This is a genomic window from Alkaliphilus crotonatoxidans (genome assembly GCF_054658015.1).
Genome location: NZ_BAAHXS010000006.1, coordinates 519,044 through 749,729, shown reverse-complemented (window position 1 = coordinate 749,729; position 230,686 = coordinate 519,044). Strand labels below are relative to the sequence as shown.

The following is a 230,686-nucleotide window of genomic DNA, read 5'->3' as shown; positions in this document are numbered from 1 at the left end:
GGGGTATCTATATGAAAGGCAACCAAATCAGTGCGCTGTACCATTACATCGCTTATATGCAAATCACCAAATTCAAAAACATTATAAATCATCTGCTTTTCGTCTACCTCAAGGACCCCTTCCTCATGGCTTACAGTGACAATTGTCTTTAATTCCTCCTCGGTAATAAAGGGGGCTGTTCGATCCCCCTTTACCCCTAATAAAGCCATAATTCCGTTGCTGACATAGTTAAATATCGTTACAATAGGCTTAAGCAGGGAAATAATAACTGCCATGGGTTTAATAATTCTAAAGGACATTCGTTCAGCCCTTTTTGCTGCCAGGGATTTAGGCGTAATTTCGGCAAAAACTAAAATCAGCACCGTCATGATTCCGGTGGCAATGGCGACTCCGCCACTGCCAAAAAAGTTTAAGGCAAGGGATGTGGCCAGGGCTGAGGCACCAATATTGACTGCATTATTAGCTACTAGAATGGTACTGAGAAGCCTTCCCGGCTTTTCAGTCAATTGATATACCAGAGAAGCCCCCTCCACTTCTTCCTCCATCAGATGCCTGATTCTAATTTTACTGATAGACATTAGGGCGGTTTCTGAAGCAGAAAAAAAAGCAGAAATAATTAATAAAAGCAATAAAACAATGGTTTGAATGATAGCGCTGTAGTTCAAAATTTATTTCACCCTTCCAATATGCCATTTTAAATCCCTTTTAAAATTAGCATTTACATTATAGTATAGCTCTATAACTGAAAAATAATAATGGAAAAAATAAAAACCCATAAAAGGGATTTGTACATCATATAAAAACACTTGTCTTTTTAACGAGGATTGTATACAATATAGACTATATATTAATTTAGAAGGAGGAAGTCCGATGAAAACTATTGGTATTGGGTTAATGGGCCTGGGGAATGTCGCCTCGGGTGTCTGGAAGATCATTGAAATGAATCAAAAGAAATTCGTGGAGGAAACAGGTCATCAGGTGAAGGTACAACGGATTCTGGTACGGGATATGGCTAAGATAAGGTCTGTTGAAGTACCGAAGGAGCTGATTACCAGCGACCTGAAGGATATAACTGAGGAGCCTTCTATTGATATCGTAATTGAACTGATTGGAGGTATTCACCCTGCTAAAGAGTACATTGAAGAAGTACTGAAAAATCAAAAGCATGTGGTTACTGCCAATAAAGCCGTTATTGCCCACTATGGTGACGAATTGCTTAAGCTGGCCGATGTAAATGGTGTTTATCTTCATTTTGAAGGCAGTGTTGCGGGGGGAATTCCAATTATTGAAACGATTAAGGAAAGCCTGACCGCCAATGAAATTGATGAAATTAAAGGAATTGTCAATGGTACCACCAATTATATTTTAACTAAAATGACCCTTGAAGGAGATGATTTTCAAATTGCCCTTCAGGAGGCCCAGTCAAAGGGCTACGCTGAGGCAGATCCAACGGCGGATGTAGACGGCTTTGATGCAGCCTATAAGCTCTCTATTTTATCTTCCCTGGCCTTTCAAACCCCATTGCCTATTAATGGAATTCATCGTGAGGGAATACGGAAAATTACTCCCCTTGATATTGAGTATGCCCGGGAGCTGGGCTATACAATTAAATTACTGGCCATTGGAAAACGCAAGGAGCAGGGTCTGGAGCTAAGGGTTCACCCTACACTAATTCCGTCAAATCATCCCCTTTCATCGGTTAACAATTCTTTTAACGCTATTTACTTAAAGGGCAATGCCGTTGGAGAACTGATGCTTTATGGTCGGGGGGCCGGCGACCTGCCCACGGGCAGCGCTGTGTTGGGGGATCTAATTTCCATCATCAAAAAATTATCATGTCAGTATTTTCAAAGGCCAAGATTAACTTCTTGCCCTTCTGAGGGTTTGCTTAAATCAATGGATGAAACCATCAGTGATTACTATATTCGGATTGTCGTAAAGGATATACCGGGTGTATTAGGTCAAATCGCCTCTCTTTTCGGTCAAAACCAGGTCAGCCTTTCCACAGTCATCCAAAAGGGATTGGGAGAACCAGAGGTTTCTCTGGTATTTATTACCCATTCCAGCAGGGAATCTAATGTACAAAAGACATTACAGGAGGTTGTTACCATACCGCAGGTAAAGGAAATTGCTAATTTAATCAGAGTAGAAGGATAATAGATTCTTATGACAAAAAAAACCGGTAAACCCTGATAATGATTTTGTCTATTCAAGGTTTACCGGTTTTTTTATCAAAGTTTTTCTGGTCAATATATCCCTTTTAGGTTACTTCATCTATTAAAACATGATATTTTTGATCCTTAAGTGTTATCCTCATTTCCCTTGTTTGAATAATCCGATGCTTTCCCCTGCTGAAGGCTTCCATTAATTGCAGCATTCCCTTTTCCCTTTCTCTAAATAGTTTTTGAGCTTCTTCCACAGTCAGTGCTTTAAAGGAAATTTTGTCACCGGGTTTTAATTGGGCCAAATAGGGAAGATCGACCGAAATAACATTGGCAATTTTAGTGTAACCGCCGGTGGTTTGACGGTCAGCCAGCATAATGATGGGGTTCCCTTCACCAGGTATCTGAATCGCTCCCATGTTTATGCCTCCTGAAATGATATCGGCACCATTGCTGTGCTCAATTTTCGGCCCCATCAATCGATAACCCATTCTGTCAGATTGTGATGTTACCTCATATTGCCCCCGAAGAAATGTCTCGATTCCTGCCGCGGTAAAACCCTCCTCCTCAGGGCCCAGAATGACACGAAGGGTTACATTATTGCCATAATCAGGTATGAGACTGGGGGGAATCATTCTTTTCCAATCTTCACCCTGACTTTGAGCCGAATTCAACGGAATTTCATCCCCTGACCTCAAGGCCCTTCCCCTGTAGCCTCCAAAGCCGCCCCTAAGATAGGTGGACTTACTTCCCATAACACTTTCAATGGCAAATCCACCTTGAATGGCTAAATACCCACGGCAGCCCCTAAGGGCATGGGTAAATTCTAACACATCTCCTTCCTGGGCCATATAGGACTGATAATTTCTTAGGGGTCTTCCATTCAGCCTGGCGTCTAAATCAGCCCCTGTTATCGCAAAAATACGCCTGTCATGAAAGGAAATTGCAGGTCCCACCAGGGTAAGCTCCAGGCCGGCTTCATAACGGGGGTTTCCCACCAGTAAATTTGCCAGCTCCAAGGAATATAAATCCATGGCGCCGGATTGGGGTACCCCATATTGTTGGTGGCCTATTCTGCCCTGGTCCTGGATAGTTGTCAAAAGCCCGGGCTTTAATATGGTTATTTTAGACACGGATCCTCCCCTCCCCTAAGATAGTGGTTTTAACTTCATATTGATTATTTTCCACCAGTAATTTGATTTCATTGTATCGTCCTTCATCAATGGCTTCAAAACGAATATAATCCCCGGCCCTTAATAGGGAAGCGGGCTGCCGATTCAAGTCAAATAACTTAAGGGGGGTGCTGCCAATTAACTGCCAGCCCCCTGGGCTTTCTATAGGATAAATTCCTGTTTGGTTCCCTGCAATTCCAACGGAACCGGTAGGAATCCGCTGTCTAGGCACCTTAAGCCGAGGCGTGGCAATTTTCTCAGACATCCCTCCTAAATAGGGAAAGCCAGGGGTAAAACCAATCATATAAATCAGATAATTATTTCCGCTATGAATTTCAATAACTTCTTCTGTGGTTAATTTATTGTGTTCTGCTACATTGGAGAGATCAGGGCCATATTCCCTGCCATAAATAACAGGAATATGAAGCACCCTGGCTTCGGGTATTTCCCCCTCCCTGAGCTTGAGCATTAACGACTTGAGCTTATCCTCCAGGGAATTGTAGGAACAAATTAAAGGATTATATAAAATTAGTAGCGTGGTATAGGCCGGAATTTGTTCGATAATTTCCGGTAAGGATTCTCCTTCAGCCATCAAAAGCGATTGAAAATTTCGGATTCGACCATTAATTTCAGGCGAAATTTCCTTCCCGAACTCTATTATAATTCCATTATCACCGGCCGGACGATAAGTCACCATTCGATCCATATGCCACCTCCATCCCGTACTTCAAAGGAACCAGTTTGATTCCCGCCTTTATCAAAGCCTCCTTCAGGGCCCTGGCAAAATCAAGGGCCTCAGGATGATCGCCATGTAAACAGACGGTATCGGCCTGAATCAATATTTCTTTACCATCCACTGCCGCCACTGTTTTTTCCTTTACCATTTTTACAACCCGCTGAATACAATGGTTCTTATGGTGTATAACAGCATTAGGCTGATCTCTTGGTACAAGCAATCCATTTGATAAGTAATTACGGTCTGCAAATATTTCTTCAGCAGTAACCAGGCCGATTGCCTTTGCTGCCTTAATCATCTGGGACCCTGCCAGCCCAACAAAAATAATTTCTTCGTCTACAGCCCGTACTGCCTCAGCCAGGGCTTTTGCTAAATCTTCATCTGATGCTGCCATATTATACAGGGCACCGTGGGGCTTAACATGCTGCAGTTTGCCACCATGGGCCTTGATAAAGCCCTGCAGTGCTCCAATTTGGTAGATTAAATAAGCCCTGGCCTCCTCTAAAGAAACCTTCATATATCGCCTGCCAAATCCCAAAAGGTCAGGCAAACCAGGATGAGCTCCCAGGGCTACCCCCTTCTCAAGGGCGGCTTTGACAGTACGATCCATCACAAGCGGGTCCCCCCCATGGAAGCCGCAGGCAATGTTAACAGATGTGACATAATCTAATATTACCATATCATTTCCCATTTGATAGGCACCAAAGGCTTCACCCAAATCACAATTTAAATCTACTGAAACCATCAACTGATCCTCTCCTTTGATTTTTCCGGTATTTCATCCTTTATTAAATTTAAAAGGTCCTCTAAAACCTGAAGATTCTCTTCCAAACTGAGGCCATCCACTGTACAGGTCCTTAGCCTGCTGCAGCCATCAACGCCGCCACGGGCAACTATTTCCTCAAGCATTTTAATCTCCTCTTGTATTCCGTGAAGCAAGGTCCTTCCAGTTTGAATAGACAGAGCCGCCACTAAGCCATGGGCACCCCAGTTGGAAACTCCCGCAGTAATCAGATAATCTGCCTTTGTAGCAGCACATATTTTTTCACCTAAATAAACCCGCTGGGCAATTTGTTTTGATAGCTTTCCCATTCCCATTTCATTTCCTCCGTCTCCGATGGCTACTGTGGTAATACCCAATTTTTTTGCCTCGGTAAAAAGGGAATCTGTGTCGGGAATCAAATCACTCAAGTCTTCCCCCTTCATGGAGTAGCATCTGCCATCCTTGGCTCTGCCAGGCCTTTCAACGGCTAAAACCAAGTCAGGAGCCACCTGACGGATTAAGTCTTTACAAAATTCTTCAGCCCCTATAAAGGGTACGCATACAATTCTTTCCTCCAGCCCTAATACTTCACAACAGCCACTAAGGAGATCAGCGGAATACTGGTCGGTAATTAAGATGACTTCTTTTTTTAACTGCCTTAGGCCATGGGCCAAAGAGGCGGCTCCAATGGGCCCATCGGTTTCTCCCGTCATGGTAGCTCTAATACAAAAACCAGTTACAATAATAACTCTTTGAGCTGTTTGCAGGGCCTCGATGGAATTTGCCAGCTCCATAGGAATTTGACATCCCATCAGGCCTCGATTTCCTGCATCCCTTCCAACAATTCTGTGAATTCTGTCAAAATACGCTGTCATCACTGACTTTTCAGCTCCTCATCCTTAATATCGGTTATGAACATATGACCAGGGGAATGGGTAATAACCAACTCAGGCTTGCTTCGCATTACTGCAGCCTGAGGAGTGACACCACAGGCCCAAAAAACAGGTACTTCCCCGGGCATAATGGTAACCTTGTCACCAAAATCAGGCTGATCGATATCTCTGATTCCAATCAGCTCCGGGCTGCCTACATGGATAGGAGCCCCATGAACCTTAGGAAACTCACCTGTTACAGCAATGGCCTGCTGAACTTGATCTGTGGCAATCGGTCTCATGCTCACCACCATTGGGCCGCTAAAAATTCCTGCCGGCCTACATTCAATATTAGTGATGTACATGGGAACATTACGTTTTTCTTTGATATGTCTTACCTCAATACCTGCATTGATCAGGGCATTTTCAAAAGTAAAGCTGCAGCCTATCAGAAAGGAAACCAGTTGATCATTCCAATAGCTGCTGATATCCTCTACCTCTTCTGCCAAAATTCCTTCCCGATAGACCCGATATTTGGGCAAATCAGTGCGTATATCACCCGTTGGTGCCGTTAAGACCGGGGCTGTTTTTCCTGGCTCCAGAACATCTAATATGGGACAGGGCTTTGGATTTCTTTGACAAAACAAGAAAAAGTCAAATGCATATTTTTGAGGCAGTATAACCAGGTTTCCCTGGGTATAGCCTGGGGCCAGGCCCGCCGTGGGGCCCCTGTGAAGCCCCTTGCGTATTTCTTCCCTTGCAATCCTTCCAGCATTCATATGTGTACCTTCCCCCTTCTTCTGTTATTTAACTATGTTTTAAAATATTCCACAAAGGTTCTTAAAACTCCTCTAAATCAGAAAATACAGATCTGTATATTTATAAAATATAATTGTATATTTATCACATTCCGCAAATATAATAGTATAAAATTTTCTGTCAATTGTAATTTTTTCTGTAGTTTTATGTAGTTTTTTAATAGACAATCATTATAATTTTTTTATAGACAAGAAAAAATTAGCTCTGTATTTATTGAATTTTATGTGGTACAATAGTTTTATTATATTTTCTTAATAGTTTGCTCTTTTGCTCGTTGTGATGTGTAGCACTATACTATATTTCATTTTAATATAATTATGAAGCCTGTCTTTATGGAAAGTCAATGTATAATTAATTGGATTTGTTTTCAAGTTATTTATTTAAATAAATAACTTTTGATAAATCATATAAGGGGGAACAAAAATGAAAAAGAAAATTTTTGCAATTCTATTGGTCACAGCCTTAATTTCAGTGGCTATTGTGGGATGTTCGAGCCCATCTTCGGGTACAAAAACCTTTATCTCAATTGCCACCGGCGGTACTTCCGGTACTTATTATCCCTTGGGGGGAGCAGTAGCTAAAATTTATAACGAAAAGCTCTCTGATGTTTCGGCCAATGCCCAGGCAACTGGTGCTTCTGTGGAAAACATCGGACTGGTTGCTGGCGGTGAAGCAGAGCTGGCCTTTGTACAAAATGATACTGCCTATTACGCCTTTAATGGAACTGAAATTTACGAAGGAAAAGAAACGGTAAGCAACATTAAGGGAATGGCCATGCTATACCCAGAAGTAATCCAAATAGTTGCCTCCAAGGATTCCGGCATTAATTCCGTAGAAGACTTAAAAGGGAAAAAAGTCGCCGTTGGCGCTCCTGGTTCAGGTACCGAGGCCAACGCCAGACAAATTTTAGATGTACATGGTTTACAATATAGCGACCTTGGAAAGGCAGACTTTTTATCCTTTGCTGAAGCTGCCGACCAAATTAAAAATAAGCAGCTGGATGCCGCCTTCGTAACAGCCGGTCTTCCTACATCTGCCATCACCGAGGTTGCCCAGACCTCTGATTTGGTCATTGTACCTATTGATAGTAGCATGATTAACCAATTATCTAGCCTGTATCCTTTTTATGCGGAAGTGACCATTCCTGCTGAAACCTATCGTAATCAAGAGCAGGATGTAACAACTGCTGCAGTAATGGCTATGCTGATCGTTAATGAAGAGTTGGATGAAGACTTGGTCTATGAACTAACCAAGGCTATCTTTGAAAACAGGCAAACAATTATAGACACCCACAGTCGAGGTAATGATATTACCCTTGACACTGCTTTACAGGGAATGCCCATAGAGCTCCATGACGGCGCAAAAAAGTATTATGATGAAAAGGGTGTAAATTAGAACATTTTAAGGAGGTTAAGGTATTGGAGAAGGACTCCAATACCTTATTCACTAAATGAAATTTAGTAGAAGAAAAAAATTAATCCTTACCATTATACTTGTTCTGATGATTATCTTGTTGATACCCATCAGATATCTTCGTGCTTATAATTTCAGCAATAATCAATACCTGGCGGGATGGCCCTTAATAAAGGAATCAACCTTTACGGTTCGATTTATCCACTCTGTCATGCGTACACCTGTATATGAAAAATATATAATTAATAAGGAAAATGAGATTTTTTTAAGTGAAACCATTTTTTCATCCTATGGTGCAGGTAATCCCGAAACGACGCCCTATGATTTTGAAATAACAAAGGAGGGTTTTAGAATATACAACATCAATCAAAGGATAAGTCCTTTAGTCTATCGAACAGGTGCAATCATTGCAAATCATACAATGATCATTAACGAAAAGGAAATACCCTTTTTATCCTTCTCCTCCCCGGGTACTGCGGTGGGGATTGAAGTAAAAAGGAGGATCATGTTCGCATTTCTATTTGAGGAGGTATTATCATGGATATCAAAATTGACAGCAGCTTAGAAAATGAAATGCTTGATGTAAATGAGCTGATGGAGGAATACGACAAGGAATCTGCCAGTGCCAGAAAGCTCAAGGGCTTTATGGGTAGAGTTGTAGCTATACTCGCCATTGCTATGTCAGGTTTTCATCTATATACGGCGGCAATGGGCACACTGTTATCCCTTCGTCAGCGTTCTCTGCATTTGATATTTGCCTTTACCCTGGGCTTTCTGCTGTATCCGGCCTTTAAAAAGGGGAATAAGGAAAAGGTTGCAATCTTCGACTATGTATTGGCAGTGCTTTCGGTTATCGTCTTTGGTTATCTTTTTATCAATGTAAATGCCATTGCTTTAAAGGGCGGCAGCGTAGATACCATCGATATTATTCTAGGCAGCCTGGCCATATTAATTACCCTTGAAATCACACGTCGGGTCGTTGGGCCTGAACTGCCTATTGTGGCTATTATCTTTTTGTTATATGCCAAATTTGGGCCCTATATGCCGGGCATGCTGGCCCATAGGGGCTTTTCTGTAGAACGAATTATCAGTCACATGTTTTTAACAACCGAGGGAATTTTAGGGATTCCTATTGGTGTTTCGGCTACTTTTGTATTTATGTTTATATTATTTGGTGCCTTTTTAGATAAAACCGGGGTAGGAAAATTCTTTATCGACCTGGCCTTTGGTTTAACAGGGCATCTAAAAAGTGGACCTGCCATGACTGCCGTACTGGCCAGCGGTTTTATGGGCTCTATTTCAGGAAGCTCTGTTGCTAATACCGTTACCACCGGTGCCTTTACCATCCCCTTGATGAAAAAGGTAGGCTATAAATCTCACTTTGCCGGAGCGGTTGAGGCTGCCTCGTCAACTGGTGGTCAGATTATGCCGCCGGTAATGGGTGCTGCCGCCTTTATCATGGCAGAATTCACAGGAATTCCCTACCTTAAGATTATTGCTGCTGCTGCCATCCCTGCCTTTCTCTATTATTTTGCCGTTGCTGCAATAGTACATTTAGAAGCCTCAAAGCTGGGCCTAAAGGGTATTCCCAAGGAAAAGCTACCAAAGGCAGGTAAATTGTTGTTGACCCAGGGATATTTATTCTTGCCATTAATTTTCATCGTGTTTTTCTTGGTAAGGGGCTTTACACCGTTATTTGCATCCTTTTATTCCATTGTTATTTCTTTAGGAATTGCCATATTGGAAAGTCTCTACCGAGGATTTAAAAAGGGACAGTTTACCTTTACCTTTAAAGACTTCCTGGATGCTCTTCAGCAGGGTGCCAAAGGGGCTGTTGGTGTTGCTTGCGCCTGTGCCTGTGCTGGAATGATTGTTGGTGTTGTTACGCTAACAGGCTTGGGTTTAAGGATTGCGGAAATGATTGTGGCCTTAGCCCAGGGGCAGTTATTTTTAACATTATTCTTTACAATGATTGCCTCAATTATTTTAGGAATGGGACTACCCACCACAGCAAAATATATCGTGCTGGCAACTATGGCTGTACCTGCTCTAATTCAGTTGGATGTCAATTTGATGTCTGCCCATTTATTTATTTTATACTTTGGTGTTATTGCCGATATTACCCCTCCTGTGGCCCTGGCGGCCTATGCAGGGGCCGGAATTGCAGGAGCAAATGCCATGAAGACAGGATTCCAGGCTGTAAAACTGGCCCTAGCCGCCTTCCTGGTGCCCTATATCTTTGCCTATAACGCAGAATTAATACTCGTGAAGGAGGTTGTTGACACTACTGTCGTTTTTCTACCCTTCTTTACCGCAATTCCTGTTATTCTCTCCTCTATTTTAGGAATTGTATGTCTGTCCTGTGGGATTGTTAACTACATGGTTACAAAAAACAAGATATATGAGACAATTATTTTATTTGTGGCGGCCATTACCCTTTTAAACCCTGGATTTTACACTGATGCCTTCGGTCTGATTGCCTTCGGCTCAATTTTCTTACTACAAAAATCAAGAGTAAAAAAACAAAGCCTTCAGACAGCATAATATAAAAAAGCCTTCTGGCTGATTTGATCTCAGCTGGAAGGCTTTCTTTTTTATCTGTTTCTATCTACAGCTAGGCCTGCTTTTCAGAACCATTTTCCTCGCTATGGCCGGCTGAATGATCCTTAAACTCCCTTATGGCTCTACCAAAGGATTTTCCAATATCGGGCAGCTTAGACGGACCAAAGATTACAAGGGCAATGGCCAGTATTAAAATCAGCTCTGTAGCTCCTATTCTTCCAAACATCTATTTCACCTCACTGTCTGCAATAGTCTATTTGTCTTTATCGATGACATTAATATCAATTATATTGATACTGTCTTTAATTTCCTTCTTGGTGTTTTTAATTTCCTTTACACCTTTCCCTACAGATTTTGCAATTTCAGGTATCTTATTAGGCCCAAAAATGATTATTGCAAGGCTGGCAATCAACACCAGCTCAGCAGCCCCTAGCCTTCCAAACATGGGTTCACCTCCTCGGAGGACCCATGGCAAGCCTCAGATATAATTCTTTCTTGATGACAATATACCACAGGCTCTTTTGAAACCACCCGCCCGATAATGGAAATACCTAGCCTTTCTCCAATTTCCAGGGCCAGGCTGGTGGGTATGCTTCTGGAAACCACAATGGGAATTCGGCTTGCCACTGCCTTTAAAAGCATATCTGAAGAAATTCTACCTGTGGTAATTAGAATAGACTGGGAAAAGTCGTTTTTTTCCAGCAGCCCCTGGCCGATAACTTTATCGACGGCATTGTGTCTACCAATGTCCTCCTTCAGGATTAATATCCTGGATTGATCTGCCAAAGCTGCACAATGATGACCACCGGTTTCCATATGTTTTACGGCACCCTTAAACATTTGTACTGTTAATTCCTTTAGCTGTTCTATAGATATTTTTAATTCAGTTTCGATGGCTTTTTCCTTTAAGAAGGCATCAGAAATAACCGTTCCGCTTCCGCAGCCACTGGTTAAAACTCCACTTAAACCATAACGTTCAACAGAAAGAAGGTTTCTTGTGGTGGCAATTACCTTTCTAATTTCCTCCGATACACCCAGGTCTTTAATCTCATCAAGGGATGTAATTAAGCCACGGGTGAATAAATGTCCCACTGCCAGATAATTTAGATCCTCAGGGGTACACATAAAGGTAAGGACCTTTCTTCCGTTAACAATTAAATCTACCGGAGCCTCTTCACAGACCTTCTTATTAACTTCTTGTTGATAAAGAGTCATTAAGCCATCCCCCCATTATGGTGTTTCATACTGTTCTATTTCAATCCACTGGGCCAGGCTCTTTGCATAGGGTTGAGACAGGTGCTCAGTGGAGTAAAGATAGAGGGCTCCATTTGAAGCTCGAACCTCCTGAATATCCTGATAGGCTTCATAGTCTTTTATCTGATTTAAAACCTTTTCAAGGCTTTCCTTATGGAAGTTGAAAGGAGGCTTTAAAAACAGTCTTGCATCCGTTGGCCTGGGGTATAACTTTGATTCGTGCCTTACGGTGCTGGCAACCAGTTCAAAAAGATTGCCATCCTCTATTTTTACCAATATATTGGCATAATTTTTTGCCATAAATTGCTGATCATAAAAATATTGATCCTTTTTTCCCTCTACCTTTATTATCCCGGAATAGGTTTCATTCGTCAATAAAAGCTTTACCTGCTCCTCTAGAGGGGTATCTTCTGTTAACTCCACATCTTTTAAATTATCTAGGGAGGTTAACCGCCCTTCCATAGAATTCCTTCGTATCAACTCCGCCAGTTTCTCCCAGGGGTGAGTTGCTTCCTGCTGTTGTACTGCGTCAGTCCCTTGGTCATCAATCTTATTTGATATGTTTTGATCTTGATTCACCTTGCCGCCTCCTACTTCTATATTTGAAGGATAGGAGCAAAATACCCCTATCCTGTCAATTTAAATATGGTGAACTAGGGCAATAGATTCATAGCTTCCAATTCAGCAGCTACATCATCCAGTCCTAATCTAATCAAGGTTTCTTTTGTCGGTGCCCCTGTTTTTTCATCCCATCCCATTTCCCGATAGAACATAGTAAAGGCTAACTGCATATCTTCTCGATCCATCTTAATGGTTCCTTCACTGAAAGGCTTAAGCTCAGGGTCCATATCATAAACCCAGTTGGCAATTACATCATGCTTGTTCCTCATGTCAATGGTTCCCATCTGTTTAACGGTCATGGCTCTATGAAGGGTAAAGATTCTTTCTCCCGCTAAATCCAGTTCGGCTTCACTGGTTTCCATACCGGTGGCCATGCTGAAGAATTGGGCTTCCAGCTTGGTATCACCTCGATAACCCCTTTCCTTTAACGGAGAAAGTGTCATTGGCCACATCCAGTTACATAAAGTTAATGAGTCGTGCAGTACATTTCTAATGATACTCCATTTTGCAAATTTGGCCTTGTATTCATTCATTGGCGTATAATTTTTAGGTACATCCAATGCATCTGGTGAGCCAAATACCTCAGCGGCAATTTCTTTTTGTAATTCAACGGGCAGCCCGCTTCCTAAAAAGTTTTCATGGGAGTGACATTGGGCATCCCGGTTAAACATACTGGAAATCAAAGCCCCAACCTGACCGGAAGATTCATTACTATGGTGCACGGGGAATACCATAATAGGCGACCACAGCTTGGCTTCGGCACCATGATAATAATCATCCTTAAATTCCCATCTCTTGGCTAACCAATAGCTGCCTTCACCAAAGGCGGTTCCAAATTCCCCTTCTTTAAGGGCTATTCTTCTATAAAACTCAATTAAAAACTCCGGATTACCTTCCTCCAATAAATTCCATGGAATACTGTCGTACTCTTCCTTTGAAAGAGCATTTTTGATAATGCCGTTATTATATGCATACTTAAAGTCCCTGCCGATTTGTCCGTAGTTACACCATACACCGTAGTCGTCAGCCAATGAGGCTCCAAGGGTTTTTCCCAGTAATGCCATTTCTCCCCGGGATTCACCGTCAGAATAGCCCTTAATCATTACGCCATTGGGGCTAAAATATCCCATACAGGTGTTGGCAATATACTCTGAAAAACCATAATCCTTAAGCTTAGGTACTTTTAACTGGGAATGGCAGCGGATGGGACAAGCATGACAGCCTCCCATTCTGACTGTGTTTTTTTCTGCCACAGGACCATGGTCAAATACTGCCTTTTGGGTTCTAAGGCCGACACTATTCATGTCATGTGGGTCACAGGTACCTGTATTAACGGGGGGATTGGCTGCTCCCCAGGTTAACCCGTCGGTGGCTGTCCAGCGGCTGCCTGAGTTGTGATATTCTGCCCAAGGCTGAGGACTATTGGGTACCACGTGGTTGTTGTTGGCACCAATTAGTGTCATCATGTATTTGTCCAGCTCCAGCCAGTCCTTTCTGTCTGCAGCAATGTGTACTGCCTGAGTTCCCTTAATCCCTATGGCCTTTAGGTTTTTAGAACCCATTACACCTCCATGTCCTCCTGCCGAGTGGCTTTTACCAGTCATGATAGTAGACATGTTTACCATGTTTTCCCCTGCCTGACCGATGGCAGCTACATGGGCACCTTCCCCCATTATTTCACAAATCTTTGCAGAGGTGTTGAAGGTTCCTGTACCCCAAAAGACAGATGCATCCTCAAGTGATACGTTTTCATCCTCAATTCTAAGCCAAACCGGGCTAGATGCCTTTCCTTCGATTACAATGGCGTCATAACCGGCATATTTCATAGCAGGTGAAAAATGTCCACCCATATGACTATCAGATATTAAGTGATAAGGGTTAGTGGGCAGCAGAGAGGTGATATTGGTCCTGCCACTACAGGGCATACCGGTTCCTGTTAATGGGCCTGCTCCAAATATAATTTTATTTTCCGGATCATAGGGGTGGGTTCCAACAGGTACCTCATCCCACATAATTTTGTAACCAATACCCATTCCACCAATAAAATCTTTATATTTCAAAGTATCCTCTGTTGAGAAGGACCCGTTGGTCAAATTGACTCTTAAAATTTTTCCAGTCCAGCCATATCCGTTTGCCATCTATTCTTCCTCCATTTCACAAATAAAATAATCTAATTTAATCTAAGCAAAAAGATGCTTGTTTTTTTGAATGGCAGCATATACTTCATCCCATGGTACCAGCTTCAAAGCACCGGTTGGACAAATCTTTGCGCAGGATGGATCGCCATTACACAGGAAGCATTTTTTAGATTTCTTGGTTTCTTGATCGACTGTAATCATCTTAAATGGACATTGACTTTGACACATACCGCAGCCAACACACTTTTCTTCGTCCACCACCCTGGTTCCGGTTCCCTCTTGAGCCGTTATGGCCTCAACAGGACAGGCATTAACACAGGCGGCATCTGCACATTGCTGACAGGTGTCGGGAATAATCTCAAGATTACCATAATGACCTGCTGCATTTAAGTAGTCATTCTTTGGTCCACCGGGTCCAAAATTATAATTCCGATCGACCTTCACCCTGGCAATGGTGGGATCAGCCTTACCGTCATTATTCATTGTACAAGTGACCTCACATCGTCTACAGCCTGTACAGCGATTGGAATCAGAAATTAATACACCTGTAGCTAAAGCAATACCTGACACATCGGCTGAGTCTTTGCTGCATCCGGTCAATAAATTGAGTACTGTCATGGATACAGCCACACCGGCCATACTTTTCCCGCTCAATTTTAGAAATTCACGGCGACTGGTGGTTTTTTCCCAAAAACCTATTTTTTCTTCATGAGACATTACATCCTACCTCCCCAAAACTTTTCATATTTACTTCTAAAATTTGTGAAATTATTCACTAAAATAGTCAATTATAATTTATCACATTTATCTATACTTTGTCAAATGATATTATTTTTGCCTCAATAAATCCTTTTGTTCCATAAATATTATCAATTGCCTTTATCAGTAATCACCTTAATCCTAACGGTATTTTGGTTAAATATATTAATTATCATTTGAAAATGTTAATCGAAAAGAATAGCCCAGAGTCAATCATATCATTAAGAAATCAATCAAAATAGCAAATGGGTATCAGCCTTGAAATTTCGTTGATTTGACCGTATTTGGGCCATACAATACCCTTTTATATTTAAAGTAAAGCAGTACCTATAGAATGATTTGTCGCTATTTTAATAACATTTTTTAAAAAGTATTACTTAATAGAGTAAAGTCTTTTTTTAGAATCTTAAAATCATTTTTGGTTCCTATCACTTATCAAAAAAATTTCTTCCCACTCTAAATCATTGGTGTTAATTATATAATATCGTTATATATTTAACTAATTTAAATTGCTTTTTATTTTGCAGCCATATGGTCCTTAAAAGTTATTAGCAAATTCTTCGAAGCTTAAACGGGCTGTTATGAACCTGTTTTTAATAAGGTACTCATTATTTATGCTATTGATTTTACAGTGTCAAATTTTTTATAGGGAATTTTTTTTTACACAAATTAGTTGCGATTTTAAAAAAATAAGCCCTATTGGATGTTAACAAAATAACAATATTAATGGTAAATGATGGTGATTATTAGCAAAAAAAATCCTACACTCTGGAAGGTGAAGCTTCTCGGCATACACCTCCATAGCCATAGGATTACGAACTTATTTCAATATTCGATTACTTATTTCCGTTTACCATTGATTAAAACCGCTGTCCCAATTACGATCAATAGAATTGGCATAAGGTACCGTATAGAAAGCCAGCTCCAGTTAAATAAATTTTTGGTTAGAAAGTATCCTCCCAGCACCACTAAGATTCCACCAATTAGAATATTGTCTCGATGATTTGACCTTTCGCTTTGGGAAGACTCATAATAGCTGCCACTTACGTTTTGATCTTTATCAAGATTAATTCCACCTTGATGATTTTGGTGGATTGGTGGCTCATTCATAATGACAGCCGCAATAATATATACCAACAGGCCTGCTCCACCGGGAATGGTAAATAATACCCATAGTAACCTTACCAGAGTCGAATCAATATCAAAATATTCCGCGATTCCCCCGCAAACACCAGCCAGCTTTTTATCATTTCTAGACAAATATAATTTTTTGTTCATACTACCTCTCCTCCTATAATGATTAATTAGTGCAGTTTCTATAAATAAAAATTAATCCTACTATTAATTATTACGGGCAAAATAAAGATTAGTTTATCAATTTAAAATTAAATTTGAAAGTCCTCAATTTTTTGGTACTCCTCTATCATACAATAGATTTTTAAAAAATCCAATATAGGCCCGTCTTTTCTCTGAAATTTTTAGGTACAAGGCTATAGCAAGACAAAAAGGATCAGCATAAACGCTGACCCTGAATTTTATTCTTCTATTTCATTTATTTGCTGAACTGCTTCATGGCCTTTTAAGGGATTTCCCTTTAAAAGCTTGGTTAAATCGGCTCCAGTAAGAGCATTGACTGTTTCGGGCAAGGTAGCAATAATATCTGTGACATATTTTGATACCTTGGCGGCCCCATCACCTTTTCCACTGCCGGAATCAACAATAACAATTTTCTCGGTTTTGGAAAGGGGCTCTGCAACGGCTCTGGCAATTTCAGGAAGCTTTTCGATAATCATCTGGGTAATGGCAGCCTCATTGTATTGCTTAAAGGCTTCTGCTTTTTTCAGCATTGCCTCTGCTTCGGCTTTACCCTTTTCACGAATAATTTCTACTTCAGTCATCCCTTCTTCCCGTTTGGCGGCAGCGCTGGCAATCCCCCGTAACCTGATGGCCTCTGATTCAGCCTCGGCCTCTTGAATTTCCTTATATCGCTCTGCTTCGGCCTTCTTTTCCTCTCTAAATTTTTCAGCCTCAGCGAGCTTTCTAACGGTTGCCTCCAGCTCTCTTTCCTTTCTGATGGCTTCCTGCTCAGCAAGCTCTATTTCTTTTTGCTTCCTGATAATTTGAATTTGCATTTTTTCCTTTTCTACATCCTGTTGAACTCTGCTGGCCTCAATTTCATAGGCAAGGTCGGCCTTGGCAGTTTCTATCTGCTGATCTCTACGATAGGACTGAATCTTCAGCTCCTTATCCTTGGCAGACGCTGCAATTTGAGTTTCGGAAATCAAACGGGCTTCTTCACCTAACCGATTGGCCTCTGCAGTTTTGATCTTGGTTTCTTTACTGCTTTCTGCCTCAGCAATTTCTGCATCCCGCTTGACCTCAGCAATTCTCTTCTTACCCAGGGCAGTTAAGTATCCATTATCATCCTTTATATCACGAATGGTAAAAGCCTTAATTTCTAATCCCATTAATGAAAGATCAAGGGCGGCTACCTCTTGTACCTGGGAGGCAAATTTTTCTCGATCCTTATAGATTTCCTCAACAGACATTTTTGAGATAATTTCCCTAAGCTTTCCTTCCAGTACGTCTTTAGCCGTATCCTTAATAAAATCAATGGTAGACTTTTCAGAGCCGGTATTAAATTGCTCAATGGCTGATAAAATTGATTCCTTGTCTGATTTCACCTTAATAACCGCTACACCATCGGCCTTAATATCTACCCCTTGCTCTGTCAAGGCCCCGTCAGTTCTAACCTCAATTTTCATGTTTTCTAAAGAAATTGAATCAGTTCTCTCTAAAAGGGGTACAATGAATCCCCCGCCCCCTGAAATGACTCGTTTATTTAGACCTGTAATAACCAGCGCCTTATCCTGGGGCACCTTTCTCCACATAAACAGAACACTTAAAATTAGTAACAAGATAACGCCAACAATAATGATTGGTATCAGCATGCTGCTCCTCCTTACAAATATTTTTTATAAACTTCGATTGATTACAACTCACCCCCTTTTCAATAGGTTTATAGTTAAAATTTTAATTTTCAGACTGCTTCACATAGAATATGTTATTATCAATTTTGGCGATAATGACACCTGTTCCCTTTTCTATCGACATACCATCAAGGGATTTTGCCGGTGCGGTATAGCTGTTTCCGGCAATGGTATAGGCAATTCTGCCGAAATGATCACCTTCAATGCCGATATCAACCTTAGCAAGGTGACCGATTAAGTCTTTTTGAGATTTTGCACTGGTATTTTGGGCCCGTTGAAGGGGAACAATAATCAGCTTTAAAAACAATGCTGCTACAACAAATCCAAGAATTAAAGCCAAAGTAAAGGTAAATACCTGACTCATTCCTCGCTTCAAAGCCATCTCGCCTACCCCTCCAAATACAGTGAAAAAGGCTGTTATAATCACAGGCTTTAATGGTGAAACCCCCTGCCCTTGAAAGTCCAGGTCAAGATCTGCATCAGTGTCAAACTCTACATCAAAGTCCATAAAATCAAATAATTGCCCCAGCAGAAAGGTTACAACCGTAAAGAGTACACCAGCACGAAAGCATACTTGATAAAATGTCAACATACCACCATCACCCCTGTTCTTCAGCTTTCATCAATAGATATATGCCAGGCTCCCCTTGCAATATGTCTATTGAGGATTAAATCGTTAAAATGTCACTATATGTTATATATTCTACAAAGCGCAACATTTTCCTTCCATAAATATACTTTTTAATTAGCGGCTGCCTTAATAGCTTGAATATTTTAGTATATTATATTTACATATATACCTCCTGGTACCTCTGTTTAATCTTAAATTAGTGAAATAATATACTATTTAGAAAATCACTATCCTTCAAAGAAAAAAGGTGTCATGAATCGACACCCGGTATGATATGGGAAATATTCGTATAAAATTCATATTGATTATGGCCTTTTTCCTTGGCCTTATACATGGCTATATCGGCATTCTGTATAAGCTCCTGGGGCTTGATGCCATCCAACGGATAAATGGCAATGCCGATACTGGCTGCTATATAGAAGGTCTTATCATCAATTTGCCAGGGTGCTTCAAATACCTTTAATAGTTTCTCAGAGATCATCCTGATCTGCTCTGCTTCTTTAATATCGGGCAATATAACAATAAATTCATCACCGCCAATTCTGGCAACTGTATCGGTTTCTCTGGTGGCTGACAATAATCTATCTGCAATTTGCTTTAAAAGCAGATCCCCCACGCCATGGCCATGGGTATCGTTGACACTTTTAAACTCGTCTAAATCGATAAACAGTACTGCCACAAGATACCCCTGTCGTTTTGCCTTGGCAAGCTCCAAATTCAGGCGATCACCAAACATGGCACGATTATACAGACCTGTTAAGCTGTCTCGAAAGGCTAAATAATTGATTTTTTCCTCCTTTGCCTTATTGGCTGTAATATCGCTTAAGATGGAGGCAAAATGGGTGATCTGATTGTTTTGATCCTTTATGGCAAAGATACTTAAATTTTCGGCAAATACTTCACCGTTTTTTCGTTTATTCCAAATTTCACCCTGCCATTTTCCCAGGGTCAAAATCGATTCCCACAGCCTTTGGTAAAAATCCTTTGAATGTTTACCAGATTTTAAGATACTAGGCCTTTGATTAACTACTTCTGTCTTAGAATATCCTGTAATATCTGTAAAGGCCTTATTGACCCACTGGATTTTTGCGTTTCGGTCTGTGATAATGACTCCTTCGGTATTATTCTCCAAAACCTTGGCAAATAAATTTAAGTTTCTTTCGGATTCCTTACGGGCCGTAATATCCTGATATATTCCATAGATCCCTATTTGCCTTTGATTATTAATAATATGGTAGCCCACAACTGAAACATCAATTAGGGTACCATCCTTTCTTTTTCTAACGGTTTCAGTTCTGACAGCTTCCCCTGCCAAAACGTCACTGCTCAGCTGCGAAGCCTCCTCGATTAAATGGTCTGGTACAATGAGCTTATTAATTGGCTTTCCCTTTATTTCATCAAGGCGATATTGAAAGGTCTCTTCAAATGCACGATTAATACTGACAATCAGATCGTTATTATCCAGCATCACAACAGCCTCTGGAGAATTTTCATAGAGTTGCTGGAATTTAGATTTTTGAATTAAAAGCTCCTCTTGAAACAATATTCTTTCCCTGATATCACGTATTTGCAGATAAAAGCAATTTTGCGCAAGCTCTGCCAGGGATATAAGCAGTATTTCAGCATAAATGCTTTCCTTCAAATGATTACAAAACATCCAATCACTTCTTTTGTTTCCCTGGGCTTTGGCTGCCTCTAAAAGGTATTTAAATTGTATTTTATGGGTATCCAAAGTAGAATTCTGATAGAAGAGCTGATTGATTTCACGTCCCAGCAGTTGTGACTTGTCAGAGTAGCCAAACATTTTTAAAGTCGTATAATTGCAATCTATAATGATTTCATTTTTTAGGATTAAAATTGGGTCGGGGAACTGATTCATCATTAGCTGTCCTAATAATGTCATATCAATCCTTAGCGTATCTTCTTTTTTATCGTTATCATCACGCTTCTCCATTGGACTCCCCTCCTTATACCACATTGATTCTAACGTCATAAAGATATTATTAACAATTTTTTTTGTTTTCTGCTGCTTTCTGGTAGGCTTCTACTAATTGCTGTCCGGCTTTGTAAATCTCTAAGCGTACCAGTTCATTTTCATATACAGGCCTTTCATCTACATTATTGACAAAAAAGTTGCCATGATAAGTCGTGTTAATGGATTTGAAAAACAGATCTAAAATTGGAATTACTCCATCCAGACCAAAGGGATGGGACGGAGCCCCTGCAGTACAAACCATATAGCCTAACCGCAGCTTTTCCTTTTCAATTAAAGACTGATTATGGACATATTTACTGGACCAAATTACTTGATTACGATCAATTATGGATTTCAATTGGGCAGAAATACTATTGAAATACATTGGTGATGTCATAATAATTAGATCGGCCTCATTAAAGGCAGGTAGCAGCTCATCCATTTTATCTCTTTGAATACAGCCCAATTGATGGCTGCAGGCATCACAGGCTGTACAGGGATTAATATTTAAGGCGGCGGCATTTAACCTGGTAATTTCAGCTTCATTGTCTATCGATTGTATACCCTTCAAGAGATGATCCAATAGGGTATCATTATTTTTTCCCCTTCTGGGGCTTCCCATTATTGCAAGTATCTTCAAACCAACTTCCTCCTGTAGTTTTCTTCTCTATATTATACAATATTTTTATTAAAACTACATTGTAATTGCTCTCTTTTTTTATGTTATGTCTATTTTCTTTGAGAAAGAACTGAAAAAGGGCCCTCTCGAGCCCCTTTTATTTCCCTTCAAGCCATAGTTCAACCCGATGTTTTCTACCATCATCCTTCAGTTCTATATAATCCCCTTCCATAGGCCTTTCATCAAGCTTAAAACCAGCTGGCCCTTCCTTTGAAGCAGTATTATGGAAAATAATATGATAAACGGCAGTACCGAATTGGTATGTCACTTCATAGCCTGGCCAGCCCACCGGTATAGAAGGCCTGATATAAAGTCGATTTCCATGTCTTTTCAAGCCTAATATATCTTCGATGCCAACCCTGTACATCCATCCGGCCACACCGGTATACCATGTCCAACCGCCCCTGCCCACATGGGGCTCCACTGCATAAACATCGGCGGCCATCACGTAGGGCTCTACCCGGTATACTGCACATTCCAGGGGTGTTCTAGTGTGGTTGATGGGGTTGATCATGCGGAACAGCTCCCAGGCCCGGTCACCATCTCCCATCATGGCAAAGGCCTTAATGACCCAGGCAGCAGCATGGGTATATTGACCTCCATTTTCCCTGACTCCCGGTACATAGCCTTTAATATATCCTGGTTCTAAGTCACTTTCATCAAAGGGTGGAGTAAATAAAAGGATTAACCCTGCATCATCCTTAATCAGATAATCCTCCACTGCCTCCATGGCCAGCTTTGCCCGCTGTTGATTTCCTCCCTCTGAAATAATAGACCATGATTGAGCAAGGGAGTCAATCATACATTCTTCATTTTGAGATGAGCCTAAAGGCCGGCCATCATCGAAAAAGGCTCTCATATACCAGTTTCCATCCCAGGCATGGGCTTCTATGTTCTTAACAATGTTCTCTGCTGCTTTTAAATAGGTTTCTTTCCTTTCTTGATCACCCATTAACCCACAAATGGGTGCAAAGGTTTTTAAAATTTTATATAGAAACCAGCCCAGCCAAATACTCTCTCCCTTTCCTTTATTTCCAACGGTGCTCATTCCATCATTCCAATCTCCTGAGCCCATTAGTGGAATGCCATGGCTGCCAAAGCGCAAGCTCCTGTCGATAGCTCGAAGACAATGGCCATAAACAGTGTCCTGTTCCTCAGAGATACGGGGAATTCCATAGCGTTCATCCTCACCCTCTGCCAGGGGCTCATCCTCAAGGAAATGAACCTTCTCTTTAAGGATCGTCTCATCCTGGGTATGGTGATAAAAGGCTGCCACCGTAAAGGGAAGCCACAGCAGATCATCTGAAAATCTGGTTCTAATTCCCTTTTCCCCAGCTCCGGGATGCCACCAGTGCTGTACATCTCCTTCAACAAACTGATGCTGACAATGAAGTAAAATTTGCTTCCTCAATAGTTCCGGGGCAGGATGCAGCAGATTATATGCATCCTGTAGCTGATCCCGGTAGCCGTAGGCTCCTCCTGATTGATAAAAGGCAGATCTTCCCCATAATCGGCAGACAAGGCTTTGGTAAAGAAGCCATCCGTTCAGCATTAAATCCATTGAAGGATCGGGGGTTTTTACCTGAATTTTCCCCACCAGCCTGTTCCAGCTTTCCTGTACTTGCTTCAGAGCCAATCTGCACTGCCAGGGCGTTTTATATTGATTGATCAGGGGAAGCAGTTCAGAGGCTTCCTTTACCTGCCCTAATAGAAAGACCAGATCCTTCTCCTCTCCGGGAGGCAATACCACTTCACATTGCAGGGCCCCACAGGGGTTTAAGCCTCCCCCCAGCTCGTTATTCAAGCCAACTCGACCCAGGGCATCGGGGGAAACACGGTCTCCCCTGGCACCAAAAAAGGCATTTTTATTTCCTGTATACGAGCATACCCTTTCAGATGACTCAATAAAGGCAATCCGATCAGGAAAATCCGATTGAAAGGGGTTCGTTATTTTAATACCGCCAGTTTCCTCATTTAATTCAGTCAATATATACTGCCTTGTCACTTCATCGCTGACCCCCAGTACTGGTGTCATGTAAAAGGTTAGCATTAATTTTTTGGCATCGACAGCTGTATTTTTGAGCTTCACCAAATAAATTTTCACCGGGTCCCTTTCAGGTACAAATAGAGTCAGCTCCTGCTCGATATCATGACTATGATGGATAAAGCTGGTGTAGCCCATTCCATGTTTCACGACATAGTCCCCCGGCTCCCTGATGGGAAGGGGAGTAATAGTCCAGGCCGCACCCGAATCCTTCTCCTGAAGATACAGCAGCTCACCAGGGGGGTCTGTAACGGGGTCATTGGACCAGGGAGTCAGCTTGTTTTCTCTGCTGTTTTCAGCCCAGGTATAGCCTGAACCGTTTTCTGTAACCAGAAAACCAAAATTTTCATTGGCAATTACGTTACTCCAGGGGGCCGGTGTTTGCAGATCATCCTTTAGCTTGATAATATATTCTCGGCCGGAACTGCTAAAGCCGCCGTAACCATTATCATGGGTTAGTTCTACAGGGATATCCCGGTAATTGATTGCTTCGTATACACCCTTAAATTCTCTGGCAGGCGGAAGCTGTGTTATTGCCTTTAGCTTAGAAAGCTGTCTCGATAAAGCGCCTCCTTCACCCTTGATCAGTGCCCTGGCAGCAGTATAAATCAAATTCCGATCCTCCGGCGGAATCACATTGGCATCTCGTATAAAAATTCCACCGGGCTGATTTAATAGATGTCTTTCATTACTGGTGAATACCACCTCATTGATTAAATGCTGCAGAGGTTGCAGATAGCTGCTTTCATCCTCGTTTAATATGATTAAATCGACCTTCAGGCCCTTTGTACGCCAATACTCATGGGCCCTGATACATTCCTTCACCACTTCAATTTCATCAATTTTTTTAATGGTCACCAGAAAGATTGGCAAATCTCCTGAAACACCATAGGCCCACAGACCAGACTGACCCTTTTTATTCTTTTTAAGTATTTCCTCATACTTTCTTCTACCGGGGTTCAGGTAGATTAAATAGGGAATCAGCTCTTGGAAGATGGAGATTTCCTCTATCTTGAAATTTAAATAGGTCAGTTCCACCTGGCTTCTGGTTAAGGCAAGCTCCCTTGCCCGTTCAATACCATTGGTGCCATGATATTTTTTCATTAGCTCAATGACCATTTCCCGATCTTCTTGTATGCCGGTAGTAAAGGTAAACACCCCACTCTCACCCGGCTTTAGCCTAATGGTTTTTCTCAGACTCATAATCGGATCAATGGCAATTCCTGTGTAATTTTTCAAGGGTTGATTTAATGCAACTGCCCGCTTTAGGTCTCTGCCTCTGCCCAGAAAATTTCCCCGATTTGTTTCGTATTGCAGCCCTCCACTGACTTCACCCTCCACATGGAGGCTATGGAATAACCAACGGGTAGGTAAATGTGGCTCCCTTGGCCTTCTGGATGCCAACAGGCAGTCGTGCCCCGACAGCAGTTCAGTTCTGACGAAAAGGTTACTAAAGGCAGGATGAGCCACATCGGCCCGTTGATCCCCCAATACCGTTTCAAAGTAGCTTGTCACCTGAAGGGTCACTGGTTCAGCACCATAATTTGTCAGGGTTACCCGGCGGATTTCCACCGGGTCTTCAGGGGAAACCAATATTTCTGTATGGGTCTGAATCGTATCGTCATTTCTTATATATTCAACCCGATCCTGGGAAAAGCTCACCTGATAGCCGTCTGGTTCCTCTTTAAAGGGGTCATAACCCGTGGCCCAATTTTTATTGTCGCTTAATTGGTGTATAAAAATAAAGGTGCCATAGCTGTTTGCCAATTCATCCTGACGCCAGCGGGTAATTTGAATCTCTCCCATTCGGCTGTAGCCGCTGCCTCCCTCCGTCAATAGCAGGGAATAATCACCATTGGAAAGAAGATGGCACTTGGGCGGAAGCTCGTTGGAAATACCATAGGTTCGTGTCAGTCCCTGGAGCAGATCCCTTGGTTGATCCTTAGCTTCAAGGGGCTCTTTGAATTCCTTTGTAATAATACCTCTGACAGGTATTTTCTCCTGCAATAGCAGCTCTCCGGAACGCATCAATGGGTTTTGATGGAATCGCTTTTGCACAATCATGTCATGAAAATAATTAGTTAAGGAAACAAAGCCCATGCCCAGGTGATGGGCCATAAAGCTTTTTACAATTTCATGGGTATTTTTTGACCGTAAACGACCATGGGTAAAATCGATGGCCTCATAAAGTCCATAGGTGCCCTCCATTCCCATATTGATTAGGGCCTTTACATTTTCTACCGATTCTCTAGGCCGATAGGGTAGTGCCAACAGGGTCGAATAAGGTGATACCACTACTTCTTCCATCAAACCACGCTTTAGACCCAGGTGAGGTACACCAAAGGCCTTATATTGATAATTAAGCTGGAGGTCAAAACCGTAATAGCCTGACTCAGATATTCCCCATGGAACCTCCCTTTGCCTGCCATAGTGGCGCTGGGCTTCCATAACGGCATGATAGGTTTCATCGAGCAAGGTATTCTGGTAATTTTTCATGATTAAATAGGGCATGAAATATTCGAACATGGTACCCGTCCAGGACACCAGACTCCGCTTGCCATTGACAACAGAAAATGCTCGCCCCAATTTATACCAGTGTTTTTTGGGTACGGCCCTTCTGGCAATGGCAATATAGCTGGTGGTTCGTACCTCTGAAGCCAACAGATCATAATAGGAATTGGTAAGCTTTTCCTCCTCTACGTTATATCCGATGGAAAACAGCCGTCGTTTAGGGTCATACAGCCTGGTAAAATCCACCTCATCAACCAACTGGTCGATGGTTTTTATCAGATCCTTGACCCCTTGAATCATTCCCTTGATCTTCTGATTGGCTCGCTTTATATTTTCTAACTCCTGCTGGTAATCTTCTCTTGACCCTGTTGAGTCAAGTATTTCTTCGTAATAGCCCATAAGCTTGTTAAGGCAGGGAATTTGCTTTACATGATTTGTAAGGGGTTTCAGATAAATTTCAAATTCTGTATTGATGGCTTCAAGCTGTCTTTTATATTCCTTTGGGCATCCGTCGGTTCCATTGACGGTAAGATCCTTCAGCAGCTCACCGAAGGCCTTCAGGGTGATCTCCTCTCGATCCATCAGCTCATAAATGAGAAGCCTTTGGAGCTTATCCTCTCCTTCCTTAGATAAAAGAGCATCTCGCAAGCCTTCAATTTGATTTTTATCCATCAAAGGACGATTTAAATATTCCTCAAGACTTTCCCTTAAGGTGATTAGATAAGCTACGAAATTTCCGCTATCCACCGTAGAAACATAATGGGGCCGTAAGACCTCCAGGCTTCTGGTGTCATACCAGTTATACAGGTGCCCTTTCCAGGTCTCCATTTTCAAAAGGGTATTCATGGTTTCCCGAACCCTTTTGACCATTTCTGTTGTCGTTAAATACCCCAGGTCCCTGGCACAAATGACAGACAATAGATAAAAGCCAATATTGGTGGGGGAGGTTCGGTGGGCCGCACCCTTTGGCGGGTATTCCTGATAATTATCTGGCGGTAAATAATGATCTGATTCACCCACCAGGTCTTCATAGTATGACCAGGTTTTCCTTGCAATTCTCCTTAAAAGCATTTGATCCTCGTCATCCAATGCTTCCTGATGAATTGACTGTGGCTGGCTGATGCCATAGGCAACCCATGGTGATATCAGCCAAAGGATCAAAATGGGAAATCCAATGATGGGTCTTCCCTTGACTAGCCAGAATAAAGCTGCAACAATTGTTACGGGAAAAATCGTCCTCATTCTTTGAATATAGCTTTTCAGATCATTACTCAGCTTTTTCTCTGAGTCTGCCACAGTGACCCATTCCAGCAGGCGTTTGCGGGAAAAATAGAGCCGGTACAGAGTTCTGACAATGGCATCAACCATCATATAGGCCTGGTGAGGTAAGGTAATAAGCTGCAGACACCCCAGGCAAAGGCTTCTTTTCGGCTCCAGGCCAAAGTTTCCCCACAGGCCTTCAACAGGGGCCCTTAGCTTGAGTCTGAAATAATCGATTAGCGACACAAGGAATGGAAGAAATAGCGTCAAGCCTCCCAAAGCCACCCATGGCAGCCAGCTTCCAGGCAGCAGGCTGATGCCAAGGCCCAACAGCAGCATTAAGGAAATTGAAACCAAACTTCTTCTCAGGTTGTCAATAATTTTCCACTTCGATAGGGAAGACAGGGGATTAGGGACCCGTTCTCCCTTTCTGTCTGTGATTGTATTAAACAGCCAGGGCAACAGCTGCCAATCTCCCCTCACCCACCGGTGTAGTCTTGATATGTAGCTGCTATACTTGGCCGGGTAATCGTCTATTAATTCCATATCACTGGCGAGACCGGTTCTGACATAGCTTCCTTCCAACAGATCATGGCTGAGTATGGTTTGGTCAGGTATGGCATCCTTTAAAAGGGTATTAAATACCTCCAGGGAATAAATACCCTTCCCCGTGAAGATTGCCTCATGAAACAGGTCTTGATAAATGTCGGAGGCCGCCGTAGTATAGGGATCGATTCCTCCCTGACCCGCATAAATTCTGGTGAAAATGGAGGTATTGGCACTTTCTACACTGAGATCAATTCGTGGCTGAATCAACCCGTAGCCCTGGGTAACGATTCCCCTTCGGGAATCAATTGTCGCCTTGTTGAGGGGGTGAGAGATCATTCCAATCAGTCGCTTTGCTCCATCAATTGGCAGTCTTGTATCGGCATCCAACGTAATGACGTATTTTATCTCACCCTCCTGGCTGGGATTCCCCGATACAACCCGATATGAGCTTGAATTTCCTGCTAAAAGCTGATTTAGCTCCAGCAAAGCCCCTCTTTTCCGCTCCCAGCCCATCCATTTTTTTTCGGAGGCCAGATATTGTCTTTCTCGATGGAAATAGTAAAATATCTCCTTGCCATATTTCTCATTGAGGGCTTTAACCTTTGCCAGGGTTTTTTTAACTTGCTCTACTTCTCCCGGCAATTGCTTTTGGCCGGTATCGGGGAAGTCTCCCGCCAGGCCAAAGACAATGTTATCCTCACGATTCGATAAATAATAGACCTCCAATTGCCCCAGGAGCTCCCCTGCCCGGGCTTCGTCATTAATTAAAGCGGGAATCACCACCAGTGTCCTGGCCTCCGGGGGAATTCCTTGACTATACTCAAGGCGAGGGATAAAATCTGGCGGAACCAGCTTTGTTAAAATGCGATTAGTGATAAATACCCCCACCTCGCTGGCAGGAATGACCGTTATTAAGCCAGCTACAAGGGCCCATACCCATGGATAATTTTCACTATTTTTATAAGCGTAACTCATCAATAGCCCTGTTATCAGCAGGGTAATTGCCATGATTGGGCCTAAATACTGAACCAGGGATGCCTGCTTCAGCTCCCTTGCCCCCGTTGTGATTTCCAGGGCATTAAAGAGCTCTCCCTTTCCTTCACCTACCAAATAGTAGCCTACATGACCATACTTTTCACCCTTGGACCTTCCTGCCTCTGACAAATCAACAGCTGCCCTTGCCACCTTGGCCTCGGGAATATGATATTTTTCTGCAATCTTTTCAATAACAGTTCGGTAATAATCCCTGGATTCAAAATCCATGGCACGATAAATTCCTGTCCTTTCCTTTCTTAAAATCCCCTCAGTAATATTAAGGGATTCAAAAAATGACTCCCAATCCAGTACAGAAATTAAGTTTAGACTGATAATAGCATTCCCGATAGACACCTTTCTAGAGGCCTGTTGCCTATGATCCTCTTCTATGACACTTTCAATGGTGGTGTTATGCTCCTTCAGCCTTTCTTCAATATAGCCGACAACCATGCCCCTTTCGTTGGATTTTCTTCTCAATAGCCGTAACAGATGCTCGATTAAAGGGCCATTGGGTTTATCCGATACATCGAATAACTGTTTCAGGCTGACCAATATTGTCTCTTTGCTCTGCTCTAATAATTCCTCTGCCTGATTCCAACCGGTTTCTGTAACGAGAATTTTTTCACAAACCAATCTGAGCTTTTCGATCAATGCCAAACGAAGCATCAGGGATAAAGCCCAGATTTCAGATATGGTAAGCACCTGTTGGCTTTGATAAGCCTCAAAGAAATATTGAATTATCTCTTCGTCTAATCGCCCATCGGTATGGGAGACCAATTCAAGGGCTGCAGCATAAATTCTAGGGTACCCCTTCAAACTACCCTGCTTCAAGGCCTTAAGCCTGAAAAAACGTTCCTTAATCATATTTTGGCGGATGTCTTTATACTGCTCCTCGATTTTATAGAAATTATCCAGGAGCCACTGGGAGGCGGGTGAAATTTCCTTTTGCTCCTTCACCCGACTGTTCACGCCTTGATACACTTTAACGATCACACGGTAATGATTGTCTAATCGATGCAAAAGAGATTTTGTAGATTTTCCCCTGGCGGACACATGATGGGTGTTGGCAACCTCTTTACTGTGCTTTCCCAAATCCTCCATACTTAAAAGCACATCCTCTATGTCATCCTTGCGATAACGGTCTTTTTTCCAGTAATCATTAAAATCCAAAGGCATCTGTATGTCATCACCTTTCTGAATAATCTTTTATCCCAAACCACTGTATTTCCCGGTTAATGCCGACTTACCAGATTTCTGATTTTTTCACTGTAAAAGGTAGACAGTTCTTCGGCATATTCCTGGGAATGGCCCTCGGTAAATACGTTTACCAGGGGCTTTTCAGGGTCAGGAAGTATCAAGGCCCATCCCTTTTCATCATCGATTCTGACCCCCTCAAAAAGCTCGATTCCCTCTTTTTGATGGTTTAAAATCATTTCCTTCATTACCCTTCCTTTATCCTTCCAGTCACACTGTATTTCCTGTTTCACCACAAAGGGATCAGGAATTTGATCAGCCAGCTCCCTTAGCTTGATTCCTTCCTGCATAAGAAAATCCAGGATTTTGCCAATAGCCCAAATGCCGTTATACCACAGCGTAAACTGTAGGGGCAAATTTTCCCCTTGGGATTCCTTCAGCACATCCTTCATATGACTGGCGGGGTTGGATTTGCATTTAACAATTTTAGCCCCAAACTGCTCTGCCAATTCCTCAAGATGCCTTGATGATACATAGGGCACCACCAACTGTCTGTCTCCTCTTTGAAGCAACAGCCTGGCAGCCAATAAGTGGTACTTTTCCCCCTCCATCAGACGGCCATTTTCGTCAACTAGCATTAGCTCCTCACCAGATTCACCAATTAAAAATCCAATTGAATCTGGATCACCCTTGACCCTTTCCGCCAGGGCTGCTGCCAAAGCAGTTGTACTCTGGCTATTAAAGCCTTGTTCAGGATAGATTAAAGTCACCGAAACACCTAGCCCTTTTAGATAGCCCCTGGTGGATTCAAGGACAGAAAGTGATGGCGATGTAAGCCATACCCTTTGGTTAGCTTGTCTGATCTGTTGTAAATGCTTTACCTCATTAATTCCTGCCTGGTTGAAAATAGCATGAAATGAGTCTACTTCTATCTCCTTTTTTAAACGATCGGCATTACAGCGCTTAAAATCCTCACGATTAAACAGGTTTTCTATTTCACGTTCCATTGATCTGGGAATATTTCCGCCGTCAGCATCAATAAACTCTAGTCTGATGTTATCAGGCTTTTCTGACGAAGCCTTTACATGAATTCCGCCTGCTGCTTTGAAATATCTTACTGCAAACCGCGTCATGGGTAAAAAGGCCCCTTTAAGATTAATCCCTTGAACCCCGGTGGAGGAAACACCGGCCAAAAGCGCCTGCTGAATTAATTGGGCTCCATTACTGGGATCACTGCTAATCACGATTGAGGGCTCTCCCTTCAGACTGGACGCAAAGGCCGAACCAAGCCTTGCACAAAATTCAGGGGTCAGTTCAATATTGATTTGCCCAGAGATATCCCTCAAACCAAAAAGGGTTTTAGATGCCTTGGAACCCCATACAAGATTCTGACTCACGACGGTATTTTCTTCAATTCGTTTATGGGGCCAGATTTTGATATCGGGCTTCACAACTGCCCCCTTCAATAAAATCGTTCCTTCACCTACCACTGAATTTTCCAGTACCTTTGCCTGTTCCCTGATATCTGCACCACCACAGATTACCGTTCCCCTAAGGCTGGCCTTTTCCTCCAGATTCACCTGATTCCATAAGATACTTTTTTTAATGGTGGCCCCTTGACTGATCCTACAGTTTTCACCTATCACCGTCGGCCCTGTTATTTCAGCGCCATCCTCTATGCTGCCATTTTTTCCGATATATACAGGAGGCTGAAGCTTTACATTCCTACCAATGGTTGTCCCTTCGCCGACATATACCCCCTCTTCCAGCTCCTTTTGAATCAACGGGAGCTTTACCTTCCCTGCCAAAATATCAAATTGAGTCTCCTTGTAGGAGCTTAAATCCCCAATATCGCACCAATATTCATTCATAACATAGCCATACATGGGTACTTGATCATTAAGCAGCCTGGGGAATAAATCCTTACTAAAATCAAAGGTGTCTCCCTTAGAAAAATAGTCTAAAACCTCGGGCTCTAGTATGTAAATTCCGGTATTAATGGTATTGCTGAATACCTCACCCCAACTGGGCTTTTCCAGAAATCGAATGATTTTCCCCGCTTCATCGGTAATGACAACCCCATATTCGATTGGTACTGCCTCATTTCTTAAAACAAGGGTCGCCTTCGATCCCTTTTCTCGATGAAAAGCTAAGGCTTTTTGAATATCTAAATCCGTTAAGGCATCGCCGCTGACAATTAAAAGGGTATCATCAATAAACTCCTCGGCATTTTTTACACTTCCCCCTGTTCCCAAGGGGGTTTCTTCAATAAAATAATGTAAATTAACGCCCCAGTCTTTTCCACTTCCAAAATAGTCGGTAATCATTGTTGGCATATAGGCCAAAGTAACCCCTATTTCAGTAATACCATGTTCCTTTAACAGGTCTACGGTATATTCCATTACCGGCCTGTTAATAATGGGTACCATGGGCTTGGGTAAGCTACAGGTAAGGGGCTTTAACCTTGTTCCTTTACCTCCTGCCATAATAATTGCCTTCATAGTAATCTTTACACCCTCTTCCAATTTTAACTAGTATACGAAATTTGGCATATGTAGTTTATTGTGTGATTTTTAGTGGGTTCTATACATTTTTCATGAAGAAAAAGTAAAAAGGTCTATGCAAAAAAACAGAAATAAATAACCACAGGGCTGGCCTACGAGCTTTCCTGTGGTTTTAGCTTTACTAATATGAAATTTATCATAACCTTATTATGTTAATATCTAATATTAATGTTCCCTGAAATTGTCTTTAGCTCAAGTTCATGCTCCCCTTTGCCGACAATTCCTTCAAGGGTATTTGATTTTGACTTGCCATTAACTGTCATAGGAAAATCACTAGTTATTTTTCCTGAGGTGCTATTAGCCATAAGTTTAAAACTGGAATCCGATGGCAGGGCTACCTTTATATCACCAGAAATACTGTTGATGTCTACCTTGTCTTCTAAACCCGCCAATTCCACTGCTAAGTGTCCAGATACAGTTTCTCCCCTAAGCTCCCCTAAATAATGATTAATTTCGATATTTCCCGATGTGGATTTAAAAAAGCCTCTTTCTAAGATGGCTCCATCCAGTGATATTTTACCTGAAATGGTCTCTGCTTCGATTTTACTTAACTGGAGCTTATCCATCAGCACATCTCCAGAAATTGAATGAAGGGAAAGCTCCTTTTGATATTGCTTTGGCAAGTAAATATCCATAGACAGATTTTCAAAATTAAAACCCACATTCATTTTTTCCCTTCTATTTTCCCTAACAACAATTTTATTACCAGACTGCTTCAGTTCCAGCTCTGGCGGCGCACCATTGGTTTGTACGCTTCCATAATAGTGGGCCTTCAGTTCGTCGGTACCTTCCACTACATATAGTCTAATTGGTACGCTATCAGTAGAGATTGTAATATTGCTGATGTCGGTAATATTTATGACTTCTTCCTGATTGACTTTATGCTCATAGGCTGTTCCCAAATTATTTTTAAATGACCATAGATTGGAATTATAATCCTCTCCCTCTACTCCTCTAGGGATAAAAATAGCCAGGAGGGAACCTCCGATGGCAAATGAGCCGATCATAATAACGAATAGAGCCAATACTATGTTTTTCAACTGTCTGCTATCCTTCATTTTTAGCCCTTCTTTCATTAATTATTTTTAAGTTGAATCTTAAATATTTTAACATAAGTCCATAGAAGGATTTTGATAAATAATAGCTTCCAATGAAAAGTAATAATCCCAGGGCCATTAAACCTATTCCCAGAAAGATAAACGCAATTCCATTGATTGAGAAAAACTTAGGAATTTGAAGAAAGACAAGTAATATTCCTGCAATGGTTACAGAAGCTGATACAGCGAAGAAGGCAACTAAAACCCCCACTGCGGCGATAAAGGGCCCTAAAATAAATATTAGATTAAAAAAGCCCAAGCTGACTGTGGCAAGGACTGCTCGAAGAAGATTTGCTGTACTTGCGGTATTCTCTGCCTGAATAACCCTATAATTTACACTAAAATCCTTGGCAATGCTCCCTGGTTCCCCCAGAGCTTTAGAAATTTCTTCTTCCGTTTTTCCCATTTCCAATCCAATACGAAAATGCTCTTCATAGTCATAAAGAATATCCTGCTTTTCACCCGCTGGTATTTTATTTAAGCCATAGTTCAGTTTTTCTAAAAACTCCGCTTTATTCATGGCTTTTCGCTCCTTTCAATATGACATTGACACCCTTTACAAATTGATTCCATTCGTCTGTCAGCTGACGTTTCATCTCCCTGCCAGAATCCGTCAGGCGATAATACTTTCGGGGTGGCCCCTCCTGGGATTCCTGCAAATAGGTGGTGAACATCCCTTCATCCTTTAACCGCCTCAACAACGGATATATGGTTCCCTCTGAAATAGCAATATTTTTAGATATTTCATTGACTAATTCATAGCCATAGCAGTCCCTCTCATCAAGCATGGCTAGGACACAAAGCTCCAGAACACCCTTTTTAAATTGTATGTTCAGCCAAATCACATCCCTTCAATCAAGGATCTTTTTCTATAGAGATTTTATTTAAATATAGTATAACAAAAGCTACCTTTTTATACAAGGTACTAACTCATAAACCAGAGCGTATTTTAGGAAAATTTACTCTATAATATAATTATGCTATTAAAGGAGTGAAGCTATTTGAGTGAATTACTTTGGGAGACCTTCGGTATCCTATTTATATTTTCCGTAGGCACATTACTTCATTTCACCTATGATGCCCTTGGAAAGTGGAAGCCTGTGGGGTTGATTGCTCCAGTCAATGAAAGTGTATGGGAACATTTAAAAATGGGTTTTTGGCCCACCCTAATCTATGGAATAATAGAGTTTTTTTATTTGCCCTATTCCATCCACCATATGGCCTTGGCAAAGGCTTCTGCTATTCTGATGATTTTAGGCTGTTTAATTCTATTTCATTACGGCTACAAATTCTTTTTAAAGAGACATGTGGTATTGTTGGACATCCTGTTTTTTTTACTGGCTATTACCCTCGGGCAAGGGGGCAGCTGGTATGTATTAAGCCATGCTCACTTTTCACAAACCCTTTACCTAATGGCCTGGTGGATACTATTAATAACAACAGCATCCTTCCTTTATTTTACTTTTCATCCACCTAAATTCAAGCTTTTTAAGGATTCAAAGGGTAACCACGGTATATAGGGACGGCCTATGGGGCCGCCCCTATTGCAATGGCTTCCAATTTATTTTTTTCTGGCTTTTTTTCCAGTGAAAATATAATAAAGCACTATAGGATGTACATAGAACAAAATAGTTAATTAACATGATTAAAGGATGGGACCAATTGACTCCATTAAAATGTATATCACTTAAGGGATAAAGAAATTTAGTGGGAAAGTAATCGGCTGAATGGGTAGGAATATCATAGGCTATGTGCAGGGGCCAAGCTAAAAATCCAAAGGCCAGCTCCTTACCCCAAATCAATCTGATTATAATTAGTAAAGTGCCTGCCACCACAAAGCTATGACTCATATTATACAGAAAGTAGACCCACTGGGGTATCACTGTCAAGGTTCCACCTCGTAAATTAACCCATCCACTGATTAATCCGATTACTGTGTAGGGCAAAAGGGGAATTAAATCTGGCAGTAGACCAAAAACAAAGGCAAATCGATAGTATTTTTTTCTTCTGCCGAAGAACAACCCTCCCCAAAGTCCATGGGAAAAGACATCCATAACTGATTCCTCCATTTTAATTTGCTTATTACAAATTAGCAAATAAGCATTTAATTTTCTTCTGACAAAGCTAGTTTCACCATTGTCAAAAAAACAATCCGTAATGAATGTCTTTATTGAGGTGTTAAATTTTCCCTAATCATTCTATATTAAGCGCTATCTCTCCTCCAGCAATACTTTCCAAGCATCTGGTTTAAAGCCTGTTAAAACAACCCCTTCGCCAATGATCAGGGGACGTTTCACCAGCATGCCATTGGTTGCTAAAAGCTCAATTTGTTCATCTTCTGACATTGAGCCCAGTCTTTCCTTTAAATTTAGCTCTTTATACATCAATCCACTGGTGTTAAAAAAACGCTTAAGTGGTAAGCCGCTGTCCTTTATCCATATTTTAAGCTCATCTGCCGTTGGATTTGCTTCAACTATGTGTCTTTCAGTATAGCTGACATTATTTTCATCAAGCCACTTCTTTGCCCTTTGGCAGGTACTGCATTTGGGATAAGCTAAAAAAAGATATTTCACTACCATCACACTCCTTTTCCTTTGTTAAAAATGTCATCGCATACATTATTATTATGGCAATGCCCTTCCCATATGTCAATGCAGGGTTATTGATGAATTATTTAAGGTCATAGGCTGGTTTCTTTTTACGATAGGGTTTAGCATCAGTACAATAACAGCCATACAAAGCACCGTGGTGATCATGACTCCGGGATACTGCTGGGGACCTTCCTGTATTCTTTTAATTAAAATACCCAGATAGGCCCATAATATTACCAAAGCATAGGCAGTATCCCTTCTCCTACGTAATACGGCAATGGTGACAAGGGCTACCAAAATGATCACAATGATGGCCCACAGGACCGGTGGTAGCCCCCAACCTTTCCAGTTTATTGATACCAGCCAGGCGGCTCCATTGACTATAATAGTAATTGTTGCCAGACCTAAATATACCTGGAATGGTAAATGAACAAACCTTTTTTCATTTTTTCCTACAGGCTTTTTATTGATTTGCAGTCTTAAGTAGATTCCAGTTAATGTAAGCAATAATAAGACCATAATCATGAGAGATAGTCCAATTCTTTGGTAATGCCAGGCCACCAGATAGGCACTATTCATTAACGAAGATATTACAAATAACCATCCAACCTGATAAAGGAAGGTATAATCACTTTTCCTCCTTTGAAACAGGCCCTTGCTTTGATAAATAACGAAGGCTCCCAATAGCAAATAGATAATCCCCCATGTTTTGAAGGTAATACTGGCCGGTATGAGTATGCTGGGATACATAGCAGCAATTTCGTCGGTGGTATAACCCCCAAGGGGAATTCCCTCTGCTAAATAATATACAGTAATCATGAATAAGTAGACTAGTATATTGGTCAATTGAAGCAGCTTTCTGACAGACATTTTCCCTCACTCCTTATCCTCTAAATTTTCCCATCGGTACCTTCTTTTTCACAACATGTCCTTTATAAAATATATATTAATACAAGCCCCAGAACATGTTAAAAAATAGAGGGATTAACTTACCCCAACTCGTATTTTCTAAAGGCCGTGAGGCAATAAATTAACGGCATCAGAAGGATTATTAAAAACTTTGACGAATAGTGTTGTATAGAAAGCAGAAGTGCTTATTTTTTTCCTAGGAAGTTCGGGGACTACCCCTTTTTTTGGAGGTGTTTTTTTGAAAATATTATACTTTGATTGTTTTTCTGGAATCAGCGGTGATATGTTTTTAGGCGCCATGCTGGATATTGGTGTACCCGAGGAGACCCTGAGACAGGGCTTAGATAAGCTACAGCTCCCCGGCTATTCCCTTGAAGTCTTTACAGACCAGCGAAGGGGAATTACAGGTACTCGAGTTAATGTACAGCTTCTTCATGACCATTCCCATGGACATCATCATAAGGATGATCACCATGATCATGTACATCACCATCAGCATAGGAACCTGTATGATATCAAGAAAATAATTAATCAGAGCCAACTGAGTCAGGCTGTTAAAGAGATGAGTATAACCATCTTTACTCATATTGCTGAGGCTGAAGCCAAAATCCATGGCAAATCACTGGAAGAGGTTCATTTCCACGAGGTAGGGGCCATTGATTCCATCGTAGACATCGTGGGTGCTGCCATTTGTATTCATGCCTTACCGGTTGACAAAATCCTTTTTTCAACCGTAGCAGTGGGCAGTGGCTTCGTCAACTGCGCCCATGGCAGATTTCCAGTTCCTGCCCCCGCCACGGCGGAGCTTTTAAGGGGGATTAAAATTACCTCCGGGGAAGTGGAAAAGGAGCTGACCACGCCAACCGGTGCCGCCATCGTTAAGGCCCTGGCCGATGAAATTATTGATCACAAGGATTTTACTATTGAAAGAATTGGCTATGGTATTGGCGAAAGAGATAACCCCGTACCCAATGTGCTTCGGGTTTATCTGGGAGAAATAGATTATTCTAACGATGAACCGGTTAAGGAGGTTCCTTTAAATAAAGTAATCGAATGCAACATAGACGACAGCAATCCTGAAATTTATCCCTATGTTATGGAAAGACTACTGGAAGCCGGAGCCATGGATGCTTGGCTTACGCCCATTGTTATGAAAAAGGGCCGATCAGCTACCACCTTAACGGTTTTATGTGATAGGAATCACCTGGATACCATGGTGGACATCATATTTGAAGAAACCACCACCATTGGTGTCAGAACCTATGACGTAAGCAAGGTAATGATGGACAGAAGAATTGTTACCCTGGAAACTCCCTACGGCCCCGTCAGCTATAAATCCGTTTTTCATAACGGCAGGGAGATTAAGTTCAAGCCTGAATTTGAAGATTGTAAAAGAATTGCCCTTGATTACAAGCTCCCCATTAATCAGGTGTATGAAACCTTAAGGGACATTTATCGTAAAAGAACCTAATGCTGTATTCCGAAAATATAAGAGATAATTAACGAGGTGATTTGATTGAACAATGAAGAATTACAGTCTCTTTTAGAGGGAGTACAATCAAAGACAGTTTCCATAGAAGCTGCGCTACAAGCTTTGAAGCAGTTACCCTATCAGGATTTAGGATTTGCCAAGGTTGACCACCACCGTGAATTAAGGCAGGGTTATCCAGAGGTGATTTATTGCGCAGGTAAAACCCCGCAGCAGGTTAAGGAAATTATGGAATTAATGCTGAAACGAGGCAATAATATATTAGGAACAAGGGCCACCGAGGAAATGTACAAGGAAGTGCTGGATCTAACAGATCAATTTGTCTTTCATCCGTTAGCCCGTACAATTACATTAAAACAAAAACCTACCTCCCTAACCGACTCATACATTGCTGTGGTAACTGGCGGTACATCGGATATACCAGTAGCTGAAGAAGCTGCTATTACCGCTGAAATCTTTGGGAATCAAGTAAAGAGAATTTATGATGTCGGTGTAGCGGGGATTCATCGTCTCTTTGCCCACCTGGAGGATATTCGTGGTGCAAGGGTTATTGTAGCCGTAGCCGGCATGGAGGGAGCCCTGGCCAGCGTTGTTGGGGGACTGGTGGATAAGCCGGTCATTGCAGTACCCACCAGTGTTGGCTATGGTGCCAACTTCGGCGGGTTAGCTGCCCTTCTTTCCATGCTGAATAGCTGTGCCAGCGGGACTGCTGTGGTAAATATCGACAATGGCTTTGGCGCCGGCTATATGGCCAGTATGATTAATCGTTTATAGTATCGAATTCTAATTAATGAATACATTCCTTCGGGAATGTATTTTTTTATGAAAAGGTTTGCATACATTATATGATTCAGAATATTTTATTTTTTTAGAAAATTGTATTGACACCCCTTCTCCCTCCTGATAAAATAGTGATTAATTTAAAAAACCATTAATGATGGCAATGGCAAATTTTCAGGGTTTTCTTGTTCATAAAACTAATTTCAAGGGCATTTAAATTCCTGTTGTGTCCATCAAGGTTTTTTCATTGTAAGGGGTCTAACAATCACATTTTAAGGAGGGTTTATCAATGAAGCAGGGCGATTTGGGAAAACAGCAGGATAAGCAAGAGAAAGGAAAGGCTCCGGAACAGGCCCTTTCTTTCTTAAATAACAATGAGGAATTTGGAATTTATTTAGTACATCATACCAGAATTAATTTTTGGGGTGCTGGAGCTGAAAATGAAGACTATTTTTAGTAAAGATTAAACGTGCTGACTCTTGTATAAGCCAGCACGTTTTAAATTAATCGAATTGCTCCTCTAAATTTACGCCAATGTCGATTAAGGGAATCCACTGAAAATCCCCTCATGGAAGACATATGGGCAAATTCCCTTTCATTAATCATAATTCCGGTATGGGTAATAATATTTTTCCTTACTGAGAAATAGACCAGATCCAGGGCTTGAAGGGATTCCATGGGAATCTCATGCCCCCCTAATGCCTTTATGCCCCTAATGTACCTTTCAGGGTCTTCATAGTACCACTCTTCTTCAATAGGTGAACCATCTCCATCGGGAATATAGATACCGAATTCCTGATAAAAAAGCACCATGAAGCCCAGGCAATCCAAGCCTGTATGAATACTTCTTCCATTGTGAACAAATGGTACATCCTTAAATTGCTCTAGCATCTTTTTGATTTTATTTTCCAGTTGTGATTGCACCTCTAGGCCTCCTTTGTAAGCACTCTTTATATCATATGGATCAAAGCCTATGGGTGTGCAAAAACATTAGTAGCAGGCAATTTAAATTATTTCATATAAAAGACGCAGCCCCAATGGGCTGCGCCGATTCAATCATATTTTAAGCTGTTTTCCTCTACAATCAATTATTCTTCAAAAAATTCCAGAAGTTATTACTGAATATGGCTTCAACATCCCGCTTTATTTCCTCAGGGCTTACAGTCCAGCCAGCATCAAGTATGTCACTGTATTTATCTACTAATACTTTACTAATAATCTTCCTTGAGTGAACCCATTTGTAAATTAATTGATCCAGCACCCTGGCATCGGAATGCTGTGGAATGAAGGATAATCCCAGGGTTTCCATTCTGATTCGGGTCATTTCTTCAATAATAACAGGATTATTTAAGAACCACCAGCATCCAAATACCATCAGGTTTCTAAATTTCCTTGCAGTGATTGCAAGCTCATGCTGATTTTCTTTGGATAGCATCGTTACTAGAAATTTATTTTCCGGATAGGTATTGCAAAGATATTCCAGGGTTCTAATATTTCCTTTACCCAGAGAGTCTCCCGCCAGACCCAAATCATAATTCACCAGCTTATTAACGCCAATCATCATGGCAAAGGGAATATTCAGTTCCTTCGTCACAGGAATAATACATTGTTCAACAATCTTTGAACGATTGGAGTCCTCCGGTACCGTAAAACTTGGGGGTAGAGAGGCGGCCATATACAACGCCTTTGTTTTACCTGCCCAATCCCTTAAAAATCTCTTTATTTCTTCAATTGTACCGGCACTTAATGACTTGCCTACGTGATAGCCCCAGTCAATCAGTTGTTGATAAACCTGTTCATATTGGTTTAAAAGAGCATCGATTCTCAGTGCTGCCTTGAATCTTGGATCATTATTGCCTACGGTGTCCCAAACTGGCTTTTCAAGGGGATCAAAGGGATCGTTGGTCATAACCACCTCTTTTACACCTGCCAATTGAAATACCTTATCGATATATTCCTCTGTGGTTAAACTGTCAAAATATTTTCGATAGCTTTCCAAATCCCTTGAAGCGACATCCAGGCCTAATTCCGATAAAATTGTCAGTACCCCTCTTTGGGCTTCACTAACGGGGCTGTGTTGAATAAAGAGGGTTTCCCAGATTAAATCTGCCTGTTGTCGCTTAGAAAGCTTAAAGAATTCCTCATAGGCCATGGTGCTGTACCTAAAAAATTCGGCTACGAGGTAATGGTAGGTTAATAGCTCGTCGATTCCCCATAGCAAAAGCTCGTTAAAATCCTTTGAATAAATATGGGTATGGATATCTGTTACCTGTACCCTTTGTACCTGTTCTTCAATGGTTTCCTTTAATTGATCGTAGCTAGTAATCATTGTTCTCCTCCTTAAAATGTTATTTTATAGGGTCACTCCGGTTTTGAAGATTGCAATTTCCCTAAAATTATTTTTTTCATTATTGACAAGCTCACCGCTGGCCACTTGAATAATATAGTCGATAAACCTTTCCAGTACATCCTCCATCAGCTGATCCTCTACCAGTACCCCTGCATTAAAGTCAATCCAGTGGGGCTTTAATTGATACAGCGGAGTATTGGTTGAAATCTTCATGGTTGGAACAAAGCTGCCAAAGGGAGTTCCTCTGCCTGTGGTGAAAAGCACCATATGACACCCCGATGCCCCCAGGGCCGTGGCAGCAACCAAATCGTTTCCTGGAGCATTCAACAAATTAAGGCCTTTTTTCCGAATAGGCTCACCATATTTCAAAACATCTACTACAGTGGCCTCACCACCTTTTTGAGTACATCCCAGGGATTTTTCCTCCAGGGTTGAAATCCCCCCTGCCTTGTTTCCAGGTGAAGGATTTTCATAGATGGGTTGGTTATGGGCCATGAAATAATCCTTAAAATCATTAATTAAATGAACGATATTTTGATAAACTGCCTCGCTTTCAGCACGGCCCATTAAAATAGTCTCTGCCCCGAACATTTCTGGCACCTCTGTTAAGATAGTCGTTCCACCCGAAGCAATTAAATAATCTGAAAATACACCCAATAACGGATTGGCTGTTATACCCGACAGGCCATCGGAGCCTCCGCATTTCAGCCCAATTTTCAGCTCTGAAAGGGGCAACTCTACCCTTTGATCCCGGGCCATGGCCTCATAAAGCTCCTTTAAGAGCCTTACTCCCTCTTCAATTTCATCTGAAACCTGCTGCGTAACTAAAAACTTGGTTCTTTCCTCATCATAATCCCCCAGAGACCGGCGAAACTCGTCCATATGGTTGTTTTCGCACCCCAGCCCCAGTACCAGGACCCCGCCACTGTTGGGATGCTTAACCACATCGGCCAATATGGTTCGGGTATTGACATGGTCATCCCCCAGCTGGGAGCACCCATAATTGTGCTTAAATACCTCGATTGCATCAATCCCCTGGGGTTTTACCTCCTGTATAAAGCGTTTAATAATTCCCTCAGCAATGCCATTTACACAGCCCACAGTGGGAACAATCCATAATTCGTTGCGAATCCCCACCTCTCCATTTTTTCTGCGGTAGCCTTTAAAGGTTCGCTGGTTATTCACAGCCTTAATGGGCTTAAGCTGTTGATTAAATTCATATTCTATTGTTCCAGATAGATTGGTTTTAATATTATGGCTATGAGCCCATGCCCCCTTTTTGATCATTTCTGTAGCATGACCAATGGGGAAACCATATTTCAAAATATTTTCCCCCGGTGAAATATCCTTAAGGGCAATTTTATGACCCCTTTTGATATCCTCCAGAAGGGTAATTTGAAATTCATTTTCCTCCAGCACCTCACCCTTCGTCAAGTCCACCAGGGCCACAATGACGTTGTCCTGTTGATTAATTTTAATATAACGCTTCATTTAGACCATCTCCTGTAGGGCTTTTTTTATTCCCGATTCATTAATTTTTACCAATACCTTGGTTACAGCACCGGTTAAGCCTTCTACCTCATTTAAATCCATCTTCCATATTCTTTCTTTAGATAGTACAGCCCTGACAATACTGCTTAATGCCTCTGTAGAACCATCATATTGCCCCCATAGCTCCGCAAAGAAATCTAATAGATCCTGATCGTCAGCTAGCTTGATTGCCTCACCATTTCTTTCGCCTTTATAAAAATAAATCAGGGCGGCTAAGGAAAAGACCAGGGCTTCAGGCAATTGATTTTTTCTTTTTTTGTACTCCAGCAGCGAAGGCAGTACCCTGGTTTCAAATTTACTCATTGAATTCAGGGCAATACTCATCAAGTAGTGTTTAATGAAGGGATTTCTGAATCGGTCCAATACATCATTGGCAAAGTCCACCAATTCCTTTTCAGGCAGATCAAGGGTTGGAATAATTTCTTCAAAAATCGCCCGATAAATATATTTACCGACTATTTCGTCCTCTACCGCCTCCTTTACAGTTTCTAAGCCATATAAATAGGCAACTGGTACCATTGTGGTATGGGCACCATTGAGTATTCTTACCTTTCTTGTTCGATAGGGAGTCATATCGTCAACAAATAAAACATTCAGCCCCACCTGATGGGCAGGAAATTCATCTTTAATCCATTGAGGCCCTTCAATTACCCAAAGATGGAATTGCTCCGACTCTACCACCAGGTTATCCTGATAACCTAACTGCTGGTGAATTTCCTCAATTCTCTCCTTTGGATACCCCGGTACAATTCTGTCTACCAAAGTATTGCAGAAGGTATTGGCCTCCTTGATCCACTTGATAAAGTTCTCTTCCAAATTCCATAGGCCCGCCAACCTTAAAACGATTTCCCTCAGCTTTTCACCATTGCGGTCAATCAGCTCGCATGGAAATAGAATTAGCCCTTTGCCGGGGTCCCCCTTAAAGCTAAGATACCGATGATATAAAAATGCTGTCAGTTTTCCAGGAAAGCTGCTTTGGGGTTTATCCTCCAGGCGATCATTTTCATTAAAGGTAATTCCAGCTTCGGTTGTATTGGAAATGACAAATCGAAGGGCCGGGTTTTCTGCCGCCTCCAAATAAGCGTCATAGTCTGTATAAAGGTTCAAGCCACGGGTAATAGATTGATTTACATAACTTTCACTGACTGCTTTACCCCCTTTAATACCATTCATATAATGGGTATACAAGCCATCCTGCTCATTCAGCATGGCAACAAGCCCTTGATTTAAAGGCTGAACCACCAACACGCCACCGTTAAAGTCTGTTTCCTTATTCATTTTGTCTACAATCCAGTTGGTAAAGGCCCGTAGAAAATTTCCTTCTCCAAATTGAATAATGCGTTCGGGATGCTTTTGATAATTTTCGATAGCTTGCTTGTTTAGTTTCATTGATATCCTCCTTTTTTAATTGTTAACGTGTGCAAAACCGGTAAAAAAATATATTTTTATTTTCATACCCCTTCGGCAGCAATCCTTATTTTGCTGCCGGGTTAACGGGGGATGTTAGTGATGGAATCTCTTTTTATAAGCTCTGTTTTAAGGTAGAGGGTTTCGGTTTTTGTCGTAGATCCTTTAATCAGCTCCAGCAGCTTTTGGGCTCCCTTTTGGCTGATCTTCTCAATGGGCCTTTTGATTGTGGTCAACGCAGGGGTCAGATAGGCGGAAAAGATATTGTCATCAAAGCCAATTAGGGAAATATCCTCTGGAATCAACATTCCTCTTTCCCGAATAGCCTTCATGGCCCCTACAGCCATATCATCGTTAGAACAAAACACCCCAGTGGGTAATTGTGGTTCCTTTAACAGCCTCAGCATAGCTTGGTAGCCGCTTTCCAAATCGTAGCTTCCTTTAACGATAAAATTTCCTTCAATCGGTATTTTAGAATCCCTTAAGGCATCTATGTAGCCTTCTCTTCTCTCCTGAGATGATTTAAAACCTTCCTTCCCTTCAATCAGGGCAATCCTTTCGTGCCCCCCATTAATGAGCTCCATTACAGCCCGGTAGGCCCCTCTTTTATCATCTGAAAGAATATTCACCAGGTTTTCCTTTTCAACCTGACGGTTTAATACCACCAGGGGTATTTTTTTAGTAAGGACATCATTGATAAAATCGTCATCCTTGGCACTTTGACTCATAACGATCAGACCATCAAAATTCTTCCTGGTTATACTGTTAAAATCATGATAGTCATCAATTCCCTTTACAACCATGTTAAATTGGTCCTTAATGACATTATTTACTCCCTTTACTACCTCATGAAAGAAATGCGATGAAGTTCCCTGGCTAATAGTGGAAAAAAACAATCCAATATGATAGGAACGATCCAGTACCAGGCTCTTGGCATTAAAGTTTGGGGTATAATTCAGTTCCTTGGCGATGGCCTTAATTCTCTCCCGGGTGTCTTCTTTAATCAAAGGACTATTGTTTAAGGCACGGGAAACTGTTGTATGGGAAACCCTAGCGATTTTGGCGATGTCTTTTATGGTGACCGTCATATTTACCACCTCTTTAAATTTATCATATCACATTTTGCACACGTTAACAATCCCCCTTAAGATTTTTTACCTGTGCTATCATTTAGATAGTCAATATAATCTTTTCCCCACACTTCCAGGGCATTGAGTACAACTTTAAATTTATCACCGATCTCGCTTAGTGAATATTCTACCTTGGGCGGTAGTTGAGCATATTCGTGTCTTACAATCAGACCTTCTTTTTCAAGCATTTTTAATTGACGGGAAAGGGTTGCGTGGGTGATATTTTCGGGTAATTTTCGCTGTAGTTCGTTAAATCTTATCGGGCCATCACTTAACAGGTAGAGAATATACATAGACCATTTACCTGTTAAAACCTTCTGTGATGTTACATAGGGGCAGATTCCAAACAGCGTTTTTTTCATTATTGCCACTCCTTTTATGGTATCATTTTTAATACTGGTATCATTTAAAATCGTACTTGAATTAATTATTATAGTATATATAATTAAACCGTAAATTGATTATAGCATTGAAAATAGAAAGGAGCAATAATGATGAAGGAAGTATTAGAGTTTTTGAAAAACAGTGAAACCTTTTATCTTGCCACCTGTGAGGAGGATCAGCCCCGGGTCAGGCCCTTTGGTGCAGTTGCAGAGTTTGAGGGTAAGCTCTATTTTATTACTAACAATCAGAAAAAGGTCTTCGCCCAGATGCTAAAGAACCCCAAGATTGAAATCAGCAGCATGTATAAGGACATTTGGATTCGTGTTGAAGGTATGGCTATTCACGATGAAACCCGAGCAGCACGAGAAAAAATGATTGCCGATAATCCATCCCTGGCACAGATGTACTCTGCTGATGACGGACTGATGGAAGTCTTCTACATTAAAGAAGGAACTGCAACAATCTATTCTTTTACCGATCAGCCTCGGGTAATTAAATTTTAATGATATAACAACTGCGGGTTTTGTAAACTGAAGTTTAATTTCTAAAGTCCTATGCTTTAAATAAAAGTGCAAAGGCCTGTTATTGCAGGATAACAGGCCTTTGCGAGGATTAAAGTAAATAAACTATATTCAAATATAAGAATTTTGCTGTGTGTTGTTAAACCAGGGATTTTTCCCTTTGAATAAAGTGGATGATATTACCCTCCACATCCTTGAAAAATACCGTTTTAACTCCCTTACCATTATCTTTAAGGGCATCGATAATTTCAACACCATTTCTTAATAAGTTCTCATGTTGAGATTCTATGTCATCGGTTCCGAAGGCCAAATGCCTGATCCCCTGATGCTTGTTACTCTTTAGTACTGTTTCTTCCTCCATAGGATAAATCTCCAGCATATTGCCATCCTCCATCAGAAGAAAGAACGTAGGTTGAGGCTTTTGATTATTATAGACAACCTTTAGACCAAAAACCTTTACATACCAATCCTTGAGGAAAGCTGTATCCCTTGCACAAATCCCTACATGCTCCAACGTAAGCATTATAACCCCTCCTTATCTATCAATATATTCGTCAATCCCCATAAATTCTTGCACCTGAACCAATGTAGGGAAGCCTTCCATGTCGCCCCTCACCAGGGTCGCCATAGCTCCGATGGCATTGGCCAGCTTTCCGCAATCCACCAGAGACTTGTTACGAAGAAGTCCTGATAAAAAACCGGCAGCAAAGCCATCTCCTGCCCCTACTGTATCTTCAGGCTTTTCAATAATATAGCCTTCTATAAAGTGGGCTTCCTCCCGGTTAGCGGCATAACAGCCCTTTTTACCGAGCTTAACTGCCACCGTTTCACATCCCATTTCCAAAAAGGCCTCTGTAATTTTTCTGGGGTCATCGGTGCCAATTAAGTGTTTTCCTTCATCAACTCCAGGAAAAATGATATCTGCCTGCTGTGCCAGCTCTAATAAAACTGAGCGGGCCTCCTGGGGCGACCAAAGCTTCAGTCGGATATTAGGGTCAAAGGAAATTTTCACTCCCTTGGCCTTTGCTCCCTCAATAGCATAATTAACTGCTTCCCGGGCCTTTATCGACAGGGCTGGTGTAATTCCTGTAAGGTGCAGAATTTTACATGAGGTTATATAATCCAAATCAAGGTCACTGATTTCTATATTGCTGGCAGCCGAATGTCTGCGATAATAGTAGATATTGGGGTTGGCATGGGCAAAGCGTTCCTTAAAAATTAGCCCGGTATTGGCTATTGGGTCGATCACTGTTTTAGAAACGTCTACCCCTTCGCCACGGATCACCGCCTGTATATACCTTCCAAACTCATCATTCCCCAATTTAGAGAACCAGCCTACCTGATGCCCAAGCCTGGCCAAGGCAATGGCCACATTAGACTCGGCACCGGCAATTGATTTACTAAAGTGATGTACATATCTGAGGGGTCCTGTGGCATCAGGATTGAACAGGACCATGGTTTCTCCGAAGGTGATAACATCCATTTTATCTTTGTACCCTACCGGAGCCGTCACCCTTCATTAAGGTTTCAACCTCATCCTTGGATACCAGGTTGGCATCACCGGGAATTGTGTGCTTAAGAGCAGAGGCGGCAACTGCAAATTCAAGGGCATCCTGTAATGGCATTTCTGTTACCAAACCGTAGATTAGTCCTGATGCGAAGGAATCTCCGCCTCCTACCCGGTCAACAATTCTGACATCGTATTTCTTAGACAGATACGATTGTTTGCCATCATATAATAATGCCGACCATCCGTTATCTGAGGCTGAATAGCTTTCACGAAGGGTTGAAGCTACATATTTAAATCCAAATCTTTCTATTAGCTGCTTTGCAACGCCTTCATAGGCTTTATGATTAATTTCACCCTTGGTAATATCAGTATCTTCAGCCTTGATGCCAAAGACCATTTCTGCATCCTCTTCATTTCCAATACAAACATCTACATATTCCATCAGCTTTGACATAACTTCTCCGGCCTTTTGGGGAGTCCACAGCTTTTTACGGTAATTTAGATCTACAGAAACGGTAACACCCATTTCTTTTGCTGCCTTACAAGCTGCTAGGGTTATTTCTGCAGCCTGGTCACTTAAGGCGGGAGTAATTCCAGTAAAGTGGAACCAATCAACACCTTTAAAAATTTCCTGCCAGTTGAAGTCTGATAAGTTGGCAGTGGCGATGGCTGAATTAGCTCGATCGTATATTACCTTTGACGGTCTTTGGGAGGCTCCGGTTTCAAGGAAATAAATACCTAAGCGTTCTCCTCCTCTAGCAATATAGCTGGTGTCTACACCATATTTTCTCAAGGCGTTAATTGCACATTGTCCAATCTCATGCTTTGGTACCTTTGTAATGAATCTTGCATCTAATCCATAGTTAGCCAGGGAGATACATACATTTGCTTCTCCACCGCCATAGCATACATCAAAATTATCTGATTGAACAAATCTTTGATAGCCTGGTGAAGATAACCTCAGCATAATTTCTCCCAACGTAACAACCTTTTTCATTGATAAATCCTCCCCTTGTTTCATATCTTAAAATATAGTTTCATTATATGAAATTATGTTTCGCAATTCAAAACTTCTATTACGCTAAATTATATGATTTTGGTTAAATTTCTTGTTTTTTCCCCAAAATTCTACTATATTCATTATTTTTCATTGTATTCTAGCTAAACACCTCTAGTAGCCAATACAATGATTCCAGCTGATCTCTGGTTAAGATTGTTTTCTCCCTTAAGCTTTTCTAATTAATTTCCTCATGCCTTATGGTAAGCAAGATGCTAGAAAAAAGGATTAAAGGAATAAACAACACAGTTGATATATTTCACTTTAATCCAATGATAAAATATGGGGGAATGTTGTGTCCTGTTTATCTATCTATCCAAATAATGGTTTGATTGTTATCTTACCATCCAGCCACCATCAACGCATAGAATGTGACCATTCATATAGTCTGATGCACTGGATGCCAAAAATACGGCGGCTGCGGCCAAATCCTCTGGCTTACCCCATCGACCTGCAGGGATTCTGCCTAGAATCTCGGCATTCCGTTTTTCGTCAGCACGAATAGGGGCCGTATTGGCAGTCTCAATATAGCCTGGTGCAATGGCATTAATTTGTACATTACTGTCGGCCAATTCATTGGCAAAGGCCTTGGTTAAGCCTGCAACCCCATGCTTGGATGCAGTATAGCTGGGAACAAACTTGCCCCCTTGAAATGACAGCATAGAAGCTATATTAATGATCTTACCGCTTTTTTGAGCTGTCATATATTTTCCTGCTACCTTGGAAATATAGTAAATGGCACTTAAATTAAGGTCAATGACCCTTTTCCATGCCTCGTTTTCGCCTTCAAGTATTGGCGCACGGTGAATGGTACCTGCATTATTAACAACAATATCGACTCTTCCATAGGCTTCAATACATTTTTCTACAGCCTCCATGGCATCCTGCTCCTTCATAAGATTTCCCTGAAAAAAAGCAATTTTACTACCCATGGCTTCAATTTCCCTGCGCATTTCTTCATCGCCTTCACTGGAATAGGTATAAATAAATAGATCTGCTCCAGCCTTGGCGAGGCCTGTAGCGATGGCCTTTCCAATACCAGAATTACCTCCTGTTACCATGGCCACCTTTCCCTTCAGGCCAAAGGTATTTAAAATAAAATCATTGTTCATCAGTACTACCTCCATTTCATCTGTCTATTGCTTATAGTAGATCGCGGTTATCAATGTGATCCATGTCGGTAAAGGTTTGGTTTTCACCAACCATACCCCAAATAAAGGTATATTTTTTGGTTCCAACGCCCGAATGAATTGACCAGGATGGTGAAATTACTGCCTCTTGGTTTCTCATAATAATATGCCTTGTTTCCTTGGGCTCTCCCATCATATGGAAAACCATGGCATCATCATCCATATCAAAATACAGGTAAACCTCCATTCTTCGATCGTGGGTATGGGAAGGCATAGTATTCCAAACGGAACCCTCTTCCAGCAGGGTCATACCCATAACCAGCTGACAAGACTTGCATACATTCGGATGAACATACTGATAAATTGTTCTTTGATTTAGCTCCTGCGGAGAACCCAGTTTCACCGGATTGGCATCCTTTATATTGATTTTTACCGTTGGATAGGACTGGTGGGCCGGAGCAGAATTAAGGTAGAACTTAGCAGGATTAGCTTCATCTACAGATTTAAAGGAAACATCCTTAATTCCCATTCCCACATAAAGACCATCACGTTGATCCAGCTCGTATTCCTTTCCATCTAAAATGACGATTCCCTTTCCGCCAATATTAATAATACCTAATTCACGTCTTTCAAGGAAATATTCAGCTCCAATTTCCTTTCCTGCCTCCAGCTTTAATTCCTTTTTTACTGGAGTGACAGAGCCGGCAATCATTCGGTCGTAATGGGTATAGACTAATCGTATGTCATCAGCTTGAAACAGTCCACCTACATGAAATTCCTCTCTCAATCTTTGGGTATCATAATTTTTGGCATCCTTATTGCTTGATGCGTATCTAATCTCTAACATAATATTTCCTCCTTTATTGTTTTAAATCTTCTACCTCCTGGAATGTAAAGGGCTCCCCCTTCGGATCCAGAATATGAACATTTTTAATGGTTACCCCCCTGGCATTGCCGATAAAAAAACCTGCTTTAGATTGTTTTTCTATATGACTCATCATAGCAGGATAATCTTCCCTTGCATTTCTGGCAAAGGTAACCTCGACATCCTCCAGATGAATATTTTCAATTTTACGTTCGGGCAATCCATAGAAGAAGCCTGCCGCTACTTCACTATCATAGCACTTGATATTTTTGTAATAAATATTTCTGATGGTTGGTGTGCCCTCATCAACAGGGAGCTTTTCTTTGCTCCATACATATTCTGTTTTCCCATCGGGATCGCAAAAGTAAAAGGCATTAATAACAAAGGGTGTTAAAACACGCTTCATCACGATGTTTTCGGCATGAATACCGCTGATTATTCCATCAACACCCCGACCCCTTCTGGTTTTTATTCTAATACCCCGATCCGTTTCTTCAAAAATACAATTTGATGCAGAAATATTTTTAATCCCACCTGCCATTTCACTTCCAATTACAATGGCTCCATGGCCAAATCTCATATGACAATTTCTGATTTCGATATTGATTGAGGGAGTTTTTAATTTTCTACCCAGGTACAGCTTTCCTGATTTAAGAGCAATACAATCATCACCCACAGAAAAGATTACACCTAAAATCAGAACCTCGCTACATGATTCCGGGTTAATTCCGTCTGTATTGGGTGAATCCTTGGGATTGATCACCTTTAGGTTCAATAGCTTCAGATGGTCTGAAAACAAAGGATGAATTGTCCATGAAGGTGAATTTTGAACTGTGATTCCTTCAATTGTAATATGACTGCAATCCCGTAAAAAGATTAACCGGGGTCGCCATGCAATGCGTTTTACCTTGGCATCCTGCCACCAATTTTCAAAGGAAGCATTCCCATCAATAACACCTTCTCCTGTAATGACAACATTGTGAACATTAATACCTGTAATCAAGCTGGCAAAGCAATCCAACGGATCCCCCTCCCAGCTGCCCAGGTAAACCTCCTCATCCTTAGATTTGAAATTGATACCTGGCAATATAGGATAATGCTCCCGCACCGTACTGCCCAGCAACACCGCATTCTTCTGTATTTCCAAGGTCATATCACTTTTTAAAAAGAGGGGGGTTGTTAAATATACACCTTCCGGAATAACTACCCTGCCACCCTTTGGGCAGGCCATAATGGCAGCCTGAATTGCCGCCGTATCATATACCTTTCCTGCTCCGGTGGCACCAAAATCTCGAACATTAATTGACAGTACTTCACTCCGGGTTTTAAATACCTTGATATCACTGGTTTCCTTTGTCACAGAGTCTTTTAAATAAATTTCATACTCTTGATCAGGTTCCAACCCAGAAAGGGTAATAACATTTTGATTACTAACTGCAACCATTTCTTCATTAAGATAGATTTCCATTTTATGGTCTGAATAAACACATGATTGGTTTACCATTTCAATGGTAAGGGTTCTTGCAGTGATACTAGCAAATTGAAATTTCATGTTTCACCTCTAAAAGTCTATTTTTGGCATACTTTATAAGCCCTTTGTCCTATACTATCCCTTTAAACCTGTTGTAGAAATACCATCGACAAAGTGTTTTTGTGCTACGAAGAATATAATTAAGGATGGCAGAAGAACAATTACCGACATGGCAATTACCTGGTTCCATTGTACCAATGCACTGGCATCCATAGACATTTTTAATGCAATCGACACAGGGTATTTCTCTACGCTGGAAAGATAAATCAATGGGCCAAGGAAGTCATTCATTGTCCACATAAACTGGAATAATGCAACTGAAATCATGGCTGGCTTCAGCATGGGAATTAAAATATAAACTAATACCTGTAGAGAATTACAGCCATCAATTACAGCAGCTTCCTCTAAATCCTTGGGTATTCCCCGCATAAACTGAATCATCATGAAGACAAAGAAGGCATCTACCGCAAAGGCAGCAGGAACCACCAGGGGTTTAAAGCTGTTTAGCCAGTTAAACTCACGAAACATCAAGTATTGAGGAATTCTCAGTACAACATTGGGCAAAAGCAATGTAGCAATTAAAATTGAGAACAGCAGCTTTTTTCCTTTAAATTTAAACCGTGCAAAGCCATAGGCTGTTAGCGTAGTAGAAATAACTGTTAAAATTACCTTGGGTACGACAATTTTAAAACTGTTCATAAAATAGGTTGAGAAGGTATATTCAGTGGAGGTCTTCCAGCCTCTTACATATCCAGAAAAATCCAATTCCTTTGGGATAAAGCCAATTGAAGTAAATATCTCTGCATTGGTTTTGAAAGAGGCACCAATCAACCATACTAAAGGATAGAGCATGAACATTCCCACAATAATTAAAACGGTATACCTTATAGCTTTATTGATTCTGTTCCTGCGGATCCTTCTCTTTCTCAAACGCAGATCATTTTCTAACAGGGAATTGTCAATTTCCTTTTCTTCTTGTTTTTTGAGATTTTTAGCTTCCATTATTCTTCCCCCCCATCATAGTGAACCCAGTACTTTTCAGATTTAAAGGTAATTAATGTGAAGATCATGATAATGATAAACAAGAACCAGGACAAGGCACTACCATAGCCCATTCTGAAATACTTAAAGGCATTATCATAGATGTAAAGCGGGAACAGGTAGGTTGAATGTAATGGTCCCCCGCCGGTGATGATATATGGTCCGTTAAATTCCTGAAAGGCCTGAACCAGCTGCATTATAAAATTAAAAAAGACAATCGGCGTAATCATTGGCAGGGTAATTCTAAAGAAAATACTGGTTTTGGAAGCCCCATCGATTCTAGCTGCCTCGTACAGTGATTCCGGTATATTTTTTAATGCTGCTAAAAAAATAACCATGGGAGAGCCAAACTGCCAGACCCGTAAAAGACTAATGGTGAAAATTGCATATTTGGGATTTCCCAACCAGCTAATGGGATCAACACCAAAAATACCAATTATCATATTGACAAGGCCCGTATCGGCAAATAGAAAACGCCATAATACGGCAATGGCTACACTTCCTCCCAATATGGAGGGTAAATAATAGGCGGTTCTAAAGAAATTAACTGCCTTGATTTTAAAGTTCAAAATATAGGCAATAAATAAAGCGAAGGCCAACTTCAAAGGCACAGTTACAAAAACATATTTAACTGTTGTAAAAAACGATTGTCGGAACAGGTCTGTTTCAAACATTTTTCGGTAGTTTTCCAAACCAATAAATTTAGGTGCATTAATTAAATTATAATCTGTAAAGCTTAGTAAAAAGGATGCGACAAAAGGGAATGCTGTGAAGATTAATAGTCCTAGCATCCAGGGTAAAATATAGGCATAGCCTTCATATTTTTTCAGCTTCATGGTTACCTCCTCCTAGGATAATAAGGGGGAGAATTTCTCCCCCATTCTCCTACTTAGCTAATTCTGCTAATAAACTATTGACTGTATTGATAATTTTATCGGCTGCTTGCTCAGTGTTAATTTGCTTGTAACCAAATTCTTCAATTACATTTTTGTAGAAGGCTTGCAGCTCAGCATCTTCAAAGTATGGAGAAATTCCTTTTCCTAAGAATGCAGTCACCATAACATTTCCTTCATAATTTAATCCTGAAAGCGCTCCTTCTCCCTCTAAAGTATTTAGAGCTGCTTGATTGGCAGGAATACCCCTTGATGTTCCAAGGATTTTAGTAGCTTCTGGGTCTGAAACCAGGAACTCAAGGAAGGTAGCTGCTTCCTCTGGATGCTTGGTATTTTTATTGATTGCAAAACACATAGATATCTTTGCAAGGGCTGATGGGTTTGGCCCCAGTCCGGTTAAGAAGTCACCGGCAACAATTGTTTGATCTCCCTCAAGGGCTGCCTGGAATTTAGCGATGGCACTATCCCACTCATAAACAGCACCATATTTACCTTGAATCCAGCTTGGTGTTTGGTCTACAGGAACATTACCTGCTGCACCTCTTGATTCCATAGAAGGTGAAACTCCCGCTTCAACTAAAGACTCATAGAAGTTTAATCCGTCAATTAGCTCTTCTTTAGTATAAGCCACTTGGTTGTCTTCTCCGATGAAGGGCTTACCGGTTTTTTGCTCCAGGTAATATAAAATCATCAGGAAAGCACCATATTGATCTAAATCCATTGGATAATAGTCAGGGCCTAATTGAGCTTTAAAGACATCTGCCGCTGCATAAAGATCATCAAAGGTTTTAGGAATTTCTACACCTGCATTCTTATAGGTAGTTTCATTGAAGTAGAATACCTTACCACCAATACCAACGGGAAGGGCATTTAGCTTTCCATTAATTGTGGTTTGATCCAATAATGCACTATCATAGTTGCTTACGTTTATAATATCTTTTACTTCATTCAAATCGTAAAAGCCGTTGCCATCCTTTGAGAAAAGATATAGCCAGTTCCAGTTAACCTGTAAGATGTCTGGCGCTGTGTTTCCCAGCATTTGAGTGGTCACCTTTTCTTGATGTCCTTGCCATCCGCCATATTCAGCACTAATCTTAATATGGGGATACTTGTCTTCAAATAACTTAATAGCTGCTAATGTAGCTTCATGTCTTTCATCGCCACCCCACCATGAAAATCTTAGGGTTACTTCCTCGGGTTGATCACCATTAGTGCCTTGATTGCCTTGGTTGTTGGTTGTACTGCTTCCACAAGCGGTTAACAGCATAACCAGTGATAAAATTAATGCAATTACTTTAACCATTTTTTTCATAGATTCATATCCTCCCTTTTATAATATTACCTGTCATGATGCCTTAAAAAATAACACCATTAAGGTAAAAATTAAACAATCTCTTTCCCTACAACCCATTCTTCCAAATAATTTTTTGTTCCATCGATTAATTCGGAAAACAGCCTTTTTGCTGCTATCCTTTCCAATCGTTTTGTTGCAGGATCATTATAGAAGGCTTCAAACAGAGCCTGTTTATCTTTTCTAAAATAGGCCTCAATGAAATTTTGTTGATTGCTTCCATGCTCATAAAGCAATGGTTTTATTTGGGAATCAATTTTACCTGCCAATACAGGTTTAACACTGTTGCCGGTAAATACCGCATTTGTTTCTACCACCGATCCCCAGGGCAAATCAGGCAATTGACCGTAATTGGGCAGGTTAACATTTGTCACCAGATCGCCGCAGCCCAGCAGTGCTTTTATTTGATCAACTCCCTCCTCATCGGAGGGCTCCAGCTTCACAGTTTCAATCCCTTGATTCTGTCTTTCTGTAAGCTGAATTTTATTAATTGCATCCTCTTTTCGCCACGATACAGGGGTTAAGTGGTAACCCATTTCCTCTACCCTTTCTTTACTGGTTAAATAAGAGCTTGGCATAAATTCTGCCAAATGGCGATCGCCTGCCGCCGCAATGACACCAAATCTTCTGAATAAATCAAACTTAACCTTCTCTGAAAAGGTAAAGTGTACCCTGTCGGTATGGGCATCCTTACGATACTTTTCTATCATATATCCCTTTTGGTAATTTTCATCAGCAAATTTCCGGTAAAGGGGGAATAGGTCAATATCTTTATATCTGGCCTCATTGACCCAGGTAAAGTGATTGATTCCTTGAACATTCACCTTAATATCTCTACGGTGGATTTCCCCATCATCACTAGTCAACCCTTGATAAATTTCCTTAAGTAACAATTGGGTACTAAATACCTCATGACAACAGCCAAAGGCTTTTATCTCGGGAAATTCACGATAAAGTGCTGCAATACACAAGGTCATAGGATTGGTATAATTAATGACCCATGCCTCCGGACAATGCTTTCGAATAGCGCTGGCAAATTCTATGTAAATGGGAATAGTTCTTAGGGCACGATTATAACCGCCTGGCCCCACAGTATCCCCCACCGACTGTAAAATGCCGTACTTCTCCGGCAAATGAACATCCACCGTCATTTCATCGAAGGTTCCGGGCAAAATGGAAATTACGACAAATTCTGCATCCTTTAAGGTTTCTTCAAGACTTTCCTTTACAGTGCAGTTCCATTGGCCAACGCTGTTTGACGACTTCTCAAGTTTCTGAAAATACTGTTGGTTACGCAATGCCGCCTTTTTTTCTATGTCATATAAACACAGTTCACCATTGATTTCCTTCTGAAGCAGTAAATCCGACATGAAATTTTTAGCCCACGCCTTTGAGCCCCCACCAATATAGGCGATTTTAGTTGTTTTCATCTGTGTCCCCCTCTGCTTCTAATTTATCTTAAGTATTCACTATAAGCCATCATGAAGCTGCCTGTTCCTTTAGGGTCATTTGGAACTGCTTTTTCTGAGATATAATATTCATAGCTGCCATCTCGATAGGGTACATTTCCTAGACCAGCTACGCCACATATTCCGTTTAACTGATTTTTCTCCGTATCCAAATATTTTTCTACAGTACCTTCAAAGGCCTTTATTCCCCTGGCCTTAAGCTCCTGGGGCAGATATCCCAGCCTGACTCCCTTTAAAATACCATAGGCAATCATAAGGGTTCCGGAGGTTTCTAAATAATTACCTTCTCGGCTGCCGGCATCGATCACCTGATACCACATACCGCTGGTTTCATCCTGGTACCTTAACAGCCCTTCAATGGCCTCCCTGAACATAGTCAGCAAATCCTGAGTAAAGGTATCGTTGGCATAAATAATTTCAAGGGTATCAACCATGGCCATAATAAACCATCCCATGGCTCTGCCCCAAAAATTCCTTGACAGGCCTGTTTCCGGATGACTCCACCGTTCTTTCCTGCTTTCATCATAGCCATGATAGTAAAGCTTCTTTTCTTCATCCCAAATTCTGCGCCTTACATTTAAAAATTGGCCATGAATGTCTTCAAAACCCTTGGAATGATTGAAAACCTTTTCAAATTTTGCATAGAAGGGCATTGCCATATAGAGCCCATCTAGCCAAACCTGATTAGGATAGATTTGCTTATGCCAGAAATTCTTCTCATTGGTACGGGGGTGCTTTTCCAATTGCTCCCTTAGCTGAACAGCGGCTTTGTGGTACTTATCTTCTCCTGTCAAATCATGTAGATCAAATAGTACCTTTCCTGCATTAATGTTGTCGATATTAAACTCATCCTGTTGGTAATTGTGAATACTTCCATCATCCTTAATAAAAAACTTTAACTGATCAACCACAAAGCTAAGGTAATTTTCATCTTGGGTAACACGATACAGGTCCAAGGCACCCTTATAGACACAACCATCTTCATAGTTCCATCTTTCCTTGTAACGCTGGTAATTCTTTAAATAGCCAGTTATAAACTTTTCTATACTCATCCCTTTAACTCCTTATGCTTTTTTATAGAGAAATGTTTTCTTCACTTTCAAAGTCAAACAGATGACATTTATTCATGTCAACCCAGAATTTATATTGCTCCCTCAGGGCTGCCCCTTTGATTTTTTCAGGATTTAAGCGAGAAATATACTGATTACCGCCCATTTCAAAATAAAGGTATTCTTCATTTCCCATCTGCTCTCTGACCGATACGGTTCCTATAATATAATTTCCTGCTTCATCGGGATTGGTTTCATGGGACTTAATATGTTCTGGTCTGATACCAAACCACACCTTTTTACCTAAGTAATTCTTAACCCGATTGGCCTTCTCTGCAGGAAGCTCAAGATTTACATCGCCAATCCTGACTACCACCTTTCCATCAACATTAATCAGCTCTGATTCGACAATATTCATGGCAGGTGCACCGATAAATCCGGCAACAAATTTGTTAGCAGGCTTATTATATAGGTTTAATGGTGTATCCACCTGCATAATTCGCCCTAGCTTCAAGACACATATTCGATCTCCCATTGTCATGGCCTCAACCTGATCGTGGGTAACGTAAATCATAGTGGCTGGCTGGCCCTCTGCCTTAAGCTGCTGATGAAGCTGATTAATCCGTACCCTCATGGAAACCCTTAGCTTCGCATCTAAGTTAGATAATGGTTCATCGAAAAGAAAAACCTCTGGCTTTCTTACAATCGCACGACCAACTGCAACCCGTTGTCTTTGCCCACCTGACATTTCCTTGGGCTTTCTATCTAATAAATCTGTAATTTCTAATTTCTCAGCTGCTTCTTTAACCCTTCGGTCAATTTCATCCTTAGGTGTTTTTTGAAATTTTAAACCAAAGGCCATATTGTCGTAAACTGTCATATGGGGATACAGGGCATAATTTTGAAATACCATTGCAATTCCCCGATCCTTTGGAGGAAGTTCATTTACACAGTTGTCACCAATCCAGATTTCGCCTCCTGTGATATCCTCCAGTCCGGCAATCATCCTCAGGGTTGTTGATTTAGAACAGCCTGAAGGGCCGACAAAAACCATGAATTCTCCATCTTTAACCTGTAAATCAATACCATGAACCGCTTTAAAGCCATTTGGATATTCTTTTTCTACTCTCTTTAGTACTACTTCAGCCATATTCTCGCTCCTTTGTCTGTTGGTTCTTATCTAATACCCCATCGCAATTAAATTTTAGGTTATTCTATTTCTTGGACCTACTCTATGAAAATTTTCCTGGTAGAATAAACTAATCTTTAGTTGTGACAGGGTACTAATCTTATGCTCTCGCTTCTTTAACTTTATTGACAAAAGCCTTTGCTGTTTCAGTAATTAATTCGTAGTTTCCTGTTTTTGCCCCAGCAGTTAACTCTCCTCCAACTCCAACGGCAATACAACCATTCTTGATCCATTCAGAAACATTTTCAATATTGACACCACCTGTAGGCATCAGTACCGCCTGGGGAATGGGACCTTTAATTGCCTTGATCACATTAGGGCCATAAACACTGCCTGGAAACACCTTAATTACATCAGCACCTGCCTCCATGGCCTTTACAATTTCAGTAATTGTCATACAGCCCGGCATGTAGGGAATTTGATAACGATTGCATAATTTCGCAGTTTCCAGATCAAAAGATGGACTGACGATATATTCTGCTCCCGCTAAAATTGCAATCCTAGCAGTTTCACTGTCTAGCACTGTTCCTGCTCCAACAATTAACTCTGCTGAAGTAAAAGTTCTCTTTAATGAAGCAATTACTTCCGCTGCACCAGGAACCGTAAATGTTATTTCAATGGCTGGTACGCCGCCATCAATACAAGCTTTAGCAATTTTCTCTGCCATATCTGAATTTTCTGCCCTAACTACTGCTACAACGCCAGTATCTGTTATTCTTTTTAGTGTTTGAATTTTAGGAATCAAACAGAGCCCTCCTTTTTTTCTGTTTCAGAATACAAACTATAGTTTCATTATACGAAATAACGTTCTGTAAAACAAAACTTCAGAAGGCCCTTATAAGGAATTATCGTAGTATTTTTTTACATATACTTTCATTTTCGTTTTTTTTCTCATAATTTCAAAAAATTTTTATATTAATACATATCTCCTTTAAAAATGGGTAAAATAAAAAGCTTGATTACATTTACCCTCTGTAACCAAGCTCTTTAGAAATCATCTGACAATAATATATCAATAACTCTGAAAACTCACTGATTAATTCCTTCTTTACTCTAATGGCAGGTCCTGAAATACTAATCGCCCCTGCTACCTCCCCAGAATGATTCAGTATGACGGCCCCAACACACCGTACACCCAATTCATTTTCCTGTTCATCGACAGCATAACCATTTTGTCGAATCAACGACAGCTCCTTCTTCATATGATCCCATTCTGTAATAGTGTATTTTGTAAATTCTACAATATTGGTATTGTTCCACACTTTCTTAGCTTCCTCTTCCGGGAGCTGTGCCAAAATAGCCTTTCCAACAGCAGTACAATACATCGGGCTTCTTTTTCCAATTCTTGATACCATTCGTATTGTGTTATTTGATTCAACCTTGTCAATGTACACAATTTCATTTCCATCCCGAATAACCAAGTGAATTACTTCATTGGTCTTTGCCATAAGCTCTTTAAGGAAAGGCTTTGCAACGGTAAATAAATCCATACTTTCCAATCGCTTATTTCCCAGCTCAAAGAGCTTTAAAGTAATTTGATACTTATTAGATATCGGGTCCTGAACCACATAACCCATATGAATTAAAGTAGCCAGTAATCTATGGACGGTACTTTTATGCAAATTAATCCTAGAACTAATTTCAGTAATCCCAAGTCCTTCGCTATAGTCTGACAACACTTCCATAATGGATAAAGCCCGATCTACCGATTGAACTATATCACTCATCTATTAATAACGCCCCTTTCATGGGTTCCTTTTCTTATATTTTATCTTAGCACACTAAGAATATTATCTAAACCCTTTTATCTTAAAGCCTTAATATTACAAAACCGAAATCGTTTACAAAACCATAGCTCAACTAAAGGATGATTTGTTAAAATGAGTAAAGCCTTGTGTATTATAAAAATATCATCTATATACTACTGTAGAACAAATTTAACGGAAATTCAATATTAAACTATAGAATATGTAAAAATTCCTTAAAAATATATTCGTGATAGCAGCCCTTCTCAATTAATTTTTTAATGATGGCAAGGGCTTCCTGCTGGGTCATGCCCTTACGATATATCCGATCTTCCACAAGGGCCTGATGAATATCGCACAGGGCGATTATTTGACTTTCCTCCGATAATTGTTCCCCCGAAAGTCCTTCGGGATAGCCCGTTCCTAACAGGTTTTCATGATGATTACTTGCCCATTCCGCAATATCTTCAAAACCCTTTACCTGTTTTAAAATATATTTAGAATAATAGGGGTGCTTTCTAATTAAAACCATTTCCTCCTGGGTCAATCTGCCGGGCTTATCTAATATTTCGTTGGGCACCACTAATTTTCCTAAGTCATGAAGATAACCGGCCACCTTCATTTTCTGTATTTTAAGCCCATTATATTTCATTTGCTGAGCCATACGATAGGCCTTTTCACTGACCTGTAAGGAATGCTGATGGGTAAAGCTGCTCTTTTTGTCAACAATAATGGCAAAGGCCTTTGCGATTTTTTCCAGACCCATCATATCAATTTTAATCATTCTAGAAGGGGTTATATCCTTTAAAATGCTTCCTATATCAAAGGTTCCCAAATCAAACCAGACCCGATCCTTCTCAAGGACCCTTAAGAGTGTATCTACAACCTCATCCTGAAACCCCTTACGTTTTTCATGCTCCAACCAATCGGTTATTTCTTTTCGATAAGCTAGAGAATCACGCTTCGGGTCAAATTTTAATTCAAATTGATCTGCCAATGAAATTACCTGGGACAAAAAGGGTATCTCCTGCTGTTGCATTCCGTAGGGCCCTGTACCGTCGTAGCGCTCGTGATGAAACTTTATAATCTCGGGAATTTCCTTATTAATGGGTAATTCCTTGGCAATTTCCCAGCCTGTGGTGGCATGATGCTCCTGCTCCTTTGAAAAGGATTGCTCGGCTTTAACAAAGGCTCCGTTCCCCTGTCTGAATATGGCCGGAATCACACCTATATCGTGTAAAATAGCAGCCTGAATTACCTTCTCCAAATCTTCTTCAATTCCCATTTTTTTAATGATCAGTGATGAAATATAGGCTACTTTTTTTGCATGCTGAAAGGGTTTATTTTCTGCCACATCCAGCATTAAAGAAAAGGTCATCAACAATTCATTTAAATCCACTTCAAATTTTTCCATGGCTTCATCTCCAATAAAATTTTTATCTATTATCTACTATTTCTACCCAACCTAAGGATTTGATAAATTAAAAATCGGGCAGCATGATAGAAATTATTTCGACATTTTATTGCAGATTCCTTCATTGAAAAATCATGTATCTTGGTGGAATTGCCATGATTAATGACAATACCTTCTATACCATGACATGAGAAGAGAACCCGTTAGGTATTTGCCCTGAGGTTCCCTTCCTGCTGAAGACCTAATTCAGTTGTATTTTCCCCTTCTCTATCGTGATATTAATATGGCTTCCCTTACCATACTGTTTCTTCAAATAAGCCTCGGCAATTTCATCCTCAATCAGCCTTTGGATGGTTCTTCTTAAAGGACGGGCCCCATATTGCTCATCATAACCCTTTTCTAAGATAAACTCCTTTGCCTCTTCTGATACATCAATAGTAATTTCTTTTTCTCGGGCCTCTTCCTTTACTTCATTTAACATTAAGTCAACAATTTTTCTTAAATCAGATTTTGATAGCTTTGTAAATACAATTGTTTCATCCACACGATTTAAAAATTCCGGTCTAAAGATCTCCTTCAAGGCATCTTTAATTTTTTCCTCCAACAGACCATAACCATCTCTTCCAAAGCCCATGGCAATTGACTTCAAATGGCTTCCGGCATTGGAGGTCATAATAATCACTGTATTTTCAAAGTGGGTGGTTTTGCCTTGATTATCAGTCAGGCGGCCATCCTCCAATATTTGCAGCAACATATTAAATACATCGGGATGGGCCTTTTCGATTTCGTCCAATAAAATTACAGAATAGGGCCTTCTTCTAACCTTTTCTGTCAATTGCCCCCCTTGATCGTAGCCTACATATCCCGGGGGTGCCCCAATTAGCTTGGAAACCGTATGCTTTTCCATATATTCTGACATATCAATTCTAATCAAGGCCTCTTCATTACCAAACAGCTCTTCCGCCAAGGCCCTAACCAATTCGGTTTTACCCACTCCTGTAGGTCCTACAAAAATAAAGGAGGCAGGTTTTTTTCTCTTTCGAAAGCCTGAACGATTACGGCGAATTGTCTTGGCAATACTTTTTATTGCTTCCTCCTGCCCGATAACCCGGCTATGAAGGCGTTCCTCAAGATTCAACAGCTTTTCAGCTTCCGCTTCAGTAATTTGTTGTACCGGAATTTTAGTCCACGATTCAATAACATAGGCAATGTCTTCTATCGATATTTTCACCTGACTGCTTTCCATCTCCAACAAATCAATTTTTTCTTTCAGCCTGCATTCCTCCACCTTATACTCTGCTGCCCGTTCAAAATCCTGTCTGTCGGCGGCATGAACGGCCTTAGTCTGAATATCGGTCAATTCCTCCCTCAGGGCTTCCAGCTCAACTAATCCCTGGTTCTTTAAGTTTGCCCTGGCTCCGGCTTCATCAATTACATCTATGGCCTTATCGGGCAAATAACGATCGGTAATATATCGTTCCGATAAATACGCAGCGGCCTCTAATACATCATCATTAATTTCAACTCGATGGTATTCCTCATAATAATTTTTTATACCCTTGAGTATTTCGATTGTCTCCTGAATTGTCGGTTCATCCACCATTACCGGTTGAAACCTTCTTTCCAGAGCTGAATCCTTTTCAATATGTTTACGATACTCCTCCAAGGTGGTGGCCCCAATTACCTGTATTTCTCCCCTGGCCAAGGCAGGCTTTAAAATATTTGCGGCATTCATTACGCCACCATGAACCTCTCCAGCCCCCATAATATTGTGAACTTCATCAATCACCAGAATGACGTTACCACATTCCTGTGCCTCTTGTATAATGGACTTCATTCTTCCTTCAAATTGCCCCCGAAATTGGGTACCGGCAACAATAGCTGTCAAATCCAAAAGATAGATTTCAGCATTAAACAGCTTTGCCGGTACTTGTCTTTCCACAATTCTAACGGCCAAGCCTTCGGCAATGGCTGTTTTACCCACCCCAGGCTCACCTATTAAAATAGGGTTATTTTTATTCCTTCTGTTGAGAATCTGTACAACTCGATCAATTTCCCGGTGTCTGCCAATAATTTTATCTACCTGATTTTTAAGGGCCTTATCGGTTAAATTGGTTCCATAGGTATCAAGGTATTTTTTCTTGGTTTTCTTAACCTTTTTACCTTCATCCTTTCCTTTCTCATTATCTACCGGCTTCGAAGGCTTTTCTTCATTAATAACATTGTCCTTCAATTGATTATCTGAAAAAACTCCATTTAGTAATTTCATAAATTGATTATCTTGCGGATCGTCCTCTTGAATATCAAATTGTTCCAAAGCATCATTCATCTGATCAGAAAACAGCTCTATTTCTTCTGGGGTCATGCCAGTCTGCTCCATAATCTGATCAATCACCGGCAGTCCCATTTTTTTGGCACACTCAATACAAATTCCCTTCATTTCTGTTTTTCCGCCTTCAATTTTAGAAGCGAATACAACTGCAATGTTTTTATTACATATAGAACATTTTTTCATAGTAATCATCCTCTATAGTCAAAATTAATTAAGATTAAATAAAAACAAATATAGCATTTAAATTATGAAAATATTATTTAATATTATATCATAAACTATTTGATTTTAAAAAACAAGAAAAATTGAGTCAACTTTCTTTTTTGAATCCCAGCAATATAATCACGGAAAGTTCTCTTGAATTTAATTACAAAATAAGTAGCACTTTCCTAGGATAATAAAAAATTTTTAAAAAAGACTTTAAAAAATTTTTTTTGCTGTTATAATATAATATGTAATTAAATAAATGCGAGGGTGGCGGAATTGGCAGACGCGTAAGATTCAGGCTCTTATGGGCGCTAAGCCTGTGTGGGTTCGACTCCCATCCCTCGCACCAGACGGAAAGCTTAAGTTACTTACTGTAATTTAGGCTTTTTATTATGATTTGATTTTCCCTTTAGCAGCTAAAAGTTAAACTTATTATTATAATTTCAGTTTCACTCCCCCATTGTGATGAATATACTGTATAAAAAGTAGTCAATTAGTGCTTTTTTTAAAGAACTAATCTGCCGGTGGATAGGAGTGAATGTATGAGGTTCTTAATAGACGCCTTCAGTAAATCCTGTGATGATTCCGGAATCGATCTTGCTAAGCTGGCAGTAATCGCTGCATTTTTTACGTTATTTGGTGATTTCCTGGCATTTATTGCTGCAATACTGGCCCTTCAGCAGGATAACTCCTGTAATGATTCTAAAAAACAAATTAAACACCATATTGAAGAAATGCATAGTGAATTAGAGAGAATTTCAAAATTATTATAGTTCATTTTTATAAAGTAGCGATTAAAGACTAAAAAATTCTATATATAATTATTACCAGTTATGGAAGGCCCAAAACATATGGAATGGTGACAATCAGTATTTCAAGTAAAATAGACCCCTTACAGGTCTATTTTTTATAGGAATCCAGGTAGGAATGATGTACTCCATCCTTTTGCCAGCCTAAAATACAGTCCATATTGACATTTTGCGCTGCCCGGAAGATCAACTTGTCTATATTGGGGAAATTTTGCTTTAACTCCGTTATTAAAGACTTGATTTCATGTCGTTTGCTGCCAATTTTTTTTGCAGCCACCATACAGGCGCAATTTAGGGGCCAAATACCACTTTGTTGAGTAAAGTCTTCAATTGAAGCCTCCTCAATATGGTACAGCGGTCGAATAAGCTCCATATTTTTAAAGTTACTGGACTTCAGCTTGGGTAGCATTGTCTTAAAGGTACCTGTGTAAAACAGATTTAATAAAGTAGTTTCGATTACGTCATTAAAGTGATGCCCAAGGGCCAATTTATTACAGCCCAGCTCCTTTGCCTTTTGATAAAGGGCCCCTCTTCTCATTTTAGCACATAAAAAGCAAGGGTAGTCCCTAGCCATGTCATCGACAATCTGAAAAATTCCTGAGTCAAAAAGCTCAATAGGTATCTCTAAATATTGGCAATTTTCAAGCAGCAGCCTTCTGATGCTTTCATGATAGCCCGGGTCCATGCCGATAAAGGCCAGTTCAAAATTATCCTCCCCATGGCACTTTAACTCTTGAAAAAGCTTCGCCATCAGCATACTATCCTTACCACCTGAAATTGCCACAGCGATTTTATCCCCTGGCTCTATCAGGTTATATTCTTTAATCGCCTTAATAAATTTTGCCCATATATCCCTTCGATAGGTTGTAATTAAACTTTTTTCTATATCCTTCAAGGATTTTCTCTCATTTAATGGTATTAGCTGCTCACAGCCTTTTCCCGAGGTGAAACTCATTTAAAAATCGCCTCCCTTTTAACAATATCATATTATAACATTTAAAACAGTTTTTATCCAAGGGTAGGAAAACAAAAAGATGTCAGCAGGTATTGACATCTTTTTTCATTCTTTTCATTATGAGTTAACACCGTCATGCCTTAAAGCACGATAGACCATTTTAGACAGAACAATTGCTAGAATTCCCCCAATCAATGCTGTATACAGTTGAGGCAATGAAAGGGCTGCAATTAATGCCGGAGGAACCCTGGGAACAAACAAAATCACCAGGTATCTCACCGAGAAAGCCAGCACTGCAAATTTAACAAGGGCAGCCACCACCACCCCAATATATTCAGGATACCATGAAAGCCTCTTTCTTACATAATTAAAGCTAATGACCAAAGAAGCATTTCCTAGCATAATAAAGGGCACAACAGGCATGAGGGGCGTAATACCGGCAAAAAAAGCGATGAGAGGGGTAACAATTCCGATTATAATACCTGAAGTTGTACCAACAGTAATGGCACTAAAAAGCAATACGAAATTCACCAAGGGCCCCACTAAGGGTTGGGCAAAGGCCCGAAAACCAATTTGAAAAATTAAAGCTAACCCCAGTAAAATACCAGTACGAGTGATGAAAGCCGCTGAGCTGATTCTTTTCAATTATATCCTCCTCCTATATCTTGTTTAGATTTGATACTTATCAGTACATTCTTTAGTAAAAGTATACTGATAATTTCCTATATTTACAAGTTGAATTTAATTCTAATGCTTTCATTATCTTTTTATCTAAGCATTGTATTAGGGCGTGCCTGAAAACCCACTCAAGGGCATCTTTCAACCGCTTTTTTGTCCCACGCAGCGTTGCTTTTCCTTGACGTACTCCTGGTATGTCTTCAAAAAAGCGCCTTGCTTGGAACAAAAATTCAGTAAAATCTGCACCCTTCGGATTATTCAGACACACCCTAATCAACTTTTCATGATTTTATTTCAACATATATTCTACATTTATTTCGCCAATAACCAATAAAACTACAAAAAATATATTTTTTTTACTTTACCTTTGAAAAATTAAGGCTTCATTATTGACTTTGGTTCTGTAATATGATATTACTAATATATTGCTTGTTTAATAAAACTAAACATAAAGTTTACTCATTGAAAACTAAAGCTCACTTTTTCATTTTGAATAATCGTTGTTATGATTGTATTTGGAATCTTTTAGTAGGGCTTTTTAAAATGTCTTTTTTGAGGTTCAAAAGATATGAAATTTGAAATAAATGATGATGGGGGGATGCAAAAATGGCTGAATCAATTATTGAATTGATCGACATTTCAAAGCGATACGACGGTAACGAAGCACTCAAAAATATTAATCTTTATATTCGAAAAAATGAATTTCTCACCCTCTTGGGCCCCAGTGGATGTGGTAAAACCACCACATTACGTATTATCGGCGGGTTTGAGTATCCCTCTGAAGGGCGCATTTTATTTGAAGGCAGCAATATTAATGATCTGCCGCCCTATCGCCGCAGGGTAAACACAGTATTTCAGAAGTATGCCCTGTTTCCTCATATGAATGTGGCTGAAAATATCGCCTTTGGCTTAAATATAAAAAAGATGGATAAGCAGACAATTCAAAAAAAGGTTAAAGAAATGTTGTCCCTAGTGAATTTGACAGGGTTTGAAAATAGATCCATAGACTCCCTTAGTGGTGGCCAGCAGCAAAGAATTGCCATTGCCAGGGCCCTTGTCAACGAGCCCGAGGTGCTATTATTGGACGAACCCTTGGGAGCCTTAGACCTTAAGCTGCGGAAGGATATGCAGATTGAACTGAAAAATATACAGCAAAAGCTGGGTATTACATTTATTTACGTAACCCATGATCAAGAAGAAGCCTTAACTATGTCTGATACGGTGGTGGTAATGCGTAACGGAACCATTCAGCAAATTGGCACCCCCGAGGATATTTATAATGAACCTAAAAATGCCTTTGTAGCCGATTTTATCGGTGACAGCAATATCATCAGCGGAAAAATGATTACAGACTATCGGGCAGAATTTGCAGGAAAAGCCTTTGACTGTGTTGACAAGGGCTTTGGCGACAATACCCCTGTCGATATTGTTATTCGTCCTGAGGACATTCAATTGGTCAGCGCTGAGGCCGGTATGCTGGTGGGAGAAGTTCGCTCAGTCACTTTTAAAGGAGTTCATTATGAAATGGTGGTGGCAGCTGACGGAATAGACTGGGTTATCCATAGTACTTTGATGGAGCCAGTCAATACCAAGGTTGGCTTGAAAATACTACCCAATGATATTCATATTATGAGGAAGGTGAAGGCCTCATGAATCGGCGGTGGATTTCCTTTCCTTACATTATATGGATGAGTATCTTTATTGTTTTTCCACTTTTGCTGATACTTTACTTCAGCTTTACCGTTTCAGGCGAAACTGGAATTCAATTTTCTTTAGAGAATTTTAAACGTTTTTTTGAGCCTGTCTACCTGATGGTGCTATGGCGGTCAATTCGTTTAGCTTTGATCAGTACCATTATTTGCCTTTTACTGGGCTACCCAATGGCTATGATTTTAGCCAGCCGTGACTTGAAAAGAAGAAATCTATTAGTTTTATTGTTTGTTATTCCAATGTGGATGAATTTTCTGCTACGTACCTATGCCTGGCTAACTTTACTAGAAAACAGAGGTTTAATTAATACCCTGTTAAATCTATTAAAGCTGCCTACTTTAAATCTGATGTATAATGAACAGGCCGTTATATTGGGAATGGTTTATAACTTTCTCCCCTTCATGGTGCTGCCAATTCATTCGGTTTTAACCAAGATTGACAAAAGCCTGCTGGAGGCTGCCGAGGATTTAGGTGCTAATAGTTTTACAATCTTTAAGAAAATTATTTTTCCCCTAAGCCTGCCGGGGGTCTTATCGGGAATAACCATGGTCTTTATGCCTGCGGTAACAACCTTTGTCATTTCAAGGCTATTGGGAGGCGGACAATTTACTTTAATCGGTAATTTAATTGAGCAGCAGTTTTTGTTTGTAAATGACTGGAATTTTGGTTCTGCCATATCTACAGTGATGATTGTACTTATTTTAATTAGTATGGGAATCATGTCCAAGTATGAAAAGGAAAATGAAGGAGGTGGCCTATGGTGATTCGGTTTTTGAAAAAGTTTTATACATCCCTTATCTTCCTTTTCCTCTACGCCCCTATTGTCGTATTGATTATCTTCTCCTTTAACAATTCTAGGTCGAGGGGCAGCTGGGACGGTTTCACCCTTAAATGGTATGTAGAGCTTTTCCAGGACAGGCAAATTATGTCGGCCTTATATTATACCCTGGCCATTGCCATATTATCTTCAATTATTGCCACTGCCATCGGAACTGCTGCAGCCATTGGTATTCACAATATGAAACGACTACCCAAGGCAATTGTAATGAATTTAACCTATTTACCCGTACTAAATCCTGATATTGTAACTGGAATTGCCCTTATGCTTTTATTTATATTTGCTCAAATACAGTTAGGCTTTTTTTCTCTGCTTTTAGCCCATATCACCTTTAACATTCCTTATGTCATTTTATCGGTGCTTCCAAAGCTAAAGCAGCTAAATAAGCATCTCTATGAAGCCGCCCTGGATTTAGGGGCAAGCCCCGGCTATGCCTTAAGAAAAGTGATTATCCCCGAAATTATGCCGGGCATCATTACCGGTTTTTTGCTGGCCTTTACCCTCTCATTAGATGATTTTGTCATCAGCTTCTTTACCACCGGTTCAGGGGTATCGAATCTGTCCATAACCATCTATTCCATGGCCAGAAGGGGGATTAATCCCAAAATAAATGCCCTTTCCACCCTGATGTTTGTCAGCGTGCTGCTTCTATTGATACTTGTCAACACAAGAATGTCAAAGGATAAAATAAAGGAGGATGTATAAATGAAGAAAAGATTCAAATGCTTTCTACTTATTGTATTGATATTGGCCTCTAGCCTAAGCCTGCTGGCCTGTGGTAAGGACGATCGGGTTACACTAAAGGTGTACAACTGGGGCGACTATATAGACGAATCGGTGATTGATGAATTTGAAAAGCAATATGGTATTCGAGTGATTTATGATACCTTTGCCACCAATGAAGACATGTACGTAAAAATTATGGCCGGTGGCAGTGATTATGACGTTGCCTTTCCTTCAGACTATATGATTAAGAAGATGATCGATGAAGAATTGCTTCATAAGATTGACTTTAATAAAGTTCCCAATTACAAATACATTGATGATCGATTTAAAAACCTGGATTACGATATCAACAATGAATATTCTGTTCCCTATATGTGGGGTACGGTAGGAATTTTATATAATGAAGATATGGTAACAGAGCCCGTTGATAGTTGGAGAGTGCTTTGGGATGAAAAATACAGTAAACAAATACTAATGCTTGACAGCCAAAGAGACTCCATCGGGATTACTTTAAAAATGCTGGGTTATTCCTTAAATACAAAAAATGTAGATGAGCTGGAGGCTGCCAAGAATGCATTAATTGAACAAAAACCCTTGGTACTTGCTTATGTTGGCGATGAAGTAAAGGATAAAATGATCAACGAAGAGGCTGCCCTGGCAGTGGTTTGGTCTGGTGATGCGATCTACATGATGAGAGAAAATGAAAATTTGAAGTATGTTGTTCCTGAAGAAGGCAGTAACCTGTGGTTTGACGCCATGGTCATTCCCAAAACAAGTAATAATAAAAAGGAAGCTGAGCTTTTTATCAACTTTATGTGTGAAACAGAAATAGCCTATAGAAATTCTGATTACATCGGTTATTCTACTCCCCATCAAGAAGCAAGAAAGCTGTTGGACCCTGACCTGGTTAATGATCCTACAGCCTACCCGGAAGAAGAGGATTTAGTTAATTCAGAGGTCTTTAAGGATTTAGCAGGTTCAATCAGAGAATATGACCGTATTTGGACAGAAGTAAAATCGTATTAGTCACATAAAGCTCAATAAAGCCCCATCCGTTGGATGGGGCTTTGTCGAGCTTATTATGAATCAATCGTAACCCTAGATCGAAATTTTGATATGGTAAACAACGTAATTGCCAACAAACCTACAGACGCAACCAAGCTAATTAAGGGATTGTTAGTAAAGCCGGCAATGATAAAACCTATAAAGGATACTGCTGCAACTGTTAAAGCATAGGGTATCTGGGTTGAAACATGATCAATGTGATGGCATGCAGCTCCGGTAGATGACAAAATTGTTGTATCCGAAATGGGCGAACAGTGGTCTCCAAAAACTGCCCCAGCCAACACAGATGCCATCATTACCCCGATCATTTCAGGATTGACACCACCGCTGATGGGAATAGCAATGGGCAGCATGATGGCAAAGGTACCCCAGGAGGTGCCTGTAGAAAAGGCAATCAACCCTGAAACGATAAACATAATAGCTGGTAGTAGCTTAACCGGCACCCTACTGCCAATCAAACTGGCAACAAAGGTTCCTGTTTGCAGGCCATCATCCCTTAAAACAGAGCCAAAGGTCCAGGCTAAAATTAAAATACAAAAGGCTGGAATCATTGATTTTGCCCCTTGAATAAAGGCATTCATGAATTCTCCATAGGTCATTAATTTTCTGGGAACAAATAAAACCATACATAAAATCAATGCTCCTATGCCTCCGTAGACTAAAGAGGTGGCCGAATCGGTGTCAGCAAAGGCTTGCCACAGGCTTATGTCGCCGCCAAAATAGCCTCCTGTATAAAGCATAGCCAAAATGGTAAAGAGAATCAACCCAACAATTGGAATAATCAGATCAAGGGGTGTTCCCTTTTTCGAGACTTTTAAACTGCTAAAGTCATCACCAGGGGCAGTGGCATCTCTGTCGGCCTGTAATTCACCATGATCCATCGCCCTTTGCTCGAATTGGGCCATCGGGCCAAATTCCAGCCTGGTAATGGAAATAACAACCACCATTAATAAAGATAACCAGGCATATATGTTAAAGGGCACTGTGGCCATAAAACCGCTTAATCCATTCAACTGGAAACCCGATTGTCTCAGGGTCGGCTCCATTACAGAAATAATGTAAGCAACCCAGCTTGAAATAGGTACCAATATCGTCACAGGGGCCGCTGTTGAATCTAATATATAAGCCAGCTTGGCCCTGGAAATTTTATAGCGATCTGTTAAGGGTCTCATAACTGTTCCCACAGTTAAGCTATTGAAATAATCATCTATAAAGATAATGCAGCCCAGTAAAAACACGGCCAATTGGGCACCACCTCTAGATTTCACCTTTTTGGCCGCCCACTCGCCATAGGCTCCAGATCCCCCGGCAGCCGTTACAACTGCCACCATGCCCCCCAATAGGGCTAAAAATAATAAAATTGCCATATTCCATGGATCACCGGCATTATTGATAATAGACTGGACCATTTCAACCAAAGGCCCGATAATGGGATTCGAAGAGGCTAGATTCGCCAAAACCTCCGGAGGGGCAAAATTTACATAAATGAAGTACCCTGAAAAAATCCCCACCAATAATGAACCCAATACTTCCTTTGTCAGTAAAGCCAATACGACTGCGATAATTGGCGGCAGCAATGCCAGCCAACCATAAGCATGTTCCATTGCGTTATCCTCCTTATGTTGTCAATTCACCCTTTAATTGTTGCTTCTTTTTCTAAGTTAATTATCTTTCCAAAAAACAAAAAAATCTAACAGTGTTGTCAGATTTTTATTTTAGCAATAAAAATAAAAACCCCTACACCTCCATTTCCCTTAGTTGAGATAGCACAACATCAAAATCCTGGGTGGAAAATTTTGATGACAGTTCTGCACCTCTTCGATGCAGACCCAGCAGCAGGCTTTGGTACCTGTCACTTCGGCGATGGTTCCTTTCAATATACCTCATTGGCTTCCAACCTCTTGTATATCTACTCTTAAACACCGCGCCTCTACCTCACCTCCCCTGGAGATGAGGATTTTTTATGAAATTGTAATACATATAATACAATAACAAAATCAATGTCCTTTGTCAAACAGAAATTATTGCAAAAACAAACCTCCGCCAGGCGGAGGTATAGCTTAAGGCTCCAACAGTCGATATAACTGCTCTCCTTTAACTTCTTCAGGAGTCCAGCCCACAAGGCCAAAGCTGCCATTGGTTCGGTGGGCCACCCAATTAATCCATGGTATTTCATTATTAGCCCTGGCCCTTAATACGGTATTGGTACTTCCTGCTCCATATAAGGAACCATTAATTATCCACCATTTGCTATAGATACCTGCCCGTTTTAAGTCATCCTCCAGTCTCATGGCTTCAAATACCGGAGTGGTTTCTGGCAGCGTAACAATAATCACCTCGGTCTCATCCCGATTACTGATTCTGGGAAGAAGCTTCTTAACAGAAAGCGGTATGTCTCCTTGGGAACGCTGGATTTCCCGATGATAGCTTTGGGTTGAATCCAAAAGCAGTAGTGTATGCCCCGTTGGGGCAGTATCAATGACGACCACCTGATCATCGGCAGCCTCTACAATTTCTGCAAAGGCTCTAAAGACGGCAATTTCCTGTGTACAGGGTGAGCGAAGATCCTCTTCCACATAGGCAAGGGCTTCCTCCGACATGGTTTCCCTGGCCTTAGCCAGAACCTCATCACGATATTTCCTTAATTCTACTGCCTCATCGATATGGCTCAATGTAATGGTTGAAGAAGAATTAATGATGAAGTTCAGATGGCCTGCCGGGTCAGTTGTAGTCAAATGAACCTTTAATCCCTTCTTAGCCAACCCCAGGGCAATGGCAGCAGCAATGGTGGTCTTTCCAACGCCCCCCTTCCCCATGGTAAAGATTACTCTTTTGTGGGATCGATAAAGATCCTCTACTATATTTTGAAGTTTTGGCAGCTTCTGAACAGACAATTCTACATGATCCAAGGGCATTTGATCCTGGGTCAGAAAAGCCCTTACCCTGTCAAGCCCGGTTATATTATAGCCCCTAAGGGGAATTCCATATATCACCATATGCTTCAAGCCAGCAGGTATCTCTTTTAAAGCTAGTTGCTGCTTCTCAAATAATCTCTTTGAGACCTGGTCGTCCCACTCCATTAACAGTCCATTGATAATCAAAATTTGATTGCACACACCAATTTCAATTAGCTCTTGAGAAGCCCTTTGGGCTTCCTTCAATGGCGTTGCTTCCGGCCTGGAAACGAGAATCACGGTGGTTTCCTCAGAATTAGAAAGGGTTTTTACAGCTTTTTGGTAAATTTCCTTTTTATCCTCCAATCCTGAAAGTTGCCCCAGGCACGAGGCACCGTGGGTATTTTCACTAATGAAATTACTCCATGCAGAAGGAAGCTGAAGCATCCGCAGGGTGTGACCCGTAGGAGCAGTATCAAAAATAATATGATCATAGTTATTTCGAATGGTTTCATCAGCAATAAAATTGGAAAATTCATTGAAGGCAGCAATTTCCACCGTACAAGAGCCCGAAAGCTGCTCTGCCATATTGGCAATTACCGAATCGGGAAGTTTTCCACGATAGGGTGCAATTACACTCTCTTTATATTCTTCCGCTGCTTGAATTGGGTCCAGATTAGCTACCACCAAATTAGGCACCTCAGGAATAGAAGTTCCTCTATTTGACAGCTCCATGCCAAAGACATCCTGTAAATTTGAAGCCGGATCAGTGCTAATCAACATCACCCTTTTCCCTTCATCGGCCAGGGTCATGGCCGTGGCACAGGCAGTGGAGGTCTTGCCTACGCCCCCCTTCCCTGTAAAAAAAAGATATTTTGTAAGTTGAATTTTTTTAGGGTCAAACAAGTTATACATTAGCAGCAGCCGCCTTTACAGCCACAACCTTCATTTGTCTTAGGCTTAATCTTAACTCTATTATCAAGCTTTTGCTCCTCTACTAATGCCTCGGGCGATAAATCCAGTAATGTAATGATTTCCTCATTGGTTGGGTATCGTTTTGTAATTTTAACCTCCCCATCCACAACAATGGCAGGTAAAATCTCAACTCCCCCTGCCTCCATCAGGCGGCTTATTTCTTCATTGTTGACGAATTCCTGGGGGGAATTAGATAAATTGTATCGTTCTATTATGATTCCCTTTTTCTTTAGCGTGTTTAGAGCTGTCGAAATTCTAAGAAGCTCCGGATCAACCCCTACTCCACAGAGTCCTGTTGGGCAGCACATGGCTGGCTCATAAATTAACATTTTTTTCATAATAAACATCTCCTTTAATTTTTTAGTTTCAGCTCCCCTGCTGTAATCCTTCTGGCTAAATCCTTCACTTTTGCCTCAATGGTTCTAGCTGTATAAGTAAATGCCTCGGGCCCCTTACCAGAGGGGTCCTCTAATCCCCAATCCTCTTCATGTTTCGATGGCAAAAAGGGACAGGCCACATTACAGCCCATCTTTATAACAATATCCACCTCCGGCAGATCAGTGAGCAGCTTTGAAAATTGGCCTTTGTTCATATCAATACCATATCGTTCTTTAATGGTTTTTACAGCATCTTGATTAATTTGATTTCTCAGCTCTGTTCCAGCAGAATAGGACTCAAAAACCTCCGAAGCAAAGAGCTTGCCCAGTGCTTCAGCCATTTGAGATCTGCAGGAATTATGAACACAAATAAAAGCCACTTTAGGTTTCATAAATGACCTCCTTTAAAACGTCATTAAAATTTTTTTCCATCCCTCAGGTCATCACAATTCAGCTTGCTGTCCAAATAGCGCATCAACCGCTTATGATCCTTCTGACAAATTTCCAGGTTGACTATTGCTGTCTTGATGACTTCTGTAATGAAGGGATATTCCTTTAAGGTTTTTTGATTTAATTGATAATATACATATTTTGTTTGTTTGAAATTATCTAGCAGCTTAGCGTTGGTCAGCTTTATTAAATGTCTTGAGGCATTGGACTGGGTGATTTCTAATATTTCTTCAATTTCACAGACACACAATTCCCTTTCCAGGAGAATTGCCAATATCCGAAGCCTGGTTTCATCTCCCAGAGCCTTTACCCCTTGTAATAAATCCATAATTAGAATTTCCTCCTAAATAAAATATGATCATATTCACTTACAATCATATGATAACTTTTCCAATTCTGCAAGTATTTTCGAAAAAAAAATCTCTTTAAAAAGAACTGCGTTCATTTTCAAAGAGAATTGGTTATTACACCTGCTATTTTTCAAAACTGTTTAAAATACTATTCACCTTGTCCACCAGCATGGAATAGGCCACATGATTCATTCCTCCCTCGGGAATAATGATATCTGCCTTTTTTTTACTTGGCTCAACGAAGGCCTCATGCATGGGCTTTACAGTATTTAAATATTGATTAATCACTGAATCAATATCTCTGCCCCGATCATGAATGTCTCTGATCAATCTTCTGGCAAATCGGATATCTGAATCGGTATCTACAAATACTTTAATATCCATCAATTCCACCAGCTCCGGATTTTCAAATATTAAAATCCCCTCAAGGATAATTACCTTTTTAGGAGCTTCTTCTACGGTTTCCTCTAAACGTAGATGCTCAATAAAGGAATATACCGGCCTTCTAATGGCTTCAAAATTTTTAAGGCTTTTCAGCTGTTCAATCAGCAGTTGAGTATCAAAGGCATTGGGGTGATCAAAATTTAACTTTTTTCGTTCTTCATGGGAAAGATGATTAAAGGAATGGTAATAATAGTCTTGACATAGTAATAGCACATCATCCTCGAAGCCCTCTTTTAATCTCCTTGCCAGGGTGGTTTTACCCGAGCCGGTACCCCCTGCAATTCCAATTATTACTGCCTGAGTCATCCTGTAATCCTCCTATAATTGATTCTGTCGCCATCTATACTTCTCTGTCTTTAGAGGTGATATCTGATGGCTCAGTTTTGACTTATTCCTGACGCCTATTATAACATCAATTTTTATCGAAGGGAATATAATTTTAGGGAAAAAGCAGGTAATATTAAACTCCCAGAAAAAAAGCATAAAAAAACCCAAAATCCAGTGCATTATTTTAATCATGATCTGGATTTTGGGTTTTGTTTTTATTGGTGCGCTATTTTAAAAACAAGCTTAACTTCACCTTTTGTTCCGCACAGGTCAAGATCATCACAGTAGCTCATGAGTATTGGTATTCCTCTGCCATGCTCCTCCTCCCAATCTGGAAAATCGTAGCATAGCTCCCTTTGAATACCGCCACCTTCATCTTTAATAACAATTTCTACTATATTTGACTCTATTTTAACCTTCAGTGTAATTTTTTTATCTTCTATTTCCTGGTTGCCATGAAGATAACTATTGGCCAGGGCCTCCGAAACACAAAGCCTTATTCTAAATATATCTTTCGTACATTTTGAGCAGGCAGCAATAAAATCCATCGCTTCAGCCGCCATTTTTTTAATTTCAGTGGGTTTGGTAGGTATTACCTTAATAAATTCCTGCTTCATTACATTCCCACCCAACAATTATATTTTTCATGTCAGCCTGAAGCTTCATAAAAAAAACCTCCTATTAACCGATACATTTTATACTTGCCTAGGGAGTCAACTGATTCTACTTACCAATAATATACCTCTATTTTCTTATTTCAAACACCCCATTGAAAATTCATTAAAAAAAACCCTGGATTTCTCCAGGGACATTATATCTGGCTTATTTTAACTTCAGCTTTGACAATGCATCAGCCAGAGCTGTATTGATGGATTTGTCAGCCTCTTTTCTTTGCTCCCGTAGATAGCGAGTCACCTCGCCCTTGGAAGCCGTATTTTTTTCTTTCTTTTTCCTTTCATTAAAGGTAGACAGCTTTTCCCGATAACCGCATTGACATACAAAGGTTTGTCCTTCCCCTTCTCCCCTTAGCTCCAGTCGCTTGTGGCATTGTGGGCATCTGGCATTGGTCAGCCGGGCAACGGTTTTTCGATGACCGCATTCACGATCCTGACATATTAACATTTTCCCCTTTTTTCCATTGACCTCCAGCATATATTTGCCGCATTCAGGACATTTATTCCTGGTTAGGTTATCGTGTCTAAATTGCTCCTGGCTGTTTTTAATCTCCTTGACAACACTGCCGGCATAGTGCCGCATTTCTTTAACAAAGGATTCCTTTTTTAAAGCTCCCCTTGAAATTAAGCTCAGCTTTTGCTCCCACTGGGCTGTTAAAGCTGGGGACTTTAAATCTTCTGGTACCAGGTCTAAAAGCTGCTTTCCTTTGGAAGTAAGAAATATCCCCTTACCTCTTTTTTCTATTAAAAAGCTATTAAAAAGCTTATCAATAATATCGGCTCTGGTGGCAACAGTCCCAAGACCGCCCGTTTCCCCGATGGTCTTAATTAAATCTTTATCCTCTGGGGCCATGTATTTTTGAGGATTTTCCATGGCTGAAAGGAGCGTTCCTTCATCAAAGGGAGCAGGGGGCTTGGTTTTTCCCTCTGTTTCCAATAACGTAATAATTTTTATAGAGTCTCCCTTTTGAAGGGAGGGGAGAAGCTGCTCCTTCAATTCCTCCCTTGCCTCCTCCCAGTCTTCACTGTCCTCCAAGGCACCGTAGACTTCCTTCCAGCCCTGCTGTAATACCACCTTACCCTTAGCTACAAAATCCCCATTACCTATCTTAACCTTGATATTGGTCTGCAAATATTCAAAGGGCGGGAATAGAACTGCAAAAAAACGCTTTACCACCAGATCATATATTTTTCTCTCCCTGTCATTTAATTCTGAAAGAAATACCGATTGCTCTGTTGGAATGATGGCATGATGATCTGTCACCCTGTTATTATCAACAAAGTTTAGCTTTCCTGTCAGGGGTCTTTTAATTACCCTGGCTGCAAGATTTCGATAGGGTCCTACCCCGCAGGCCTTGATCCGATCCTTGAGGGTATCAACGATATCAGTTGTCAAGTATCGTGAATCTGTTCGAGGATAGGTTAAAAGCTTGTGTTGTTCATAAAGTCGCTGCATAATTGATAGGGTCTCCTTGGGGGAATAACCAAATAATCTATTGGCATCCCGCTGCAGCTCTGTCAAATCATATAATGGGGGGCTATCGTTCTTTTTCCGCTGTTGGGCCACCTCGGTAATGAAACCCGTTTTTCCCTTTAAAGAGGTCATTACTGTATCTCTTTTTTCTTTATTAAAGGTTTTGATATCCTTAGTTTGACTGTCTTGCCAGGTTAACTTCAGACCATTGGCCTGAGCCACAATTCCATAATAGGACCTTGGCTGAAATTGCTGAATCTCTTCCTCCCTTCTAGCTATGATGGCCAAGGTGGGAGTTTGAACCCTGCCACAGGAAAGCTGTGCATTATACTTACTTGTTAAGGCTCTGGTGGCATTGATCCCCACAAGCCAATCGGCCTCAGCCCTGGCCACAGCCGAAGCATAAAGATTTTCGTAATCCTTACCGGGCTTCAATTGTTGGAAACCATTTCGAATTGCCTTATCGGTTACCGACGAAATCCAAAGTCTTTTGATGGGCTTTTTACTCTGAACCTTTTCAATTATCCAACGGGCCACCAGTTCCCCCTCACGTCCTGCATCAGTGGCAATGACAATCTCTGAAACATCCTTTCGCTTCATCAAATGACTGACCGTATTAAACTGCTTGCCACTCTGCTTAATGACTTCCAGCTTCAGCTCCCCGGGTAAAATGGGCAGATCCTCTAGCTTCCATGATTTATATTTATGATCATATGCCTCTGGATCAGCCAGGGTTACCAAGTGACCCAGGGCCCAGGTAACAATATATTGGCTCCCCTCCAGGTATCCATTTCCTTTTTTGCTGCAATTCAATACGCTGGCAATGTCTCTTGCTACTGAGGGTTTTTCTGCTAATACCAACACTTTACTCATATTTAATCAACATTCCTTTCAAAGCTTAGTTATTTACAGTTACTATAAAAAATACGATGAATCTACTCTATTTTACCACAAAAAAACAAAGTCATCCTGATTGTGCTTCAGAAAAGACTCTGTTTCTTTTATCCGATCCCTTAGGCAACCTCTATTTTCCCCTCATCAAACAGTCTAATGAATATCTTTGTCAATTCCGGATCAAATTGCGTACCACTGTTTCCTTCCAGTTCCCCCAGGGCCTCTTTAATGCTTAAGGCCTTTCGATAGGGACGATCGGTGGTCATGGCATCGAAGGCATCAACTATAGCCAGGCATCTGCCTTCAATGGGAATGCTTTCTCCCTTAATCCCCCTTGGGTATCCTTTGCCGTCAAAACGTTCATGATGACACATGATTGCAGGAATCATTTTAACCAGATTGGGTACATGCTTAATAATGGTAATGGAAATATCCACATGCTTTTTCATGATTTCAAATTCCTCTGGGGTTAAGGGGGTTGTTTTGGTCAGAATTGCCTCAGGTACCCCTATTTTACCGATATCATGCAACAGTCCGGCACTCCTGACGATATCAATTTGTTCCTCAGTAAAGCCCGCTGCCCTTCCCAGGGCTACAGAATACCTAGAGACATTTTCCGAATGGCCATAGGTATAATGGTCTTTGGCATCAATGGTGGCGGCCAGGGCATAAATGGCTGAAAAGTAGGCAGACTTAATACTATCCTGCATTATTTCCAGCTCATCGTTATGCTGTAAAAGCTGACTTTCCTGATGCCGGGCATAGATCATACATTGGTTCCTGCCATTTTGCTTGGCGGCATACATGGCCTTGTCAGCACAATCCAGTATTTCTTCCGGGGTCGATCCGTCCCTGGGGTAACTGGCTACTCCAATACTAACAGTCAGGAACTCATTGATGTATTCAGCCGAGTAAAATTTATTTTCAACGGCCCTGCGTATAGTCTCTATCGCCTTTAAGGATTTATCGGCATCAATGTTGGGCAAAATAATGGCAAACTCCTCTCCACCGTAACGGGCAATAATATCTTCTTCCCCTGTGGCTTCCCTTAGTACCTCTGCTATTTTGGCCAGGGCCCGATCGCCCGCAGAATGGCCGTATAAGTCATTATAAAGTTTAAATAAATCCACATCAATCATTGCCACAGAAAAGGTCTTCCAGGTTTTACCTTTGATATATTGCCCCAGCACCTCGTGAAAGTACCGATGGTTATATAGCTTTGTCAGCCCATCGGTAATGGCCTGACGTTTGGCTTCCTCGTAGAGCTTAGCATTTTCAATTACCACAGCAGCATTATTGACCAGCGTAAATAAAAAATCCATTTCTCCATGGGAATAGGCTTCGCCTCCCATTTTATCAGATAAAATAATCAAACCGATCAGCGTTTCCCTTAGCTTAATGGCTACGATTAATTCTGTTTCCATTCTATATAGCTGCTTCTTTTCTGTTCGCCACAACCCCGTAAAATATGGCAGATTCTCTATTTCTGCCAGGGTTAGAAGGGATTTCCCCTGTAAAAACCATTGTATAATCGGATGATTGCCATTATATTTTATATCCTGCATCCAGTCTTCCCTGGCAGTTGGATTAAAAAGAACGTACTCGTCCTTACCCTGCCTTAGAAGCAAGTGGATTTTTCTCGGCTTCAATCCCCTTTGAAGGGCCTTCAATAAAGAATCCGTCAATTCCTCTAGGTCTAATTGATTATTGATAATTTTACTGAAATCCCTTAAAATAATTTGATGGTTCAGACTTTCCTTGTAGAACAGCCGATCAATCCATTTTTGAATGATGTCTTTAACGGGCTGAAAAACCAGCGCCAGGATCACAGCAATCACCAGGGTGGAAAACATACTTGTATCGCCCAGGAGCATAATAAAAATCTGCTGTACACCAAAAATGGCAATGATATAGGCCCCTGTTAGAGACAGTGTATAAAGGGAATAGGCCATCCCCTTTTTAACAATCAGCTTGATCTCTAAAAAGCGATACCGATAAATTGAATAGGCTATAAAAAATGCATTGAAGGTATTCAGAAGGATATCCAACGGGTAGCGGCCAAGACTTGGAAACAGGTTAAGAAGCCCCCCAAATATCATTAAGCCTGAACCCATTAATATGAGCTTCACCCTGGCAATGGGAATTTCTTTAGATTTCACCTTATTAATTATATTGATGAAGGCCAACAATAAATAGCTAAGGCTCCAAAGGGCCATAAGGGAAGCCCCTGGCCCTAAGGTATAATAAAAATAATTACGTTCTACATAGGCCTCTGCAGTAATAAAGCCGCTAAAATTCCCAATAATCAATAAAGCACCAGAAATATACCCAAAGTAGAGCTTATTTTTCTGATTAATCGTGTCTGTCAGCACCAGGGTAAAGTGATAAAAGATAACGGGCATGCTGATAAGCCCCACACAGAGAATTCGATTCCAAAACAGGGGGCCCGGCGGAAAATTGGCACGCATTACAAAGGCCCCAAAGCTCCAAACAACCATGGAAATAATGTAAAAGGCATAGTGCCGGGCAATTTTGTTCTTCCTTGACCCAATCAAAATGATTAACAAAACACAATAGCAAACAAAGCAAAGGAAGGGAATTAAAATTAAATAGGAATTGGACTCCACAGAATCACCTCACGAATTTTTAACTGCAATTAGACAATGTTTCGACTATTTCCTGACATGGGTTCATTTTGGTGATAGGCCCCTTGTACATATTTTGGTATTTTTCAAAGGTCCCCTTTGGCAGTAATGTGACTCTAAGGGGGTCCTTTCCTAAAAGCATCTGTATGTCCCGATAATCACAATCAGATTCCTGCAGGCTTTTATGGAGCCTCTCCTTTACATCTTCTCCAGCTTCAACGCCTTCCTCCAGCTCTAAATAAATATGTAATACTGGCTCTTTCTCTTCATACTGCTTACATGCCACCCAATCCTTGATTGGTATTTTGCCCAAACCCATGGCCTTATCAATGGTGGCCTTGGTAATCCTCGTAAATCCTGCCAGATCAATTACATTGGCAATTCTGTCTACAAATTTTATTTGAGGCAGGTGAATTCCATAGGCTTCATTTTGCAACGACAAACATTCAATCATGTCACCTACACGGTAACGTACAAAGGCACCACCTCTAAACTTCGTCACTACCAGTTCGTAGCGCTGACCCGGCTTGATCTCGTTAAGCAGTAGGGTTTTAGGTACAAATTCCTTATTATTAAGACTTTTAAGGGAATCCTTTTCTGGTATAAATTCCAGGAAATTCACATCAGGAAAAAAGGTAAGTCCACTGTCACCCCAGGTTTCAGTGGCTACAGTGGCAATTTCTGTGCCTCCGTAAATTTCTATGGGTCGCTTACCCCAATAATATTCAATCTTTTCTTTAAAAGCATGGGTATCGGTTCCTGCACATAGTATTCCTTTAATATCCCACAAATCCTTTGGTAAAATTGTCTCATTTTTTATATTTTTTTTGATGAATGCCCGAATTAATCTATACATCATTTTAAAATCTGCTGATAATAACGAGCCCCTTTTACCTGTTGCAGAGCCCTTGGCAAAATCCTCACCAATTTTAACTAATACACTTGAAAGCCCAAAAAATAAATCAATTCCCTTTGTCAAAGCCAGCTCAAAGCCCATTTTGTTTCTTTCCTCAAAGCTTAAGTGTTCAGCCTCTTCAATGGAAGGAAGGTATTCAAAATTAATTTCATTTTTTACCCCATAGGGTGCCAGACCTGTCAGATAGGGCAGGGGAGCCATTCCATAAAGGAATTTATCATTTTCCCTTAGCAAAAATTCTCCCTTTCGCCTGCTGGTGGCCAGTATGAGGCTGGCAATAAAGGCCTTTGTGTGCTCTTCAATCATACTTTCTGAATAAGGAGCCAGTTTAATTTCATGGGTTCCACCCTTCCATGTGGTTTTAATCCAATATTGCGGCTTTGAAGGCAGGGCAGCTTCATTTTTACTCAACAATATATCTGCATAGTCTTCATAGGTGGTTAAGGGCACCAATTGTCTGAATTCCTCTATATTTTTAGGTTTTACTCCCTCTCCCATGATTTTTTTCCCCAGCTGACAACGGGATAAAAGCTCAATTTGCTCCATTAGCAATCTTTCCTGTATAGCCATAAATTCTTGTAAGTTCAAATCTAAAAAACCACAATATTTTTCCCAAACTTTATCATAGCTTTCCTGTCGAAGCATTTCTTGCAAATTAATCATTCCTTATGCCCCCTATATATAATGTGTCTTTGCATTTCATCATGCTTTTGCGATTAGGAATTAACATAGGTGTATCTTTTATGTATTTACCGTATTCTGGAAACATTTTAGGAAAAAACATTTTCTCCTGCAAATAAACATGAAGAATATCGATGATTGTCCAGATAATTCCTGCGGGGATCAATAGAACAGCCCCAGTAGTAAAAAAGAAGAACAAAAAGACGAAACCAAACCAGAGTACACCAGGATGCCTGCACAGGGCATAGGTGCCAGTGTTTACCAGATTATGGTTATGTTCCTTTTTTCCATAGGTTTGAACAAAGGGCAGCTCTAAAAACAGTGAATACACTAATAAAGCCATGGACAATAGCCATAATATTCCCCCCATCAACCTGACTGTCATTGGTAATGTTATTTTTTCAGATACAACCGTTACCATGATGGCAGAATAGATAAGCACCCCCAGACCCAGTATTCCGAATATTTTTTTTAGCTTTCCCTGATTATTCAGGGTAAAGTAATCAAATAAAACAAAAAAGATAAAAGCAACAGCTCCTGTTAAAATATAGTACATGGAAACCCTCCTTTCAAAAATTGGTTGTAAAAATAGTATAACTTGATTAGTTACAAATTTCTACTATTTATATTGTAATGGGTTTTCATTAAATTTCTTGTCTAATTATGTCATTAAAAAATGAAATTTTTATAAATGTATGATATATTGATAAAATATAACAATTTCAAATATACAGCAATCGCAGCTTCAAAAGCAAAAACAGGATTGCGATAAACGCAATCCTGCTGAACATAAGCTTTTATTATTCTAAATCTGATAGTGCCAGAGCCAGTTGAGCCCCTAGCCTAGCATTGTTGTAGACCAATTGAATATTGGCCTCCAGGCTCTCCCCTGCGGTAATTTCCTTTACCTTTGCCAATAGAAAGGGGGTACTTTCCTTTCCCTTGACATCATTTTTCTCCATTTCCAGAAGGGCTTCTTCAATGGCCCTATTAATTTTGTCGAAATCCATTGCATAGGCTTCAGGAATGGGGTTAGCAACAACGGCTCCACCCGTCAGGCCCAAATCCCATTTTGCCTTAAGGGCACTGGCCAATTCCAATGGTGAATCAACCCGATAATCTACACCAAATCCACTTTTCCTTGTATAAAAGGCCGGCAGCTCCTCGGTTTGATACCCAATTACCGGAACTCCCTTGGTTTCAAGATATTCAAGGGTAAGGCCAATATCAAGTATTGACTTGGCCCCTGCACAAACGACAGCGACGTTGGTTTGAGCCAGCTCCTCCAGATCAGCAGAAATGTCAAAGGTTTCCTGGGCTCCACGATGAACTCCACCGATTCCGCCAGTAGCAAAAACCTTAATGCCGGCCATGGCAGCAATGATCATGGTTGAGGCCACTGTGGTGGCGCCATCCATTTTCTTTGCCACGATAAAGGGAATATCCCTTCTACTGGTTTTAATCACATTTTTTGCTTTTCCCAAATAGTCGATCTCCTCCTGTGAAAGACCAACCTTTAGCTTTCCTTCTAAAATAGCAATAGTGGCCGGAACAGCTCCCTGTTCCTTAATAATCCTTTCTACCTCCAAAGCCGTTTCTACATTTTTAGGGTAGGGCATACCATGGGAAATAATTGTAGATTCCAAAGCCACAACAGGCTTTCCGGCTTGAATAGCCTCTAAAACCGCTGGTTGAATTTCTAAATATTTTTCTAACATAATCCTATCTCCTTCATTTTTTGATTGATTGCTTCTATTGACATAAAGGGATTGATGGTATTTTCATGGGATAGGGCCAGGTTTGAGGCTGCCGCCGCCATATGTGCCCTTTCCTTTAGTTCGATTCCCTTTAAAAAACCATATACCAATGCAGCCGTAAAGGCATCCCCTGCACCGGTGGCATTTACCACCTTCACCTCTGGCAATCTCAGATGGGCTTCTGAACTGCCATCAGCATAATAAATTCCATCCTTACCAAGGGTTATGAAAATTTCTTTGACGCCTGTGTCAAGCAAATACTTGGCGGCCCTTTTTACATCGGCTAAATCTTTAATTTTAATACCGGTTAAAACCTCTGCCTCCAGGCGATTAGGCTTAACTGTATGGAACAGTCCAATAAAATCTTTAATTTTTTCAGCCTTTGCCACCGAAACAGTATCTAAAAAGAAGGCCGGTGACTTGAAATTTGAAACAATATACTCAATTGTATCTCTGGGAATATTGGTGTCAATCACAGTGACCTGGGCATTTTCAATGATGTGCCTGTTTTCCTTGATATAATCCACCGACAGTCGATCCATAATTTCCATGTCGGCAATGGCTGCCTGCATATCACCCTGGTCATCTAAAATTGAAAGATAGGTGGAGGTCCGTTGATCCTTTAAAACCAGGGCAGCCTCCATGTCAAGGCCTATTTGCCTGGCTTCCTCTAAGATTTTACTGCCGTAGAGATCCCCCCCCACCACAGTCAACAGCTTTGTCATTAAGCCCAGCTTAACCATGTTTTCAGCAATATTCCTGCCTACTCCCCCTAACGAAAGCTTGACAGACCCTGGGTTAGAATCTCTGAATCGAAAGGTCCCTCCAGGGAAGCCCTGAATATCCATATTGGCTCCCCCCACCATACATACATAGGGGTCCTCCTGTACCACATAGCCCTTTCCTTTAATATAGCCCTTTTTAATAAGATTTGTTATATGAACCGCCGCTGAAGAACGGGTAATACCTAATTCCTCTGCCAATTCCCTTTGAGAAATCAAAGGGTTCTGACGAATTAACCGTAGTATTTCCTCTTCACGATTTGTCATAGTTCACCTCCTAAGCATTTGTTTAGTTTCTAATCTTATGTTTATATTATACTGCTCCTTCACCCATATTACAACTATTTTTTCTTAAACAGGGTTTATCTGATTAACAATGATTATACAAAATATTTTTGACCAAAAAAAGGATTACCCATTAGCAGGTAATCCTCTTATCTAACTTATAGTTTATTTAATCTCTGTAGCAGCCGATAAATCGTAACGGCTGCCTGGGCCCTGGTGGCTGTTTGTCGGGGGGCAAAGGTTGTTGCATCCATTCCTGTCATCAGGCCCCGGGCTACTGCTTCATTGATTGGCTCCACCGCCCATGAAGAAATATGCTCCGTATCACTGTATTGTTTTCTGATGGCAGCCCCGTCTGTTGTAATGGGAGCAGGGTGGTAGCCTTCACTATATTTCAGGGCTCGTATCAGCATGGTGGCCATGGCCTCACGGCTGATTTGATCATCTGGATTAAAGCTTCCATCATGCCCCATCACCAGACCGGCCCTGGCTGCGGCTTCCACCTCTATTGCAAACCACTGATTGGCCTGTACGTCTTTAAATAGTCCCTGGAAAGGCTCCTGGGGCAGATTCAAGGCCCTGACCAACAAGGCTGCAAACTGGGCTCTAGTGATATTGCCATTGGGGTCAAATATATCATCGCTGATTCCCCGGGTAATATGCCTTGCAGTAGTTACCATAACTTCATCCTTCGCCCAATGGTTCATCATGTCTTGATAGATTTTTTCATAGTATAGCACTCCATAGGTGCCCAAGCTGTCAACCTCAGCAGTCATGGCTCCTTCTCGATTGATGCTGCCTCCCACATAAATCCATTGGTTGATTCTCTCGATATATTTGTATACTCCCATCAGCCTCTTATCTTTCTGGTTTACTTTATCTAAGGGGAATATCAGGGTGATAGGCTGATTAAGGGAACGATCAGGGTCAAACACTAGACTATATACATCGGTAACAGTTTGATAGCCCTGGGAACGACCGCCTTCCTTGGCCCTTAATAGGACCTCCTTATCTAATTCCTGGGCTGACATAAGGGTATTTTCAGACAAAGCTCCTGCCGGAAAATGAATTGACAGCCTTCCTTCCACCATTTCTACCAGGCCCCCATCTCGCCCTATTTCCTTACCAGCTTTAGGCGTTTCCTGCTGTCTTGACCTGCTGGTTCCCGAAGAGCCAGTGCGGGAGCTTCTGGAGTTATCAGAGCTATCAGGCTTCTCAGGCTCATCGGGTTTATTTACTTGATTGTCTAGCTGCCTTGAAGATAAATTTCCTGCAATATCTTCCGCCACCACCACAATGCTGTCCTGTTCACTGATTCCGGGAAGCTGAAGGGTATTGTCCATGGTCTCCTTTACTATGTCACCATTTACAAAGATCGTATAACCAAATAGGTCGCTGTTATCTACTTCCCATTTTAAGGTATCTCCTTCAATTCTCAGGTTACTGATTTTTAGTGGTGTTAAGTCTACCTTTACAGGGATTTTATAGGATTGGGTACTGATGGGTCGAATATGATCATAATGAATTTTTGTAATCACCTTGAAGTAGTATTGCCCCTCGGGAACTATGTTTCCTTGCTGATCCGTTCCGTCCCAGCTAAATAATGCGGGGTACTGGGTTAAGGGCGATGATGCCAATACATTTTTCCTGATTCCTTCTTCAAAGGGCTTTGTCCCGTCGGGATTAGTAAACTGACCATTGTCAAACAGCTCCTTTACCACCTGATCCTTTTCATCCACGATCACTAGCTTAAATTCTCTGGCATTTCTCAACAGGGTATAAACCGCCTGGGCACTATCCTTAAAATCGGTAAAGGGTGAAATGGCTATAGTGTCCTTTGAAAATTCCCCTTTCATATTGAAGCCCAGTCCCACCATATGCCGATAATTATCCAGCAGAAAATCAGTGGGGTAGCCTTCTATATTATATAAATTCAGCATGTCATTGTCATATAACCCTGTATATTCAGTATAGCTGTCACCTTCCCAAAAAGCAGTGTCAATGGTTTTTGGCCGATTCCAGTCGCCATAAAAGCCTGCAAAGGGAACCGATAGGGTGGGGTATTCATTTGTTAAGGACCTCAGTTCTATAAAGCCTTCAACGAAGCTCTCTGGTTCAAGATAGACCTCAGATAAATCCAACTGGAAGGTCAAAGTATTAATTTCACCAGCAGAAGCGTAGACAAGGCCTGTTACGGTATCATCATGGTCCCCGGTTGAACTAAGCAGCTTAAGCTCTGCATTCACCAAGGGCCTTGTCTTCATTGTTAAAAAGCCGTCCTGCTTGTCGTCGGTATATACCGAAGAATAGACAACATAGGGAACCGAAAGCTCCGCCTCATTAATGGTGCTTAAGTTTAATTCAAAGGTTTGAGTAACATCGTCCCTTAAGGTTACAGCCCCACTCTTTCTTGTATAATCGCCAATGCGATGATCATCAGTGATATTAGTATAAACATAGGCTGGGGTCTGTACTGCTCGGTCCAGCTTCATCAGTCCCGCCCCCTGCCTTCTCGGAGAATAGGGAAGATGACTATTATCTGGATCAAGAATAATCTCTGATGTATTCATCAACATTAATTTAATGAATTCCACCTGATCACGATTTTGAGATAGATCGAAGTGCTTTCTTAAATACTGAACCAATAGAGCTGACCCACCGGTCACATGGGGGGCGGCCATGGATGTCCCACTCATATTGGTGTATAGATCATTATTGGATAAAGACCAAACATTAGCCCCCGGTGCAGTAATTTCAGGCTTGAAGGCCAGGTCTGAGGTTAATCCCCAGGAGGTGGAGCCTGCCATTCGGGTGCGGTTTCCATTGATCTCCTCACCAAATTTGCCTGCAAATTTTACTGTTGCATTACCTGAATCAACCAGCTTATGAAGCTCAACCCCTGCTGTTCTACCCACAAAAACTGCCGGAATGGTTCCATCTTCTGGATAGGCCATGCTTAAGAGCTCGTCCCCTCCAGCAGCATTATTATAGACAATGACTCCAATGGCTCCCTGGGCCTCGGCCATGGCAATTTTTTCGACAAAGGAATAAACACCCCTTTCAACCAGGGCCACCTTGCCGGTAAAATCCTTGCCTTCATAATCTGCCTCTTCACCGCCAAAGCCTGCATATTCAATTTCTAAATCTTCTTTGTTAAAGTGAATAATGGCATTGGGTCCCGAATTGGTATATTGAGCCCGGCGATTATTTCCATATTCCATAAAATATGAGGTTACATAATCATTTTCATAGGAGGCCACCTGAATCGTATCGTACCACAGACCAGGTGAACCAACCAAGCCTATATCAGGATTTTCTGCATAGGGCGGATAGCTCCATAAGGTGGAAAAAGCTGAATTTCCTGCTGAAACTGCCACTACAACCCCCTGGTCTACTGCATAGCTGATGGCTTGATGATAGGGCCTGTCGGGGTCTAAAAAGGCCGCTGTTGATCCCAGGCTCATATTGATGACATCGGCTTCAAAGGTTACTGCGTGGAGAATACCCGCCACAATATCGTCCTCATAGGCATATTCATCGTAGTCTGAAAAGACCTTTTCGGCCAATATCTGGGCATTGGGAGCAATCCCCTTGATTCGCCCATTTCCAGCGGCGGTTCCGGCAACGTGGATACCGTGGTTAGAACGATAGCCTGTAACGTCGTTGTCCTTATCAGCCCAATCATAGCCAGTAGGCACCTTACTGTTATAATATACCTCCTCAACGTCAGTTTCTTTGGCCAATTTATTAAATTTATCCTCGGTAATCTTCACATCCACACCATCCAGATCTTCCCAATCAGTGTGGTCTGGGTCTACCCCGGAATCCAGAATGGCGATAACGGTGCCATCTCCATAAAGCCCTTCCACCTCCACAAGCTCATCTGTATTGATAATCTTCCTGCTATTGCTCATATCAAGGGTAAAGCGCTCTGCAATGTACACCTGCTTCACGTTTCTTTGTCTTTCAAGGGTAGCCACATTTTGATATTCAGTTTCGGCACTAAAGCCATAAAAGCCCTGTACAAACTGGTGCCTTGCTTCTAAATCAACAACCTGCTTTACATCTTCAATGATTCTTGACTGCTCTGACATGGTTTGATTAAGCAAATCTTTGCTCTTTAATCCATAGGGCACCGGCTTTCCATGTAATTCAACGATTATCCTTACCTGTTGGTCTGGCTCAAATTTTCTGCTGTTTTCCCCTGGAAACATCTCTTGATTCTTTCTTTCTGACAAATCAATTTCTTCAAGCAAGCCCTTTCTAGCTTCCTGAACCTGCTGTAAATAAAGTTCTGCATCTGTTTCAGCCACAGAGTCCTTCCCATAGGCCCAATTAAAACTCACCATCAACAACATAGCTACTAAAAAAACAGATATGATTCTCTTTCTCTTCACTCTAAATACCCCCTTTTATAAAATATAAAGCTGCTACCCTCCTTTAATTCAATTTCACAACAATAGTTTTAAAATTATAAATTAATATAATATTAATACATTTTTGGTTGGCATGTACATACTTTTATGGGATTATTTTGAAACAAATTCCTTCATCTATCTACTATTTTTAACAGCATTAATGAATAAAGTTCTTCTAAACAGTTGTATTCCATTTAGTCTTTAGTTTTTGACAATATCTTTCGACTAATTTTGATAGTATACCTACTACCCTCGTTATTGGAAAATAATAAGGCAAACTATTCGCCAATAACTCCCTTATCAAATAACTTATAATTGCTTATGAAAAGGTTAGGTTTCAAGCTATATTTATGTGTTATAATAGGATAAAAAGTAAGCTAGGAGGAATAACATTGGTTACCACAGTAAAAATAACGGATTCAATTCATTTTATCGGGGTAAATGATCGAGAAACCCATCTTTTTGAAAACCTATGGCCCTTAGACAAAGGGGTTTCCTATAATGCCTATTTGATAGACGATGAAAAGGTGGCGATTATTGATACCGTCAAAAATACTAAAATGGACGCCTTTTTACAAAAAATTGAAGGGCTGATTGGAGACCGGCCTGTTGATTACTTAATTATTAACCATATGGAGCCAGACCATTCCGGAGCCATTACGGCAGTAAAGGACAAATACCCCAATCTATCCATTGTAGGTAATAAAAAAACCTTTGAGATACTGGAAAACTTCTACGGAAAAATGGACAACTATTATGTCATTAATGATGAGGATGTATTGGACCTAGGGAAGCACCAGCTTCGATTTTATTTAACGCCGATGGTACACTGGCCAGAAACTATGATGACCTATGAAATAAACCATGGTCTTTTATTTTCCGGTGATGCCTTTGGGGGCTTTGGTACTCTAGACGGGGGAGTCTTTGACGATGAGGTGAACCTGGAATTTTATACCGATGAAATTAGACGCTATTATTCCAATATTGTAGGAAAATATGGAGCAATGGTACAAAAGGCCCTTAAAAAGCTAAAGGCTGCCAATATTGATATTCGAGTGGTGGCCTCTACCCATGGCCCCATTTGGCGAACCCAGCCCCAATGTATTATTGACTACTATGATCAATGGTCCAAGTGCGAAACCGAGGAGGGAGTTGTCATTGTATATGGCTCCATGTATGGTAACACCCAAAAGATGGCGGATTTCATTGCCAGAAAGCTCTCAGAAAAGGGAATAAAAAATATACGAATTTATGACGCTTCAAAAACCCACGTCTCTTATATCATCAGTGATATATGGCGATTTAAGGGTGTGATCCTGGGAAGCTGCGCCTATAATACAGGTCTTTTTCCTGCCATGGAAACGGTTATTCATAAGATTGAAAATGCTCAACTGAAGGATCGATACCTGGGGATTTTCGGTACTGCCTCCTGGAGCGGCGGCGGAGTTTCTAACCTGACAAAGTTTGCAGAAAGAATTAAATGGGAAACTGTGGGCCAAGCTGTGGAAGCAAAATCCTCTCCTAAGAAGGAAGAATTTGAGCTATGCCAGCAGATGGCAGCAGAAATGGCCGATAGGCTCCTTGCAGACAGAAAATAAAAAAGGAAGGCTTTCTGGTAACTACCCGGAAAGCCTTCCTTTTTTTCATATATTCTATTCCATAACCTCTCCATTATCAATTACAATTTGCTCTTCCAATACATAAGCATTGTTCATCTCTGCTACCGTTTTGAAAAATTGAAGAGGTACATAGGTCATTCCTTCCACCAGCTCAGGAGCTGATTCCAGCTCCTGAGCAGTATCCTGCTTAGTATAGGTGCTGTCACCTATTTTTAAGGTAATGTCATCACTCAGAACCACTTTTTGCTCTTTTTCATTCCAGCTTACCTCAAAATCTAAAGCTTCGGCTATGGCCCTCAGGGGAACCATCACAGTCCCCTTTTCATTGGCATAGGCCTTAGGTGCCTCTATCTGTTGATCTTCAACAATAATATCCATTGTAGAAACATCCCACAATAAATCCTGTTCATCCTCCAAATCCTCTACAGGTGCCTCGATATCCTCATTCATTACCACAATTTTGCTGGGGCTGGTTTGGGCCGGCAGGCTTTTGGTTGTGGCTCCATAGAATACAATCAATTTTCTATTTTGAAGCTCACCCTCAAAGGCCTCCCCCTCCTGGGTAATTATTTTAGTATCTTCAGCAATATTCAGCTTTAATGATTGATCCCGGCTCAATAGATCTTGATCGAAAAGATCGGCCTTGATATTTACCTTTTCATCCTGAAAGTCAACGGAAACAATTTTCGCATTATACTGAGCAGGATAAATCATTAGCATTGGTGCATCGGTTTCGTAATAGCCCGTTACTTCAGCACCCAGAGTAATTTTATTGTCATTAATATAGTAGGTATCCTCGGATACAATTAAATTTGCCTGCTGCCCGTCTTCATTTTCCAATAGTACAAACCGGGCCCCTTTTACACCTTCAAAGTCCCTTATTTCCTTTACAGTCCCCGTAAAACTGCTGTAATAGCTATATACTGATTCACTTAGCTCAATGCTAATGGGCATAGCATTTATTATTTTTGCTTGATCATCATTGGCTGGCAAGATTTCTAATTGATTTCCCAGGGCTGCAAAGCTTGAAAAGGGTAAAATTGCCACCAGTGAAGCCCCTGCAATGATTCTTTTTAGTTTCATAGATTGTTCCTCCTTGTTGTTTATTCTCAGTTTATTAGACTGAGACAGGAGGAAATAAGTTCCCATTAATCAAGATATTTAATTATTTTTCTTCTGCTTCCGTAATTAAGTCCTTGATTAATGCACCGGGAGGAACAATCGGAAATACCATTTCATCACGATCAATTTCACAGTTAATTACCACTGGCCCCTCGGCCTCCATGGCTTCCCTTAAAACCGATTCAACCTCTTGCGGCTTTGTAATTTGTAGGCCCTTGGCACCAAAGGCTTCTGCCAGCATGGGGATATTAGTTGCCTGCTCAAGGCTTGTTTGGGAATAACGGTTTTCGAAGAACAGGCTTTGCCATTGTCTTACCATACCTAGAACATGGTTGTTCAGCACCACAACAATGATGGGCAGCCGATATTTCACAGCGGTGGACAGTTCATTACAGTTCATATGAAAGGAACCATCGCCTGCAATGTTAAATACCCTTTTATGGGGCTGGGCCAGCTTCACACCGATGGCAGCCCCCAGACCAAAGCCCATGGTTCCCAGCCCCCCTGGGGTAATAAAGCTGCGGGGCTCGGTATAATCAAAGTATTGGGCGGCCCATATTTGATTCTGCCCCACCTCAGTGGTAATGATGGCCTTTCCCTGGGTTAGCTCATGGATTTTCTCAATAATATATTGAGGCCTTAATACCCCATTCTGACCATAGCTTAGGGGATACTGGCTTTTCCATTGCTGAATTTGATCAATCCATTCCCTTGACCTGACGGGAATGACCCCTTCCCTAATACGATTGAGTATTTCCTTAATCGGGCCGATTAGAGAGAGTCGTGTTCTGATATTCTTATTGGTTTCAGCCGGGTCGATGTCAATATGAATAATCTCAGCCCTGGGGGCAAAGCCTGATACATTGCTGATGACCCGATCGCTGAATCTGGTACCCACCGCAATTAAAAGATCACATTCTGTTACTGCCAAATTGGAGGCCTTTGTACCATGCATTCCCACCATCCCCGTATGAAGAGGATGGTTCCCTGGAAAGCCCCCCAAGCCCATTAAGCTGGAGGTCAGGGGTGCTTGAATTAATTCCACCAGCTCCTTTAATTCTTTGCTGGACTGCGATCGAATGACCCCACCGCCAATATAAAACAAGGGTCTTTGGGCTTTATTAATCATCTCCAGGGCCTGATCTATATCAGTTGGGTTATACCGAGCCGCTCCCTCGGCTATTGTATTGGGGCTTTCATACTCATAATTAGTGCTTTGGGCTGTTATATTCTTCGGTATATCAATTAAAACAGGCCCCGGCCTTCCCTCCTGGGCAATGTAAAAGGCCCTTCGCATAGTGGCTGCCAGCTCGTCAATATTTTTAACAATAAAATTATGCTTGGTAATTGGCATGGTAATTCCCGTAATATCCACTTCTTGAAAGCTGTCCTTTCCCAGAAGGGATTGGGCAACATTACCCGTAATGGCCACCAGGGGAATGGAATCTAAAAAGGCCGTAGCAATTCCTGTTACAAGATTAGTAGCCCCAGGGCCAGAGGTGGCTAAACAGACCCCTACCTTCCCGGTGGCCCTGGCATAGCCATCGGCGGCATGGGCCGCCCCTTGCTCATGGGCGGTTAAAATGTGCCTGATTTCCCCTTCACGGTAAAGGGCATCATAGATATGAATAACAGCTCCCCCGGGAAAACCGAATATGGTATCTACTTTTTGCTCCTTAAGGCATTCTATAATAATTTCAGCACCAGTCAGTTCCATTCTTTTACCTCCTCGTTCTATTTCAACACAGCTCCCGTAGTAGCTGAAGTTACCAGCTTTGCATAGCGGGCCAAATACCCTGTTGTTACCTTAGGCTTTGGCGGCTGCCATTGGGCTTTACGTTCCTTTAGCACTTCTTCCTTCACCAGCAGCTCCAGGGTTCCCTTTACCATATCGATTTGAATGAGATCCCCCTCCTCAATCAGGGCAATGGGCCCTCCCTCTGCGGCCTCTGGAGAAACATGGCCGATGGAGGCACCCCTGGTGGCTCCGCTAAAGCGCCCATCGGTAATTAAGGCCACGGTGGAATCCAGTCCCATCCCCGCCAGAGCAGAGGTGGGGCTGAGCATTTCCCGCATCCCCGGGCCTCCCTTGGGACCCTCATATCGAATGACCACCACATCACCAGGCTTAATATGTCCCCATAAGATGGCTTCGATCACCGCTTCTTCAGAATCATATACCCTGGCAGGCCCTCGATGCCGAAGCATCTCCTTTGCTACGGCAGAACGCTTCACCACACATCCTTGGGGAGCCAGGTTCCCCTTCAGTACCGCAATTCCTCCCGTTGGACTATAGGGCCTTTCAATGGGTCTGATCACCTCTTGATTCTGATTCTCGGCCCCCTGTACATTTTCCTTCAGGGTACCGGACACGGTTACTGTATCCAAATACAGCAGCTCCTTTTTCGACAGCTCCTTCATCACCGCCTGTATGCCCCCAGCAAAATAAAGGTCTTCTATATGGTGCTGCCCTGCCGGAGCCAGCTTACACAAATTGGGGGTACGACTGCTAATTTTATTGGCAATTTCCAAATTCAGTAGAACCTCGGCCTCATGGGCAATGGCCGGTAAATGCAGCATACTATTGGTGCTGCAGCCCAGGGCCATATCGACGGTTAAGGCATTTTCAAAGGCCTTCCCGGTCATAATATCCCTGGGGCAAAGATTTTTTTCCAAGAGCCCCATAATGGTCATACCGGCCTTTTTAGCCAATCGAAGCCGCTCGGCAAAAACAGCAGGTATGGTTCCATTTCCCGGCAGGCCCATTCCCAGCACCTCGGTCAGGCAATTCATGCTGTTGGCCGTATACATACCTGAACAGGAGCCACAACCCGGGCATGTTTTTTCCTCATATTCATATAATTCTTCCTCTGACATTTTACCCGACTTTACTGCACCAACGGCTTCAAATATATTGGAAAGGCTGACAGAGCGATTCCCCACCCTGCCTGCCATCATAGGGCCGCCGCTAACCACCACAGTAGGAATATTAATACGGGCCGCCGCCATCAGCATCCCCGGAACCACCTTATCACAGTTGGGAATCATCACCAAACCGTCGAAGCCATGGGCCATGGTCAACGATTCCACGGAATCTGCAATCAGCTCCCGGGAAGCCAGGGAATATTTCATCCCCAGATGCCCCATGGCAATCCCATCGCAAACCCCAATTGTTGAAAATTCAATGGGAGTTCCTCCTGCCAGGCGAATTCCAGCCTTCACCGCCTCGGCAATTTTGTCCAGGTTGGTATGGCCTGGTATAATTTCATTTTTCGAGTTGGCAACCCCAATTAAGGGTCGATTTAATTCTTCGTCGATATAACCCATGGCCTTGAATAAAGAACGATGGGGGGCCCGTTCCACCCCCGCCTTTACCCGGTTACTCCTCATTTTACTCACTCCTTTAAGGCTGCTGTCACCAGTTCACCCATTTCTCTGGTTCCTACCAATGTATTGTCTTCACTGAATATATCTCCGGTACGATATCCCTTTTCCAACACCCTGGTAACGGCCCCTTCAATTGCTGCAGCCTCGGCCTCTAAATTGAAGGAAAGCCTTAGCATCATGGCAGTCGATAAAATAGTCGCCAGGGGATTAGCCTTATTTTGCCCTGCAATATCAGGGGCAGAGCCATGAATCGGCTCGTACATTCCAAAATTCCCTGTTCCCAGGCTGGCGGAAGGCAGCATTCCGATGGAGCCGGTAATCATACTGGCCTCATCCGACAGAATATCGCCAAACATGTTGGTTGTAACAATAACATCAAACTGCTTCGGATTCCTCACCAGCTGCATAGCCCCATTGTCTACGTACATATGGTCCAGGGTAACCTCTGGGTATTCTTTAGCAAGCTCAACTATGGTTTTACGCCATAGCCTGGAGCTTTCCAATACATTGGCCTTGTCAACACTGGTGACTCTTTTGTTTCGCTTCAGTGCCATCTCAAAGGCCCTTCGGCCAATTCTCTCTACCTCCTTTACACTGTAGGCTTCGGTATCATAGGCCACTTCTCCCTTTTCCTGATGATTTTTATAGCCCCTTTCCCCAAAGTAAATACCACCGGTTAGCTCCCGTACTACGCACAGGTCAACGCCCCCCTGTATAATAGAATCCTTTAAGGGACTGGCCGCCGCCAGGGTTTGATGCAGTACAACAGGTCTAATATTGGCATAAAGTCCCAGGCTCTTTCTAAGGCCCAAGAGGGCGGCCTCGGGCCTGAGATGACCGGGAAGGGTATCCCACCTTTCTCCTCCTACCGCCCCCAACAGCACCGCATCGCTGTTTTGACAGGCCGTCAGCGAAGCTTCCGGTAAAGGAGTTCCCTCCTGATCATAGGCACAGCCCCCCACCATCACCTCTTGATATTCAAAATTATGTTGATAAAGCTCCCCAATTTCATTAAGGACCCCCAAAGCGGCCTCAACCACCTCCGGCCCAATGCCGTCTCCAGGTATTACTGCAATTTTATATTTCATCTGACACTCCCCCTATTCAATTATCTTCCATTGGCTTTATGAATTTAAGCTGTCTTGAATGGCATGAATCAATCCGTTCTTCTCAATAATACGCTGAATAAAAACTGGAAAGGCCTGGGCCCGATAAGATTCATCCTTTGTATGGTTGTAAATCTCTCCCTGCTGAAAATCCACCTCGATCACATCTCCGGCTTCAATTTTCGATACCGCATCATCACACTCTAAAATGGGCAAGCCAATATTAATGGCATTCCGATAAAAAATTCTAGCAAAGGTGGAAGCAATGACGCAGGAAACCCCGGCGGTTTTAATGGCAAGGGGAGCATGCTCCCGAGAGGAGCCGCATCCAAAGTTTTTACCCGCCACAATCACATCACCCTTTTCTACCCGGGCAGCAAATTCGGCATCAATATCCTCCATACAATGGCTGGCCAGCTCGGCAGGGTCCGATGTATTCAAATATCTTGCCGGAATAATCACATCCGTATCAACATTGTTTCCGTATTTAAAAACCCTTCCTTTTACCTTCATGGTTTTACCTCCTTTATGCCACGTCTTCCGGGCTTGTTATTTTTCCTGTCAGGGCTGTTGCCGCCGCCACTGCGGGGCTGGCTAAATAAACCTCTGATTCCGGATGCCCCATTCTGCCGACAAAGTTCCGGTTGGTGGTGGCCAAGGCCCTTTCACCTTTAGCTAGAATCCCCATATGGCCCCCCAGACATGGCCCGCAGGTGGGGGTACTGACCACAGCACCGGCCTTAATAAAGGTTTCCACCAGCCCCTCATGAATCGCCTGTAAATATACCTTCTGGGTAACAGGAAAAATAATCAACCGCATTCCCTTCGCCACCTTTTTGCCCTTCAAAATCTCTGCGGCTACCCGTAGATCTTCTATTCTCCCATTGGTGCAGGAGCCAATGACCACTTGGTCAATTTTAACCTCCCCCACCATCTCAATAGGTCGGGTATTATCTGGCAAATGGGGAAAGGCCACAGTGGGGGAAAGGGTACTTAAATCAATTTCATAGGTGGCTTCATAGACAGCATCCTGATCGGCCTCATAAACCACCGGCTTCCGGCTGGAATGCTCCCCGACATAGTTTAAGGTCAATTGATCCACCGGGAAAATCCCATTTTTGGCCCCGGCTTCAATGGCCATATTGGCCATGGAGAACCGGTCATCCATGGAAAGGTGCTTAATCCCTTCACCTGTAAATTCCATGGATTTATACAGGGCTCCATCCACTCCAATCAAGCCAATGATATGAAGAATGACATCCTTACCGCTTACCCATTTTTTAGGCTTACCCCTTAAGACAAACCGCAGAGCCTGGGGAACCTTAAACCAGCATTTCCCTGTGGCCATGCCTGCAGCCATATCGGTACTGCCTATGCCCGTAGAAAAGGCCCCCAGGGCACCATAGGTGCAGGTGTGGGAATCAGCCCCGATGACCACATCCCCCGAAACCACCAGGCCCTTTTCTGGAATTAAGCCATGCTCTATTCCCATTTCACCGATTTCAAAATAATTTTCGATCTGAAGATCATGGGCAAATTCTCGAATCAGCTTGCATTGCTCTGCCGACTTAATATCCTTGTTGGGGGTAAAATGGTCTGGTACAATGGCAACCTTGCCTTTGTCAAATACCTCCTGAACCCCAATCCTTTCAAATTCCTTTACCGCCACCGGGGCAGTAATATCATTTCCTAAAACTAAATCAAGCTCGGCCTCAATTAATTGGCCCGGTGTTACTTGATCCAGGCCGGCATGGGCGGCTAATATTTTTTGTGTCATGGTCATTCCCATTATTTTCGTCCTCCTATCTCTTTGCAAAAATCTGAGCTATATATAGGCCCTGGCCTTTTTTTCTATCTCCTTTAACAGCTTGTATTCAATGGAATCCACCAGGGCAATCCAGCTGGCCTCGATAATATCTGTCGAAACCCCCACTGTACTCCAGACCTCCCGGCCGTCAGTAGACTCGATCAATACACGAACCTTGGCACCGGTGGCAGCCTCGGTATTGACCACCCGAACCTTGTAATCGGTCAAGTAGACCTCCTTCAGCTGGGGGTAAAAGATCTCCAGGGCCTTTCTAAGGGCCTTATCCAGGGCGTTGACGGGGCCATTCCCCTCTGCCACCGACATTTCATCCTTTCCCTCTACATTGATCTTCACCATGGCAGAGGAATTGTTTTCACCCAGGGGAGGCTGCTCTCCAATGATTTTGTAATGCTTCAGCTCAAAGAAGGGCTTATATTTCCCCAGGTGCTTTCTTATTAAAAGATCAAAGGTGCTCTCTGCCCCTTCAAATTGATAGCCCTCATGCTCCAGTTCCTTTAACCGCTCCATTAGCTGCTGGGTTTCAGGGGAATTTTTATGAAGTGTAGGATTCAGACGCTTTAGCTTTGATAGTATGGTGTTTTTGCCTGATACCTCTGACATTAAAAACCTTCTCTGGTTCCCCACCCGTTCAGGATCAATGTGCTCAAAGGAATGGGGTGCCTTCATGACACCGTCAATATGCATTCCTCCCTTGTGGGCAAAGGCACTGTGGCCTATATAGGCCTCCCGCTCATTTGTATTTAGATTTGAAATTTCCGCCACCAGTCTTGCAGTGCTGGTTAAGTTCTGCATTTGATTCTCTGGAATACATCGGTAGCCTTTTTTTAGCTGTAAGTTTCCAATAATCGTACTCAGGTTGGCATTACCGCAGCGTTCCCCTACGCCAATATAGGTTCCCTGGACCTGGGTGGCCCCCGCCTCAACGGCCATAATACTGTTGGCCACTGCCATGCCTCCATCATTATGGCAATGAATTCCGATTTTAGTCTGAAGGGTTTGTAATACTGTACTGGTTATTTCCGCCACCTCCGAGGGAAAGGCCCCCCCATTGGTCTCGCACAATACCAGCCAATCGGCTCCCCCTGCCACTGCCGCCCGAAGGGCCTGTAGGGCATATTGGGTATTGGCCTTGTATCCATCGAAAAAATGCTCTGCATCAAAAATAACCTCTTTGCCCTGTTCCTTAAAAAAAGCCACGGTCTCTTGAATCATCCTGAGGTTTTCCTCCAGGGTGGTTTTAATGATCTTTTCTACATGAAAATCCCACGTCTTTCCAAAGATGGCCACCACCTGGGTTTTGGCCTCTAAAAGGGATAATACATTGCTGTCTTCCTTCACCTTTACCCCGGCCCGGCGGGTACTGCCAAAGGCCACCAGGCGGCTGTTTTTCAGTCTTAATTTTTCAGCCCTTTCAAAGAAGGCTAAATCCTTGGGGTTAGAACCGGGATTCCCTGCCTCTATATAGGAAACCCCCAGGGCATCCAGGGCCAGGGTAATTCTAATTTTATCCTCTACAGAGTAGGAAACTCCCTCGGCCTGGGCCCCATCCCTCAAGGTAGAATCAAATATCTCGATTTTCTTACATAAGTCTGCTTTCATCCAGCATCCCTTTCTCTCCCCAGTGATAAATCACTAAATAATTTATTTATAGCATTAAGATAGGCTTTAATACTGGCCTCCACAATATCTGTACTCACGCCTCTGCCTCTGTAGCTATTCTGACCATCAGAGATTTTCACCACAGCATCCCCCAGGGCATCCTCCCCTTCGGTAACGGATTGCAGGGAATAGTCCTCAAGGGTATAATCGTGGCCCAATATGGAATCAATGGCCTTAAAGGCTGCGTCCACAGGGCCATAGCCCCGGGCCACCTCCTCCAGCTCGACCCCATCCTTCAATAGCTTGATGTTGGCGGTGGAGGTAATCACATTACCACAGTTAATCACAAATTCCTTCAACTGGTAGATCTCTTTAATTTCCATGGCCTTTTCCTCCACCAGGGCCTCTAAATCCCTGTCATCTACCAGCTTTTTACGATCAGCCAAAAGCTTAAATTCCTGAAATATGCTGTCTAGCTTTTCCTTTGTCAGGGTATAGCCCAAACTGACCAGGCGATCCTCAACGGCATGGCGACCCGAATGCTTTCCCAGCACCAGCTTGTTTTTCGATAAACCGATGGAGTCAGGAGTCATAATTTCGTAGGTGCTTTTATTGGCTAAAACCCCATGCTGATGAATACCCGACTCATGGGCAAAGGCATTTTCCCCTACAATAGCCTTATTGGCCTGAACCCTCATACCCGTTACCCTGCTGATTAAGCGGCTGGCAGGGTAAATCTGCTTTGTATCGATTCCTGTGGTAAATTGGTAAAGATCCTTTCTGGTTTGAATTGCCATAACAATCTCTTCCATGGCTGCATTGCCAGCCCTTTCACCGATTCCGTTGATGGTACATTCCACCTGGCCAGCCCCTGCCTCCAAGGCCGCCAGGGTATTGGCCACCGCCAGACCTAAGTCATTATGGCAATGAACCGAAATTTCTGCTTGATCAATGTTAGGTACATTTTCTTTAATGCCTTTAATTAACCGATAAAACTCCTCTGGGGTGGTGTAGCCCACGGTGTCAGGTATATTGATAACCGTCGCCCCGGCCCGAATCACCCCTTCAAAAACCCTATACAGGAAGTCGGGGTCGCTGCGGGTTGCATCCTCAGCCGAAAACTCCACATCGCTTAAGTAGGCTTTAGCGTATTTGACCATTTTAGTTGCCTGCTCAAGCACCGCTTCGGGGCTTAGTTTTAATTTATATTTCATATGAATATCCGAGGTGGCCAGAAAGGTATGAATCCTTGGTCTCTGGCTATGCTTCACAGCCTCATAGGCCCTGTCTATATCCTTGGGCAAGGCCCTGGCAAGACTGGCCACCACAGCATTTTTCACCTGCCCGGCAATGGCCTGAACTGCTTCAAAATCCCCGGGCGATGCAATGGCAAAGCCGGCTTCAATGACATCAACCCCCATTTCATCCAGCTGCCTGGCCACCTCCAGCTTCTCCTTTAGGTTCATGCTACAGCCCGGCGACTGTTCTCCATCCCTCAAGGTTGTATCAAATATTTTAATGGTTTTTGACATGAACATCCCCCTTTATATAGCCTTATTTCTGGTTCCAATTCATCATTTTTCTCAATTCCTTACCCACAACTTCAATTTGGTGGTTTTGCTCCATCCTTCTCCTTGCGTTAAAGGATGGCCGGTTGGCTTTGTTTTCCAGTATCCAGTTCTTTGCAAAGGTACCCTCCTGTACCTCCTTCAATACCTGCTTCATTTCACGGCGGGTTTCTTCTGTAATAAGGCGTTTTCCTACGGAATAATCACCATATTCTGCCGTATCACTGATGGAATACCGCATATAGCTTAGACCACCCTGATTAATCATATCTACAATCAGCTTCATTTCATGCAGGCATTCAAAATATGCACTTTCTGGCTGATACCCGGCTTCTACCAACACCTCGAAACCCATCTTCATCAGCTCTGTAACGCCTCCGCAGAGCACGGCCTGCTCACCAAAGAGATCCGTCTCGGTTTCCTCCTTGAAGGTGGTTTCCAATATACCGGCTCGGCTTCCTCCAATACCGGCGGCATAGGCCAGGGCAACCTCCAGGGTGTCGCCGGTTACATCCTGCTCTACTGCCACCAAACAGGGTACACCCTTTCCTTCCTGGAACTGACTTCTAACGGTATGACCGGGACCCTTGGGTGCCACCATAAAGACATTGACATCCTCGGGAGGCTGAATTTGTCCGTAGTGAATATTAAAGCCATGGGCAAACATTAAATACTTACCTGCCTTCAGATGAGGTGCAATGCTTTCTTCATAAAGCTGGGGCTGCTTTTCGTCATTGATTAGAATAACAATGACATCGGCCTGGGCTGCCGCCTCTGAAGCCACTGCCACAGAAAGGCCAGCCTTCTGGGCCAGGGCCCAGGATTTACTTCCCTCATAAAGGCCCACCACCACATCTACACCTGAATCCTTTAAATTTAAGGCATGGGCATGGCCCTGGCTGCCATAGCCAATGACCGCAACTTTTTTGTCCTTTAATCGTGCTAGATTACAGTCCTTCTCATAAAATAACTTTGCCATTTTAAAAATCCTCCTCTAAACTTTTTGATTTTTATTGAGATGAATCTTATGATTCAGTAGCTCCAAAGCGGCCCAGGGCCGTCAGCCCGGTTGTAACCATTTCTTCAATGCCATAGCCTTTCATGAGGGCTACGAAGGCAGTTGTTTTTTCCGGGTCACCCGTCAGCTCAAGGGTCATGGTTTGAGTTGATACATCGATGATTTTGCCCCGAAAGATTTCCACAATCTCCTTCACGCTGGATCTTTCAGCATCGGTAGCTCGAACCTTTACTAAAATCAATTCTCGGTAGACCGATTGGGCCGGCTTCAGGTCAATGATCTTGACAACCTCCACCAGCTTAGCCAGCTGTTTTCTAAGCTGATCTAAAAATTCGTCATCTCCCCTGGTTACAATGGTCATTCTCGAAAATGCTGGATTTTCTGTCTCCCCCACCGAGAGGCTGTCAATATTATAGCCCCTTCTGCTGAATAAGCCGGCCACTCTTCTCAGTACCCCCGACTGGTTTTCCACCAGAACGGAAAGCACATGCTTTTCCATGGAAATCCCTCCCTGTTATACTTGAATTTTTGTATAAAAAAACCCCGTCGCTGCAAATATTGCCTTTGCAGGGACGAGGATATTATCCACGCGTTACCACCCTTATTGTTTCTACTACAAGAAACCACTCCATTAGGTTCTATCAAACCCTTCGTCTATAACGGGACTTCCCGTTTATCCCTACTATATCTTTCGGAATAACTCCTCAGGAGTGATTCGAGTTTACCACAGTATCGGTTTTCACCAGCCACCGACTCTCTGAAACTGCTTCTGTAAATCTCCGATCTCCCTCAATGGATTTAAAAAATATTCTGTTAATTATATTGTATACCATCTTAACAAGGTTTTTCTTAAATGTCAATATAACTTTTTAAAAAATTTTTAGAATTTTGAAATCCAATTATTGAGAGGGTTCATCGGCTAAGAATTCCAGCGCCATGGAGTTAATACAAAATCGTTGACCTGTCGATACCGTTTCATCGTGAAATAGATGGCCGAGATGGCCGCCACAGCTGGTACAATGAACGGCGGTTCTGGTTGGATTAAAGGAATAGTCTATGGTTAAACCAATTTTTTCTTCAGATATCACCTTACTAAAGCTGGGCCAGCCTGTTCCGGCATCGAATTTATCCCTTGAACTGAAAATTTCTGTACTGCAGCCCTTACAGCAATAGATCCCCGTTTCCTTAAGCTCATAAAGTTCACTGCTAAAGGGCCTTTCCCTGCCTCCCTTTCTCAAAACAAAAAACGATTGCATCGGAAGAACCCTTCGCCATTCCTCCTCTGACTGTTTCATATGGAAGGCCATATCACTGTTTTCAATATGATTGTGTTTATTTCGTTTATTGCGTGCATTAATAAAAATGATAATTCTTAAAAAAATAAAGATACCAATTAAATAAAATATGTTTATCATTTTCATCACCCTAAATTAACTTAATTTGCCTTAGCCTTAATAATACAAGATTTTGCTTAATTATTAAATAAATGTGTTTGATAAATAACAAATTTATTTACTGATGGTAACAAATAAAAAAAGACCCAAGGTTTTGATAGGGTCTTCTTTATTATTTCTATTTAGCGTTTCTTTTTTGAAAATGATTTTCCCTTGGCACCAGACTTCTTAGTGCTTCTACCCTTCTCCTTTTCCATGGGCCTGCTTCTGTTATTTCTATATTTCTCTTGCTTATTGGAATTCTTAGGCTTTGTTGCTTTAGCTGACTGCAGCTTTTTCTTTCCCTCTTGTAATATCCATTCCTGGGTGTCGGGATTCTCTACCTTGACTTTTCTTTTATCAATGGCCATTCTAATTCCCTTTTCAATCAGCATCAAGGTATCACGATCCTTTGGTGAAACAAAGGTAACGGCCATCCCCATTTGGCCGGCTCTGCCGGTTCTGCCGATACGATGTATGTAGTCTTCCGTATCCTGGGGAATATCATAATTAAACACATGGGTTATACCCTCAATGTCCAGTCCCCTGGCGGCCACATCGGTGGCCACCAAAAACTGTAGCTTAGCACTTCTAAAGGCCTTCATTACCTTTTCCCGCTTTGCCTGGGTTAAATCTCCATGAAGCTCGTCAGTCTTGTAGCCATTACGCCCAAGGGCCTCATTTAAAGCCTTGGCCCGTCGTTTTGTACGGCAAAAAATAATGGCCATGAAGGGACGGTATTCCTCAAGGGCAGCAATTAAGGACGCCTGCTTTCCCCGATCGGTGGTTTCAATAACAAGCTGTTTGATTTCCCTTAAAGTAATATCCTCACCCTTAACCTGTATTTGAACTGGTTCATTCATATATTGGACAGCCAGGGAACGGATTTCCCGAGGCATAGTAGCAGAGAAAAACATGGTTTGTCGATCTACCGGCGTCTGTTTAATTATGCTCTCTACGTCATTGATAAATCCCATATGCAGCATTTGATCCGCCTCATCCAATACCAGCATTTTAAGGTGTTTAATATTAATGGTCTGTCGTCGAAGATGATCCAGCAGCCTTCCTGGTGTACAAATGACCATATGAATGTTTCCCTTAAGTCTTCTAATCTGCTGTTCAACATCCTGTCCGCCGTAGGCAGCCAAAAGATTTACTGCCTTAGCAGCTGTCAGCTTTCGGGCCTCGGCGGTGATTTGTATGGCCAATTCCCTGGTGGGTGTAATGATTAATGCCTGAACATCATCCTTAGTTAAATCAATTTGTTCAAAAATTGGCAGCACAAAGGCCAGGGTTTTACCTGTACCGGTTTGGGCCTGGGCAATCACATCCTTTCCCCGCAGCAATTCCGGAATAACCTGGGTTTGAATGGGGGTAGGGTCTGTAATGCCATTCTCCTTTAGCACTTCGACCATTTCAGCCTTTATTCCTAAATCTAAAAAATCTTGCTTCATAGTTTTAAAATACCTTCCTGTTTTTTAATATTATGTTCCTTTATTTAACAATCCATTCTGTCATTTTATCACAGCCCTTGACAAATAGCAAAGACTTCCTGATCAGGAGGGCACTATAAAAAAATAAGCAACTAGTTTTTTGCCAAGCTGCTTTTTTGAACTTATTAAATTATACTGAATATGTCATAATCATTCCCATTATAGAGGTTATAATCAAAAAATCCTAAAAAAATTAAGTATTATTTAACCTCAATAACAGCCTGTATCCTTTTTAGCCTTTCCTCCACCTCTATATCTCCTTCTATTCTAAGTACCTTACAATTTAACTTGTTTAACCAATGGTCGTGCAGCTTCTTACTCCTGATATTTAAGTCTCCCCCATCATACCTTGATGCCCATTCTATAAATTTTAAGTGGTTTTCGTATTGCTTTCCGCCAGGATTAATTTCTCGTCCATACCTAGTCTTTTCTCGCTCCATTAGCCTGACCATTCTGATTTCCTCTGGTATCCATAAAAATATTACCAGATCAAAATAGGGGATAAATACATCTCCCCAGCCACATAGGGAACCCGACAGCACCCATTTTTCCGTATTCTTTAATTGTTCGCCTAAGAGCTTTACTCGTTCTCCTACTTCACGTATTTGCCTGTAGGGTGGTTCAGTTTTAATCCAAAAGAAATCATCGGTATCAAAATGTCTATAGCTTAGCTCCTGGCACATTCTTTCTGCCAAGGTGGTTGTTCCTGAACCCGAAGCCCCCAAGATATGAATTCGATTCATCTACTTATACAGCTCCTTTATCGTTTCAGTGTTAAAGGGATAGCAGCATTGAGAACTAACTATCTTTTATCTTTTTTTCTGTCATTGAAAATTTCAGCTGCAATTAGAACAAGTAAATAAATTACTATTGTTCGTAATAATATACGAATAAAATCCGCTTGAAAGGTATGGGTTGAAAATCTGAAGCCCTTAAAACTAATTTGGGCTACAATATATGAGCCTGCCAGGTAAACTACTTTTATAACACAATTCCGTGCTGTTTCTCTGTTTTTCAATAACAACCATGCTATAAAAAACACTGCTAAAATAAAGATAGCAAATAAAAAATAATAAGATAACGTCAATCTTGGTAATATAATTTCAGTTTCCATGCCTTACCCCTCCTTAAATATTAGAATTTCTTACTATAGAAAGCCAGTAAACTGCTTTTCACTGTATAAAGTCAACTCTATTTCAATCTATATTCTTTATATACAGCATTATATTCTCAATTCTTGAGCCGCTTATAACCAAGGAATAGAAGGTAAATGATCCCCCCCAATACAATCAAATTTAATTGCTGAAATAATAAACCAAAGGTTATTTAAAACATTTTTAAACCTTCTGAAAACAAATCTAAAGCAAATACATAATACTATATATGCTTTAAACAAATAGAGCTGTTTTTTATGGATTCCCTCATGTTTCTATTCTCGATATTTTTTCTGTTTCCTTCAATATTTTCTATAATTCAACAGATGGTTTTTGGAGAAATATTTAAAATCAGAAAAATTACAGCCCCCTAAAGTATTTTAGGAGGCTGCTTGTTTAGCTATCTTAAATTATTTTTCTGTTGCGGCACTTTCACCAGCAATTTTTCCAAATACCATTATATCAGCAATTGCATTTCCGCCCAGGCGATTACCCGCATGGATTCCACCAGTTACTTCACCGGCAGCATATAGGCCTGATATAGGTTTACCGCTTGTACTAATTACTCTGGCATATTCATCTATTTCCAGCCCTCCCATGGTATGATGTACCGAAGGTGATCGGGGAGTTGCATAGAAGGGGCCTACCTCGATTTTGGGCCCAAAGTTCTTCTTGCCAAAGTCTGGGTCACTTCCATTTTCTATATAAGAATTATATTTATTGATTTCAGACACCAGTACTTCGGGGTCCATATCCAACTGAACTGCCAGCTCTTCCAGAGTATCGGCCTTATAGACACTCTTGGTTTCGATAAGATTATCTATACTGTCACCCCAATTGTTTTTTTCGCCGGGTTGTGGGTTTCCAGCGGTTACCTGATCACAAATAATATAGAACAGGCCATCTTTTTGTTCTAACGCTGCGGCTGCTAGCACGTCTCTGCCTGAATACTCATTGACAAAACGTCTTCCCTCAGAATTTACAAAGACCTGGGATTCAGCACTGCCCCATAGTCCTCCTGACAAAGCCCCACTGGTAGGGTGAGAGCTTGGCATTAATTGAATGAAGCCCATACCCACTAAGTTGGCATCTACCGCTTTACCCATTATAATTCCATCACCGGTTGAGTCGGATGAATTTGTTGTAGGCATACTAAGGGGCAAATCAGGCCAGTATACATTATATTCCGCCCTCATTTCAGGGTTGGCTCCAAATCCACCTGTTGCAATGACAACACCCTTTTCTGCCCTTAGGGTAACAGGTGTACCGTCGCTCTTCTCTGCCTTGACCCCAACAACTCTGTCATTTTCAACAATTAGTTCTAAGCCCTTGGTTTCAAGCATTATTTCTACACCCATCTCAGTAGATGCTTCGTTAAGTGTTCTGATGTAACCTGATCCAATTGCCTCAGTTGTACCATGGGTTCTGGGCCAAAGGGCACCCAATACGGTACTAATGTCATCAGAAAATTTAAGGCCATAGCCTTCCAGCCATTCGATGGCCTTGTATGAATTTTTAGCTAGAATTTCTATCAGGCTAGTCTTACCGGTAATAACTGATCCATCAAGACCCTCACGTTTGCCTCCCATGTAGGTTTGTACCATATGTAACTCAACAGAATCAAAAAGAACACTGGTATCACCCTTAAGATACTCCTGGATTTGACCCTTTAGTATTTTCAAGGTAGGAGCCATATCTCCAAAATCTTCTTCCTTTAAATCCAATATAGACTTTAACTCACCTATAAGGGGCTGAGTCATTTCAACAGCACTTTGTCTTTTAGGATCAACAGCATTGTATGCGCCCCCTGCCCGAAGGGTATTTCCACCCAGGGCAGCTGCCTTTTCAATCAAAATAACGCTGGCACCATTTTCAGCAGCTGATGTGGCGGCTGCCAGCCCTGCACCACCACCACCAATAACGACTACATCCGCTGTCTTATTGATTTCCTCACCGGCACTCTTAATATCCTTTTTGGTTTTCAATGCCTGAACATCGCCACCAGCTTGAATGACACAAGCTTCAACGGCCATTAGGAACCCATTACTGGTATTTGTAGCCCCTGAAATTGTATCAATGGCCAATGTCTGCCCATTAATAATTTTCTCTGGGAAATTAGTAAAGACTGGCTTTGCAATATCCTCTGTTTCATTGTGACTAACAACCTTAATCTCTTCAATCTCTGTTTCACTGAAGGTAACTGATACGGTTATATCGCCAAAGTTACCCTTTGCTGAAGCTGTGTAGGTTCCTGCCTGATACAAGGCATCGGAACTGGCGGGTGTCTTGGTATCTGAGCAGCCCACCATTAGCATCATAATGAGGCTTAGTACTAGGCATATTGCCACCTTTGACCTGTGTTTTTTCAATGTAATTCCCCCTTGTCTAAATTGCTTATCAATTTTGCACCGTTAGTTATTTAATTAACAATTGCTAATTTAACTGTGATTTATTGATAAGCTTGCTTTTTTATTTGCCTCTACTATATTATAAAGCCTGTATCTACTCCAGAGTCAATGTTATAATTTTTATTATTTTTTTGTAATAAAAGTACTTTTTAGATATTTACATAGTTAAAATACTGAATTTAAATTATTTTATTTTCTTAACTGGAATCCATAGTTCAAAATATCTAGCCAGTTGATTTTTATCGTGTTCTTCATTTATAATCCATCCAACCACCTCTCCATTTAGTTGTAGACCCTGCTCTCGAATATAGTTTAAAGCCGGCTTCAGTCTATAGGGCTGTAGTATTTCATCATTACTGCATTTAATAATCGTATGTACACAGAGCTTAGCTTCTATTCTTTTTGAATAGTTTAAATCCAATTGATTAATTTTTTCCTGATACTTTGTGCTAATGGCATACCCCCAAAAAACCTGGGTACCATCTGGAATGTCTGCTTCAAGTATATTCAGTGCCAGCCAAATAAAGGGCATATGTTCCAACCATTTTCGTGTTACTTTTTTTTTCGTTTCTACCTCGCCCTTTTTAAATTGATGATTCACCTGATTGTTAAAAAAAATCAATTCAGGACCTTCTTCAAGCACATAATTATCTACCAATCTTTCTATATTATTAAAGGATTCCTTCACTTCTTTTATTCTTACAGACAGCTCTTGATAGTGCTTGATTTTATTTTCAATAGCTACTATTTGTTCCGATAACCTGGCAGATGCTTCTCGAAAGTTATAATTATCTAAAAAATCTATCGCCTCATCTGTGGTAAAATCCATATTTCGATAATATTTATAGGCCACCAGCTTATGAATATCCATTGCATTAAAAAGCCTATAGTTATTTTTTTCATTTTTTTCAGGCTTCACAATTCCTCTTTTTTCAAAAAAGCGTATTGTTTCGGGAGCTATTCCTATAATTCGTTCTACGTCTCCTATTTTGTATTTCATGTCATTACTCCTCCAATGCCACATGAATATTAATTTAACAGTTATGTAATTATTATTCCATATTAAATTGTTAATTCCTGCTTAAATTATGGTGATCTATTAGATATTATGAAGCAATTATCTTGTGACACTAAATGTATATAAAAAACCTTTCCTTACCAGACGCTTAGTTGTCTTGATAAGGAAAGGTTTTTTTATTTCTAAGCTTGAAGAAAATTATCAGGGGAACTAACCCTTTGATCCTCTAACTAAAAAAAGATCAGTTCTGCAAGGATGGCTCCTAATTTTTCTATAAACTACTATTAAGGAAGAGCCTCCTTTACATAGAAATAAAGCTTTCTACATCCTCTGTTCTAATATCGATATAATCTTCTTCATTACTCGTTCGTATAAGCCGAATATACATAGGTTCTTCCTTTGTACTGCCACCACCTATAAGTAAATAAAAATTATTATCTATTTCGTAGCGTAAAATATATAATCCACTACCAATATCTATACAGTCATACTCTTGAAAATCATCCCAAGAGAGTTTATTTCCCTTTGAGATAATTCTATCACCATATCCAAAGATAATTTACTTTTTTCCTTTCTAAAAAAATACCATTTACTATCTATCATTATAACAATCCCATCTTCATAAAGGGCATATTTTGAACCTATGCAACCTATTTTACCGCTCGAAAAATAGACATTCCAACAATAATTAATACAAATATTGGTAACGCATTTCTAACATACAAGTTCCACATTTAATTCACCTTTACCTTTCAAGGAGTTTGGCTAAACCATGATTATTATTATCTAAACGAGTCCCTATGATTTTGGTATTTATACCCTTTTAACTATACCTTAACTGTATGGCAAGCTCTGACTTCGCCGTATTATTTGAATGTTCAATTACTCTTACGGTTTTGCTCTTACATTAGATGCTATACTATATGAAACAACTAAGACGTAAAGGACAATATATGAATAGAAAATTCTATGTCTCCCAATTAAATAATTAATAGCTAAAACACTGGTTATTCCAACACTTACAGCTATGAAAAATTTCATTTTGATAGATAAGTTTCCCCCTTTAATACATATAGGCAATATAAATAAAGTTATACAGTAAAGAAAGAAAAAAGTAGAGAAGTTAGTATCAAAACCCATCACTATAGATGCAAGAGAGATTACTGTAATTTTAATTAGTGGCTTAAGTTCCACAAGGAATTTATTGTACATAAGAACCACACCTTCTTTATTTAAGCTTTATTATATCATAAAAATAGAAACAGAGTAAAAATATACCTAATATTTGAATGGATAGATTAAATTATTTACTCAAAGCTTGGTCAAAATTGTAAAAATCCTATTCTTTTTCCATTAATATATTTAACTATACCTTGCCCTTGATCTTACTCTACTGTGTTACATGTACTTAACAAAATAGAAATGATAAAAAATAATATTATCATACAAATAAATTTCATTGTTGTATAATTCTGATAAACTCAAGATTCTATGGCTTGTAAAAAAACACCATAACTTCACAGTTTAAATTGACAGATTGTCTAAGTACAGCTATACTGGAATAAAGAACGTCTATTTATACTTTTCTGATAAATATGTTAGGGGGGAGACCTGACACATGAGGGTATTAAGCACAGGAGAAAAAATTAGGCAGTTACGAATGGGGATTGGACTAAAACAAGGGGACATTTCAAACGAAGAAATCACCAGAAGCCTGATTAGTATGATTGAAAATAACAAAAGAAACCTGACCTTTAATACAGCCAAGGTAATTGCGGCTGCACTAAATAAGTACTATGTTAATCTTGGTAAGGAAATTACACCGGATTTGTTGCTTGAATCGGAGGTCGAACAGGCCCAACGGATTATTCGTGAGCGATTAAATGAAATGCAGCAGCTATTGGATAAGCCCGCAGCAGGTACTGAATCTCAGGTTTATCAAAGCTTTCAAAAGTTGATTGACTTTGCCCAGGAATGGAAGCTGGATGAAATGGTTGCAGAGCTATATGAAGCCAGGGGCCGATATCACTACAAGACCTATCAATATAACGAGGCCTTGAAGGATTTCTTCAATGCACAGGAATATCACTTGAAAAGAGAAAATTATCATCGGGTGGCCTCAATATACAATTTAATAGGAATTAGCCTTTATCAGCTAAATTCACCTGAACAGGCAATATTGTATTATGAAAAAGCATATGATACCATCGTTACCCATCATACCAGTAACTATGATAAATTAAAACCGATTGTGCTAATAAATAAGACGCTGTCTTATAGTAAAATTAAACGATATGATATGACCTTTAATACAATTAAAGAGTTTAAAGAATCTTATAGAAATGAAGATCATTACTATTACGAAATACTTCTTATTGAAGCAAATGCTTATTTTGATATAAATAATTATCAAAAGGCAGAAAAGCTTTATAACAAATTAATAAAAAAGTCTTCAAAATTTCGACAAAGCTTACTATTGTTAGTATACGAAAGCTATGCCGATTTGCTTCAAATACAGGGTGATTATAAACAAAGCTTACATTATATTAACCTAGCCTATGATTGCATTAATGATGAAAAGCCTAACTATGCAGTTTACCTTTATATGAAGCAAGCTAAAGCCTTACAGAAGCTAGGAAGAATCAAAGAAGCCAATAGCCTTATCGAGAAAGGCCTAACTCTTGCCGAAAAGGTTTCTAAAACAGATGTATTTGTTGATTTATCAATATTGAAAATAAAGTTACTTATAGATAATAAAGAATATCAAGCTGCTGAAGCAGCACTCCATTGGCTAGAAAAATATGTCCAAAACAATGCTATGGGTGAAAGAGTTTCTGAAATATATCTTTATTATATGGAGCTATACTGCAAAAATAATAATACTTTTAAATTGTTAGATTATATTAATAAATCCAAAATACTCAAAGAAGAAAAACATGGCTAGAATTTTTAAACATTAGAGGAGGAAGTATAATGATTTTTAAAAGAAAACTAGTAGCTTTAGTAGTATGTTCTGTAGTTTTTATTACTCAATTGATCGCAGTAGATGCCCTAGTAATAACAGACTATTCCTCTATCAGTACCAGTAAACTAACTGGCCTCGCCATCACTACTCCAATAACAACTCTTTCCAATCCAGATCCTGAAATGGATTAAAAAGTTTAGTTTATAGCATTTAAAAAAGCTATCACCCACTACAGGTTGATAGCTTTTTTCTGTCAAGTTTGAATTTAAATTAAAAGCTTGGCCAGCATAATGACAAATGCATATTGTACTGAATAAATAAAAAGCTGGCCTTTGGTAACCCTATTACCTAGACCAGCTATTATCTAAAAAAAGATTATTCTGTTATTAACTTTAAATCAACTGGAATAAAGTCTTCTACCGATTCCCCTTGAATAACTTGATGGGCTGTTTCTACCCCAAGACTGCCAATAAGGTCTGGCTGCTGGGCAACAGTTGCTGCCATTTCTCCGTCTTTTACTGCCTTTACAGCATCGTCGGTGGCATCAAAGCCCACTACTAAAATATCTCTTCCTGATGCTTTAATAGCTTGTAAAGCTCCCAGGGCCATTTCATCGTTATGGGCAAATACGGCATTAATTTCTGGTTGAGCCTGCAAAATATTTTCCATTACTTCAAGCCCTCTGGTTCTGTCAAAGTCAGCTGTTTGCTTTGCCGCAACCTCTAACTCTGTTGATGCAATCGCTTCATTAAAGCCTTGGCCCCGATCTCTGGCGGCTGAGGTTCCTGCAATTCCTTCCAGCTCCACCACTTTACCGCTGCCTCCTAATTGTTCAACTATGAATTCGCCGGCCATTTTTCCGCCAGCAACATTGTCTGATGCGATATGGGAAACTACATCACCTGCATTGGCTCCCCGGTCAAGGGTAATAACAGGAATCCCCTTGGCGTTGGCAGCCCTGACGGCATTTCCTACGGCATCGGAATCTGTTGGGTTAATTAGAATGACATCAACATTTTGAGTAACTAGATCCTCAACATTGGATATTTCTCTGGATGGGTCATTTTGTGAATCTAACACAACTAGATCATAGCCTAATTCTTGGGCCTTTGCCTCTGCTCCCTCCTTCAAACTTACAAAGAAGGGATTATTCAGAGTTGAAATAACCAATCCGATCTTCTCCTTACCGCCTTCATTGCCCTGTGGTGCAGGGTCGGCACTTTGCCCGCAACCCACTATAAGGGTCATAACCAGCATTAGCATTAAAGCAATTGAAAACAACTTTTTCATTTTAATTCCCCCTTAATTTATTTGTTAAAGCCTTCTACATAAGGGCTTTAAGCCTATTTTGACTTTCTGTCCAATAATACAGCAATCAGAATCACCAGCCCCTTTACCAGCTGTTGATAATAGGAGGATACATCCATCAGATTCAGGCCATTATTGAGTATACCAATAATCAGGGCCCCTATAACGGTCCCCAGGATTCCTCCTACTCCTCCCGACAGACTGGTTCCTCCCAGTACAACGGCCGCTATGGCATCTAATTCATAGCCGCTGCCAGCCTGGGGCTGGGCAGAGGATAAACGAGCTGTCACAATGATACCCGCCAGGGCCGACAGCAAACCACTGATTCCATAGACGTAGGCTTTAATTCTTCTGGTGTTTATTCCAGAAAGGGCTGTGGCTTCTTCATTTCCTCCTAGGGCATAGGTATATCGCCCAAAGGGTGTCTGCTTTAAAATATAGTAGCCTAAGGCAAATACCGCCAGGGTCATATAGATAGGCAATGGTATGCCTAAAAGATAGCCTGAACCCAGGTCAGCAAATTTTGCAGCCCCTGGTCCATGACCAATGCTGATGGGCTTACCGTCGGTAAAGACCAGGGTAGCCCCCCTTAAAAGGGTCATGGTGGCCAGGGTAGCGATAAAGGGCTGAACCTTGCCCCGGGTAATAATATAGCCGTTGGCCAATCCCAATAGGGTTCCCACCACAAGGCTGATGATCAAAACTAGGGCCCAGTTGACTCCCGCGGCGATCAACCAGGCCGCCAGGGCTCCTATAAAGCCCAAAATAGAGCCAACCGACAGGTCGATTCCACCGGTCAGAATGACAAAGGTCATTCCTGCTGCAATGATAGCATTAATTGAGGTTTGCCTTAATACATTCAGCAAATTGGATACGGTTAAAAACCTTGGATTAATGATGGCGATAATTGCAGCAAATATAATTAGCAATATAACTGATCGCATGGTTTTCATTAGCTGTTGAAGCTTTTCGTTCATTTATTGCACCTCCATTCCCATGGCATAACGTATAATTTTTTCCTGGGTAGCTTCTTTTCCTAACAGTTCTCCTGTTATACGTCCTTCATGGAGTATGAGAATACGGTCACACATTCCCAAAACCTCGGGTATTTCAGAAGAAATCATAATAATACTCATTCCAGCTTCTTTAAATTGGTTCATTAGCTGATAAATTTCTTTTTTAGCACCCACATCGACACCCCTTGTGGGCTCATCTAATATAAGCACTTTAGGCTTTGTCATCAGGCATTTGGCAATGGACACCTTTTGCTGGTTTCCACCGCTTAGGTTTTTTACCAATTGCTTTTGACTTGGTGTTTTAATGGCCATGCTCTTGATAAAATCATCTACCGCATTGCTTTCCTGCTGCTTATCGATTTTACCAAGGGCCTTTTTAAAGGTTTTCAGACTGGAAAGGCTCATGTTTTCCTTAACAGACAGACCCAGCACCAAACCGTCGCCCTTTCTGTCTTCAGACACATAGGCAATTCCTGCCTTCATGGCATCCTCGGGGCTGTTGATTGATAGGGCTTCCTTTCCTAAATAAAGACTGCCGGCTTCCTTTCTAAGGGCACCAATAATGGTTTTGGCAAGTTCTGTCCTTCGAGAGCCCATTAGGCCTGCAATTCCCAATATTTCCCCCTGCTTCACCTGAAAGCTGATGTCTTTAATGAAGTGATTGGACAAGCCTTCAATTCGCAGGGTTGGTTCTCCGATTTCCCCGGTTGCTTTGGGAAATTGCTCGGTTAACTTTCTACCCACCATCATTTCTATCAGCTGATTTTCAGAAATATCAACAACAGATCGTTCTCCCACCAGCTTACCATCCCTTAAAACCGTTACGGCATCACAAATTTCAAAGATTTCCTTCAGACGGTGGGAAATATAGATAATACTTCTTCCTTCATTTCTCAGCTCCTGAATAACACGAAACAGCTGCTCCGTTTCCTTGTCGGTAAGGGCATCGGTGGGTTCATCCATCACAATTACCCTGGCATCAAGGGATAGGGCCTTGGCGATTTCCACCATCTGCTGCTGACCAATGCTCAGGTCTTTGCAAAGCCTCCTGGGGTCCTCTGTGACACCGAGCCTGTTCAGCAGCCCTTCGGCCTCAGTATAGAGCTGCTTCCAATTAATTTTGCCAAAGGTGCGGGGCTCACGACCCAGAAAAATATTTTCGCCAATGGTTAAGCCAGGAATTAGGTTTAGTTCCTGATGAATGATGGCAATACCTTGCTCCTGGGAATCCTTTGGCCCTTTAAAGTCCACCAGCTTCCCCTGATAGTAAATTTCCCCCGAGGTTTTAGGATAAACCCCCGTCAAAATCTTCATCAGCGTAGACTTTCCAGCGCCATTTTCCCCCAGCAGGGCCATTACCCCACCAGCCGGTACCTTGAAGCTTACCCCATTCAGCGCCATTACACCGGGGAATTCCTTTGTTATATTTTTCATTTCAAGAATATAATTTGGCATAGTATCAGCTCCTAAAAAACAACGCCAGATTTTAATATAATGTTGGCATAGGGTGTTTGCTCCCCTGTTCTTATCACTGCCCTGGTGTCGGTGGTTAAAGCTTTAAATTCCCCATGCTCCACCTCAATCAATTTGATTGGCCCCATTTCTTGGGCCTCCTGATCCTTTAAAATTTCCATAACCCGATCATATAGAGCAGGGCTATTTTCCTTCATTTCCTTGGCAATAATTACCTCCTCTATTTTCAGCTCTGTTAATATCACCTCCAGGGTATCAATAAAGCCCGGCAGGTTCTTGCTTAATGCCAGATCAATTCGCTTTACACCACTGGGTATGGGCAGACCGCAATCGGCAATGGTAATTCCGTCGGTATGGCCCATTTTACTGATTTCGTAGCTGATTTCAGAATTCAATAATGCTCCCCGCTTCATTTTATCCCTCCTTTAAAATGTGCCAGGTCAGATCGATAGGGTAAAGAGCTTTGGGCCCCCTCCTTCATAACAGTCAATGCACCAACCTGCATGGCAAAGTCAATGGTTTCATCAAGGGACCTGCCTTCAGCCAGGGCCACTGCTACAGCGGCGGCAAAACTGTCTCCTGCTGCCGTAGTATCGACAGCCTTAACAGGATATGCCTGATATTCTTTGATTAAATCCTTAGAAACATACAGACATCCCTTTTCCCCCAGGGTAACAATCATTTCCTTAACCCCTTTATCAAGGAGTACCTTTGCTCCCTTAATCAGATTTTCCTTAGAATCGGCAGCAATACCACTTAGCCTTTCCAGCTCTGTTTCATTTGGCAGCAGTAAATCTACATTTTTAAAGATTTCTTCATCCAGGTCAACCGCAGGGGCCGGGTTTAAAATGGTTGTTTTATTCATCTCCTTGGCCCGCTGTAATCCAAAGGCCACTGTACTTAAGGGAACCTCCAGCTGGGCCAGCAATATATCGGCCTCGGCCAGCTTTTCCATGGCTTCCTTTTCCTTAAGACCTTCAACGGTTAATGAAAAATTGGCCCCCGGTACCACAACGATGGAATTATTGCCCTCTTCCTCTACTATAATCATGGCAATACCTGTGGCAACCTGTGGGGTTTTTTTCACCGCCTCCAGGTTGACACCATCCCTGGCCAAATTCTCCAGGAGTATTGTTCCAAAGCTGTCGGCCCCTACTCGGCCAATCATGTGAATATTGCCTCCCAGTCTAGCTATGGCCAGGGCTTGGTTAGCACCCTTCCCTCCTGGTATTTCTTTGTATTGGTTACCAAATATAGTTTCTCCCAGCTTTGGCATTTTTCTTACCTTGACCACCAAATCCATGTTCAGGCTTCCGATCACAGCTATCTGTTTCATAGATCCCCCTCCTATTTAAACGTTTAACTTGTATTGAAAAAAATTATGTGGATTTACGGACAATTAATTTCGTATCAAAGACAACCAGCTTATCTAAGGGCGCTCTGCCTTCGATCATATCAATTAACAGGGCCGATGCCTGGTAGCCCATGTCATATTTGGGCTGTAAAATGGTTGATAATTCTGGTTCTACCAGCCTTGCCATGTAAATATCGTCAAAGCCCAAAACAGCTACATCCTGGGGTATTTTTTTGCCGGCATCCTTCAAGGCCTTCACCAGACCGATGGCAATCAAGTCGTTGCCGCAAAAAACAGCATCAAAATCTATTTCTTGATTTAGCAGCCAGATTGCAGCACCATAGCCCCATTCCCGCTTGAAGGAGCCTGTCAAAACCTTATTTTCGTCTATTTTCAGGCCAAATTCCGTCATGGCCCGTCTATAGCCCTCCAATCGGCTTTTGGCAGTTTCATTGGCCGTATTTCCATTGATCATGGCTATTTTACGATAGCCCTTTTCTATCAAATATTTTGTTCCTTCATAGGCCCCCTGCTGGTTATTTACCACAATTCTGCCCACCCTTCCCTGCTGGGGAATATCACGGTCTAATAGCACAATGGGAATGGCCTGCTGTTGAAGCTTATTCAGCCAATAATTGTGATCAGAGGAGGCAGTAAAGATAATTCCGTCTACCATCTTTTCACTTAACATATTGATATACCGCTGTTCCTTTTCTATATCATCATCGGTATTGCAAAAAATTATGTTGTAGCCCTCCTCATTGGCCTTATCTTCAGCTCCCCGGGCAATTTCTGGGAAGAAAGGGTTGGCAATATCAGGTATAACCAGACCGATTGTCTTGGTTTTTCTTGTAACCAAGCTTCTGGCCATGGTATTTGGCACATAATTATATGTCTTGGCAATTTCTAAAATTCTCTGTCTTGTGGTGGAACTGATATGTTCATCCTTGTTGTTTAATACCATAGAAACCGTAGCTGTAGAAACTCCGGCCATTTTGGCTATATCCTTAATGGTTATCTTCATTTGCTTCACCCAGTCATCTGTTTTGAAAACGTTTTACTTAAACGTTTATTCTATTCTAGCATATTTTAAATTTTACTACAATAGGCCCTACTAAATTTTTTTGCATAATTATTAGAGAATAATAATTACTACTAAATTAATCAAGCCGGTGCTGAGGTCACCGGCTTTCTTTAGCTATTGCTTTTCTTTTTATAGTGCTTTGTCATTAACTGTATCAAGCCATTCCTCAATGGGCTGAACAATTGCCTTAATGCTCCCATCTTCAAAGGGATTTTTGAGGTTTGCCAGGCTGACCAGCTCTAAAAATGATTTGCTTCCTCCTGCCCTGCACAGCCTTAAATAATCTTGCCATGCCCTTTCTCTATCCGTTCTTGATTTGACCCAAAATTGGAAGGCACACACCTGGGCCAGAGTGTAGTCAATGTAGTAAAAGGGATCATTAAAAATATGACCCTGTCTGTACCAATAGCCACCTCGGCTTAAGAAGTCATTTTCTTCGTAATCACGATGGGGTAAATATTTCTTTTCTATTACCCGCCACATATCCTTTCGTTCTTGAGGTGTTGCCTCGGGATTTTCATAAACCCAATGCTGGAATTCATCTACCACTACCCCATAGGGTATGAATAGCAGGGCTCCACTAAGATGAGAGAACTTATATTTTTCTACATCCTCCTTAAAGAACAGCTCCATCCATGGCCAGGCAAAGAATTCCATACTCATGGAATGAATTTCTGCGGCATCGAAGGTAGGCCAAATGTATTCCGGCACCTCAAAATTTCTGCTGCTATACACCTGGAAGGCATGACCTGCCTCATGGGTTAATACATCTACATCTCCAGAGGTTCCGTTAAAGTTAGAGAAAATGAAAGGTGACTTATATTGGCTTATGTAATGGCAATAGCCGCCCCCTGCTTTTCCCTTTTTAGCAACCAGGTCCATTAGTTCCTTTTCTAGCATATAGGTAAAAAATTCGTGTGTCTCCGGCGACAGCTCCCGGTACATGGTTCTTCCGTGATCAATAATCCAATCGGGGTCACCCTTTGGGGTCGCATTGCCTGTTAAAAATTCTAAGGGTTCATCATAGTATTTTAATGTATCTAGCCCCAGTCTGTTTAGCTGCCTTTTTCTCAGCTTTGTAGCCAGGGGAACCAGGTCAGTCAAAACCTGATTTCTATAGTTGGCTACCATTTTAGCATCGTAATCAGACCGCATTAGGCGGTTATAGGCCAGCTCTACAAAATTATTAAAGCCAAGCTTTCTTGCCATTTCTGTTCGAACCTTCACAAGGCCGTCATAGATTTCATCAAATTGGGCTTCATTTTCTTTGAAAAAGCCAGTAAAAGCCTCCTGGGCGGCCTTTCTTATCCCTCTATCGGAAGATTCAAGATAGGGAGTCATTTGTGATAAATTTCTCTCTTCGCCATCGAACATGATCTTTGCCGAGGCCCTCAGCTTTGTGTATTGACTTGACAGCTTGTTTTCCTTTTTTAAATCCTCCATGATTTCAGGGGCAAAGGTCTTCATTTTCATTTCAACAATTCTAAAAAGCTGCTCTCCCCATTTAGCCTGAAGGGCTTGCTTAAACCTGGATTTAGACAGAGCCTGGTAAAATCTGCTGACCAAGCCTTCGTAAACAGGCATGACCTCATCAATATAGTCATTTTCCCCTTCATAAAATTCATCGGTGGTATTGATGGTATGTCTAATGTATACCAGGGCTGTCATGGTTTCGAAATAATTTCTAAGCTCATTGATTTTTTCCATGATTGAATCCTGTTCTTCAGCCGTTTGGGCCCCGGTGAATTTCTGCAAAAGCAAATCAAAATCCTTTTCTAGGGCAGCCATATCCGGCCTGACGTATTGAAAGTCTTTAAATGTTTCCATTGAGAATCCTCCTTTACCGGTTATTTATCCATATAGTTTATTCAATATGCCTTAAAATATTATTCTACAAATATACCTGAGTTCCTTTTTTTCATTAATTATAGGAAAGGCCTTCATGAAATTGTAAGTATATGTAAATTGTATATTTTGGTATCTTGCCCATAAAGGTTTACATAATATATATCATCCTGTATAATAAGCGTATTGCATGGCACTACAACTGCTGAATCCCAGTTTTCTGGGTACGGAGGAACCAATTAAGGGGTTAATCCATGCTTCATGGTAGGGAGCCTTCTTTCCCGAACCCGTCAGCTAACTTCGGAAGCCATGTTTTAGGAAGGAGTGTTCCTGTTATGCAAAGAGATGTAAAACGTATTGTTGCCATACTGTTGGTTGTACTATTTATTTCTGTACAACTGGCAGGGGTTTTTGGAAGCGGCTATACAACGTTGAAATTTGGCAGCCGTGGAAACGAGGTCACTAGACTGCAGCAAGCTCTACAGGACAAAGGCTACTACAATAGTGACGTTGATGGGATTTTTGGCCCCGTCACCGAAAAGGCTGTTATTGCTTTTCAAAAAGACAGCGGCATCACAATTGATGGTATAGCCGGAAACGAAACGCAATCTAAGCTATACGGAAGCTCTGCTCCGGTGTCCAGAGGCGACACCGCCTCTAGAAGTCAAACCAGCGAGGACCTTTATTGGTTGTCAAGAATCATCCATGCTGAGGCAGGGGGCGAGCCCTACAAGGGAAAGGTAGCAGTAGGCAGTGTTGTGTTAAATAGGGTTCAATCAAAGGATTTTCCCAATACTGTAAAGGGTGTTATTTTTGAATACCATCAAAATATTCCCCAATTTAGTCCCGTAGCCGACGGAAGTCTCTATAAGACCCCTTCCCAGGAAAGTATTGAGGCTGCAAAGGAGGCATTAAATGGTGTCAAGCCTGTCGGTGATGCCACCTATTTCTTTAATCCTAACAAGGCAGCCGGGTCATGGATTGTAAGAAGCAAAACCTATGTCACAAAAATTGGAGATCATGTTTTTTACCGATAATATACAGATGGGGTGTGGTATTCTGCCGCACCCCCTATTTTTAATCAGCATCCCACGGGAGGCTGTTTTTTTTGGGTGTGAAAAGCCCGATTTAAGGGTATATTGATGGTATATAGCTTTTATGAAGGGAGTTTTATCGAAATGAGCAAGGAAGAAAAAAAGCCGCAGAAGAATCTAAAGGAAAAGCTCACACCATTGCAATACCACGTTACCCAAGAAAGCGGAACAGAGCCGCCCTTTCAAAATGAGTTTTGGAATCACCATGAGCCGGGAATTTATGTAGATGTGGTTTCAGGGGAGCCTTTGTTTTCATCCCTCGACAAGTACGACGCAGGCTGTGGATGGCCCAGCTTTACCAAGCCTATTGTTCAGGCATCCGTTAAGGAAAAGAAGGACCTGAGTCACGGAATGATTCGAACCGAGGTAAGAAGTAAAGAAGGTGATTCCCACCTGGGGCATGTTTTTGACGACGGCCCCCGACCTACAGGTCTGCGATATTGTATTAACAGTGCTGCCCTCAGGTTTATTCCACTAAAGGATTTAGAAAGGGAGGGCTATGGCCATCTTCAGGGGATTTTTGAACAGGAAGAGTAATAAATAAATCGTGCCGAAACCGGCACGATTTATTTATTAAAAGTAAATTAACCAAACATTGACAGCAGTACCCCTGCCGCTACGGCAGAGCCAATGACCCCTGCCACATTGGGGCCCATGGCGTGCATCAATAAGAAGTTGCTAGGATTTTCTTTTTGTCCCACCACCTGGGAAACACGGGCGGCCATTGGGACTGCCGATACACCGGCTGAACCGATCAGGGGATTTATGGCATCGCCCCCAAGGATTTTATTCATCAGCTTAGCCAGCAATACCCCTGCCGCGGTACCCACACCAAAGGCCACTACCCCCAGGGCAATGATCTGAATGGTATCGAGCTTGATAAACTGTTCTGCCTTGGCGGTGGCCCCCACCGCCAGTCCCAGTACGATGGTAACAATATTAACCAGCTCATTTTGGGCGGTCTTGGAAAGTCTGTCGGTAACCAAACATTCTTTTAGTAGATTACCGAACATTAAAAGCCCCACCAGGGCAGCAGCTGAAGGCAGTAACAGGGATACCACAATGGTCACCAGGATGGGAAATACGATTTTTTCCACCTTGCTGACGCTCCTTAGCTGTTCCATTTTAATCATTCGCTCCCGCTTGGTGGTGAGGGCCTTCATAATGGGGGGCTGGATGATGGGCACCAGGGCCATATAGGAGTAGGCCGCCACGGCAATGGGCCCCAATAGATGGGGGGCCAGCCGGGAGGTTAAAAAGATGGCTGTAGGCCCATCGGCTCCACCGATGATGCCGATGGATGAGGCCTCCATGGCATTAAAGCCCATCAAAACGGCCCCTGTAAAGGTAAAGAAGATTCCAGCCTGGGCTGCCGCCCCTAAAAACAGACTCTTGGGGTTGGCAATCAGCGGCCCGAAGTCGGTCATGGCCCCAACCCCCAGGAAAATTAGGGGTGGGAAAATAGTCAGTTTATTACCGATGGCGAAATATTGAAGCAGGCCACCGGGGGTTTCGGTATAGATTTGAACCGGAATTCCCTTCAATAGGGTTTCGGCAGTGGGGTTGGTCAGAAGCTCGGCCGCCTGACCGGCGGTTCCCTCATTCAGGGCCTTCAGGGTGGTATGACCCAGATCCATCAGCCCCGCCAGGGGGAGATTGGTCAACAGCATACCAAAGGCAATGGGAACCAGAAGCAGGGGTTCAAATTTTTTGCCGATGGCAAGATATAACAGAAAACAAGATATGCCAATCATAATCATATGCTGTAAGGTCATATTGGCAAAGCCTGTGGATTCCCAAAATTCTATTAGTACTTCTACCATGGGGGTTTCTCCTTTCATAGATAAATGTGACAGCTTCAAAAGTCTATTTCAACGCCACCAGAAGATCACCGCCATTGACAGCGACGCCCTCCTTAACATAGAGAGAGGCCACGGCACCGTCGGCAGGAGCCATAATTTCATTTTCCATCTTCATGGCTTCTAATATAATTAACACCTGGCCTTGCTTAACGGCTTCTCCTTCCTTCACCAGAACCTTCCAGATGTTTCCGGGCATGGGGGCTGTTACTGTGGTGGCACCGTCAGGAGCTTCCCCAGGGGCCGAAGGAGCTGGCTTAGCCGCTGCCGCAGGCTTTGGCGCCGCAACGGGAGCCGCCGGCCTTGGACTGACGGCCACCCCTTCTTTAATTTCCTCCACCTCTACTTCATAGCTGACACCATTAACAGAAATGTTGAATTTTCTCATGATCTATTTCCTCCTCATTTTCGAGTATAAATATTCAAACAGGGCAAAAGCCCATACAATCCCTGCCGGGATCAGGGCCTACTTCCTTAGCAGATTATGCAAACCATTATTGGCCCAGGGGCTGGTCGGGTGGCCCCTACGCACAATATTTTTTACCACAATGTTATGGGTACTGGTATGTAGGCTGGCTGCCACCGCTGCTGTTATGACTGCCACCAATTCCCCATCATCTGTAGCTGGTTCTTCTTGAGCTGCTTCAGTCACTTCAGGGCTTACCGGGGGCTTCTTGGTCTGGGGTAGTGCTTTTCTGGGGGCCAATATGTTGGACATGAGTTGTATGACTAAATATAACAATAATAAGGCTACGAACACAATTCCTACTCCCAGCACCGTCACCTGCAGGCTGGCCAGGAGTCTTTCTCCAAAGGTCATGGAATCTGTTGCATAGTGTAGTTTCTCTAACAAGCTCATTCTATCTTCACCTCTTTTTCAGGGTCTCCCTATAGGGGTACATTTCCATGCTTTTTGGGAGGTCTAGACTCTCTTTTACTGGCCAGCATATTTAGGGCATCTGCTAACCGGGGCCGGGTGGCTGATGGTTCAATTATATCATCTACATAGCCCCGCTCTGCTGCCTTGTAGGGGGTAGCAAATTCATTTTTGTAGGCCTCTATTTTTTCTGAGCGGGTTTCCTGTGGATTTTCTGATTCGCTTATTTCTTTTTTAAAGATAATGTTGGCTGCCCCCTCGGGCCCCATAACTGCTATTTCTGCTGAAGGCCAGGCCATCACTAAATCTGCTCCTAAATCTTTGCTGCACATGGCTAAATAGGCTCCGCCATAGGCCTTTCTGACGATCAGGGTGATCTTTGGTACGGTCGCCTCGCTGTAGGCATAGAGCATTTTGGCCCCGTGGCGGATAATCCCACCATATTCCTGGGCGGTTCCCGGCAGGAATCCTGGTACATCGACTAGATTTAATAATGGAATATTAAAGCAATCACAGGTTCGGATAAATCGCCCTGCTTTGTCTGAGGCGTTGATATCCAGGCACCCTGCCAATACCTTGGGCTGGTTGGCAATGACCCCTACGGTTTGGCCATTGATTCGCATAAAGCCTGTAATCATATTTTGTGCATAATAGGGCTGTACTTCATAAAAATCTCCATGATCTGCGATTAAGCCGATGACGGTTTTCATATCATAGGGTTTATTGGGATCATCTGGAACAATTTCGTCCAGCTCCGGAATAATTTGATTAATATCATCGGTTACTTCAAAGACCGGGGGCTGCTCCAGATTGTTGGAGGGAAGAAAGCTCAACAGTCTTCTGATATCAGCAATGCAGGCCTCATCGTCGGCCGAAACAAAATGGGCTACGCCGCTGGTTTGATTGTGGGCCATGGCGCCCCCCAGGGCCTCGGCACTGACCTCTTCTCCGGTGACTGTTTTTATGACCTGGGGTCCTGTAATAAACATTTGACTGGTTTGATCTACCATAAAGATGAAATCTGTCAGGGCTGGTGAATAAACGGCTCCCCCGGCACAGGGGCCCATGATGGCGGAAATCTGTGGAATTACCCCCGATGCAATGGTATTTCGATAGAAGATTTGGCCATAGCCCGACAGGGCATCGACTCCCTCTTGTATCCTGGCTCCGCCGGAATCGTTCATGCCCACCACCGGGGCCCCCATTTTCAGGGCCATATCTAACACCTTGCAGATTTTTTTTGCGTGCATTTCCCCCAGGGAACCTCCTACTACGGTAAAGTCCTGGGCATAGGCATAGACCAGCCGTCCCTCTACTTGACCATAGCCTGTTACCACCCCTTCTCCAGGGGCATCTACTTTTTCCATTCCAAAGTTAACGCAGCGATGCTTCATAAAGCTATCTAACTCAACAAAGGTTCCTTCATCAAAGAGCAAATGAATTCTTTCCCTTGCCGTAAGCTTACCCTTTTCATGCTGACTGGCAATTCGTTTTGCTCCGCCCCCCTGTTGAAGCTTTTCTTTATGCTGACGAAACATTTCAATTTTATTTGGCGCCATCAATGGTCCCTCCTTATCAAGATGTATTTTAAACAAAGTGTATTTTTTGTTCCATGTCAACATAGTTGCTTTCTATTTTATATTTTTTGGCCCTTCTGTCTTTGAAGTACTCCAGGGCTACCTGAGGGAAGAGTCCATAGGTGAGGACATCCTCCTGCTGCTCTATAAATTCTTTTACTTCTTTTTTAAAGCCCTCTAATTGCGGGGCGATGGTATCGGCAGGCCTTTGGTCAAGTACCTTCTCGCTGCCGATTATTTTTTCTTTAATAGTCTTGTCAATCTGACCAACAGGCCTGCCGTATTCTCCCTTAACATAGGCTTTTATTTCTTTGGGAACCATTTTATATCGCTCCCCCAGGATTACATTAAAGACTGCCTGGGTTCCCACCATCTGACTCAAGGGTGTCACCAGGGGGGGATAGCCCAGCTCAGCTCTGACCCGTGGAACTTCTTTTAATACTTCTTCATATTGATCCAGGGCATTTTGCATTTTTAGCTGGGATACCAGATTTGACAGCATACCACCAGGTACCTGATAAACCAGAGTATTGATATCTACTCCCAATAGCTTGGGATTCAACAGGCCCTTTTCTAAAAAGGAATCTTTTAATGGTGCAAAGTATTCGGCAATTTTATTCAACTGATCTAGTTTGATTCCTGTATCCCATTGGGTTCCCTCCAGGGTTGCCACCAGGGGTTCAGTGGGAGGCTGGGAGGTTCCCAGGGCCAGGGGAGAGATGGCACAATCCACTATGTCCACTCCCGCCTCAATGGCTTTTAAATAGGTCATAGAGGCAACTCCGCTGGTGTAATGGGTATGAAGCTGAATTGGCACCTTGATAATTTCTTTTAAGCCTGAAACAAGCCCATAGGCATCATAGGGCTTTAATATCCCCGCCATGTCCTTAATACAAATGGAATCGGCACCCATCTTCTCCATTTCCTTGGCCAGCTTTAAGTAGTACTTTTGATCATGTACTGGACTGGTGGTATAGGAAATGGCTACCTGGGCGTGACCATTGGCCTTTTTCGTTGCCTCAATGGCTGTCTTTAGATTTCTAAGATCATTAAGGGCATCAAAAATACGAATGATGTCAATTCCATTTTCAATGGATTTTGTAATAAACTCTGTTACCACATCATCTGCATAATGTTTATAGCCCAATAGGTTCTGACCCCTTAACAGCATCTGAAGCCTTGTCTTTTTCACATGCTTTCTGATGGTTCTGAGTCTTTCCCATGGATCTTCATTTAAAAACCTCAGGCAGGCATCAAAGGTGGCACCCCCCCACGCCTCCAGGGAATGATATCCGATTTGATCCAGCGCCTCCAATATCGGTACCATCTCTTCTGTTTTCATTCTGGTAGCTATTAAAGATTGATGGGCATCCCGCAATACGGTTTCTGTGATCTTTACTTTAGACATTTTTTTCCTCCTCATTGTTATAACGTCTTTTTATGAATAAAATGATAAGAAACAAAACATGGACAGGTAAACCAAGCCCCTGCCATGCTTTGTTTTATTCGACTTAATACAATCAAATAAGGCTAAAAGAATATTCCAAAGACAATACTGGCAACAACCAGCATGATACCGCCCCCAAGCCTTGAGGAAATCTGTGCGAAGGAAATTAAATCCATTCGTTTTGCAGCCCCCAGGACGGCTAAATCCCCTGAACCTCCACGATTTGCCATACATAGTCCGGCCGTAATGGAGGACTCAATTGGATAAAAGCCCACTACATATCCAAACAAGGCAGTACCTACGGTGGCACCAACTACTACAAAGGTTGCAATCAAAATGTTTTGTAAATTAACAGCGGCAATAATTTCTGCCAGGTCTGTATAGGCTACCCCTACACCCACCATAATTACCCATAGGAATTGCTTTGAGAAGAAGCCTTGAAGCTTCTTAGCCCCTTGCTTTAATTCCTCGGGAATAAGGTTTAGGGCATTAAATAGTGATACGAATAAGACCATGTAGGCAAAGGTATGAATTTGAACGCCGCCGATGCTGGGCAGTATTTTCTTACTCATGAGGGTACCTAATAAATAGGCCGATACAGATAAAAGTAAGCCTGCAGCAATTTCTTTGTTGGTTATTTTTAGATCGCTTTTCTTATCCTCTGCATCAAAGCCTTCGCCTCTAACCAGTTCTCCATTTCCAGTTAAGCTGGGCTTCTTTTCTCCAAGCTTATTTAATAATGCAGCAACAAAAATTGAAATAATATTAGCGATAGTCAAAATAGGAAATGCAAAGGATAAAAATTGCTTTGGATCATTACCCGTACTGCTGGCATAGATTTCGCTCATGGGCAATGCCCCGGCCCCTGTTCCACCCCCCATGATTGGAAGAACATACATAGACAGTACATTACTAATCGGAACACCTGTTACTAAGCCTCCGATGGCACCAAAGAGCATTGCACCCAATACGCCCACCAATATTGTCGGAATGTAGCCTACCAGGGCTTTCATTAACAGCTTTCGATTCACTGAAAGAATACTGCCGGTAATCAATACTGAGATAAACAGTGTTAAGAAATCTGTATCCTCCATAAAAACACTGATGGATTCTACAGTTTGCTCGGGCATAATTCCTGAGTAAACAAGATAAGCTGAACCAATAAAGGCCAATATTGCCCCTCCCCCGATGTATTCCTTCCAAATGGGAATTCGATCACCAACTTCCCCAAATATGGTACCTAAAACTAAGGTAATGGCAAATGCTCCCGTAATGGTTACAGGCAGCACACCTGTTAAAGAAGTAGCAATAATAACGACAGCCAGGGCTGCAAACAGGGGCAGCGGAATACCATACATTTTCATATTTAGCAGGCTTCCACTTTTTGCACTTTGAATTTTTTCAATGCTTTGTGTTGTTTCCATAGTTTCCCTCCTTTATTTTTTACAACAAAAAAAGCCAACACAGAAAATACTTTCTGTGTTGGCTTTTTTAAGCTAAATCAATAGACTTTCTTAAATAAGTCAACCCTTTATTGATACACTATAAAATTATATATATCTATCTTATTATCGACTATTTTAAAAAGCTTTCTCATGCAGGAAAACCTTTTCAAACTTAGCCTAAGTAAATTATATCCCAGCTAAAATTGTTTGTAAAGAGTATTTTAACTAATTGTAAACTTTAATCTATTCAGATCATTTTCAACATTGACATCAACTGATATCAGCTTTACATTCCATTGCAGAATTTCCAACAAAAGCTTTACCATTTCAGCTTCATGATCCTGGTAAAAAATTTCTCGATTATATTTTACAATTGAGGTATTTTTGGAATATTCCAACAGGGCCTTTTCTAGCTTTGTAAAGGCTTCTATAATTTCTATCTCAATGATATCGGCCCGTATAAAGGCCTTCACTGTTTTTGGCCCCTTACCTGTTCTGTCTTTCACAAACTTGGCCACGGCATTTTTGATTCGTTCCTCCAGGTGAACCTTCTCTTCACTTGACAGGGCCTTACTTTTAATCATAGCCAGGGCGCCTCGATTTCTAAGGATTTTTTTAGCGGCCTTTTCCATGACAGCTACCATTTCCCTGACGTTAATGGGTTTAATTAGATAATTATCTATCCCTATATCGACGGCCTTTAAGATGACATCTAAATCTGCAAAGGCAGTGGTAATAATAACTGGTACATCACTGATGCTTCTAATTTCCCTTGCCATGGTTAATCCATCCATTACAGGCATTTTTAAATCTGAAATGATTAGGTCGGGAAGGTTTTCCTTAAATAATTCCAGGCCCCTTTGTCCATTTTCAGCAATTAAAAGCTGCCCCACCCGCTTTTTCAAGAAAAAACCCATCTGTTGAATGACTTCCGGCTCATCTTCAACATATAATACCTTCAAATTTTTCAGGAGACTGTTATTAATATCCATCCATTCCCTCCTTTTTAAAACAGGATGATAAGGGTATGCCATACTCCTCAAGGAGTCTATAGATATGATTTAAAAGGGATTTAAGGGTATGTCTTCCGCTTCTTCTACACTGGGCTGCATACCCATCGCAAAGCAGGCATTTTCTTTCCTTTAATCCCAGAAGAGCACGATTAACTTGTTTTCCGTCTTTGTCAAAAACGTCAAAGTCAAAGAGTCGACCCAGAGGATGTTCTTCCTCTATCTCAACGACGAGCCGTTTAATCTCTTCTGCAGGCCAATTAATTAAATAGAAACCTTCTATGCCCGCAGCACTTTGTCTTTTTTCCTGATGACAGATTGCCTTATGAAGGGTCTTTAACCTTTCTGTTAATCTTCTTTCTCCCACTTGGTGAGCCTTTATGAACTGTTGATTATTTTTATCGGGCCCAGGTATATTTAAAGTAAAGGACACCAGCGTCATATTATATCGCCTTAGCAATTCTTTCTGTATTTGAGCTCTTTTCTCCCTTTCGGTTAGTATTGCCAGGGCTTTAACACCGATGTCCATGGTTGATCCTCCTATTTTACCGCTTTTATCACGTCTATAATTGTACCGTCTCGATACTCCACAAGTCCAACAATTTTTTCTGTATATTCAATGTCTTTTGGCTTTCCTGTTATTTTTTCTGCCTTTTCCTTTAATTCTTCAATTGTAAAGATGGGCAGATTTTTACCAGATAGCTTTTCTATTAAGTCCTTTCTTAAGGGATTAACGGCAATGCCTCGATCCGTTACCACCACATCAATGGTTTCGCCTGGAGTAATAACGGTATTTACCCGGTCTACAATGGTTGGTATTCTTCCCCTCATCAGTGGTGCCACAATAATGGCAAGCTTTGAGCCGGCGGCTGTGTCGCAATGCCCCCCGGAGGCCCCTCTTATGACCCCATCTGAACCGGTAATGACGTTTACATTGAATTGAGTATCCACCTCAAGGGCACTTAAAATCACAATATCCAGTAAATTTACGGCACAGCCCTTATTATGGGGATTGGCATAGAAAGAAGCATCTATTTCATAATGGCCGGGATTTACACCAATTGACTTGGCCGCTGTCAAATCAAAGCACTGGGTGTCATAGAGTTTTTCAATCAAGCCCTCTTCGTGCATTTCGACAAAGGGTCTTGTAATTCCCCCCAGGGCAAAGCTAGCTTTAATATCCCTTTGAAGCATGGTTTCCCGAATTGATCTGGCCACAGCAAGGGAAGCGCCACCTGTTCCACACTGCATTGAAAATCCAGGCTTTAAGTAACCGGAGGCCTCGATAACCTTGGCAGCATATTTGGCAATTAGCAGCTCCTTTGGATTTTTAGTATACCTTGTTGCACCTGAAACAATACCCTTTGGATCTCCAATGGCATCAACCTTTACCACATAGTCAACATCGGTCTGTTGAATACTGGCCGGTACATTGGGGTAAGGAGCCAAATGATCTGTAATTAGAATGACCCGGTCGGCAAATTGGGCATCTACCTTGGCATAGCCCAGAGAACCGCAAAATGATTGACCTGAGTAGCCATTGGCATTTCCATACTCATCACAGCTTGGTACACCTAAGAAGGCAATATCAATTTTAACGTCGCCCGATTCGATGGCCCTGGCCCTGCCGCCGTGGGATCTGATTTTAATAGGATATTCCAGTAACCCCTTTGAAATGGCCTCAGCCAGGGGCCCCCTCACACCACTGGTTTCTATTTTAGTAATAACCCCATTTTTTATATGCTCAATTAACGGGGCATGAACACTATTCAAGGAACTGGCTGCCAGGGTTAGATTTTTAATTCCCATATTGGCAATGATATCCATGACCATGTTGACCACATAGTCTCCTTCTCTAAAGTGATGGTGGAAAGATACGGTCATGCCGTCTTCTATTCCTGATTTTAGAATAGCCTTTTCTAAATTATCCACCAGCTTGCTTTCTCCCGGCAAAATTTGAGAAAGCTTTCTTCCCTGTCTTTTTCCCTCTGGTTTTGTATGATAGGGCCCATTATAGGGAGTTAGTTCACCTATTCCATCAATATGGGCCGGTATTGATCTGCCAATTTTATTTTGATTCAACTGCTTCCCCTCCTTCGATCCCATAGACGCCTGCTGCTTGGGCCAATAACAGTACCCGTTGTGCCCGTTCTATAATGGGTTTGTCAACCATTTTACCATTTAAGGATACCACCCCCGAACCTTTTTGCAAGGCTTCTTCACTGGCTTCAATGATACGGATGGATTTTTCTATTTCTTTTTGGGAAGGGGTGTAAACATCGTGGACAGCATCAATTTGTCTAGGGTTAATTACTGATTTACCGTCAAACCCAAGCTGCTTAATCAATTTAACCTCTTCTATAAAGCCAGCTTCATCATTAACATCCGAAAACACTGTATCGATGGCATAAATTCCAGCTGCTCTGGCGGCCATTAAAAGTTGACTTCTGGCAGTTAACAGCTCAATTCCTTCTATGGAACGGCTTGTCTTTAAGTCGGTAACAAAATCCTCTGCCCCTATGGCAATACCCACCAATCGCTTACTTGACGTGGCAATTTCATAGGCATTAATGATTCCGAGGGCGCTTTCTACCGCTGCCATCAGCTTAATGGTACCCACCGGTATTCCCGCTTGAATTTCAATTTTTTCTATGGCCTTTTCAATTTCAATTACATCCTGTGCCGTTTCTGTCTTGGGTAGCCGAATAATATCCGGCTGAGCCCTTACAATGGCCTCTAAATCCTCTTGACCATAGGGCGTATCCAGGCCGTTGATCCTGACAACAGTCTCTACTCCTTCATAGTCAATGGAAGTAAGGGCATAATAGACTAAAAATCTTGCGGCATCCTTCTCATGAATTGAAACAGAATCCTCTAAATCAAACATGATGGAATCGGCCCCATAGATATGGGCATCCCTTACCATTCCCGGATGATTGCCGGGAACATACATCATGGTTCTTCTTAATTTGTACATGACTTACTCTCCCCCCACTGAAAGGTTTCCAGCCCGGCAGCTCTTAAAACAGCCGTCTGAAGTCTTGCTTTGATGACACAATCAAGGGCTCCCTTATCATTTAGCTTCACCAGGGCGCTGGTTACCTTCAATTCTTCTAGGGTTTCCATAACCACCCGTTTAATCTGTTCTCCATACTGCTTTTCAACCTGGCTTTTCAGCTCAATGGTGATTCCTGTACCCTGAGCTGGCTCAATGACGATTGAAATATCGCTTGATTCAAGGGTACCTGCCATTGCAGCGGTTTTAATATCCATTTTTCCCCCTCCTTTATAGTTAAGCAGTTTGATGCTGCTTTATTTTTGATATCGTTTTCTTTCCTTCTTCTGAAATCAGGTATGCATAAGTGGTCTCAGGCACCAGGCCCTTAACCTCCTCTAACATTCCCTGACCAAGAAGTCTTCTGACCCTCGAAGCACTGATGTAGTCTCCTGCCCCTCTTTTTCTGCCTATCTCCTTGACTTCAACCCCTGCTACAGGCAGCAGCGCCTTCATTGTATGGTTATATTGACTGGTCATGGGGCAAAGGGGTTCTTCTCCTACATATCTGCGTTTGATCCCCAGGGCCGGGACAATGTAGTTGGCAAAAATTTTCAAATCCAGTTGAGTGTGTATTTTTGTGACCTCGTTATTTTTTTTGATAAAGTAGGATGGAAAGGTGGCTCCAGAGACCAAATAATTTTGGCTTTCGTGGATCATGACATTTCTTAAATGGGCAGTCCCCTGTTTTGCCAGTTGAAGTCTGATGGAAGCCGGAAAATCTGACCGATCCTCCGAAACCACAAAAACATGCAGAAGATCGTTTTCCCCTGCGGCTGTTTCGATCAAATACTGATGCCCCAGGGTAAAGGGGTTACAATTCATCACGATGGCCGCCACCTTTGGTAAATCTCTGCGAAAAGCCGCCAGGGCAGTAACATAATTATGAATTCCATTGGGGTCATTTTCCATCAAAACAACTTCATCGGGTACCGCTTCTATTTTATAGAAGCCCAGGTCTTCAAATATTTTTAGATTTTCTGGCTTGGTATAGACAAACAGGTGCTGTCTTCCCCGACGGTAGGCTTCATTAATCAAGTGTGAAACCACCTTATTTGTCAGGCCCATTCCCTGATAATCGGCCTCCACCGCCACACATTTAATTACCTGGCCTTCTAAAGAGGCCGTAGCCACCAGCCTTTCTCCGTCCCAGAGGCTATAGGTATATTCCGGATGAAATTCCGGCCTGAGGCCCTGGGCAATTAGAAACTTTTCTACTGCCCTCCAGCCTCTTAAATCACTTCTGTCAATCATTAATTCATTTAATTTGATAAATTCCATTAATCAACGCACTCCTTCATCGTGCCGAATGACCCCCTCAGTCAATGATATTTCCCTCTGATAAGGCCCTTTTCATAACGGCTTCTGCCACCGCATCGCTTACCCTCGGATCAAATACATTGGGAACAATATAATCCTCTGTCAGCTCTTCCTTAGAAACCAATTGGGCAATGGCCCTGGCGGCTGCCAGTTTCATCCCCTCTGAAATTTCCCGGGCCCTGCTCTTCAAGGCCCCCTTGAAAATACCGGGAAACACCAGTACATTATTGATTTGGTTTGGATAATCTGACCGACCGGTGGCAATAATTCGGCCTCCTCCAGCCCTGGCCTCCTGGGGGGCGATTTCTGGCTGCGGATTGGCTAATGCAAAGATGATACTTTTGGAATTCATGGTGGATACCATTTCCTTTGTCAATACATTTCCTACTGAAAGCCCAATAAAGACATCCTTGTTTTTGATGACTTCTTTAAGGGGCCCCCTTTCGTGAAACCGATTTGTCACCCTGGCAATCTGCTGCTGGTATTCATTTAAGCTGCTGTCTCCCTCCACCAGGGCTCCGGCCACATCACATAAAACAATATTCTTTGCTCCTGCTTTGATTAAAAGCTTCGCCACTGCAATTCCTGAGGCCCCTGCTCCATTAATAAGGATTTTAATTTCTTCGATGCTTTTATTAACAAGGGTTAAAGCATTATATAGTCCGGCCATTACTGCAATGGCTGTGCCATGCTGATCATCATGGTAGACCGGTATATTTAATATGTTTTTAAGCCTTTCCTCAATATAAAAGCATTCTGGCGCCTTAATGTCCTCCAGGTGAATACCCCCAAAGCCCGGTGCAATTGTTTTAATGGTTTTGATAATTTCCTCCGGGTCTGTTGTATCTAGACAAATGGGTATGGCATCTACATTTCCGAAGGTCTTTAAAAGTAATGCCTTGCCTTCAATTACCGGCAGACCCGCCTCGGGTCCGATGTTTCCCAGTCCCAGCACAGCTGTTCCGTTGGTTAAAATGGCCACAGTTTTACCCTTCATTGTGTATTCATAGACATTTTTCTTATCGTGGGCAATTTCCAGACACGGTGCAGCTACCCCGGGGGTATAGGCCAAGGCCAAATCATCTCCATTGGCAAGGGCCATTGTACCTGTAATCTGAATCTTTCCCTGCCGCTCTCGATGTAATCGCAAGGCTTCTTCTCTTATATTTACCATCTGTTGATTGAACTGTTCACAACAGCCCAATTGCACCTCCTGTTGTATTTATCAATTTGCTCCTTTATGATGTAGTCCCCCATTACAATTATTGACCTGTAAAAGGCTGCACCCCTTGAGAGCTATTTCAAAAATATCATAACAGAAAAATGAAAAAAGGTCAAAACATTTGTTGATATTTTTATCAAATGTTTAAGTTTGTAAATAATTTATACCATTTTTTGTATATTTTATTGAATTTATGATTATTTTAAATTAACAAATGTAAATATTATTAACATATGTTATAATGCTTAACATATGCTGCAGGACTAAAACCGGTTCCTTTGATTTAACCACAGCTTCTTGTAGCATACAAACCAATAGGATATAATAATGTTAATTTAGATATTTAAGGAGCTTGATCAGATGGACCAATATGAGAAGTTAAATGACGGGGAGAAATTAAAATTTCTAGCCAACCTGGCCAACATGTATTATGAACAAAATATGACTCAATCGGAAATAGCTGACCAATTATCCACCACCCGCTTTAAGGTTTCGAGGCTACTGCAGGAGGCCCGGGATCGTAATGTGGTTGAAATTATTATTAATCAGCCCAAGGAAAGGGCATCGGAGCTGGAAGGTCTTTTAATTAAGCACTTTCAGTTAACCCATGCGATTGTTTTGGACAATAACATGATGTCCCATGATGAAACCATATATTCCCTCGGGAAGCTTGGTGCTGCCTATGTTGACAGTATCATGAAGGAGAATTCCATTGTGGGGGTTCTTTGGGGCAAAACACTTTTTAATTTAATCAGGCAAATTAAACCCAAAACAAAGCTGCCCATTACAGCAGTACAGGTTCTTGGCTCTGCCGCCAAGAACAACCCCACCATAGATTCGCCAGAGCTTATAAGAAAGCTGGCCAATAGCTACGGGGGAAAATATAAATATCTTTATGCTCCACTCTACATTGATAATGAATATGCCCGTAGAGCATTGCTGCAGGAGCCTGTCATTAATGACGCCTTATTTTTAGGCAGTAAATGTGATATTGTCTTAACGGGTATTGGTACCGTGGAGGCTGTTTATGCATCGACCCTGTGGTCAAGCTATCTCGTTAAAAACCGGAGCCTTCAGCCTAATGCACAAAGGGCTGTGGGATGTATTTATGCCCATTTATTTGATATTCACGGGGAACCGGCAGACAATGAGCTGAATCATAAAATTATCGGTGTCGATCTTAAAACCTTGCATCAGGTGAAGTATACAATTGGTGTGGCTGCGGGGAAATATAAAGCTGAAGCCATACTAGGAGCCTTAAGGGGAAAGCATATTAATGTTTTAATTACGGATGATTCAACGGCCCAGAAGGTTTTATCCCTGGCGGGCATTCCCATTGAATCTTGATCAGACGCCGGGGTATCTTTAGTTGATAAGATACTTCCGTTCAAAGGGATTTACTGTTAAGCCTGGAAGGCAGTTATTCAAGACAAGGAAAAACACAGCCAATCATGTATGCGGCTGTGTTTTATTGCCCTTACAGGGAGGATTAAGGATTAACCCTATTCTTTATAGAATTGAGATATTTCTCCACCAGGTGAAAAAAAACAGTTACGCCCAATAGGTCTGCACTTCCGCCGGGGCTGATATTTTTCTCTACAAAGTTTTTGGCCATATGCTGTATCTTTCCCTGCCCCAGGGGAGTTCTCATGCCTCCCAGGGCCATGGCCTCCCTGGCCTCCTGCTGAACCAGCTCCAGCACCTCAGGAGAATGTCGATGCAATATGGTGGAATCCTGGCAAACTTCCATAATCCCAAGGAGGGTATGGACCAGTCTGTCATTCATAGGCAAATCAGCAGCAGCATTATAAATCGCCAAGCCGCAATCAAATACCGTCGGCATCCCTGCCTCTACCTCCCCCCGGATTCCTGTGGTTTTGTATTTTAAATACAGCCGTTCACCATTGGATAGATTACTGTTGTCCTTTAAGGGGGCTAGCTCCTTTTCAACCAGCCCCCTGGTCATTTGCCGGATGAAAGCCGGTATATCAGCAAAGCTCTTTTGTTCATAAAGGGTTTTTCCCACAGCAGCACAGGCAATCCCCAGCAGAAAGAGCATTCCCTTATGGGTGTTGATTCCTAAAGTTTTTTCAAACATTTCTTTCTCTGCTTCCAGCCCTATGCTTCTGATTCCTTTAAAGATGTCTTCTACTGAACCGGCCGTAAAGCCCTTCTGGGTAAAGAGAATAAAATACCTGCTCAAGGCTGCACTGCTGGCAATAAAGGTGTAATAATTCATGTCCCTGTGGGCACCGTTGGAAACCGGCGAAACCAGCCCCGGTGAAGGAAAGCAGGCAGCCTCATAGAGCATTGCCTCCAGGGCAAAGCCGCCAATGTCAAAGGCCATTTCACTTAAATGATAGTTTTTTTCGTTTTTCATCGCTACAACTCCTAGAAATGTTATATTTTAGGCAACATAATTCGTTCCTTAACCCCTTGGGGGGTGTTTTCTATCGTTAGCTCACCATTAAATTTTTCTCTTACAATATACCGTGAGATATAAAGCCCCAGCCCCGTGCCATTTTCCCCCTTGGAGGTTACAAAGGGGGAAAAGAGCTTTTCCAGAACCTCATTTTGAATCCCTCCCCCGTTATCGGTCAATTCAATTACCAGTTGATTTTTTTCCTCCTGTAGGCTGATTACGACTTCCTTTGGGCCTTTCTGATCCTTCAAGGCATCGATGGAGTTATTCAACAGATTCAGCATTACCTGGGAAAAGATGTTGCTTTCTCCCTTTGTCACCAGTTCCCTGCTTCCTTTAATTTGAATGTCTACACCCAAGTCATTAATTCGCACCATATTAAGCTCAATTGAAAAGGCTATGGCTTCATAAAGATTAAAGGACTGATCAGGGGGTTGGGGTTTAAAAAAGTACTGGAAATCATCAATCGTTTTAGCAATTTTATCGATCAGTCTGTGATTTGAATTTAAAAGTGTCTCTAAATAGCGCTGATCGTCTTCCTTAAGGGTGTGATAATCTTCAAGGTTATAAATTGACAGCTTAAGGGCATTTAAGGGCTGTTTAAGCTGATGGGCAATGGTGGCCAGCATTTCTCCCATGGCTGCAAATTTTGACTGGTGCAGCAGCAGGGCATTTTTTTCCTTCAGCTCATCAAAATACATTGCTTCTAAAGCCAGCTCATTTTGCTTGATCTCAATGCGATAAATATAAAAAATAATAAATATACTGGTAACAATTAAAAGCAGGGAAATAACAACGGTAGCATTGGTAATCCCCCTAAAGCTGGTCATTGTTTCAATATAGTCGGCAGAAAAATTTAAAATGATAAAGGTATCGCCAATATTACAGGGGGCAAAGGCACTGAGTTTTTTAATCCGGGTGCTTTCACCGGGCCAGATGGAATAGTAGCTCCCTACTCCGGTCTCTCTATTTAGCTGCCTTCTGACGTTTTCCGCCAAACCGCTCCAATCATAATCAGGGAACTGACGGCGTCTAACCTCAATAACATTTTCGCCAATACTTTCTTCCGACGGGTGCAAAAAAAGCCTTCCTTCGCTATCCTTTAGGGAAATATACCCTTTACGATTTAACTGATAATTGGCTAAATAAATTTCATTAATATAATTGGTATCAATCTTTACCCGCACAAAGCCCCGAACTAAATCATCCATTTCTATGGGCTGTATGATGTTAATGCTTCTTTCACCCTTTGTGTCGGCATAATAAACCGCTTTTTGTGTCTTAACAGCCTGCTGTATATCCTCATCCTTTTTAAATGAATATTGATTGGAATGGGAATAGGCCTTAACCAGATCACCTGCCTGATCCAGAAGCTCTATGGCAAGGAGCTCGTCACTGCCCAGATTGAAAAACAGGCTCATCAGCGTAGCGTCGGGTTTATTTCCGGCTAAAAGCGCCATATATTCCTGTTGAAACTGAGGCCTATTGATTATTTCCAACAGGCCCTCATCCTTTGCTTTAAAAAATTCCTCAAGCTGCTGGGCCACAGTGGTGACTACATTTAGGATGTTTTGCTGCTGGTTGCTGATTTCAAGTTTTTTATAATAATTATGACTTCCAATTAAGAGCAGTAAAATAAGCACCATTATAAACAGGGTGTAAAAAATTAGCTTGATAATTTTAAAATTTGATTGTTTTTTTAATTGTTTAATGGCCTCATTCATCATAAACCTCCACAGTATTTCAGTGATCGGGAAAAACACTATTTTAAATCATGTTTTTTCTAATTATAAGTGTATTTTTCACAAAATACAATCCCTCTGTTTTTTCCTGGCCACGATTAAATATTAATAATTTTCACTAAAAAAGACAGCACCAATTAAAATTGGTGGCTGCCTTTTTAACGTATTTAGCCTGGAATTAAGTTATTTTTGGATTCCTTTTTGCTTTAATTTTTCAAGCATATCTACCGTCATCCTGGCCAAGTCATATTCCGCCTTAAAGCCCCACTCCTCAACAGCCGCAGAGGGGTCAATGGAATTAGGCCAGCTATCGGCAATGGCTTGTCTCATTGGGTCAACATCGTAATCCATTTTAAATTCTGGTATGTGTTTTCTAATTTCTGCTGCAATCTCCTCCGGCTCAAAGCTCATGGCGGTTACATTATAGGCATTTCTGTTTTTCAGCTTTTCCGGATCAGCCTCCATTAAATCAATGATGGCATTGATGGCATCGGGCATATACATCATATCCATATAGGTTCCCTTTGCTATATAGCTGGTATATTTTTTTTGTCTTAGGGCTTCATAGTAGATATGCACCGCATAATCGGTCGTTCCTCCGCCGGGGGCCTGGGTATAGGAAATCAAGCCGGGAAAACGTACGCCCCTGGTATCGACCCCAAATTTATAAAAGTAATAATCGCATAATAATTCACCTGCAACCTTGCTGACACCATACATTGTGGTGGGCCTTTGAATGGTTACCTGGGGAGTTTGATCCTTAGGGGAGGATGGGCCAAAGGCGCCAATTGAGCTGGGGGTAAAAAATTTACATTTCAGCTCCTTTGAAACCTCTAATGTATTCATTAATCCTCCCATATTTACATCCCAGGCCAACTGTGGATTATTTTCTGCCGTAGCAGACAAGAGAGCAGCCATGTGAATAATGGTGTCTACATTATGCTTCTTAGCTACTTCAAAAACCTTTTTTCCATCGGTAACGTCCAGTTCCTCGAAGATCCCCTCCTTTATCAGAATATGATCTTCATCGCCGCCCCGATTAGAAGCGATTACATTGTCTGCCCCATATAGGTTTCGCATTTTCACAACCAGTTCTGTCCCAATTTGCCCCAGGGCTCCGGTTACCAGTATTTTTTTCATGAAAACACCTCCAATTAATTTTCTAATCCTTGTTTTTTTTAGCTTTTTCCTTAGGTTTTCCCGAAAGGTGCTTTTTTATCGTTCACAGCAAATAATACCTTGTCAGGAGGACATATTTCAAAATGTCCGCCGTGTATGTACTATATTTATAATCTACCATATAATTGAGAAAATCACCACTATTCCTTTTAAAATAAATTAAATATTTTGAGGTTTAAATAGGTTGATTTTACCCTATGTACATGTTATACTTTAAGCAATTTAATAGTTGCAATACAAGTTTCGTTTTTACGAATGAAAAGGGAAGTTGGTGTAAATCCAACACGGTCCCGCCACTGTAATGGGGAGTCTTTCTGCAAAATACCACTGAAGCGATTCGGGAAGGTGCAAAAAGCAATGAACCTAAGTCAGGATACCTGCTTGTATGGCTGTAGAACATTCCATTTCACGGTGCATGAATTGGATGCTGCCCTTTTCAGTTATTTAAAGCTGGTATTGTTATATAATATGATGGGCGAAATCCTTTTCCTGTACCTAAGTACAGGTTTTTTTGTTGAAGTTTTTATTTTTAAAAAAGGCGGTGTTTTTATGCATTTATCTGATGGCGTTTTAAGCCTGCCAGCTGTGGCGGCCACTTCTGCTGCGGCCGGAGGAATGTTGATCTATTCAATTAAGGGAATCAAGGAGGAGGAGATTCCAAAGGTTAGTCTGATGACCGCCACTTTTTTCACCTTTTCTCTCATCAGTATACCTGTAGGCCCCAGCTCCATTCATCCTCTACTGGGGGGACTGTTGGGTGTTATTTTAGGCCGAAGAAGCACCCTGGCGGTTTTTGCTGGCCTTTTGCTTCAGGCGCTGCTTTTTCAGCATGGTGGATTAACCACCCTGGGGATGAATACAATTATGGTGGCAGTACCGGCTATGGTTTGCCATGGCCTGTATCTTAAGGTTCGAAAAAATAAGCCGGTTTATTTGGCCGGGGGCCTGGTGGGGGCTTTGGCGGTGGCTTTATCTGCTACTATTCTCTCAATAGTATTGTTTTTTTCCAACAGTGCTTATCATCAGGGGCTTTTCTCTGTGATTAATCTCTTGCTATTGGGTCATTTGCCATTGATAGCAATAGAAGGAATTTTAACAGCCTTTGCCATTGCCTTTATGGATCGTACTAGACCCCATTTACTGTCAAAGGATGAAAAAAACAATATACCATCGTAAGAAGGAGCTAAGTCATGACGATGAAATCAATCAGCGAGATAAAGGGAATTTCCCCTTCGCCCCTTAAATCCACCTGGGTTCACCGGTGGGAAACCCGTTGTAAGACTGTCACCTGTTTGGCAATGCTAGTTGGTATTGTATCCTTGAAAACTCCCTGGCTTCTTTTGCTCATTTGTCTCTGTTTATTTCTGATGGTTTTGTCTATGGGTATGACCCTAAAGCAGATATTTTTCAGAATTTCATGGCTGTTGCCCTTTTTATTGTTCATGTCTTTATCTTTATTAATCAGCGGCGGCCTTCCTCTTGAGCAAGGAAGGATACAGCTGGTGTTACTTTTGATCTTTAAAGCCTTATCGGCATTACTGCTTATGCTGATACTATTCTTAAGCCAGTCAGCCTTAGATTTATTAACTGGCTTGGCTAGTTTGAAGGTGCCCCCTGTTATTGTTACAGTATTATTTTTATCATGGCGCTATTTATTTTTGTTTTGGGGAAAGCTGGTGGAAATTTACAGAGCTCTTAGTGCCAGACTTTTCAAGCCCTCTGTTGGAACCGGCTCCTATCGAATTTATGGCGAAATTATAGGTGGAATGATTGTAAAATCAATTGATGGCTCTGAAAAAATATATCGAGCTATGCAGTCCCGGGGCTTCAATGGCAGAATACCCACAGGTCCCCCCAAGGGGATTACTTCTATGGATATTCTAAAATCCAGCTTTTTCTTTGGCAGTATGATACTACTACATATAATTGAAAAATGGAGGTTCTAATGGCTGTTGTCGAAATTCGTGATTTAAGCTATCACTACCCTGATCAAACCCTGGCCCTGGATGGGGTGTCGATATTAATTGAAAAACAGAGCCGTGTGGCCATTTTAGGAGCCAATGGCAGCGGAAAATCAACCCTACTTCAGCATTTAAACGGCTTGCTCTTGCCCCAAAGGGGAAAAGTTAGCATTATGGGGCTGGAGGTTTGTAAGGGCCATCTCACCGAAATTCGTAAAAAGGTGGGTATTGTTTTTGATAATCCCGATGAACAATTGTTTTCGGCTTCTGTCTACGAGGATATTGCCTTTGGCCCAAGGAATTTAGGCCTTGATGAGGGGCAAGTGAAAGACAGGGTTGAGCAGGTAATGAAATTGATAGATATTGAAGATTTAGGCCACCGCCCTCCCTATAATTTAAGTCTGGGACAAAAAAAGAAGGTGGCTATGGCAGGTGTTTTAGCCATGGAGCCAGTTATCATGGTTTTTGATGAGCCCTTTTCGGGACTGGACCCCTATTCTCTGCAGCAGCTTACTGCTCTTTTAGATAAGCTCTATACCCTGGGGCATACTCTGGTTATCACTACCCATGATGTTGATTTCGCCTATGGCTGGGCCGATGAATGTATTGTACTGAATCGAGGCCATGTTTTGGCCCAGGGCCCGAGGGAGCTGCTGGAGGACGAGGTTTTAATGAAAAAGGCTAGACTTAAGCTGCCCAGCCTTTATGATATTTTTTCTGGTACCGACTTCAACCCCAAAAGGCCACAGGAGGCAAAGGATGCTTTGTCTAAGCTATTTAAAAGAAAATAGAAGTAAGATAATAAAAAGGAGGAGTAAAAAATGAAGGGTTTAAAGAATATTTTGTTAGTTGCTATGATCTTTGTTCTATTTACGGTTCCTGTATATGGCCATAAGATGATCATTGAACCAGTTGAACCAGGTATGATTAAGGTACATTATGCTGATGGGAGCTTTTCTCAAGACATTCGACTAACCCTTTACAATGAGGCCAAAGAAGAGATTTCAACGGGAACCCTGGATGAGACCGGCAGCTTTTATTATGAAGATGGTTCTGAGGTGTCCTATATCGTGGCCGACGACGGCATGGGACACCGGGTGGAATGGCGGGTTGGAGACCCTGTCAAGACCAGCTCTAGTCTGGGTAAGTGGATTAAAATGGCCCTGGTTGCCATTGCTTTTCTTGGTATAGCTGTATTTTTTCAATACCGCAAAAAGGCCGGTAAGGCGGCTTAAACAGCATAAAAAAGACAAGTTTTGCTAATAAAGCTCACTTGTCTTTTTTAATTGATAGATTAATGGAGAGAATTTCAATTATCCCCTTGGCCTGCCTGCCCAGCCATCGCTATGGGCCAGAATATTCTCTGGGGAATACACCGGCAGTTCTTCTTCTGAAAGGGTTTTTGCCCAGGCAACCCGTTCCTGTAAATTTGCCCCGGGGCCCCTGCTGTTGTATTCAACAAATAGGCAGGTTTTTTCCCGATGGGGCTGGTCCCAATTATGCCAGCCTTTAGGATGTATATGGGCTCCCATCCAGCAATTAATAAAGGCTGCCTTGCCGTGGTCCCGCCAGGGTCTGCCTAAATAAACGGTTCCTCCAGCGGCATCGCTGGTAAGCCTGCAATCAATGAATACCAGGCCATGGGCTACATTTTCAGGGGTAGAAGGGGCGGTAATGTACCCGTTAATAGCCTTGCCCCGATCATTGGAGTGGATTTCACAGTATCTAAAGACCGCCGTACCGGAGCCAAAAATAAAATCTATATCACCCCTTATATAGCAATCTTCAAAATATTGCCGTGTCGGGTCGGTTTGAATATAATCCGGTTGGATTTCAAATTGTTTTTCTCTGGGATAGGGCCCCGTAAACAGAGTATCCTGATGGGCTAAAAAGCTGCAGTTTTTAAAGCTCACCCGATCGGCATTGATATGAACTGCGACAGCCTGCCCCACGATGTCTCCCTCCCCTGCTGCATTTTCAAAGGTAAGATTTTCTGCATAAAAATCGTCGCCACCTATGAAGAAGCTAAAGGTTCTAAAGGTTCCCCTGGCTTCTCCATTGTCTAAAAGTTCATAGGCCCCCTCATCATAGGTGATAATGGTTCTGTCCCGATCTTCGCCGATTAGGCTGATCATTTTCTTATTGATTCTGACCTTTTGTCGATAGATTCCGTTTTTTACGTATATTTTTACCCGCTCATGATTATCTTCCGGAACAGCATCAATGGCATCCTGAAGGCTGGTAAAGTCTCCGCTGCCATCCTTGGCTACGATCATCGTGTTTCCTCCTTACTGCCTATAGTTGTTTATAGGTGTCATTAATAAATCCAATACTCTCATGGACAGTTGCTTCCTTGGCATTTTCCAACAGGATTTCAACATAGGGCTTATGTTCTTTAATTAGCTTTAATAGCAGCGAATAGTTAAGCAAGCCTTTTCCAGCCTCAACGGTTTTCAGTTGATTATTTTCTACAATAAAATCCTTGGCATGAATAATAACGATACGATCGCCAAACAATTCAAAGGATTTCTCCATCATTTCATTCTGCTGCTGATAATTTTCTATTGATAAAAAGTTGACCGGATCAAAGATGACCTGTAAATTATTGGATTGAATCGCATCTAAGACTCGCTTCATCTTTTCCGGTGTATGCACCACATGCTTGGCTACCCCTTCAATTCCTACTATGACACCGAATTTTTCTGCCTCATCGACCAACTCCCTTACGCTGCTTATCAGTATTTGAAGGGCTTCCTCACTATGGTTTTTTGGATTAAAGGAATAATCATGATTGATCGAGCCGGTCTCGGTTCCCACTATACTGCACTTAAAATCCCTTGCATATCTGATATGCTCCTTAAATTGATTCAATAGCTTTGCTCTGACAGCCTCATCTGGATGGGTCAGGTTAACATAACAGCCTAAAACGGCAATATCCAAGCCTTTTTTGTTAAAGGCCTGACTTAAATACCTTGCCATACCAGGGCTCAGCATTCCTGGTTGATATGTAAAATCAGCCACCGCCTTGGTCAGGGCCAATTGAATACAGCTTACCTCCTTTTGGGCTATTTTCGTGGCAAGCTCATTAACCTCAAGCTTTCCAAAATCATGGGCTCTAGCACCTATAATCATTTTTTACTCGCTCCTTATTTTAATAATTCCACAATTTGAAACTCAGTTTCATTATACCATATAATGGGGGCGGCTTCTAGGGTTCCCATGGGATTTTTATCCTGGCCTTGTTACCTGAGTTTACCCTTTAGCCATATAACCAGCAATGACATTGCCATGATTACCGTTGACCATATAAACAAAAATAACTTGGCCCTATATTCCTGTGTCATCATTGAGAACAAATAAAAGCTCCCTAAGTTTCTTCCCCCTGTCAAATTGAGGAGATAATATACCACGGGTACCATATAAGAAACTGCTATATTTTTCGATACCGACGCCGCCAGCATTCCAAGGGACCCCAAAAGCATGGCCGTTACAATGGTTCCCCCAAATAGCTGTGGTGTGATATTGCAATTCTGTAAGCCCATATAGAGAATAAATAAACCGATCAGTAATATAAGTATAATCAAGGAGTAGACAATACGTATGATGTAAACGTAAACTAAACCTACATACTTTGAAGCAACGACCTGTTCAATCTGGTCATCTTCCTCGGGGTGAAAAATGGGTGTAAGTAAAATGATTCCCAACAGTGAAACGAATATTTCCAGAGGGACTGCCGAAGCCTGGGTGTCTAAATTAGATACACCAAACAGTATAGGAGTAAGCATTAATAACAAAATCGACAACAGGAAGTAGGGCAAAAAATTATGTCGTACATTAATTTTTGTAATTTGCCATAGCTGCAATGCTTCTTTTGATTTTACCTTCTCCATTGATTAGCCCCCTCCTTTTCTGTTCATAGATTATAACCGTTGCTGCAATTAACAGCATGGCAATGCTGGTAAATAGCAATCTGTTCGCTACAAGGCTGCTAAAATTATCGACTAAGGTCTGGGTATGGGTCAGAGTATTGTGACGTGGTGTTAGCCTAAGCAAGGAATAACCGCCATTAATTTCTGAAATTCCCATATTGATATCGACGAACCACCAGGCCCCCTGCACAGCTACAGCAATTGGCGAATTTGTCAGCTCTGTCAAGAACATACCTACTGCTGCTGAAACCATGACCGAAGGCAAAATCCACCCCAAATCGTATTTGAGGGGAGCTAGATAATCAAGGGGCAAGCCCTTATAGATGTGCCATACTGAAATGTTAGAGATATATGACAGGATCACCGCAGGAAGCATTATCGTTGTTATGATAGCAAGATATCTTGTTATAATAATTTTGGCTGATGATGCTTCCCTTGTGAAGATTAGCTCCTTAATTTTGGAGGTCTTATCCTTTAAGCTAACGGCTACTGCAAGGAAAACAGGTAAAATGGACAGGACAATGCCCAGATAGTCAGTAAATAGCCTTGCATAGGCTCCTGTAAAACGATCCTTTTCCTTGCTTAATCGATAACTTTCAAGGGCTTCATCGTAGGTAACAGGGACCCGCCCAAAGTCAAGAAGGTACGTTGCTCCATACCTTGAGCCGCCACCAATAATGTCATCCGCCAGCTCCATATAGGTCTTGAATTCTTCGTAGGAAATACCTGCCTGAAGCGTCACAGTAGCAGCCCTATTCTGATTAGGCCCAGCCTCGTCAGTCATGGTCATTGTGTATTGGCCTTCTCCCTGTTCTATCAGCTCACCCCCACCAAAGGTGAAACCTTCTTCTTGAGAAATACTGCCCTCTGCTTTCAATAATTCATCCGCAGAAATACCAGTAAGACTAGAGAGTATTTCTGCCATCTCCCTCTGCTCCTTATGATTCAGCTTTACATCTTTATAAAAGCCTATGGGGTAGGCTGTATAGCTATTTACTGAAAATTCAGCATAAAGGGATGCTAAGGCTCCGGGCATGATGATTTCTGGTATTTCCTTCACCTGCATTCCATAGTCAGCCTGTTCCGCCTTAGGCATTTCAATCTTTCTATCACTGAAATTCAGTACATCCTGAGAGCTGACCATCAAGAGCACGGTTGCCGTTAGAAGAAGAAAGGTTATTGAAAATACACTTTTTTTACATTCTCGAAGAAACAGCACTATAGCTCACCTCCTACATTGTCGATGGAAGCTCCATTTTGATAAAGATAAAGCATGTAAGCATCCTCGATATTGGGCTGACACGTCATTGCACCTGCAACGGGCTCATCAGACAAGAAACGTACCACTGCTTCATGACCCTGGGTATGAATACTGGTTATGGTGTACTCCCTTTTTAGCTCTGGCAAAGCTCCTTTATCTGCGGTTTTGATAAACACCTTTCCCCTTGCAGCCTCTAAAAGGGTGTCAACGGTTCCGCTGAAAAGCAGCCTTCCATTATCTAAAATTCCTATATTTTCACAGGTAGCCTCAATATCGCCAACAATGTGGGTAGATAATATTACAACCCTTTCTGATGCAACCTCCCACAGTAAATTACGCAGTCGAATCCGCTCTTCAGGGTCAAGCCCCGCAGTGGGCTCGTCTACAATTAAAACCTTCGGGTTATTCAACAGGGCCTGGGCAAGTCCCAGCCTTCGCTTCATTCCTCCCGACAGTGCCTTTACTTTCTTCCCTTTATGCTCCGAAAGATTTACCCGATCCAGCAGAATTTCAGTACGCTTTTTCCTATTTTTAGGGTCTATTCCCGAAAGAACTCCCAAATAATCCATAGTTTCTAAAACACTCATGGTGGGATACATGGAAAATTCCTGTGGCAGGTAGCCAATGATTCTACGAATTTGCCCTGTATTTCCTATTGGTATTCCATATAGGGTAATTTCCCCATCCTTTTTGGGCAGCAACGTGGCAAGGATTTTCATTAATGTTGTTTTGCCAGCACCATTCCTGCCCAGTAGTCCAAACATTCCCTGCTTAACATTTAAGCTCACATTAAATAACACCTGCCTTTTCCCATAAAATTTGTTCAAATTCTTAATTACAATTGCATTTTCATCCATAGATTTGACTCCCTTTCTAATTACTATTTGAAATCCTATAAATGTATCATAATGTATAAATATCAACTTTTTATATACAAGCTCAAAAAAGCCTTTGTCTGCACAATTACAAACAAAGGCTTTTTATCCAAATTTATTTAAAATACAACCCTCACCGACGCACCACTATCATGATTAAACAGGCTAATAAAGCCGCCATGTCTTTCACATAACACCTTACAAATATTAAGCCCCATACCCAGGTGCTGATTTTTCTCATTTTGATGGGACTGGTAAAAGGGCTTGGTTGCTTCCATTAAATCCTTATTACTAAAGCCCTGGCCGTCATCGGAGACGGTAATCGAAAACCCGTCATTATCGGTGGATAGGCTAACGGTAATTTTATTTTTCGCAAATCTTACCGCATTGGAAAGTAGATTTTCATATACCTCCATTACTATAAATTGGTCTACGAATAATGTCTCTTTATTTGACAGCCTTGAGTGAAATTCCAGTTGCTTATCACTGCATAATATTTCACTGCTGACTTTCAAATTGTTCAATAGCTCTTGAGCAGGTATATCGGCCTTATTAATTGCTATATCCTCTAATTTTTGCATACGATTCATTTCTGTAACATAGCTTTCAAGACGGTCAATATGTCCCTTCATTATTTCCAAGGTGGCGACAATCTTTTCTATTTTTATCCTCCCGTCAGGCACATATTTTAACAGCATATCACTTTGGCCCTTTAATACGGTCAGCGGCGTACGTAAATCGTGTGAAAATGCTGCATTAAGTCGTTTGTGTTGATCCATTCGACGCCACATTTCAAGGTTATTTTCCTTTAAGGCAGCTCGCATCTTTTCAAAGCTATGGCAAAGCTGGCCCATTTCATCATTTTTATTATATTGAAGGGTAAAATCAAGATTGTTTTTTTCAATCTGCATAGAGGCATCGGTTAATAATGCCAGGGGCTCCTTTAGTTTGTTTTGATAAAATAAAAAAGCAGCGAAAATAATACAAATCGAGAAAATAAAAGGAATTGAAAGGCCGGAGAATAGCCTCAGAACCTTTATTTTTTGGCTATCCTCCCTGGAAAGCTCCCGTGGGTGGGAAAAAATAATGGCCCCACTCCCCAGCTGTTCTCCTTCTTGAGTGGTCAGATAATAGGTTTCACCCTGATCTGAATAGGAGGAATATATTTTTTCTTCTATTTTATCAACAATGTTGATCACCAGGGCAGATAAGGCTGCTGACACAAGCAGACAAAGAATAACATAGATGATAAAGGTAGCCTTAAAGGATAAATTCCTAACCGCTGCTATTTTGTCCATTTATAGCCTACCCCCCATACTGTTTCAATATAGGGCTTCATACCGGCAGCTGTAAATTTTCCACGTATTCGCCGTATGTGTTCTGCAACCACCATGCTGTCACCAGCACCGTCAAAACCCCATATTTTCTCATAGATACGCTCCTTATCAAAGATCTGTCCTTGATGCTGTGAGAGCAATGCAACTATGTCGAATTCTTTTTTCGCCAGGCTTATGGCTTGGCCTTGGAAATATAAAAGCCGTTCAGAGTAATTAATAACCAGATCATGGTCTATTTTAATTTTAGGAGATTCCCTTTGACGATGCTCACGTCTCAAATGAGCAGCCACCCGGGCCCCTAATTCTTCAATGGAAAAGGGTTTAACAATATAATCATCCCCACCCATACCAAAGGCCTTAATTTTATCACTGTCTTCCACCCTTGCAGTAAGAAATAGGATGGGACAGCAGACATAATTTCTGATTTGACTGCAAACCTCGATTCCATCGACATCTGGCATATTAATATCCAGCAAAATAATATCGGGGTGCCTTTCTACCCATTTAATTGCCCCTTTACCGTCTAATGCAGTCATAACTTCATAGCCGTTAAGTTGAAAATAATCCTTTAGCATATTTACAATATCAATTTCATCATCAACAATCAATATCCTTTTCCCCATTCTATACACCTCCAACCTTAGCATAGCATAGATTTTTCAACTTTTTATCAATATTTTTAAGTACCCCTTTGAGCAATTTATGGATTTATCCTAACCTGTTAATGGAGACTGGTATTTTCAGGATTTTTTCTATTCCTTAACGATTTATTAACATCTTTGTTCTTATTTATTATAAAATAATAATAGGTTTGTACTTGCCCATATTTTGATTGGAGGGATTGTCTTGAAAAAACCCTTGGTAATTGCCCATCGTGGCGCATCAGGCCATAGACCTGAAAACACCCTTTCAGCCTTTCAGCTGGCTTTAGAATGGGAGTCCGATGGAATCGAGCTGGATGTTCACATGAGTAAGGATGGTCACTTAATTGTTTGCCACGACGAAAGCGTTAACCGTACCACCAATGGAACAGGCTTAATTAAGGATTTAACCCTAAAGGAAATTAAGGAGCTGGATGCCGGCGGCTGGTTTCATTCTGACTTTTCAAATGAAAGAATTCCAACCCTTGAAGAGGTGCTAAAGGTAATCAGAAATAAAGATCTATTACTTAATATCGAATTAAAGAGTGGGCCTATTCTCTACGAAGGAATAGAAAAGGAGGTAATAAGGCAATTAAAGGCCTTTGGACTTCAAGAACAGGCAATACTTTCCTCCTTCAATCATTATAGCCTATTGGAAATAAAAAGAATTGACAAAAATATGAAGGCCGCCATCCTTTACATGGAGGCCATGGTTGACCCCTGGGTATATGCTGAATATATCGGTGTGGAGGGGCTTCACCCCTATTTCCCTGGTGTTATCCCGCCGGTGGTGGCAGACTGCTTGCGAAATGGATTGATGATTAACCCCTTTACTGTAAATGACGAGCAGCATTTAAAGCAGCTGTTCGCCATGGGTGTAACAGGGGTCATTACCAATTATCCGGATCGTGCAAATAAAATGATTAGAGAGCTGTCAGAAAGGAGCTAATTATGAAGCTAGATTATAAAAAAACCTTTATACTGGGCTTGGGTTTCTTTGCCATCAGCCTGGTCTGGCCTCTCTATAATTATTACATTCCTTTGTTTCTAAAGGAATATATTAATAGTCAGTTTTGGATTAATACCATTATGACCCTGGATAATGTGCTGGCCGTAACATTGATTCCCTTTTTTGGAAGCTTAAGCGATCGTACCCAAAGCCGATTTGGCAGGCGAATGCCCTTTTTATTAATTGGAATCCCATTGTCTGCCCTCCTTTTTACCCTTTTGCCAACTTATTCCGGCTTTTATTCGTTAATTGGTATTTTATTTGTTTTTAATTTATCTATGGCTATTTACCGGGCCCCAACCGTGGCCCTTATGCCCGATATTACCCCACCACCCCTTAGAAGCAGGGCCAACGGGGTCATTAACTTTATGGGAGGCCTGGCCTCGGTATTAGTCCTTTTTGTGGGGGCCTATCTTTATGATATCAATTCCAGTTTACCCTTTATTTCTTCTGGTGCTCTAATGTTTTTGGCTGTCTTTTTACTTTTCATTTTTATTAAAGAGCCGAAGCAGCTACAGAAAGCAGATAAAGTAAAAATGAATATCACCCATGCCCTAAAGGAAATTATTTTTAGCCAGGACAAAACTACCCTCTACCTTCTTCTGGCCATCTTTTTTTGGTTTGTCGGCTACCAGGGTATGGAGGCCACCTTTAGCAATTACAGTGTACATTTCCTGGGAATTCGTGAAAGCGCCGGCTCCATCATTTTGGGCAGCTTTGCAGCAACCTTTTTACTTTTTGCCATTCCCAGCGGGCTGATTGCCAGCAAAGTGGGTAAAACTAAAACCATTTTGGCCGGGATAGGGGGGTTGGTTACGGTATTTATATTGCTTTCTACGATACGAAACACCACCAGCTTTTTTTCACTGCCCTTTAATATCATTATGATGATCCTTTTTGCTGTTGGAGGATTCTTTTGGGCCTGTATTAACATCAACTCCTACCCAATGGTGGTAGAGATGACAACGGAAGATAAGGTTGGGACCTATACCGGGCTATATTATTTTGCTTCTTCTCTGGCCGCCATTACAGGGCCTTTGATTTTCGGTATGTTTGTTGATTTAATTGGATACCAGTCAATGTTTATTACAGGGGCCGCAGCCTTCGCCCTGGCCTTTATTTGTATTTTGAAAATTAAAGCCAGAAGGCGAGTCGCTGTACCTTCCGAAGGTTAAAATACCCTGGGCAGCTTGCCCAGGGTATTTTATATGATTTTAATTGTCTATGGCAATTCCTGATTAATAATTTCTTCCGCTATTTTTTCCAGCGTAATACAGCGATCCATACTTTGCCTTCTTAACCATTGATATGCTTCACCTTCTGTCATGGCCCGACGCTCCATTAAAAGCCCCTTGGCCTTATCTATTTTCTTTCTGGCCGCCAGGCTGTTTTCCAGCTTTTCAACCTGCTTGACCAGGTTATTAATCTTATTTGAATTAACAATTGAAAATTCAACCATATGATAAAGCTGCTCCGGCTGAACCGGTTTAGTAATATAGGCATAGACCCGCATATGCTTTAGCTTATCAAGGAACTGAGGATTTAAGCTGCTGGTCATAAAAACCACCGTTGAAAGCTGATCGCCTTCGATGATTCTGGCCACCTCATAGCTTTTCATTCCCCAAAGGTTCACATCTAATATGACCAGGTCGGGTAAAATACTTCTGGCAATTCTTAGGGCTCCTGCTCCATCAGTGGCCTGATACAGGCGGTATCCCCTTTTGGTCAATAGCTGTACCACCTGGGTTCTGACATTTTCCCCGCTATCTGCAACCAGGATACTATAATTATTCATAAAATCACTCCAAACAGCAGGCTATATTTCAGCAGTAAAGCCCTAAAATTTCTTTAAATATCTGTCAAGCTCCCATTGGGAAACATAGGCGGAATACTCATTCCATTCATAGAGGGTAGCATCTACAAATTTCTCTAGGATATGGTCTCCTAAAACCCCTTTAATAACATCATCCTTTAAAAGAAGCTTTACTGCCTCATAGAGATTTACGGGAAGGCTCTCAATTCCCCTTTCCTTTACCTCCAGCTTCTCCATTTCATAAACATTGCTGGAAACTGCCTCTGGAGGAATAATTTTATTTTTGATTCCTTCAAGACCTGCCTTTAAAATAACTGCCATGGCTAAATAGGGATTGGCGGAAGGGTCAGGGCTTCTCAATTCTATTCTTGTGGAGCTTCCACGTTTTGTAGGTATTCTAATTAAAGGACTTCTATTGTTGGCTGACCAGGCAATTAACACTGGCGCCTCGTAACCCGGCACCAGCCTTTTATAGGAATTGACCGTTGGGTTCGTAATAGCTGTAAAGCCCTTGGCATGCTTCAATACTCCCCCTAAAAAATGATAGGCTACCGTTGAAAGCTTCAGCTCATCAGCTTCGTCATAAAAGGCGTTTTTGCCCTCTATGGTTTCCAGGGACATATTAATGTGCATACCAGACCCACTCATTCCATACTTGGGCTTCGGCATAAAGGTGGCATGGAGCCCGTGTCGTTGGGCAATCATTCTGACAACCATTTTAAAGGTCATAATATTATCAGCGGTGGTTAGGGCATCCTTATATTTAAAGTCGATTTCGTGCTGTCCAGGGGCTACCTCATGATGGGAGGCCTCAATTTCAAATCCCATCTCCTTCAACACCATGGTCATATCCCTACGGGCACTGCCCCCCAGGTCCACCGGAGCTAAATCAAAATAGCCTGCATCATCGTGGGTTTTCAGAGAAGGCTCCCCCTTTTCGTCGGTGTAAAACAGAAAAAATTCACACTCCGGCCCCACATTTAATTGATACCCCAGGTTCTTTGCCTCCTGAAGTACCTTTTTTAGGGCATTTCTGGGGCACCCCGGAAAAGGGCTGCCATCGGATCGATAAACGTCACAGATCAGCCTTGCCTCCTTTGGATAACTAGACCATGGCAATATGGTGAAGGTTTTGATGTCAGGTACTAAATACATGTCAGACTCTTCAATTCTGACAAAGCCGTCTATTGACGAGCCATCAAACATAATTTCATTATTAAGGGCCTTTTCCAGCTGCTCGATGGTAATAGAAACATTTTTCATCACCCCCATAATGTCTGTAAATTGAAGGTGAATAAATTCCACTTCCAGCTCCTTTGCCTTATTTAACAGCATTTCCTTTTCATTCATGGGCTCTTTCCTCCTTTAAAATTTGAATTTGCTATTGAGGTTGTTGAATCAATTCCAGTATAGTAAAAAACCAGCAATCGTGGGGAAGCTTCTATCTGCATGGCACTAAACAATCCAGCTATTGAATTAAATGAAGAAATCCTTGTGATTGAAAAATTTGATAACACTATTGTATACAAAAATTCCCCTATATACAAAGAATTTTGTAATATTTTTAAGGCACTGACCCCTTATCATCGATAAGGGGCCTTAGGAGGACTAAAATATTAGGAAATTGTCTAATTAATATGACCAACTATATTTCATTGTTAAGGGCTAATTTTCCCTCATCACCATTTCTAATACGAATAACATTGCTGATTTCGGTAATAAATATCTTACCATCACCAATTTCACCGGTATAGAGTACCCTCTTGGCGGTTTCCACCACCTGCTCCACCGGCACTTCACAAATAACGGTTTCCACTTTTATTTTTGGCAAAAGCTCTGGGGTATAGGTAACCCCTCTGTAATTTTCTGTTCTTCCTTTTTGTACACCGCATCCCATTACATTGGTAACAGTCATACCCATTACGCCTATATCATTTAAGGCTTCCTTTAAAGCCTCAAATTTATTGGGTCTGGTGATAATTTCCACCTTCGTTATCCTTTCAGTCATTGCCATGCCTCCCTTTCTCCCTCTGAATAATTAAACCTGTTCACTGCTTATTTGAGTCACCCTTGGTTCAAAATCTGCGTAGCTGTCGGCACCATGCTCCCGTTTATCTAAGCCCTCGATTTCTTCCTCATCGCTGACCCTTAAGCCTACTGTAAAGTCGATGGCTTTAAATAGAGCAAAGCTGGTTAAGCAAACCCATAGACCAACTGCCACGACCCCAACAAGCTGAGTAATCAGGAGGCCTGCTCCACCACCATAGAGCAAGCCGCCGTCGGTGGAAAATAATCCAACCATAATGGTTCCAAGGGCTCCACATATACCATGAACACTGATGGCCCCCACTGGGTCATCAATCTTTAACACATTATCAAATAATTCTATGGCATAAACCACAATAATACCTGCAGCAGCCCCAATTATTACTGCACCAAATGCATCTACCACATCGGTGCCGGCGGTTATTCCCACCAAGCCAGCTAAAACGCCATTTAACGTCATACTGACATCGGGTTTTTTATACTTTGCCCAGGAAACAAGCATTGCTACAATGGACCCCATGGCTCCGGCCAAATTGGTGGTAATAAAGATATGAGAAATAGCCACTGTATCTGTTCCAGCAAGGGTAGACCCGGGATTAAATCCAAACCAGCCTAGCCAAAGAATAAAAACTCCCAGGGCTCCCAGGGTTAAGCTATGGCCTTTGATAACCTTAACCTTTCCATCCTTTGTATATTTACCGATTCTAGGGCCAATTACGATGGCCCCCATCAGGGCTGCCCATCCCCCGGTTGAATGAACAACGGTCGAGCCGGCAAAATCATGGAAGCCTAGCTCTGAAATCCAACCGCCACCCCAAATCCAATGGCCTACAATGGGATAAATAACAGCACTGATCACTAGGCTATAAATTAAATAGGATACAAACTTTGTTCTCTCAGCCATGGCACCAGATACAATGGTTGCCGCCGTAGCACAGAATACCGTTTGAAAAATTAAAAAGGTCTCCTTTGGAATATTTAATTCGAGTCCTCCATAGTTTCCCAGGGTGAAGAAATCCAGCTTTCCGATTAGGCCTCCGATGGTCGGCCCAAACATGATACTAAAGCCAATCAGCCAAAAGACCACTGATCCAACGGAAAAATCCATTAAATTTTTCATGATAATATTTCCTGCATTTTTTGATCTAGTAAAGCCTGTTTCCACCATGGCAAAGCCCGCCTGCATAAAAAAAACCAAACAGGTTGCCAAAAGTACCCATACCGTATCAATAGCAATTGAATAGTCCATTTTCACGTCCCCCTTAATCTTTACAATATCTTTTTGTTTCAAAGCCTTGAGTCATGTCCTTTGGTACATGCTCTAAATAATTGTATAAAGTATACTTTATATGACAATAAAAAAAGACATCCTTAACAAAGGGAGCTTTTTCCCTTGTTAATAGACGCCTTTGCCTATTGTACAATATGAATGCTAAATATGAGGTTTAATATAGATAGTATTGTAATATATTTTAATGGATAATGCAATATATTTTTTGATTTTTTTGAATAACCTCTTTCTTTTTGATGCTTCTCATTATTAAATGGAGAAATCAAACTCATAATTTTTCATACAAACTAAATTGCTATATATTTAACATATAATCAACCTAATCATTACATCCCATAACCTTGTCTTAATTATGATTTAACAAATACTCGATATAATAACGCTGAAATATAAAAAATAAGGAGGTTGTCTAAAATGCTGACCAGAAACAAAAAAGCTGTATCAATGATTGGTATTTTTCTGATGGTTGCTATCTTGGCCATTACAGTAAGTACCAATACCTTCGCTTCCCTTGACCAGGAAAAAGCCGCCATTACATATGAGGGGAAGGCACCAAAGTACATATTCTTATTTATCGGCGATGGTTTAAGCTACCCCCAAATTACTTCCACTGAAATGTACTTAGGCAAGAAGGCTGGTTTGAAGGATATTGTAGATGGGGGTGGAATTGAAAAATTGAACTTTTCTAATTTTCCTACAGCGGGTTCTGCCCAGACCTACGATTCATCTTCCTTTATTCCAGACTCTGCTTCCACTGCAACATCTCTGGCAAGCGGCTATAAAACCCTGTCTGGGGTAATTAATATGGACCAAGGTAAAGCAGTTTCTTACACTCCTATTACCGAAAGGCTTGCCGCTAAGGGCTATAAGGTGGGCATTGTTTCCAGCGTGCCCCTCAACCATGCCACACCAGCTGCCTTTTATGCCAAGGTTCCCAGCCGTGGAATGTATTATGAAATTGCTAGTCAAATTCCCGGCTCTGGCTTTGATTATTTTGGCGGCGGTGGGTTTTTAAGCCCGACAGGTAGCAACAGCGATCAGCCTCATATATACGAGGTTCTGAAAAAGAAAGGCTATACGATTGTTAATACACGGGAGGATATTCTAAAGCTAAGTCAACAAGACAAAAAAGTAGTTGCAGTGAGCCCAGATATGTCTGTAGACGGAACCTCCCTTCCCTACGAAATTGACCGGCAGCCAGGACAGCTTTCATTGGCTGACTTTGTAAAGAAGGGTATTGATGTACTGGAAAACCCCAACGGATTTTTTATGATGGTTGAAGGGGGAAAAATTGACTGGGCTGGCCATGCCAACGATGCTCCTGCGGTTATCCACGATACAATCGCCTTTGCAGACGCAGTAGAGGCTGCAATTGATTTTTATCATAAACACCCTGACGAAACCTTGATTGTGGTCACCGGTGACCACGAAACCGGAGGGATGACCATTGGCTTTGCCGGAACTGGCTATTCAACATTCTTTGATAAGATTCAAAGGGCGACCACATCATCAGATGAAGCCTTTAGGCACCACGTTCTGAATCCCTATAAAGAAAATCATACAATTGATACTGCCCAGGTGTCTGATTTAGCCGGGGAAATTAAGGCCGGCTTTGGCTTGTTATTCCCCGATGATAAAGATGCTGAAAAATATCCTGAAATGGTTTTAACACCATCTGAAATTCAAAAGCTGGAAGATGCCTTAAAGCAAAGTATGACCCCTGCCGAGGAAAGGGCCAATACGGAAGAGGAGCAATTATTATATGGTGGTTATGAACCCTTCTGCATTACCATTACTCATATATTAAACCATAAAGCCGGTATCAGCTTTACCTCCTACGCCCATACCGGTCTGCCTGCTCCGGTATTTGCCATTGGAAAGGGCCACGAGCTGTTCAACGGATTCTATGATAATACTGATATATATCATAAAATGGCTGCTATTTTAAATGTCAAATAATTTGTAAAGGCTAATAGCTGTATTAAAATTGAGCGAGTTGCCAGCCTCGCTCAATTTACTTTTATAAATAGCTTGTTCAATATTAAATTCTGTCATTTAAATAAGCTTATTATCATAGAAAATTAAGAAAAGGATGGTGTAAAAACAGATGAGGGAAGCTAAAAAGAGAAACTTCATTTTTATTGGATGCAGCCTTTTTATGATTATCTTCTTACTTTTTCTTCCTACTGGTTTTGTGGTAAACGAATATCCCAACAGCAGCCGTGTACAGTTGGAAATACTGGAGGTTAATAATGATGGTATTCACTATGCAGGCGGCATGATTCTTCAAGGGGAGCAGTTATGCAGGGTCAGGATATTAAATGGTAAATTTAAAGGAGTAGAAAAACCAGCAGTAAATCACTTTATCGGAAAACTAGAAATGGATAAAATCTTTGAAAAGGGAGACAAAGCGCTGGGGGTAATCGATTATTTAGAAGATGAAGTCACCCATATTACTTTAATAGACCATTATCGATTGGATTTAGAGATCATTTTATTTGGCGGATTCATGCTATTACTAATTATTTTCGCAAAATGGGTTGGTGTTAAGGCACTGCTGTCTTTTGTGTTAACGATACTGGTAATCTGGAAACTACTAATTCCTATGCTGTTAAAGGGCTATCATGCCATTATTGTGTCAATGATAATTATTGTTTTTCTGACAGTGATCATTATTACCTTGGTGGCAGGCATTAGCCGTCGAGCCTTTGTTGCCATAATGGGTTCATTTCTGGGTACCTTCTTAACCTGTGTACTAGCCCTGGTATTTGGGAAATTTTTTAAAATCCATGGGGCCATTCTTCCCTTTTCAGAAACCTTATTATATTCGGGATATGCCCATTTAAATCTCACCGATATTTTTATTTCCAGTATATTCATCGCCTCCGCCGGAGCCTTAATGGATGTAGCCATGGATATTTCCACTGCAATTCACGAAATGGTTCAAAATAACCCAGATATCACAAGAAGCCAAGCGATTCAATCGGGCTTTGAAATTGGCAGAGCAGTGATTGGAACCATGACCACCACCCTGCTATTGGCCTATTCAGGCGGATACATTGCACTATTGATGGTTTTTATGGCCCAGGGAACACCAGTTATTAATATTTTAAATCTCCGTTACGTCGCCGGCGAAATTCTTCATACGATAGTAGGCAGCTTTGGACTGGTGACAGTGGCCCCCTTTACGGCCATTTTAGCCGGAATTGAATTTACCAGACCCGCCTACATTAAAAAAATAAAGCAAAACCTAGCTGAAGAAAAATCCTTCTGACAAGGAATGATCCCCATTCCTGTCAGTAAGGATTTTTAACAGCTAAAGTTCCCTGGTTCGGGCTTTTATTCTTTCCCCTCAGTCAGCAGCCTTCTGGCAAAGCGGATTCCTGCCTGACCATCCACCGCATAATAGTCCGCTCCAATCATTTCTGCATATCGAGGGTTCAAAACGGCTCCCCCCACCATAATTTTACACTCAGGCACCTCCCCCTTGATTAGCTCGATGGTTCGCTGCATGTTTTTTACGGTGGTTGTCATTAGCGCACTCAACCCCACCAATCGGACCCCATGCTCCTTTACGGCGGCCAATATGACCTCTGGAGCTACGTCCTTTCCTAGATCAAGAATGTTGTAGCCGTAATTTTCCAATAGCATTTTGGCTATATTTTTTCCAATATCATGGATGTCTCCCTGGACAGTGGCTAAAATAATCTTTTCATTTTGCAGAACTGAGGTGTTTTTTGAAGAAGCACCCTTAATAACCTCAAGCCCTGCCTTTACTGCCTCGGCCGCCCTTAAAAGCTGGGGCAGAAAGAGAATTCCTCCCTCGTAGGCCTCCCCCACCTGATCAAGGGCCGGTATAAAAAATTGATTGATAATTGCCAGCCCATCCATTTCTTTTAATAGCAGCCTGACGGTATCAGCCACAGCTCCCTTTCTGCCCTCTACAATCATGGCCTTTAAATCATTATTTTCATGAGGCATGACCCCTTGACCAGGTTGAATGCCCTGGAAATCTCTGATAAAGTCCTTGGCCTCCTGATCCTCCCCCTTTAAAACCCGATGGGCCTTTACCGTATTCATCATCTCTTCAGAAAGGGGATCAAGTATTGGTACATCCAGCCCTGCCATTAGGGCACCGGCTAAAAAGGTTCTGTTGATTAATGACCGATTGGGTAAGCCAAAGGAAACGTTGCTGACCCCCAGGGTAGTTTTTAATCCCAGTCGTTCCTTAACCAGAGACACGGCCTTTAATGTTTCCATGACAATAGATTGCTGAGCCGAAACGGTCATCACCAGGCAGTCTATAATCAAATCCTCCTTTGGAATTCCATAGGCCATGGCTCCTTTCATGATCTTTTCTGCAATGGCCACTCTTCCTTCGGCGGTTTCCGGAATTCCCCCTTCATCCAGGGTAAGGGCCACTAAAACTGCCCCATACTTTTTGGCCAGGGGGAAAACCTGCTCCATACTAGATTCCTTTCCATTGACTGAATTTATAATTGGCTTTCCGTTGTAGCACCTGAGGGCCCCTTCAAGGGCCTTGATATTTACGCTGTCAATTTGAAGCGGTGTATCTACCACTGTTTGAATAGTAGTAACGGCTTCCTTCAATACCCTTTCCTCATTGATTTCCGGCAATCCAACATTAACATCTAATATGTGGGCCCCCGCCCGGGTTTGTTCTATGGCTTCGGTTAAAAGCACCTCCAAGTCATTTTGACGCAGGGCTTCCTTTAGTTGTTTTTTTCCCGTCGGATTAATTCGTTCCCCTGTTATTGTTGTTTTCCCGTCAAGTATGACTGTTTTGGTGCCCGAGGTGCAACAGGTAACGATTTTTGTCTCGCAGGGTTGAAACTGAAATCTGTCTATTTGCTGCTGTAGGGCCCTTATATGGTCTGGTGTGGTGCCGCAGCAGCCGCCCAAAATTTTTACGCCCAGCTTAGCCAATTGCCTGCCGTATTCTCCAAAGGCTGCTGGCTCCACCGGAAAAACGGTTTTACCCTGTACCAAAGTGGGCAGCCCTGCATTGGGTTGTACGATTACCGGTACTTTGGCGTATTTTAACACGTCAGGTAATAATGGCAGAATTTCTTTAGGCCCAAGGGAGCAATTAATTCCCAGGGCATCTGCCCCCAGTCCCTGTAGCACCTGGGTAGCTGTAATGGCATCGGTTCCCACAAAGGTTCTTCCGTCCCCCTGGAAGGTCATAGTACAGAATACGGGTAAATCACTATTTTCCTTAACTGCCAGCAGAGCCGCCTTGGCCTCATATAAATCGGAGAGGGTTTCAATTATAATACAATCCACCCCGGCCTTAACGCCAGCCATCACCTGTCTTTTAAAAATCTCATAGGCCCTTTGAAAGCTGATTTCACCAAGGGGAGCCAGCATTTGACCCAGGGGGCCAATATCCTGTGCCACATAGGGGGCCTTGGCTTCTCTAGCAAGCCTTACCCCGGCTTCGATAATTGCCTCAAGGCTATGGGAGCTTTTTCCCAGCTTCAATTCATTGGCTTGAAAGGTATTGGTGGTTATGATTTGAGCCCCTGCCTTTACATAGCTTTGATGAATTTCTCGGATCAATTCTGGCTTCTCAAGATTTAACAGCTCCGGCAGGGCACCGACTTCAAGACCTGCCCTTTGAAGCATGGTGCCCATGGCCCCATCAAACAAAATCATTTTATTTTGTTCATTTATCAAATTCCGCACAGGCAGAACCTCCTTTTCTATAGCTGCAATGTTGATATTGTAGACAGCCTTCACAGCCAGCAACCTTTTTGGTGGGGTCTTTACTAATACCGATACAGGCTGTAACTGATTTTCTGGGTACTAGAAAATGATGGTCTGTCACTGTCAAACCAATTTTTTTATCAGCCTCCAACAGCTTTATTAGCTCTGGCTGCAGTTCAACCGAAAGGTCGCCATAGCCCGGACTGAATCGCCCCGTCAGATAGCTGCCAGGGGCGGCTCCATTTTTTATGACGGATTCTGCATGATCACAGAGTACCTCAATGGCTTCAGAAGCGCAGGCATCCAGTATCACCGCCCGGGTCATATCGGTATGCTGGTATCTTTTTATTTTCAAGTCAACCCCTACCCCCAGGGTAGCCGCCATCATAACGCATTGGCTACAGCCCTTGAGGTGTGAGGCAATGGCTGCGCCCTTAAGAATAAGCCGTGTATTCACCAGTTTAATCCCATCATTTTGGTGTTGAATTTGAAATGTTTGATATACATAGAAGGCCTTTGTAGCTTGCTCCATTTCTTCCATACAGCTATCGATCATTTGAGTCAGCTCCCGGTCAAGGGCCTGATCACGATAACCAAGGTATCTTAATACTTCTGATTTTCTTAGCTTAATTTTCTTCAACCCTCTTTCCCAAAGTCTATATGCTTGCTATATATTTAATTGAGCCATAATTTCCCTGGCAATTTCCGGCTTATTCATTGTATAGAGATGGATTCCATCTACACCATTTTTAATTAAATCTGAAACCTGCTGAGCCGCATATTCAATTCCTTTTTTTCTAAGGGTATCGGGCTGATGCTCATATCGTGCCAACAGCTTAATTACCCTGGCTGGTAAGGAGGCGCCACAAAGAAAAATCATTTTTTCAATTTGCTTTTTATTTAAAATAGGCATAATTCCGGCGGATATTTTACAATGAATCCCCTGCCCCCTCAATTGCTCTAAAAACCGATAAAATAGCTGGTTTTCGAAAAATAACTGGCTAATCAAAAATTCAACCCCTGCCTCTACCTTATCTTTGAGGCAGTCAATATCCTGATTGATGTCATCACATTCTATGTGACCTTCTGGATAAGCAGCTCCCCCTATTGAAAAATTTCCATATGCCTTTACATCCTTTACTAGATCTATTGCATATTGGTAGTCTTTAACCGGCCTTCCCTCACCGCTGATAGGCATATCTCCCCGCAGGGCCAGTAGATTTTCTATTCCTTTTTCCTGTAGCTGATCCAGCTTTCTTTTAATGGTTCCCTTTTCAGAATTGACACAGGTGAGATGAGCCAATGCCTCTATTCCATATTGATTTTTAATTAAGGATGCTATTTCAAGGGTTTGATTTCCTCCATTTCCCCCTGCTCCATAGGTTACACTGATAAAATCTGGCCCTAATTCCGTTAATCCCTCTATGGTTTTATAAATTGTGCCTATATCGTGATTTTTTTTTGGAGGAAAGACCTCAAAGGAAATAACTGGTTTCTTTTCATTGTATATATTGGCTATTTTCAATTCAATACCTCCCTATCATTTTCAACACGGTATTTTTATTTCCTGTCTTATGATCGATGGTTTTTAATTGTATAAAAAAACCACCTCTTTAGATAAGAAGCGGCAGCATGCTTTTATATATGCCTTTTACACAATCTCCTTATCTTTCAGCCATGGGCTGCAGGAATTAGCACATTTCCAGCCTGTCATAACAGGTTGGCTGTTGCCGGGTTTCATTGGGCCAGTCCCTCCACCGCTCTGGATAAGATTATTTTATTTATCGGTCAAAACAAATTACCTTCAATTGATTAGACCATTGAGTTATTCTGTAATAAAAACCCCCTTAATCAAAATATAAGCTTCCAGATCAATGCTATAAAAATTATTGTTATAGTGTATCATAGTTCTTTACAATTGTAAATACTGTTTTTATATAATTCTGACAATATCCCTGTCAAAAGAGAGGTCGACAGACGGGGAATCCCCTGGGGAATTCTTCCCCGTTCTATCGTTTCAGCTGTTGTTAATATCATTATTTTTCTTTTACCCCTGACATTCTCTTATATTCCTTTAGCTCTTCTTTAATATAGGGCAGCTTTAATAGTATTTTTTTGATTTGACTGACCGATAAGCGGGGAGCATTAAAGGAGTTATAGCCTGCCTCCAGGGAGTCGGAGAGGGTTCCTTGTACGTCATCATTATTACCATAATTCAAATCTCGATCATCGGGCTTTATTATATAATAATTTTTTAATTCTTCTGCCCTGGCCATTTCCTCGTGGGTTACCAGGGTTTCGTGATACTTTTCTCCATGTCGAATTCCTATAATCTTTGTGGCGGCCTCAATCTTAAAGATTTCCTTTATTGCTTGTGCCAAATCTGCTACAGTGGCGGCAGGGGATCTGAGTACAAAGATTTCTCCGTTATGGCCATATTTAAAGGCATGAATGACCAAATTAATTGCATCATCCATTGACATGAGGAATCTTGTCATCTGGGGATTGGTAATGGTTAGACATTCTCCCTGCTTGATTTGTTCCACCAGTCGGGGAACAATAGAGCCCCTGGTGGCCAAAACATTACCGTACCGTACGCAGCTAAGAAGCGTTCCCTTATTTAAATTCCTTGATTTAGCAATGATCAGCTTTTCCATCAGGGCCTTGGATTGCCCCATAGCATTAATTGGATATACTGCCTTGTCTGTACTGAGGCCTATTACCTTTTTTACACCGTTTTCTATGGCAGCTTCCAATACATTGTTTGTTCCTATGATATTGGTTTTTACCGCCTCCATTGGATTAAACTCACAGGAGGGCACCTGCTTTAAAGCAGCTGCGTTAAAGATGTAGTCTACACCCTTTGTTGCCTGATAAATGCTATTATAATCTCTAATATCACCAATGTAAAATTTGATTTTATCACTTTGATATCGAATTCTCATATCGCTTTGCTTCTTTTCGTCACGGCTAAAGATTCTAATTTCTTTGATACTGGATTTTAGAAATCTATTTAATACTGCATTACCAAAGGAGCCTGTTCCACCGGTAATGAGAAGGGTTTTTCCTGCAAACATTCTGATCCCTCCAAGTAATTGTTCTATCTTCTCTTTGATCCCCTACCCTATTTTATGAAAACAATTTCTAGCTTTCCTCCTTCCGATACCTGTATGATCTATTGAGTCTACTGTCTATTTGTATTTTATGAAGCCTGGAGGGAAAGGTACCTATTGGGCATAAAAAAACCCCCGGATTTATTTTTTATCCAGGGGATAACAAAGATTAAAATTGATATAGGTTTAAACCAACTTCATTACTAAAGGCCCGGTTAACGGTTCCTTCGATTGCCTCCACTAAAAGTTCACCAGTAGCACTGATTACAGCAGCGTTAAGATGTCCGCCATAGGTTTGATGATCTTTATCGGAAAGATTGATATGAAGATGAAGATATACTTCATCATTCATGGTCGAGATATTCCCTAAAAGACTGGTGATTTCATAATCGCCTTTAAGCTCAGTTGAATGGTACTCTTTTTTATCCACCTCAAAGAGCCCGATGGTGGCTTGATCAACGGCGCCAATCCCCTTTACCCATCCGAGGGTAATTTTTTGCTGTTGACAAAACTCCTTAAGGGTCGATACAATTTCTTCCCCTTTGTCTAAACGAATGACGTATTTTGTTCCAAACTGTTTAAATTCCATTATCTCACTCCTTTTGACCTGTTATATTCATTTTAACATTTTTGCTGTGGCTTATCCATTCCTTTCCTGTGAACAGGGCTTCTATACAGCTTTTCATATATAAAAAAGAAGCCCAGGGCTCCTTTTTCTATATAAATTATAAGCTTTTAGTTTCGAGGTAATTCTCTATCTCTTCAGCAGTAGACAGCTTCAGTACCTCTTCAGCAAGTTTTTGGGCCTCCTCAAGGCTCAGGCTTCTGATCAGCTTTCTGGCCGGAAGAATGGATAAGGGGCTCATGCTGAATTCATCTAATCCCATTCCTAACAGGATTGGTATCATTCTTTGGTCGCCGGCAGATTCACCGCACATACCAACCCAAATTCCTTCCCGGTGACCATTATCAATGACTGTTTTAATCAATCTTAACACGGCCGGGTTAAAGGGCTGATACAGGTGATGTATTTTTTCATTCATTCGATCTACCGCACAGGTATATTGGATAAGGTCATTTGTACCAATACTAAAGAAATCTACATGTTTTGCCAGCACATCACTCATCACGGCCGCCGATGGAACTTCAATCATCATTCCCACTTCTATATCATGTTGATAGGCAATGCCTTCCCTGTCTAAATCAGCTTTCACTTCATTTAGCACTTCTTTAGCCTCAAGAAGCTCTTTCAAATTGGATATCATTGGGAACATAATCTTCAATTTACCGTATACACTGGCCCTCAGTAAGGCCCTCAACTGATCTTTGAATATTTTTTGTTCCTTCAGGCATAGCCGAATGGCACGATATCCAAGGAATGGGTTCATTTCTTCCCCAATTTTCAAGTATGAGAGATTTTTATCTCCGCCAATATCCAGGGTACGAATGACAATGGGCTTCGGGTTCATCGCTTCCAATACTTGTTTATAGGCTTCAAATTGCTCTTCCTCACTGGGCAGGGTCTCTCGATTCATATAAATAAACTCTGTTCTAAAGAGTCCTACTCCTTCGGCATCATTTTTAATCAGGCCTGTTATATCCTGGGTAGTACCAATATTCCCTGCCAATTCTACCCGTCTGCCATCCTTCGTGATGCTTTCCTGACCCTTAATGGCATCCAAGGCTTTTCGTTCAGTAACATAGGCCTCTTTTAGCCCTTCGTACTTTTTGATTTCCTCCTTGGAAGGATTAACGATTACAGTTCCTCCTTCACCGTCTAATATAGCAAAATCTCCTGTCTTTAAGGCTTCAGTTATATCTTTTAAACCTACCACTGCAGGAATCTCCAAGGATCTTGCCATTATGGCCGTGTGGGAGGTTCTGCCCCCTATATTGGTTAAAAAGCCCATCACCCGTTCCTTATCCATTGTAGCGGTTTCAGAGGGTGTTAAATCATGAGCAACAAGAATAACATCCTCCTCTAAGGAAGCTAAATCAGTTTTCTTTTGCCCTGTAATTGTACGAATTACACGATCAGTTACGTCTTTTATATCTGCGACTCTTTCCCTCATATAATCGTTATCCATCGCTTCAAAAATAGCAATAAATTCTTCGGCTGTTTTACTAAGGGCATAGGCTCCATTAAGCCTTTCACTTTCAATTTTGTTTATTGTCCCTTGAATTAATTCGGGGTCATCCAATATCATTTTATGGGCATCGAAAATAGCTGCTTTTTGCTCCCCCAGCTCTTTTAATGCCTTTTCTCTAATCTGCTCAATTTCCTTTTTAGAAGCCTCAATGGCACCCAGAAACTTTTCTTTTTCCTGAGAAATATCTTCAATGGGTTCCTTTTCAAGGATAACGGGCTCATTTCTAACGACCAATACCTTCCCCAGGGCAAATCCCGGAGAAGCACCTGTTGCCTTTAACATTTTAACACCTCCAGCCTACTCGCCAAATTTTGTATTAAACAGATCAACAATGGCTGCCAGTGCAGCTTCTTCATCTGGCCCATTGGCAACAATTTTAATTTCATTACCTTTTTGCAGCCCTGCACTTAAAATATTCATAATTGATTTTGCATTAATTACCTTACCTTGATATTCTATATTAATATCTGATTTAAACTGAGCCGCCACCTTTACCAGCATTGCCGCCGGTCTTGCATGAATACCTGAGTCATTTTGTACACTAACGTTTTTTTCCATTTTATTTTCCTCCTTAACGAAATATACTAATTTATCAGCTTGGCAATGAGGCCAGCTATTGAATCATCACTACGTTTTCCTCGCCCCGCTTCGCCTGTGTACCTGCTTTAAAGGTAACGTGCTGGTCTTGAGAAAGATTTGTAAAGATGATTGGTGAAATAATTGACTTTGCATTGGTTTTAATTTCTTCTAAATCCACTTGAAGAATCGGCTGTCCGGCCTGTACTGAGTCTCCTTCGTTAACCAGAAGCTCAAAACCCTTTCCCTTAAGGTTAACAGTATCAATTCCTATATGAACTAAAATATCTAGGCCATCCCCAGCGGTAATACCAATGGCATGCTTAGTAGGAAATATGGTGGTTATGGTACCAGTCACCGGAGAAACCACTTCTCCATGGCTTGGTTCAATGGCAAAGCCATCTCCCATCATTTTGCTGGCGAAGACTTCATCGGGTACTTGATTGAGCTCAAGTAATTTTCCTTCTAAGGGGATTACAAACCCTTTCTTCCCGGTACCCTCCTTGCCTTCTATTAGCTTTTCGATCTCCTGCTTGAGCTTCACAGATTGAACACCAAATACGGCCTGTATATTACTTCCATTGGAAAATATCTCTGTGGCCCCCAGTTCTTTGATTTGCTCCTGGTTAGCCTGGACTATATCCTTAAGCTGAACCCTCAGTCTGGTTACACAGGCATCCAGGCCCAAAATGTTTTCTTTTCCCCCCAGAGCTTCTAAAATTTGTCCTGCTACTTTATCGTTTGCATTATGGATTACTTCTATGTCGTCTTTTTTCTTCCCAAGTCCAAATAACTTTCTAAGCAATAATATCATCTCCTTTTTAATATGATTCTACGTAAAAAAAGGCATGAACAAAAGCACAGAGACGGGGCCAATACCCTCCTAACCTATACTTTTACTCATGCCTGATCGTATCAGTAACACGTAAATCATATTTATTCTTAATAGCATATTAACATGAAACGTTTTCCTTGACAACACTTTTCTAATTTTTTAATATTTTTTGTCGATAAAAACCGTAAGGAGGGTTAGCATTATTTTGTACCCTCCTTACGGTTTTCCATACCGCTTAATTTATGGATATGAATTGCCATAAAGATTAGTTCTTCCTCTTTAATGGTTAATTTCAGAGCATTTTGTATCATTTTAGAAAGATCCCAGGCAATTTTGTATTCAATGGCCAGATCCTCCTTAAGCTTAAAAAGGCATGTATTGATCAGTTTTTCCTTTTTTTCAGCCCGATTTATCACACCGCTTAAATGCATCAAAAAGCGTTTATACTCAAAGGAATCCCTTTCCAAATGGATTCCCAGCCTTTCCTCCACATAGTGGAGCATTTTATTCATTACCATTGAATGTTCCAGGGCTCTGGTTTTGTCACCGGCTCCCATCCCACCGTGAAAATGCAGGGCCAAAAACCCAACCTCTGCCTCAGGGATATCCATATTCAGCTTTTCCTTCAGCATCATAACTGCCCGTAGGGCAAGGCTATATTCCAGGGGGTACAAAAGCTTTGTTTCATATAGAAAGGGATTGACAATTTCAACGCCCTCTTTAAGCCTTTTGATGGCGAAGTTAATGTGATCAATTAAGCCTATATTAATACCTGCACTTAAGTCCTGACCAAGCTCTGCCTCCACCAGCTCGTTGATTTTTTTGCAAAGCTCAATAATGCGAGGGTCAACGGTATCAAAAAAGCCGTCATATTCATCATCCTTTAATCCCTCAAGGGAAATAAACTTCTGTTCTATTTCCTTAAGGCTGTCAAGGGTATCGCCTTTTTTTCTGCCAAAGCCGATACCCTTTCCTACAAACACATAGTTATTTTGTTCATTTTCAACTAAAACTACATTATTACTGAGAATTTTAGTAATGACATATTTATCCACGGTACCCCTCCACAGTCTTTTAATCTGCTGCCCCAATGCCTTTCATCATTTAAATGATAAGGTAGTGGGCTTTAGTGTTGCCTTCTTGCAAAGTCAACAAACCTAAATTTATCCGGTCGGTGTCTTGATTCCGTATATTGAAAAAGATTTCCACTTTCTAAAAAAATATGATTTTTAACGACAACGATCATATTGTAGTTGTCAAAATCCAAATACCTTTTATCCTCTTCACTGGCCTGTTGAAGGGTTATTTCCTTCTTAGCAAAGCTAATTTTAAGACCCAGGCTATTTTCAATATACTCATAAATAGAATCTTTGCAGATTTCCTCTGTCAATTGGGGTACATATTGTTGTAACAGGTAATCCTTATCAAGGATAATTCTTTGATCGCCAATTTTTCTAACCCGAATGACCTTCCATAGGGGTTCTTCTTCAGAAATTTCCAGTTGCTTGCTTAAATACTCATCGGGGTAAATCTGCTCCAATTCTTCAACAATGGTATTTGATTCCACTCCCAATCGCTGAGATAGCTCTTTAAAGCTGGTTAAGCCTGAAACTGGAAATTCATATTTGTCTATATCCAATACAAAGGAGCCCTTCCCTTTAATTTTCAAAATGTAACCATTCCGCTCCAACAAATCTAAGGCCTTCCGAATGGTGTCTCTTGATACACCATACTCCTGCATCAGCTCATTTTCTGATGGCAGCTTATCGTTGGCCTTTATTTGTCCGCTTTCTATTTTAACAATCATCTGATTGTAAATTACAAGATATTTGTGGTCCATCATTTATCACCCAAGTTATTTTAGCATTTTTATTTCTTTTTTTCAAGGTAATATACGACTGACTCGTAGGGCCTTAACTTTATTTTCTCAATTTTATTAGAAGAATTTTGGTAATTGCTAATTAACATACTAATGTGATATTCTACTGGATTAATTTGATTTGGCAATTGAAATAAGGCTTCCCTTCCATAGAAGTTATTAATAACCAGCAGCTTATCTGCCTTATACTGTCTTAAATAGGCGTAGATTTCCTGATGATCCTCTAAGATTGGATAATAGTCCCCATAGGCAATGATGTCGTATTCCTTCCTTAGGGCAATTAGTTTTCGATAGTGATGAAAAATTGAATTTGGGTCCTCTATTGCTGCTTCTGCGTTAATCTGTTGATAGTTGTGGGCCACCGAAAGCCAGGGGGTACCGGAAGTGAAGCCTCCATGGGGCCTGTTATTCCATTGCACCGGCGTACGGCCATTGTCTCTGGATTTAGCCTGTAAAATTGCCATTACTTCTTCTTCGCTCTTTCCCTTCTCCCTTAAAATATGGTAGTGATTAATTGATTCTACGTCATTATACTGCTTTATCTTATTAAAATGGGGATTGGTCATGCCAAATTCCTCTCCCTGATAAATATAGGGGGTCCCCCGCAGTAAATGAATGGCTGTGGCCAGCATTTTGGCTGATTCTTGATGATATCTTTCATCATCTCCAAATCGAGATACCGCCCTTGGCTGATCATGATTACACCAGAAAACTGCATTCCAACCATTTCCCTGCTGTATCCCCAATTGCCACTCATTCAATATTTTTTTCAGGGCAATCAAATCGAAATCCATTAGGGTCCATTTATCCCCATTTTCATAATCCACCTTTAAATGATGAAAGTTAAAAACCATTGATAGCTCCTTTTCCCCGGGGTTTGAGTATTTAATACAATGATCGATGGTTGTAGAGGACATTTCACCAACCGTAATGATATCGGGGTGCTTCCCAAAGGTCTCTCGATTCAATTCCTTTAAATAGTCATGAATGCAGGGCCCATCGGTGTAAAATCTTCGACCGTCACCATCGGGGTCATCCTGAAATTCTTGGGGCTTGGAAATCAGGTTAATTACATCCAGTCGAAAGCCCTTCACTCCTTTTTCAATCCAAAAATCTACGATTTTATATATTTCCCTTCTTAGGGCAGAATTCTCCCAGTTAAGATCGGCCTGGGTCACATCGAATAGATGAAGATAATACTGGTCGAATTCTTCTACATACTCCCAGGCAGAACCTCCAAATTTGGAAAGCCAATTGGTCGGCTCCCCTCCATCCTTGGGCTCCTTAAAGATATAAAAGTTCTTGAAATACTCATCGCCCTCCATTGCTCTTTGAAACCAAGGATGGGAAGTGGAGGTATGGTTGAAAACCATATCCAGCATTACTCCGATACCCATTTTTTCTGCTTTTTTGACAAGTGCATCGAAATCCGCCATGGTTCCAAAACGAGGATCAATTTCTTGATAATCGGCCACATCGTAGCCATTATCCCTTTGGGGGGAAATATAAAAGGGGGTCAGCCAGATATAATCTACTCCTAGATATTTTAAATAATCTAATTTTTGTGTCACACCGTTTAAATCTCCGAATCCGTCGCCGTTGGAGTCGTAAAAGGACTTTGGGTAGATTTGATAGACTACGCTTTTTTTAAAATTCTTCATATCGATCGGCTCCTTTAGTTATGTGCTTCTGTCTAATCTGATAAGAACTTAAGGTTTATGCTTTCACATTTCTATTCCCCGGCAAAGCAGATGCCACCTTTGACCCCGTCTAACATAAATGATAAAAAGAAGGATCACGAGGTTCCTTCCTTTTATCGATTTCTCCTAAATATAAACCTAGGCTGTTGCTTTATTTTTGCTTCCAAGGGTAATTTTTCGTTTATTAAAGAAAATTGTTAAAGCAAATGGTACGATGATGGCTATTACCATAGCAATGGCAAAGATCAGCATAAATCTGGGCTGAATCGACAGGATTCCTGGGATTCCCCCCACTCCAATGGAGTTAGCCATTACACCTGCACCCACCGACAATACCGCCGCCAGGGCCGAACCAATCATTGCAGCCAGGAAGGGGTATCCATATTTTAAATTAATACCAAACATAGCAGGCTCTGTTACCCCAAGATAGCAGGAAATAGCAGCAGGAATGGATACCTGTTTTTCTTCCTCGTTATCCCTATTCAAATAAATCATGGCTAAAACAGCAGAGCCCTGGGCAATGTTAGAGAGGGCAATCATAGGCCACAGGTTGGTTCCGCCAAGTTCACTCATAAGCTGAAGGTCTATGGCATTGGTCATATGGTGCAGACCAGTGATAACCAGCGGAGCGTAGCTAAAGCCAAAAATAGCGGCAAACAGCCAGCCAAAGGCTGAGGTTAACCCTGCGTATACTACGCTGGAAATAGCTGCACCGATTTTCCAGCCGATGGGTCCCAATACCACATGGGCAATTAAAACCGTTGGTACCAAGGCCAAGAAGGGTACAACAATCATTGAAATATAGCTGGGCACTACATCACGAAGCTTCAGTTCAATGGTGCTTAATAAAAATCCTGCTAAAATTGCCGGTATAACCTGGGCTTGATAACCAATCATATTAATTTGTACGAATCCAAAATCCCAGAAGGGTGCCTCTGCGCCTCCTGCTACCCCATAGGCATTCAGTAATTGGGGAGAAACCAGGGTAATACCTAAAACAATTCCTAGAATCTGTGTAGTTCCCATTTTCTTTGAAATAGACCAGGTGATCCCTACGGGCAAGAAGTGGAAGATTGCTTCACCGATTAACCATAGAAAATGATGCATACCTGCCCAAAATTGAGATATTTCCACCAGGGTTCTGGTACCCTCCTGAAACATCTTGATATCACCGATTACATTACGGAAGCCAAGGATCAGCCCCCCTACTACAATAGCTGGAATCAGGGGAGCAAAAATTTCACCTAAATGAGAAATAAGTCTTTGGAGTAAGCTCATGTTTTGACGTCCTGCTATTTTTGTATCTTCCTTGTTGGCCTCCTTCAAGCCGGTCTGTCGAATAAATTCATTGTAAAAGGACGCCACCTCGTTTCCGATAATGACCTGAAACTGTCCTGCCTGGGTAAAGGTTCCCTTTACCATTCCAATGGTTTCGATACTTTTAATGTCGGCTTTTTTCGGGTCACTCAACACAAAGCGCATTCTTGTAGCACAATGGGAAACCGTTACAATGTTTTCCTTCCCCCCAATGTGTTTTACTAATTCTTTGACGTCATTGGCGTATTTACTCATAAAGAACCCTCCTTCTCTAAAATATTGAGTATGAATAGATAGATTATGCCTTTGAAAACCTTTTCAAAATTACAGCAACATGTACGTACAGGTTTAATTATATTTTTATTATAACCTGTACGTACAAGTAGGTCAAGAAAAAATTGTGTTTTATTTAATATTTCTGATTATTCTTCCCTCTATACTGAAAGAAAAAGACAGTGTGCCTGCCAAACACCAGGCCACTGTCTTATGATTATCAATTATAATAGATGTATAAATAGTCCACTCCTTAGCTTTGGCTCAAACCAGGTGGATTTAGGGGGCATGACCTCTCCTGCATCGGCAATGGCCAATAGCTCCTCCATGGAGGGGGGATATAAGGAAAAGGCCACCTTCATATCTGTTGCTACTCTTCTTTCCAGCTCCTTGAGTCCCCGTATTCCTCCAACAAAGTCGATCCGTTTATCTGTTCTGGGATTTTCAATTCCCAAAATTGGCTGCAGCAAATTTTTCTGTAAAATACTTACGTCTAATCGTTCCACCGGATCATTTTCATTAATGATTGCTTCCTTGGCTGTCAGCCTGTACCAGCCTTCCGCCAGATACATACCAAAGCTATGGCGTTCTGTAGGCTTACAGGGGCCCTGTTCCTCATAGGGCGATAGGTCAAAGAATTGTTTAACTCGATCAAGAAATGCTTCAGTGGTTAAACCGTTCAGATCCTTCACTACCCGATTATAATCCATAATCAGCAATTCTTCGTCGGGGAAGATCACCGTCATAAAATAATTAAATTCCTCTGTTCCTATATAATGGGGGTTTTGTTCCCTTCTTTTCAGACCAACTTTAGCTGCCGAGGCGGTTCTATGATGACCATCGGCAATATACAGATAATCTACTTTCTTGAAGTAGGCTTCCAGGGCCTTTACTTTCTCTATATCGTCTAGGACCCATACCATATGGCTAATGCCATCTTCCGTCGTAAAATCATATACCGGCTGATGGGTCAAGGTCCACTGTTGAATTATATTTTGAATTTCAATCCTGGATCGATATGCAAAGAAAACCGGTTCTGTATTGGCATTACAATAATCAAAATGATTAATTCTATCGATTTCCTTTTCTGGCCTGGTAAATTCATGCTTTTTAATAATATTGCCGGTATATTCATCGATGGATGCACAGGCGACAATTCCCGTTTGGGCCCTTCCATTCATAATTTGCCTGTAGATATAATATGCCGGTACCTGATCCTGAATAAGTACCCCAGTATTTATCATTTCCTTTAAATTGGCCGATGCCTTCTGGTAAACGACAGGCTCATAGGGCTTCACCGTATCCTCTAAATCTATTTCCGAACGACTTACATGTAAAAAGCTATAGGGATTTCCTGCTGCCAACTCCTTTGCCTCCTCACGACTCATGACATCATAGGGCAGGGCTACTACCCTATGGGCCAAATGGGGGTTAGGCCTAACAGCTTGAAAGGGTTTCACAATTGCCATTTAACCACTCCTCTTTATAAAAGCTACTGACGATTTTTACGATTTCTTCACCAATTCGTTCTTGGGCTTCCTCAGTTGAGGCCCCTATATGGGGGCTTAAGGATATTTTTTCATGCCGGTAAATGGCCCCATTTTTCACAGGCTCCTCTTCAAATACATCCAGGGCGGCTCCAGCCACCTTCCCTGAATCAAGGGCCTCTAACAGGGTTTTTTCGCAAATTACGCCTCCCCTGGCACAATTAATTAGATATACGCCATCCTTCATCATATCAAATTCCCGCTTTGCCAGCACAGGCCCTTCCTCTTTGTTAAAGGGGACATGCAAGGATATAAAATCTGATCTTTGCAGCAGTTCTTCCTTTGTTACATATTCAAATTCCCCCTGATGATTTGGGGAACGCATCCTATCATTATAAATCACCTTCATTCCCAGGGCGGCAGCTTTTTGGGCAGTGGTCTGGCCGATTCTTCCAAACCCGATTATGCCAAGGGTTTTACCCTCCACTTCAATTCCCTGGTATTGTTTTTTCAGCCACTTTCCTTCCTGCATGGTTCTATTGGTGTGATGCAGGCTGCGGGCAAGGGTTATCATATGCCCAATGGCCAGTTCTGCCACTGAAATCTTGCTGGAATCGGGTGTATTTTTTACTATCAATCCATTAGATACGGCGTAATCCACATCTACGTTATCAAGCCCTACTCCGGCCCGTACAATTAGCTTTAATTTACCTGTTTTTAGGGCTGCATCGATGATATCTTTATCGATTCTGGTGGCTGATCGAATAATAATTCCATCAAACTCCTTAATCTTTTCCATTAATTCTTCCCTTTCATAGTGATGAAGGGTTAATTCAATACCTATTTGGGCAATTTCTTCTAGGGATTTTTTTTCTATGGCATCATTTACTAGTATTTTGCACATACTGACTTCCTCCCTTTTAATGAAATAGATTCTTTAAATCAATTCATCGATTAAAGCTAATAATTCCTTAATCTCCTCTAGGGTTGTTTCTGCCATGTGGGCGATACGGAAGGTTTTATCCTTTAAATCTCCATAGCCATTAGATATCATATATCCTCTTTGACCCAGCTGATTATTCAGCTCTTTTACATCTATGCCCTTTGTATTCTTAACCGTTGTAAGGGTGTTGGAGGCATACTTTTCTTCAGTAAGCATTGCAAAGTTTTCAACGGCCCATTGCCGAACATATTTTGCCATGGCAAGATGTCTGGCAAATCTGTTTTCAAGACCCTCTTCAAGGATTTTATCCAATTGATAATCTAAAGCAAACATATGGGAAAGGCTGGGGGTAGAGGGATACTGATAATCTCCTTTCTGAATGTAGTTGTAAAGTTCCAGCAGGTCAAAATATAATCCTCTGTTTTCAACCTGCTTTGCAGCTTCCAGGGCTTTTTGGGAGATGGAGCAGATGGCAATTCCCGGGGGGAGTCCCAGGCATTTTTGTGAGGAGGTGATGCAAATATCAACCCCCAGCTCATCAACGGGTAATTTGGTTCCCCCCAATGAGCTGACGGTGTCTAAACAGAATATTACATCGGGATATTTTTTAACAACCGCTGCAATTTCCTCAACAGGATTCATCACTCCTGTTGAGGTTTCATTATGGGTAATGGTGATTAAATCATATTTACCGGTAGAGAGGGCAGATTCAACCATTTCAGCCGTTGTTGCCTTTCCCAGCTCAGCGGAGAATAAATCAGCCGGCACCCCATTAGCCTTGGCCATTTTAAACCAGCGATCCCCAAAGGCCCCTACAGAAAAAACCGCAGCCCTTCGCCTAGTACAGGAACGAATGGCTCCTTCCATCAAGCCGCTGCCTGAGGAAGTGGAAAGCAATATTTCATTTTCAGTATACATCAGTCTTCTCATTTTGTCTGAGATACTTCTTTGCAGAACAGAGGCATCTTTGGTACGGTGACCAATCATGGGTGTGGCCATTTTTTCAAGTACATCGGGGGTTACATTGACTGGACCAGGTATGAATAGTTTTTTGTACATCATAAAAACCTCCTTAAATTCATTCTCACTCAAAACCATTTTGGTTTTAAAATAATGGCGTAAATTGCCTTTTTATGGTTTTTGGAAATTTCTGAAAAATTCAGTTGTAATTAATTTATTCGTTATGATCTTAAAAAACCCTTTTTATGTAAAAAAATTTATATATAAAAGAAAAGCAAACCTACATATTGCAAGTACCTAGTCAGTTAAAGCTTGGGTTATTCTGAGAAAATTTTCATCTAGTAAGAACGAGGAGAATCCATATCGAGCAATATGACGACCGAAGATAAGCTTTTTCTATTGCAGTTTATATAGTTCATTTATACCTTTACATATTAGCTATTAATCAATCATTATTAAAACCCACCCCAATTTACGTGGTGCCAGTACCCTGTTACAGTTAAAACTTGTGTTTCCCCTGAGTTGAAATTGCCATAAAGCAAGGCATAATAAGGAGGCAATATCGGTTGATCTTATGACTGATGACAACGGAATCACCCAGATATAACTGGAATTTAATAATAAAAACTCCACCCGGTTGGGTGGAACAATAACGATTCTATATATGGCTTGTCCTGTTAAAGTCAGAAGGGCTTTTTATCATGTCAGGCCTCAAATTACTTTTTATTAATTGTGCGTCCTGTGTTGTATCGATTATGACCCAGCCCCCCAGGGCTTCGATATAAACCTCATTCCAGGCATGATATTCATTAATATTGGAAGCATACCCCTTGACCAGCTGAGTCGGTATTCCCTGGCTTCTTAACATGGCTGCAAATAATGACGCATAATCATAGCATATCCCTAGCTTGGTATCGAAGATATGATCAATATCAGGCAAATAATGGGACGAAGTATTAGCAGCCTTTTTATAATCATACTCAATTTCATGAATGATATATTCATAGATTGCCCTCACCTTATCTATATCAGCAGTTAAGTTTTCAGTTAATTCCGAAGCTTTTTGTACTGCCTTTGAAGATGAATCCCATTTTATTTCCTGAATAGAGTTTAGATAGATTATCTTATCATCTGCCAGGTTTACTTTAATTTCCTGCTTTAATATCTCCCTATATTTATTGCCTTCGGTATTTTCCATTAATCTTACAATATATGCTCCGTTTCCCATCTGTAAAGGAAACCGCTCTTTTTTTTCACCATCAAGACGATAACTGAAGCGTTGTCCGTCCTTTTCAATTAAAACCCGCATTTCTTTGTGATGGGCTTGTCCATAAAAAACAGATACAATCCCCCTATTGATGTTTTCAGTACTAATAATTTGGGCTTCTGCACCATATGTAAAAATATTAGCAAATATAAAGAAGACGACAGTCATAATGATTAAAGTCTTTTTCATAGATAACTCTCCCTTCGGTAGCCAGGCTGCCCTTCTTTCGAGTGGGCCCTATGGCTTTGCGTCCCAACGTTTCCATTGGTTTGCCATTGTCGGTGAAAAGCTATAGATCAAAAACAACAAAAACTAATCCTTCGGTGGCTAGGCTGCCTTTCTTTCGAGTAGGCCCTTTAGCTTTGCGTCCCAACGTTTCCGTTGGTTTGCTATTGTCGGTGAGAAGTTCTTTTTTCGTTTAATTATTTTACTGATTTCATTATACCACATTATTAATTTATAAAAACATTTTTCTGATTAAGGCTGCCCAATAATATTGGCCCTATCTTTATATATAATTGCTTCTTCAACATAACGAGTTAAATCACCATTACTCATTCCCTTGGTTTTTCTGTATATTTCAGGAGAAATTCCATATTTCTCTTTAAATACTTTATTAAATTGATCGGGGTTCTTATATCCTACCTCTGCTGCCACCTTATGTATTGCAATTTTCCTAAAAACCAACATACCACAGGCAATTTTTAAGCGTGTATCGACTACCCATTCACCAAAGCTCCGATTGGTCTTTTCATAAATCATTTGACTTACATAGGCTGGATGATATCCAAACTCCTTTGCAACATCTGCCAGCTTCACAGTCTTGATATTTTTCCAAATATATTCCAGTATATCATTCATTCTTTCACTAATAATACCTACTTCACTCTCTTGAAGACTATCTTGGTGGAGCTTTTCCAGCTCTGAAAAAAAGATTATAAATAGGCATTTAATTTTATCATCCTTTAACAAATCACCCCCATAATATTCCATCAGAATTACCTCAAGGGTATGCTGGGACTTCTTGGATGCTACATTCATCACCATATATTTTTGAAAATGCTTTTGATAAAACCATTCATTTATAAAGCTCTGATCAGCATGATCGTTAGAATAAACCATAGCCGTATACACTGTATCCTGAAAGGAAGACGTGATTGCTATATTTAAGACAATATCGCCGGCTCCAAGGATCCCTAAGGCATGGGTTGTTTCAGGATTAATAAAGCAAAGCTGCCCTTGGGTTAGTTGAATTTCATTGGTCTGGTCTTCTATATATAGGCGACACGCTCCCTGAAAAACATAAATAATTTCTAAGTAGTCATGTTGATGGAATGGAACATGGGTGAATCTGGGTTGCTTCGTAATGAGTACCTTATTCTCATCCAAGTCATTAGAATCGTTTGAAAAAGCATTCAAAATAATATCATCTAAAATTTTGTGCTGAGTTTCTAAGAATGATGCTTTATTGCCATAGCCTTCTATTTTATCCTTTGTATAATCAGTATCAAAATTTTTATGTTTCATCAGATTTTGTTTTAAAATCAGCTCCAGCGGCTCTAATCGATTGAGCAATTTCCCTAACTCTTCTATTTCCATTGCTAAGCACCACCCTCCCTATAGTAAAATTAAGAAATTAAACTTATTTAATTATGGTATAAGATATGATACCATGGCCTAATCTATCAAAATACATATGACAGACAATTTGCTAATATAAGACAAATTATACCATAAAATTATATATTAAGATACTTTTTATGTTTTTTTATTAACAATTTTGTTATCTTTTTTCTCAATACTCCTCCTTTTTTTAACCTAGTCCTTCCAATTGGCTTGATTAGCAAGAAATCTTTCATTTAAAGCTTGTTCTAATATTTTTTTGCTTCTTTCATAAATAAAGGGGTCTATTTCCTTTCGCTTCATCCGCTCTAATACTGACATTGTATTTTTAATTTTATAGGGCCTGTATACTCTGGGCTGCGTAATAGCATCAAATATGTCTGCAATACGGATAATTCTGCTATATAGAGGAATTTCATTTCCCTTTAATCCCTCCGGATATCCTGTGCCATCCCAGTTCTCATGGTGGTAACGCAGGGCTTTAGCGATTTTTACATTTTTGTCCTTTATTTTCAGCTGCATTTTTAAGTATAAAGCCTCTGAATAAAGGCAATGCTGTTTCATAGTTCTCCATTCCTCTACTGTAAGCCTTCCTTTTTTATAGAGGATAGAGGGTGGTATTCTGCTTTTGCCAATATCATGATATAAGGCACTTTCAAACAATTCGTGCTTCTGTTGATCGGGCAGCTCTATTTCACCAGCTATTTGAGCAGATATAATGGCTACATCAATTGAATGGGCAAAAATCTCTAAAGACAATTTATGGTCCATTGGGTTCCCGATATGGTCTGTCAATGCTAAATCATGTATATTCCACTGCATCCTATACACCCCTTCTATAGCCATCTTATTTGCTGTATCCTTCAGATAATGTAACTGGTAAGCCGGGCTTATATTTAACAAATTTGTCTTTGTCGCAATTAACTTTTAATCGTAATTTTGATCAGATTAAATACTTATTTTTAAATCAGTATCATATTTTGTAGTAAGTCGTCATCTTTTCTTATATTTTATACAAGGTTGGCATATCTTGTCAATTCTTTTAGAACTGTTACATAATTCTGTCAGTGTGTGGAATACTAATTGCTAATCATATTAAAGTTATAATGAGGTGATAATATGAGCGTAGATTACAAGGCTATCGGAAAAAAAATACGGCTAATTCGGACTCAACATGAATTAACAATTGAACAGATGGCCGAAATTTTGAATCTGTCGGCATCATACATGGGCTTAATCGAACGGGGTCAGAGAGGAATCAGTATCGAAACATTATATAAGTTTTCTACCATCTTTAATGTCAGCACCGATTATTTACTTTTTGCAGAGGATGAGGGGAAGGGTCAGCTACTGGAGTCAGTAACAAATTCACATCAAAAGCATATCTTGAGCCTAACACAGCAATACTCGGAAAAGGAGTTTATTTTTCTGATTGAGTTTATCAAGCTCAAAAATAAATATGACCGCTAAAAAGCGTTGGTTGAAGTTTTTCCCCTTCAACCAACGCTTTTTGGCAATTATGAGTAACATGACATAAAATAATAGACAGAGGAATTGACAAATTAAGCATAAAGCTGTATTTTATATATAGGCCAATTTTGCTATTGGTTTTATGTTATATTTTTTTAAGAAACTATGGAAGCGTATCGAAGTGGTCATAACGAGCCGCACTCGAAATGCGGTTGTCCGCAAGGGCACGTGGGTTCGAATCCCACCGCTTCCGCCATGAGCCTGTTTGCGGTCAATGTCTGCAACAGGTTCTTCCTTTTTATGAGCTTCCGCTTTATCCTCAAATCCTAAATGTATCAAAATGTTGTTTTCTAACATAATTTTCCCCTGTTTAGGGAGCAGAGAAACTCTCTCTGTTGCTTTTTTGCCCAGCTACTCTCTGCATTAGATTCACAATTCTTTTTTAGAAAAAATTTTAGTAGACACCCTCATTGAAATACCAAAGACCAACATACTTGCCAAGGCTAACACAATATTTTTGATTGTGGAAGATATTGCTGCCAAAGCCGAAATATCAATTGTGATGTTCGCAAAGAGATTGGCAAATACAACGGGCCCAAAAGATAATACAAAAATCATAATCATAAAAACGAATTTTGCCTTTACGGCTCCATACCTGACTTCAATAGGCATGTAGATACCATATAATAATACACTAAATAAAAGTACCATTAGAATAGTTGTTAAATCAAGAATGTTAGATTTGTCTATAACTAACATCACAAGGGTATGCACTATATAACAATATGCAAATATCAAAAGGGAAAATACATATTTAGCCTTTATAAATGCACTTCGAGTATACGGAGCAGTACACAATAATGCAGTAGCTTTGGGATATTTAGCTTCTTCCTGTGAAATAGCCTGTAATAACAAAAGTTCAGCCATAGCAACCATGTAAAGAAAAGGGAAAAAGCCCGAAAGCGAAGGAGCGCTAAACATAATAAATAAAGGAATTGCAATAACCACCAGCATTGTTACGATTACATATTTCTTTGCAATTAAAATATCCTTCTTCACTAAATTCCATAACATCATTTTCGCCCCCCTTCAATATAGGCCAACATAATATCCTCTATAGTCGGCCGTTCAACTAAAATATCCGGTATGATTTTTTGCACCCTTGAAAGTTTGTCTGTAACTCCGGTAAAGCCAAAATCAGTTAGTTGAATATTTAGGAACAACTCTTTATTCTCATTGTTAAGAGCCTTGTTATCACCCTTTATCACACGATAATTGTCAAGTAAAGTGTCCTTTTCTTGTTCAAGTAATGTCCTACCGCCATGTATGAGAATAAGCGTATCTGCAACCTTATCCAGGTCAGATGTAATATGAGTGGAAAAGAATACGCCTTTACCGCCCTTATTCATGTAATCGGTCATTATTTCTAAAAGCTGACTTCTAACCAAAGGGTCAAGTCCGCTTGTCGGTTCATCCATAATAAGTAGCTCAGTCTCATGGGACAAAGCAAGCGTCAGCGCAAATTTCATACGCATACCTTTTGACAGCGTTGCAATCTTTTGTCGTGGGTTAAGTGAAAACCTATCCATATATCTTTTATAATCTTTGTCGCTCCACCTTGAGTAGGCTGGAGCGATTATGCTTTTCATTTCATCCATTGTTAGCTCATCATAAAAATAGCCCTCGTCCAGAACGACACCAATGCGGTTTTTCAACTCCTGGGCATTACTTTCCAAGTCTTTCCCGAAAATTTTAATTGAACCGGAAGCTTTTTGCGTAAGGCCAAGAATTGTGCGTATAGTACTAGTCTTTCCTGCGCCGTTGACACCGATAAAGCCTGTAATACAACCCTCTGGCAAAGAAAAGCTAATATCGGTTAGTGAAAAACCTTCATAAGATTTATTTAACCCTGAAACTTCTAAAATATTGCCCATACTTAGTCCTCCTCGTATAAAATATCCATCATAGCATTTAGTTCTTCTTTTGTGATATTCAAGGTTTTTGCTGTATCAATCAATTCCTGCATTTTCTTTTCAACCATGTGTCGTTTGGATTCTCTCAAAAGTTCAACATTTCCCGTTGATACAAAGGTGCCAATGCCAACTTGACTTGTAGTAAAACCTTCCTGCTCCAATTCATCATAGACACGGCGAATTGTTAGGACACTTACTTTTATATCGTTGGCGAAACTTCGGATAGATGGCAAAGAGTCACCTTCTGCTAATTCACCTTTTAGAATAGTATCAATGATTTGTTCCTTTATCTGCTGATATAATGGTTTATCAGAAGAGTTGGAAATCAATATTTTCATTCACATAACCTTCCAATCGTATAGTGTGTATGTTTATAATACACAATATACACTAAATACACTTAATTGTCAATCGCGAATTAGAATTTTTTGTCGCAGGGATATAAGCTCCTACTGTGAAAAGTAGTGGATACAAATAATATGATATAAAAAAAGCCCCTATCTATAGGGGTTCCGGGTACTCTATACTTTCTTGAATTTTTGTGCGGAACGGCGAAGGCCACCAACTATAAACGCTATTGTTCTTTCACCTTAGAAAAAGAGGTGCGAAGGTAAGCTTTTTATTATTCCAAAGCTTCTTCACTGATCTTTTTAAGCTGGTTTATAATTTGAATTACATCTTCGCTAGGAAGATTTTTTTAGAAAGAAAGCTTGTTCCCTCAGATATTTTAGATGAATTATATAATTTTTCTCCAAGTGAAACTAACTGACTTAAGTTTTTAAAATCATCTTTTGAAAGCGTTTGTTTCTCAGATAATTTTTTTATATAGAGAGATAGATAATCAAAATCGTACCAGAATTCCACTGGATGACGGCACAGCCTTTCATTATACCCGCTCATGGGCCGATGAGCTTGTCGGTGGCGATGTACGAGACTATGCGGAAAGCCCGGAGAAGCTACAAGATCTTATCAATTTTTCTACAGCTGAAACACCTTCCTATAGTGTGGCAAAGCTGATAAATGGTGAGATCGTATCGGAGTACCCCCTTGAAACCGAGCAGCTTGCAGAAGCAATTATCATGGATGTTATGGTAAAGTCTGCCGCCTGGGAGGGCATTGATATTACCACCTTGAAGGAGTGCTATCTGATTCGTCAGATGTTTCCGAAGGCAAATGAAATCCATGAATATTATGCCTATTTACTGGAGGATGGCAGAGCAGTTTTGCAGTCCGGTACAGGCGGCCGGTATAGCATGCTATCACAGGAGCTTTATTTGGAACTGGTTGACCACTGTCGGCAGCCTTTATGAAAAAGGCAACCACTCAATCAGTCTCCAGTTTGCGGGGAACAATTGGTTATGTACTTTTCACTTAAATAAGGCTGAGCCGCTGCAGCATTCTATGTGAGGCAGCGGCTCTTACTTCGTCGTTTAGCAATTAATAAGCTTTAGAATTAAAATTTCAATTTCTTCTCTGAATTATATAAGAAAGGCCAATTTGTTCAAACATTTATTTACTATCCTTTCCTAAGATTACTTCTGCTCCTTAGCACTTGATCTTCCCCAAAACCTCTCCTATGGGCTCGTAAATTGCAAGGGCTGCCCTCTTGTCTGCAGAGGTTTTTGTTTTGTTGATTAATATTAGCTTGTCTCCTTGATAATAGTCAATTAATCCGGCAGCAGGATATACATTTAGAGATGTTCCCCCGATAATCAGTACATCTGCCCTGCTGATATATTCTACTGAACGACTGATTACCTTATCATTAAGCGGTTCTTCATACAATACAACATCAGGCTTTATAATATCGCCACAGATACAACAAGGTACTCCAATGACAGATTGAATATGAGTAAGGTCATATGATTTATTGCACGTCATACAATAATTTCGGTGAATACTTCCATGTAATTCCAGAACATTCCTGCTTCCGGCCGCCTGGTGAAGGCCGTCTATGTTCTGGGTTATAACCGCTTTTAATTTTCCCATTTGCTCAAGCTTTGCCAGGGTAAAATGAGCTTTATTGGGCTTGGCATGTAAAAATAACATTTTCTCTCTGTAGAATTTATAAAATTCTGTTGTGTGACTCATGAAAAAGGAATGACTTAAAATGGTTTCAGGAGGGAACTGATATCGTTGGTGATACAAGCCATCTACACTCCGAAAATCAGGAATTCCACTTTCGGTAGACACTCCTGCTCCTCCAAAAAACACAATATTCCGGCTTTCGTCAATGATCTGTTGTAGTTTTTCTTGCATATTCTCTGCTCCTTTGCATAGATTTTCTCCGTTTATATTTTTAAAATCCTATCCCTTTTTTTGCTTTCTTGCCTCAATCCCCCAGGTTGCCAACATTTCCAGAGACGGCCGTATCTGCTTTCCCAATTCTGTCAACGAGTATTCCACGCGCGGTGGAATTTCATTATACTGTTTTCTAATAACCACGCTGTCACCTTCTAATTCTTCAAGGGATTTCGCCAACATAAAGCTGGAGATCCCCGGCAGTTTTCTTTGCAGCTCATTAAAGCGTATCACATCCTGTTGGCCTAATTCCCACACAATGGGGAGTTTCCATTTACCATTCAAAACACTTAAAGCGTATTTTACAGGACAATCGTCCATGAGTTATCACCCTTTACTTATATTTTTATTACTTACCTATAATTTTTTGCGTACTTGAACTAATCTAAGTGTACTCATATCATTATAAATGAAAAATAGAAAAAGTAAAGGTGGTAATAGATCATGAACGTGTTAACAGCAATTGAAAAAAGAAAAAGTGTCCGTGCTTACAAGCCTGGAAAAGTGGAGCAGGAAAGATTGGATACCCTCGTTGAGGCAGCAAACAGCGCCCCAATCTTCGGAGAAATTCATATTACAGTAGTTGAAAACTCCTCTTTACTTAATGAAATCAACGATGCGGCTCTTAAGCAAATGAAAAATTCCGGCAATGACTTTCTGGTAAAGCGAGCATCAATGGAAGGGTACAATCCCCTATACGGTGCACCTGTTCTGATTCTTTTATCCGCACCGAATGGAAATGACAGCAACGGTTCAAACATGGCAAATGTCTCCTGTGCAGCGGAAAATATCCTGATTGCCGCAACTGAATTGGAACTTGGCTCATGCTATGTTATAGCACCCTTATTAGCGCTTTCTGATCATGATTTATTCCAAAGGATGAATATTCCACAAGGCTATGTTCCGCTTTGCGGCGTATTAGTCGGATATGCCGATGTTGCTAATACTGCTTTTACACATGAAAGACCAAAAAAAGAGAATGTGACTTACCTCCGTTAGCAGACCAGTTTCATTAACAATATTGCTCGTGTGGGCGGCCCTCCCTATATCAAAGTAGGTTTATAAAACAGAGGATATTAGAGTCAAGTCAATAGTTTAGCCTCTTCTCCAAAATAACCCGCATAACTGGTGGTTATGCGGGTTGTCTTCTGAAGCTACTCCCACTTAAAAAATTTGATAGAAACACCTATACAGATTACTGAAAGGGCAACCATTAGGATAAATGACAGGAAAACACCCTCTGTCGGCAATCCAAGGGAAGCGGCCTTTAGAATTTTGATCCCCTGTGTCAGTGGAAGAATATCAGCTATTCTTTGAAGTGCTGCGGGCATAATCTCATAGGGTAAAGTTGCACCCGAGAAAATCAGCATGGGGAAATACAGTAAACTGGCAACAACACCTACCATTTTTGTATTAGGAACAATACCGCCTACCATCATACCCATACTGAACATAGAGATCATTACTAAAAAATACCCCATCAGGAAGTGAAGCCAGGAGCCAGCCAATTGATAATTGAAGAAGATTGTTGCCGTCATATAAACAAGCGCCAGTGAAGCCAGGGCATAGATGGCATAGATCACCACCTGCACGATTAAAATCATGGCTGGAGTAACGGGAGTTACTTTAAAGCGTTTCAGTATTTTCTTACTGCGATAGTCTGATACGACTAAAGGAAGACCCATGACACCGCCTGCACAAATTGAGATTGTTGCAAGGGCACCGAAGGATTGCTGCAAAAAAGTATATTCCGCGCCCTCAAAGGCAGGCTTGTTTCCGTATATTATACCTAGAATGATCAAGACTACCAAGGGCATACAAATTGCAAAAATAAACATATCCATTCCCCTTAAGGATAATCTCAACTCAGTTTTAAGCATTGTCCGAAATGTTTTCATTATTATTACCCTCCTCCTTCGTAAACCAAAGATAAGCGTCCTCAAACTTATCGCATTGGCTTGCAGCAATTGCTTCATTAACAGTTCCATAAAACACAATTTTTCCTTTTTTCAATATGCAGATGGTGTCACACAGGGCTTCAATTTCATCCATATAATGGGAGGTTAAAAAAATCGTCAGTCCCCTTGCTTTCAAATTAGAAAGGCTTTTCCAAACATCACGCCTGGCTTTCGGGTCAAGCCCTGTTGTTAATTCATCTAAAAAAACCACCTCAGGGTTCGGAATAAGGGCAAGAACAATAAAAAGCCGTTGCTTTTGCCCTCCTGAAAGCTCACTGACAAAACTTTTACTTTTATCGGAAATCCCGAATTGCTTTAATAAGCTCTGATAATTAGTTGTCACCTTGTAAAGGGATTCAGTAACACTGCATAGCTCTTCTACGGTTATTTTTTCCTGATAATTTGCTTCCTGAAACTGGACTCCTACCCTTTCAAATAGTTTTTTTCTTGCCGTTAATGGATTCATTCCCAAAATGGATACAGTTCCCATGTCGGGTTTTTTTGTACCTAAAATACACTCTATTGTTGTACTTTTTCCGGCACCATTGGCACCGAGCAAACCAAATACCGTACCTCGTTTCACTGATATGCTCACATTTTCCACTGCGGGCAGCCCGTTATAAGATTTATATAGCTGCCCTACACTAATTACATCTTCCATGTGATTTCCTCCTTATCTCTTAGTATTTTCTACAAAAAAAGAATAGCACCAACAACAAGGTTGGTGTTAAAGTATAGGGTTTATTAGAATTTAGTTTTCATATCCTGAAGCATGCTTATCATTATCCTGGCATTGCCTTCTGCCTTCTTTAGGGAGCTTATTAATTGATCACATACAGAAATAATATTTTCATTTCCTTTAGGTGTATCAAGTACTTTTTTTATATTGGTCTTTGGATTCGTCGACAGTTCATTTAGCATACGCAAAATAGATTCAAGTGAATAATTTGCACATCGGAGTGCTCGAATAACTTTTAAACGACGAATATCATCGGATGTATAAATACGATAGCCATTCTCTTTACGTTTTATAGACAATAGACCGTTCATTTCCCAATTTCTGAGGGTATCCATTGAGATTTTCAGATATTGGGAAGCTTCTTTTCTTTTGAGCAACAGCATATCTTTTTGTGGTTCACTAGCTAGAAGCTCCTTCACTATTTCTATTGCCTCTTCTGAATTTTTTCTTTCTTGCTGCACTTGTAACAAATATTCATATGTAAGCTCAAGGGCACTATCGAAATCCCCCTTTGCAGATGTCTTAACCATTTCAACAATCTTTTTTCGCAAACCATTTTGCATTACTTCTATTTCAAAGGCTATACGGGCAAGCCTGAATTGTTCTATATGAAAATCCCTAAAATCCCGGTAACCATTTGCTTGACGTTCAGGCTTTGGAATAAGACCCAATTTCTCGTAAAGGCGAACCGTGTTCGGATGTATTCCAATTATTCTTGCGACCTCTGCTGTTTTATAACTATTCATTTTTTAACTCCCCCTATTTTTAATTATATAATAGTATTTCATTAAAGCCTGGTGTTATAGTGGAGTGTTTTAATTTATTTTTGTTAAAACTTACCCATGTATGAAAAATTTTCTCATAATTGGACAAAATATAAGATAGTTACTACATTTTAAGTTTAATTTAAAAAGGAGGCATCCAACGATGAAACCTTTTCGTCGAATACCTGCCCACATTGGTATTATACCTGATGGAAACAGAAGATGGGCTACAGAAAACGGTTATGAAAAAAGGGACGGCTATAAGCATGGTGTTTCGCCAGGCTTTCAGCTCTATGAAATGATGCTTGAATATGGAATCAAGGAGGCAACCTTCTACGGATTTACAAAGGATAACAATAAACGAGAATTAAGTCAGCGGGAAGCCTTTACCCGTGCATGTATCGAAGCTGTGGAGCTTCTCAGCGGTAGAGATGCAAATCTATTGGTTATTGGCAATACCGATTCCAAGGCCTTTCCCCCGGAGTTAAAAAAGTATGCCAATAAACGGGTATCCTTTGGCCGTGGGTTAATTAACATCAATTTTTTAGTAAATTACGACTGGGAATGGGACTTAAAAAATCTAATGAAGGGTAAAACCCTGGCCTCTGAAGAAATTCCTCGAATTGACTTAATCATCAGATGGGGAGGTCGAAGGCGTCTCAGCGGTTTTTTACCGGCTCAATCTGTCTATGCTGATTTTTATGTAATCGATGATTATTGGCCAAATTTTAATCAAGCCCACCTTCATGAAGCCTTAAATTGGTATCAAAATTGTGATGTAACCCTGGGGGGGTAATCCCTTATGAAACAGGGTTTTCATTGACGAAATCATCTATCTAAGTTCGATAGATGATTTTTTATTGTACTATGTTTATGGTATAGACTTTATTCAATTTCATAATAAATCGTCCTCTCTGCCATCAAATCGGCGGGATGGATCATACCACCTTTTTTATAATTGATGATCATCTTAACCGTAATGGTATATTTTCCAGAGGTAACGGGATTCCCTTCATCGTCCTGGTAATCCCATGGATATAAAAAGTTAATGACTTCTCCCGGCTGTAAGGTGACATCAATCAGGGCCTGAGTAAAGGCATAATGTTTTGAATAGCGATAGACCTCATTTCCAGCTTCATTATGAATAAAAATATCAAATTTTTGTCCTGAACTGAAATAAAGCTGTTGTTCCTCGCAAGAGATATTTTCAAAGAAAAAGTTAATCTTAATTACTTCATTTTCTTCCTCCAGCTCCATTGTTGTCTTAAAAAAGCCTTGGATTGCTTCTTTGGCTTTTTTACCTTCGAGCCCCCATTTTTCCATAAGCTCTGGGGTAAGCTCCACTGTCCGAGCTGGCTCTAGGGCAATGGCCTGGTCATCTACCTTAATGGACTCATCAAATACAGGGGTAATCTTCCTTTCTTGTTCCATACCGGGACTTACACCCAAGACAAGGCTTACAATCAAAACAAACCATTTCATCCAATCTTTCAAAGGCTCCACTTTCAAATTCCTCCTTCTGGAACTTTAGTATTTGATTAAATGATGAGATAAAGAACGGTTTTTCACAATTATACCATAATATTGAAGGGAAGTTAGAGTTACCTAGCAAGGAAATTTATCGCACAGATAAAAGGATGTAAAAAAATAAGGCGACATTCTGCCGCCTTATTTTTGTCTCTCTAATAAGCACCGATACTTTTACTTAGGGCCTCTTCAAAGACTTCGTCAGATGTTTGCTCTTCTGACGTATTCTGGGTATTGTTAAGATTTTCAAAGGCAGTCGAGAGCATTAGCTTGATTCGGTTTAACTGATTTACCTCACTGGCCCCTGGGTCATAATCGATGGCAACAATATTGGTGCCGGGGTAAACCCGTTTTAATTCCTTCATCATACCCTTTCCAGTCACATGATTGGGCAGGCATGCAAAGGGCTGCATACACACAATATTTTTGACGCCTCCTTCGATTAATTCCACCATTTCTCCAGTCAGGAACCAGCCTTCACCCGTTTGATTTCCCAGTGAAAGAACGGTGGCAGCCCCCTCGGCAATTTCATAGATGGACTTTACAGGGCTGAATCTGGTGCTTTGGGCAATGGTATCTCGATAAACCTTGCGATATAATTCAATAATTGAGATAATTGCCTTTGATGTCAGCATTGACTTTCTAGTACCCGCCAGATAACGGTAATTAAATTCTGAGTTCACAACACAATACAAGATGAAATCTGTTAAATCCGGTACAACTGCTTCTGCCCCTTCATCTTCAATAATTTGAATAATGTCGTTATTGGCCGTAGGATGGAACTTAACCAGAATTTCGCCCACCAGTCCCACTTTGGGCTTAACTTTATCGGTTATCTCAAACCTTTCAAAGTCATTTACTATCGCCCTGATATTATTTTTAAAGGTTTTCTTACTACCAGAGGCTAAGGAGCTTTTACAGATTTTCACCCATTTTTCATATAACTCGTCGGCAGAGCCCTTCACCTTCTCATAGGGTCTTACCCGATAAAGCACCCGCATTAGTAAATCGCCATAGACTAAGGCCATCATAGCCCGATCAAGCAGCTTCAATGTGATTTTAAAACCTGGATTTTTTTCCAATCCCAGGGCATTTAAGGATAGCACTGGCACATTGGAAAAACCTGCGTCTACCAGGGCCTTTCGCAGAAAGCCTATATAATTTGTGGCCCTGCAGCCCCCTCCGGTCTGACTAATCATAACGGTGGTATTGTTTATATCATATTTCCCCGACTTTAAGGCTTCAATTAATTGTCCCAGGGCAATAATAGCCGGATAGCAGGCATCATTATTCACGTATTTTAGTCCTTCCTCCACTGCCTTTTTATCCTTTGAAGGCAGCACAACTAAATTATAGCCAGCATTACGGAATGCCTCCTGCAAAAACTGAAAATGGATGGGCGACATTTCCGGCACCAAAATGGTGTGATTCTTCCTCATTTCCTTGGTAAAGGTAATTTTCTTATATTTATTTTCCTTGGGTTTAATTTTTACCAGCCCTTGCTTTTCCCGTTCCAAAACGGCTGCCTTCAGAGAACGGAGTCTGATTCTAACAGCTCCCAGATTGTTTCCCTCGTCGATTTTTAACACAGTGTATATTTTAGAATAAATATCCAGTATATCCTCCACCTGATCTGTTGTTACAGCATCCAGCCCACACCCAAAGGAGTTTAATTGAACCAGCTCCAACTGACCTTCCTTGGCTACAAAGCTGGCGGCTGCATAAAGCCTTGAATGATAGGCCCACTGGTCAACAACCCTAATGGGTCTGCTAACAGTTCCTAAATGGGCCACGGAATCCTCTGTTAAAACGGCCATTCCCAGGCTGTTAATCAGTTCCGGTATACCATGATTAATTTCAGGGTCAACATGGTAGGGCCTTCCTGCCAGCACAATTCCCTTTATACCCTTTTCTTTAATATATTGAAGGGTCTCTTCTCCCTTTTTCTCAATATCCCTTTTATAGCGTTCCTGTTCCTGCCATGCCTTTTCAACAGCCTGAAAGATTTCTTCCCTGCTAACCTGGAAGGCCTTTAGCTCTTCAAAGAGCCTTTCGGCCAGACGCCCTTTATGATGGAAGGGTAGAAAAGGCTTCAGCAAGGTAATATTCTGCTCCCTTAAGACATCAACATTGTTTTTAATTACCTCAGGATAAGAGGTTACAATAGGACAGTTATAATGATTGTCAGCCTGCTGCTGTTCCTTTTTCTCATGTATAATACATGGATAAAAGATGGTTTTAATCCCCTTTTCCACCAGACTCATAATATGACCATGAACTAGCTTTCCGGGATAACATACAGATTCAGACGGAATGGTTTCAATTCCCTTTTCATATACCGCCTTAGAGGACCTTTCTGAAAGCTCTACAGAAAAACCCAGTTCTGAAAAAAAGGTAAACCAGAAGGGGTAATTTTCGTACTGGTTCAATACCCGAGGAATTCCGATTTTTCCCCTTGCTGCTGCCTCTTCCTTGATAGGCTCATAGTCAAAGGTTCGTTTATATTTATAATCATACAAATTGGGAAGCTCCTGATGGGCCTTTGATTTCCCTGCCCCCCGTTCGCAGCGATTACCTGAAATAAATCTTTCACCGCTGCCAAAGCGATTTATGGTTAACAGACAATTGTTGGGGCATAGGCCACATCTGGTCATGGTGGTCTTTACCATAAGATTTTGAATTTCATCTTCCTTTAAAAGGGTGGTTTCATGGCCCACCTGGTATCTTTCCCTGGCAATGAGGGCAGCTCCAAAGGCCCCCATAATACCGGCTATATCCGGGCGGATAACCTCTTTACCAGATAAAAGCTCAAAGCTTCTAAGGGCGGCATCGTTGTAAAAGGTTCCTCCCTGTACTACTACCCTCTCTCCGATCTCCTGGGGGTTGCGTAATTTAATTACTTTAAACAGGGCATTCTTGATAACAGAGTAGGCCAGTCCCGCTGAAATTTCTCCTACGGAAGCCCCCTCTTTTTGTGATTGCTTAACCCTGGAATTCATAAACACAGTGCATCTCGAGCCCAAATCCACTGGCTTCTGGGCTAATAATGCCTCCCTGGCAAAGTCAGTAATCGGCATCCCCAGGGAATGGGCGAAGGTTTCCAGAAAAGAGCCGCATCCCGATGAACAAGCCTCATTCAAAAGAATACTATCGATGACCCCATTCTTAATGCGTAGGCATTTCATGTCCTGTCCGCCAATATCGAGAATAAAATCTACCCCTGGACAAAAGAACTCTGCTGCTTTATAGTGGGCTACCGTCTCAATTTCCCCTATATCTACCTTTAATCCGGTCTTCAACAATCCTTCTCCATAACCGGTGACGGCAGCATTCACCAGCTTAGCCCCTGGGGGCATTTGACCATATAACTCGGTTAAAACCCTCAGGGTAGACTTTAACGGACTTCCTTCGTTACTGCCATAAAAGGTATATAATACAGCGCCTTCTTCATCAATCAGAGCGGCTTTGGTGGTGGTGGAGCCTGCATCAATCCCTAAATAGCATTTACCTTCATAGCTTTCCAATTCTCTTCTTTTAACAGCATGACGCCGATGTCTTTCCTGAAATTCTTTGAGCTCCCCTTCATCCCTAAATAACGGGTCTAGCCGTTCTGATTCTTCAATAGATGTATTTCTTAAGGCTTCTAGCCTTTTTACCAGGCTGCTGAAGGATACGGGTTTTTCATTGACAGAGGCTAAGGCGGCACCAACGGCAATGAACAACTGGGAGTTTTCAGGAAAGATTACCTGATCTTCGCTTAATTCAAGGGTTTCAATAAAGCGCTTTCTTAACTCTGAAAGAAAATATAAGGGGCCCCCTAAAAAGGCTACATTTCCCTTAATTGGCTTGCCGCAGGCTAGTCCACTGATTGTCTGAATGACAACAGATTGAAATACTGATGCGGCAATGTCTTCTTTTGCAGCTCCTTCATTTAAGAGGGGTTGAACATCTGTCTTGGCAAACACACCGCATCTGGCAGCAATAGGATAAATTGTTTTATAGCCCTTGGCAAGCTCGTTTAAGCCCTGAGCATCGGTTTTAAGAAGTGTCGCCATTTGATCGATAAAGGAACCGGTTCCACCGGCACAGGTACCATTCATTCTCTGGTCTAGGCCACCGGTAAAGTAAGTAATCTTAGCATCTTCTCCACCCAATTCAATGGCCACATCGGTTTCAGGGTACATTTTTTGAATTGCCTTTGTTCCGGCTATCACTTCTTGAACAAAGCTTACATCTAAATTACTGGCAATGGAAATCCCCCCGGAGCCTGTTATGGTTAAGGTAATCTCCTGGCTCTTAAATTTTAAATAGGCTTCCATTAAAAGTGCTTCTACAGTTCTTTTTATGTCAGATAGGTGTCGTTGATATTTACTAAAAACAACATTCATATAATGATTCAACACAACAACCTTAACAGTTGTCGAACCAACATCTATACCAACATGTAATAATTGGCTCATATTTATTCCTCCATTATTGTTCACAATTCAACTAGTTTTTCAAAACATAATTTTAAAAATTTATTTGTCTTTTCCCTTACTATTTTTATTAGCCTCCCGATGCATTTATCACTTCTTCTTTACAGATACCCCTTGCTATTAAATTTAACTCAACCATATATATTTTTAAGGCTTCATCCATGGTCTTTTCCTGGGTAAAGCTATGAATGACATTATGAACTGTAACGACCATCATAATTCGCATAACGTAAATAAGCTCCTGATTTGTTGTGATACTTAGCCTTGACCAATCAACCAACTCATTCAATATTTCCTTTGATTCCTTCATAGAATTCGGGAAAAAAGCACATTGAATTTTATGATTCATATTGAGAAAGGCATTTTTCAAAAAAAATCGATTTTCATTTTCAATGAAACATTGGTATAAGTAAATGTAGGTTTCAATAAAGGCAGCCAGTAAATCACCTTTTTGATCCTTTAAATTCACCAACAACTGATGGTGAATATCCTTTACAAAATCATTTAAAACAAAAAAGAATAAATCTTCTTTATCATTAAAATATTGATAAAAGCTTCCCCGAGAAATTTCAGCATATCTAATAATATTTGAAATACAGGCTTCATGCAGCGGAGCCCTAGAAAATTCCTTTTTAGCAGCTTCAATCAGAACACTTTGCTTTAACTCCGGTAAATTAAAAAAGGTTTGTTTGGGCATTGCTGCTCCTCCAATCAAAAACGAAAATTAGGTATAATTAATTCTATGTGACACATTGTCATATGTCAATAGCCTTTCTATAGAGTTTTTGTAAATTTTGTATTTTCCTGTCTATCTGGCAAGAAGTCCTTCGATTTTTCTCGTTTTTTGCTGTCAACTATAATACGTTTTACAATGGCAAAAAGTCTATATAAAATTTAATAATTTTGTGCCTCATCCCATAGAAAAAAAAGTCTATCAATGTTATGATATTTAATAGATATTAATATAGACTAAAACCTTTTATTTTTTATCCAGTTCTCTTGTTATTAAAGGTCGATCATCCAATATTCCAGCCTCGCCCTCTTATACTGAATACTGGGCTTTAAGAAGACAAACACTCATTTTTCTGAAATACATAATACTCGGGCAAAAGGAGGACACACTTTGAATACCATTATACTGACCGATTCTTGCTGTGATTTAACACCAGACTTTGTAGAAGCAAACGTAGATTATATTGATATCATTGGAATGCCTGTCGAAATCGATGGTTTCCAATACTTTGATGACTTTGGAAAAACCTTATCCCATAACGATTTTTACCGTACCCTGAGGAATGGGGTTATCCCCTCAACATCTCAAATCAATGTCTTTCGTTTTGTTGAAAAATTTAAAAGTCTTTATAATGAGGGAAAAGCCATTCTATATTTAGGCTTTACATCAGGAATGAGTGGGACTTTTAATAATGCAGTGCTGGCTAAAGACCAATTTCTTGAAGATTGCCCAGGAGGAGAGATCACCATTGTTGACACCGCCTCGGCCTCCATTGGACAGGGGGTTTTGATTGTCAAGGCAGTGGAAATGCTAAGGGAAGGTAAAACTGCCCAGGAGATTGCAGCCTGGGTGGAATCCAACAAAATGAACACTAATCATTGGTTTGCAGTAGATGACCTTCATTATTTAAAAAAGGGAGGTCGTATTTCTGCCGTCACCGCCACCCTGGGAACAGCCCTCAATGTAAAGCCAATTTTAACTGTCGATACAGAGGGAAAACTGAAGACCTATACTAATGTAAGGGGTAGAAAAAAATCAATTAAATTTTTATTTGAGCGATTCCTTGAGCATATGAAGGAAGAAACCGATACGATTATCATTGGCCATGGCAATGCTCCAGAGGAGGCAGAGACCCTTCGATCCTATGTATTGCAGGAATGTAAGCCAAGGCAGCTGATTGTTTCAGAGTTGTCTGCAACCATTGCCTCCCATGTGGGGCCTAATATGCTGGCAATTGCCTTTCTTGGCGCCGGTCGTGAAGAAAAATAGAAACAGGGTGATTCAATGAATCACCCTGTTTCTATTTTTCAAACTCTCTGTATATGGCCCTAATACCATTTTCAAAATCACTATTTTCAACACCTACAATAATATTCATTTCACTGGAGCCCTGGGTAATCATCCTTACATTAATTTTTTCCCTGGCTAAGGCCCCAAAAACCCGTGCAGATATTCCCCTTGTACGAATCATTCCTCGCCCCACCACTGCAATGAGAGCCATATTGGGGTAAGCCGCCAGAGAATCGGGTTGACATTGTATTTCTATTTCCTTCATCACCTTTTCCAGCTTGTTTCCCAGCTCTGAATTGGCAATGACCAAAGACACCGTGTCAATACTTGAGGGCAGGTGTTCAGCCGAAATATCATTTTCCTCTATAATTGATAAAAGCCTGCGTAAAAACCCCTTTTCAGAGTTCATTAACATTTTTTCAATGGCAAGAACTGTAAAATCCTTTTTGCCAGCAATTCCTGTAATGGTTTGAGTATACTTGATCGGTGTTAAATCGTTGGTTATGATTGTACCGGCATCTTCAGGTGAATTGGTATTTTTAATTTGAATAGGTATTCCTTCTTTTTTAACCGGAAATATGGCCTCCTCATGAAGTACCGAGGCCCCCATATAAGACAGCTCTCGGAGTTCCTTGTAGGTGATCCTTTCAATATGCCTGGCCCCACTTATAATTCTTGGGTCTGCCACAAAAAATCCCGATACATCTGTCCAATTCTCATAAAGACTGGCTGAAACGCCACGGGCAATAACAGCACCGCTTACGTCTGAACCTCCCCTTGAAAAAACAACGATTTCTTCTGATTTTCCCTCAATTGAACCATAAAACCCTGGTATTACAGCCTTACTAACAGATTTTAATTTATCCTTGATCATCTGCTGCGTAATTTCCGGCTCAAACCTGCGTTGTCTATTAAAGACAACCAATTCTGATGCATCAACGAAATCATAGTTTAATAGGGAAGCCAGGATTAAACCACTTAAATATTCTCCCCGGCTGACGGTATAATCTAAAGAAGCGCCCGATAGAATTTGTTCTCTTATCTTATTTAAGGCTTCGTCAATTTCCAGTGATAAATTTAGTTCAAGACAAATATCCTTAAATCTTCTCTTGATGATTCCAAAGGGCTCCTCAATTGAGCTTCCCTGCAACCAATTTTGATAACATTGATATAAAAGGTCTGTCACTTTTTGATCTTTGCCCTGGCCCTTGCCCGGAGCAGAGGGAACAATATATCTTCTGTTTTTATTAGCCAGTATAATGTCCCTTACCTTTAAAATCTGATGGCTATCGGCCAGGGAGCTTCCCCCAAATTTTGCGACAACTATATCTTGATCCATTAATGATTCCCCCATGATCTATATTATGACTTTAAATTAAACCACCTGCTTTTGCATCGTATCCTTGTGCTTTATAGAAGTAAATATTACAATTTGTTAAAATATTTCTATCAATTTTATACTTTAACCAAGCCATTGTCAACATAAAAATGTAAAAATAGCAGAAAGAACCAGGGTTTGATCGAAAGGATCAAACCCTGGCTCTTCTATATATCAAATAAGGGGGAGGATAATTTGCTATTTTTTCAATGCAGCGCTTTCTCCTGCTATTCTGCCGAATACGGTAATATCTGCCAAGGCATTGCCGCCTAAACGATTACTACCATGAATTCCGCCAGTTACTTCACCCGCTGCGTATAATCCAGGAATCACCTTTCCATTGGTATCCAAAACCTGGGCACTGGTATTAATTTCAATTCCACCCATGGTATGGTGAACAGTAGGCTTCCTTGCTCCTGCATAGAAGGGTGCTGTATCGATTTTATCAGCAAATAGTGTTCTGCCAAAGGCATCGGGGCCGCCGGTTTCTACTGCCTGATTAAATTCTTCTACTGCCTTTACTAAATTGTCTGGATTCACACCAATTTGCTCTGCCAATTCCTCCAGGGTATCTCCCTTAAAGGCCCTTCCCTGCTCAATTAATTCATCTATGGTTTCATTAAAATTATTTTTTGTATCTCCTGTGGGGTAGGAATGTTTGTCAAGAATTACCCACATCAAAGCATCTTCCTGTTGGAACAGGGCACTGGTCATAACATCTCTTCTGGCCCCTTCGTCTACAAACCGCTTACCAGCTTTATTGACGAAGATTCTATTTTCAACCCCCTGCTCTATGTTCCCGCTGAGGCTTCCTGTTTGTGGATCTCCCATGGGTAATAGCTGAATATTTTCCAATCCAATTAAGCTGGCTCCTGCCTTTTCGGCCATTACAAGACCATCGCCGGTGGCTCCGGGATGATTGGTGGTTTTAATATTGGTTAAGGAAGGCCAATTTTTGTTGTATTGATCCCTCATGGCTACATTGGCCCCAAAGCCACCCGCTGCCATAACAACACCGTTATTGGCCTTTAAAACCACCTCACCATTTAATCCATTGGCCTTTACACCTACCACCCGGCCATCTTCAATAATTAGTTCTGTTGCTTCGGTATCAAGGAGTATTTCTACCCCTTCATTGGCTTCAATATAATTTACATAGGTATTAATAAAACCTGTTCCCAATGGATCTACGGGCTTATGGGACCTGGGCCACAGTGCCCCCAATACAGTAAACACTTCGTCCTTAAACTTCATTCCCAGCTCCTCTAGCCATTGTAGGGCCGGGTAGGCATTTTCCACAAAGGTTTCAATCAATTCAGGATTACCAAGCTTGTCTCCGCCTTCGTAGGTTTGAGTATAATGCTTATCGACGGAGTCTTCAATTCCCTGGGCTTTTTGCCTGTCTGGGTCTACAGCATTATAGGCGCCTCCTGAAAGAATCGTGTTCCCACCAAGTCTGGGCATTTTTTCAATTAATATAACTTCAGCACCATTTTGATGGGCCGATACTGCTGCTGCAAGGCCGGCTCCTCCACCACCTATCACAACTACATCGGTGGTATATTCTACAGCTTCACCCCTGGCTTCCTTGTTATCTTTTTTGATATTCAAGGCATCGATATCTGCCCCTGCCTCCTTAAGGGCCTCGGTAACAGCAGCAATAATGGCTTCGCTGGTTACTGTTGCTCCAGAAATTGCATCTACAGCAAGGGTTTGTCCATCTACAATGGCCTTAGGAATTCTTTCGATGGCAGGGTCTGAAATACTGGGGCTTTCATTGTGCTCAAGTATTTTAACCTCTTTAATGCTTGTATCGTCTACAGTTACCTCTACCTTTAAATCACCATTATGACCTGCAGCAGTGGCAGTATATGTACCTGCCTTAAACATCGCCTCTAGTTCAGTTTCTGCCGGCTTTGCCTGGCATGCCACCGTTAAAAGCACCATAAATACAGCCAGAACAAAGCAAATCATCCCTTTGAATTTTTTCTTAAGCTTCATTCCTTCTCCTCCTAGTCTACCTTTTTTCCAGTGAAACCAACTATAAATTGCCATAACCTCCCACTGTTATAATAAGGCTATAAATTTCATAGAATGGATTCACCGAATACCTTCATTCTAACTTGTGGTTAATATTTTGTCAACAATCATATTCAGAAATTGTCTATTTTAGGGGTAAAATTTTACTTTTGATTTTGAATTTAGTATAATTTATCTATTAAAAATTGTTGGGGGCGGAAATTAATGGAGAAGCTGACAAAGAGAAAATTGCAATCTTTGAATACCCAGCGTAAAATTTACCGTAAGGCGATAGAACTAATTGAAAAAAAGGGCTTTCATAATATCACGGTGGCAGAGATCTGCCGGGAGGCAGGGGTGTCTATCGGCTCCTTTTATAATTGCTTTCCTTCCAAAAATGCTATTCTGGATGAAATTTTTAAATTGGCCGACGACTATTTTATCGAGGTAGTAGCAAAAAAAATTCCTTCAGGTACCACTGTTGACAAAATAATAAGCTATTTCCATTACTATGGGGAATATAATGTGAGCCGGGGCATTGATTTTGTCAAGCAATTATACAATGTTCAAAATAATTTATTTATCACAAAAGGAAGACACATGCAGGCTGTATTGAAAAACATATTGGTTGAAGGTCAAAGTAAAAATGAAATCCCAACGGATATGTCAGCTGAAGAGATGGTGGATTATTTATTTATTGCAGTTCGGGGAGTCGTATATCATTGGTGTCTGAATAACGGCAGCTACGACCTGGTAGCCCACCTGGATTCCTACGTAGCTCGGTTGGTCAAATCAATTCTTTAACTTGAACAAATTCTTTTTTGAAAGATTAAGGAATAGCTTTGTTATAACCTAATATATGGAAAATCCCATCTTTAATCTAATTATTTTAAGTGAGAACTTCCCTATAAAAAAAGGATGATGCAGGTCAACACATCATCCTTATCTGTTCAATGAACCTATTAATTAGCCCGAATTACTTCGACATCATAACCATCTGGGTCAGTAACGAAATAATACCTTGGTGGGCTACCCGGCAAACCCATTAGCTTCGTCACCTTATATCCCATGGCCATATGTCTTTCTCGGGAAGCCTCAAGATCCTCAGCCTCTACTGCTATATGACTAAATCCATTTCCGATTTCATAGGGCTTTTCAGGGTTATAATTGTAGGTAAGCTCAATTTCATAATTACCAGAATCATCACTAAGGTAAACCAATGTAAATTTGTCCTCTGGAAAATCCTTTCTCCTTGTTTCCTTAAGGCCCAAGGCCTCCTGATAAAATTTCAAAGACTTTTCTAAATCCATTACCCGAATACAGGTATGTAATAACTTCATATCATCCCTCCTCTTGATAATTGTATCTTATATTATACCAAATTTTACTTATTTCAACCAGGGCATCTATCTTTATTTATTCAATGTTTTTCGATGTCAAACTTATAAATCCCATTATAATCAAATAATGGTAAAAAAGGTATGATTTCATATGAAATTCTATTGTATTTTAATTGATTGAAATGCTACGGAGTTTTATGAAATTAATTTAATAATAATAAGTGTTGTTATTTTTTTAACGCTATGGTATGATGTCTTTGTTGATGTTTATTTTTAATTATTTATTTATTAGGGGGGATTATTTTGAAAAAACTATTAATGATTTTATTAACAATCTGTTTAGTTTCAACAATGGTTATGGGCTGTACACCAAACAATACCTCAGCCCCAGAACAGGAACCCGAAGAGCAGGGGTCTACTACCACACCTGATGACGAAGTTAAAGGTGATGGAGCCGTTGCCCTGGGCCTGGGATCAGTTACATCAATTGGGAAATCTAAAGATTACAATGTTTCAGCAGATGGAAAGGAAACCCTAGCTGTAGGACAGGTAGACACCGTTATTGCAGCCGCTACCTTTGACAAGGACGGTAAAGTTGTGGCTGTTTCCTTTGACACAGCCCAAACCAAGGTGAATTTTGACAAGGACATGAAGGTAACTTCTGACAAGGCAGCAGAATACAAAACCAAGAAGGAACTGGGCGACGAATATGGTATGAAGGGTATTTCCGGCATTGGCAAGGAATGGTTCGAGCAAATCGAAGCCTTGGAAGATTGGATGGTTGGTAAAACCGTTGATGAAATTAAGGCCATGAAGGTAACAGCCCGGGATGAATCTCATCCTGCAGTACCCGATGTACCTGAATTAACCTCATCTGTAACCATTACCGTTCAAGATTACATTGCTGCTCTGGAAAAGGCCTCTCAAAATACCGTAGCAGTTGAGGGAGCCGCTAAGCTAGGCTTAGGTCACACTGTTTCTATTGGCAAGTCAAAGGATTACAGCCTTGTAGATGGTAAGGAAACCTTACCGATGGCCCAGGTAGATACCGTTATGGCTGCAACAGCCTTTGATGAAAATGGCGTTGTTGTCGGTACATTAATTGATAATGCTCAAATTAAGGTTAATTTCGATGCCGAAGGTAAAGTAACCTCTGACAAGGCAGCAGAATATAAAACTAAGAAGGAACTGGGCAACGAATATGGTATGAAGGGTGTTTCCGGTATTGGCAAGGAATGGTTCGAGCAAATCGAGGCCCTTGAAGACTGGATGGTTGGTAAAACCGCTGATGAAATTAAAGGCATGAAGGTAAAAGCTAAGGACGAATCTCATCCTGCAGTACCCGATGTAGCAGAATTAACTTCATCTGTAACCATTTCTGTTCAAGACTATATTGCAGCAGTTGCTGAGGCCTATACTAACGCTCAATAGTTCTATTGAACAAGGCGGAAAATCTCTAAAATAAAAATTTACTGATGAAAGCCCCTATATTTGTGGAGCAAGGATGGTAAAAAGCCTTGCAGTAACGAAATATAGGGGCTTTTTATCGGTCAAAGCAAAGCTTTAATTAAGCATCGTTATCTGCTATGATAGTAAAGGGTGATGAATGATATGATTAAGAAAATGATTGCCTGGGGATTGATCTTTACAATTCTTCTGCTGACAGCCTGTGATCCTGGGCCTAAAACGGAATACAGTAAATATACCGACAGTTTTTTTGATACCTTTGATACCATCACTATGGTGGTGGCCTATACCAAAAGTCAGGAAGAATTTCAATTATATTTTGAAAAAATCCATGACCGTTTTTTACAGCTCCACAGGCTTTATGACAAATATCAAAGCTATGAAGGAATCAATAATATTAAAACCATTAATGATATGGCCGGTATCGAACCGGTTAAGGTGGAAAAGGAAATTATTGATTTAATTTTATTTTCAAAGGAATGGTATGAAAAAACCAGTGGGGCTGCAAACATTGCCTTTGGCCCCGTTCTTGAGATTTGGCATGATTATCGTACCGAAGGAATGGATGACCCCCAAGGGGCTCAGCTTCCTCCCATCGAATTGCTGGAAGAAGCCGCTGAATTTACTGATCTTAGTCAGGTCATAGTTAATATAGAGGAAAGTACGGTGTTTTTACCAAATCCCAAAATGTCCCTTGATGTGGGGGCCGTAGCCAAGGGGTACGCCACCGAGCTGGTGGCCAGGGAAATAATGGCTATGGGAATGGAATCCGGCATTATCAGCGCCGGCGGTAATATTAGAACCATTGGCAAACCTTTAGATGGCCTGCGAAGCCGCTGGGGCGTTGGCATACAAGACCCTGACAGCTCCATCGTTTCTGAAAACCAAAACCTCGAAGTAGTCTTTGTTAATGATGCCTCTGTTGTTAGTAGCGGCGACTACCAGCGATACTACAAGGTCGGTGATGAACTGTTTCATCATCTGATTGATCCTACCACCTTAATGCCTGCCAGGCATTATCGAGCCGTTACAGTTATCGCTCAGGATTCAGGCATCGCAGACTTCCTGTCCACTGCCCTTTTCCTGATGCCCCCTAAAGAGGCCCAGGCCCTTGCTGAAGCCCTGGAGGGGGTTGAAGCCCTGTGGGTCATGCCAGACGGTGAAATCGAAATCACCAAGGGAATGGAAAAAATCATGAAGAGTAAAGGCGCATCTGACCGTTAATATTTTACCTTTGAATAAAGGGTTCCCTGAGGTTTCACTGTTAAACCGGGAACCCTTTATTAGTTATAATTCTGTTTCTTCAAGTAAGGTTAATGGATTGCCCATGGGGTCTGCCAAGGTTAGCTCCCTTCCACTCCATGCTGCCTTAAAGGGCGGTTCAAGGGTCATATTCTTTGCCTTTAATTGATGATATACTTCATCTAAGCTTGTACAGGTAAATACCAAATTGACCGTCCCCTGGCCTAACTCTTCCCATTTTCTTTTATTCCAAATGTAAATAACCGGTGCCCCTTTTATAAAGCCCAATTGGGCACCATCATATTCTCCATAGCCCTCATCTAAAATTGGTATCCCCAGCTTATTATGATAGAAATCTATTATTTCGCCGGGATCATCTGCATAAATATTGACACCAGTAAAGCGATTCAGCATTTTCCCTCTCCTCCTTTAAAGACCTAAAAATCGTTTGATTTTCTTTGGGTCTGAATTCGGCAAAATTGTCTTAACCTGTTCAATAATCATTTTTCTTGCCTCTTGTGGATCAATTTGATTAGCTTCCTCTATTAACCCTTTCCCCGCCCATGCCTCAACAGTTTGATAGGCAGTGGCGGGCCATCCGTAGGGCTCACCCTGTTGATTTCTCTTCTGCTTGGTTCCGCTACAGGTGATGAACATCCCCATCTGAAGCTCCGTAAGGGCTGCTTCAACTCGATAATTTTGATCCTTTGTAAAGCCTCCCAGGCTCTTTATCTCATAAAGGGCCAGGCGATCGTTTTCTTCAAATAGGCTGTAAATTTCTCTGGCATATTGACTATAGGTTCCCTGCTGATAGCACTCTTTAAAGGTCTTACCCGCCCTTCTGGCAGCTAAAAATTTCGGGTACCACGCTATGTCAATAAATCCTGGTTTCTTATCAAAGAGCTTGCCATAGGCCGCCAAGCCCTCTTCCTCAATTTTAATCCGCCACTGCCAGGGGTCTGTGGGTAAATCTGTGTGCCAGTGCTCCTCTGGAACCAATTGTGCCAGATTAATCCAATTAATTGCATTCTGAGAGAGGGCCATTAATCCAAATTTTTTAAGGGCAGCCACAAAGTCATCAAAGGTTCTCATTTTCCCCTTCCTTTCTATATTGTTGTCTTTATAACCATGCTAACACATTAAACTTGCCACCTGTATGTCAACTTCAATAATATTTTTCATATATTTTTTTGGCACAGCTTCTTATTTCATTAATCATTTCCTTGGGCGAAATCACTTCTGCCTTATCTCCAAAACCTAATATGGTCTTGAGGGCATAATCCTTATTTCTGTAATACAATTTAAACCTGATTCGTTGATCAGGCATGATTTCATAGCTGTTAACACCATAGCTCTCCACAATTTTATATTCCAGCGAAGGATCTAACAGCAATGTGACAACCCATTGCTCCTGGGAAAAATAGTTTTCAAGCTTCTTCTTTTCCTCTGGAATACTACCTCTATTGAGCCTGTCGCACATAAAAAACAGCCCATTATCCTGGACTGCTAAAGCATATTCACCTTTATTCAAGGGCCCGCTCAATAGCCTTTAAAATAACCGTACTACTGCCGGTGGCCCCAGAAATAACATCTACCTTCAGACTTTGCTGGTCGATAATCCTGCCAAGAATAGTCTCGGCTTTTTTCCCTAGGCCATATTCGTGATCAATTAATTCTATATTTGTAATTCTATGATCGGCCACGGTTACTTTAACGGTTGCTGAAATGATATTCATCAGACCGTAGTCCCCGATATAAACACCATCTTCTACATTGGCCAAATCTATCTCATTGATTTCTACACCCCTTGCAACACGATTGAGCCTTTGAATACCGCCATAGCCTATGGCCAGACCAAGAAGGATCACCACTGCAAGGCCAATGAAAACCTTTTTTAATGTTTTCTTTGCCATTCCCTCACCTCCCTTGATGAATCAGAAAAGTAATTTCCATTTCCAATGACTGAATCATGTCATCTAATTGCTCTACATTTCTGCCACGCAAATAAAACAATAGCTTGCCATGGATGGAAGAAGCAATCAGGCCAACCAACAGCTCTATGGTGTCTGGTTTGATATAGCCCTTTTCAGCACATTTGACCATGGTTTCCTTTAATAAAGCTACAACAGATGGCTTAACAATGTCCTTCATTTTTTCCTTTGAGGTTTCCCCAAGATCATCCACGAAAATCAGCTGAAACATATCGGGGTGCTGTGCAAAATATTTAAAATACTCCTTGGAATAAACAATAATTTGCTCCTTTTCATCCATCTTGTCGTCTTTAAAGCTGATTACATGTCGGTAACAATCCTCTAAAAAGTCGAAAACACAATAAAGCAGCAGGGTATTAAGATCATTAAAATAATTGTAAATTGTCGCATAGGAATATCCTGCACTTTCCCCCACCTTTCTGACTGTGAGATTTTTAACTCCTTCCTGCCGGATAATTTCCTTAGCGGCATCTAAAAAGTATCCCATCATCCTTTGGCGCTGTAATTCCTTTTTATCCATTGACAACATCCAATTCATTTACTTTCTTTGCGATCCGTTGAATGGCAGCAGCATCTATTTTGGAGTAGCCCTCCTTGACCTTAAAGACCAGCTTTAACAGGCTCCTCTCCATAAAATTCATCTTATTAAAATCAATTTCATGCCCCAGATGCTCCTTCATAAAGGCCTGTTTAACCACCCATTCCGGCAGGTTGGCCTGTAAGTATTCAATTGCCTTGGCCCCCTCATCTTTACAGCAGAGGAATAATCCAATATTTTTTCCTTTAAGGGCTCCTTGATGGCTTTCAAGATATTTTTTTATTTCTCCCTGAATTCTACCGGCATAAACAGACCCGCCAATTAGAACCGTATGATAGGGTTCAAGGGAATCGCAGTTTTGCTTTTTTAAGTTCACCAGATCGACAGAGCTATTAATGCCCTGGGCAATTTCTCTGGCGCATTTTTCTGTGGCTCCATATTTTGAGGCAAATAATATTAAAGTTTTCAAGTGATCATCTCCTAAAATATATTAACATTGTTAATATTATTAACATCGTTAATATAATTATACTTCTGTGGTATATTTTGTCAACCCAGTATCATAAATTTTTTATTAAAATTCTATAAACAAAGTCTTTCTTTGGAAGATTTTAAAGGATGACCTTGTTGTGTTGTGGCTTTAGTACAAATAAAGTAGGGTAACTATTTGCATAGCTACCCCCTTATCAAACCGCACGTGCCCTACTAAGGCATACGGCTTACCAACGTGTTTTAAATGAATTAAGCATAGTTTTTAACAGCATTTATCTTGGAAACTCGGTCATGAGTATAATACTCTTGGCCTTTTTCCTTTAATTTCTTGATTTGTTTCTCTAATTTTGCTCTATTTTTGGCCGTTATTTTCTCTAGGTACATTTCTAGGGTATACCCCCACATTTTATTGTAATATAACCAGTGGGATGGTATAAGCCCTATCTTGACAAAATACTCATTATTCCACTTCGAGGTCATAAGCCAGCCTTTTCTTTGACATGGATTTTTGTGTATCATTGCTACCCTTAATCTTTGTCTAACATAGGAGTCTACTGCATGTAGTTCCTTGCTGAAGGCCTGTAGAATACATCTACTTTTCTGACCATATTCTTCATTAGCTTTTACTGCTTTGGATATGTTCAAATAGTAGTTTATCTTACCCCTTATTATTGGGTTTAAGGTGTCCAGCCATGCTTTAGTACTAAGGGTTAAGCTTTTCCTCGTTTTATCCTTTAATTTAGTTTTGAAGTCCTTGATTGAGCCTTCGGTAGGTCTTACGATGAAGTATGAGCTCTCGTTTTTCTTTCTTTTCCTCCAATGCTCAAATGTAAAACCAAGGAAATTAAAATTTTCATCGTTGAAATTAACGAATTTTGTTTTCTCCATTGATACTTCTAATCCTAAATCATTTATTACCCTATTTGCTACCGCACCTGCTCTTTTGATTTCTTCTTCTGTTTTAGCAAACAGAAGAAAATCATCAGCATACCTTACAAAACGGATATTTTCCTTATCTAGTTCCCAATCCAGTTCATTTAGGTATATATTCGCAAGTACTGGTGAAATCACCCCTCCTTGCGGAGTGCCAGATTCAGTATTATGGAGTTTACCTTCTTCCATATGTCCAGCCTTTAGCCATCTCCATATCATATCTAGGACAGTTCCATCAGCTATATATTTTGTCAATATCTTCATCAGTTTCTTGTGTGGTATGTTGTCAAAGAACCCTTTAATATCACAGTCGTATATGTGGTTGTATCCTGTTTCTAGATTCCAAAGAATTATCTGCATTGTTCTTTCTGCACCTAATCCTTTTCTGTATCCACATGACCATTTATGAAATATCTCATTCTCAAACTTGGGACTTATGACATTTACCACACTTTGCTGTACAATCCTATCCTCTATGGTTGGGATTCCTAAGGGTCTTTTCTTACCATTTTTCTTTGGTATATATACCCTCTTTACTGGCTTTGGTACGTAGCTTTTCTCTTTTAGGGTAATTAGGAGTTTATTAATCTTCTCCTCTTCTTTTTCAGCGAAGGTTTCGAGGGTTTCACCATCAATACCTCCACAGCCTTTATTTTCTTTAACTTGTTTCCATGCTTCCATTAGCTTTCTTTCAACTAATAGCTGTCCATAAATACTATGCATTTTAAGCTTCAATTCTTGATTCATTTATTATCCTTCACCTTTCTTGTGTCCTTTCGGTTCGTTTTTACTTTCGTAGCGTTACCGTTATCATTACACATGATTAAAGTTAGGTCCACTGAGGTCAGTTCCCTTCCGTTCAGTATCAGTTTGGCCTAATACCTACTCCCGTACTATGGAACTGTCTGACTTCTCTATCCGTAGTAGAAACTTCGGCATAACCTTATATTCCACTACCCCTTTCGGGCTTGAATAGAGATCTCACAGGGTCACCGCACTTTCCTTCCTAGCATACCGAGCACTTTCACATGATAAACTATTTTAATTCGGCTGATTCATTGAATTAGAATTATTGACTTCCCATTTTTTACGCATAGTCGTCAGTTTACCCCGCCACCTGTGCTTCACACCTCTGCATTTCGGTCTGCTAGTCCGCCTATGGGTCTCACGACTTTCCACGTCTCCTTCAGACAACACCTCACGATATTGCCCTAGACTAGGCTTCCTAGGTTGTATCAGCACTCCTAGGGAAGGACTCTCACCTTCGAGAACTCTTGAGCTTCCAAACTCCCGACTCGTTCTTACCATCATTGGTATCGTCGTCGCTGTTCTTAATACTCAAGATTTCATAAAATTTCTTTTATGAATGTGCGACTGCCTGTCGCACATAAAAGCCCTTGAAGATTTTTCAAGGGCTAAATATCGTTATTTATTTGATTTTACTTGATACACTGTCGAGTAGATTTCACCAATCAAGCTATCTGTCTGGCTCGTTGGAATTTTATGGGGAAAGGACATCAATATAAGGGGAATCGCCGCCTTTCCTTCGCCAAGGGAGGGCTGTTGATATTCTAAGTCATTGCATACAAATCCAAGACCCTCATAAAATTTAATTCTTCTTTCAGCAATCGTATTATCGGGATACTCTACCTCAAGAATCACCATTCCCTCAGCAGCTTTGATAGTTTCTGCTACGATCTTTTTTCCGTATCCCTTTCCCCGAAGGGCTTCGTCAACTGCCAAATGCTCAATAAACATACATTGCTTCAGCAGCCAAAAACAGATAAAGCCCATCAGGCTGTTTCCTTCATAATACGGCCTGACAAAGTAGTTAGACAGCTTTAAAATCTGTTTTTGGGCCTCCTTGCTTCGCCTTTCCTCTGGAGGAAAGGCCTGCTCATATAGTTTCCATAGCTCATCATTTATCTGATTCATTTATTCTCATCCTTATTCAAAGTAGTCAGCACAAGTTAGAATAGGCCTGAGGCTAAGAAAAAAATAGCCAATCCGTGGGTTAGGGTTGCAGGTAAAACACCGTAATCTTTTCTTACAAAGGCCGCAACCAACCCTTCAAAAACGACAAAAATTAATAGGGGAAGCCCTGCGTTGGTAACGGTTATGGCTAAAAAAATGTGGCCAAAGCCAAATATCAACCCTGATAAGACGGCGGCCATGGTTCGGCTTGTATATTTTTCCATATACCCTTGAAAATACCCTCTGAAAAGGGCTTCCTCAAGGAAGTTTCCCAGTAGAGCCAGTATAAAAATTGACACCAGCATAGACCGTGGAACATCGCCTCCACGCTCTGCAATGGGAACCGAATAGGTAAGTAAAAAAATAGGCAATACCACAATAATGGCTCCTAATAACCCCCATAGTCCCCCCTTTATCAGGCTGCCCCGCTTCCATACGATCAATTTCTGTAAATCTGGTTCAAACAAGTTAATAACAAATACCATTAAAAAGGATATTACCCCTAAAATGATTAAAAGATAAGGATCATTGGTAAAGCGAATCCAGAAACCACGCTGGCTGCCAAAGCTCCACAGCCCTAACGGAGTTAAAGTATCACGAAATAATATAAAGAGCAGGATATAGGAAAAAATTTTAAGCTCAATATTTCGTTTCGGGAGCAGCAATAAAAAAATGATTCCAATTATCATCCCGGGCAAGACCCTAATGAATAGGGATGAAAGAGCTTCAAAGGTCATTTATTAAGCCTCCAATTCATATTTTTTATCAAGATTAACTTCTATGTTAACTGTGTTGATGTTTTCTGTCAATGGTCTTCAGTTGATAAAGAATTATTGTTCAATTCTGTATTCAACATCCATTATTACTACCCTATTAGATAACATTACCCCTTTAGCTCTGGTACAATATTGGGAGGGATATGGTTTTTAAGGGTTGCCACAAGATTTTTAGCTGCCAGCATGGTCATATCCAGACGGGTTTTTTCTGTTGCAGAGCCTATATGGGGTACTGTTACTACATTTTTCATCTTTAATAAAGGGTTACTACCTTCAATAGGCTCTGTCTCATAGACATCAAGCCCTGCTCCATAGATTTGATTATTTTCAAGGGCCTCGATCAAAGCCGCCTCATCAACGGTTTGTCCTCTGGAGGCATTAATTAATATGGCACTTTTTTTCATGAGGCCCAGGGCCCGGGCATCTATCAAATGATAGGTTTCTTTAGTCAGAGGAGTCATTACCAGCACAAAATCACTGGTCTGAAGCAGACTGTCAAGGTCACTGTATCGAACCCCCAGCTGAGCCTCTAGGCCAGGCTTTGGTTTTCGATTATAATACAATACCTTCATGTCAAAGCCTAAAGCTGCCCTTTTTGCCACCATCTCGCCTATTCTTCCCATGCCGATAATACCCAAGGTGGCATGGTGTACATCTAAGCCATATAGGTTCTCATTATCTGTAGGCTGCCATTTTCCTGCCTTTACGTATTGATCCAGCTCCGGTATTCTTCGGGCGGTTGAGAGCATTAATCCCATAATTAAATCTGCCACGGTATGATCTAATACCCCTGGCGTATGGGTACCTATTACGCCTCTGGATTTCATAGCAGCCAAATCAAAATTATTGTAGCCCACCGATACATTACTGACTACCTTTAAATGGGGGGCTTGTATTAACAATTCTTCATCTATTTCGGTACGCTGTACCAATATACCAGCCTTGTTATATAACCTGTCGAACAGAATCTCCCTGGGCATTTCACCCTGATCCTGCCACATTTCGTATTCACAGTGCTCAGCAATATATTCTTCAACCTGCTTTGGAATTTTCCTTGTTATAATGACCTGGGGTTGTTTTTCCATGGTTTAATTGCTACGTACCAGGTATTCTTCTACCAACTACGCAGCCCCTCCTTTCCTTCAATTCAGCTCAGTTACCCTTATTTTATCACTAGCATCAAATAAAGAGAAGTCTTCAAAAACAAAAGTTCTCTTTATTTCATGATTTTAAGGAAAATTTTCCTATAGATTATAAAAAAAGCTATCGGGCCTCATACCCAATAGCTTTTTTCTTTATAAAGGAATATCAATTACCTGATCAAACTCCTGGGAATAACTGATTCTTTCAAACAGCAGCACTGCATCTGGTCCTTTGACCGGAAATCGCAGGGTTCGAGTATGCCATATGCTTCCGTCCCCGCCCTTGGTATGCTCACTTTCAATGGTTTCTTGTAAGGGTGTCCTTTCCCCACCAATTAACAGCCTTACGCTAGATAGCTTAACATGATCTGCGGTGGTTAAGGTTATATAGGTATGATCTCCTTCTTCATAAACCCCATTGATTATAACGGTTTGACCCTTCACAACCAACTCATGGTCCTTTTTGATCTGGCTCAGGGGTAGCTTCTGATTGGCATCTCGGTCAATTTGGAGGCTTTTTAGATGAATTTCAAGGGACTCAAGGTCTTCTGGCAGCGGATCAAACTCCTTGTGGAAGGTTATACCATTACTATCAGTCTTTAATCCGCCGGCCTGATGCTCCAGGGCTTTGCCATTGGCAATCAAGTCAAAGCTTAGCTCTTGGGGTCTGATCCGTTCCCCCTCCAACGTATCAATGGCCAGGGAAATAAATTTCTGCAAAGAGCCCTTTATTGTTGTTTGGGTAGGAGAAGCAATGATCGATTGAAAGGTTAATCTGATGTCTTCTGCTTCAGCAGTCTCGTCTAACGTCTTTTTCAAGGTATGCCCCATTGCTTTTTCCCGATCAATGGTAAAGACAATTTCTGCGGTTTCTGCGTCTTTCCCGGTCAAGTCGAGAGTAAGTTGAAGCTTTTTATCTAAAAATGAAGGCGGATCAAAACTGGTAACCCACTTAATCTCATTGTTTGCCTCGTTGATTTCTCCATGACCCCAACGTTGATGGTACATTTTTAAAAAGCCTTTAAAGTACATGCTTATATTGGAATCCACCAGGTCTTCCCTGCCAGGGGGAGCCTTAATGCTATAAAAGACCAGCATTTGATTTTCATCCAGCATAATACCATCCAGGGTAAATTTTAATCCGTTGGCGAAGGTATGGGATTTTTCTATTACCTGACCCTTTCCCAATTCATTCAGTTCCCTTAGCGAACCCTTCATAAGACTATCATAACCCACCAGCCGCTTAGTATAATAGGCCAGGGTATCGAAATGATAGCTTAGGGTGATGATGACAACTAAAATCGCCGCCACCTTAACAATGCGTCTATAGCCTCTCTGTCTTGGTGCATTATGATTATTTAAAGCATTCCTCAGCCTGTCTTCTAATTCATTAGGGGCTTTCAAACAATCGATTCGCAACCCTTCCTTCTTTAATTTTTCCTCAATATCCTTCATTTATTTCACCTCCATAGCTTTTCTTCAGCCTTTTCAACCCAGCATTGATACGGGATTTAACGGTGCCCAGGGGTATTTTCAGCAGTTCGGCAATGGCTTCATATTCTAAATCAAGAAAATAGCGCAGCTTTAATACCTCCTGGTGCTTTTGACTAAGATTCTCCATATATCTTTGAAGAATAATAAAATCCTCCCTTTGGCTGATAAAGTCTTTATCTTCTCCCTGGGCCTCTGCATTGATTTGGGACAATGGAATCACCCTTTTTTTATTTTTGATTTGACGACGGCAGCAATTTACCAGTATTGTTTTGCTCCAGGAATAAAAGGCTTCATCATTTTTTAAACCATGTATTTTTTCGTATAAAATGACAATCATATCCTCCAGGGCATCTAGGGCATCCTCCTGATTTTTCAGAAAGACCAGAGCCAATTTATAATAGGCATCCCTTTCAAGCATAATTAGCTTTACCAGGGCTTCCTGATCTCCTGCCTTTGCTTTTTTCACAAGGTTTTCTATCGCCATTCCAGCACCTCACTTTCCTATATAAGAGTAGGCTGTGCAGAAAAAAGTTCATTTTATTTTAATATTATTTTTCAGTTGTATTACCCTTTTCCTATTTCTATTCTACCAGGGGTGCTGTCTCTGTTCTAATGGGAAATATTTTTGCTGTATGGACCTTAATCTTTTTGTAATGATTTCTTTATACTTTTATAACTACTATTGTAATGATTTCGGCTAAACTGGTGTTATAGTAAAATTCAGGAGGTGGATTAATTGAAAAAAATGGTTAAAGGATTACTTTTGGCCTCAACGGTACTTTTATTTTTACCCCTTTTCAATACCGTACTGGCCCTTTCTATCCCCCAAATTATTGTTAACGGTATCCCTATTGAAACCGATGTGGCCCCTGAAATAATTAGCGGCAGAACAATGGTGCCTGTCAGGGCTGTGGCTGAAGCCTTAGGAGCCTTGGTAACCTGGGATGAGAAGGAACAGAAGGTATACATAGAAAGTCAAGATGATTCCTTCAAACAACAGTTAACATTGTTGCAGCAGGCGATCCTTTCCACAGACCCGGCGGAAACAATAAAGGAATGGGTAAAGGCGTGCCAGTCTAGAAATGGTGCACTGCAGTACGCCCTTTATTCCCCTGAGCTTAAAGAAAAAACTTTAACTCAATTTAAAGAGCTGGGCTGGGTTACAGGGGTTTCCAGCCCCTGGATAGAGGATTTTAAAATATCAGAACCCCAGCCAGAGGGCGAATCGCTAGTATATCAAGTGGACTTTTTAATGAAGACCTCCAGCGATAATGGCCTTTGGTCCAGTTATACAGTCATCCTTTCACAGATTGAGGAAAAATGGTTCATTACCAAAATAAGCGGTGATGATACTGGAATCGTCTATTAAGTTTTTGACCGGCAAATCAATGATCTTCTCATGATTTGCCGGTCTCATTTTACACCCATACACTCCCCTCCCTATTGTATTTTATAAAGTGCGTATTTTCTGATATAATATATTTAATCATTATTTTTCAACAACAATTATCGAAAGATATTTTTTAGCCTATAGGAAGGGGCGAATATTTATGGCAGTTACAGAGTTTGATGATCATTTACTGCATAGTAGCCTGGAGAAAAAGCTTAAATCGCTGACAGGTATTTTCCCCCAAGGGGAAGTAAATATTGTAGAAGAAGAAATTTATTATAATACGGCTAAAAATTTTGGAAGTAGGCTCAACATTCAGGACTATGATACATTAATTGAAAAAATGGCCCGACTTGGTATCGGAAAAATACGAATCAATTTAATCTCTGACGAAAAAATAATCGTTCAGCTTTTCGAGTGTTTTACCTGCCATGATATGGAATACCTTGGCAAAGCCATGTGTTATTTTGAAGGCGGCATTTTAGCCGGAGCCATTAGTCAAATCTGTGGTCAGGAAATGGATGCAGTAGAAACCCACTGTGTTGCCCTGGGAAACAATTATTGTCAGTTTGAGCTGACCCCAAGGGTTAATCATGACACTACGGAAAATGGTGTTAAGGCGGAAGCTGTAAAAAAAGAAGACAGTATAATGGACTTAACCCTTCATTCCCTTCGGCTTGCCAAAAACTATACCCGGGCAGAGCATAAGACAAAGTATTTTTATGATATTAATTTGCGATTAAATAAGGCCCTTAAACGGGCTTTGGAAATCAACAGCTTTAACGAGACCATTCTTGACAGCTTCCCCCATTCCTTGGCCCTCATTGACCGTCACGGTGTCATCATTAAAATTAATAAGCAATACCGAGATTTTCTGGATATTGACTTCCACCAGGTGGAAAAGAAAAATATTCAGGCCCTTGGATGGTCTTCACAATATCAGGAGGTTCTTAAAACCGGAAATAATGCCATTTGGCATGAAACCCTGGGGGGAAAGGAATACATTATTTTTGAAAGTCCGGTTTATGAAGGTATGGGAATTTTAAGGCAATTTATACCCATTGAATCAGACTTTGTTAAGCTATTGCTGGACAAAATATCTTATTTAGAGAGAGAAATGAATTATTACAAGCATAAGGTGATGGAACGGGAACAGCCCCTTGAAAATTTAGGTGATTTATCAATGGATTCTCAAAAAATGAAGGAGCTGTCACGCTATGTCAAAAAGGTGGCCAAAACCGATGCCACAATTTTATTACGGGGAGAGAGCGGTACCGGAAAAAGTATGCTTGCAGAAATCATCCATCGTGAAAGCCTTCGTCGCTTAAACCCCTTTGTCTGCATTGATTGCACCACCATTCCCAAGGATTTCTTTGAGGCAGAACTATTTGGCTACGAGCCCGGTGCCTATACCGGAGCCAATAAAAATGGTAAAGCAGGCAAGCTGGAGCTGGCCGATGGCGGAACGATTTTTCTTGATGAGGTGGGTGAAATTCCCCTGGAGGCCCAGGCAAAGCTGTTGCGCTTTTTACAAGAGCGTAAATTTGAACAACTTGGGGGGGTTACAACCAAAAAAGTAGATGTTCGAATTATTGCTGCTACCAATCAGGATTTAGAGAGAATGGTTCAAATAGGCCAATTCAGAAGGGATTTATACTATCGCTTAAATGTAATTAACGTGGCCATGCCGCCCCTTCGAGAAAGGTGGGAGGAGATTCCACGCTTAACCCATCAAATTCTGTTTCGCTTCTGTCGAGAAATCGGCATCGAATTGAAGGAGGTCCATGAGGATGGAATCAAGGAGCTAATTCACTATGATTGGCCTGGAAATATTCGGGAACTGGAAAATCTATTGAAAAGATTGGCCATTAATGTGGATAATCAAATGATCACCAGACGAAATATCCTTGATGAAATTTCAGCAATTAAGAATATCCACAGCCCCGATTCCGCACAACGGGATGAAATAAATGATTCAGAAAAGCAATTGATCATCGGCACCTTGCAAAAATATAATTTTAATAAAACCTTAACTGCTGAAAAACTGGGCATTACTCGACAAACCCTATATAATAAAATTAAACGGTATCAAATTAATTGTTAGGTGTAAATAATTGTCTAAATTTGTCTAAAGTCCTTTGACAGTGTAAAGCCTTTTTGACAGTTTTATACCGTAGATTCTAAATTTAAGCTACTGAAGCTGCTATTTTCAGTAGCTCTTTTTTTTGGCATAAAACCTGCAACTAAACTATAATAGTTTTATTTTAGAGCTCAGAAAAGAGGTGTTATTATGGAGCAAGGAAAAGTTAAGCTTCTTAGTCTAAGGGCCGAATACTGCCTTGGCTGCAAGGGATGTGAACTAGCCTGTGCCGAAGGTAAGACCCGTCAATCGAAAAAACAACATCGTACCAAATATCTATGCTGTTCAAAGCCTCAAGGGAAAACAAACGGCCTATTGCCGTCATTGTCAAAATGCCTATTGTCAACAGCTATGCCCAATGAAGGCCATTCAACGGGTTCAATCGGCTATTGTCATTAATGAAGAAAAATGCAGCGGATGCGGAATATGTGAACAAGGATGTCCCTATGGAGCAATCAGCATGATCAACAGAGTGCAAGGGGGAAAGCAAAAAAGCCTTGCCGTTAAATGTGATTTATGTATGGAAAGGCAACTAAACAATAAGGCACCCCACTGCATTGAAGCCTGTCCTACCAAGGCCCTGGTATTAAGAGAACCCAACAGCTAAAAAGAAAGGAAGAAAGCTATGGATAAATGCTATAACCAATCAAACCATTGTCTGATTCATAAGGCCCAGGAGGAGCAAATTGATCTAGTATGGCATCGTTATGAAAAAATGCTGCCCCTCTGCGGATTTGGAGAAAGAGGTATATGCTGTAGAATTTGCATGAAGGGCCCCTGTCGCATCGACCCCTTTGGCAATGGTCCCCAGGAAGGAATTTGTGGTGCCAATGCCGACACAATTGTTGCCCGTAATTTAGTCAGAATGATGGCCTCTGGTGCAGCTTCCCACTCGCTTCATGGAAAGGAAATTGCTAAAACTCTATTACATGTGGCCCGAGGAGAATCGAAGCACTATGAAATTAAAGACCCGGAAAAGCTTTTGGCCATAGCCCATCATTTGGGGCTGGAAACAAAAGATAAATCTTTAAACCAAGTTGCCGAAGAAGTTGCCTGGGAAAGCCTGATGGATTATTCTCGTATAGAAGAGGACCCCTGTACATGGCTTAGTAATACAATTCCCGGGGTACGTTTAGAAAAGCTTAAAAACCTCAATGTCACCCTAAACAATATTGAATCTGCCGTTACAGATATTATGTCAAGAACCCATTTGGGTACCGATGCCGACCCGGTTAATCTTCTACTGGCAGGCCTTCGCTGTTCCCTGGGTGACTACACTGGTATGCAAATATCAACGAATCTTTCAGATATTTTATTTGGAACCCCTGAACCGGTGGTTAGCGAAGCCAATCTGGGAGTCATTAAGGCTGATGCTGTCAACATCGCAGTCCATGGGCACAATCCATTACTCAGCGAGATTATTGTTGACGTGGTAGACGACCTGCAGCAGGAGGCCATCGACGCTGGAGCTACAGCAGGAATCAATATCGTAGGTATTTGCTGTACAGGTAATGAGGTTTTATTAAGGCGTGGTATACCCATGGCTTCCAATTATCTTTCACAGGAATTGGCCATCTTAACCGGCGCCCTGGAGGCCATGGTGGTGGATGTACAATGTATTATGCCTTCACTGTCTAAAATTGCCTCCTGCTATCATACCAGACTTTTTACTACCATGCCCGATGCTAAAATTCCAGGGGCTACCCATCTGGAGCTACACGATGCCCACGCCTCTGAAAATGCACGGCAAATTATACGCCATGCCATTGCCGCCTTCAGACATCGAGATCAGGAAAAAGTCATGATTCCCCAGGAAAAAAGTCAAATTATTGCAGGCTTTAGCACAGAATCAATTGTATCTCTTTTAAGTAAGCTTAATAGCGAAAAACCCCTAAGCCCCATTATTGATCAGATTGTAGCAGGTAATATCAGAGGTGTTGTTTTATTTGCAGGCTGTAATAATGTTAAAATCACCCAGGATTACGGTTTTGTAACCATGGCTAAAAAGCTGCTGGCCAATAATATTCTCATCTTAGCCACAGGCTGTGGGGCTGGGGCCTTTGCAAAAAATTACCTCATGAATTCAGAGGCCACCAATCAATATGCCGGTGATTCCCTTAAAGCAGTTCTTACCCTTTTAGGCCATGAGGCAGGCTTAGATGCCCCCCTACCCCCTATTCTACACATGGGCTCCTGTGTTGATAACAGTCGTGGGGTAGATTTAGCCGTCGCCCTTGCCAATGAACTGGGAGTTGATTTAAACCAACTGCCTCTGGCGGCCTCTGCACCGGAGCTTATGAGCGAAAAGGCCATTGCCATTGGTACCTGGGTAACGGGCCTCGGTATTCCCCTTCACATAGGCCTTATGCCCCCGGTTAGCGGCAGTGCTTTAGTGAGCGATGTCTTAACCTCAGGCCTAAAAAGTCTTGTGGATGGCTATTTTATGGTTGAAACTGACCCCCTATTGGCAGCAGATGGCTTAATTCAAATAATAGAGGAAAAAAGAGCCGCCTTAGGCCTTCCATCACATTTAAAGGGGGAAATTTAATGAATTTAAATATGGAACACTATGATAAGATCAATCAATGCCCCCAATGTAAAAAGCCTGTTAAAGTAATTAAGCTGGCCTATATTAAAGGAAAAATACCTGGAATAACAGAGGCTGATTTAAAATTATTAAAGCTCTGTAAAACCTGTAAGCAAAAAATACCACATGCATAGGAGGAATTAATATGAAAATTGCCGTAACCGGAAAAGGTGGCGTTGGAAAAACCACCATAGCCGCCCTGATGGCCAGAACCTTGGCCGAAAAAAAATATAAGGTTTTGGCTATAGATGCCGATGCTGACGCCAATTTTGCAGCTGCCTTGGGAATTGATATTAAAGAGCATAAAATTCAGCCTATTGCCGCCATGGAGGACCTGATTCAAGATAAAACAGGAACCAGCCATGGGAAGGGATTATATACCCTAAACCCCTTTGTCGGTGACATTCCTGACCGCTTTTCCATTCATCATGCCGGGGTTGATTTTCTGGCAGTGGGTACAATTAAAAAGGGAGGCGCCGGCTGCTATTGTGCAGAAAATAAACTATTAAAAAGCCTGTTGAATCACATTGTCTTAAAAAGAAATGAAACGGTGATTATTGATATGGAGGCGGGCCTTGAGCATCTTTCCAGGGGAACCGCCAAGGGAATTGATGCCTTTATTGTAGTGGTAGAGCCCGGTCAACGGAGCCTGGAAACTGCCCTTAATGTATATCAAATGGCCCGGGAAATTGGTGTTGAAAAGGTCTATGTAATTGCCAACAAGCTTCGTAGCGATGAGGAACTGGCCTTGATTAAGGAGTACCTGCCAACAATGGAGCTATTAACGGGCATACCCTACGATGCTTCCATTGCAGCAGCAGATTTTAAGGGGATCTCGCCGGCTGATTCAGTAGGTACAGAGCTTAAGGAAACCATTAATTCAATCATTAATAAATGTAATTTTGCTTAAACCTCTGTAGATTAAGATTTCGATATTATAAGTGAAAAATTTCATATTGATATAAAAAACATGGATTTCAACAACTAAATCCATGTTTTTTATATACATAATTATATAAGCTTTATTTTTTACTATATTGAATTTCGACAATTTCTCCAATTTGATTAACTCCATCCAGCTTTAAGCTGGTTTTAGGGGTTTCTTCCCGAAACAGGGGAATTCCCTGGCCTAACACAACGGGCATCACATAAATATAGTATTTATCTATAAGGTCTTCCTCCATAAAGGCTTCGATGATTTTTCCGCCCCCTACTATCCATATATCCTTACCATCGGTTTCTCTAATTTTTTCTAAAAGCCTTCTGGGCTCTAAATTAGTGTACTCTATGTCAGCTGTGCTGCCTTTCATACAATTGGAATACACATAGCATTTTTTATTGGGATATACCCACCCCTCTGTATGGAGTTCGTTAATTACCTGCTTATAGGTAGTGTTTCCCATAATAATTGTATCAATACTCTCATAAAAGGCATCATAATCCGGGTCTGGCTCCTGGCTTTGGGACAGCTCATTCAAAAAGTCAATCCCTCCATTTAAGTCCGCTATATATCCGTCCAGGCTCATTGCGATATAAAGTACTAATTTTCTCATTAAATTCCCTCCCTTGCGGCTTGTCCTCCTATTCTATCGAAAAAATCCTCCCATGTCTACTGTATTGACCATAATTATTTCTTATTGCCTTTCAAGCCTTGAAAAAGAAATTACTCTATCTATTTCAAGCATCAAAATATACTTTTCTTTTGCCGGCAATAGTGGTAAAATATAAAAATAGTTAGATACCTAATTATTAGAACCCTTACTATTAAACGAAAGGAGGGTGGCAGCATGTACCAGGAATCAAATCAGACTTACTTTGAAGACTTTCATAGTGCATTAATGAGATTGTTTCGGGCCCATCGCCGCAGAACCCACACAGAGCTTCATAAAATTGGAATTTCCCAGGGGCAGCCTCGTATTCTTAACTATCTCAAGATAAACGACGGTTGTATTCAAAGAGAGCTGGCAGATCATTGTCATATTGAGCCAGCCACGGTAACCAGTATTTTGACCAGCATGGAAAAATCGGGGTTAATTTATCGTGTACAAAATTCAAAGGACAAAAGAATTTTAAACGTCTTTATAACAGAAAAGGGAAAGGACTACCAGCAAAAAATCGAAGCTGTCTTTTTTTCCATTGATGAAGTCTGCTTAAAAGGTTTTTCAGAGGAAGAAAAGCTCCAGACGATCAATTTTTTAAACAGATTTTATGATAATTTATTAAGTGAGGAATCTGAAAATGCTTAAATTACTTAAATATTTAAAGGGCTGGGCAATTCTCTTTGCTATCATTGCCCCATTAATGATGTTTTTAGAGGTGGTAATGGACCTTACCCAACCAAAGCTTATGGCTGATATTATTGATATCGGCGTTGCCAGCGGCGATATTCCCTTCGTTCTTTCCCAGGGCGGCAGGATGCTTCTGGTGGCCCTTCTCGGCCTGATTGGCGGTGTTAGCTGCTGTATTTTCTCTGCCATGGCTGCCATGTCCATGGGTGAAAAATTAAGACAGGCAGTTTTTAATAAAATCCAAACCTTTTCCTTTTTGGAATTGGATCAATTTAAAACATCTTCTTTAATTACAAGGTTAACCAATGACATTACCCAAATTCAAAATATGGTACTGGCTGGTCTAAGAATTATGGTCAGGGCCCCCCTTCTCTGTATTGGCGGCCTGCTTATGGCCTATTCCCTTAGTCCTAGACTTTCAATTGTATTTTTAGTCAGTGTGCCGATTATTGTTTTAACGGTTCTTTTTATTTTTAAGAAATCCTTTCCCCTCTTTTTATCGGTGCAGCAAAAAATAGACAGGGTTAATTTAGTGATGCGAGAAAGCATTTTGGGGGCCCGAGTCGTTAAGGCCTTCACCATAGAAAAACAACAGAACCAACGCTTCGATGGGGCCAATGATTCCTTAATGGAAACCAGTGTACGGGCTCAAAATATTAATATGACCCTATGGCCAATTGTGGTATTAATTATGAATTTTAGCATTATATCCATTCTTTGGCTTGGGGGAAACCTGGTTAATCAAAATCTATTGGAAATTGGTAAAATTATGGCCTTTATCAATTACTTAATTCAAATAATGAATTCATTGATTATGCTGGTTATGCTGGTAATAAACTATTCAAGAGCAAAGGCCTCAGCCGATCGAATCAATGAGGTTCTGAATACTGCCCCTGCCCTTAAGGAACCTAAAAATCCAGTTGAAATAAAGGGCTTTGATATTGAATTCAAAAATGTTTCCTTTAAGTATAACCAGCAGGGGGAAAATGTATTGCAGAATATTTCCTTTACAGCCAGGGAAGGTGAACGGATTGGCATCATTGGCGCCACCGGTTCAGGAAAAAGTTCCTTTATCAGCTTGATTCCCCGGCTATATGATGTTACTGAAGGCCAGGTTTTAATTGGCGGTGTTGATGTAAGGAATTTGTCCCTTAGTGAGCTGCGAAACCATATTGGCATTGTGCTTCAGGAAAGCATATTGTTTTCGGGTACCATAGAGGAAAATCTAAAATTTGGTAATCAAAGGGCGGATTTACGCCTTATGGAGCAGGCTGTCAGGGATGCCCAAGCCTATGATTTTATTGCTTCGGAGCAAAATTCCTACCAAGGAATTGTAGAGCAACGGGGCAAAAACCTTTCTGGTGGTCAAAAACAACGGCTTTCAATAGCTAGAACCCTCATTCGTAATCCTAAAATTCTAATTTTAGATGATTCCTCCAGTGCCCTAGATATGGCAACGGAGTCGAGGCTTCAACAAGCCATTAAGGAAAGAATGACTGCATGTACTGTCATTACCATTGCGCAGCGGATTACCGGTGTGATGGAGGCTGATAAAATCATTGTATTGGATCAAGGGAAAATTACTGCCATGGGTACCCATGAAGAATTGTTAAGCAGCAACGAAATCTATCGTAGTATTGCCATTTCCCAGTTAGGAGAGGAGGTTGTGGCTAATGTCTAATCAAAATAAACAGCCTATGTCAAGGCCTGGCTCTCCCTATGCCGGACGCTTTGCGAAAAATAAGGTAAAGCTAAAAAACCCTAAGGGAACAGCAATGAGGCTCCTTGGCTATTTAGGTAATAAGAAGAAGGCTATGCTCCTGGCTTTTTTACTGGCTTTTATTTCAACCATCGTTAACATTGTGGGAACCCGGTTTAATGGCTATACCATAGACCATTTTATTGCCCTTGGGAATTTATCTGGGTTAGCCAGGATATGTGTTACCCTGGCTGTAATTTACCTTATCAGTGCCATCTCAATCTTCTTTCAAAACAGATTAATGGTAGGCTTTGCCAACCAAACCGCCGCAGAAATTAGAAGGGATTTATATCAAAATATGCAGCAGCTTCCCCTGAGCTATTTTGATACCCATTCCAGCGGTGATTTAATGAGCCGTTTAACCAACGATGTCGATAATATTAACATGACGTTGTCACAAAGTATTCCCCAGTTATTTTCCGGTGTTATTATGATCACCGGAATGCTGGTGGCAATGCTTCTGCTGAGCCCCCTTTTGACCCTGATTGGCCTGGCTGCGACTCCCCTTATGTTTTTATTAACCCGTTTAATCGTTAAAGCCGCCCAGCCCTACTTTGTCAGACAGCAGGAGGAATTAGGCAAACTAAATGGTTATATCGAAGAAATGGTTTCTGGACAAAAAGCCGTACTTTTGTTCTCACAGGAGGAAAAAGTAAAGCGCCAATTTGCTTCAATCAACCGAAGTCTTACGAAAACCGCTGTTTTAGCCCAGGGCCTATCGGGGTTCATGGGGCCGGTTAATAACTTTATTAATAACCTGACCTATGTGGCTATAGCCGTTGGAGGAGGCTTTATGGTCCTTAAGGGTACCGGCATTACAGTAGGCATCGTATTTACCTTCATCTTATATATGCGAAACTTTACCCGTCCCATTAATGAGATTTTGAATACCTTTAACACCATTCAATCGGCCCTGGCTGGTGCAGAGCGGGTGTTTGAAGTCATTGACGAGCCTAAGGAAAAGGACGAGCCCAAGGCCCTTTCTCCTGACCATTTTGATGGCCAGGTGATCTTTGAAAATGTTTGTTTTTCCTATACAAACGACAAACCAATTTTGAAGAATATTAACCTTTTGGCGGATAAAGGTCAAACCATCGCCATTGTGGGTCCCACTGGTTCCGGAAAAACCACCATTATTAATCTGTTGACGAAATTCTATGACATAGACAGCGGAAAAATTTTGATTGATGGCATTAATATTAATCAGATTAAACGTGAAAGCCTGAGAAAGACCATTTCCGTTGTGCTTCAAGACACCTTTCTGTTTTCAGAAAGTGTAATGGAAAACATTCGATATGGCCGTTTAACTGCTACTGATGAAGAGGTAATCGAAGCTGCCAGGATGGCCAATGCCCATTCCTTCATAAAACAGCTTCCCCAGGGCTACAATACTGTTCTATCGGATAACGGAAGTAATTTATCCCATGGGCAGCGGCAGCTGCTGGCCATTGCCAGAGCTATTTTATCCCGGTCATCTATTCTCATATTAGATGAAGCCACCTCTTCCATCGACACCCGGACAGAAATTGCCATACAAAAAGCAATGCTGACTCTGATGGAAGGAAAAACCACCTTTGTTATTGCCCATCGATTAAGCACCATCAGAAATGCAGATTTAATA

Annotated in this window: 205 protein-coding genes, 2 tRNA genes, 6 riboswitches and 1 other annotated feature (2 of these 214 cut by a window edge); of the genes, 47 read left to right on the top strand and 160 right to left on the bottom strand. The window is 41.2% G+C overall.

The window, feature by feature from the left end:
* Positions 1 to 665 carry the 5' portion of an HlyC/CorC family transporter gene (locus tag ACYQ1I_RS15540; protein WP_459766943.1) on the bottom strand. The gene continues 583 nt to the left of window position 1, outside the view, so only the first 665 of its 1,248 coding nucleotides appear in the window; it begins with the start codon at positions 663 to 665; the stop codon falls past the left edge of the window.
* A 205-nt stretch (positions 666 to 870) separates the two neighbouring features.
* On the opposite strand from ACYQ1I_RS15540, the gene ACYQ1I_RS15535 reads away from it, so the two are divergent.
* Complete coding sequence (locus ACYQ1I_RS15535) at positions 871 to 2,157, top strand: homoserine dehydrogenase (protein ID WP_459766941.1); 1,287 nt, start codon at positions 871 to 873, stop codon at positions 2,155 to 2,157.
* Between the two features lie 103 nt (positions 2,158 to 2,260).
* On the opposite strand, the gene ACYQ1I_RS15530 is transcribed toward ACYQ1I_RS15535, so the two are convergent.
* From ACYQ1I_RS15530 to ACYQ1I_RS15510, 5 genes are read right to left on the bottom strand one after another with little or no spacing between them, the layout of a single operon-like run.
* Positions 2,261 to 3,295: a 5-oxoprolinase subunit C family protein gene (locus ACYQ1I_RS15530; RefSeq protein ID WP_459766939.1), complete on the bottom strand. Its 1,035-nt coding sequence runs from the start codon at positions 3,293 to 3,295 to the stop codon at positions 2,261 to 2,263.
* Positions 3,288 to 4,040: a 5-oxoprolinase subunit PxpB gene (gene pxpB, locus ACYQ1I_RS15525; RefSeq protein ID WP_459766937.1), complete on the bottom strand. Its 753-nt coding sequence runs from the start codon at positions 4,038 to 4,040 to the stop codon at positions 3,288 to 3,290. The genes ACYQ1I_RS15530 and pxpB overlap by 8 nt, the downstream gene beginning before the upstream one ends.
* Positions 4,006 to 4,815, bottom strand: a complete 810-nt coding sequence (locus ACYQ1I_RS15520) for a LamB/YcsF family protein (RefSeq protein WP_459768189.1) — start codon at positions 4,813 to 4,815, stop codon at positions 4,006 to 4,008. The genes pxpB and ACYQ1I_RS15520 overlap by 35 nt, the downstream gene beginning before the upstream one ends.
* Positions 4,815 to 5,708 carry a DUF4392 domain-containing protein gene (locus ACYQ1I_RS15515; protein WP_459768187.1) on the bottom strand — a complete coding sequence of 298 codons (894 nt, stop codon included), beginning with the start codon at positions 5,706 to 5,708 and terminating at the stop codon, positions 4,815 to 4,817. The genes ACYQ1I_RS15520 and ACYQ1I_RS15515 overlap by 1 nt, the downstream gene beginning before the upstream one ends.
* Positions 5,708 to 6,484 carry a putative hydro-lyase gene (locus tag ACYQ1I_RS15510; RefSeq protein WP_459766935.1) on the bottom strand — a complete coding sequence of 259 codons (777 nt, stop codon included), beginning with the start codon at positions 6,482 to 6,484 and terminating at the stop codon, positions 5,708 to 5,710. Before ACYQ1I_RS15510 ends, ACYQ1I_RS15515 begins: the two co-directional genes overlap by 1 nt.
* Positions 6,485 to 6,947: 463 nt before the next feature.
* On the opposite strand from ACYQ1I_RS15510, the gene ACYQ1I_RS15505 reads away from it, so the two are divergent.
* The 3 genes from ACYQ1I_RS15505 to ACYQ1I_RS15495 are packed head-to-tail and all read left to right on the top strand — an operon-like array spanning position 6,948 to position 10,481.
* Positions 6,948 to 7,919 (top strand): TAXI family TRAP transporter solute-binding subunit, encoded by a 972-nt coding sequence (locus ACYQ1I_RS15505; protein ID WP_459766933.1) that lies wholly within the window; start codon positions 6,948 to 6,950, stop codon positions 7,917 to 7,919.
* Between the two features lie 55 nt (positions 7,920 to 7,974).
* Positions 7,975 to 8,502 (top strand): DUF1850 domain-containing protein, encoded by a 528-nt coding sequence (locus ACYQ1I_RS15500; protein ID WP_459766931.1) that lies wholly within the window; start codon positions 7,975 to 7,977, stop codon positions 8,500 to 8,502.
* On the top strand, positions 8,475 to 10,481 hold the full coding sequence (locus ACYQ1I_RS15495) for a TRAP transporter permease (RefSeq protein ID WP_459766929.1): 2,007 nt from the start codon (positions 8,475 to 8,477) through the stop codon (positions 10,479 to 10,481). The genes ACYQ1I_RS15500 and ACYQ1I_RS15495 overlap by 28 nt, the downstream gene beginning before the upstream one ends.
* Before the next feature lie 70 nt (positions 10,482 to 10,551).
* On the opposite strand, the gene ACYQ1I_RS15490 is transcribed toward ACYQ1I_RS15495, so the two are convergent.
* The 16 genes from ACYQ1I_RS15490 to ACYQ1I_RS15415 form a co-directional block, all read right to left on the bottom strand.
* Positions 10,552 to 10,725, bottom strand: a complete 174-nt coding sequence (locus ACYQ1I_RS15490) for a twin-arginine translocase TatA/TatE family subunit (RefSeq protein ID WP_459766927.1) — start codon at positions 10,723 to 10,725, stop codon at positions 10,552 to 10,554.
* Between the two features lie 27 nt (positions 10,726 to 10,752).
* Positions 10,753 to 10,944 (bottom strand): twin-arginine translocase TatA/TatE family subunit, encoded by a 192-nt coding sequence (locus ACYQ1I_RS15485; RefSeq protein ID WP_459766925.1) that lies wholly within the window; start codon positions 10,942 to 10,944, stop codon positions 10,753 to 10,755.
* Complete coding sequence (fdhD, locus tag ACYQ1I_RS15480) at positions 10,929 to 11,714, bottom strand: formate dehydrogenase accessory sulfurtransferase FdhD (RefSeq protein WP_459766923.1); 786 nt, start codon at positions 11,712 to 11,714, stop codon at positions 10,929 to 10,931. Before fdhD ends, ACYQ1I_RS15485 begins: the two co-directional genes overlap by 16 nt.
* 15 nt (positions 11,715 to 11,729) lie before the next feature.
* Positions 11,730 to 12,332: a hypothetical protein gene (locus ACYQ1I_RS15475; RefSeq protein WP_459766921.1), complete on the bottom strand. Its 603-nt coding sequence runs from the start codon at positions 12,330 to 12,332 to the stop codon at positions 11,730 to 11,732.
* A gap of 74 nt (positions 12,333 to 12,406) precedes the next feature.
* Positions 12,407 to 14,512, bottom strand: coding sequence for an aldehyde ferredoxin oxidoreductase (locus tag ACYQ1I_RS15470; RefSeq protein ID WP_459766919.1), 2,106 nt, complete (start codon positions 14,510 to 14,512; stop codon positions 12,407 to 12,409).
* A 42-nt stretch (positions 14,513 to 14,554) separates the two neighbouring features.
* On the bottom strand, positions 14,555 to 15,229 hold the full coding sequence (locus tag ACYQ1I_RS15465) for a ferredoxin-like protein (protein ID WP_459766917.1): 675 nt from the start codon (positions 15,227 to 15,229) through the stop codon (positions 14,555 to 14,557).
* A gap of 882 nt (positions 15,230 to 16,111) precedes the next feature.
* Positions 16,112 to 16,549, bottom strand: a complete 438-nt coding sequence (locus tag ACYQ1I_RS15460) for a PspC domain-containing protein (protein WP_459766915.1) — start codon at positions 16,547 to 16,549, stop codon at positions 16,112 to 16,114.
* Positions 16,550 to 16,806: 257 nt separating this feature from the next.
* A complete protein-coding gene (locus tag ACYQ1I_RS15455) occupies positions 16,807 to 18,222 on the bottom strand; it encodes a flotillin family protein (RefSeq protein WP_459766913.1) in 1,416 nt (471 codons plus the stop codon).
* A gap of 82 nt (positions 18,223 to 18,304) precedes the next feature.
* Complete coding sequence (locus tag ACYQ1I_RS15450) at positions 18,305 to 18,853, bottom strand: NfeD family protein (protein ID WP_459766911.1); 549 nt, start codon at positions 18,851 to 18,853, stop codon at positions 18,305 to 18,307.
* 289 nt (positions 18,854 to 19,142) lie between these two features.
* Positions 19,143 to 20,846 carry a sensor domain-containing protein gene (locus ACYQ1I_RS15445; RefSeq protein WP_459766909.1) on the bottom strand — a complete coding sequence of 568 codons (1,704 nt, stop codon included), beginning with the start codon at positions 20,844 to 20,846 and terminating at the stop codon, positions 19,143 to 19,145.
* A gap of 49 nt (positions 20,847 to 20,895) precedes the next feature.
* Entirely contained in the window at positions 20,896 to 21,507 is a 612-nt protein-coding gene (locus ACYQ1I_RS15440; RefSeq protein WP_459766907.1) for a flavodoxin family protein, read from the bottom strand.
* A gap of 136 nt (positions 21,508 to 21,643) precedes the next feature.
* The gene (locus tag ACYQ1I_RS15435; protein WP_459766905.1) at positions 21,644 to 30,115 is read right to left on the bottom strand and encodes a glycoside hydrolase family 94 protein; all 8,472 of its coding nucleotides are present in this window, start codon (positions 30,113 to 30,115) and stop codon (positions 21,644 to 21,646) included.
* A 62-nt stretch (positions 30,116 to 30,177) separates the two neighbouring features.
* Positions 30,178 to 32,640, bottom strand: coding sequence for a sugar phosphate nucleotidyltransferase (locus ACYQ1I_RS15430; RefSeq protein ID WP_459766904.1), 2,463 nt, complete (start codon positions 32,638 to 32,640; stop codon positions 30,178 to 30,180).
* 215 nt (positions 32,641 to 32,855) lie between these two features.
* A complete protein-coding gene (locus ACYQ1I_RS15425) occupies positions 32,856 to 33,761 on the bottom strand; it encodes a DUF4097 family beta strand repeat-containing protein (protein ID WP_459766902.1) in 906 nt (301 codons plus the stop codon).
* A complete protein-coding gene (locus ACYQ1I_RS15420; RefSeq protein WP_459766900.1) occupies positions 33,751 to 34,320 on the bottom strand; it encodes an HAAS signaling domain-containing protein in 570 nt (189 codons plus the stop codon). Before ACYQ1I_RS15420 ends, ACYQ1I_RS15425 begins: the two co-directional genes overlap by 11 nt.
* Positions 34,313 to 34,636 carry a PadR family transcriptional regulator gene (locus ACYQ1I_RS15415; protein ID WP_459768185.1) on the bottom strand — a complete coding sequence of 108 codons (324 nt, stop codon included), beginning with the start codon at positions 34,634 to 34,636 and terminating at the stop codon, positions 34,313 to 34,315. The genes ACYQ1I_RS15420 and ACYQ1I_RS15415 overlap by 8 nt, the downstream gene beginning before the upstream one ends.
* A 165-nt stretch (positions 34,637 to 34,801) precedes the next feature.
* Between ACYQ1I_RS15415 and ACYQ1I_RS15410 the strand changes: the two genes are divergently transcribed.
* On the top strand, positions 34,802 to 35,320 hold the full coding sequence (locus ACYQ1I_RS15410; RefSeq protein WP_459766898.1) for a DUF6512 family protein: 519 nt from the start codon (positions 34,802 to 34,804) through the stop codon (positions 35,318 to 35,320).
* 21 nt (positions 35,321 to 35,341) lie between these two features.
* Here the strand turns inward: ACYQ1I_RS15410 and ACYQ1I_RS15405 are convergent, their stop codons facing one another.
* The 3 genes from ACYQ1I_RS15405 to ACYQ1I_RS15395 all read right to left on the bottom strand — a co-directional run bounded on the left by ACYQ1I_RS15405 (position 35,342) and on the right by ACYQ1I_RS15395 (position 37,261).
* On the bottom strand, positions 35,342 to 35,854 hold the full coding sequence (locus tag ACYQ1I_RS15405) for a hypothetical protein (RefSeq protein WP_459766896.1): 513 nt from the start codon (positions 35,852 to 35,854) through the stop codon (positions 35,342 to 35,344).
* A gap of 156 nt (positions 35,855 to 36,010) precedes the next feature.
* Positions 36,011 to 36,373 (bottom strand): arsenate reductase family protein, encoded by a 363-nt coding sequence (locus ACYQ1I_RS15400; protein ID WP_459766895.1) that lies wholly within the window; start codon positions 36,371 to 36,373, stop codon positions 36,011 to 36,013.
* 75 nt (positions 36,374 to 36,448) lie between these two features.
* Entirely contained in the window at positions 36,449 to 37,261 is an 813-nt protein-coding gene (locus ACYQ1I_RS15395) for a hypothetical protein (RefSeq protein ID WP_459766893.1), read from the bottom strand.
* A gap of 277 nt (positions 37,262 to 37,538) precedes the next feature.
* Here ACYQ1I_RS15395 and larC point away from each other — a divergent pair, with 277 nt between their 5' ends.
* The 3 genes from larC (at position 37,539) to ACYQ1I_RS15380 (ending at position 40,026) form a co-directional block, all read left to right on the top strand.
* The gene (larC, locus tag ACYQ1I_RS15390; RefSeq protein ID WP_459766891.1) at positions 37,539 to 38,771 is read left to right on the top strand and encodes a nickel pincer cofactor biosynthesis protein LarC; all 1,233 of its coding nucleotides are present in this window, start codon (positions 37,539 to 37,541) and stop codon (positions 38,769 to 38,771) included.
* 45 nt (positions 38,772 to 38,816) lie between these two features.
* On the top strand, positions 38,817 to 39,563 hold the full coding sequence (gene larB, locus ACYQ1I_RS15385) for a nickel pincer cofactor biosynthesis protein LarB (RefSeq protein WP_459766889.1): 747 nt from the start codon (positions 38,817 to 38,819) through the stop codon (positions 39,561 to 39,563).
* 295 nt (positions 39,564 to 39,858) lie between these two features.
* Complete coding sequence (locus tag ACYQ1I_RS15380) at positions 39,859 to 40,026, top strand: hypothetical protein (protein ID WP_459766887.1); 168 nt, start codon at positions 39,859 to 39,861, stop codon at positions 40,024 to 40,026.
* A gap of 41 nt (positions 40,027 to 40,067) precedes the next feature.
* Here ACYQ1I_RS15380 and ACYQ1I_RS15375 read toward each other — a convergent pair whose 3' ends face one another.
* From ACYQ1I_RS15375 to ACYQ1I_RS15350, 6 genes are all read right to left on the bottom strand, one after another.
* Positions 40,068 to 40,493 (bottom strand): C40 family peptidase, encoded by a 426-nt coding sequence (locus ACYQ1I_RS15375; protein WP_459766885.1) that lies wholly within the window; start codon positions 40,491 to 40,493, stop codon positions 40,068 to 40,070.
* Positions 40,494 to 40,653: 160 nt separating this feature from the next.
* The gene (locus ACYQ1I_RS15370; protein WP_459766883.1) at positions 40,654 to 41,898 is read right to left on the bottom strand and encodes a glucuronate isomerase; all 1,245 of its coding nucleotides are present in this window, start codon (positions 41,896 to 41,898) and stop codon (positions 40,654 to 40,656) included.
* 24 nt (positions 41,899 to 41,922) lie between these two features.
* Positions 41,923 to 43,410, bottom strand: a complete 1,488-nt coding sequence (locus ACYQ1I_RS15365; protein WP_459766881.1) for a UxaA family hydrolase — start codon at positions 43,408 to 43,410, stop codon at positions 41,923 to 41,925.
* Positions 43,411 to 44,859 carry a tagaturonate reductase gene (locus ACYQ1I_RS15360; protein ID WP_459766879.1) on the bottom strand — a complete coding sequence of 483 codons (1,449 nt, stop codon included), beginning with the start codon at positions 44,857 to 44,859 and terminating at the stop codon, positions 43,411 to 43,413.
* Between the two features lie 101 nt (positions 44,860 to 44,960).
* A complete protein-coding gene (locus ACYQ1I_RS15355) occupies positions 44,961 to 45,965 on the bottom strand; it encodes a LacI family DNA-binding transcriptional regulator (RefSeq protein ID WP_459766877.1) in 1,005 nt (334 codons plus the stop codon).
* A 56-nt stretch (positions 45,966 to 46,021) separates the two neighbouring features.
* Entirely contained in the window at positions 46,022 to 46,369 is a 348-nt protein-coding gene (locus ACYQ1I_RS15350; RefSeq protein WP_459766875.1) for a winged helix-turn-helix transcriptional regulator, read from the bottom strand.
* Between the two features lie 132 nt (positions 46,370 to 46,501).
* On the opposite strand from ACYQ1I_RS15350, the gene ACYQ1I_RS15345 reads away from it, so the two are divergent.
* Positions 46,502 to 46,894: a pyridoxamine 5'-phosphate oxidase family protein gene (locus ACYQ1I_RS15345; protein WP_459766873.1), complete on the top strand. Its 393-nt coding sequence runs from the start codon at positions 46,502 to 46,504 to the stop codon at positions 46,892 to 46,894.
* A gap of 157 nt (positions 46,895 to 47,051) precedes the next feature.
* On the opposite strand, the gene ACYQ1I_RS15340 is transcribed toward ACYQ1I_RS15345, so the two are convergent.
* The 16 genes from ACYQ1I_RS15340 to ACYQ1I_RS15265 form a co-directional block, all read right to left on the bottom strand.
* Positions 47,052 to 47,435: a VOC family protein gene (locus ACYQ1I_RS15340; protein ID WP_459766871.1), complete on the bottom strand. Its 384-nt coding sequence runs from the start codon at positions 47,433 to 47,435 to the stop codon at positions 47,052 to 47,054.
* 12 nt (positions 47,436 to 47,447) lie between these two features.
* Positions 47,448 to 48,395 carry a sugar kinase gene (locus ACYQ1I_RS15335; protein WP_459766869.1) on the bottom strand — a complete coding sequence of 316 codons (948 nt, stop codon included), beginning with the start codon at positions 48,393 to 48,395 and terminating at the stop codon, positions 47,448 to 47,450.
* A gap of 1 nt (position 48,396) precedes the next feature.
* Positions 48,397 to 49,419, bottom strand: coding sequence for a PfkB family carbohydrate kinase (locus ACYQ1I_RS15330; RefSeq protein ID WP_459766867.1), 1,023 nt, complete (start codon positions 49,417 to 49,419; stop codon positions 48,397 to 48,399).
* A gap of 395 nt (positions 49,420 to 49,814) precedes the next feature.
* Positions 49,815 to 50,591 carry a 2-dehydro-3-deoxy-D-gluconate 5-dehydrogenase KduD gene (gene kduD / locus ACYQ1I_RS15325; RefSeq protein ID WP_459766865.1) on the bottom strand — a complete coding sequence of 259 codons (777 nt, stop codon included), beginning with the start codon at positions 50,589 to 50,591 and terminating at the stop codon, positions 49,815 to 49,817.
* A gap of 31 nt (positions 50,592 to 50,622) precedes the next feature.
* On the bottom strand, positions 50,623 to 51,456 hold the full coding sequence (kduI, locus tag ACYQ1I_RS15320; RefSeq protein WP_459766863.1) for a 5-dehydro-4-deoxy-D-glucuronate isomerase: 834 nt from the start codon (positions 51,454 to 51,456) through the stop codon (positions 50,623 to 50,625).
* A 13-nt stretch (positions 51,457 to 51,469) separates the two neighbouring features.
* A complete protein-coding gene (locus tag ACYQ1I_RS15315) occupies positions 51,470 to 53,026 on the bottom strand; it encodes a glycoside hydrolase family 28 protein (RefSeq protein WP_459766861.1) in 1,557 nt (518 codons plus the stop codon).
* A gap of 54 nt (positions 53,027 to 53,080) precedes the next feature.
* Entirely contained in the window at positions 53,081 to 54,007 is a 927-nt protein-coding gene (locus ACYQ1I_RS15310; RefSeq protein WP_459766859.1) for a carbohydrate ABC transporter permease, read from the bottom strand.
* A complete protein-coding gene (locus ACYQ1I_RS15305) occupies positions 54,007 to 54,882 on the bottom strand; it encodes a carbohydrate ABC transporter permease (RefSeq protein WP_459766857.1) in 876 nt (291 codons plus the stop codon). The genes ACYQ1I_RS15310 and ACYQ1I_RS15305 overlap by 1 nt, the downstream gene beginning before the upstream one ends.
* Positions 54,883 to 54,931: 49 nt before the next feature.
* The gene (locus ACYQ1I_RS15300) at positions 54,932 to 56,251 is read right to left on the bottom strand and encodes an ABC transporter substrate-binding protein (RefSeq protein ID WP_459766856.1); all 1,320 of its coding nucleotides are present in this window, start codon (positions 56,249 to 56,251) and stop codon (positions 54,932 to 54,934) included.
* Positions 56,252 to 56,322: 71 nt separating this feature from the next.
* Positions 56,323 to 57,720, bottom strand: coding sequence for a family 4 glycosyl hydrolase (locus ACYQ1I_RS15295; RefSeq protein ID WP_459766854.1), 1,398 nt, complete (start codon positions 57,718 to 57,720; stop codon positions 56,323 to 56,325).
* A gap of 23 nt (positions 57,721 to 57,743) precedes the next feature.
* Positions 57,744 to 58,811, bottom strand: a complete 1,068-nt coding sequence (locus tag ACYQ1I_RS15290; RefSeq protein ID WP_459766852.1) for a glycoside hydrolase family 88/105 protein — start codon at positions 58,809 to 58,811, stop codon at positions 57,744 to 57,746.
* A gap of 22 nt (positions 58,812 to 58,833) precedes the next feature.
* Positions 58,834 to 59,958 (bottom strand): ABC transporter ATP-binding protein, encoded by a 1,125-nt coding sequence (locus ACYQ1I_RS15285; protein ID WP_459766850.1) that lies wholly within the window; start codon positions 59,956 to 59,958, stop codon positions 58,834 to 58,836.
* 139 nt (positions 59,959 to 60,097) lie between these two features.
* A complete protein-coding gene (locus ACYQ1I_RS15280; RefSeq protein WP_459766848.1) occupies positions 60,098 to 60,742 on the bottom strand; it encodes a bifunctional 2-keto-4-hydroxyglutarate aldolase/2-keto-3-deoxy-6-phosphogluconate aldolase in 645 nt (214 codons plus the stop codon).
* Between the two features lie 220 nt (positions 60,743 to 60,962).
* On the bottom strand, positions 60,963 to 61,724 hold the full coding sequence (locus ACYQ1I_RS15275; protein WP_459766846.1) for an IclR family transcriptional regulator: 762 nt from the start codon (positions 61,722 to 61,724) through the stop codon (positions 60,963 to 60,965).
* A gap of 232 nt (positions 61,725 to 61,956) precedes the next feature.
* Positions 61,957 to 63,156, bottom strand: coding sequence for an HD-GYP domain-containing protein (locus tag ACYQ1I_RS15270; protein WP_459766844.1), 1,200 nt, complete (start codon positions 63,154 to 63,156; stop codon positions 61,957 to 61,959).
* A gap of 241 nt (positions 63,157 to 63,397) precedes the next feature.
* Positions 63,398 to 65,671, bottom strand: a complete 2,274-nt coding sequence (locus tag ACYQ1I_RS15265; RefSeq protein ID WP_459766842.1) for an ATP-dependent Clp protease ATP-binding subunit — start codon at positions 65,669 to 65,671, stop codon at positions 63,398 to 63,400.
* Positions 65,672 to 65,956: 285 nt separating this feature from the next.
* On the opposite strand from ACYQ1I_RS15265, the gene ACYQ1I_RS15260 reads away from it, so the two are divergent.
* Positions 65,957 to 66,044 (top strand) — tRNA-Leu (locus tag ACYQ1I_RS15260).
* Positions 66,045 to 66,237: 193 nt separating this feature from the next.
* Positions 66,238 to 66,468, top strand: coding sequence for a hypothetical protein (locus ACYQ1I_RS15255; protein ID WP_459766841.1), 231 nt, complete (start codon positions 66,238 to 66,240; stop codon positions 66,466 to 66,468).
* 127 nt (positions 66,469 to 66,595) lie between these two features.
* On the opposite strand, the gene ACYQ1I_RS15250 is transcribed toward ACYQ1I_RS15255, so the two are convergent.
* Together ACYQ1I_RS15250 and ACYQ1I_RS15245 are read right to left on the bottom strand one after the other, a co-directional pair.
* On the bottom strand, positions 66,596 to 67,459 hold the full coding sequence (locus tag ACYQ1I_RS15250) for a tRNA 2-thiocytidine biosynthesis TtcA family protein (protein ID WP_459766839.1): 864 nt from the start codon (positions 67,457 to 67,459) through the stop codon (positions 66,596 to 66,598).
* Positions 67,460 to 67,576: 117 nt separating this feature from the next.
* Positions 67,577 to 68,104, bottom strand: coding sequence for an ECF transporter S component (locus ACYQ1I_RS15245; protein WP_459766837.1), 528 nt, complete (start codon positions 68,102 to 68,104; stop codon positions 67,577 to 67,579).
* Between the two features lie 639 nt (positions 68,105 to 68,743).
* Between ACYQ1I_RS15245 and potA the strand changes: the two genes are divergently transcribed.
* The 4 genes from potA to ACYQ1I_RS15225 are packed head-to-tail and all read left to right on the top strand — an operon-like array spanning position 68,744 to position 72,437.
* On the top strand, positions 68,744 to 69,790 hold the full coding sequence (potA, locus tag ACYQ1I_RS15240) for a spermidine/putrescine ABC transporter ATP-binding protein (protein WP_459766835.1): 1,047 nt from the start codon (positions 68,744 to 68,746) through the stop codon (positions 69,788 to 69,790).
* Positions 69,787 to 70,611 (top strand): ABC transporter permease, encoded by an 825-nt coding sequence (locus tag ACYQ1I_RS15235; RefSeq protein WP_459766833.1) that lies wholly within the window; start codon positions 69,787 to 69,789, stop codon positions 70,609 to 70,611. The genes potA and ACYQ1I_RS15235 overlap by 4 nt, the downstream gene beginning before the upstream one ends.
* Positions 70,605 to 71,390, top strand: coding sequence for an ABC transporter permease (locus ACYQ1I_RS15230; protein ID WP_459766831.1), 786 nt, complete (start codon positions 70,605 to 70,607; stop codon positions 71,388 to 71,390). The genes ACYQ1I_RS15235 and ACYQ1I_RS15230 overlap by 7 nt, the downstream gene beginning before the upstream one ends.
* Positions 71,391 to 72,437 carry an ABC transporter substrate-binding protein gene (locus ACYQ1I_RS15225; RefSeq protein WP_459766829.1) on the top strand — a complete coding sequence of 349 codons (1,047 nt, stop codon included), beginning with the start codon at positions 71,391 to 71,393 and terminating at the stop codon, positions 72,435 to 72,437.
* 53 nt (positions 72,438 to 72,490) lie between these two features.
* Here the strand turns inward: ACYQ1I_RS15225 and ACYQ1I_RS15220 are convergent, their stop codons facing one another.
* The 14 genes from ACYQ1I_RS15220 to ACYQ1I_RS15155 form a co-directional block, all read right to left on the bottom strand.
* Positions 72,491 to 74,080, bottom strand: coding sequence for a Na+/H+ antiporter NhaC family protein (locus ACYQ1I_RS15220; RefSeq protein WP_459766827.1), 1,590 nt, complete (start codon positions 74,078 to 74,080; stop codon positions 72,491 to 72,493).
* A gap of 152 nt (positions 74,081 to 74,232) precedes the next feature.
* A riboswitch (Lysine riboswitch) is annotated at positions 74,233 to 74,417 on the bottom strand.
* A 119-nt stretch (positions 74,418 to 74,536) separates the two neighbouring features.
* A complete protein-coding gene (gene arsA, locus ACYQ1I_RS15215; RefSeq protein WP_459766825.1) occupies positions 74,537 to 76,285 on the bottom strand; it encodes an arsenical pump-driving ATPase in 1,749 nt (582 codons plus the stop codon).
* Complete coding sequence (gene arsD / locus ACYQ1I_RS15210) at positions 76,285 to 76,683, bottom strand: arsenite efflux transporter metallochaperone ArsD (protein ID WP_459766823.1); 399 nt, start codon at positions 76,681 to 76,683, stop codon at positions 76,285 to 76,287. Before arsD ends, arsA begins: the two co-directional genes overlap by 1 nt.
* A 14-nt stretch (positions 76,684 to 76,697) precedes the next feature.
* Positions 76,698 to 77,114 (bottom strand): arsenate reductase ArsC, encoded by a 417-nt coding sequence (locus tag ACYQ1I_RS15205; protein WP_459766821.1) that lies wholly within the window; start codon positions 77,112 to 77,114, stop codon positions 76,698 to 76,700.
* A 23-nt stretch (positions 77,115 to 77,137) separates the two neighbouring features.
* Positions 77,138 to 77,500: an ArsR/SmtB family transcription factor gene (locus ACYQ1I_RS15200; protein WP_459766819.1), complete on the bottom strand. Its 363-nt coding sequence runs from the start codon at positions 77,498 to 77,500 to the stop codon at positions 77,138 to 77,140.
* Positions 77,501 to 77,645: 145 nt separating this feature from the next.
* Positions 77,646 to 78,272, bottom strand: a complete 627-nt coding sequence (udk, locus tag ACYQ1I_RS15195) for a uridine kinase (RefSeq protein WP_459766817.1) — start codon at positions 78,270 to 78,272, stop codon at positions 77,646 to 77,648.
* A 236-nt stretch (positions 78,273 to 78,508) separates the two neighbouring features.
* Positions 78,509 to 78,910, bottom strand: coding sequence for an ATP-binding protein (locus ACYQ1I_RS15190; RefSeq protein ID WP_459766814.1), 402 nt, complete (start codon positions 78,908 to 78,910; stop codon positions 78,509 to 78,511).
* Positions 78,911 to 79,115: 205 nt separating this feature from the next.
* Complete coding sequence (locus ACYQ1I_RS15185; protein WP_459766812.1) at positions 79,116 to 81,314, bottom strand: DNA topoisomerase III; 2,199 nt, start codon at positions 81,312 to 81,314, stop codon at positions 79,116 to 79,118.
* A 140-nt stretch (positions 81,315 to 81,454) separates the two neighbouring features.
* Positions 81,455 to 83,962, bottom strand: coding sequence for a diguanylate cyclase (locus ACYQ1I_RS15180; RefSeq protein ID WP_459766810.1), 2,508 nt, complete (start codon positions 83,960 to 83,962; stop codon positions 81,455 to 81,457).
* Between the two features lie 19 nt (positions 83,963 to 83,981).
* Entirely contained in the window at positions 83,982 to 85,559 is a 1,578-nt protein-coding gene (locus ACYQ1I_RS15175; protein ID WP_459766808.1) for a GH3 family acyl-acid amido synthetase, read from the bottom strand.
* On the bottom strand, positions 85,552 to 86,133 hold the full coding sequence (locus ACYQ1I_RS15170; RefSeq protein WP_459766806.1) for a methyltransferase family protein: 582 nt from the start codon (positions 86,131 to 86,133) through the stop codon (positions 85,552 to 85,554). The genes ACYQ1I_RS15175 and ACYQ1I_RS15170 overlap by 8 nt, the downstream gene beginning before the upstream one ends.
* Positions 86,134 to 86,377: 244 nt before the next feature.
* On the bottom strand, positions 86,378 to 87,295 hold the full coding sequence (locus ACYQ1I_RS15165) for a pseudouridine-5'-phosphate glycosidase (RefSeq protein WP_459766804.1): 918 nt from the start codon (positions 87,293 to 87,295) through the stop codon (positions 86,378 to 86,380).
* Complete coding sequence (locus ACYQ1I_RS15160) at positions 87,289 to 88,383, bottom strand: PfkB family carbohydrate kinase (protein WP_459766802.1); 1,095 nt, start codon at positions 88,381 to 88,383, stop codon at positions 87,289 to 87,291. Before ACYQ1I_RS15160 ends, ACYQ1I_RS15165 begins: the two co-directional genes overlap by 7 nt.
* A gap of 176 nt (positions 88,384 to 88,559) precedes the next feature.
* Positions 88,560 to 92,798 (bottom strand): S8 family serine peptidase, encoded by a 4,239-nt coding sequence (locus ACYQ1I_RS15155; RefSeq protein ID WP_459766800.1) that lies wholly within the window; start codon positions 92,796 to 92,798, stop codon positions 88,560 to 88,562.
* A 413-nt stretch (positions 92,799 to 93,211) separates the two neighbouring features.
* Here ACYQ1I_RS15155 and ACYQ1I_RS15150 point away from each other — a divergent pair, with 413 nt between their 5' ends.
* Positions 93,212 to 94,417: an FprA family A-type flavoprotein gene (locus ACYQ1I_RS15150; RefSeq protein WP_459766798.1), complete on the top strand. Its 1,206-nt coding sequence runs from the start codon at positions 93,212 to 93,214 to the stop codon at positions 94,415 to 94,417.
* Positions 94,418 to 94,471: 54 nt separating this feature from the next.
* Here ACYQ1I_RS15150 and ACYQ1I_RS15145 read toward each other — a convergent pair whose 3' ends face one another.
* From ACYQ1I_RS15145 to ACYQ1I_RS15065, 17 genes are all read right to left on the bottom strand, one after another.
* Positions 94,472 to 95,521 carry a copper amine oxidase N-terminal domain-containing protein gene (locus ACYQ1I_RS15145; protein WP_459766796.1) on the bottom strand — a complete coding sequence of 350 codons (1,050 nt, stop codon included), beginning with the start codon at positions 95,519 to 95,521 and terminating at the stop codon, positions 94,472 to 94,474.
* A gap of 82 nt (positions 95,522 to 95,603) precedes the next feature.
* Positions 95,604 to 97,277 (bottom strand): biosynthetic-type acetolactate synthase large subunit, encoded by a 1,674-nt coding sequence (ilvB, locus tag ACYQ1I_RS15140; protein WP_459766794.1) that lies wholly within the window; start codon positions 97,275 to 97,277, stop codon positions 95,604 to 95,606.
* Positions 97,278 to 97,294: 17 nt separating this feature from the next.
* Positions 97,295 to 98,950 (bottom strand): dihydroxy-acid dehydratase, encoded by a 1,656-nt coding sequence (gene ilvD / locus ACYQ1I_RS15135; protein WP_459766792.1) that lies wholly within the window; start codon positions 98,948 to 98,950, stop codon positions 97,295 to 97,297.
* A gap of 5 nt (positions 98,951 to 98,955) precedes the next feature.
* A complete protein-coding gene (gene leuB / locus ACYQ1I_RS15130; protein ID WP_459766790.1) occupies positions 98,956 to 100,035 on the bottom strand; it encodes a 3-isopropylmalate dehydrogenase in 1,080 nt (359 codons plus the stop codon).
* 36 nt (positions 100,036 to 100,071) lie between these two features.
* Positions 100,072 to 100,566: a 3-isopropylmalate dehydratase small subunit gene (gene leuD, locus ACYQ1I_RS15125; RefSeq protein ID WP_459766788.1), complete on the bottom strand. Its 495-nt coding sequence runs from the start codon at positions 100,564 to 100,566 to the stop codon at positions 100,072 to 100,074.
* Between the two features lie 13 nt (positions 100,567 to 100,579).
* Complete coding sequence (leuC, locus tag ACYQ1I_RS15120) at positions 100,580 to 101,842, bottom strand: 3-isopropylmalate dehydratase large subunit (RefSeq protein ID WP_459766786.1); 1,263 nt, start codon at positions 101,840 to 101,842, stop codon at positions 100,580 to 100,582.
* 36 nt (positions 101,843 to 101,878) lie between these two features.
* Positions 101,879 to 103,480 carry a citramalate synthase gene (cimA, locus tag ACYQ1I_RS15115; protein ID WP_459766784.1) on the bottom strand — a complete coding sequence of 534 codons (1,602 nt, stop codon included), beginning with the start codon at positions 103,478 to 103,480 and terminating at the stop codon, positions 101,879 to 101,881.
* Positions 103,477 to 105,012 (bottom strand): 2-isopropylmalate synthase, encoded by a 1,536-nt coding sequence (locus tag ACYQ1I_RS15110; RefSeq protein ID WP_459766782.1) that lies wholly within the window; start codon positions 105,010 to 105,012, stop codon positions 103,477 to 103,479. The genes cimA and ACYQ1I_RS15110 overlap by 4 nt, the downstream gene beginning before the upstream one ends.
* Positions 105,013 to 105,034: 22 nt before the next feature.
* Positions 105,035 to 106,027, bottom strand: a complete 993-nt coding sequence (ilvC, locus tag ACYQ1I_RS15105; RefSeq protein WP_459766780.1) for a ketol-acid reductoisomerase — start codon at positions 106,025 to 106,027, stop codon at positions 105,035 to 105,037.
* Between the two features lie 46 nt (positions 106,028 to 106,073).
* The gene (ilvN, locus tag ACYQ1I_RS15100) at positions 106,074 to 106,565 is read right to left on the bottom strand and encodes an acetolactate synthase small subunit (protein WP_459766778.1); all 492 of its coding nucleotides are present in this window, start codon (positions 106,563 to 106,565) and stop codon (positions 106,074 to 106,076) included.
* A 66-nt stretch (positions 106,566 to 106,631) separates the two neighbouring features.
* Positions 106,632 to 106,868 (bottom strand) — a binding site (T-box leader).
* Positions 106,869 to 106,965: 97 nt separating this feature from the next.
* On the bottom strand, positions 106,966 to 107,481 hold the full coding sequence (msrB, locus tag ACYQ1I_RS15095) for a peptide-methionine (R)-S-oxide reductase MsrB (RefSeq protein ID WP_459766776.1): 516 nt from the start codon (positions 107,479 to 107,481) through the stop codon (positions 106,966 to 106,968).
* Positions 107,482 to 107,642: 161 nt separating this feature from the next.
* A complete protein-coding gene (locus tag ACYQ1I_RS15090) occupies positions 107,643 to 108,953 on the bottom strand; it encodes a DEAD/DEAH box helicase (RefSeq protein WP_459766774.1) in 1,311 nt (436 codons plus the stop codon).
* A gap of 239 nt (positions 108,954 to 109,192) precedes the next feature.
* Positions 109,193 to 109,735, bottom strand: a complete 543-nt coding sequence (locus ACYQ1I_RS15085) for an AAA family ATPase (protein ID WP_459766772.1) — start codon at positions 109,733 to 109,735, stop codon at positions 109,193 to 109,195.
* Between the two features lie 59 nt (positions 109,736 to 109,794).
* Positions 109,795 to 110,106 (bottom strand): hypothetical protein, encoded by a 312-nt coding sequence (locus tag ACYQ1I_RS15080; RefSeq protein WP_459766770.1) that lies wholly within the window; start codon positions 110,104 to 110,106, stop codon positions 109,795 to 109,797.
* Positions 110,107 to 110,556: 450 nt separating this feature from the next.
* Positions 110,557 to 112,515: a flavocytochrome c gene (locus ACYQ1I_RS15075; protein ID WP_459766768.1), complete on the bottom strand. Its 1,959-nt coding sequence runs from the start codon at positions 112,513 to 112,515 to the stop codon at positions 110,557 to 110,559.
* 223 nt (positions 112,516 to 112,738) lie between these two features.
* Positions 112,739 to 113,554, bottom strand: a complete 816-nt coding sequence (locus ACYQ1I_RS15070; protein WP_459766766.1) for a MerR family transcriptional regulator — start codon at positions 113,552 to 113,554, stop codon at positions 112,739 to 112,741.
* 906 nt (positions 113,555 to 114,460) lie between these two features.
* Complete coding sequence (locus tag ACYQ1I_RS15065; RefSeq protein WP_459766764.1) at positions 114,461 to 114,784, bottom strand: hypothetical protein; 324 nt, start codon at positions 114,782 to 114,784, stop codon at positions 114,461 to 114,463.
* Between the two features lie 406 nt (positions 114,785 to 115,190).
* On the opposite strand from ACYQ1I_RS15065, the gene ACYQ1I_RS15060 reads away from it, so the two are divergent.
* Positions 115,191 to 116,516, top strand: a complete 1,326-nt coding sequence (locus ACYQ1I_RS15060) for a helix-turn-helix domain-containing protein (RefSeq protein WP_459766762.1) — start codon at positions 115,191 to 115,193, stop codon at positions 116,514 to 116,516.
* A 29-nt stretch (positions 116,517 to 116,545) separates the two neighbouring features.
* Positions 116,546 to 116,728, top strand: a complete 183-nt coding sequence (locus tag ACYQ1I_RS15055) for a hypothetical protein (RefSeq protein WP_459766760.1) — start codon at positions 116,546 to 116,548, stop codon at positions 116,726 to 116,728.
* Between the two features lie 184 nt (positions 116,729 to 116,912).
* On the opposite strand, the gene rbsB is transcribed toward ACYQ1I_RS15055, so the two are convergent.
* The 7 genes from rbsB to ACYQ1I_RS15020 all read right to left on the bottom strand — a co-directional run bounded on the left by rbsB (position 116,913) and on the right by ACYQ1I_RS15020 (position 124,599).
* Positions 116,913 to 117,827 carry a ribose ABC transporter substrate-binding protein RbsB gene (gene rbsB / locus ACYQ1I_RS15050; RefSeq protein ID WP_459766758.1) on the bottom strand — a complete coding sequence of 305 codons (915 nt, stop codon included), beginning with the start codon at positions 117,825 to 117,827 and terminating at the stop codon, positions 116,913 to 116,915.
* Between the two features lie 53 nt (positions 117,828 to 117,880).
* Positions 117,881 to 118,822, bottom strand: a complete 942-nt coding sequence (gene rbsC, locus ACYQ1I_RS15045) for a ribose ABC transporter permease (RefSeq protein WP_459766756.1) — start codon at positions 118,820 to 118,822, stop codon at positions 117,881 to 117,883.
* Positions 118,823 to 120,316 (bottom strand): ribose ABC transporter ATP-binding protein RbsA, encoded by a 1,494-nt coding sequence (gene rbsA / locus ACYQ1I_RS15040; protein ID WP_459766754.1) that lies wholly within the window; start codon positions 120,314 to 120,316, stop codon positions 118,823 to 118,825.
* Positions 120,317 to 120,327: 11 nt separating this feature from the next.
* Positions 120,328 to 120,747: a D-ribose pyranase gene (gene rbsD, locus ACYQ1I_RS15035; RefSeq protein WP_459766752.1), complete on the bottom strand. Its 420-nt coding sequence runs from the start codon at positions 120,745 to 120,747 to the stop codon at positions 120,328 to 120,330.
* Complete coding sequence (gene rbsK / locus ACYQ1I_RS15030; RefSeq protein ID WP_459766750.1) at positions 120,744 to 121,670, bottom strand: ribokinase; 927 nt, start codon at positions 121,668 to 121,670, stop codon at positions 120,744 to 120,746. Before rbsK ends, rbsD begins: the two co-directional genes overlap by 4 nt.
* A 43-nt stretch (positions 121,671 to 121,713) precedes the next feature.
* A complete protein-coding gene (locus ACYQ1I_RS15025; RefSeq protein ID WP_459766748.1) occupies positions 121,714 to 122,712 on the bottom strand; it encodes a LacI family DNA-binding transcriptional regulator in 999 nt (332 codons plus the stop codon).
* Between the two features lie 189 nt (positions 122,713 to 122,901).
* Positions 122,902 to 124,599 carry a M3 family oligoendopeptidase gene (locus ACYQ1I_RS15020; RefSeq protein ID WP_459766746.1) on the bottom strand — a complete coding sequence of 566 codons (1,698 nt, stop codon included), beginning with the start codon at positions 124,597 to 124,599 and terminating at the stop codon, positions 122,902 to 122,904.
* Between the two features lie 211 nt (positions 124,600 to 124,810).
* A riboswitch (cyclic di-AMP (ydaO/yuaA leader) is annotated at positions 124,811 to 124,941 on the top strand.
* A gap of 11 nt (positions 124,942 to 124,952) precedes the next feature.
* Between ACYQ1I_RS15020 and ACYQ1I_RS15015 the strand changes: the two genes are divergently transcribed.
* A complete protein-coding gene (locus ACYQ1I_RS15015; RefSeq protein WP_459766744.1) occupies positions 124,953 to 125,654 on the top strand; it encodes a cell wall hydrolase in 702 nt (233 codons plus the stop codon).
* A gap of 141 nt (positions 125,655 to 125,795) precedes the next feature.
* A complete protein-coding gene (gene msrB / locus ACYQ1I_RS15010; RefSeq protein WP_459766742.1) occupies positions 125,796 to 126,248 on the top strand; it encodes a peptide-methionine (R)-S-oxide reductase MsrB in 453 nt (150 codons plus the stop codon).
* Between the two features lie 47 nt (positions 126,249 to 126,295).
* Here msrB (ACYQ1I_RS15010) and ACYQ1I_RS15005 read toward each other — a convergent pair whose 3' ends face one another.
* The 13 genes from ACYQ1I_RS15005 to ACYQ1I_RS14945 all read right to left on the bottom strand — a co-directional run bounded on the left by ACYQ1I_RS15005 (position 126,296) and on the right by ACYQ1I_RS14945 (position 139,475).
* Entirely contained in the window at positions 126,296 to 127,534 is a 1,239-nt protein-coding gene (locus tag ACYQ1I_RS15005; protein WP_459766740.1) for a sodium ion-translocating decarboxylase subunit beta, read from the bottom strand.
* Positions 127,535 to 127,577: 43 nt separating this feature from the next.
* Positions 127,578 to 127,958: a biotin/lipoyl-containing protein gene (locus ACYQ1I_RS15000; protein ID WP_459766738.1), complete on the bottom strand. Its 381-nt coding sequence runs from the start codon at positions 127,956 to 127,958 to the stop codon at positions 127,578 to 127,580.
* 78 nt (positions 127,959 to 128,036) lie between these two features.
* Positions 128,037 to 128,429 carry an OadG family protein gene (locus tag ACYQ1I_RS14995; RefSeq protein WP_459766736.1) on the bottom strand — a complete coding sequence of 131 codons (393 nt, stop codon included), beginning with the start codon at positions 128,427 to 128,429 and terminating at the stop codon, positions 128,037 to 128,039.
* A gap of 29 nt (positions 128,430 to 128,458) precedes the next feature.
* A complete protein-coding gene (locus ACYQ1I_RS14990) occupies positions 128,459 to 130,006 on the bottom strand; it encodes an acyl-CoA carboxylase subunit beta (RefSeq protein WP_459766734.1) in 1,548 nt (515 codons plus the stop codon).
* A gap of 28 nt (positions 130,007 to 130,034) precedes the next feature.
* Positions 130,035 to 131,432, bottom strand: a complete 1,398-nt coding sequence (locus ACYQ1I_RS14985) for an oxaloacetate decarboxylase subunit alpha (protein WP_459766732.1) — start codon at positions 131,430 to 131,432, stop codon at positions 130,035 to 130,037.
* A 122-nt stretch (positions 131,433 to 131,554) separates the two neighbouring features.
* Positions 131,555 to 132,895: a citrate/sodium symporter CitS gene (gene citS, locus ACYQ1I_RS14980; RefSeq protein ID WP_459766730.1), complete on the bottom strand. Its 1,341-nt coding sequence runs from the start codon at positions 132,893 to 132,895 to the stop codon at positions 131,555 to 131,557.
* Positions 132,896 to 133,137: 242 nt separating this feature from the next.
* Positions 133,138 to 133,908 carry a Na-translocating system protein MpsC family protein gene (locus ACYQ1I_RS14975; RefSeq protein ID WP_459766728.1) on the bottom strand — a complete coding sequence of 257 codons (771 nt, stop codon included), beginning with the start codon at positions 133,906 to 133,908 and terminating at the stop codon, positions 133,138 to 133,140.
* Positions 133,898 to 134,455 (bottom strand): citrate lyase holo-[acyl-carrier protein] synthase, encoded by a 558-nt coding sequence (gene citX / locus ACYQ1I_RS14970; RefSeq protein ID WP_459766726.1) that lies wholly within the window; start codon positions 134,453 to 134,455, stop codon positions 133,898 to 133,900. Before citX ends, ACYQ1I_RS14975 begins: the two co-directional genes overlap by 11 nt.
* An 11-nt stretch (positions 134,456 to 134,466) precedes the next feature.
* Positions 134,467 to 136,008, bottom strand: coding sequence for a citrate lyase subunit alpha (citF, locus tag ACYQ1I_RS14965; RefSeq protein ID WP_459766724.1), 1,542 nt, complete (start codon positions 136,006 to 136,008; stop codon positions 134,467 to 134,469).
* A complete protein-coding gene (gene citE / locus ACYQ1I_RS14960) occupies positions 135,995 to 136,903 on the bottom strand; it encodes a citrate (pro-3S)-lyase subunit beta (RefSeq protein WP_459766722.1) in 909 nt (302 codons plus the stop codon). Before citE ends, citF begins: the two co-directional genes overlap by 14 nt.
* On the bottom strand, positions 136,891 to 137,199 hold the full coding sequence (gene citD / locus ACYQ1I_RS14955) for a citrate lyase acyl carrier protein (protein WP_459766720.1): 309 nt from the start codon (positions 137,197 to 137,199) through the stop codon (positions 136,891 to 136,893). Before citD ends, citE begins: the two co-directional genes overlap by 13 nt.
* A 19-nt stretch (positions 137,200 to 137,218) precedes the next feature.
* Complete coding sequence (gene citC / locus ACYQ1I_RS14950; RefSeq protein ID WP_459766718.1) at positions 137,219 to 138,262, bottom strand: [citrate (pro-3S)-lyase] ligase; 1,044 nt, start codon at positions 138,260 to 138,262, stop codon at positions 137,219 to 137,221.
* 37 nt (positions 138,263 to 138,299) lie between these two features.
* Positions 138,300 to 139,475 carry an NAD(P)-dependent malic enzyme gene (locus ACYQ1I_RS14945; protein WP_459768183.1) on the bottom strand — a complete coding sequence of 392 codons (1,176 nt, stop codon included), beginning with the start codon at positions 139,473 to 139,475 and terminating at the stop codon, positions 138,300 to 138,302.
* A gap of 408 nt (positions 139,476 to 139,883) precedes the next feature.
* Between ACYQ1I_RS14945 and ACYQ1I_RS14940 the strand changes: the two genes are divergently transcribed.
* The gene (locus tag ACYQ1I_RS14940) at positions 139,884 to 140,870 is read left to right on the top strand and encodes a sugar-binding transcriptional regulator (RefSeq protein WP_459766716.1); all 987 of its coding nucleotides are present in this window, start codon (positions 139,884 to 139,886) and stop codon (positions 140,868 to 140,870) included.
* Positions 140,871 to 141,012: 142 nt separating this feature from the next.
* On the opposite strand, the gene citG is transcribed toward ACYQ1I_RS14940, so the two are convergent.
* The 3 genes from citG to ACYQ1I_RS14925 all read right to left on the bottom strand — a co-directional run bounded on the left by citG (position 141,013) and on the right by ACYQ1I_RS14925 (position 144,827).
* The gene (citG, locus tag ACYQ1I_RS14935; RefSeq protein ID WP_459766714.1) at positions 141,013 to 141,903 is read right to left on the bottom strand and encodes a triphosphoribosyl-dephospho-CoA synthase CitG; all 891 of its coding nucleotides are present in this window, start codon (positions 141,901 to 141,903) and stop codon (positions 141,013 to 141,015) included.
* A 20-nt stretch (positions 141,904 to 141,923) separates the two neighbouring features.
* Positions 141,924 to 143,669, bottom strand: coding sequence for a sensor histidine kinase (locus ACYQ1I_RS14930; RefSeq protein ID WP_459766712.1), 1,746 nt, complete (start codon positions 143,667 to 143,669; stop codon positions 141,924 to 141,926).
* Between the two features lie 201 nt (positions 143,670 to 143,870).
* A complete protein-coding gene (locus ACYQ1I_RS14925) occupies positions 143,871 to 144,827 on the bottom strand; it encodes an L-threonine 3-dehydrogenase (RefSeq protein WP_459766710.1) in 957 nt (318 codons plus the stop codon).
* A 260-nt stretch (positions 144,828 to 145,087) separates the two neighbouring features.
* A riboswitch (cobalamin riboswitch) is annotated at positions 145,088 to 145,265 on the top strand.
* Here ACYQ1I_RS14925 and ACYQ1I_RS14920 point away from each other — a divergent pair.
* The 4 genes from ACYQ1I_RS14920 to ACYQ1I_RS14905 all read left to right on the top strand — a co-directional run bounded on the left by ACYQ1I_RS14920 (position 145,224) and on the right by ACYQ1I_RS14905 (position 148,062).
* Positions 145,224 to 146,042 carry a CbiM family transporter gene (locus ACYQ1I_RS14920; RefSeq protein WP_459766708.1) on the top strand — a complete coding sequence of 273 codons (819 nt, stop codon included), beginning with the start codon at positions 145,224 to 145,226 and terminating at the stop codon, positions 146,040 to 146,042. Its footprint overlaps the riboswitch before it by 42 nt.
* Before the next feature lie 14 nt (positions 146,043 to 146,056).
* A complete protein-coding gene (locus ACYQ1I_RS14915; protein ID WP_459766706.1) occupies positions 146,057 to 146,812 on the top strand; it encodes an energy-coupling factor transporter transmembrane component T family protein in 756 nt (251 codons plus the stop codon).
* Positions 146,812 to 147,618 (top strand): energy-coupling factor ABC transporter ATP-binding protein, encoded by an 807-nt coding sequence (locus ACYQ1I_RS14910; RefSeq protein ID WP_459766704.1) that lies wholly within the window; start codon positions 146,812 to 146,814, stop codon positions 147,616 to 147,618. Before ACYQ1I_RS14915 ends, ACYQ1I_RS14910 begins: the two co-directional genes overlap by 1 nt.
* A gap of 30 nt (positions 147,619 to 147,648) precedes the next feature.
* A complete protein-coding gene (locus ACYQ1I_RS14905) occupies positions 147,649 to 148,062 on the top strand; it encodes a hypothetical protein (RefSeq protein WP_459766702.1) in 414 nt (137 codons plus the stop codon).
* Positions 148,063 to 148,140: 78 nt separating this feature from the next.
* Here the strand turns inward: ACYQ1I_RS14905 and ACYQ1I_RS14900 are convergent, their stop codons facing one another.
* The 7 genes from ACYQ1I_RS14900 to ACYQ1I_RS14870 all read right to left on the bottom strand — a co-directional run bounded on the left by ACYQ1I_RS14900 (position 148,141) and on the right by ACYQ1I_RS14870 (position 154,852).
* The gene (locus ACYQ1I_RS14900) at positions 148,141 to 149,103 is read right to left on the bottom strand and encodes a pectinesterase family protein (RefSeq protein ID WP_459766700.1); all 963 of its coding nucleotides are present in this window, start codon (positions 149,101 to 149,103) and stop codon (positions 148,141 to 148,143) included.
* A gap of 19 nt (positions 149,104 to 149,122) precedes the next feature.
* The gene (locus ACYQ1I_RS14895) at positions 149,123 to 149,959 is read right to left on the bottom strand and encodes a sugar phosphate isomerase/epimerase family protein (RefSeq protein ID WP_459766698.1); all 837 of its coding nucleotides are present in this window, start codon (positions 149,957 to 149,959) and stop codon (positions 149,123 to 149,125) included.
* Positions 149,960 to 150,069: 110 nt separating this feature from the next.
* A complete protein-coding gene (locus tag ACYQ1I_RS14890; RefSeq protein ID WP_459766696.1) occupies positions 150,070 to 150,717 on the bottom strand; it encodes a hypothetical protein in 648 nt (215 codons plus the stop codon).
* Positions 150,662 to 151,975 (bottom strand): hypothetical protein, encoded by a 1,314-nt coding sequence (locus ACYQ1I_RS14885; protein ID WP_459766694.1) that lies wholly within the window; start codon positions 151,973 to 151,975, stop codon positions 150,662 to 150,664. The genes ACYQ1I_RS14890 and ACYQ1I_RS14885 overlap by 56 nt, the downstream gene beginning before the upstream one ends.
* Positions 151,975 to 152,874, bottom strand: coding sequence for an ABC transporter ATP-binding protein (locus ACYQ1I_RS14880; RefSeq protein WP_459766692.1), 900 nt, complete (start codon positions 152,872 to 152,874; stop codon positions 151,975 to 151,977). Before ACYQ1I_RS14880 ends, ACYQ1I_RS14885 begins: the two co-directional genes overlap by 1 nt.
* A gap of 137 nt (positions 152,875 to 153,011) precedes the next feature.
* The gene (locus ACYQ1I_RS14875; protein WP_459766690.1) at positions 153,012 to 154,190 is read right to left on the bottom strand and encodes a HAMP domain-containing sensor histidine kinase; all 1,179 of its coding nucleotides are present in this window, start codon (positions 154,188 to 154,190) and stop codon (positions 153,012 to 153,014) included.
* Positions 154,178 to 154,852, bottom strand: a complete 675-nt coding sequence (locus tag ACYQ1I_RS14870) for a response regulator transcription factor (RefSeq protein ID WP_459766688.1) — start codon at positions 154,850 to 154,852, stop codon at positions 154,178 to 154,180. Before ACYQ1I_RS14870 ends, ACYQ1I_RS14875 begins: the two co-directional genes overlap by 13 nt.
* A 223-nt stretch (positions 154,853 to 155,075) precedes the next feature.
* Between ACYQ1I_RS14870 and ACYQ1I_RS14865 the strand changes: the two genes are divergently transcribed.
* Positions 155,076 to 155,819, top strand: coding sequence for a glycerophosphodiester phosphodiesterase (locus ACYQ1I_RS14865; protein WP_459766686.1), 744 nt, complete (start codon positions 155,076 to 155,078; stop codon positions 155,817 to 155,819).
* 2 nt (positions 155,820 to 155,821) lie between these two features.
* Entirely contained in the window at positions 155,822 to 157,054 is a 1,233-nt protein-coding gene (locus ACYQ1I_RS14860; protein ID WP_459766684.1) for an MFS transporter, read from the top strand.
* Positions 157,055 to 157,101: 47 nt separating this feature from the next.
* Here the strand turns inward: ACYQ1I_RS14860 and ACYQ1I_RS14855 are convergent, their stop codons facing one another.
* The 4 genes from ACYQ1I_RS14855 to ACYQ1I_RS14840 form a co-directional block, all read right to left on the bottom strand.
* Entirely contained in the window at positions 157,102 to 157,674 is a 573-nt protein-coding gene (locus ACYQ1I_RS14855) for an ANTAR domain-containing response regulator (RefSeq protein ID WP_459766682.1), read from the bottom strand.
* Positions 157,675 to 157,716: 42 nt separating this feature from the next.
* On the bottom strand, positions 157,717 to 159,042 hold the full coding sequence (glnA, locus tag ACYQ1I_RS14850) for a type I glutamate--ammonia ligase (protein ID WP_459766680.1): 1,326 nt from the start codon (positions 159,040 to 159,042) through the stop codon (positions 157,717 to 157,719).
* A gap of 295 nt (positions 159,043 to 159,337) precedes the next feature.
* Positions 159,338 to 159,700 carry a P-II family nitrogen regulator gene (locus ACYQ1I_RS14845; protein WP_459766678.1) on the bottom strand — a complete coding sequence of 121 codons (363 nt, stop codon included), beginning with the start codon at positions 159,698 to 159,700 and terminating at the stop codon, positions 159,338 to 159,340.
* Positions 159,701 to 159,730: 30 nt separating this feature from the next.
* Complete coding sequence (locus ACYQ1I_RS14840) at positions 159,731 to 160,987, bottom strand: ammonium transporter (RefSeq protein WP_459766676.1); 1,257 nt, start codon at positions 160,985 to 160,987, stop codon at positions 159,731 to 159,733.
* A gap of 456 nt (positions 160,988 to 161,443) precedes the next feature.
* Here ACYQ1I_RS14840 and ACYQ1I_RS14835 point away from each other — a divergent pair, with 456 nt between their 5' ends.
* Positions 161,444 to 162,988, top strand: a complete 1,545-nt coding sequence (locus tag ACYQ1I_RS14835) for an alkaline phosphatase (RefSeq protein ID WP_459766674.1) — start codon at positions 161,444 to 161,446, stop codon at positions 162,986 to 162,988.
* 148 nt (positions 162,989 to 163,136) lie between these two features.
* Positions 163,137 to 164,303: a YibE/F family protein gene (locus ACYQ1I_RS14830; RefSeq protein ID WP_459766672.1), complete on the top strand. Its 1,167-nt coding sequence runs from the start codon at positions 163,137 to 163,139 to the stop codon at positions 164,301 to 164,303.
* A 65-nt stretch (positions 164,304 to 164,368) separates the two neighbouring features.
* Here the strand turns inward: ACYQ1I_RS14830 and ACYQ1I_RS14825 are convergent, their stop codons facing one another.
* From ACYQ1I_RS14825 to ACYQ1I_RS14735, 19 genes are all read right to left on the bottom strand, one after another.
* Positions 164,369 to 166,738 (bottom strand): homocysteine S-methyltransferase family protein, encoded by a 2,370-nt coding sequence (locus ACYQ1I_RS14825; protein WP_459766670.1) that lies wholly within the window; start codon positions 166,736 to 166,738, stop codon positions 164,369 to 164,371.
* Positions 166,719 to 167,399: a methionine synthase gene (locus ACYQ1I_RS14820; protein ID WP_459766668.1), complete on the bottom strand. Its 681-nt coding sequence runs from the start codon at positions 167,397 to 167,399 to the stop codon at positions 166,719 to 166,721. The genes ACYQ1I_RS14825 and ACYQ1I_RS14820 overlap by 20 nt, the downstream gene beginning before the upstream one ends.
* A gap of 27 nt (positions 167,400 to 167,426) precedes the next feature.
* Complete coding sequence (gene metF / locus ACYQ1I_RS14815) at positions 167,427 to 168,284, bottom strand: methylenetetrahydrofolate reductase [NAD(P)H] (RefSeq protein WP_459766666.1); 858 nt, start codon at positions 168,282 to 168,284, stop codon at positions 167,427 to 167,429.
* 136 nt (positions 168,285 to 168,420) lie between these two features.
* Positions 168,421 to 168,532: riboswitch (SAM riboswitch) on the bottom strand.
* A 129-nt stretch (positions 168,533 to 168,661) separates the two neighbouring features.
* Positions 168,662 to 168,796: a hypothetical protein gene (locus ACYQ1I_RS14810; RefSeq protein ID WP_459766664.1), complete on the bottom strand. Its 135-nt coding sequence runs from the start codon at positions 168,794 to 168,796 to the stop codon at positions 168,662 to 168,664.
* On the bottom strand, positions 168,796 to 169,836 hold the full coding sequence (locus ACYQ1I_RS14805) for a polysaccharide biosynthesis protein (protein WP_459766662.1): 1,041 nt from the start codon (positions 169,834 to 169,836) through the stop codon (positions 168,796 to 168,798). The genes ACYQ1I_RS14810 and ACYQ1I_RS14805 overlap by 1 nt, the downstream gene beginning before the upstream one ends.
* Before the next feature lie 205 nt (positions 169,837 to 170,041).
* The gene (locus ACYQ1I_RS14800; RefSeq protein WP_459766660.1) at positions 170,042 to 170,461 is read right to left on the bottom strand and encodes a PPC domain-containing DNA-binding protein; all 420 of its coding nucleotides are present in this window, start codon (positions 170,459 to 170,461) and stop codon (positions 170,042 to 170,044) included.
* A gap of 136 nt (positions 170,462 to 170,597) precedes the next feature.
* Complete coding sequence (gene ptsP, locus ACYQ1I_RS14795) at positions 170,598 to 172,304, bottom strand: phosphoenolpyruvate--protein phosphotransferase (RefSeq protein WP_459766658.1); 1,707 nt, start codon at positions 172,302 to 172,304, stop codon at positions 170,598 to 170,600.
* A gap of 15 nt (positions 172,305 to 172,319) precedes the next feature.
* On the bottom strand, positions 172,320 to 172,580 hold the full coding sequence (locus ACYQ1I_RS14790) for an HPr family phosphocarrier protein (RefSeq protein ID WP_459766656.1): 261 nt from the start codon (positions 172,578 to 172,580) through the stop codon (positions 172,320 to 172,322).
* Positions 172,581 to 172,635: 55 nt separating this feature from the next.
* Positions 172,636 to 173,403, bottom strand: a complete 768-nt coding sequence (locus ACYQ1I_RS14785; protein ID WP_459766654.1) for a PTS sugar transporter subunit IIAB — start codon at positions 173,401 to 173,403, stop codon at positions 172,636 to 172,638.
* 230 nt (positions 173,404 to 173,633) lie between these two features.
* Positions 173,634 to 174,488 (bottom strand): PRD domain-containing protein, encoded by an 855-nt coding sequence (locus ACYQ1I_RS14780; RefSeq protein ID WP_459766652.1) that lies wholly within the window; start codon positions 174,486 to 174,488, stop codon positions 173,634 to 173,636.
* 71 nt (positions 174,489 to 174,559) lie between these two features.
* On the bottom strand, positions 174,560 to 175,273 hold the full coding sequence (treR, locus tag ACYQ1I_RS14775) for a trehalose operon repressor (protein WP_459766650.1): 714 nt from the start codon (positions 175,271 to 175,273) through the stop codon (positions 174,560 to 174,562).
* A gap of 29 nt (positions 175,274 to 175,302) precedes the next feature.
* Complete coding sequence (gene treC / locus ACYQ1I_RS14770; protein WP_459766648.1) at positions 175,303 to 176,973, bottom strand: alpha,alpha-phosphotrehalase; 1,671 nt, start codon at positions 176,971 to 176,973, stop codon at positions 175,303 to 175,305.
* 177 nt (positions 176,974 to 177,150) lie between these two features.
* The gene (gene treP, locus ACYQ1I_RS14765; RefSeq protein WP_459766646.1) at positions 177,151 to 178,584 is read right to left on the bottom strand and encodes a PTS system trehalose-specific EIIBC component; all 1,434 of its coding nucleotides are present in this window, start codon (positions 178,582 to 178,584) and stop codon (positions 177,151 to 177,153) included.
* A gap of 242 nt (positions 178,585 to 178,826) precedes the next feature.
* Positions 178,827 to 180,071, bottom strand: a complete 1,245-nt coding sequence (locus ACYQ1I_RS14760; RefSeq protein WP_459766644.1) for a DUF1015 domain-containing protein — start codon at positions 180,069 to 180,071, stop codon at positions 178,827 to 178,829.
* Entirely contained in the window at positions 180,040 to 180,993 is a 954-nt protein-coding gene (locus tag ACYQ1I_RS14755; protein WP_459766642.1) for a D-2-hydroxyacid dehydrogenase, read from the bottom strand. The genes ACYQ1I_RS14760 and ACYQ1I_RS14755 overlap by 32 nt, the downstream gene beginning before the upstream one ends.
* Positions 180,994 to 181,026: 33 nt before the next feature.
* A complete protein-coding gene (locus ACYQ1I_RS14750) occupies positions 181,027 to 182,091 on the bottom strand; it encodes a pyridoxal-phosphate-dependent aminotransferase family protein (protein WP_459766640.1) in 1,065 nt (354 codons plus the stop codon).
* Positions 182,092 to 182,650: 559 nt separating this feature from the next.
* Positions 182,651 to 183,448: a transglutaminase-like domain-containing protein gene (locus tag ACYQ1I_RS14745; RefSeq protein WP_459766638.1), complete on the bottom strand. Its 798-nt coding sequence runs from the start codon at positions 183,446 to 183,448 to the stop codon at positions 182,651 to 182,653.
* A 13-nt stretch (positions 183,449 to 183,461) separates the two neighbouring features.
* Positions 183,462 to 183,543, bottom strand: a riboswitch (cyclic di-GMP riboswitch).
* Between the two features lie 35 nt (positions 183,544 to 183,578).
* Positions 183,579 to 183,660: riboswitch (cyclic di-GMP riboswitch) on the bottom strand.
* Between the two features lie 76 nt (positions 183,661 to 183,736).
* Positions 183,737 to 184,858, bottom strand: coding sequence for an AraC family transcriptional regulator (locus ACYQ1I_RS14740; protein ID WP_459766636.1), 1,122 nt, complete (start codon positions 184,856 to 184,858; stop codon positions 183,737 to 183,739).
* Between the two features lie 219 nt (positions 184,859 to 185,077).
* Complete coding sequence (locus ACYQ1I_RS14735; RefSeq protein ID WP_459766634.1) at positions 185,078 to 185,704, bottom strand: HD-GYP domain-containing protein; 627 nt, start codon at positions 185,702 to 185,704, stop codon at positions 185,078 to 185,080.
* Positions 185,705 to 186,001: 297 nt separating this feature from the next.
* On the opposite strand from ACYQ1I_RS14735, the gene ACYQ1I_RS14730 reads away from it, so the two are divergent.
* Together ACYQ1I_RS14730 and ACYQ1I_RS14725 are read left to right on the top strand one after the other, a co-directional pair.
* Positions 186,002 to 186,352: a helix-turn-helix domain-containing protein gene (locus tag ACYQ1I_RS14730; protein ID WP_459766632.1), complete on the top strand. Its 351-nt coding sequence runs from the start codon at positions 186,002 to 186,004 to the stop codon at positions 186,350 to 186,352.
* 167 nt (positions 186,353 to 186,519) lie between these two features.
* A tRNA-Ser gene (locus ACYQ1I_RS14725) sits at positions 186,520 to 186,608 on the top strand.
* 173 nt (positions 186,609 to 186,781) lie between these two features.
* Here the strand turns inward: ACYQ1I_RS14725 and ACYQ1I_RS14720 are convergent.
* From ACYQ1I_RS14720 to ACYQ1I_RS14710, 3 genes are read right to left on the bottom strand one after another with little or no spacing between them, the layout of a single operon-like run.
* A complete protein-coding gene (locus ACYQ1I_RS14720; RefSeq protein WP_459766630.1) occupies positions 186,782 to 187,429 on the bottom strand; it encodes an ABC-2 transporter permease in 648 nt (215 codons plus the stop codon).
* Positions 187,426 to 188,286 (bottom strand): ABC transporter ATP-binding protein, encoded by an 861-nt coding sequence (locus ACYQ1I_RS14715; protein WP_459766628.1) that lies wholly within the window; start codon positions 188,284 to 188,286, stop codon positions 187,426 to 187,428. Before ACYQ1I_RS14715 ends, ACYQ1I_RS14720 begins: the two co-directional genes overlap by 4 nt.
* Before the next feature lie 2 nt (positions 188,287 to 188,288).
* A complete protein-coding gene (locus ACYQ1I_RS14710; protein ID WP_459766626.1) occupies positions 188,289 to 188,663 on the bottom strand; it encodes a GntR family transcriptional regulator in 375 nt (124 codons plus the stop codon).
* 453 nt (positions 188,664 to 189,116) lie between these two features.
* On the opposite strand from ACYQ1I_RS14710, the gene ACYQ1I_RS14705 reads away from it, so the two are divergent.
* Complete coding sequence (locus ACYQ1I_RS14705) at positions 189,117 to 189,635, top strand: hypothetical protein (RefSeq protein WP_459766624.1); 519 nt, start codon at positions 189,117 to 189,119, stop codon at positions 189,633 to 189,635.
* Positions 189,636 to 189,870: 235 nt separating this feature from the next.
* Here the strand turns inward: ACYQ1I_RS14705 and ACYQ1I_RS14700 are convergent, their stop codons facing one another.
* Entirely contained in the window at positions 189,871 to 190,584 is a 714-nt protein-coding gene (locus ACYQ1I_RS14700; protein WP_459766622.1) for an NAD-dependent protein deacylase, read from the bottom strand.
* 48 nt (positions 190,585 to 190,632) lie between these two features.
* Positions 190,633 to 190,947 (bottom strand): winged helix-turn-helix transcriptional regulator, encoded by a 315-nt coding sequence (locus ACYQ1I_RS14695; RefSeq protein ID WP_459766620.1) that lies wholly within the window; start codon positions 190,945 to 190,947, stop codon positions 190,633 to 190,635.
* Between the two features lie 123 nt (positions 190,948 to 191,070).
* Between ACYQ1I_RS14695 and ACYQ1I_RS14690 the strand changes: the two genes are divergently transcribed.
* Entirely contained in the window at positions 191,071 to 191,625 is a 555-nt protein-coding gene (locus ACYQ1I_RS14690; protein WP_459766618.1) for a nitroreductase family protein, read from the top strand.
* 155 nt (positions 191,626 to 191,780) lie between these two features.
* On the opposite strand, the gene ACYQ1I_RS14685 is transcribed toward ACYQ1I_RS14690, so the two are convergent.
* From ACYQ1I_RS14685 to ACYQ1I_RS14675, 3 genes are all read right to left on the bottom strand, one after another.
* Complete coding sequence (locus ACYQ1I_RS14685; RefSeq protein ID WP_459766616.1) at positions 191,781 to 192,524, bottom strand: ABC transporter permease; 744 nt, start codon at positions 192,522 to 192,524, stop codon at positions 191,781 to 191,783.
* Positions 192,499 to 193,245: an ABC transporter ATP-binding protein gene (locus ACYQ1I_RS14680; protein WP_459766614.1), complete on the bottom strand. Its 747-nt coding sequence runs from the start codon at positions 193,243 to 193,245 to the stop codon at positions 192,499 to 192,501. The genes ACYQ1I_RS14685 and ACYQ1I_RS14680 overlap by 26 nt, the downstream gene beginning before the upstream one ends.
* 83 nt (positions 193,246 to 193,328) lie before the next feature.
* Positions 193,329 to 194,069, bottom strand: coding sequence for a MerR family transcriptional regulator (locus tag ACYQ1I_RS14675; protein ID WP_459766612.1), 741 nt, complete (start codon positions 194,067 to 194,069; stop codon positions 193,329 to 193,331).
* Positions 194,070 to 194,250: 181 nt separating this feature from the next.
* On the opposite strand from ACYQ1I_RS14675, the gene ACYQ1I_RS14670 reads away from it, so the two are divergent.
* Entirely contained in the window at positions 194,251 to 194,883 is a 633-nt protein-coding gene (locus ACYQ1I_RS14670) for an undecaprenyl diphosphate synthase family protein (RefSeq protein ID WP_459766610.1), read from the top strand.
* Between the two features lie 89 nt (positions 194,884 to 194,972).
* On the opposite strand, the gene ACYQ1I_RS14665 is transcribed toward ACYQ1I_RS14670, so the two are convergent.
* The 3 genes from ACYQ1I_RS14665 to ACYQ1I_RS14655 form a co-directional block, all read right to left on the bottom strand.
* A complete protein-coding gene (locus ACYQ1I_RS14665) occupies positions 194,973 to 195,590 on the bottom strand; it encodes a BsuPI-related putative proteinase inhibitor (RefSeq protein WP_459766608.1) in 618 nt (205 codons plus the stop codon).
* Between the two features lie 179 nt (positions 195,591 to 195,769).
* Entirely contained in the window at positions 195,770 to 200,074 is a 4,305-nt protein-coding gene (locus ACYQ1I_RS14660) for an acyl-CoA dehydratase activase-related protein (RefSeq protein WP_459766606.1), read from the bottom strand.
* Between the two features lie 88 nt (positions 200,075 to 200,162).
* Entirely contained in the window at positions 200,163 to 200,789 is a 627-nt protein-coding gene (locus ACYQ1I_RS14655) for a TetR/AcrR family transcriptional regulator (RefSeq protein WP_459766604.1), read from the bottom strand.
* A 426-nt stretch (positions 200,790 to 201,215) separates the two neighbouring features.
* Here ACYQ1I_RS14655 and ACYQ1I_RS14650 point away from each other — a divergent pair, with 426 nt between their 5' ends.
* Entirely contained in the window at positions 201,216 to 202,094 is an 879-nt protein-coding gene (locus ACYQ1I_RS14650) for a DegV family protein (protein WP_459766603.1), read from the top strand.
* Positions 202,095 to 202,125: 31 nt separating this feature from the next.
* On the opposite strand, the gene ACYQ1I_RS14645 is transcribed toward ACYQ1I_RS14650, so the two are convergent.
* Together ACYQ1I_RS14645 and ACYQ1I_RS14640 are read right to left on the bottom strand one after the other, a co-directional pair.
* Complete coding sequence (locus tag ACYQ1I_RS14645; protein ID WP_459766601.1) at positions 202,126 to 203,454, bottom strand: aspartate kinase; 1,329 nt, start codon at positions 203,452 to 203,454, stop codon at positions 202,126 to 202,128.
* A 237-nt stretch (positions 203,455 to 203,691) separates the two neighbouring features.
* A complete protein-coding gene (locus tag ACYQ1I_RS14640; RefSeq protein WP_459766599.1) occupies positions 203,692 to 205,494 on the bottom strand; it encodes a flavocytochrome c in 1,803 nt (600 codons plus the stop codon).
* A gap of 243 nt (positions 205,495 to 205,737) precedes the next feature.
* On the opposite strand from ACYQ1I_RS14640, the gene ACYQ1I_RS14635 reads away from it, so the two are divergent.
* The gene (locus tag ACYQ1I_RS14635; RefSeq protein ID WP_459766597.1) at positions 205,738 to 206,316 is read left to right on the top strand and encodes a TetR/AcrR family transcriptional regulator; all 579 of its coding nucleotides are present in this window, start codon (positions 205,738 to 205,740) and stop codon (positions 206,314 to 206,316) included.
* A 158-nt stretch (positions 206,317 to 206,474) separates the two neighbouring features.
* Here ACYQ1I_RS14635 and gloA read toward each other — a convergent pair whose 3' ends face one another.
* Positions 206,475 to 206,852: a lactoylglutathione lyase gene (gloA, locus tag ACYQ1I_RS14630; protein WP_459766595.1), complete on the bottom strand. Its 378-nt coding sequence runs from the start codon at positions 206,850 to 206,852 to the stop codon at positions 206,475 to 206,477.
* A gap of 303 nt (positions 206,853 to 207,155) precedes the next feature.
* On the opposite strand from gloA, the gene ACYQ1I_RS14625 reads away from it, so the two are divergent.
* Both ACYQ1I_RS14625 and ACYQ1I_RS14620 read left to right on the top strand, forming a co-directional pair.
* The gene (locus ACYQ1I_RS14625) at positions 207,156 to 208,283 is read left to right on the top strand and encodes a hypothetical protein (RefSeq protein ID WP_459766593.1); all 1,128 of its coding nucleotides are present in this window, start codon (positions 207,156 to 207,158) and stop codon (positions 208,281 to 208,283) included.
* 180 nt (positions 208,284 to 208,463) lie between these two features.
* Entirely contained in the window at positions 208,464 to 209,543 is a 1,080-nt protein-coding gene (locus tag ACYQ1I_RS14620; RefSeq protein WP_459766591.1) for an FAD:protein FMN transferase, read from the top strand.
* A gap of 63 nt (positions 209,544 to 209,606) precedes the next feature.
* On the opposite strand, the gene ACYQ1I_RS14615 is transcribed toward ACYQ1I_RS14620, so the two are convergent.
* From ACYQ1I_RS14615 to ACYQ1I_RS14560, 12 genes are all read right to left on the bottom strand, one after another.
* Entirely contained in the window at positions 209,607 to 209,975 is a 369-nt protein-coding gene (locus ACYQ1I_RS14615) for a VOC family protein (RefSeq protein WP_459766589.1), read from the bottom strand.
* A gap of 15 nt (positions 209,976 to 209,990) precedes the next feature.
* Positions 209,991 to 210,653: an AlkZ-related protein gene (locus ACYQ1I_RS14610; protein ID WP_459766587.1), complete on the bottom strand. Its 663-nt coding sequence runs from the start codon at positions 210,651 to 210,653 to the stop codon at positions 209,991 to 209,993.
* Between the two features lie 73 nt (positions 210,654 to 210,726).
* The gene (locus ACYQ1I_RS14605) at positions 210,727 to 211,104 is read right to left on the bottom strand and encodes a WCX domain-containing protein (protein WP_459766585.1); all 378 of its coding nucleotides are present in this window, start codon (positions 211,102 to 211,104) and stop codon (positions 210,727 to 210,729) included.
* Positions 211,085 to 211,474 (bottom strand): FMN-binding protein, encoded by a 390-nt coding sequence (locus ACYQ1I_RS14600; RefSeq protein ID WP_459766583.1) that lies wholly within the window; start codon positions 211,472 to 211,474, stop codon positions 211,085 to 211,087. Before ACYQ1I_RS14600 ends, ACYQ1I_RS14605 begins: the two co-directional genes overlap by 20 nt.
* Before the next feature lie 4 nt (positions 211,475 to 211,478).
* Entirely contained in the window at positions 211,479 to 212,072 is a 594-nt protein-coding gene (locus tag ACYQ1I_RS14595; protein ID WP_459766581.1) for a TetR/AcrR family transcriptional regulator, read from the bottom strand.
* On the bottom strand, positions 212,065 to 212,559 hold the full coding sequence (locus tag ACYQ1I_RS14590) for a flavodoxin domain-containing protein (RefSeq protein WP_459766579.1): 495 nt from the start codon (positions 212,557 to 212,559) through the stop codon (positions 212,065 to 212,067). The genes ACYQ1I_RS14595 and ACYQ1I_RS14590 overlap by 8 nt, the downstream gene beginning before the upstream one ends.
* A 272-nt stretch (positions 212,560 to 212,831) precedes the next feature.
* Positions 212,832 to 214,262 carry a group II intron reverse transcriptase/maturase gene (gene ltrA / locus ACYQ1I_RS14585; protein ID WP_459766577.1) on the bottom strand — a complete coding sequence of 477 codons (1,431 nt, stop codon included), beginning with the start codon at positions 214,260 to 214,262 and terminating at the stop codon, positions 212,832 to 212,834.
* Positions 214,263 to 214,940: 678 nt separating this feature from the next.
* Entirely contained in the window at positions 214,941 to 215,450 is a 510-nt protein-coding gene (locus ACYQ1I_RS14580; RefSeq protein WP_459766576.1) for a GNAT family N-acetyltransferase, read from the bottom strand.
* Positions 215,451 to 215,485: 35 nt separating this feature from the next.
* Positions 215,486 to 216,226: a CPBP family glutamic-type intramembrane protease gene (locus tag ACYQ1I_RS14575; RefSeq protein WP_459766574.1), complete on the bottom strand. Its 741-nt coding sequence runs from the start codon at positions 216,224 to 216,226 to the stop codon at positions 215,486 to 215,488.
* Between the two features lie 146 nt (positions 216,227 to 216,372).
* Positions 216,373 to 217,350 (bottom strand): 2-hydroxyacid dehydrogenase, encoded by a 978-nt coding sequence (locus tag ACYQ1I_RS14570; RefSeq protein WP_459766572.1) that lies wholly within the window; start codon positions 217,348 to 217,350, stop codon positions 216,373 to 216,375.
* A 210-nt stretch (positions 217,351 to 217,560) separates the two neighbouring features.
* Positions 217,561 to 218,862: a DUF4179 domain-containing protein gene (locus tag ACYQ1I_RS14565; protein WP_459766570.1), complete on the bottom strand. Its 1,302-nt coding sequence runs from the start codon at positions 218,860 to 218,862 to the stop codon at positions 217,561 to 217,563.
* Positions 218,849 to 219,385, bottom strand: a complete 537-nt coding sequence (locus ACYQ1I_RS14560; protein WP_459766568.1) for an RNA polymerase sigma factor — start codon at positions 219,383 to 219,385, stop codon at positions 218,849 to 218,851. Before ACYQ1I_RS14560 ends, ACYQ1I_RS14565 begins: the two co-directional genes overlap by 14 nt.
* Before the next feature lie 261 nt (positions 219,386 to 219,646).
* Between ACYQ1I_RS14560 and ACYQ1I_RS14555 the strand changes: the two genes are divergently transcribed.
* From ACYQ1I_RS14555 to ACYQ1I_RS14530, 6 genes are all read left to right on the top strand, one after another.
* Positions 219,647 to 220,270: a copper amine oxidase N-terminal domain-containing protein gene (locus ACYQ1I_RS14555; RefSeq protein WP_459768181.1), complete on the top strand. Its 624-nt coding sequence runs from the start codon at positions 219,647 to 219,649 to the stop codon at positions 220,268 to 220,270.
* Between the two features lie 181 nt (positions 220,271 to 220,451).
* Positions 220,452 to 222,395: a sigma 54-interacting transcriptional regulator gene (locus ACYQ1I_RS14550; RefSeq protein WP_459766566.1), complete on the top strand. Its 1,944-nt coding sequence runs from the start codon at positions 220,452 to 220,454 to the stop codon at positions 222,393 to 222,395.
* Positions 222,396 to 222,657: 262 nt separating this feature from the next.
* Positions 222,658 to 223,038, top strand: a complete 381-nt coding sequence (locus ACYQ1I_RS14545; protein WP_459766564.1) for a 4Fe-4S dicluster domain-containing protein — start codon at positions 222,658 to 222,660, stop codon at positions 223,036 to 223,038.
* An 18-nt stretch (positions 223,039 to 223,056) separates the two neighbouring features.
* The gene (cooS, locus tag ACYQ1I_RS14540) at positions 223,057 to 224,979 is read left to right on the top strand and encodes an anaerobic carbon-monoxide dehydrogenase catalytic subunit (protein ID WP_459766562.1); all 1,923 of its coding nucleotides are present in this window, start codon (positions 223,057 to 223,059) and stop codon (positions 224,977 to 224,979) included.
* On the top strand, positions 224,979 to 225,152 hold the full coding sequence (locus tag ACYQ1I_RS14535) for a hypothetical protein (RefSeq protein ID WP_459766560.1): 174 nt from the start codon (positions 224,979 to 224,981) through the stop codon (positions 225,150 to 225,152). The genes cooS and ACYQ1I_RS14535 overlap by 1 nt, the downstream gene beginning before the upstream one ends.
* Before the next feature lie 11 nt (positions 225,153 to 225,163).
* A complete protein-coding gene (locus tag ACYQ1I_RS14530) occupies positions 225,164 to 225,928 on the top strand; it encodes an ATP-binding protein (RefSeq protein ID WP_459766558.1) in 765 nt (254 codons plus the stop codon).
* Between the two features lie 112 nt (positions 225,929 to 226,040).
* Here ACYQ1I_RS14530 and ACYQ1I_RS14525 read toward each other — a convergent pair whose 3' ends face one another.
* Positions 226,041 to 226,571, bottom strand: a complete 531-nt coding sequence (locus tag ACYQ1I_RS14525; protein WP_459766556.1) for a dihydrofolate reductase family protein — start codon at positions 226,569 to 226,571, stop codon at positions 226,041 to 226,043.
* A gap of 234 nt (positions 226,572 to 226,805) precedes the next feature.
* Here ACYQ1I_RS14525 and ACYQ1I_RS14520 point away from each other — a divergent pair, with 234 nt between their 5' ends.
* The 3 genes in view from ACYQ1I_RS14520 to ACYQ1I_RS14510 are tightly spaced (each overlapping or abutting the next) and all read left to right on the top strand, a layout consistent with a single transcriptional unit that may run on beyond the window.
* Positions 226,806 to 227,264 (top strand): MarR family winged helix-turn-helix transcriptional regulator, encoded by a 459-nt coding sequence (locus ACYQ1I_RS14520; protein WP_459766554.1) that lies wholly within the window; start codon positions 226,806 to 226,808, stop codon positions 227,262 to 227,264.
* Complete coding sequence (locus tag ACYQ1I_RS14515; RefSeq protein WP_459766552.1) at positions 227,257 to 228,987, top strand: ABC transporter ATP-binding protein; 1,731 nt, start codon at positions 227,257 to 227,259, stop codon at positions 228,985 to 228,987. The genes ACYQ1I_RS14520 and ACYQ1I_RS14515 overlap by 8 nt, the downstream gene beginning before the upstream one ends.
* A protein-coding gene (locus ACYQ1I_RS14510) for an ABC transporter ATP-binding protein (RefSeq protein WP_459766550.1) crosses the window boundary here: on the top strand, positions 228,980 to 230,686 show its 5' portion. The gene runs 117 nt beyond the window's last position; 1,707 of the gene's 1,824 nt are visible here — the first part of the coding sequence; the start codon lies at positions 228,980 to 228,982; its stop codon lies off the right edge, out of view. Before ACYQ1I_RS14515 ends, ACYQ1I_RS14510 begins: the two co-directional genes overlap by 8 nt.

Bases quoted from the DNA above. Each gene is read 5' to 3' on its own strand.
- ACYQ1I_RS15535 (WP_459766941.1), top strand. From the start codon at position 871: ATGAAAACTATTGGTATTGGGTTAATGGGCCTGGGGAATGTCGCCTCG.
- pxpB (WP_459766937.1), bottom strand. From the start codon at position 4,040: ATGGATCGAATGGTGACTTATCGTCCGGCCGGTGATAATGGAATTATA.
- ACYQ1I_RS15520 (WP_459768189.1), bottom strand. From the start codon at position 4,815: ATGGTTTCAGTAGATTTAAATTGTGATTTGGGTGAAGCCTTTGGTGCC.
- ACYQ1I_RS15515 (WP_459768187.1), bottom strand. From the start codon at position 5,708: ATGACAGCGTATTTTGACAGAATTCACAGAATTGTTGGAAGGGATGCA.
- ACYQ1I_RS15510 (WP_459766935.1), bottom strand. From the start codon at position 6,484: ATGAATGCTGGAAGGATTGCAAGGGAAGAAATACGCAAGGGGCTTCAC.
- ACYQ1I_RS15505 (WP_459766933.1), top strand. From the start codon at position 6,948: ATGAAAAAGAAAATTTTTGCAATTCTATTGGTCACAGCCTTAATTTCA.
- ACYQ1I_RS15500 (WP_459766931.1), top strand. From the start codon at position 7,975: ATGAAATTTAGTAGAAGAAAAAAATTAATCCTTACCATTATACTTGTT.
- ACYQ1I_RS15495 (WP_459766929.1), top strand. From the start codon at position 8,475: ATGGATATCAAAATTGACAGCAGCTTAGAAAATGAAATGCTTGATGTA.
- ACYQ1I_RS15490 (WP_459766927.1), bottom strand. From the start codon at position 10,725: ATGTTTGGAAGAATAGGAGCTACAGAGCTGATTTTAATACTGGCCATT.
- ACYQ1I_RS15485 (WP_459766925.1), bottom strand. From the start codon at position 10,944: ATGTTTGGAAGGCTAGGGGCTGCTGAGCTGGTGTTGATTGCCAGCCTT.
- fdhD (WP_459766923.1), bottom strand. From the start codon at position 11,714: ATGACTCTTTATCAACAAGAAGTTAATAAGAAGGTCTGTGAAGAGGCT.
- ACYQ1I_RS15470 (WP_459766919.1), bottom strand. From the start codon at position 14,512: ATGGCAAACGGATATGGCTGGACTGGAAAAATTTTAAGAGTCAATTTG.
- ACYQ1I_RS15465 (WP_459766917.1), bottom strand. From the start codon at position 15,229: ATGTCTCATGAAGAAAAAATAGGTTTTTGGGAAAAAACCACCAGTCGC.
- ACYQ1I_RS15460 (WP_459766915.1), bottom strand. From the start codon at position 16,549: ATGAACAAAAAATTATATTTGTCTAGAAATGATAAAAAGCTGGCTGGT.
- ACYQ1I_RS15455 (WP_459766913.1), bottom strand. From the start codon at position 18,222: ATGCTGATACCAATCATTATTGTTGGCGTTATCTTGTTACTAATTTTA.
- ACYQ1I_RS15450 (WP_459766911.1), bottom strand. From the start codon at position 18,853: ATGTTGACATTTTATCAAGTATGCTTTCGTGCTGGTGTACTCTTTACG.
- ACYQ1I_RS15445 (WP_459766909.1), bottom strand. From the start codon at position 20,846: ATGGAGAAGCGTGATGATAACGATAAAAAAGAAGATACGCTAAGGATT.
- ACYQ1I_RS15430 (WP_459766904.1), bottom strand. From the start codon at position 32,640: ATGAAGGCAATTATTATGGCAGGAGGTAAAGGAACAAGGTTAAAGCCC.
- ACYQ1I_RS15425 (WP_459766902.1), bottom strand. From the start codon at position 33,761: ATGAAGGATAGCAGACAGTTGAAAAACATAGTATTGGCTCTATTCGTT.
- ACYQ1I_RS15420 (WP_459766900.1), bottom strand. From the start codon at position 34,320: ATGAATAAAGCGGAGTTTTTAGAAAAACTGAACTATGGCTTAAATAAA.
- ACYQ1I_RS15405 (WP_459766896.1), bottom strand. From the start codon at position 35,854: ATGGATGTCTTTTCCCATGGACTTTGGGGAGGGTTGTTCTTCGGCAGA.
- ACYQ1I_RS15395 (WP_459766893.1), bottom strand. From the start codon at position 37,261: ATGTCTGTCAGAAAGCTGCTTCAATTGACCAATATACTAGTCTACTTA.
- ACYQ1I_RS15380 (WP_459766887.1), top strand. From the start codon at position 39,859: ATGAAGCAGGGCGATTTGGGAAAACAGCAGGATAAGCAAGAGAAAGGA.
- ACYQ1I_RS15370 (WP_459766883.1), bottom strand. From the start codon at position 41,898: ATGATTACTAGCTACGATCAATTAAAGGAAACCATTGAAGAACAGGTA.
- ACYQ1I_RS15365 (WP_459766881.1), bottom strand. From the start codon at position 43,410: ATGAAGCGTTATATTAAAATTAATCAACAGGACAACGTCATTGTGGCC.
- ACYQ1I_RS15360 (WP_459766879.1), bottom strand. From the start codon at position 44,859: ATGAAACTAAACAAGCAAGCTATCGAAAATTATCAAAAGCATCCCGAA.
- ACYQ1I_RS15355 (WP_459766877.1), bottom strand. From the start codon at position 45,965: ATGACGGTCACCATAAAAGACATCGCCAAAATCGCTAGGGTTTCCCAT.
- ACYQ1I_RS15350 (WP_459766875.1), bottom strand. From the start codon at position 46,369: ATGAAAAAAACGCTGTTTGGAATCTGCCCCTATGTAACATCACAGAAG.
- ACYQ1I_RS15345 (WP_459766873.1), top strand. From the start codon at position 46,502: ATGAAGGAAGTATTAGAGTTTTTGAAAAACAGTGAAACCTTTTATCTT.
- ACYQ1I_RS15340 (WP_459766871.1), bottom strand. From the start codon at position 47,435: ATGCTTACGTTGGAGCATGTAGGGATTTGTGCAAGGGATACAGCTTTC.
- ACYQ1I_RS15335 (WP_459766869.1), bottom strand. From the start codon at position 48,395: ATGGATGTTATCACCTTCGGAGAAACCATGGTCCTGTTCAATCCTGAT.
- ACYQ1I_RS15330 (WP_459766867.1), bottom strand. From the start codon at position 49,419: ATGAAAAAGGTTGTTACGTTGGGAGAAATTATGCTGAGGTTATCTTCA.
- kduD (WP_459766865.1), bottom strand. From the start codon at position 50,591: ATGAACAATGATTTTATTTTAAATACCTTTGGCCTGAAGGGAAAGGTG.
- kduI (WP_459766863.1), bottom strand. From the start codon at position 51,456: ATGTTAGAGATTAGATACGCATCAAGCAATAAGGATGCCAAAAATTAT.
- ACYQ1I_RS15315 (WP_459766861.1), bottom strand. From the start codon at position 53,026: ATGAAATTTCAATTTGCTAGTATCACTGCAAGAACCCTTACCATTGAA.
- ACYQ1I_RS15310 (WP_459766859.1), bottom strand. From the start codon at position 54,007: ATGGAAGCTAAAAATCTCAAAAAACAAGAAGAAAAGGAAATTGACAAT.
- ACYQ1I_RS15305 (WP_459766857.1), bottom strand. From the start codon at position 54,882: ATGAAGCTGAAAAAATATGAAGGCTATGCCTATATTTTACCCTGGATG.
- ACYQ1I_RS15300 (WP_459766856.1), bottom strand. From the start codon at position 56,251: ATGAAAAAAATGGTTAAAGTAATTGCATTAATTTTATCACTGGTTATG.
- ACYQ1I_RS15295 (WP_459766854.1), bottom strand. From the start codon at position 57,720: ATGAAAACAACTAAAATCGCCTATATTGGTGGGGGCTCAAAGGCGTGG.
- ACYQ1I_RS15290 (WP_459766852.1), bottom strand. From the start codon at position 58,811: ATGAGTATAGAAAAGTTTATAACTGGCTATTTAAAGAATTACCAGCGT.
- ACYQ1I_RS15285 (WP_459766850.1), bottom strand. From the start codon at position 59,958: ATGGCTGAAGTAGTACTAAAGAGAGTAGAAAAAGAATATCCAAATGGC.
- ACYQ1I_RS15275 (WP_459766846.1), bottom strand. From the start codon at position 61,724: ATGAGTGATATAGTTCAATCGGTAGATCGGGCTTTATCCATTATGGAA.
- ACYQ1I_RS15270 (WP_459766844.1), bottom strand. From the start codon at position 63,156: ATGGAAAAATTTGAAGTGGATTTAAATGAATTGTTGATGACCTTTTCT.
- ACYQ1I_RS15265 (WP_459766842.1), bottom strand. From the start codon at position 65,671: ATGAAAAAATGTTCTATATGTAATAAAAACATTGCAGTTGTATTCGCT.
- ACYQ1I_RS15255 (WP_459766841.1), top strand. From the start codon at position 66,238: ATGAGGTTCTTAATAGACGCCTTCAGTAAATCCTGTGATGATTCCGGA.
- ACYQ1I_RS15250 (WP_459766839.1), bottom strand. From the start codon at position 67,459: ATGAGTTTCACCTCGGGAAAAGGCTGTGAGCAGCTAATACCATTAAAT.
- potA (WP_459766835.1), top strand. From the start codon at position 68,744: ATGGCTGAATCAATTATTGAATTGATCGACATTTCAAAGCGATACGAC.
- ACYQ1I_RS15235 (WP_459766833.1), top strand. From the start codon at position 69,787: ATGAATCGGCGGTGGATTTCCTTTCCTTACATTATATGGATGAGTATC.
- ACYQ1I_RS15230 (WP_459766831.1), top strand. From the start codon at position 70,605: ATGGTGATTCGGTTTTTGAAAAAGTTTTATACATCCCTTATCTTCCTT.
- ACYQ1I_RS15225 (WP_459766829.1), top strand. From the start codon at position 71,391: ATGAAGAAAAGATTCAAATGCTTTCTACTTATTGTATTGATATTGGCC.
- ACYQ1I_RS15220 (WP_459766827.1), bottom strand. From the start codon at position 74,080: ATGGAACATGCTTATGGTTGGCTGGCATTGCTGCCGCCAATTATCGCA.
- arsA (WP_459766825.1), bottom strand. From the start codon at position 76,285: ATGTATAACTTGTTTGACCCTAAAAAAATTCAACTTACAAAATATCTT.
- arsD (WP_459766823.1), bottom strand. From the start codon at position 76,683: ATGAAAAAAATGTTAATTTATGAGCCAGCCATGTGCTGCCCAACAGGA.
- ACYQ1I_RS15205 (WP_459766821.1), bottom strand. From the start codon at position 77,114: ATGAAACCTAAAGTGGCTTTTATTTGTGTTCATAATTCCTGCAGATCT.
- ACYQ1I_RS15200 (WP_459766819.1), bottom strand. From the start codon at position 77,500: ATGGATTTATTACAAGGGGTAAAGGCTCTGGGAGATGAAACCAGGCTT.
- udk (WP_459766817.1), bottom strand. From the start codon at position 78,272: ATGACTCAGGCAGTAATAATTGGAATTGCAGGGGGTACCGGCTCGGGT.
- ACYQ1I_RS15190 (WP_459766814.1), bottom strand. From the start codon at position 78,910: ATGAAGCAGGAATTTATTAAGGTAATACCTACCAAACCCACTGAAATT.
- ACYQ1I_RS15185 (WP_459766812.1), bottom strand. From the start codon at position 81,314: ATGAGTAAAGTGTTGGTATTAGCAGAAAAACCCTCAGTAGCAAGAGAC.
- ACYQ1I_RS15175 (WP_459766808.1), bottom strand. From the start codon at position 85,559: ATGATTAATTTGCAAGAAATGCTTCGACAGGAAAGCTATGATAAAGTT.
- ACYQ1I_RS15170 (WP_459766806.1), bottom strand. From the start codon at position 86,133: ATGTACTATATTTTAACAGGAGCTGTTGCTTTTATCTTTTTTGTTTTA.
- ACYQ1I_RS15165 (WP_459766804.1), bottom strand. From the start codon at position 87,295: ATGTTAGAAAAATATTTAGAAATTCAACCAGCGGTTTTAGAGGCTATT.
- ACYQ1I_RS15160 (WP_459766802.1), bottom strand. From the start codon at position 88,383: ATGACAAATCGTGAAGAGGAAATACTACGGTTAATTCGTCAGAACCCT.
- ACYQ1I_RS15145 (WP_459766796.1), bottom strand. From the start codon at position 95,521: ATGAAACTAAAAAGAATCATTGCAGGGGCTTCACTGGTGGCAATTTTA.
- ilvB (WP_459766794.1), bottom strand. From the start codon at position 97,277: ATGGAACTGACTGGTGCTGAAATTATTATAGAATGCCTTAAGGAGCAA.
- ilvD (WP_459766792.1), bottom strand. From the start codon at position 98,950: ATGAGGAGTAACCGGGTAAAGGCGGGGGTGGAACGGGCCCCCCATCGT.
- leuB (WP_459766790.1), bottom strand. From the start codon at position 100,035: ATGAAATATAAAATTGCAGTAATACCTGGAGACGGCATTGGGCCGGAG.
- leuD (WP_459766788.1), bottom strand. From the start codon at position 100,566: ATGAAGGTAAAAGGAAGGGTTTTTAAATACGGAAACAATGTTGATACG.
- leuC (WP_459766786.1), bottom strand. From the start codon at position 101,842: ATGGGAATGACCATGACACAAAAAATATTAGCCGCCCATGCCGGCCTG.
- cimA (WP_459766784.1), bottom strand. From the start codon at position 103,480: ATGAAAGCAGACTTATGTAAGAAAATCGAGATATTTGATTCTACCTTG.
- ACYQ1I_RS15110 (WP_459766782.1), bottom strand. From the start codon at position 105,012: ATGTCAAAAACCATTAAAATATTTGATACAACCTTGAGGGATGGAGAA.
- ilvC (WP_459766780.1), bottom strand. From the start codon at position 106,027: ATGGCAAAGTTATTTTATGAGAAGGACTGTAATCTAGCACGATTAAAG.
- ilvN (WP_459766778.1), bottom strand. From the start codon at position 106,565: ATGGAAAAGCATGTGCTTTCCGTTCTGGTGGAAAACCAGTCGGGGGTA.
- msrB (WP_459766776.1), bottom strand. From the start codon at position 107,481: ATGATAAACATATTTTATTTAATTGGTATCTTTATTTTTTTAAGAATT.
- ACYQ1I_RS15090 (WP_459766774.1), bottom strand. From the start codon at position 108,953: ATGAAGCAAGATTTTTTAGATTTAGGAATAAAGGCTGAAATGGTCGAA.
- ACYQ1I_RS15085 (WP_459766772.1), bottom strand. From the start codon at position 109,735: ATGAATCGAATTCATATCTTGGGGGCTTCGGGTTCAGGAACAACCACC.
- ACYQ1I_RS15080 (WP_459766770.1), bottom strand. From the start codon at position 110,106: ATGGAAACTGAAATTATATTACCAAGATTGACGTTATCTTATTATTTT.
- ACYQ1I_RS15070 (WP_459766766.1), bottom strand. From the start codon at position 113,554: ATGAAATACAAAATAGGAGACGTAGAACGAATTATAGGAATAGCTCCC.
- ACYQ1I_RS15065 (WP_459766764.1), bottom strand. From the start codon at position 114,784: ATGTACAATAAATTCCTTGTGGAACTTAAGCCACTAATTAAAATTACA.
- ACYQ1I_RS15060 (WP_459766762.1), top strand. From the start codon at position 115,191: ATGAGGGTATTAAGCACAGGAGAAAAAATTAGGCAGTTACGAATGGGG.
- ACYQ1I_RS15055 (WP_459766760.1), top strand. From the start codon at position 116,546: ATGATTTTTAAAAGAAAACTAGTAGCTTTAGTAGTATGTTCTGTAGTT.
- rbsB (WP_459766758.1), bottom strand. From the start codon at position 117,827: ATGAAAAAGTTGTTTTCAATTGCTTTAATGCTAATGCTGGTTATGACC.
- rbsC (WP_459766756.1), bottom strand. From the start codon at position 118,822: ATGAACGAAAAGCTTCAACAGCTAATGAAAACCATGCGATCAGTTATA.
- rbsA (WP_459766754.1), bottom strand. From the start codon at position 120,316: ATGCCAAATTATATTCTTGAAATGAAAAATATAACAAAGGAATTCCCC.
- rbsD (WP_459766752.1), bottom strand. From the start codon at position 120,747: ATGAAGCGGGGAGCATTATTGAATTCTGAAATCAGCTACGAAATCAGT.
- rbsK (WP_459766750.1), bottom strand. From the start codon at position 121,670: ATGAAACAGATAGCTGTGATCGGAAGCCTGAACATGGATTTGGTGGTC.
- ACYQ1I_RS15025 (WP_459766748.1), bottom strand. From the start codon at position 122,712: ATGAAGATAACCATTAAGGATATAGCCAAAATGGCCGGAGTTTCTACA.
- ACYQ1I_RS15020 (WP_459766746.1), bottom strand. From the start codon at position 124,599: ATGGAAACATTTAAAGACTTTCAATACGTCAGGCCGGATATGGCTGCC.
- ACYQ1I_RS15015 (WP_459766744.1), top strand. From the start codon at position 124,953: ATGCAAAGAGATGTAAAACGTATTGTTGCCATACTGTTGGTTGTACTA.
- msrB (WP_459766742.1), top strand. From the start codon at position 125,796: ATGAGCAAGGAAGAAAAAAAGCCGCAGAAGAATCTAAAGGAAAAGCTC.
- ACYQ1I_RS15005 (WP_459766740.1), bottom strand. From the start codon at position 127,534: ATGGTAGAAGTACTAATAGAATTTTGGGAATCCACAGGCTTTGCCAAT.
- ACYQ1I_RS15000 (WP_459766738.1), bottom strand. From the start codon at position 127,958: ATGAGAAAATTCAACATTTCTGTTAATGGTGTCAGCTATGAAGTAGAG.
- ACYQ1I_RS14995 (WP_459766736.1), bottom strand. From the start codon at position 128,429: ATGAGCTTGTTAGAGAAACTACACTATGCAACAGATTCCATGACCTTT.
- ACYQ1I_RS14990 (WP_459766734.1), bottom strand. From the start codon at position 130,006: ATGGCGCCAAATAAAATTGAAATGTTTCGTCAGCATAAAGAAAAGCTT.
- ACYQ1I_RS14985 (WP_459766732.1), bottom strand. From the start codon at position 131,432: ATGTCTAAAGTAAAGATCACAGAAACCGTATTGCGGGATGCCCATCAA.
- citS (WP_459766730.1), bottom strand. From the start codon at position 132,895: ATGGAAACAACACAAAGCATTGAAAAAATTCAAAGTGCAAAAAGTGGA.
- ACYQ1I_RS14975 (WP_459766728.1), bottom strand. From the start codon at position 133,908: ATGGATATTAATAACAGTCTCCTGAAAAATTTGAAGGTATTATATGTT.
- citX (WP_459766726.1), bottom strand. From the start codon at position 134,455: ATGGACATCGGTGTTAAAGCCCTGGCAATACTAACCGAAAGGGAGAAA.
- citE (WP_459766722.1), bottom strand. From the start codon at position 136,903: ATGTACAAATTAAGAAGAACCATGATGTATGTTCCCGGCAATCATCCG.
- citD (WP_459766720.1), bottom strand. From the start codon at position 137,199: ATGGATATTAAAACCGCTGCAATGGCAGGTACCCTTGAATCAAGCGAT.
- citC (WP_459766718.1), bottom strand. From the start codon at position 138,262: ATGGAATTTATCAAATTAAATGAATTAATGATTGACAGAAGTGATTTA.
- ACYQ1I_RS14945 (WP_459768183.1), bottom strand. From the start codon at position 139,475: ATGGTAAATATAAGAGAAGAAGCCTTGCGATTACATCGAGAGCGGCAG.
- ACYQ1I_RS14940 (WP_459766716.1), top strand. From the start codon at position 139,884: ATGGACCAATATGAGAAGTTAAATGACGGGGAGAAATTAAAATTTCTA.
- citG (WP_459766714.1), bottom strand. From the start codon at position 141,903: ATGAAAAACGAAAAAAACTATCATTTAAGTGAAATGGCCTTTGACATT.
- ACYQ1I_RS14930 (WP_459766712.1), bottom strand. From the start codon at position 143,669: ATGAATGAGGCCATTAAACAATTAAAAAAACAATCAAATTTTAAAATT.
- ACYQ1I_RS14925 (WP_459766710.1), bottom strand. From the start codon at position 144,827: ATGAAAAAAATACTGGTAACCGGAGCCCTGGGGCAAATTGGGACAGAA.
- ACYQ1I_RS14920 (WP_459766708.1), top strand. From the start codon at position 145,224: ATGAACCTAAGTCAGGATACCTGCTTGTATGGCTGTAGAACATTCCAT.
- ACYQ1I_RS14915 (WP_459766706.1), top strand. From the start codon at position 146,057: ATGACGATGAAATCAATCAGCGAGATAAAGGGAATTTCCCCTTCGCCC.
- ACYQ1I_RS14910 (WP_459766704.1), top strand. From the start codon at position 146,812: ATGGCTGTTGTCGAAATTCGTGATTTAAGCTATCACTACCCTGATCAA.
- ACYQ1I_RS14905 (WP_459766702.1), top strand. From the start codon at position 147,649: ATGAAGGGTTTAAAGAATATTTTGTTAGTTGCTATGATCTTTGTTCTA.
- ACYQ1I_RS14900 (WP_459766700.1), bottom strand. From the start codon at position 149,103: ATGATCGTAGCCAAGGATGGCAGCGGAGACTTTACCAGCCTTCAGGAT.
- ACYQ1I_RS14895 (WP_459766698.1), bottom strand. From the start codon at position 149,959: ATGATTATAGGTGCTAGAGCCCATGATTTTGGAAAGCTTGAGGTTAAT.
- ACYQ1I_RS14890 (WP_459766696.1), bottom strand. From the start codon at position 150,717: ATGGAGAAGGTAAAATCAAAAGAAGCATTGCAGCTATGGCAAATTACA.
- ACYQ1I_RS14880 (WP_459766692.1), bottom strand. From the start codon at position 152,874: ATGGATGAAAATGCAATTGTAATTAAGAATTTGAACAAATTTTATGGG.
- ACYQ1I_RS14875 (WP_459766690.1), bottom strand. From the start codon at position 154,190: ATGGACAAAATAGCAGCGGTTAGGAATTTATCCTTTAAGGCTACCTTT.
- ACYQ1I_RS14870 (WP_459766688.1), bottom strand. From the start codon at position 154,852: ATGGGGAAAAGGATATTGATTGTTGATGATGAAATTGATATTGTAAAT.
- ACYQ1I_RS14860 (WP_459766684.1), top strand. From the start codon at position 155,822: ATGAAGCTAGATTATAAAAAAACCTTTATACTGGGCTTGGGTTTCTTT.
- ACYQ1I_RS14855 (WP_459766682.1), bottom strand. From the start codon at position 157,674: ATGAATAATTATAGTATCCTGGTTGCAGATAGCGGGGAAAATGTCAGA.
- glnA (WP_459766680.1), bottom strand. From the start codon at position 159,042: ATGAATGAAAAGGAAATGCTGTTAAATAAGGCAAAGGAGCTGGAAGTG.
- ACYQ1I_RS14845 (WP_459766678.1), bottom strand. From the start codon at position 159,700: ATGACTGAAAGGATAACGAAGGTGGAAATTATCACCAGACCCAATAAA.
- ACYQ1I_RS14840 (WP_459766676.1), bottom strand. From the start codon at position 160,987: ATGGACTATTCAATTGCTATTGATACGGTATGGGTACTTTTGGCAACC.
- ACYQ1I_RS14835 (WP_459766674.1), top strand. From the start codon at position 161,444: ATGCTGACCAGAAACAAAAAAGCTGTATCAATGATTGGTATTTTTCTG.
- ACYQ1I_RS14830 (WP_459766672.1), top strand. From the start codon at position 163,137: ATGAGGGAAGCTAAAAAGAGAAACTTCATTTTTATTGGATGCAGCCTT.
- ACYQ1I_RS14810 (WP_459766664.1), bottom strand. From the start codon at position 168,796: ATGATATTAACAACAGCTGAAACGATAGAACGGGGAAGAATTCCCCAG.
- ACYQ1I_RS14805 (WP_459766662.1), bottom strand. From the start codon at position 169,836: ATGTTTGCAGGAAAAACCCTTCTCATTACCGGTGGAACAGGCTCCTTT.
- ACYQ1I_RS14800 (WP_459766660.1), bottom strand. From the start codon at position 170,461: ATGGAATTTAAACAGTTTGGAACAAAATACGTCATTCGTTTAGACAAA.
- ptsP (WP_459766658.1), bottom strand. From the start codon at position 172,304: ATGTTAAAGGCAACAGGTGCTTCTCCGGGATTTGCCCTGGGGAAGGTA.
- ACYQ1I_RS14790 (WP_459766656.1), bottom strand. From the start codon at position 172,580: ATGGAAAAAAACGTTAGTGTACAAAATGACTCAGGTATTCATGCAAGA.
- treR (WP_459766650.1), bottom strand. From the start codon at position 175,273: ATGGACCACAAATATCTTGTAATTTACAATCAGATGATTGTTAAAATA.
- treC (WP_459766648.1), bottom strand. From the start codon at position 176,973: ATGAAGAATTTTAAAAAAAGCGTAGTCTATCAAATCTACCCAAAGTCC.
- treP (WP_459766646.1), bottom strand. From the start codon at position 178,584: ATGAGTAAATACGCCAATGACGTCAAAGAATTAGTAAAACACATTGGG.
- ACYQ1I_RS14760 (WP_459766644.1), bottom strand. From the start codon at position 180,071: ATGGCAATTGTGAAACCCTTTCAAGCTGTTAGGCCTAACCCCCATTTG.
- ACYQ1I_RS14755 (WP_459766642.1), bottom strand. From the start codon at position 180,993: ATGTGCAAAATACTAGTAAATGATGCCATAGAAAAAAAATCCCTAGAA.
- ACYQ1I_RS14750 (WP_459766640.1), bottom strand. From the start codon at position 182,091: ATGTACAAAAAACTATTCATACCTGGTCCAGTCAATGTAACCCCCGAT.
- ACYQ1I_RS14745 (WP_459766638.1), bottom strand. From the start codon at position 183,448: ATGAAAAAGACTTTAATCATTATGACTGTCGTCTTCTTTATATTTGCT.
- ACYQ1I_RS14740 (WP_459766636.1), bottom strand. From the start codon at position 184,858: ATGGAAATAGAAGAGTTAGGGAAATTGCTCAATCGATTAGAGCCGCTG.
- ACYQ1I_RS14735 (WP_459766634.1), bottom strand. From the start codon at position 185,704: ATGCAGTGGAATATACATGATTTAGCATTGACAGACCATATCGGGAAC.
- ACYQ1I_RS14730 (WP_459766632.1), top strand. From the start codon at position 186,002: ATGAGCGTAGATTACAAGGCTATCGGAAAAAAAATACGGCTAATTCGG.
- ACYQ1I_RS14720 (WP_459766630.1), bottom strand. From the start codon at position 187,429: ATGATGTTATGGAATTTAGTGAAGAAGGATATTTTAATTGCAAAGAAA.
- ACYQ1I_RS14715 (WP_459766628.1), bottom strand. From the start codon at position 188,286: ATGGGCAATATTTTAGAAGTTTCAGGGTTAAATAAATCTTATGAAGGT.
- ACYQ1I_RS14710 (WP_459766626.1), bottom strand. From the start codon at position 188,663: ATGAAAATATTGATTTCCAACTCTTCTGATAAACCATTATATCAGCAG.
- ACYQ1I_RS14700 (WP_459766622.1), bottom strand. From the start codon at position 190,584: ATGCAAGAAAAACTACAACAGATCATTGACGAAAGCCGGAATATTGTG.
- ACYQ1I_RS14695 (WP_459766620.1), bottom strand. From the start codon at position 190,947: ATGGACGATTGTCCTGTAAAATACGCTTTAAGTGTTTTGAATGGTAAA.
- ACYQ1I_RS14690 (WP_459766618.1), top strand. From the start codon at position 191,071: ATGAACGTGTTAACAGCAATTGAAAAAAGAAAAAGTGTCCGTGCTTAC.
- ACYQ1I_RS14685 (WP_459766616.1), bottom strand. From the start codon at position 192,524: ATGAAAACATTTCGGACAATGCTTAAAACTGAGTTGAGATTATCCTTA.
- ACYQ1I_RS14680 (WP_459766614.1), bottom strand. From the start codon at position 193,245: ATGGAAGATGTAATTAGTGTAGGGCAGCTATATAAATCTTATAACGGG.
- ACYQ1I_RS14675 (WP_459766612.1), bottom strand. From the start codon at position 194,069: ATGAATAGTTATAAAACAGCAGAGGTCGCAAGAATAATTGGAATACAT.
- ACYQ1I_RS14670 (WP_459766610.1), top strand. From the start codon at position 194,251: ATGAAACCTTTTCGTCGAATACCTGCCCACATTGGTATTATACCTGAT.
- ACYQ1I_RS14660 (WP_459766606.1), bottom strand. From the start codon at position 200,074: ATGAGCCAATTATTACATGTTGGTATAGATGTTGGTTCGACAACTGTT.
- ACYQ1I_RS14655 (WP_459766604.1), bottom strand. From the start codon at position 200,789: ATGCCCAAACAAACCTTTTTTAATTTACCGGAGTTAAAGCAAAGTGTT.
- ACYQ1I_RS14645 (WP_459766601.1), bottom strand. From the start codon at position 203,454: ATGGATCAAGATATAGTTGTCGCAAAATTTGGGGGAAGCTCCCTGGCC.
- ACYQ1I_RS14640 (WP_459766599.1), bottom strand. From the start codon at position 205,494: ATGAAGCTTAAGAAAAAATTCAAAGGGATGATTTGCTTTGTTCTGGCT.
- ACYQ1I_RS14635 (WP_459766597.1), top strand. From the start codon at position 205,738: ATGGAGAAGCTGACAAAGAGAAAATTGCAATCTTTGAATACCCAGCGT.
- gloA (WP_459766595.1), bottom strand. From the start codon at position 206,852: ATGAAGTTATTACATACCTGTATTCGGGTAATGGATTTAGAAAAGTCT.
- ACYQ1I_RS14620 (WP_459766591.1), top strand. From the start codon at position 208,464: ATGATTAAGAAAATGATTGCCTGGGGATTGATCTTTACAATTCTTCTG.
- ACYQ1I_RS14615 (WP_459766589.1), bottom strand. From the start codon at position 209,975: ATGCTGAATCGCTTTACTGGTGTCAATATTTATGCAGATGATCCCGGC.
- ACYQ1I_RS14610 (WP_459766587.1), bottom strand. From the start codon at position 210,653: ATGAGAACCTTTGATGACTTTGTGGCTGCCCTTAAAAAATTTGGATTA.
- ACYQ1I_RS14600 (WP_459766583.1), bottom strand. From the start codon at position 211,474: ATGGCAAAGAAAACATTAAAAAAGGTTTTCATTGGCCTTGCAGTGGTG.
- ACYQ1I_RS14595 (WP_459766581.1), bottom strand. From the start codon at position 212,072: ATGGATAAAAAGGAATTACAGCGCCAAAGGATGATGGGATACTTTTTA.
- ltrA (WP_459766577.1), bottom strand. From the start codon at position 214,262: ATGAATCAAGAATTGAAGCTTAAAATGCATAGTATTTATGGACAGCTA.
- ACYQ1I_RS14580 (WP_459766576.1), bottom strand. From the start codon at position 215,450: ATGAATCAGATAAATGATGAGCTATGGAAACTATATGAGCAGGCCTTT.
- ACYQ1I_RS14575 (WP_459766574.1), bottom strand. From the start codon at position 216,226: ATGACCTTTGAAGCTCTTTCATCCCTATTCATTAGGGTCTTGCCCGGG.
- ACYQ1I_RS14570 (WP_459766572.1), bottom strand. From the start codon at position 217,350: ATGGAAAAACAACCCCAGGTCATTATAACAAGGAAAATTCCAAAGCAG.
- ACYQ1I_RS14565 (WP_459766570.1), bottom strand. From the start codon at position 218,862: ATGAAGGATATTGAGGAAAAATTAAAGAAGGAAGGGTTGCGAATCGAT.
- ACYQ1I_RS14560 (WP_459766568.1), bottom strand. From the start codon at position 219,385: ATGGCGATAGAAAACCTTGTGAAAAAAGCAAAGGCAGGAGATCAGGAA.
- ACYQ1I_RS14555 (WP_459768181.1), top strand. From the start codon at position 219,647: ATGGTTAAAGGATTACTTTTGGCCTCAACGGTACTTTTATTTTTACCC.
- ACYQ1I_RS14550 (WP_459766566.1), top strand. From the start codon at position 220,452: ATGGCAGTTACAGAGTTTGATGATCATTTACTGCATAGTAGCCTGGAG.
- cooS (WP_459766562.1), top strand. From the start codon at position 223,057: ATGGATAAATGCTATAACCAATCAAACCATTGTCTGATTCATAAGGCC.
- ACYQ1I_RS14535 (WP_459766560.1), top strand. From the start codon at position 224,979: ATGAATTTAAATATGGAACACTATGATAAGATCAATCAATGCCCCCAA.
- ACYQ1I_RS14530 (WP_459766558.1), top strand. From the start codon at position 225,164: ATGAAAATTGCCGTAACCGGAAAAGGTGGCGTTGGAAAAACCACCATA.
- ACYQ1I_RS14525 (WP_459766556.1), bottom strand. From the start codon at position 226,571: ATGAGAAAATTAGTACTTTATATCGCAATGAGCCTGGACGGATATATA.
- ACYQ1I_RS14520 (WP_459766554.1), top strand. From the start codon at position 226,806: ATGTACCAGGAATCAAATCAGACTTACTTTGAAGACTTTCATAGTGCA.
- ACYQ1I_RS14515 (WP_459766552.1), top strand. From the start codon at position 227,257: ATGCTTAAATTACTTAAATATTTAAAGGGCTGGGCAATTCTCTTTGCT.